This window comes from Pantanalinema rosaneae CENA516 (assembly GCF_050753385.1).
GTDB lineage: Bacteria > Cyanobacteriota > Cyanobacteriia > Leptolyngbyales > Leptolyngbyaceae > Pantanalinema > Pantanalinema rosaneae.
In genome coordinates this window covers 1-161,599 of sequence record NZ_JBLZFZ010000010.1, presented here as the reverse complement: position 1 = coordinate 161,599, position 161,599 = coordinate 1, and the positions used below count along the sequence as shown (strand labels likewise).

Here is a 161,599-nt window from a genome sequence, read left to right as displayed (position 1 = left end):
AGATGTGTATAAGAGACAGAGATGGGGCTTGGGGGCAGGGGCAGGACGATCGCTAGCTGTAGCCGCTGTATTGACTACACGGGAATAGGTTCCTGGGGTAAATTCCTGGCTCCACTCAAGTTCCTGCTGCTGACTATCCGCTTCGATCCGGATCTGGCGAATTAAAGGCGAATTGAGGCGAGAGATTTCACGATCGATTAATACCAGAGCCGTTTGTAGATCGGGATCGAGGGGGCAGTGCAAAGCAATATGCAGCCAACCATCTTCTAAGCTGACCTGGGTGGTCATTTGCTTATGTAGAAGTGCCTGATTTAGCAGGGTTTCGATCGCGTTGGGATTGCCCTGCTTTGCCTGTTGTCGCCACCCACCGGACTGACTCATGCTGCCCTACCTTAATTTCATTGATGGCATTTCTCGATCGTGAGCCATGGATCACCGCATACCTGATAGCATAACCGTCCTGTTTGGCGATCACGCTGAATTTAATTTCTATCTGACGCTACTGTTCAGCCAGACAAAAATATGGTTAACTTTCGTTCTGCTTACTTACTAAATTCATGCTGCAACCGATCGTTCTGCTCTTGATTTCCAATATCTTCATGACTTTCGCCTGGTATGGACATTTGAAGGATTTGAAAACGGCACCGATCTGGATTGTGATTGGGATCAGTTGGGCGATCGCGTTTCTGGAATATTGTTTTCAAGTCCCTGCCAATCGGCTTGGTGTGCAATACTTCAACCTGCCTCAACTAAAAGTGTTACAGGAAATTATCACAATGATTGTGTTTGCTGGATTCAGCGTTGCCTACATGAAAGTGCCTGTGACTCGGAATTATTTCTTGGCAGCGATGTTGCTGGCAGGGGCGGCTTACCTGATTTTTAGTGAGAAATCCTCTTCATAGTCTGAATTAGTTGCCATCACCTACTCCCCATTCAAATCGCATAGCGACGATCGCATCGATCACACTAGACACCGATACTGGAGCATCATTGGCTAACAATTCATTTGCTAAAATGTGTCGCGCTGCTGCCAGATCGTTAGAGCCTGCGGCATCACTGGTATGAAACACCAGGCGATCGATGTGGCTTAACCGAGCGGCAAGCAGTTGGAGCAATGCCATCAGCACCCGATTACCGCCGAAAGCTCCACAGCCCCAAAAGCCCGTGTGAATCACTACCGTGGGGGGAGTTGGGCTGGCTAACTGCGATTCCTGCCGAGCGGCGGTAAATCCGGTCAAGGCGGTAGTCAGGATATAGGTGATCTGGTGGCGGCGGTAAAGTCCAAAGCCGTTGGCTGGCGCTGCGATCGCTAGAATATTGCTAATGGTTGGTGGCTGTAAGGGTGTGGTTGCCCGTTGAATTGCCTCAGTGCTGGCTCTGGCAAAATGATTGCCGTACAGGCCCGATGGTCGCCCTTGGGCAGGATTGCGATCGGTGGCGATCGCACAACGACGCTCGACTCCCCGGACTAAAATTGGTGTTGGTTGTTCGTCCTCTACCGTCCAGGTAGGGATATTGGCTGCTAATAAGGCTTCGCGTAAAGCTCCCAACGCTGGATGTTCTGCCACTTGCATTTCATCTTGGGCAAACAAGCCGCCACCGTAGAAGGCGAATAGATCGGAATGGGCGAAATTTAAATACCAGGCGATCGTCGTTGGGTCAGTAGACGGCTCATAGGCAAAGTAGCCTGACCGGGTCTCAAATGCAGTTTGGTGCTGCTCTGGAATGAATTCTTGCGGCAAGGGTAGCGATCGCCAGCGTGAGAACACTAACTCACCGGAATAGCGGGTGCCGGGCGGACAAGCAATCTGATAAACCATCTGCTTATTGGCATGGTGCAACTGAGGAGGATACACTGCCATCAAGCGGGACAATTCAAACGAATGCCGACAAATTAAGCCCGTGGAATCATCATGCATAACAAGCCATTCCTGTGAGGATCACGTTGAACGGGAGAACGGTTCTAACTTGATATACCCTCTGATATACCCTGATCTGAACTGATTGCCTGATGTATCTCGTGATTAAACCATGCTTTGTAAGCCTGATGCCGTTTGGTTGAGGGTTTGAATGCCCTGTTTGGTTTGACTGATGCCGCTCGCAGTTTCCTGGGCAGCATGATTCAGGGAATTCATCGCAGTCACCACCTGGGAGATGGCGATCGCCTGTTGTTGAGCATTCAAGGTCAATTGTTGACTACTCACAACCACACTTTGGATCTCTGCCATAATCCGATCGAAGGCGGCGGCAGTATTTTGAGCCAGGTCTATGCCGCTTTGCACCGTTGAGGTGCTGTTGGCTGTGGTTTGGGCAGTGGTTTGAATTGCCGTTTGAATGTCCGAGATTAAGGTATCGATCTTGGTGGCGGATAGTTTACTTTGCTGGGCTAGTTTGCGAATTTCAGCTGCCACGATCGCAAAACCCTTACCATGTTCTCCGGCTCGGACTGCTTCTACGGCAGCATTCAATGCCAGCATATTGGTTTGATTGGCTAAATCACTGACTAACGCTGTAATCGTGCCAATTTGATTCGTCTGTGCCTGTAATTGCTGCACCTGTTCAGCGATCGCCATGACAGTTTGTTGTAAGGTACTCATCCCGGCTAAGGTTTGCTCAACGGCCTTCATGCCGGATTCGGATTGAGCCAGGGCTTGTTGGGCGCGGGTATTAGAGGCTTCAGCCTGGGTGGCAGATTGGCGGGAAGAGGCACTCAACTCATCCATCGTGGTGGTGGTTTGATTCACGGAAGTGGCTTGTTGAGCGGCGACCCGTTCCTGTTGGCTAGTTGCAGCGGCAATCTCGGTGGCGGTTTGACTGAGGGCGGCGATCGTTTGGCGTAGGGTGGCAATGATTGAGCGACTGAGGAAGAAGCCGATCAGGGATGCCAGGATTAATGCGACGACTAACAGGACAATAAATACTCCAACCGTATGGCGATAAACGACATCGGCGGTTTGCCGTTCCTGGTGTGCTACGTGTGATTGTAAATCAGTCAGTTGATGCAATTGTCGGGTCAGCGGATCAATGACCTGATAAAGGCGAGTATCTAATTCCGCAATGCGGGACGTATTCCGTTCCTCTAACGCTTGTTTCAACCTCAGGATTTCTGGATTGACTTGGGTCAGTAAGGTTTTAGTTTGATTCACTAATTGTTGTTCTTCAAGGGTTAATTCTGTGTTGAGATAAGCCTGCCAATTTTGTTGAATTGTGGTTTCGGCTGTTTGAATTAGTGCGATCGCCTCAGAGGGTGTTAATAGTTTGCGGTTGGTTTTATGCACCGTATCAATGATAGTAATGGCGTATTGATCGGAGATAGTCTTAAGTTGTTGAAGTGGCACTACCCGATCGTCATAAATCGTACCCACCTGACGATTAATTTGGCTAAATGAATACAGTGAATAGGCACCAACCCCAGCCAAAATTAAGGCAGGGATGGCAAATCCCAGGTACATTTTGGTGCTCAGTTTCATAAGGTTGACTGTTTGTAGGGATCAATATCGGGTCTATTAGTTAGTGCGCCCGGAGGCAGTCACCCGATCGACAGGTTCAGACAATTCTTAAACAATCTCAGAGATTCCTGACATTACAACCAGGCTCGATTTAGCGATCGCTCGACATCCTGCCTAAGGTAGGTTGCACAATTCCCGATCGCAGTGTTAAATTCCTATCTATTAACTTGAGTCAGTCAGCTTAATCTGGGTCGCCTGTAAGCGTGTGAGGTACAGTGCTACCCCGGAACGGAGGAACCAATCTTTGGGGCGAACCGGTTGCTTGGCTAAATCAGGCAGAATCCCAGACCTATTTTTAGTGATGTCTGGCTTCTGACCGATTTACTCAGTACCGGAGGGCATCTCTCAGCCCTAGCCCGTCAGCTAACTCCGTCAGCATTGAGGGAGGACTGGAGAGTCAGCATTTTTCCATGCTCTGACTCCTCAGTGTCTCTTGCCAGTACGGCTCAGTTTGTGTACCTGCTCGTGAGACTGAGGTGCTATATATGCCGATGATGAATCTGGCAGCAGTGTTTGCTGCGATCGCTCAGGCAAGTTGGCATCGAACCAAACTATTTATGGTTCGAGATACAGTGCTGCTGCCTGCTTTGGGTTTCCTGGGAATTCTCCTGCTCTGGTGGGGCGTGGCGCTGTTCCGTCGGGATTTGATGCCAACTCCCTGGGAAGCGTTAGTTAGTAATTTAGACTTTATCCTGAATCCCTTTTACCAGCGGGGCCCGGGGGATTTGGGCGTTGGTTGGTTACTGCTAGCCAGCCTACGCCGGGTTTTAATTGGGTTTGGTTTGGGCGCGATCGTCGCCATTCCGATTGGCTTTCTAGTCGGCATGTCTCGCCCGATCATGCTGGCGTTAAATCCGGTGATTCAAATCTTCAAACCGGTGTCTCCGTTAGCATGGCTGCCGATCGCTCTAGCCATCTTCAACCTGGCCGATCCCTCAGCCATCTTTGTAATCTTCGTAACTTCACTGTGGCCGACGATCATCAACACGGCGTTGGGGGTTTCCAGCGTGTCGCAGGATTTTATCGATGTGGCGAGAGTGCTGGAAATGCCCAAATGGCGGCAGGTAACGAAGATTATTCTGCCCGCCAGCCTGCCCTATATCTTCACCGGATTACGGATCAGTTTAGGCATTGCCTGGTTAGTGATTGTGGCGGTCGAGATGCTGACGGGTGGGATTGGCATTGGTTTCTTTGTCTGGGATGAATGGAGTCGCTTGAACTTAAGTTCTGTGTTTCTAGCGGTCTTCATCATTGGCATCACGGGCTTGCTGCTGGATTTTGCCATGGGGCAATTGCAAGCCTGGGTGACTCACCGCCGTCCCGTCAGTAGTTAAATTTTTCACCACGTACTATGAACACTAATCGTTGGACACGACGAGAGTTTGTGCTGGGCATGGGCGCGACGATCGCGGGGCTAGGAGTATCCTCCTGTACTATCAGTGGCGATCGCTCCGCTAAAGGGCTAACGGATGAAGCGTTGGCGATCAAGCCTGTCGTTAGACGGGAAGACCTGGAAAAACCAGATATTACCGTGGGCTATGTGCCGGTGAATGATTGTGCGCCGTTTGCGATCGCCTGGAAAAAAGGCTTCTTCCGTAAATATGGTTTAAATGTTCAACTGAATCGGGAGGCCAGTTGGGCAACCTCACGGGATGGCGTGATTTTTGGGCGCTTAGATGCGGCTCCCGTGGTTTCCGGGGCGGTCACGAATGCTCGGATTGGGGCGGAAGGGGCACGTCATGCGCCGTTATGTGCCGGGATGACGATTCATCGACATGGCAACGCAATGACCATGAATAAAGCCATGTGGGAGTTTGGTCTGCGACCCTGGTACGAATACAACGGGGACTTAGAAGCGTTCGGGCGGCAGTTCCGTAACTTCTTTGAGAGTCAACCGCCAGAAAATCGCGTTTGGGCGGTGGTTCTGAGTTCATCAATTTACGAATATTTTATTCGTTACCTGGCAGCAGCAGCAGGAGTTGAACCGGATAAGGAATTCCGGATCATCATCGTGCCCCCGCCCCAAATGGTGACCAATGTGCGGATCGGAGCCATGCAGGGCTACATGGTGGCAGAACCCTGGAATACTCGCGCGATTCAAGGCAATGCTGGCGTTGGGTTTACCTTTGCTCAAGGCAAGGAAATTTGGTTAGGGCATCCCGATCGCTTGCTGGGTGTGATGGAGGACTTCATCGAACAAAATCCCAAAACTTACCGCTCCTTACTCAAAGCCATGATTGAAGCTTGCCAGTATTGCAGCCAACCGGAAAACCGGGCGGAAGTTGCCGAACTGATTACCGATCGCTCGTTTACCGGAGCCAAACCTAAAACGGGGGCTGTGGATAAATTCACGCGGCCTGCCATTGTCGGGGATTACAACTACGGTGGGTTTGATGGTAAAGACCGGACTGTGTCCTCGCCGGATACAACGCTGTTCTTTGACCTGCCACCGAATATTCCCCAAGCACCGGGAGAAAACTCGACCTTTATGTGGCGCTCTAAGAGTCTGTGGCTGATGACTCAAGCGGCTCGCTGGGGACAAATTAAAGTATTTCCCAAAGATGCCGATGCTCTAGCGACAAAAGCTTGGAGAACCGATATCTACCGGGAAGTGGCGGCTGAAATGGGGATTCCTTGTCCCCAGGAGGATTACAAAGTCGAACCGCCAGAGGCGTTTATCGACAAGAAAGGGTTTGATCCGAGTGACCCTATGGGTTATTTGAATAGCTTCGAGATCCGCGCCGATCGCCCGACCCGGATTTATCTCAGTTAATCCATAGATTCATTGTTCACTACTGACTCAACCAGGAGGCATGATGGTTAAATCTACCCTACAAACGAACGGCATCCACGGCGATCGCTCAACTCCAACCGAATTTTTAGTGATTGAAAACCTGACCAAGGCCTATCGCAATCCGGATGGGAGTGAGTTCGTGGTATTGGATAATATCAGTCTCACCGTCCAGGAAAATGAGTTTGTCTCCTTAATTGGTCACTCGGGCTGTGGCAAATCGACCTTGCTGAAAATGGTCGCCGGGTTAGAACGTCCGACCTCAGGGTTACTGACTCTAGAAGGAAAGGCAATTCGCAAACCGGGTGCTGAACGGATGATGGTGTTCCAGCATTACTCTTTACTACCCTGGCTGACGGTGCGGGAGAACATTCGTTTAGCTGTGGATGAAGTCTTGGATCGAGCTTCCCATGCCGAAAAATCCCAAATTGTCAATGAACACCTGGCAATGGTGAATTTGACCGCCGCCGCCAATAAATACCCGGATGAAATCTCGGGTGGGATGAAGCAACGGGTGGGGATTGCCCGAGCCTTGGCGATTCGTCCCAAAATGTTGCTGATGGATGAACCATTTGGGGCGTTGGATGCTCTGACACGCGGTAAGTTACAGCGAGAAGTGTTGAATATTTGGGAGAACAATCGGCAGGCGGTGATGATGGTGACGCATGATGTGGATGAGGCATTATATATGTCCGATCGCATCGTCATGTTGACGAATGGGCCCCATGCCCAGATTGGCGAAATTCTGGAAGTGCCGTTTCCCCATCCCCGCGATCGGGCAGCACTACGAGAAGATCCCCTGTACTACGAACTGCGGAACCATGTTTTAAACTTCCTGGATCAGCATTTTGGCGACTGATCTTCCTATCTTGCGGGGACTGACGATCGGGAATCTTTTCCCTTACAGTTGGATCTATCAAGGTTCAACTGTTCCGTTGGTTATGCACCTGAGATTCTCGCAAGACCTGGCAGCATTGCTGAAGCGTCTGGCAGAACATCCTTTAACCCTGCATGATATTTTGACCGAAACCTCCGAACGCGGATTCAGTCTGGTGATTGGGTTATTGGTGTTGCCGTTTCTGTTACCGATGCCGCCCGGATTAGCCGGCCCTCTGGGATTCGCTTGCCTGATTTTGGCATTGCAAATGGCAGTGGGGCGGCGATCGCCCTGGTTGCCTCGGACGATCGCTCAGTTGCGGTTCCCCACCTGGTTAGTGCACAGCCTGCTGAAGCAATTACAAACCCTGTCCAAATTGTTAGAAAAAATTACCCGTCCCCGGATGCGGCGGCTTGCTACCAGCCCCCATGCCTGGAAACTCAATGGTCTTTGTATTGCCTGGTTAGCCTTTCTGTTGATGTTGCCGATTCCTTTCACCAACCCCATTCCCACCGCAGGCATCCTGTTAATTGCGATCGCCACTCTGGAAGCGGATGGTCTATTAATGTGTATCGGCTATGGCTTTACGATCGCCGTTACCCTCGCCATCTGTGGCATTACCTATGCTCTCTGGCTCTCGCCCACGATGTTACAGCAAATCTTCAGCTAAAAACTTACTTTTCCCTATCCCCTCATCTTCCCCAACTGACTACTCACGGCAGTACCACTACTTCCCCCTCCCGCTCCTGCCAGCTATGTTGAAACCATTCCGCGATATAAGGACGCACGATAAATTTAGGTGGATTGCCCGATCGCACATCAATTCTGAGAAATGAGTAGGGGCGACGTTTGCGGGAACCCTGCCCACTTCGACCCAGGAATAAACGCGATTCTGCCACCACACGATCGCCATCCGGGAACGGCTCAGTTAATTGCGGACCCTCCTGACGCTGTCGCCGCAGACTATAGCCACTGCCCCCACAGACAATCCAGTTGGTGTGGGAGTCGGCATGACCGGTATCGAAGGTTCGCAAATACTCTAAACAATGGGCATGTCCGGCTAAGACGAGATCTACGATCGGGCGACCCTGGGTGAGTTCTCCGACCTCTTGGGCAACGGCATTCAAGACCTGTCGCAGCCGATCGCGAATGATCAGGGTTTGGGCTTGGTGCCACTTGGTGGCTTCAGTGACATAGGGAGGATGGTGGAAAAATAGCACACGTCCCCGAACCGCTTCAGATTGCCAGGACTCAATTAAGCGTTGCTGTAACCAGTCCAGTTGTGCCTCATCTGTCACCGTATTTTCGTTTGCCTGCAACTGCTGATCAATATCCCGAATGATTTCTGCCAGTTGTTCCACCTTAGCTTGTAAGTCGTCTAAGTGTTCTGCATCTTCGGGATGCTCAGGGTGCAGCCGAGCGGCTTGATCTAAAATATGGCGCTGGTCTTGTTCTAACTCCATGCGCTTCTGCCGCAGTTGTTCGCGCGATCGTTCCCCTTCCGGCGTACTAGGTAAGGGATTTGGAGCATTAAAGGTATTGGAATCCAGAGCAAAAAAATCAATGCCACTGTATCGAAAGCTGTAATAGCGATTTGGCAATCGGGTAAATTGTCCAGGCTGATACCGCAGGCAGCGGCGATCGCCCAGCGTGGCGGTGTAATGCTGATCTAAATGTCGTTCTAGCTCAACGTTGTTACCAAAGTGCTTTAAGTAGTCCAAAAAGGCATTGGCATAGGCATCCCCCTGATAGGAACCATGCCAACCGACATCAAAATCCAGCCGCGATCGCAACAGATACCGCAGGGGTAGGGCAGCCTGGGCTAACCAGCCATACAGTCGGGGTAGATCGTAATAGTCATGGTTGCCTGGTACCAGGAAGAAGGGGAAGTTAAACACCATCTGGTCATAGGCAATCTGGTTTGGTCGATCGCCGTTGACCAGAAATTCCCGATAGGGCTGAATGAAGTTTTTCGGGTAATACTCACTGGAACCCACCAGATAAATGACATCGCCGGTATGCAGCACAAAGCGACATTGATCCCGATGGGTCAGCATTTGTTCAGCGATGCGCCGTTGGGGATTGTAACGGCGATGGGATCCGGCACCACTATCTCCAATCACCAGAAACGAAAATTCGGACGGTTCATCCTGTTGATCATCAAGATATAGGCGGGTTTGATCGATATTCCGTTTAAGGATGAATGGATCACGCCAACGCACCCGTTGTGCCATCTTCTGAATCTTGGTGGCGATCGCAGGATCGGTGACAAATTGCATATCCCGTTATTCCTTCACAGTCCAGTGTCCGATTCGTAAGTAATCTGATTCGAGCTATAGGCGGGTGGCTCCACGTGAATCGTAACTCGGGTTGGGCTGTAGCGCTCCTCTAATTTGGCTTCTACCTCTTCGGTAATGCGGTGGGCAACTTCGACATCAGTGGCACTGACAATTAAATGCATTTCAATAAATGTTTGGCGACCAACGACCCCTCGGGAGGCAATGCTGTGACAGTTCAACACGCCCGGAACCTGCATGGCAATATCATGAACGGCTTCGGGCGCGATCGCCATTTCATCCACTAACCAGGGCAAATTCTCACGAATGACTGCCCAACCACTCCAAAATACTAATAATGCCACCGGAAAGGCTAACACAACATCTAACCATTGCCAGTTGAATGTCCAAATCCCGATCAGTCCAGCTAATACACTGATCGTCACCCAGATATCACTCATGGTATGGCGAGCATCGGCAACCAAAATTGGGCTACCAATCCGTTGCCCCACGGCTCGTTCATAAAAGGCAACGAAAATGTTGACCCCCAGGACAATTAACATCAGCCACAGTTCGGTTGCCGAAATTTTGACGAGAGGGGAGTTGGGTGTGAAGATCCGCTCGATCGCACTCTGTAAAATCTCAAAACAGGCAATCCCCAGGAATGCCGCAATGCCCAAGGCTCCCACGGCTTCAAATTTCTGATGACCATAGGGATGATCGCGATCGGGATGGGGAGAAGACATCCGACTGGTGAATAGTCCCAGCACATTATTGGCGCTATCGGTAACGCTATGCAGGGCATCTGCCATCAAACTGAGGGAGCCAGTCAGCCAGCCGACTCCTGCCTTTAATCCCATAACGAACAGATTGAGGAGTAGGGTAATGAGTAATACCTGACGAACTTTTGCCCGGTGATCAATAATCATGCTGATTTTCCCGGCTTGTAGATAATAATGTCAGTTCCCCAGTGTACTGGCTTCCTCTGCTCAATTCTTGTTGCACTTGGTTAAGGACAATCACGCATGTCCCCATTGCCTGTAACAATGAACTACTGAATCGTTATTTTTAGTCACAAATGTCCCAGCCTCACTTAACGCTGAATCTGGTTGAAGGCTCGGTGTCCTGCCAATTTACGGCTCAAGCGGCTCAAAGCTTGCAGGCAGAATTGTCGCGTTTACTGGAGCGCTTGAAGGCAACGTCTGCCCAATCGGTGCCGGGTGGTCGGGCAACTCCTCAACCGCCGATGGAATACCGCTATACGGGCGATATTTTTCTAGAAGTTTTTTGTAATCCCAATATTTGGGCATCTCCCTTTGCCGCTAAAGTGCTGATTACCTTGAGAGACGATCGCATTCGCCTAACCACCGAAGCTGAACTGAGTCGGTTAATCGAAGATGTGAATCAATATCTGGAGCAAATCAGCTAATTCAGGAGCTTTCACGTCAGAACGTCTGATCAATGCAGTAGAATCAAGGCAATTTGCACCTAGTCAGGATGGATAGACCGAATCGTAGAGGAGCCTGGTTCGCATGAATTCCGATAATGTGTCTCAACTCATGCAAAAAAGCTTACGCGTTGCCTTGGGAGCAACCGCCTCATTGGTTGAGGTGCTACAAGATCCACAAAAGCGAGAAACAAATCTCTTAAAGCTACAGCAAGAATGGAGCCAATTATCTGAAGAATGGGCACAAAAGGGCGAAGTGACTGAACAAGAAGCCCGGAATTTTATGGAAAGCTTGCTCAACCAACCAAGCCATCGCAGTTCTACGAGTGCTGAAACTACTCCCAGTGCCACAACACCTTCTACTTCATCTACCCCTCCCGACGTGCAGGTGGAGCTGCAAGAACTCACCACGCAAATTGCGGCAATTCGGGCTGAACTAGAAAAGCTCCGGAACCAGGAGTAGTCATCTAGGGGTATTTAGTTTTAGGGCGCTGATGGTAAGCCAGTCTATGCTGAGGATACCCTCTGCCCCCAATCAGCTTGCGATTTCGCCGGATAACTTATCACAATGAAACGAGAAATCAGTGAGCCTAGTCGTTCTCCCACTCTTCTCGACCTAGGAGATCGCCGATGCGATCGCGCAACAGAAAACTACAACGCTCTAACTCACACTCTACCCATTCCCATTCCCGGGCTGGAATGTATTGGCAGAGAATATAGATCGGTTGTTGACGGCTGATTAGCCCCTTTTGAACGAGTTCGCGGGCTTCATCTTGAATAACATCCAAAGAATACTGAACTGACTGAAGCATAATCACCCTTGTACAGCGTGTGACGGAACGATTCGGCATCAACTGCCGAGTGGGCTAATTGGGATAATTGCAGACCGATTGATTGGAGGTTAAATAAAGAATTCGTTTCAGATCCTGTCAGTGGGATTTGAACCAATAAATTTGTAGTCCCATATACTGATGTAATTGTATTTTCACGCTAAACACCCTTTGATTATATTAAGAAAGATTGCGAAAGTCACTAAACCCTGACGCTTATCTGCTCTAATTTTGCCCTTCTTCTGACAATTGCCGTCAAATTTGGGGAAATTTTAAGTTTTCTGTGATCCCTGGGTTACTTTTTGTAAACGTTGCTGAGCTAGCTCTCCTGCCAGTTCTATCGCGGCTCGCATACTGGTGGCATCCGCAATTCCTCGTCCAGCAATATCAAAGGCTGTGCCATGATCCGGAGAAGTCCGAATGAAAGGTAAGCCGATGGATGTATTGACGGCGCGATCGAACGCCATTAACTTAACTGGAATCAATCCCTGGTCGTGATAAAGCGCTAGATAAGCATCGTGAGCTGTAGTTTCCGGTCTGGAGCCATACCAGGCATGTCCAGGTTTGACCCAAAGCGTATCCGGGGGAATTAGCCCATCCAGTTGAACGTGGGGAAGACGGCGACGAGCGGATTCTAGCCAGGGCAGCAAGCCATCCTGTTCCTCGCATCCGAGTTGTCCCTGTTCGCCACTGTGAGGATTGAGTCCGGCGATCGCAATCCGGGGGGCAGTCAACCCAAAATCCTGACGGAGACAGTCCACTAACAGATCCAACTTACGGGTAAGCAATTCCGGAGTCAGGGCATCGGCAACCTGCCGTAACGGAATATGGGTAGTTGCCAGTAAGGTGCGTAATGTCCAGCCCGTATGGGGCGATCGCGCCACAAACAACATGCCGAACCGCTCAACTCCCGACCGTTCTGCCAGCAGTTCCGTTTGTCCCGGATACTCATGTCCGGCGGCTTTCCAGGCAGATTTCGCGATCGGGGCGGTGACAATTCCCTGAAACTCTCCGGCTACTGCCTGGGCGATCGCGGTTTCCAAATAGCGAAAACTGGCGGCTCCACTGGCGGCATTGCCTTGGCCGGGAGTAATTTGTTGAATAGTTTCCGGCTCTAAAGAGATGTCCAGAATGGTGAGTTGTTCTGGGTCGGCAAGTTGGCTATTGGGAATGACTTGTCGCAACTGTTGGTAGGTTTGCTCTAACAGCGATCGTGTCCCAATCACCGTAATCTCCCATTGCTGGCTAAATTGGGGATTTGCCAGTGCCTTTAATACGACTTCAGTGCCAATCCCGGCGGGATCGCCTAAGGGAATAGCTAACCGAGGACGGGTCGGTGGTTTCAGAATCAAGTTCATGCCGTATGCTGTCCGTTGCCCGACGATCGAGTATAGCGAACTGGTTTTATAACGACCAGTTTTAACTCGGACGATTTGGTGCGGCTAGATTCCGAAACTGAGTAAATTGAGATTCAAACAGCAACTTCACCGTTCCCGTTGGCCCATTTCGATGTTTGGTCAGAATCACTTCGGCAATGCCGCGATCGGGCGTATCAGGATTGTAGTATTCGTCGCGATACAACATCATGATCAAGTCTGCATCCTGCTCGATCGCCCCAGATTCACGAAGATCAGACATCATGGGGCGTTTGTTAGTACGGGATTCGACACTTCGGCTTAATTGGGAGAGGGCAATCACCGGAACAGATAGTTCTCTGGCTAACCCTTTCAGCGATCGGGTAATTTTAGACAATTCCTGTACCCGGTTGTCACCGCCCCCTTCCATTAATTGTAAGTAGTCCAATAGGATCAATCCGAGTGCGCCACCCTGTTCTGCCTGGAGTCGTCGGGCTTTGGAGCGCATTTCGTTGACACTAATATTCGGGGTATCGTCAATAAAGATCGGAATTTGCGACAAGGTACTGATGGCATGACCCAACGGTTCCCATTCCTGCTGGCTGACCCGTCCTGCCCGTAATCGCCCACTTTCAATCCGAACTTCACTGGCTAACAGGCGTTGAACTAACTGTTCCTTGGACATTTCTAAGCTGTAGATTGCCACAGGTAGCTTATGAAAGGCGGCAATATTACGAGCGATGTTCATTACGAAGCTGGTTTTTCCCATTGACGGTCTGCCAGCGACGATAATTAAGTCCGATCTCTGAAATCCTTGGGTCATGGCATCTAAGTCATAGAAGCCACAGGATAGTCCCGGTAACACCATCCCCAGAGAGCGGCTTTCAATATCCGAAAAGGTGTGGGTGAGAATATCGGAGGCTGCCATCAACCCCTGCTGGGGGCGATCCTGAGTGACATTAAAGACTTTCTGTTCCGATTGATCCAGAATATCTTCCAGGTCTTTGTTCGTGTCATAGCCCAGGTGAGAAATTTCGCTACCGGCTTGAATTAGCTTCCGGCGCATGTACTTTTCCATCACCAGATTGGCGTAGCGATCGATATTGACGGCACTCACTGTGCGATCGATCAATTGCACCAATTTGCTCTGTCCACCGACTTTATCTAAAAGTTCGCGATCGCGCAGCCAAGCTGTAATGCTCATCAGGTCTGTAGGGCTACCCTGACTTTGCAACTGAATCGCGGCTCGATAGATCTCTTGATGGGCACTCAGATAGAATGCCTCTGGACGCATTAAATCGGATACCCGGTTAATCGCCTCTGGATCCAGTAAAATTCCTCCCAAAATGGCTTCTTCAGCTTCAATGTTTTGGGGAGGGAGGCGATCTTGATAGACCTGAAAGTTAAGTTCCTGAACCATGACATGCGGCTAAAGAAGGGATGGGCTGGAAGCGGGAATGAATCCCCACACTATACCGTCGAGTTATTCTAGACTCAACTAGATTTAGTGTTGTTGTAGATTTTTTAGCATAACTAAACTCTAGATATGCGATCGTTGGCGATTAACGATTATGATGCTTACAGCTAGGGAGTTAGAAAAATTAGAGTATCTATGTACTACTCTAGCAAGTAGACTGGGGTTGCACCAGGCTGAATTCAGTTTTGATCATAAAAAAAGAGACACGCAGCTTCGTGCCTCTCTAGTTGAGTTATGGTGTTCTGCTTGAATCGCTTTATGCAGATACAACATGAATATCCAAGCTGGCGGTAACTTCGGGGTGAAGTTTAATTTCAGCTTTGTAAGTCCCGAGTTGATGGATGTCTGGCAGCGTAATAGTCCGACGATCGACTTCCTGTTTGGTCATAGACAGGATGGCATCTGCCACTTCCTGAGTCGTCACCGTACCAAAGATTGCTTCTTTTTCACCCACTTGCTTGGCGATCGACAGGCTACCAATGCCTTCCAGCGCCTTCTTGGTGGTTTCCGCTTGTTGCTTCAGCTCTAATAGCCGTTGCCGTTCCAGTTCCCGACGGCGCTCGACCTGCCGTAGAATGCCAGGGTTAGTGTGAACTGCCAACCCTTGGGGGAGCAGATAGTTCCGGGCATAACCAGGGGCAACCTCGACCAGATCCCCAGCTTTACCTAATTTATTAACATCCCGGTTCAGAACTAATTGCACACGCTTAGCCATACGCTTCCCGACAATCCCATGAGGTGATATTAAATCTATTGGCTACGGGTTCATAGCCGCCAGAGAACTTCAACGGGTCAATTACAGACCGATGGGCAGTATAGGATTTGAACCTATGGCATCCTGCTTGTAAGGCAGGCGCTCTACCGCTGAGCTAACCGCCCGTGAAAAACGTGTTTTGCACACGGTTACTAACTATAGCAGACCTTTTTGGGTTTCGCTAGGCTTCTGGGAAAAAATCTTGTAAGTTAGTGGTCAGAGCCGATCGCAACTCTACCTCATTCCCTCTACCTGCCGAATTTTCACTGATATGCCCTCCGGTCGCACCCATGACCGTATTACCCTCTGGAGTTTACCTCTCATCGCTACGGTCGCGTTTGAGCGGACTCGCAGTGGCAGCTTAACTCTACTGGTTGCTGGCGGTTTCCTATTTAGTGGGTTAATGTTTGGGCCGGATCTGGATATTCACTCTCGCCAATATTTGCGCTGGGGCTGGTTGCGCTGGATTTGGCTACCGTATCGGCGGGGCATGCGCCATCGATCGGTGTGGTCACACGGTCCCATTGTCGGTACGATCGTCCGGGTGGTTTATTTAGGGTGTTGGCTGCTCATCTTCGCTGGTCTGGCAATTGTGTTAAGTGCGATCGTCTGTCAACTGGCAGGCATTCTAGAGCCGTGGTACGACCTGATCCAGCAGTTGATTCAATGGAGCGAGGCTAGAATTGGGCAATTATTCCAACACTATTCCCTAGAAATGCTTGCTTTGATGATTGGCTTGGAACTGGGTGCTCTAAGCCATAGTGTCAGTGATTGGTCGAGTTCCCGCTATCGTCGTTGGCAGAAGCGGCATCATCGGAAGGATCAGGGAAATCGGTCTGCTGCCCAGCCGCCGACTTCACATCCGGTGATAGAACTGCCAACGTTACCAGATTCTCTCCCGCCAGATTCATAATCGTAATAAGATTAATTCCTGCAATTTTGGTGAACCCTGGACATGGTGAATTCGGAAAACTTCAAGCCCCAAACAGCGATTCTGCCAGCCATCCAACGGTTGGTTGAGGTGGTTGCCCAGTTGCGATCGCCGCAGGGTGGGTGTCCTTGGGATCTGGCGCAAACTCCCCAAAGCCTGATTCCCTATGTAATTGAGGAAGCCTACGAAACAGTAGATGCGATTCAAACCGGGAATGCTCAGGCAATTTGTGAAGAGTTAGGGGACTTGCTGTTACAGGTGGTGCTGCAAGCGCAGATTGCCAGTGAAACGGGTCAATTCAGTTTGGCGGACGTGGCGCAGCAGATTAGCGATAAATTAATTCGGCGGCATCCCCATGTCTTTGACAATTTAGAAGTTGAGAGCATGGACGAGTTACACCGCAACTGGGAACAAATCAAAGCGGTAGAAAAAGGAGAAGATCCGCAGGCGGTTAAACCCTTGAGCCAAACGTTATCTCGTGATGCCCGATCGCTGCCGCCGTTGATGGCAAGTATGAAAGTCTCCCAAAAGGCGGCAGCCGCTGGACTGGAATGGCAGTCGATCGCGGGGGTCTGGGACAAATTCTACGAAGAACTGGAGGAATTTCGGGAGGCGTTAGCTGGGGAGGACAAAGCCCACCAGCAAGCTGAGTTGGGGGATTTACTGTTTAGTCTGGTGCAATTAGCTCGCTGGCACGATCTTGACCCGAGTGAAGCGATTCAAGGCACCAACCGGCGGCTGATTCAGCGAGTAGAACTGATGGAACAAGTCGTCGATCGCCCGCTATCGGATTACTCAATTGAGCAGCTAGACCAGTTGTGGGAACAGGCGAAAGCGAAGCTGAAGGGACAGTAACTCTATGCCGACGAAACAACGTCTAGATACTCTATTGGTTGAATTGAATCTGTGTGAGACTCGGCAACAGGCGCAACGACTGATTCGGGCAGGCGAAGTAATGGTCAACCAGCAGGTGATCGACAAGCCTGGAACCGAAGTCCATGTGGCGGCCCAAGTACAGGTGCGGCAACGATCGCCCTATGTCTCACGCGGTGGGGAGAAACTAGCCAAGGCGATCGCGGAATTTGTCATTCCGGTAGCGGGTCGGATTTGTTTAGATGGCGGAATCTCAACAGGAGGCTTTACCGATTGCCTGTTGCAGGCAGGGGCAACCCACGTTTACGGCATTGATGTTGGCTATGGGCAGGTCGCCTGGAGTTTGCGTCAGGATCCCCGCGTGTTCCTACGGGAACGGACAAATTTTCGGCATTTGACTCCAGCGGATCTCTACGGGAGCGATTGTCCCTGGGCAGATCTGGGTGTGATGGATGTGTCCTTTATCTCGCTGACGAAGGTGTTACCTGCCCTCTGGCAACTGTTGTGTTCACCGAAGGAAGTGGTGTTGCTGGTCAAACCCCAGTTTGAAGTGGGTCGCGATCGGGTGGGCAAACATGGCGTGGTGCGCGATCCTCGGGATCAAGCGATCGCTATCCAGCAGGTTTGGCAAGCGGCGGCTGCCCTCGGTTGGCAGTACCAGGGACTAACTTGGTCGCCGTTACAGGGTCCGGCGGGCAATATTGAGTATCTGCTGTGGTTAAAGGAACAGGAACAGACTCATGCGATCGCTCCTGACTTAGAAGCGTTGATCCAGGTAACTCAGACTGCCCAACAAGCCTTGAAGTAGATAGGGCTAATTTTCGTCCTGAACTAATGCCTGGAAGCGGGGATCGTGACGAACTCGGTTAAAGTTGGGGTCAGTGTTTGCCATCAAGCGGCAGAGATAGGGGCTGAAGTCGATCGCCCGTTTCAGATAATCGACGGCTTTCTCTGTCTGTTCTTGGAGGGCATAGCAACAGGCAATTCCATACCAGGAATTCGCGTTCCGGGGTTTAATTTGCAACGCTTTTTCAAAACTGGTCAGGGCATCAGGGAACTGCCCTAATTTGGCTAGCACCATGCCGCGATAGTTCCAGGCATAGTGACACTTGGGATTAATAATTAGGGCATTGTCCAAACTCGAAAGGGCTTCTTTATAGCGGTTGAGACAACTTTGGGCAACCGCTTTGTTGTACCAGGCTTTGTAGCTATCCGATTTTAGTTCCAATACTTTGTCAAAGCTGGTAATTGCGTCCTTATAGCGACATAAACTCATCAATGCCTTACCGTGATTTTGCCAGGCTCGGTAATCATCTGGTTGCAATTTCATCGCCCGATCGAAACTGGACAAGGCTTCTTCATACCGGGTCAGCTTGGCTAACGCAATCCCTTTGCCCTGCCAGGCGGGGGCGAATTTGGATTGAATGGCGAGGGCTCGCTCAAAACTTTTAACGGCATCTTCGTAATGTCCTGAACCTTCCAACGCGTAGCCCCGGCAACTCCAGGCTTTGTAATCATTGGGCTGGACGGCGAGAACGCGATCGTATTTGGTCACTGCCCGTTCATAATGCCCGAGCTCCCGGAGGACATGCCCTTGACTGTAAAGAATTTGCGAGTCTTCAGTCTGGTTCATAGCAATGCTCGAAGTGACGATGGCTAGGAGGGATTGAGAGTATTATGCCCTGTTTCGGTCAGGGCAAGGGCAGAACCAGGGGCTATGGTTGGGATGAGGAGGGAGAGGTCTGAGTAGTCGGATCGGTGGAGCGCTCCAGAGCTTTTTGCTGGGCATCCAGTGCGGTTGATCGGGCTTTGCTGGCAGGAGCGGTGACAGCGGGCGGCGCTACATGATCCTGGGAAGAATTGAGCGATCGCGGAGTCGTTGCGGCACACCCTACGATCAGGCTTAATCCTCCAAGGATGCCACAAACCGGGAGGAGTCTAACCATAATGTCATCTCTATCAACAGCGAATATCGCCTAGCTTAACTCAGGCATTCAATGGAATGACAGACCTTAATCCTGGATAGATTTTGTCAAGGCAAACCATTGGGATAACCATCTATGCCAACCTCGCAAAGTTTATCGTCCCCATGCTTCACCCCTACTAAGACCAAAATGCCAATAGCAGATTGCCATTAGCATTCAAGGGGATGCCGTTACATCGTTACCGAATAGAGTTAGCCGTTAATTAAGGCAACGAACCGCTCGTCACTACGTAGACCGTCAAAATCGGAGTTGGTTTTAGCAATTTCCCGATATTCCTGTGGATTCAGTTCTACAGCCCGTTGTAGGTTACTGAATGCCAGATCATAGTTTCCTTGGAGGGCATGACAACAGGCTTTGTTGTATAGAGTATTGGGAGCATCGGGTTTCAGTTCCAAGGCTTTGTCGTAACTCGCGATCGCATCCTCTAGTTGACCTAAGTGGTACAGGGCATTGCCGCGATTGCTCCAGGCCTCCTCAAAATCTGGCTTGAATTCCAAGGCTTTGTCATAGCTGGCAACCACATGCTCTAACTTACCCAACTGCCGCATTGCTAATGCCCGGTTGTACCATGCCCAGTAATAATCAGGTTTGAATTCGATCGCCCGATCGTAGCTGTTGACCGCTTCTTCATAGCGTCCCAGATTTCGCAGGGAAATGCCCCGGTTGTACCATGCCCACTGGTAGTTTGATCTAAACTTAATCGCTTGATCATAGCTAGCGATCGCGGCTTCGTACCGTTGCAGGTCGTCCAACGCGCTCCCTCGGTTATTCCAGGCCTCTGGAAATCCCGGTTCGTAGGCAAGGGCTTCGTCATAGCTGGCGATCGCTTCTTCGTAGCGTCCGAGATGATAGAACGCATTACCCCGGTTGTACCAGGTATCTGGATAGTCCGGTTGGATTTCTAGCACCCGATCATAGGTGGCGATCGCGGCTTCGTAGTCTTTTTGCTTATTCAGGTAAAGCCCTTTCTGAAACAAGAAGATAACTTCAATGTCTTGAACGTGGCTCATAACCTCTCCTGTAGGAATGCGGGTGTAGGGTGGGAAAAGGACTCACAGTGGATGACACAAACCGCCATCCAGGTATAGGAGATGACAGTTTTCTGTAGCTATGTATTAAAGATGCCCAGTAGAAAGCTCGGATGAACAGGGGGGCACAAAGATTTGTGGAAACCCATGATTGCGGATAGAGCGTTCTGACAGGCACGAGAAATGACTAAAATGAATCATGTCAGTGAGTTGCTTTTATGGAGTAAGGCTTGGAATGGCTGAAATTCTAGGAGCTGACGAAAATCTGCATCAATTTTGGCTAGCGTTCGGTACAAACTGGGGTTGAGTTTAATGGCTCGTTGCAGGTAATTTAATGCCAGGTCGGAGTTATCCTGAGAGGCATAGCACCGCGCCTTGTGATACCAGGCATCGGGATTATTCGGTTTGCATTCGAGCGACTGGTCAAAGCTGGCGATCGCCTCTTCAAAGCGTTCCAATTTTCTCAATACAGTGCCTTTGCAATTCCAGATGTAATAGCAGTCAGGTTTGATTGAGATCGCGTGATCTAAACTGGTCAAGGCTTCCTCAAGCCGACCGAGGTTAGACAACATGCGACCCCGGTGATACCAGGCTTTATAGTGGTTGGAGGTTAAGTCAATCACGCGATTAAAGCTATCCAGGGCTTCAGCATACCGTTGTAAATGTACCAGCGCATTGCCCCGGTTGTACCAGGCTTTCGCATCCTGTGAATTCAGTTTTAAGGTACGGTCAAAACTCACTAAAGCGGGTTCATATTGACCCAGGTTTGCCAAACTAATTCCCTGTCCATGCCATGCGATCGCAAATTCTGGATTCACTTTCAATGCCTGAGCAAAACTGGCAAGCGCTTCCTGGTGCCGACCCAACTGTGAGAGAGCATACCCACGATAATTCCAGACTTCGTATAGATCCGGTTGCACCGCCAGTAGCCGATCGTAGCGAACGATCGCGCCCTCATAGTGACCAATTCCATACAATGTATTACCGTGACTATACCAGGTTACTGGATCAGGTGGTGCCAAATGTTGCTCCATGTCCAACTCAAGCTCGGGAAGTCCTGTTCTTAGAGTTACCGAAAGATTATGAGAACTATCTAAAGATAGCCAAGACTTTTGTAAATCCTTCATTTAGGAAATTTGAAGTGATTCTATAGCTCTTGATCTACCTGGTTGCAGGATTTAACTCAGCGTCATCGGCTCCGAATTCCCGGCACACAGGCTGAGGGCTAAATTGCGGCGACTGATGGCATCCGGTGAGTCGGGTTTAATCGCCAGGGCGCGATCGTAGCTGGCAACGGCCGCTTCATAGTGCCCCATGTGGCTGAGGGTAATACCCCGGCTATACCAGGCGGGAAAAAACTCTGGATGGATGGCTAAGGCGTGATCGTAGCTGGCGATCGCGGCTTCATTTTGACCTAAATGACCCAGCGCCACACCCTGCCCATGCCAGGCTTCATATAAATCGGGTTGATGTTGGACGGCTTTCTCGTAGCTTGTAATCGCCTCCGCATACATGCCTAACTTACGAAAGGCGGTGCCTCGGCTACTCCAGGCTTTGGCAAAGTGAGGATTGAGGTGAATCACCTGATCATAACTGGCGATCGCGGCTTCATAGCGACCGGATTTGTAGAGGGCACTGCCCCAGTGATACCAGGCGGATTGTAGATCGGGTTTCAGTTCTAAAGCTCTGTTATAACTGGCGATCGCATCATCGTAGCGACCGAGCGCATCCAGCGCTTTCCCCCGGTGATACCAGGCTTCATATAGATTGGGGTTTAACCGAACCGCCTCGCTGTAGCTAATAGTGGCTTCCTCATAGCGTCCTACGCGATACAGCACATTGCCCCGGTTATACCAGACTCCATACCAGTCAGGGCGAATGGTGAGTACCCGTTCGTAACTGCTGAGTGCTTCGAGATAGCGTTGGAGCTGAAATAAGGCGTTGGCACGGTTATACCAGGCATTGGAGTAGTGCGGCCGAAAGGCGATCGCCTGGTCATAGCTGGCAATCCCCTCTTCATAACGCCCCAGCTTACATAGGGCAATGCCCCGGTTATACCAGGATTTGGCATAGTCCGGTTCTAACTCTAAGGCTTTGTCATAACTCTCTAATGCCGCTTGATAGTGTCCACATTTATCAAACGCATTACCCCGGTTGTACCAGACCTGGTGAAAATCTGGTTTATATTGCAGCGCTTTGTCATAACTGGCGATCGCGGCTTCATAACTGCCGAGACAAAACAACGCCATGCCGCGATTATTCAGGGCTTCTGGAAAAACGGGTTTGAGGTCTAGGGTTTGAGTCAGGCTGGTCACGGCTTCTTCAAACCGCCCTAACTCATATAGGGCAATGCCCCGGTAGTACCAGATCTGATGCCAATGGGGACAGAGGCGCAACGCCCGATCCAAGCTGATGACTGCCTCTTCAAAGGCACCAGCCTGACTCAATTGCAATCCCTGTTGGAGAAAAAACTCCGCTTCTGAGTCGGGACTATAGGGCATGATGGTTGAAATTAAAAAGGTTGTAGTTTGACGATACTCAATCACCTATCTAGTGCCACCGTTTTTCTAGAATAAAGGTTCCGCTCAGGAATGTTGTGGCGATCGCTAGTTGATTACAGTATTCAGAGGCAGAAAGTTGCTGCTTGTTCCCCTATTGTGCTGCATTTGGACTATAAAGAAGTATGTACTCCTTGGTGAAGTCTGTGCCCACGCTGCCTCTATGGATCAAAAAATATAAATTGCTCTAACTTAATGTTATTAATAGAAAAAAATTATTTTACCTGGGTCTTGACCCGACGTTTAAGAACAGGCTGATTTGAGATTTTTTCGGTTTTGGGTGATTGGTTCGGCAGTTTTGATGTATTGTCAATCGTTGCGGCAAATCACTCTAGAACTGGTTGGCTAGTTCCGACCAAGATGAGTATTGCTCCTCCTCAATCAACCGCTAACGTGTAACAGTCCTACCGGCTGTTGTATACACTTCTATGTCGATATACCTGACGATTTAACATTAACAAGAGACAAACGCGATGGTGAACCAAAGGGTAGCTCGATCGCAGCGTTTAGCCTGGTTAGAGGGGATGCGGATTTTTGCAGTGGTTGTCCTGCTTCTGTACCATGCTCAATTACTGTTTTCCGATTATGCCTATACTCCTAAACCGACTGGCTTAGGGGATAATTTGCGCCAGTTAACAACGGCGACGCTTAGCTTTCCAGCCCATGGGGGAGTGTTGCCCCTATTATGTTTGCTGACCTGGTTTGGCTTTCAGTTGATTGATGTGCTGGTATTAGTCAGTGGCTTCAGTCTCATGCTTTCCCTGCAAGGTCAACCTTTAAAGGTAGGCGATTTTCTGAAACACCGCTTGCTCCGAGTGTTAGTGCCTTTTTGGACCGTTGCCTGGTTAGGGTATCCCGTCCTGGTGGCGATCGCTGCCGCTACAGATAGCAAACTCCCTGACTCCTGGCACATCTTTGCCGGAGCCACCTTTCCTCTGCTGTTTACCTATAGTGGCGATTTATTGATGGCGACGACGGCCTCCTGGTGGTTGATGTCATTAGTGGTGAGCTTCACGTTAGTCTTTCCGGTGCTGTGGCATTTGCTCCAGCGGTGGGGAGCCGTCAATTTGCTGTTGGTCAGTGTTGGGGTGACGATCGGCTACCGCTTACTAGCAATCTATGGCTTAGGGGGGCATCCTACCTATGTCCTGTGGGAAAGCCCTGCCGGGTGGCAACCGTTTGCATTGTTCCTTGCCAAACTCAGCACGTTTGTGTTGGGGATGGTGGCGGGGTACTGGTATCAACAAGGGCGAGGTCCGGTCTACTGGCAACCCCAACGCGCGTTAACCGTAGGAGTAATTACTTACCTGTTGGGTACGATCTTCCAGTTTTATCAGTGGGGGTGGGTGCTGTCCGATCTGCTGCTCCCGATCGGTCTAACCTTGTGCGGCATGGTGGCATTTCGGATTATTGCTGTGCATTGCTGGATGGAAGCCCAACTACGTTGGTTAGGAGCCTATAGTTATTACTACTTTTTAATCTACGGGTTTGTAGTGGACTATACCCTACAGCTTGTGATCCAGGGTGACCCGCTACGATATTATCTGCTATTGCCTGTCATGGTTGTGGGGACGTTCATGCTTGCAGTATTAGCCGACTATACCAGTCCATTGCTCCAACGCCTGGTGCGGGGGCTATGGCGCGATTTGGATTTTGTTTTGTCTACAACCCCCAAGGTGCAACCTCGCCTTTGGGATCCTCAAGTGGGTGATGAGGTGCGCTATCGCGGAGAAACCGGGTGGGTGGTGCTGAAGGTAGAAAAACTACTGGATGAGCAAGAGTTTTGGCTCTGCCAGGTCAGCGATGGACAACGATCGCTGTGGGCGAATGAAGAGGATCTGGAACCGGCAGGCAGGGGCTTTTGAGGTGAAGAAGCCATTAACCGCCTTGCCGACAGGGCATTTCAGAGCATTGCTGGTTGAAGTTCATACATTCGCCTTACTGAGTGGAGGATGGCTGAAGTGAAGAAATGGTCAGTTGATCTGCATAAGCTGATCTATACCCATATTTTGCTGATTGGCATTCCAACAATTTTCTATTACTGCTTGCGGCTGGATGGTTTGGTGCTGGTGGATGTGCACATGGCGATCGCCACGTTTTTCTTCCTCAGCTCAATCATCATTATTATTGAAGCCTCCCATGCCTTAATCCGTCGCTTTGCGATCGACCAGCCTCAGCCCGTCACGAATCGTTTCGATCGCCTCGTCCGTCGAGCGAAAGTGGCTGTAGGTGTGGGGGGGTATCGCCGTCCGAGTACCACCAGTGCCTTACCTCGGTGTTCGTTTCTGGTGGCGGCTTACCTACCCAATGAGCAGGACATTATTTTAGAGACGTTGCAGCATATTTTGCAGACTGTAAAACGTCCGGCGGCAGGGCTAGAGGTGATTCTGGCATACAATACGCCCACTGATTTAGCGATCGAGGATGAGTTGCGATCGTTGACGGAACGACATCCGGAGTTGCGGTTGTTGCGGGTGGAGGGCAGCCACTCAAAAGCCGAAAACTTAAATGCCGCTTTAAACATTGTTACGGGTGAAATTACCTGTATTTTGGATGCGGATCATCACCCACCGGCGGATTGCTTTTTCCGGGCATGGCGCTGGTTAGAGCATGACTATGACGTGGTGCAGGGGCGGAATGTAATTCGGAATCATGCCCATAATCTGCTAACGCAAAATATTGCCGTAGAGTTTGAGTCGGTCTATGGGGTCAGTCATGCGGCAAAATCTTTACTGACGGACTCAGCCTTGTTTGGCGGTTCCAATGGCTATTGGCGGACTTCGGTATTACAACAGATTCGCTTTAACCCGGCGCGGCTAACCGAAGATATTGATGCGACGATGCGCACCCTATTGAGTGGTTATCGCATTGTTCACGATCGCAGTATTGTCACCACAGAACTGGCGCCGATCGACTTTAATTCCTTCTGGTTCCAGCGTAAACGTTGGGCACAGGGCTGGTTAGAGGTCAGTTTCCGGTATCAGCGGCGGGTCTGGAAGTCCAGTAAGTTTACCATTTGGCAAAAGTTGTATTGGACTTATTTGCTGTATTACTGTGTGGTTTATTCCCTCTGTGCCCTGCAAATTCTGCCCCTGATCCTCAGCTTGTTGCTGTACCAAGGATTTTTACCACCATCCGATCATCCGTATCTCTGGTTTTGCACCATCACCACCTTTTTCAGTGGGGTGTATCAAACCCTGGTGACCATGCGGATTGCGGCAATTCGCTACCCGGTGCTGTACTTCGCTCAACATGCCGTATTCATTTTTGCTTATACCATTTTGAAAAATGCCTTAGTAGTGGTGGGGCTGTACGATCATCTGCATGGGCATAATCATTGGGTCGTGACCCCACGTGGTAAGCAACCAGCCGCGATGCCACTGCCAGAGCAAACCTCTGTGCTAACTCCTAGTCCGGCAACTGGATTTAGCTCAACTAAGTGATGTGAATAGGGGGAAAAAGTGCCCGACGGGGCCCTGTCCCTGCCCGATCGCCAGCGCATGATGGAGTGCCTGGGTGACGTAGGTTTTGGCTAAACGAGTTGCTGTAAGGGGAGCATGACCAAGGGCAAGATTGGCGGCGATCGCGGCAGAGAGGGTACAACCTGTGCCGTGGGTATGGGGGGTATGGACAACCTCGGTGGTCAAAGTCTCCATCTGTTGTCCGTCAAACCAGACATCTACCCCTTTTAACTCGCCGGACATGCCGCCACCTTTCACCAGCACTGCCTTAGCTCCAAGTTGATAGATTGTTTCAGCCGCCCTTTGCATATCGGTTAAGGTCTGGATCTCCTGACCAGCTAGAATTTGGGCTTCATACCGGTTGGGAGTTAAAACGGTCGCCAGGGGGAGCAATGCCGTTCGTAATGTGACAATGGCATCATCATCAATTAACTGCGCTCCTGTACGGGACACCATGACTGGATCAACCACAAGCTGGTGTAGGTCCAATGATTCAACCTGAGTCGCTACCGCCGCCATAATCGCTGAATTCAGCAACATGCCGGTTTTAGCCGCTTGTACCCCAATATCGCTGACAACGGTAGTGATCTGGGCAACGACTGCCTCCGGTGGCAAGGCATCAACCCGGCTGACACCTAACGTGTTTTGGGCGGTAATACAGGTCAGCGCACAGGTGCCGTGAACCCGATGAAAGGCAAAGGTGCGGAGGTCTGCCTGTATCCCGGCACCACCGCCACTATCGGAACCCGCGATCGTCATGGCGACTGGAATCTGATTATTCATCAATGGTTGTGCGTGATGAGTAGCTGATGTCGTGATCAATTATCCGCTTGCTCTGGGCGAATTGGTTTGTATGATAGAAGTGTTAAGAAAAGTTGCAAACACCGATGAAGCTAACTCGGATTGATCTGAATAGTTGGATCTTTACTCTGGCTGGGCACACAATCCTGGTGGATCCCTGGTTAGTGGATCCGATGGTGTTTTATGGCTTGCCCTGGCTATTCACGGCGTATCACAACGTGCCACCGGCTTTTACTCCCGAAACCCTGCCCCCGATCGATCTAATTCTGTTGTCCCAGGGGCTGGATGATCATTGCCATAAACCCACGTTGGAGCGCCTCGATCGAGCGATTCCGGTGATTGCTTCTCCCACAGCGGCGAAAGTGGTGACGGCACTCGGCTACCGGCAAGTAACCTCCTTAGCGGCATGGCAGGAAACGATCGTGGACACCCTGCAAATTACGGCTGTGCCGGGGGCAGAGATCCAACCGGGACAGATGGAAAATGGCTATTGGCTCCGCGATCGCGCCACTGGAAGCAGCCTCTACTACGAACCCCATCAGATGCCTGAAGCTCGGGTGTTACAGGAGCGAATTGGGCAGGTGGATGTGGCGATTGCTCCGGTGATTGGACAAATTTTTCCCTTGTTGGGGCAGGTGATCATGGGAGCTGAGGAAAGCTTAGAGTTAGCCCGAATCTTACACCCCCGCTTCTTTGTGCCAACGACAATGGGGGATATTCGGACGCAAGGCATTCTTCCCCGGTTGATTAAATCGGTGGGTAGTGTTGCCGAATTCCGCGATCGATTATCTCGCTCGGGCTTGGCGACAGAATTGCTAGTGCCAGAACCCGGCGAGACGGTGGAAATTATGCCAATAGCGACTTGATCGAGCCATCAATAGGGCAAACACCTGTCTGCCCCTGCCAATGATGTGCAGCAATATCATATTTGCAGTGCTGTCAACTAGCTGACTACCGCCGAGGTCGCCGCCGCAGAAACTCGGGAATATCCAGACCGGGGGGTGGCTCGGGCTTGGGCGGTTCCATACTAGGAGGTGCGATCGGGCTGGGTGGCGGTGATGCCATGGGTCGTCGGGTCGTTGTAGCCTTCGGTACCTGTTGGGTGGGAGCTTCGCCAGTAAAGCCGGTAGCAATTACAGTAATCCGGAGTTCACCCTGGAGGCGTTCGTCAATCACAGCACCAAAAATGATGTTGGCGTTGGGATCAACCACCTCATAAATAATTTCTGCTGCCGAGTTCACTTCATGCAGCGTTAAATCGGTGCCGCCAGTAATGTTGAAGACAACGCCCCTTGCCCCTTCGATCGAGGACTCTAATAACGGCGAAGAAATAGAAGCTACGGCTGCTTCTCTGGCTCTGGATTTCCCTGTTCCTACCCCAATCCCCATCAACGCGGAACCGGCATCTGCCATGATGGCCCGCACATCGGCAAAGTCTACGTTGACTAAGCCCGGAATCGTAATGATATCGGAAATGCCCTGTACCCCTTGCCGCAGGATGTCATCCGCGACCCGGAAGGCTTCCTGTACCGGGGTTTGCTCTGAAATCACCGACAGCAGCTTATCGTTGGGAATAATGATTAAGGTATCGACCCGGCTTTGCAGGGCTGCTACCCCTTCTTCAGCTTGGCTGGTGCGTCGCCGTCCTTCAAACATAAACGGACGGGTAACTACCCCCACCGTCAGCGCTCCTAATTCTTTAGCGACTTCAGCCACGATCGGGGCGGCTCCTGTGCCAGTGCCACCTCCCATGCCAGCCGTGATAAACACCAGATCGGAACCTTCCAGGGCGGCGGCAATTTCATCGCGAGACTCTTCGGCAGCTTTTTGCCCGATCGCCGGATTACCGCCAGCTCCTAGTCCCCGCGTCAGCTTTTGCCCCATTTGCAGCCGTTTGGGGGCAGCAGACTGGCTGAGGGCTTGGGCATCTGTATTGATTGACCAGAACTCAACTCCCAGGAGGTCACTGGCAATCATCCGATTGACGGCATTTCCACCGCCACCGCCTACACCAATGACTTTAATTTTGGCAATGCTACCTGGCACGATATCACTACTCCTAGATTCTTCTCCAGGCATACCTTTCACCTTGGAAGACGAGTTCACATGTAAGCTGGAATTGCTAAAGGGATTTGACGCTTCAGTCGCCAGCGAAAAGTTAGGTTGTCCATCTGGGCTAGAGCTTTCCTGCTGATGCCCAAGATTGTTATTAAGTGTCATTGGAATAGAAGCCAATTTACTATCAAACGTCATTTGAACGGGGTGGTTACAAACAACTGTTGGATGCTGAACGACTTTGATCAACTATAGGGTAAGTTGTTTGAAAAACCAACGATCATAGGGAATTCACTATTCCCAGGCAATGGAGGATTGCCAGGCTAAACAGGGTTTTTGATGCCATTAGTTTGTCATTGATCTTGTCCTATTGGGTAAGAAATTTTCATCCAGGCAAGTGGGGCTATTGTGAGTCTTTGGTTCCTACCATCTGAAGGATGGGGGAGTCGGGGTTTCTCAGGTCAATATAAGCGATTTGGCTGGGGTTGATTTGATTGGGTAATTGACGCATCCGATCAAGGGTTTTGATCTGATAAGCCAACTGAGAACCAGGTGGTCCAAGATGAACTGTCCCTAGTTCCGTTTTCAAGATGATATTAGCCGGATTCTGGCAATCAATCTCAGAGATTTTGACCGGACTACGGCTGACCTCCCGATACAGCTTAGACCAGAATGATCGGTAATGCTCTTGCCGACCAATTATTTTTAGGGTTGGGAGTTTAACTGACCGATCAACCGAGGTGTAATTTTCTAAAGGGATCCACCATCCGGTTTCGTCAATTAACCCTACCTGCGTAGACGCATTATCCTGATTAGATTTAGCGCTGCTTGGTTTAGCGTTGGGATCGGGTAGCGCGATCGCCACCGGGTAGCGCTCTTTAATTTGAATACTGAGACTGGGCGGAAATAACTGCCGACTGACGATCACATCGGAAATCGGCGCTTTTGCTTTGAGTTCTTTGGCAATTTTTTGCGGTTCCAGCCGAAATAAGGATTGAGGGTAGGTAATGGGCAGCAGCGATCGAATCCGTTGAACTGGAATAAAGCGATTGCCCTCCACTTTAATCTGATCGGCTTGACGAATCAGCCAAAAAGGTTGGGTTGACAGCCAAATTAGCCCTCCTGCCAGCCCAAAGACAGCTAACACTCTCCAAATTGCTTGAAATAATTTGGCACGTCGCTGCCGACGTAACTTTTGCCGCCGTTGAGCCAACTCTGTTTGTGAGACGGGTGCGATACTACTGGTCATCCAGCCTTCTCAATCATGGGATCCGGATATCAATGAATTAGCTTCCTACCATACCGATTTTCTGCCAGTTATTCTAGTCAGGCTGACTTTAGTTAATGTCTGACGTTGGCTGTTTCAGGAGTCGGAATCCAAATTATGAAACCAAGAATAATAGCAACGATCGAACCGATCGCGCCTGTGATTCTTCCCATTTAATCACTCATTCCAATTTCTGCAAGGCTTAATTTGACTGAATTCGCCAATCCTGGCTGGATGCTGTATTCCGCCTCTGAATCTCTGCCTGGATTCTGCTAACTGGCGATCTTCGAGCCATGACTGATTGGAGGGCATCTATTCCTGGGGGTAAAACTCCATGCTGCCATTGGCTCTAGCGAGCGGCTTCCTGAACTTGCAGGGCTACCCGTTCGCCAAACTCGGGATCTGTATTGGCTAACCCCAGCAGTTGTAAATATTCTTGACGGGTTAAGCCAGCCTGCTCAATCATCGCTAGAGCGGCGGCTTCAATTTCCCTTTCAATTTGGATCGATTCGGATTCGGTTTCTGCGCCCTGTAACTCGCCCTCCCGTCGATCGATCAGGGCAACAACCTGCAAATAGGCATGAACGAATTGGCTGACTTTGGTCGAAGGGATGTTGTCTGGATCTAACTCTGGGTGGATCAGTGTGCTTGTGTCTGCATCAATGGGAGTGGCAGCATTGCTGGATGGCTGAGCGATCGCGACATTGCCAATAGTCAGTAGAAGCCACCCAACCAACGTCACGATCAGGTAAATCAGTCCAGCTTTGAGGGGGCGAAATAGTTTGGACATGGCGGTGACTTCAGACAACTTGGTGATTAGCAGCATACAGGGATCGGCAGCTCGCAGCACAGGGAACATTACCGATCCCCACGTTTTTAGCTAAGCGCGGCTGGCTGCTGGGGGGATGATTCAGTCGTCGTTGGGCTGGGTAAGGGAGGACGCAGGGCAACATACAGGGCTGCACCCAACAGAGGCAGCAGCGAGACTGCCCAAAAGATGCGCCGATCGTGGAGTTGGCGGCGGCTCATGTCATCTCCGAGGAGGGTGGGGAACAGGAGACACAGGACACAAAAGTCCAGGCTCATGACATGAATAAAGCGGTTGGTCTGCCATTGCTGACTAAAATCAGCCCAATTGCCCTGGGTGATGCCGTAGACTACTAACCCGATCGCTGTGATCGCTAAACTGCCACCAAACCAGCGGGAGTCCAGGAGTTTCAGGAGAGCCGATTTTTCGCCCGTAAAGTGGGGATTGGGGTCTCGCAGTGCCAGGTAGGGTAGAAGGGCAAACGCCCCAGTGCCAAATGATCCCAGCATAAATATCCAGGCAGGTAGTTTTTGCATTCTGCCATCAATCAGCAGCAGGCAAGCATAGATTAATGGGAACACTCCCAGCAAATTGAATAGTGCCACAATTAGTGGATTGATCCCAGCAATCTGTCCGGTAGATAAACGTTTGATCAGCTCGAAGGTGCCGGGTGGGAGCGGGGGAGCCAGGAAAAAGGCATAGCCGATGAATCCTAGCCAGAACAATATCAAACTAAGTTTTCGGGTCATGGGTGCAATATAGGGTGCTAAAGGGATCGAAGGGTGATTTATCCTTTAGCGTTTATGCTTTAGCTTGTATCTGACCTCTATCTAAAGGAAGTATGAGTAGTTCCGAGCCGTCATCTCAATATGGTGTGGTGCTGGTAACGGCACCTTCCAGGGAGCAAGCCGATGCGATCGCGCAGGCGCTGATTGCGGCGAAGCTAGCCGCCTGTCTCAGTTTGCTACCAGTGCATTCAATCTATACCTGGCAGGGCAAGGTGGAACGCGAGGATGAGTGGCAATTGCTGATTAAAACCGATCTGACCAAATTTGCTGCCCTGGAGGCGATCGTCCGGCATAACCATCCCTATGAAGTGCCGGAGCTCATTGCTCTCCCCATTCTGGCGGGGTCACTGCCTTATTTGCAATGGATTGCCGAGCAGGTAGACGGATAGGCAGGTTACGATCGGGCAAATTGGCAAAAGTTGCCAATAAAAAAGCAGCCCTATTAGGACTGCTATCTATGCATAGAGGAATGTCAAAAGCAGGCTTTAATGCTGCTATCTAAACAGATTTGCCGGGAGATTGCCGTCACTCAAAGTCGGTATTGTTAAGTGGCTGATTTGTTCCCACAGACATGCTGACCAGAAATTTTTAGGAGCGTGGTAGGAATAGGGTGAAGCGGGTGTTGCCGTTGCCGCTACTCACGGTGATTTCTCCTCCCAGGTGTTCGACCAGGCGTTTGACTAAAGCCAGTCCTAATCCTGTGCCTCCTTGTTTCCAGCGATCGAGTTGGGTAATGCGATAAAACTTCTCAAAAATATGTTGCAGTTCACTGGTTGGAATTTCGCTGCCAAAGTTCGTGATTTGAAATTGGATCTGTAAGGTTGTCATTGTAACATCAACAACTATTCGTTCCCCAGGTGGTGTGTATTTACACGCATTATGGAGGAGTTCTGCCAGTACCCGTTTTAAGGCATTGGGATTGGTGTCAATGAAGGGCAGAGTCGCAGGTAATTGAATGTTTAGCTGCTGTTGCCGAGCCAGGGCACGTTCCTGAAACGATTCCAATAGGATGGGGAGCCAGAGGTTTAAATCAATGGCTTCGGTTTCAAGGGGTTGCGTGTTGGTTTCTAGCCGTTGCAGATCGAGGAGATCGTTCACCAGGTTGATTTCTCGATCGCATTCATTATTCAGAATTTGTAAGTACTGACTGATCCGGTGTTTGAGTGATTCACTCAGGTTGTGAATTGGATCGGATTGCAATTGCTCAAACGTTAGCTCTAACATTTGTAGCGCCATTTTCATGTTAGCGACGGGCGATCGCAGCTCATGGGAAACGGTACTGAGGAAATCATCCTTTAATTGATGTAGTTGTTCCAGCGCTTTAACCTGAGATTGGGCGGCAGCATACAGACGAGCCTGACGAATTGCGATCGCACAGTGGTTGGCAACCTGTTGTACCAGTTGAATTTCCCGGCGGCTAAACAGCACATCGGATGGTTGTAACAGTTGGAGATCGCCCAAAACCCCCTGGTTGTCACAAATGGGACAAACGAGTAATGTCACCCAACCGCGATCAGAATCAGGTTGACAAAACTGAAAGCATTGGTTGGCTAACAGTTGGTCATACAACTTGGGAAAGTCTACCATGTGCCGAACTTGTCCCTGGCGAGTGGGCACATCATTGGAGCGAGTGTATTCGTGGTAAATGATGGCAGTATGCTGCTCCAGGTCATACAGAGCGGTATTGCAGGTAATTACATCTAACCCCAGCGCTAACGCCTGCACCGCCGCTTGCAAAATTTGACTTTCGTCCAAACTGTCGCGCACCTTATCGGTAATTTGCTTGAGTAAAGCATCAAAGTCTCTCGCCTGCTGCAATTGGGCAGTCCGTTCCTGGATCTGCTGTTCCAGATCGGTATTAAGGTGCTGGACTTGCTGGTACAACTCCGACTGGTGAATGGCGATCGCGACCTGGGTAGACAATTGTTGGAGGAGGCTGATCTCCAGGGAACTCCATTGGCGGGGATGGGTGCATTGGTTGACCGTCAACAATCCCCATAGTTGCTCTTCATGCAGGATCGGCACAGCCAGGTTGGCTCGGATGTGAAATGATGCCAGAAGTTCGGTATGGCAAGGCGTGAGGTCAGCGGTCATGATATCTTCCAGCACTTGTACCCGTCCCTGCCGATAGCCTTCAACGTAGTGTTTGGCAAAGCAATGATCGTTAATTTCTTTACCTAAGATACTGAAGTGCTGATGGGAAACGGCCTCTACCACCACGATCCCACTCCAATCCGGTTCAAAGCGATAAATCAAGGCACGATCGACTTGCAGCAGCTGTTGAACTTCCGCCACTGTAGTATCGAGGATGGTATCCAGGTCGAGGGATTGGCGAATCCGTTGGGCGATCGCGCTGACTAAGCGTTCCTGCTCTGCCTGTTGCTGGAGTTGGGCTTCTGCCCGTTGGCGATCGGTGATTTCGCGCTTCAACTCTTGATTGGCGGCTTCCAGTTCTGCCGTCCGTTGCTGAACTCGCTGTTCCAAATGGGTATTTAACTGTGATATTTGCGCCTGTGCTGTCCGTAGCGCCAGATGAGTTTTGATTCGAGCCAGGACTTCTTCAATCTGGAAAGGCTTGGTCACGTAATCCACTCCACCAACGGCAAACGCCTGAACTTTATCCAGCACTTCATCTAGGGCGCTGACAAAAATGATTGGAATATCGCGGCTGCGTTCAGAGGCTTTGATCTGTTGGCAAACTTCGTAGCCACTCATATCCGGCATTTTGATGTCCAGCAGAATCAGATCAGGAGCCCATATCTGGACAGCCCGCAATGCCATTGTTCCACTCACCACCCCTCGTACCTGATATCCTTGTTGGGTGAGGCTGCGGGTGAGTAGGTGAAGGTTTTCAGGTATATCGTCAACCAGAAGAATATTACCTTTGGCAGCCTCGATGAGAGGGATGTCCATTCAGTTGCTCCGCCAGATCAAAGGTCTTATCGCATCGGTAAGTATTCCCAAAAACGATGAGTGTGGTAGCTAGAGACATCTTGATAGTTTCTGTCTCTAGCGATCGCCAGTTGTTCACGTCATTGCCTTCCGGTTCACCCAGAGCGTTTAACGGTTATGACCGTGGGTGGGGCAGGGAGGGGCGGAAATAGAGCGATCGAGCCAACCGACGGCTTGTTGTAATCGTGGTAAAGCTTCTTCGGGTTGATTTTTCAGCAAGAACACGAGAGCGGCAGCCGCTTGTTCACTGGCGCGGGCATTGCGGTTCGACTTGAGTTGATGCCAGTTGCTATCGTTAATGGCTAGCTTTTCTAGCAGCAGTTGGGCTAATGCTTCAGGGCTGGCTTGCTGTAAATCCGATAAATTTGTTGCCTGGGTAGAAGTGTTCAGCATAAAGCAGGGCAGTATGGTAATGGAAATTATCTTTACTGTACTATGCCCTCTTCTGAGCCATTGCCACCGTCTGATCACGATCGCTCTAAAACCGATCGCGGCGCGGTTGAGGAGTTGAATTTTGAGCAGGAATTAGTGGCGGTAGAACGATCGCTGCAAGCCCTGAAACAACGTTATACCCAGGTAGAGCAAGACCAGCAGGAACAGGCGCAATTACAGCAACGCCGCGAACAGTTGCAAACAGAACTTGAGCCAGCAGCCCACCCAGAACTGCAAGCAGAACTGAAGCAAATTCAGTCTCGGTTAGACGAACTAGAGTTCAATCTGGAAAGCCGCTTATTTACCTGGAGTAGTTTAAAGGAACCATTCTGGCAAATTATTCGGTTTGGCGGGTTTGGCATGGTACTGGGTTGGTTTCTTGCCTTTGCGGTGTTAAAGCAACCTCAACCGCTGCCGGAATCAACTCCACCGACTTCATCTTCTCAGCAACCGTAAAGCGACGCGATCGTTCCATTTCCTCAATCAGCGCTACACTCAAATTCAGCGTAGTTTACCTACGTTTGGATTTCCTATTCCCGATGATTGCTCATGACCACTCAACGTATTCTCGATCTACTGCGCCACGGACAACCTGACGAAACGGTTACGGTTAAGGGTTGGGTACGTACCAAGCGGGAACAGAAAGAATTTAGTTTTGTCGAAGTGAATGATGGTTCCTCGATGGCAGGACTGCAAACGGTGGTTAGCCAAACTGTGCCAGGATACGCTGACACCATGAAGCGGGTAAATACGGGCGCTTCCGTCGAGATTACGGGAACTCTGGTGGAGTCGCCAGCCAAGGGACAGCGGATTGAGTTAAAGGCAGAGTCGATCGTGGTCTATGGGGAAGCCGACCCCGAAACCTATCCGCTACAGAAAAAACGTCACTCGTTTGAATTTCTCCGCTCGATCGCCCACTTACGCGCCCGCACGAATACATTAGGGGCAGTGTTCCGAGTCCGCAATGCCGCCTCAACGGCAATTCACCAGTTCTTTCAGGAACGGGGTTTCCTGTGGGTGCATACACCCCTGATTGGTGCCAGTGATTGTGAAGGCGCGGGTGAAATGTTCACGGTGACGAACTTTGACCTAGCCGATGTGCCACTGACGAACGATAAAAAGCCAGACTTTAGTGAAGATTTCTTTGGTAAACAGGCGTATTTGACGGTGAGCGGACAACTGGAAGCCGAAATTATGGCAATGGCATTCAGTAATGTTTATACGTTTGGGCCGACGTTTCGGGCAGAAAATTCTAATACTTCTCGTCACTTAGCCGAGTTCTGGATGGTGGAACCAGAGATGGCATTTTGCGATCTGGAAGGCGATATGGATTTAGCAGAATCCTTCCTAAAGCATATTTTTAGTCATGTGTTGGAAACCTGCCCCGAAGATATGGAGTTTTTCAACCAACGGATTGATGATTCTGTCTTAAAGACGGCAGATAATATCATCAACAATGAGTTTGCAAGAGTGACTTATACAGAAGCGGTTTCGTTGTTAGAGAAAGCCAGTAAATCCTTTGAATATCCTGTGGAATGGGGTTTGGATTTGCAATCAGAACATGAACGCTATTTAGCCGAAGAACTGTTTAAAAAGCCAGTGATTGTGACGGATTATCCAGCTAAAATCAAAGCCTTTTACATGCGGCTGAATGAGGATGAAAAAACGGTGCGAGCGATGGATATTCTAGCGCCCAAAATTGGTGAAATTATTGGTGGGTCGCAACGGGAAGAACGCCTGGATGTGCTAGAGCGGCGGATTACGAATCAGGGGCTTGATCCGGCTCCTTACTGGTGGTATCTCGATCTGCGGCGTTATGGTACTGTGCCCCATGCTGGCTTTGGCTTAGGCTTTGAGCGCTTAGTCCAGTTTATGACTGGAATGGGCAATATTCGGGATGTAATTCCGTTCCCCCGAGCGCCCCAGGAAATTGAGTTTTAAGGTCAACATATTATGCCTGATTCTGATAAACCAAACCCACTTCAAGAGCAAGTCGATCGCAATATTGTCAAGATTGAACCAGGCACACTTGTGCTAATTATTGGGGCGTTGATTCTCCTACCTCTGCTATTTACTGGCTTTTTTGCTCAGTAAGCTATTGTCTACGGAACTAATTACCCATGTCTTCCGCTAATTTGTCATTGGAATTTGCACTTAAACAACTGCGAGAATTACGATCGCTGCTGCTCCCGTTACATAAAGCCCTACTAGAATCGGAACGGGTTAGTTATGAAGAATCTCATGGACGAATTCAGTCTAAAGGCGAATATTTTCAATTAGTGGTCAGCCACGAATGGTTTAGTTGGTTACGTCCGATCTCCCAATACATTGTGCAGATTGATGAGTTTCTAGCGGCGAAAGAACCTGTCACGTTGAATGAAGCGAACGCTTTGTTTGCTGAAGCCCAACAATTACTGCAACCAAACGAAGACGGAACCAACTTAGAACAGCGCTACCATGATGCTATTCAACGTGATCCAGATGTAGCCTTTATGCACGCTAAGATTTTGCGATTATTGATGGCAAAACATTAGTTCACGGCTGGTTTTATAGTGAATGGTAGGAAAGTTGGCTGTAATTACCAACTTAGTCTGTGATTACCAACTAAATTGGATCAAGATGCCCAGAAAAGAGCAGGGATGGATTACCTTTCAAACGTCAGATGAGGAGCGACGGATTTTAGAGGCGTTTTGCCAGAATTCGCAACGCACCAAAACTGAAATTCTGCGAGAACTGGTGCGAGGCTTGAGCACTCAGGCTGAATCGCCTGCTGAGACGACTGACCCGGATTCATCCTCCATAGTGATCGCGCCCCAGCCCAAATCCAGGAAGCCACTGAAAGTCAGTTCTCGTAACGTGTTGCGGGGCAGAGTCAAGCGGGTGATTAGTGGGGCTGTGAACAGCGAAATTACCCTGGAGATTCTGCATCCTGTAGAACTGATTTCGATTATTACTAAATCCTCGGTTGAGGAATTGGGCTTGGTGGAAGGGGCAGAGGCGTATGCGGTGATCAAATCCAGTGATGTTGTGATTGCCATGGAATAGGGTTAGGCTGGCTGCGAGATCGCCCTATGCTCCCATTTCTTCATCCTGATAAACGGGTAACTCGATCACCTCCCCTTTTGTTAAGGACTGGGAGTTTAACTCTGGATTCTTGATCAACACGATCGGTTGGAAACAGGACAGCTCCATCACATTTAATGGGGTTTGCTCTGAGGCATTGATCTCGGGATCGACTACTTCAGCAATCTGTAAGGCTCGGATCACCAATTCGGAGCAAAACAATGCGGAATCATCCGCCTGATTTTCGATGCCCCAACGATCGAGCAGATCAAACCCCGCGCCGATCGCCTGGACAAAATCGTAAGGGATTCGTTGTTGTTCAACCTCTAATAACCACTGTTGCATGGTGCTAAGAGCCTTGGGATGTAGGGGGTGTTTGAGCGCTGCCCACCAAACCGGACAATCTGTAGCAATGATCCGTTGAGCTAACCACTGCAACTGCACTCCTAAAATCCGTTTGCCTGTACCAACGCTGGGCAGACTCGTATCAATGTGGGATTCGGCAATCAACACGGAGTCTTCGTAGTGACCAGGTTGATGCGCCTGAAACACGATCGCGACATGGACAAAACTGGAGCAGGTTGCGACTTTTACTCCAGTAGACGGGAAATCTTTGCCAGAGAAGGCAATCACATCACCGGGCTTGAGGCGATCGCGGATTTGCGTATACGGGAGAAACGGATAGGTCTGAGAACCCTGGAACAGCTTTTTCACTGGACTAGAACTCAAGCAAGCTAAATTAACCGCTCCTGGTCAATTTCCTTGAACCAGGCCACTCTGTTCTAGACCATGAACCAAATTATCCTCTCTGTCAAGCGTAATCCCCAACAAGCTACAAACCGCTAAATTGATCAATCAACCGCGTAGGATAGAAAAGCTGATTTGAGAATATTGTGATGAGTGATGCGATCTCCTGGACGGCTGAAGCCGAAGCCCGGTTAAAAGAAATTCCTTTTTTTGTCCGTCCGGCTGCCCGAAAGAAAATTGAAAAACTGGCTCAGGAAATGGGTGCAACTGAAATTACGGCGGAGATTTACGCCCAAGCCAAACAGAAATTTGGTTCTAAATAATCTAACTTGAGAATGCGATCGCTGAGTGCAGCTATGCAGCGATCGCTTAAAAAATCACTTTTTTATAAATAGCAGATATTTCAATCTTAAATGGTACAGAAACACAATTAAGCTCTGAATCAAGCTCGTTATATTCAGTCAATAACCATTGATTCCGAGCGGTTTTTGTATAGTGTTCTAGATGAATTTTTGCCTGATCGACTAAAAGATATTCTTGAAAACTGGGAATTGTTCGGTAAAATTCAAACTTCTCACCGCGATCGTAGTTTTTAGTAGAGTCAGATAACACTTCGACAATTAATATTGGGTTTGTAATCGTATCTTTTCGTCCTTCAGCTAACGCTAGCGCCCCAGCAACTACCATCACATCCGGGTAAGTGTATAGACCAGCGTGGGGAATCCAGAGCCGCATATCGCTTGTGAACACATCATAATCATCTGTTAAAGCTAGATTTAACGCGGACACTAGATTAACTGCAATGCGGTTGTGATTGGGTGAGCCACCTGCCATAGGAAAAATTCGTCCATTGTAATATTCACTCCGGAAATCTGCCATTTCTTCCAGAGCTAAATACTCTTCGGGTGAATAGATTCGCTCTTGAGTTTGCATTTTTCTGATCAGACTCAATCAGTTCAGTGTATCGCAGGATTTGGTCGGCGATAAAAAAGGGCGATCGCCCTTGATGGAATGCGATCGCCCTGAATTATTGCAGATAACAGGAATAGATTCTCTGTTACAAACGAGCCAATTAGTAGTCGAAGTCGCCGCCCATGCCGCCGCCAGCACCAGCCGGAGCTGCATCCTTGGGTTCGGGCTTGTCAACCACGATGCACTCGGTGGTCAACACCATGCCTGCGATCGAAGCCGCGTTTTGTAGCGCTGAACGAGTCACTTTAGCCGGGTCAACGATCCCTGCCTCGAACATGTCAACGAATTCATTGCTAGCCGCGTTGTAGCCAACATTGAAGTCCTTCTCTTTCACCCGCTCAGCGATCACCGCACCGTTTTGACCGGCGTTTTCAGCGATCCGCTTTAGAGGAGCCGCCAGAGCGCGAGCCACGATCGTTGCACCGATCAACTCTTCGCCAGCCAGGTTGCCGTTTGCCCACTCTTCCAGTTGAGGAGACAGGTGCGCCAGAGTGGTGCCACCACCCGGAACGATGCCTTCTTCCACAGCCGCTTTAGTCGCGTTGATGGCATCTTCCAGCCGCAGCTTCCGATCCTTCATTTCGGTTTCGGTTGCCGCACCGACTTTGATTACAGCCACACCGCCAGCTAGCTTAGCGAGACGCTCTTGCAGCTTTTCTTTGTCGTAGCTGGAGTCGGTTTCGTCCATTTGGCGACGAATTTGCTCAACGCGAGCTTTCACTTGGGCTTCGTTGCCTTCAGCCACGATCGTGGTGTTGTCTTTGGTGATGGTGACACGACGGGCTTTACCCAGGCTGTCGATCTTAGCCGCATCCAGCTTCAGACCGGCATCTTCGGTGATCAGTTGGCCACCAGTCAGCACCGCGATGTCTTCCAGCATGGCTTTACGACGATCGCCGAAGCCAGGAGCTTTCACCGCCGCCACATTCAGCACACCGCGCAGACGGTTTACCACCAGGGTAGCCAGCGCTTCTTTCTCAATATCTTCCGCGATGATCACCAGCGGACGACCGGCGCGAGCCACTTGCTCCAGGACGGGCACGAGATCTTGTACCAGGGTGATCTTCTTGTCGGTGATCAGCAGGAAGGGTTCATCCAGAACGGCTTCCATCCGCTCGGTGTCGGTTGCGAAGTAGGGAGAGATATAACCCTTGTCGAAGCGCATCCCTTCCGTGACTTCCAGTTCGGTCGTCATGGACTTGCCTTCTTCCAGAGAGATCACACCCTCTTTGCCCACTTTGTCCATGGCGTTGGCAATCATTTGACCGACTTCATCGTCGTTCCCCGCAGAGATCGCGCCAACTTGGGCGATCGCCTTAGAGTCTTCGACGGAACGAGCATGTTGAGCAATTTGATCAACCAGGAAGCTGGTGGCTTTGTCGATCCCACGCTTCAGCGCGATCGCATTTGCACCGGCTGCCACGTTCCGCAGACCTTCTTTCACCATGGCATGAGCCAGAACGGTTGCAGTGGTGGTGCCATCACCGGCGGCATCATTGGTCTTGGAAGCGGCTTGACGAATCAAGGATACGCCAGTGTTTTCAACGTGATCTTCGAGTTCGATTTCCTTCGCGATGGTGACACCATCATTGACGATTTGCGGAGCGCCGAACTTCTTCTCTAGCACAACGTTGCGACCTTTGGGCCCGAGGGTAACGGCAACTGCCTCAGCCAGAATGTCCATTCCCTTTTCCAGGGCACGACGAGCGTTTTCGTTGTAAATGATGCGTTTTGCCATAATTGTTGCTGTAACCTTCAGTAGTTGAGTGAGGAATTGTGAAAGATTAATGGAGATGGGTTAGAAACTGGTAATCTCAACCAGTTATCTTGTGCCTAACTTAGGCAACGATCGCTAGAATGTCTTTTTCAGACAGGAGCACGTACTCATCGGTACCCAATTTGATGTCAGTACCGGCATACTTGGAGTACAGCACTTTGTCACCGACTTTGACTTCTAGCTCTTGGCGAGAGCCATCGTCATTCCGCTTGCCAGGCCCGATTGCAGCAACTTCACCGACTTGGGGCTTTTCCTTTGCCGTATCGGGCAGAAGGATGCCACCAGCCGTCTTTTCTTCAGAAGCACTGACTTTCACGAACACGCGATCGCCCAGAGGCTTAACAGTGGAAACGCTCAAAGATACGGCTGCCATACTAAATTCTCCAAACTAGCAGATTAGGCTCGGTTAAGTTCAAACTTTGCAAGGCAAAGCCGCCCAATTCAAATAACGCATCGTGCTTCATCAATGCCATTACTGGAATGAGCTTGCCGTTGCAGGTTGCAAGGTAGGAAAAGTGATCAAAAGTCAATTCACTCGATCCACCGTTGCCAGTCTAACAGAGTTTTGGTGCTCGGTTAGCACTCTCAACCCTCGAGTGCTAATTTACCTAAGCCGCTGCATAGATGACAATCCGATCGCATGTACGGGTTTCCGAACGGTAGAAAGTAGGGAGGCTTGAAACGGTTTACTGACCGGCTTTTCCCTGTTGAGCCGCCTGTTGGATCTGTCCCGTAAAATAGTCCTCACGATACTTGAGTTGTCTGGCTAGATCTAACCCCCGTCGGAATGCCAGGATAGCCTGGGGATATTCCTTGCGAGACAAATAAATTTGCCCAATTTTGTCGTAAGCCGCCATCACGCCATAGGTGTTGTAGGCTTGTTGCTCTACCCCAATCAGAAAATCGTAAATCCGCAGGGCAGCATCCAGACGATTATTCGCAAGATAGAGAGCGGCTAATTTCTGTAGAGAATCGCTGGCATAGGCGAGTTGCAGTAAGGGTTGTGCCAGTTGATAGGCCGCTTGATAGCTTTGTTCTGCCAAATCCAGTCGCCCCATGATCTGGTAGTTGTCGCCCATGCGAATATGGAGCGGTGGAATCGGGTTGGGATCTCTCATGACTGTCTGGTACAGCGTGATTAATTGCTGTTGGTAGGCGATCGCGGCTTCCGGTTGTTTGGCTTGTTCGTGAATATAGGCCAGTTGGTTGAGATACAGAATTTCGTATTGGCGATCGCCCCGTGTTCGCGATCGTTCTAGCAGTTCTCGGAATGCCGTGGCGGCGGGGTCATAACTAAACCAACTTAAGTGCAGTTGACCCAGGGTAATTAATGTCGATTCAATTTTTGCTTCGTCCCGCCGTTGTCTGGCATCTGCCAAAATTTGTTCGTAGATTCTGACCGCTACTTGAGGTAATCGGACTTGCTGGTAAGCAATCCCCAAGGCTTCTAACACCCGAATTTTGGTCGCTGGATCAAGGTTCAGAATCGGTGCAGTCACACCAGGATTTGGTGGAGTTGGGCGAGTGACAGGGACAGTTCGGGTGGGAACGGTGATCGCAGGAGTGGGGTTGGTCGGAGTAGTTGTACCTGTTTGTGCCAGGGTGGTTGGCACTGCACCCGTTTGGGAGCGGCTTGTTTGAGATGAATTTACCTGGGCTGAACTGGCTGGAGAACTACTGTTGGATGATGAGTTGACCCGAACTGAACGATTCTGATCCGTCCGAATTGGCGCCGAGTTAATTTGAGCGTTACTCGATGATGTCCCGTTCTGATTGCCTCCAGCTTGATTCGCGGTTGTTTCAGGTTTTGGTTGAACAGAACTGCTTGGATTAGGCGTGGGGCTGGGAGCAGGGGTTTGAGGCGGTGGGACGACGGGAACTTTACCAGGATCGGTGGCAGGAGGAGTGGTTGGAGTTGGGCTACCAGAACTGGGTGGCGGTGGTGGCAGAATTTGAGTCAGGATGGCATCTAAGCGTTTAGTAATCCACCGTACCTGGGTAGTATCTGTTTCTTTCCAGGCAATATCTCCCACTCGACCTAACGCTTGAATTTCAGGAATTAATCCTAATGCTCGACGTAATCGTAATTCCCGGTTCCAGAGGTCAAATGCGCCCACCCGATCGCCAGCCTGTAATCTTGCCTGGGCTTCGGCATTTAAGGCATCACAGGCGATCGCTAACTGCTGTTGTTCTGGCGCTGTTAATGGTCGGAGCGGATTGGGCAATAGGGGATCAGGCGTAGTCAGTTCTAAGGGGTTAGGCGGGAACTCATCGGGTTCGGTAGGAGCAGCCATCCCTACCGGAGTCAGCCCAGACTGTGCCAATAGTAGTAAGAGTGTGATTAAGCTGGTTTGTCGAGCCCAGCTTTTTAATGCTTTGTTGCGCGATCGTTGATTCTGCATAGCTGATTGCCAAAGTATTCCCATTGTCCCCCTCCTGCCTGAACTCAGGGTGCTATTCCCCAGTATGACAACTCTCTAGTATTACGAATTTCTGCTGCCCTCAAAAGTTTCTCATTGATTGGCAGAAATCCGGATCATTCATGGTTGAGGTGTTTTGGTCATTGGTGGGGCTAGGGGCGGATTGGTTTGAGTGAAGAGAAATTTTGGATACATCGGGTATCAATGACTGCAAAATGATCCAGATCTAAGACCGGACAGCCCGTTAACATCTGTTGTAAAACAGGAATATGACCTTGCTCCAAAGACTCTACTGCTTCAGTTGCGGCTGGTTGATATTGGTTAATCCAGGAATTGTTACTCAGGTAGTTTGGCTCAAAGGCTTCTGGTTCTAATACCCAAAAATTGATCCTGTACTGCTGAATAAATTGCTTAACTGTATTTAAATCTGAGCTGTATTGAGCGCGGATTAAATTACTGGCTCGTTGCTGGAATTCTTGATAGTAACCAACGTGATAGGGGACAGCATACTCACTGCCAACCAGGATCGATCGCTGAGCAAAGGTTGGCAAATTATTTGCCTCTGAACTTAACGAAGCAATCACAATATCTTTGGGTTGCTGGGTAAAAAATTGATATAGATGGGGGGCTGTGCCAGTTAAATATCCGGTGACTGGGAAACTTTTTGCCACTGATGGATAGAACAACAACGAACTGGTGATGATGGTAATGAGTGCGATCGCTAGACCAGATTTAAGGATGGTTTTAGGTTGAGTCGTCTGCATCCATTGGTAAATTGCATCTAACATCATGGTTAGGACAATCCCGGTGGCTAAAACGATCGCTAATAGAAAGGTATATCCCGTATATCGACTGGGTAAATGTAACTTAAACAACATCGCGTGGGCAACTAAAAACCAGCCAATTCCAACTAGCAGTAATTGGGGAATGAGGGTAATCTGCCGCAGTTGCTTAACCAGGGAAAATTGTTTGGGAAAATATAAAAGAATCGGCAATAACAATCCAGTACATAGCGTGACTGGTGTAAATAATGATCGTGGCAATAGTCCACTGCGTGAACCTGTGAGCCAGAATTTGACTGGATTTTTGCGAAAGAAACTGGCTCGTCCTCCGGACAAAAAGTCAGGTAATGTTTTGGCTTCGGCGGCTGTAATGGTTGGCGCAAAGCGAGAGACGCTGGTTAAATAAAGCAGCATCATAATTAGGGTCAGCCCCAATCCGGCAATACAAATTTGATAGTCCCGACGATCGCTTGACCAGTGAAATTTTCCAGCCTGCCATCGCACTAACCGCAGGGGTAATAGACCGGCTGCTACTAACCCATAGGCAGGATAAAACAAAATTTGTAGGGCGATCGCACCTAAACAACCCCAAACCGATCGCCGCAGTAAGTAATACAAAAATGCCAGGAAAATAGGATATAAAAATGTTCTGGGTGTGGCAGAGGCATAGCCATCTCGCATCCACAAATTTTGGTTGAGTAACAGAGTCGTGATGAATCCTGCGATCGGGACAGGCAGCAATTCCATTACCAGACCAAAGCCGTAAGCCGTTGTGGCTAAGCTGAGGACTAAAGGGAATAGTTTACCGACGACGATTGGATCAATTCCCAGAGCAACTATGACTCGATAAAGTGTAGTGTATCCATCGGGTGCGACGGACTGAAAATAATCGGCGATCCAGTCATTCGGAAATAAATCTGGATCAACAAATCGCCGCATCCAGAAAATATGTTGGCGAGCATCATCCTGAACAACATAGTCATCACCAAAGGCGAGTTGAAGAGCCAGCAAACTGTAAATGGCAGCAAACGTCAGGCTGAGACTCAACCAAAAAATAGTCCGGGATTTCGGCGGTGGATTCGTTAGCGCGATCGGTACAATTAATGTGCGATATAACTGTCCCAGCAATTCCATTCCGCCTAACTCTCCAAGGTATCTGATGAACTACGAGCAGGCTGAATCAGTTTTTGTAGCAGAAATTGCCGATCCCGAAAAATTCTCACTACTTTATAAGGGGTAGTTTTTTCGATCGCTTTACTCAAATTCCGGGAGGTGTTTAATAGTAAGACATCACTAAAGCCAGTGGGGATTCTAGGAATACTGGGTTCTAAAACTAACTGCAACCGCACCTTAGGATCGAGTGCATAACTTAAAGTCATCATCCGACAGGCAAAACAATCACTGGCAACTCTGGAATCATCGGCAATCACTAAGGGGCGTTCAGCTTGATTGATCATGCTCGCTAGCCAGGTGTTGTATTGATTTTTATCAAAATCTTTATTCCACCATAAAGTGGCTTGGGAACTAACACTACACGATACAACGCTACTGACAAACAAAACCGTTAACAGGACTCGTCCCCAGTTGACTTGTTGTTTAACGATCGTCGCTTGCTCGATCCCCGCCGTGATCAAACAGGTGACAGCAAGTTGCATCCCCAGCCATGTTGGAATTAAGTAGCGGGGGTTAATCGATCGCACACCCCCTAAAATTAAATCCGGCAAAATTAAACATGCTGCTGGGATCAGGGTTAACGTCACAATTAACAACCAACTGCGGAGGGGGAGTTTCCTCACGCAATAAAACAAGGAGTAAACGATCAGGGCAACTAAAATAATCGTGACTCCGGTTAACCGGGAATAGCCTAAATTGAAATCAAAAAATAGATTGCTACTCCCGACTAACCATCGTTGCATTAAGTAACCCAACGATCGGCGGCTAAATGTCCAGGCAGTTGTTTCATGCAATTGTCCCCAGTTCGCCAGAATGATCCAGACCCAGGGTAAAAAAGCCAAACATCCAATCAGACTGGACACGAGGTAAGCAATCGTTGTTTTTGTCCACCGCAACCGGGTCAAAATCGCAATATATAGAGCCTGTCCCAGGTTAACGAAAACGGCGAACAGGAAGGTATATAGTCCTAAACTGACTGTCGCGGCATAGAGTAACCAATCAGAGCGACGTTGCGATCGCAGGGCTCGTAATAAGGCGGCACAGGAGAGCACCGTAGTCACAGCCCAAAAACTGTATTCACGGGCTTCCTGGGCATACAGAATATGAAACGGTGAGACGGATACCAGCACAACCCCAATCCAGGCGGCTGTTATAGAACCAAATAATTCCCAACACAACCAATACATGGCGGGTAACAGGGGCAGGCTGAGAATCGCGGCGAGTCCTCGGGGTACGGAGATCGAACTACCAAACCATTCCATCGCATAGCGTCCCAGAATGTAGTAGAGCGGGGGATGTTGAGGAGATTCCGTGGCGAGGGAATGCAACGTATCACGAACTGTCGTTGCTGGATCAGGATGCTGATATTGCAGTAAGTCGTCTACACTAATCACCTCTCCGGTAAATAGCGTTTGCACTAGCTCGGCTTCTGTGTGCCCTGACAGCCGTAGAGAAGTATAGGTTTCATCAATCCAGTAGGTTTTGCGATCGAGATGAATGAATCGAAAGACAATCCCTAAAATTAAGGCAGCAATAATCAGCCCTCGCAAACTGCCTAAGGATATCGGTAGCCAGTGCCGGGGATGACCGTATTTGACCAGCCAATTTACTGTGGTTTTCCTCATGACACCCCTACTACACAATCCGCCGCCACAACGATCAATTCTGCTTGCTGAAATACCGTACAGGTGCTTAACCGTTGCTGCAAGATGGGAACTTGCCCTTGCTGTAATTGGCTGATTGCTTGCGTCGCGATGGGTTGATACTGCTTAATCCAGCGATGGTCTTGTAAATAGTCCAGATCAAAGGCATGACGATCGAGCAGCCAAAAGTCTACCCCATATTTTTGGGTAAATTGCCTGACTTGATTGAGATCCGGGCTATATTGAGCCGCGATCGCCTCCAGGGTGCGCTGCCGAAACTGCCGATAATATCCGGCATGGTAGGGAATGGCATATTCTTCACCCGTCAGAATCGATCGTTGCGAGTAGGTGGGCAAATTATCGCCTTCTTTCGTCAGGGATACAATCAGTGTGTCTGTGGGCTGTTGGGCAAAAAATTCGTATAGTTCTGGATCATCCCCTTCAATATATTGAGCATTGGGGAATTTCGGCACAAAGCTAGGATATAACACCAACGTAGCGACTAATAGCGTAGTTGTAGCGATCGCTATACTTTGTGGTTGGCGGTGGTTCCAGGTACGCGTGAGCAGGAATTGGAATAAGCCATCCAGGAGAATGACGATCGCAATTCCGGCGGCCAAACTAAAGGCGATCCGAAAACTATTCCCCGTGTAGCGACTGGGCAAATGCAGCTTGAAAAGTAGGGCATGAGCCGCCAGAAACATGAACACAGAGGTCAAGATAATTTGAGTCAACAAATGGACTTTGGGGGTGACCTGCTGGCTCAACGGTAATCCTTGCGGCAGGCGCAGTAAACCGGGTAGCAGCAAGCCTAAGTAGACCAAAACGGGCATCAGCGATGGCAGGAAACCACTGCCCCGCCCATCCACCCAAAACTCCCAGGCGTTGTCATGGAAAAATGGGGCACGACCTCCCGGTAGGAATTCTGGCAGGGTCTTGGCTTCTGCGATAGGGATCGTTGGCCCAAAGCTGGAATGATTTAGAGCATAGAACGCCATTACCGCGATCGCGATCGCGAATCCGGCTCCATTGATGATCCAGATCGAACGATCGCGAACGAGTTGGAGCCGACGGTTCTCAAAGGTGAAACACCGCAGCACCAAAACTCCCGCCGCAATGAAAATGTATTGGGGGTAGAACAGTCCGATCAGGGCAATCGTAATCAAGCAAGGGACGATCGCCGATCGCAGCAAGTAGTACGCAAATGCCAGAAACAACGGGAATACAAAGGCTCGGGGTGTGGCAGAAGCCAAATCCGATTTTGTCCACATGCACTGATTCAGCAATAGGGAACTGATGAAACCGGCAAAGGGCACAGGTAACATCTGCATAGAAACCCCGAAGCAATAGGCAGTGGTGATTAAGCCCAGGATGGGTGGTAGCACCTTGCTGACTACGATCGGATCAATCCCCAGGACTGCCATTAGCCGATAAAGGGTGGTGTACCCGGTAGGCGCTACCGACTGGAAGTAGTTGGCAATTAGATCGTTGGGAAACAACTCAGGATGCTGGAACCGTTCCATCCAAAACACATGCTGGCGCACATCGTCCTGCACGATATATTCCATGCCAAAGACCTGCCGCAAACTGAGGTAGCCATAAATGGCGGCAAAGGTGAGACTTAAGCTGAACCAAAAGATTGTTTGAGCACTCAACCGTTGCTTTGAGGGAGTCGTGAAAATCGCTTGTAGATGACGGATCCCCATAGGCTACAGACTGCTAATAACGGCAAGATGCGATCGCAAATACCCCAGGGGGCAACTTACTGGCGAGATAATATCATCTTTCCTTTGACGCATTCAGAGGATAAAGGTTCTTGCGAATGCCCAAATACTGATGTGGAAAAACCAGCCATCAGCAGTGACTTGGTTCTACTCCGGATGGCTGGTCGCTCAGTTAAATATTTTGCGGTTTATGCCGAGGGAATTAGGCGCTTCCGCAACGATTCTGCCCGTTGCTTAGCCGTTGGATTCTCTGGCTCGATCGCGAGCGCCTGCTCATACGCCTCTAATGCCTGACTGCTGAGTTGCTTACGCTCATAGGCATGACCTAAGTTGTTCAATCCCACGACATACTGAGGATTGAGCTTCAAGGCTTCCTTGTATTGCCGAATTGCCAGGTCATACTGCTCTTGACCAAAATAGGCATAGCCTAAAGCATTGTAGATCAGGGAACTTTCTTGCTCTGGCAGGTCTTCGTCAGTCTTTAACGCTTTTTGAAACAGGGTAATCGCCTGGGCAAATACTTTCTTTTGTAGGTAGATACTACCAAGCTCATAATATTCCTGCGCTGTGCCTTTTTCCTTCGTTAGCTTAGACTGCAATTTTGTCAATCGGCTTTCTGTAGAACGTGTTCTTAGGACTTGGCGCACGATCGCCCAAGCCGCTAATCCCAACAAGATCAGCAACAGGGAAAGATAGATGATCGGAAACGTTTCTCGCATATTTAACGTTCACCAAACAAAAAATTTACCAAACGGAAATTTTAGAACCAGTCTCTTAAAACCTTAGCTTAATTTGGGTGGGACTTCCCCATCAGCTTAGGGGAGTCCCCAAAAAGTTGCCCGTTCCCGCAGCCAGCCCTCGGCTTGCCACTGCTGTAACACCGTATTGATTCGTTGGCGCAATGGCTCATACTGCTTGCCTTTAGGTAGCGCGATCGCCAGAGGTTCAAAGGACAGCATGGGAGACAGAAGACGATATTCGGGAAACTCCTGTACCCAACCCGTTAAGACACTGACATCCGCCGCAAAGGCAAGGGCACGTCCCTGTTCCAAAACGGCTTTTGCTGCCTGGTAGGAATCAACACCGACTAAAGTGGCATTAGGAAACCGATCACGAATAATTTCTACGGTTTTCGAGTTGTTTAAGACTGCGATCGTGGCTGAATCGGCATCTGGGGCGGAGCGCAATTTGAGGTCACGGGTGATTAAAACGGTGCCATCTGTATAGTATGGAATGCTAAAGTTGACAATCCGTAAGCGGGCTGGAGTCAGCGTCATCCGGGCGATCGCCAGATCAACCTGCCCATCGATTACAGACGGCAGCCGTTCCTGGTTGAGGACAGGTTGCAAAACAAGAGCATCCGGGCGACCCAGTAGTTCTTGGGCTAAACGACGGGCAATATCAATCTCAAATCCCTGCAATTGCCCATTCCGATCCATAAAACCTAATGGGCGTGAATTATCTTTGATGCCTACGACTAAGCGCCCCCGTTGTTGGATCGCCGCCAAGTCAGCCGCGATCGCGGGCAGAGGCGTGAGGAGGAACAACCCTAGCAAACCAATACCTAGAAGCTGCTTTTTGCTTGTCCACCAACTTCTAGGCATCATTCTCGCGCTCTGAATGAATCTAAATCGACAGAGCTACTTAGTGGTCTGTCCCGCCGCCGTCAACACTTGCTCAAATCCGGCTGGATCGAGCACTGCCATTTGTGCCAGCATCTTCCGGTTGATCTGAATGTTGGCTTTTTTCAAGCTACCAATCAACTGGCTGTAGCTCATCCCATGCTGCCGCGCTGCTGCATTAATCCGGGTAATCCACAACCGCCGAAAATCCCGTTTCCGCTTCCGACGATCGCGATACGCATTCCGTAAAGCTTTCATTACCTGCTGATTCGCCGTCCGGAATAGCCGAGAATGGGATCCCCGGAACCCCTTCGCCAGCTTTAAGATCTTCTTACGGCGCTTACGAGCAACATTCCCCCGCTTGACCCGTGCCATGTTCTTTCCTCTAGACTTCTATCTAAATTACGGTTAATTTTGGCTACCTATCTTTTAAAGATAGGGCAGCATTAAATGGACTCTTTCAACATCCCGCTCATTCACTACGGCTGTACCAGCGAGGCGGCGCTTCCGAGAAGCGCTTTTATGTTCTAACAAATGACTTCTGTTGGTCTTGCGGCGAATAATCTTGCCAGATCCAGTGGCTCTCAGACGCTTGGCAGCCGCTTTGCGGGTCTTCAGCTTCGGCATGGTTCTCTTTAAATCAACACGGTCTACCATACTACGATAGTTAGGGCAGATCCCGCAAGCGCAAGAGTTGATTTTTTCAGATTTCCCTTCGCTGAATCGTTAGCCTGATTCACGCCAACGGGAGGTCTGGAATAAACTGACGACTTTTGGCGGCTTGCGTTACACTAGGTAAGAACTCTGCGGAACTATGACTAGTTGCGTGGAGCCTCCAGGCTTCGTGAAAGCAATCACTTCATGGAAGGTGGGTGGCTGACCCACTTTTTTTATTGGTAAATTACAATGGCTCATCCATTGATTCCGCAAATTATCGATCTCGCTAGTCCTGTCGCCGAATCCCTGGGACTGGAAGTTGTTGGTGCGGTATTTCAAACGAACCAGAACCCGCCAATCCTCCGGGTAGATATTCGCAATCCCCAACAGGATACGGGCTTGGATGATTGTGAGCGAATGAGTCGAGCGTTAGAAGCAGCATTAGATCAATCAGAGATGATTCCGAGTGCCTATGTTCTGGAGATTTCCAGCCCTGGGATTTCCCGAACATTGACGACCGATCGCGAATTTATTTCCTTTAAAGGGTTTGTGGTCACAGTAACAGCATCAGCCGCATTTGACGGTCAGCAGGAGTGGACTGGTCAACTTATTGGTCGAGATGACGATAGTGTGCGCCTGAGCCAGAGGGGTCGTGCGATCGCTATTCCCCGTTATTTAGTCAGTCGGGTGCAGCTTGACCAACAGCGGGCTTGATCGCTTTAGATTTGCACCATCACGTGATGGGATTGACCTGATTTATAGTTAAGCGGCTCACTCCACGGTTTTCTCATTTGTCTCATCGTTCCTCTTTTCTACGGAGATTTCTTTATGTCAATGGTCGCTTTGCCCGGACTCAGGGACATGATTGACAGTATTAGTCGAGAGCGCAATTTGCCCAAACTGGCTGTTCAGGCGGCGCTCCGTGAAGCGTTACTTAAAGGGTATGAGCGATATCGTCGGACACTGCGCTTGGATGGGGCAGGATTTGATGAAGAGTATTTTGCTAACTTTGAGGTGGAACTGGACGTTGAAGAGGAAGGATTTCGAGTTTTGGCGACGAAGACGATCGTCGAAGATGTGACGAATCCGGATCACCAGATTGCCCTTCAGGAAGTCCAAGAGGTGGCTGCTGAAGCTCAACCGGGAGATACTGTGGTGTTGGATGTCACCCCAGATCAGGGAGACTTCGGGCGGATGGCGGCGATTCAGACCAAGCAAGTGTTAGCCCAAAAGCTGCGGGATCAACAACGGAAGCTGGTGCAGGAAGAGTTCCAAGATTTAGAAAGTACCGTTTTACAGGCTCGGGTTCTGCGATTTGAGCGCCAATCAGTGATCATGGCGGTCAGTAGCGGCTTCGGACAACCGGAAGTGGAAGCGGAATTACCCAAGCGGGAGCAACTTCCAAATGATAACTATCGGGCAAACGCCACGTTTAAGGTTTATTTGAAGCGGGTGTCTGAAGGATCCCATCGAGGTCCACAACTTCTGGTTTCAAGAGCAGATGCGGGGTTGGTTGTCTATCTGTTTGCCAATGAAGTCCCGGAAATTGAGGATGAGATTGTCCGTATCGTGGCGGTCGCCAGGGAAGCCAATCCCCCCTCTCGATCGGTCGGTCCACGCACGAAGATTGCCGTGGATACGATCGAACGAGATGTTGATCCCGTGGGTGCCTGTATTGGTGCTAGAGGGTCACGGATCCAAGTCGTGGTGAATGAACTGCGTGGCGAAAAGATTGATGTGATCCGCTGGTCGCCTGATCCGGCTACTTATATTGCCAATGCTTTAAGTCCGGCTCGGGTGGATGAGGTTCGTTTGATGGATCCAGAAGGACGGCAGGCGCATGTCCTGGTTGCTGAAGATCAACTGAGTTTAGCGATCGGGAAAGAAGGACAAAATGTGCGCTTGGCGGCTCGGTTAACAGGCTGGAAAATTGATATTAAAGACTCTGCCAAATATGACTATGAGGCGGAAAACCGCAAGTTGGCTAGCCTTCAGGAAGCTCGCCGTCCTGCCCCAGTTGAAGACTATGAGGAAGACCTGGAGGATGAGGAACAGGAACGATTCGCTCCAGATGCGGAGAGCGATCTAGGAGCCGAGGAGGAGCCAGTGGTTGAGATGGAGGAGGATGCTTTAGAGGAGGATGAGATCCCCCTAGAAGAGGATGAATAGGGATTCGCGATCGCGAGAGAGGTTCGCTAGCATTAAGACTATATACGTCCGGGTTTAATCAGTTCAGTGAGGGTAATGAAACCCAACTACCGCTGTTGTGTTAGTTGCCGAAAAGTTGACCATAAATCTACCTTTTGGCGGATTGTCCGAATTTATCCGTCCCATCAGGTGCAGTTAGACAGGGGGATGGGGCGGTCCGCCTATCTTTGTCCTGATGAGCGATGTCTCCAGTTCGCTCAAAAGAAGGGTAGACTGGGACGAGTGTTGAAAGCTACGGTTCCGGAAACTATCTTCCGATCGCTTCAACAACGGTTGGTGGCACAGCCGCCATCTAAAGGGCTGGAGTCATCTGTGGATCAAATCAAGACAGAGCGTTAAAATAGGGATTTGGGATGGTTATAGACTGCATCCCTGTAGATTAGGTAGACTGGGTATGGTTTCGGCAGTTGGAGGGCTATAATGCACCCAAATGAGTAAGTCAATCGTCATGAGAACAACCTGAACGATGCAATGGAGTCTCATATCCGGTTCTACTCAAGGTGAATGAATCAGAGAAACGTGAAGTTGAGCCAGATACTCAACAATGTTCTAACTTTAGCCCAGTCACAGCCTCAAGAAATTTGTGCAAAATTGAAAGGGGACGTTCACAGGTAGATGCGATCTACCAGATTGCAGGGCGGGTTAAGCAGACATCTGCCTAAGTAGCCTGCGATCGCCAATGACGGCAAATGATGAACATTTAAAGCTCAAAGGATGCGATGTCGTTTTAGTGAAAGCGATAGGTAACTATGTGAAAACAGGATAGGGATGGAGAGGGAAGACTGGATGAACAGCGGTAAGGTCAGAATTTACGAGCTATCACGGGAATTAAATTTGGATAACAAAGATATATTGGCAGTCTGCGAGCAACTAAATATTTCGGTCAAAAGCCACAGTAGTACAATCACCGATTCTGAAGCAGAGCGGATTCGATCCGCTGCTGAGAAATATGCTGCTACTCACCCTACCTCTGTGAAGCCAGCCGCCCCCCGTCATGGGGCTAATCATCCAACTGCCGAATCGAAACCGAAAATAGTGCCTCCTGTGCAGAAGAAGCAACAAATTCTGGAAATTCGTAAGCCATCAATTCGTCCGGTTCCGGTTGCCAGTCCAGAGCCTCCTACACCACCTGCTAGTTATGCGGCGGCTCCTCAACCTGCGACTCCTCCAGCTACTACACCTCCGGTGAACCAGGCAGAACCCGTATCTCCTCAGTCGGTCGCTGCGCCACCGAACCGTCCTACTCAGCCTGTGAGTAGTGAACCTCTACCTGTGCCAGAGGCTATTGCTGCACCTGAGGAAGTGTTGGAGCAAGAGCTGCCTCGGGCTGAAGAAATTACCCCAGAGGTTCAGCCTGAGCCAGAACTGGAAGAAGAACCATCAATGGCGGTTGATCCCTTGCCCCAACCAGAACTAGCGGTGCCGCCTCAGCGACCTGAAGCTGCTCCTACTGTGGCTCGATCGAACTTGTCGAATCGCCCAATTCTGAAGCGCCCCCGGCAAGAGCAATCGCTTCAGGAAGAAGCATCAGTCGCACAGGCTAAACCCTCACAAAGTCGAGGGGAAGATAGTGGTGAGACTTCAACTCGACCGTCGCAGTCGCCGCCGCGACCTGTTGCTCCGGCTCGACAACCCTCCCATCCTAGTCGGCAGCAGCCAGCCGCCAAGCAATCTGACCACAAGCCTGCGCCGCCCTCTCGACCGCAGCAGACGATCGTTGAGTTACGTCGTCCGCGCCCGGTGCGGGCAGATGCGGCAGCTGGGGGTGTGGATGCCAAAGCACCAGACCGGAATCGTGATTTATCTGACGGCTCGGTGCTGAAAATTGGTAAGAGTAAAACTGAAGGGGATGGAACTCAGCCAGCCGCCTCGCTGATTGAATTGCAGGCGCGACCAACATTACCTCGTCTGTCTAAGAAAACCAAAGACTGGGAAGAAGAAGAAGAAGGTCGGGAGTTTCCCAGTAAGGTGGCCGCTAAGGCGGGAGCTAAGACAAAACGGCGAATTCAAACTGAACTCGACGAAGATGAGGATTTGGATATCCTGCTGGAAGAGGGCGACGAAGATGATGCCGATTCTCCGATGCAGGTTAGCTTGTCGTTAGTGCGTCCGGCTAAACCCAAGTCGATGGTACGTCAGGCTCCAGTTAAAGCACCGGCGGCTGCCCCAATTACGGCGAAGAAGAAAGCGACCAGTTTCCGCGATCGTCGCGATCGTCGCGATCAGGAAGTCAAAGTTGAAAAGCCAGAAAAGATTACACTGACCGGTAATCTGACAGTGCAAGAGTTGTCTAACATCATGGTGGTACCGGAGACGGATATCATTAGAACCCTCTTCTTTAAAGGAATTGCCGCCACAATTACTCAAACCCTTGATCTGGCAACGGCTACGATGGTGGCTGAAGAGCTAGGGGTCGTGGTGGAAACTGAGGAGAAGGCTTCTGAAGCTCGTAAGATCACAGAGATGTTGGATGCAAATGACCTGGAAAGCCTCCAGCGTCGTCCGCCGGTGGTGACGATTATGGGACACGTTGACCACGGTAAGACCACACTTCTGGATTCGATTCGTAAGACGAAGGTCGCTCAGGGGGAAGCCGGTGGGATTACCCAGCATATTGGGGCTTACCATGTCGATATGGAGCATAACGGTGTAGAACAACAGGTTGTTTTCCTGGATACGCCGGGTCACGAAGCCTTTACCGCTATGCGGGCACGGGGGGCGCGGGTCACAGATATTGCCATTCTGGTGGTGGCGGCTGATGATGGGGTTCGACCTCAGACGATTGAAGCGATCAGCCATGCGAAAGCGGCTGAAGTCCCGATCATCGTAGCGATCAACAAGGTGGATAAGGAAGACTCCCAACCCGATCGGGTGAAGCAGGAACTCACCGAGTATGGTCTGGTTCCGGAAGAGTGGGGCGGCGATGCCATTATGGTTCCTGTCAGTGCTCTAACGGGTGAAAATCTAGATACTCTGTTGGAAATGATTCTGCTGGTGGCGGAAGTTGAAGAACTGTATGCCAATCCCGATCGTCCGGCGAAGGGCACAGTGATTGAAGCTCACCTGGACAAAGCCAAGGGACCCGTGGCAACTCTATTGGTGCAAAACGGGACTCTCCGAGTCGGAGATGTGCTGGTGGCTGGTTCCGTCTTTGGCAAAGTCCGAGCCATGGTAGACGATCGGGGCAATCGCGTGAAGGAAGCGAATCCTTCCTTTGCGGTTGAGGTACTCGGTTTAGGGGATGTGCCAGCGGCAGGTGATGAGTTTGATGTCTTCTCGGATGAGAAGGATGCGCGTGCCGTATCTTCCTCGCGAACCGATGAGCAGCGTCAGTCTCGGTTGTTACAGGCTATGTCGTCTCGTCGGGTTAGTCTGAATACCCTGTCGGCGCGGGCTCAGGAAGGTGAGTTGAAGGAACTGAACCTGGTGCTGAAAGCCGATGTTCAGGGATCGGTAGAAGCGATTCTTGGTTCATTGCGGCAACTGCCTCAGAATGAAGTTCAGGTCAGAGTCCTGTATGCGGCTCCTGGTGAAATCACCGAAACGGATGTTGATCTAGCGGCGGCCAGCGATGCGGTGATTATTGGCTTCAACACTACCCTGGCGACAGGAGCGCGGCAGGCAGCCGACCAGGCCGGTGTGGATGTGCGGGATTACAACATCATCTACAAGCTACTGGATGATATTCAGGCGGCAATGGAAGGTCTGCTAGAACCGGAGTTGATTGAGGAAGCTTTGGGTCAGGCAGAAGTACGGGCGGTCTTTGCGGTTGGTCGAGGGGCTGTGGCTGGGTGTTACATCCAGTCTGGCAAGGTGATTCGTAATTGCAAGATTCGGGTTCGCCGTGATGGCAACAATGTCATCTATGAAGGCAATCTGGATTCCTTGAAGCGGATGCGGGAGGATGCTAAGGAAGTCAACGCTGGGTATGAGTGTGGTATTGGGATTGATGACTTCAATGATTGGGCAATGGGCGATATCATTGAGGCGTACCGGATGATTACCAAGCGGCGCACCTTATCTCCTAACAAGTAGGATGTCGAGTCAGTCGGGCTAGGGTGGCTGCCATAACCTCCCTAGTCTGACCGGTAACGGTGAAAACGAGCGCCTCTCGATAAATCCGTTGGGCAGCATGATGAATATGGTTGGCTGCCCCGCTAGAGACAGTAACAGCGGCGTGGGCACAGCGAACGGCCAAGTCGATCGCCCATGCCCTAAGTTTTAGCTTTTCCTCATAGGGTTGGGAGTCAGCCGCGAAGATTGCCGATCGGCAGGCTTGCCATTCCTGATGCAACTGGTGATAGGCGGCTTGAATAAAGTCAAGGGGGTTCTGGGTCACTGTGGTTTGAATCAGATCCAGTCCGGCTCTAGCACACCCGATCGCGAAAAAACTGTGGTGCAGCACATTCAGGGTGTCAGCTTGCTGAATCGCAGCGATCGGTTTCACCAGGACGACCTGTTCCGGCGGTAGAAACCAGTGATTGAACTGAGCCGTGACGGTATTAGTCGCAGTGAGAGCCGCTAATGGCATGGGTGGTGAGAAGTCAATCCTGCCGCCCTCTGTCTGAATAGTTGGCGTGAATGGCACCATCCCATAAACGACCTGCTGATCGGGCAAGAGTGCCGCCACAATCAAGGCTTGAAAGTAACCGCAGCCTGTGACCCAGGGGACAGTTCCCTCTAGCTGATAGCCTCCCTGCACAGGTGTAGCTTTAAGGGGGGGATGGCGGCGACGTAAATGAGAGAATCCTACACCCACCAGCACTTGCCCATTGCCCATTTGGGGTAAATAGGTCTGCTGGAGGCAGGCGTTATCACTGTGACACAGCAGACTGGCGGCACTTTGATGCTGGGCTTGCAGAAAGGCTAGGGCTCCAGAGTAACGTGCCATCAATTCCTGTACGCTGCGAAACATCTCCTCGGAAACCGCTAATCCCTGCCACCGTTCGGGAACTCGGAGGGCTAACCATCCCCGATCGCCCAATCCCTTTAAAGCGGTTCCGAGGATCTGAGGATCATGATCCAGGGTGATCGCATGAGGCGACACCTCTTGCTGCAAGTACGCTTCAATCTGTTCTAGAAGAGGCAGCATGGATAGATCAGTGATCAATTAAGGTTCAGGCAGGAACTTGAATCTTCTGACTCCCCGATAGCCCAAACGCGGTATGGATGATCTGTAAGGCTCGGACTCCATCCGCTTCGGCAACCAGACAACTGATTTTAATTTCTGACGTGGCGATCATCTGAATGTTAATTTGTTGCTTCGCTAACGCCTCAAACATCCGAGCCGCGACCCCCGGTTGATTCACCATCCCCGAGCCAACGATGCTGACCTTGGCGATCGCTGGATCAACCACAATTTCGCTAAATCCCAGTTCCGAGGCAACGCTTTCTAGAGCTGAACGAGCCGCTTCGGCATCCATCTGGGCGACGGTGAAGGCAATGTCCCGAGTGGTTACACCCTGCATTACTCGGCAGCGTTGGGACTGAATAATCATGTCCACACTAATATTGTGGCTTGCCAGGAGTTGAAACACTTTAGCCGCCATACCGGGTCGATCGGGGATATGGCGAATGGCGAGACGAGCTTGTTTCAGATCAAGTGCCACTCCTCGCACCGGTGGTGGCGGGGTAGGAATATGAGGTAGATCAGTGGTTTCGTGGGGGTTCGGGTCTGCCAGGGGCTGATGTAGGGCGGATTGTTCCACATTAAACACCCGACAGAGGGCCGCGATCGCGCGATCACAATCATTCTGGGCAATCACACAACTGACTTTGACCTCTGAGGTAGAGATCATTTGAATATTGATGCCTGCCTCTGCCAGGGTGGCAAACATCTGGGCGGCGACCCCAGGACGACCAATCATCCCCGCTCCTGCGATCGCTACCTTCGCAATCTGTTGCTCCACCATCACCTCTGCCCCATCCGGGGAGACTGGCAGACCGCCACACAGAGCGGGAATAATGGCATTAGCGACGGCTTCGGCGCGGTTGAGGGAGTCTTTGGTAACCGTAAAGGCAATATCGTTACTATTGCCTTCGTGAATGGACTGAATAATCAGGTCAACGTCCAGATCCTGGGAGGCGATTTCTCCGAACAAGCGGGCGGCGACCCCGGGACGATCGGGGACTCGCAGGAGGGAAACCTTTGCTTGATCCGTATCAAACTCCACCCCATCGACTGCCCGGGTGAGTTCTAGTCCTTCTAATGAACGGGACTGTGGTATGGAGGAGATCACCCAGGTTCCTGGTTCATCGCTCCAACTCGATCGCACGACTAAGGGAACGCCAAAGTTCCGGGCAATCTCAACCGCCCGGGGATGTAAAACTTTAGCGCCCAGACTGGCCAGTTCCAGCATTTCATCTGAGGTGATCTCGGTCATCAGTTGAGCATCGGGCACCAGCCGGGGATCGGTGGTGAGAATTCCGGGCACGTCGGTGTAAATTTCACAAAAGTCGGCTTTTAAGGCTGCGGCAAGGGCAACGGCAGAGGTATCTGACCCCCCTCGTCCCAGGGTAGTGATCTCTAAATCATTGGTGCTGCTGATGCCCTGAAATCCGGCGACAACAACGACCGCTCCTTGATTTAAGTGGCGTGTCAGGCGATCGGTTTCAATCCGTAAAATCCGGGCGCGGGTGTGTTCTGCCTCCGTCACAATGCCCACCTGGGCTCCAGTTAGGGAAATAGCAGGTTGTCCCAGTTCCTGAAGTGCCATGCTGAGGAGGGCAATAGACACCTGTTCTCCAGTGGACAGTAGCATGTCCATTTCCCGCCGACTGGGATTGGTTGAGATTTCATTTGCTAGTTTAACTAAACCATCCGTTGTCTTACCCATTGCGGACACAACGACAACGACCGTATTACCTGCTTCGACCGTTCGCCGCACCCGTTGAGCGACCGCCTGAATGCGATCGACGCTACCAACCGATGTTCCCCCGTATTTTTGGACAATTAACGCCATAGCTCACCCACCAACCCAAGAAGCTTAACCTTAACTCTATTAGTAGCAATCCTAAAATCATCGATGTCTTGAGCGGAAGCCACATCAGGATGAACCTTGAACTGTCAGCATTGCCTCTGCGATCGATGGTTTAGGATCACTCATTCCATATTCAGTCCAGATTAGTATTAAACATCAACTGGTGGGATCAGACACGTTTCTATTGCAGAAATCAGTGTTGCTTGACACTGGCTGGAGGGGAGCAAGCCGCCTATTTCGGGTGGAACGCTGTAATTTTTTAAAGAGAGAGCAGGTCATAAGCCGGGTTCTGTCATCTGACTGACGGGCAGCCAGGGGACGGTTATCTATCTGGGATACTTGTTACCAAGCACCTCAAGCGGACTCACAGGGGCGTACCCCTGCCGAAGCTGGTAAAAGACCAACCGTTGCTCCTACTGCCTTGCTTCCAACCGGGGTTTACCGAGCCAGTACCTCTCGATACTGCTGGTGCGCTCTTACCACACCCTTGCACCCTTACCTGTGAGTGAATCACTCCATCGGCGGTATGTTTCTGTGGCACTATCCTCACGTTCACACGCACTGGACGTTATCCAGCAAGTTTGGTCTTTCGGAAGCCCGGACTTTCCTCGAACGAAGTGATCGTTCGCAACCGTCTCGCCTCCTCTCTCTGGTATTAGTTTAATCGTTCAAGCAGGCTATTTGGGATTCCAGGGTAGTCCGGCAGTCCAGGGTAGTTTAGTCAGAACGAAGCGACAGAGAATATGGACACGATCGCCCCCTAAAGTTCTGACCGGCCCAACCAACCGCAAGGCTAACTCAAGGAAAAATTCTAACTCCTGTTTTTGTTGCATAAAGCGAGCGTATTTTTTTTTGTTCGCATCTGGGCCTTTAGGATGATTCAGCCCTTTAATGTCCACTAACACTTTGACGACTTCCAGTTCCAACGCGACCGGAATTTTAGGATCTGGATCTCGGCGCTTCAAAACATCTTCAGCCGTAATCGTTTCTTTCAAAGTGGTGTTAGGCGCGATCGAGCTAAAAGCTTGCTCTTGAAACAGGTCTAATGTGCTACCTGGAACTAATCGAGTTACCCGCCGCGATCGTCCTTCAAAATCGGTTAGGGCACAGTAATCCCAATCTACGTAAATTGAATGGGATTTAGACTTATTACTAATGCTAATGGCTAATTGTTTAAGCTTATCGAACTCATACCGCTTCTCAAATTTAAAGCTAACTCCTAAGATGTTTTGTAGCGATAAATTTTCTAGTTGTTGTTTAAGTAACGCTTCATCTAATCGAATTGTATATTCATCATTAAACGCTCTGATGATCCAAAACAGGAAGAAAGCAATGCACAATAAATATCCTGTAAAAATAATCAGTTGCATAGTCGTTACCGACGACGAATCGCCTGAATAAATTTTCTGGCAGGTTTATCACTATAGCCTTCTTGAATTGTGGTAATTGTGGAAAAGTTTTCAAACCAGCCTCTACGCCAGAAAAAGAAGACGAGCAATAGTCCAGTAATGAACATGGCTCCCAGGCAAATTGGATATCCCCAGTACCAATCTAGCTCTGGCATATTGAAAGGAGATTTTTCCGGATTAAAGTTCATGCCGTAGACTCCAGCAATAAAAGTGAGAGGAATGAAGATCGATGACATCACGGTAAGAAACTTCATCACTTCATTCATCTTGTTGCTAACAGAAGATAAATAAACATCCATCAAGCTAGATGCTAGCTCCCGGTAAGTTTCTACCATATCTAATACTTGAATTGTATGGTCATAGCAGTCTCTAAAATAAATTCTGACTTCATGGCTAATCAAATTACTACCATCTCGAATCAGTGAGTTAATCGCGTCTCGTTGTGGCCAAATAGCTCGGCGTAAGGTGAGTAATTCCCGTTTAAGCTCATGAATTTTTTCTAGGGTTTGTCGCGAGGGATTGGCAACAACCTCGTCTTCTAATTCTTCTAGCCGTTCCCCATAGGATTCTAAAACTGGAAAAAACCCATCAATAATGGAGTCAATTAAGGCATAGGCAAGGTAGTCCGAACCATTTTTCCGAATGAGTCCTTTGTTCATGCGAATTCGTTCCCGAATTAAGCCAAAAGAATCATATTCTGGTTCCTCTTGAATCGTTAATAAATAGTGTTGACCTAAGATGAAACTCACCTGCTCACTGAGAAAACCTTCATCATTTTTCTTCAGTGTTACCATGCGAGTGATGACCAAAAGTTGGTTCTCATATTCTTCAACTTTAGGACGCTGTGGCACATTGACAACATCTTCTAAAACCAGAGGATGCAGTGAAAAGATCTTGCCAATCCGTTGCATAATATCTTCACTTCCCAACCCTTTGACATCAACCCAGGACACAGATGCTGTATCCAGGTGCGGGGCACATTCTTCCGGTGCAGTGAGTTCCAGTCGAACGGCTTTATTTTCGTTGTAGTCAATCAAGACAATAACGGGAGGTGCGGCATCAGGGTCAATTTCTAGGGTTCCAGGAGCGCTACCTGGTTCGTCATAGAAGTAATCGACATAGGAATCATCATCATCAGAATCATCCTCGACTATAGGATCGGGATTAAGCCGGAACCGATTTTCAACCATATCAGTGTGCCTAAGATGCGATTTAAATGACTATCCTACTCTGTATCTTCGTCAACAGATCTGACCGCTAATGAATACGATCGCGATGAAAGAGGGTTAGAAAGGTGCTAACCATAGCCTGAAATTCAGCGATAGTTTGAAAATAGTTCTAACTCATCGATCGCCTCCCTGCTGTTTCAACGTCTAATAGTTTTGAAGCTACCACCTTTTATTCCGTTGAATGCTGGATCGGCAAAGTAAGCAGAAAGGTTGTCCCTTTGCCTGGATCTGAGTTTAACCTCACTTAATCACCCTGTTTGCCTATGACAATTTCCTGGCTAATCGATCAGCCTAAATTACTACTGAATGTCATAACCAATTAATTTCTCTGAGTAGCTAATTAATGAGCTTGACCAGTGCTGTTGCAAAATTTGTATGAATGGGTAAATCACCTCGCACCGGGGCTTGTCCGGCTGAACCAGCAGGTGATAATTCAACTTATTGAGTAGAATTGACTACCGCTTTGTGGTTTTAAACAGGATTTCCGGCTCTTCTAAAGCTGAGTAATCAATGAACCCTTCCATGCGGGATTCTGAGGCTGTAAACCGAGCCAGAACTTCGGGATGAATGGGTTCGATCGATCGCACACCACGGCTGGTAAAAAACGTGAAATCAATGCTACCGACTCGCACTAAGTCACCATCTTTTAGGAGCTGGCGTTGTTGAATCCGTGTACCGTTAATAAACGAGCCGTTCATGCTATTCAGATCAATCAGATGAAAGCCGACATTTGGCACGTATAGAATCACCGCATGGCGACGGGACATGGCACGATCGCGTAATGGTAAGGCGGCATCCCGATTCCGTCCCAATGTCCAAACCATCTGGGGCTGAACCAGAGTTTGGGATTCCCCTAATAAATTTGTTACCAGGTAAACCCGTTGTCCTTGCACCATGCCCTGAACGTATCTCAGGGTGGATGCCTCGGCTGTGGCAACATAACTGGCACCCTCTGATTTTTCTGGGGGCAGGTCAATTAGTAAAGTGGGTGCTTTAGTAAAGGCGACATCTTCGCTGTCACTATCGCCACTGTTAGAAGCTAAGGGAAAGTCGATGGGGGCATCTTGATCAGTCGTTGGGGGAGTGGCTGCCAGTGTAAGCTCACCAGCCAGTTGCCTGTGAAATTCAGTTGAGCTTGAATCTGAGTTCATTGGTTACTCCCAAGACATTCCATCGTGTGACACTTGTCATTACTCTACGACCGCTGCTTAGAATTGCTCTCTGTCCTAAGGAAATTGATATCTCTTAGTCAGAACTTATTTCCTTACAAGGGGTCGAGTTTAGAATGCCCTGGGAACACGGTGTACTAACGTATACTGATAGCTTGCGGTTAAGAAATTATTACGTTAGGTGAGAGATTAGCTGTCGAGGCGGTTCCAAATCTGCCATGCCGCTTTACCATTGGCACATAGTTTATTCAAGTGTTCTAGCTCCCGGTAAGTATCCATACATTGCCAAAAGCCATTGTGCTGATAAACGACCAGTTCGCCTAACGCTGCCAGGGTTTTTAGAGGGGCGGCTTCAAACACGGTCTCATCTCCTTCAATCAGGTCTAGCACTTTACGATGAAGGACAAAATACCCCCCGTTAATCCACCCTTCACTGGTTTGGGGCTTTTCCTTAAACACATTGACGGCAGCATCCTCGATCACTAATTCACCGAATCGTGAGGGCGGACGAACGGCCGTCACAGTCGCCAGCTTCCCGTGGCTGTGATGGAACTTAACCAGTTCTTCGATATTGACGTTGCATACGCCATCCCCATAGGTTGCCATGAACAAATCACTATCCATTTGTCGCAGGTAGGGAGCCATCCGTTTGAGCCGCCCGCCGGTCATGGTTTCCTGTCCGGTATCAATCATCCAAATTTTCCAGTCGGCTTCGTCGTTGCCATTGCCGATTTTCCTGACTTCCTTGTTACCTAAATCAAGCACAATATCGTTATGGTTCCAGTCGTAGTTGTAAAAATACTCCCGAATCACTTCGCCCTTATAGCCCAGACATAGCATGAAATTCTTGTACCCGTAATAGGAGTACGTTTTCATGATGTGCCAGATAATCGGACGATCGCCCACTTGAATGATTGGCTTCGGACGAAATTCGGTTTCTTCTCGTAGCCGGGTGCCTTTTCCACCACAAAGAATAACTACAGGAATAGAGTTGTTCATGTGCGCCTCAAGCGTTAGTTAAGTGAAGGGGGAAGAACGATCGACTGGATATACGCTAGAGTTCTTCCCTTTAAGCCTCGAACAAGGGGATTACAACGTAGCCGCAACGCGATCGCTGGCATCCTCGGATAACCGAGAGCGCATTTGAGCGACTTCAGCCTGAATTGACGGTAAGGTTGCCAGGACATCGAGTAGTTCCTCGCACTCTTGCACCGCAACATTGCAGTCCTTCAGGACATCTTGGTTCAAGCGATCGCACAGACTTTGCACCAAAATCTCAACGATATCCTGATAAGCTTCTAGCTTCAGATCTCCTTGTTGAAAACGTTTGGGATTCACGCCCCAGCGCAGAATTTGCAGAGCTTTTTTCGGAGAAGCTTCCAGGAAGTTCGTTTTGGCAACGTGCCGAATTACCTCTGCTAACCCTTGCTTGAGGTTGGGTTCCGGCACAGTCAGGTCATCACACAGGGCTTGCAACGTTTGTAACTGCTGATCCAGGGTGGCCGTAGAGAATGGCACCAAATCGGCAACAATCATGTCACCGGAAGAACTGATCGATGAGTTATATGCTGTTTCCAGGGCATTGATCAGGGTATTAATGTCAATTTGATCATCCCAATCAACCTGTCCCAGGAAAAAGGATTCTTCATAACCGGGTTGCACTCCCTGGAAGTAAATGGGCAACTCTTTTCCAGACTCAATAATCTTGTAGAGTGCCACTTCCAGGCTTTCCGTCGGCCACCCCAAGTTACGCACCAGCAAGAACTTCAGGCGATCGGGCTCAGACAGCACCAAGCCGTTAAGTAGCAGATGCACCGCTTCGCCCACGTTTTGTCCGGCGACATAGCGATCGGGCGCATGGATATTCACTGGTAATCCCTGTTCGACCCTGCCACTAATTTGCTCGCACATGGCACTGTTTTCCAGCATGTGGGTGAACCGCACCATGCCGTAGCGCACTTGCCCCACTTGAGTTGCCTGGGCAAACAGCCACTCTGCTACTTTTTTAGAGGCAGCATAAACTTCGGCTGTGAAGTAACGCGAGGCTTTCCCAGTCGAGGAGAAAATACATTGGTGTACGCCAAACTCCTCACACAGGCGGATGATATTCACTGTGCCAAAAATGTTGCTGGTGATCGTTTCCCGAATTTGTTTTTCGGCTAAACCGGGATGGCGTTGAGCGGCAACATGGAAAACAATTTCTGGTTTCTCTATCTCAAAAATCTGCTTGCTAGTAGAATAATCCCGGATGTCAGCGGCATAGAGCGCAACATTTGCAGCTTGCCCCGCGATCGGCTGGAGTGCCTTATCGCCTGAACAGCGAGCCTTATCAATAGAAACAATTCGCTTCGGACCTAGCTCCAATAGTTTATGAATTAAATAAGTCCCAACGCAGCCCTCACCACCCGTCACCAATACCACTTTATCCTGCAACTCGCGCCGCACCTCGGCTTCGTAAAGGTGTAGCGGACGTGTCCATGCTTCATAGAATGGATCACCCTGTAACCGCCCGGTAACTTGATAGGCGCGGATTAAATCTTGGGTTAATTGCCGTAACTGTGCTAAAACGTCAGGATCCTCGGGAGGAGGTGAACCGGGTGGAACAACCTGCTGCATGCGTTCAATGATGTCGCTGATCGTCAGGGGTGCAGTTTGCATGGTTTGAGTCATCCCCAAAATATGGTTTGATGTTTTTCTTTAACAGTCAAGCATCCACCGAATGTATGGGCTTCTACTGAGTCTGTGCCAAGGTATTCCGGCAAGTTTGTCGAAGTTTTACAAACTTCTGAGATTTTGTAAAAATTTAATGTGACTAGCATTACCAAAATTTGAACAGTTCCGGGTTTTTACTTGGATGATGCAGATGCGTCCGCCTTAGGACGATTGGCGACCTAACGGGAAACCTTAAGCGAACCGCCAATCATCTGGATTCAGTTAGGAGGGAAGTGCATCGGATCTAGAGACTAGATCTTCCAGCCATAGAGTACCCTGAGAAAAAGCCGCTGTCACAGAGTATGTCTTTAAATGAAGAAAAATTTCTACGATGATGGTTGCAAGCCAGGTAAAACCGTTATTTGTAAAGAAATATAAAAAACTGTTTGTAGCCAGCTTCGACTTTGTCAGTCTATGAACCGACTCGATGGCGATTCCGGCGAACGAGAAAATCAGGTAAGTCGATTTTAATGCCGCGATTCAACTGGGGAGACGTTGAAGGGAGATGTCGGAAATCTGATTCAGGCGGTTCTGGGGTGATTGCTTGGAGGGCGGTGAGTAGCTCTGATAGTTCGCCAGAAGCCGTTGGCAGGGCTTGTTCAACGAGCTCTTTGAATTTTTGTACTTGCGCTTGATGGTTAAAATACCGATCTTTCCAATGTTGAATGGCGGCTTCATATTCGCTAGCCTGCTGGACTTGCTTGAGAATTTGCTCTTGCATGTCAGCCGTTTGCTGCTCCAATTCAGCGACCCGAACCTGGTGTCGATCGCGCTCTAGTTCCAATTCCTGACAAGCATGTTGCAACATCGCCTGAGCGGTGGTTTGGCGGGAGATCTGAATTTCTAGCTCTTCAACTTGCAGGTGCGCTGCGGCTAATTCGCGATCGGTGGAGGGTTCCCGGTTGGTTCGTTTCGTGGTTTGGGCTTGATGTAGATGATCAATTAACGCCTGTTGCTCTTGGAGGGCGGCATGGGCGCGGTGTAGCTCGGTTTCCAGTTGATGCACCGCCGTATTGCGGGCGAGTAATTGCTGGGTGAGATTGCGAACCTGTTCCTCGGACTGGTTTAACTGAATTTCCAGGCTACTCGATTGAGTCCGGGCGGCAATCACTTCCGCCTCTAGTTGCATCAATCGGGCTTGTTGGGCATCAAACGTGGTTTGTAATTCGGTCAGTTGATGTTCGAGATGGGTCTGATGTGCCTGAACCTCCGCCCGATCGCTGGCAATGCGACTGCGTAAATCCTCTAGCTTATTTTGTTGTGCCTGCGCCTGAGCTTCAACACTGGTGAGCAGATCATGCAGCGATTGATCCCGTTGTTGCGTTTGATTTTGCTGGCTTTCTAGAATCTGTTGTTGTTGAGCCAGTTGGCGCTTTAAGTGCGCGATCGCCTGTTGTTGAATGTTGGCGATTTCTTCGGTAGAAGCTAATTGGTTTTCCAGCAGCCGTTGATCGACCATTTGCAGGCGCAGTTCATGCAGCGACTCCAGGGACTGATCCAGGGCTTGCTCCAAATGGCGAATTCGTTCGACCTGTTCATGGGCTAAGGATTGGGCCTGGGTAAGTTCTGCTAACAACTGTTGCTGCTGCTGATCCCACGCCTGCTGGTGCTGTTGCAGTTCGGCGGCGGATTCCTGCTCTAAGCGATGGATGATGGCTGGCATCGCCTGGTTGACTTCGCGTCCACTGGTAAGAGATTGCACATTCAACCGCTGCTTGAGTTTTGAGAGGCCAGTAAAGTGCGTCGCTTTGTCAAACAAGCTGAGTTGGTCAAAACTGACCGCTTCCCCGACAGAACAGGAATTTGCCACGACATCCGGTTCAGACACCAGGAACCTCCCAAGGGTGATCAGCTACCTACGGCAATCGGCACGATCGCGATTTCACTGATCGTACCCGTAAGTACGTTATCTGAGGCAGTCAACGCTCCAAGCGAAACTTGGAATTTTGGATAACCACAGTACGAGAAACTGCACGAAATTGCAAGTTCCGACTATACGTGGAGAACAGCATTCTGGGCACAAACTCAAGAAATCTTTAAGATGCCGCATTCTGATGCTCAGCTTGATTTGGGGCATCTGCCTTATTCAGTGACCAACGATAGTCGATCGCCAAATGATGCCGCTCACATGCTTCTTCCAGTTGTTTTTGTTGCGCCAACGCTTTCCGCAGGGTAATGATTAATTGCTGAACTTGTTCCTGAATTGCTGACTTACGAACTACGGACGACATGGTTTGGCGTTCCAGGAGTTGGAGCAGTAGTTCGTAATGAATATGAGAGGGCAGAGGAATGGGTTCCATAAAAACTAACCTACCTGTAATCGAACTTAGTATGGTGTGAGAGTAGAGCGTTAGCTGGGGCGATCAGTCAACTAGCTTTGCGGTCAGGGGACTGATATCAATTCAGCCCCCCACTCAGGTACAAAGCCTAGGGTTTAGCCTGTATCAAACCGTTTCTATGGAAAATTCCCGGTTCCGATGGGAGTTGTGACCAGGGGATCGAAGAGTTGGGCTAATGCCAGTCCTGGATCCGGTTGTTTCACCAATGATTCGCCAATTAATACCGCCTGAACCCCGGCACTAGTGACCTGCTCTAAATCGCCTGCTGTAAACAGCCCGGATTCGCTGACGACAGTAATTCCTCGCGTTTGAATCTGGTCTTGCCGCTCAGCTATTAAGCGACACGTCGTTTGCAGATCAACCGAGAAGTCTTCTAAATTCCGATTATTAATGCCGACCAGTTGTACGCCCTCTAATGCCAGTACGCGATCGAATTCTGCTAATGTATGTACTTCAATCAACGGAGTCATACCCAGACCCATAGCAATTTTCAGGAAGTACTGTAAGTCTTTATCCGACAGAATTGCCGCAATGAGCAGGACGGCATCGGCTCCATGCGCCCGTGCCAAATACATCTGGTAGGGGTAGAGGATAAAATCTTTGCAGAGTAAGGGCAGGTGGGTGACGGCACGAATCCGAGCCAGATTTTCAAAGCTGCCCTGGAAAAATTCTGTGTCTGTGAGTACCGATAGGCAGGAGGCTCCTCCCCGATCGTAAGCCTGGGCGATCGCCACTGGATCAAAGTCCTCCCGAATCACCCCTTTACTGGGGGAGGCTTTTTTCACTTCGGCAATCACCGCCGGTTGCGTTCTGCCTGCTTGCAAGGCGGCTAAAAAGTCGCGGGGTGGGGGGAGATCCCGCACCTGTTTTTGCAGTTCTAGCAGCGGTTGGCGCTCCCGCATTTGCTCCACTTCGTCTTCCTTATGCCAGACGATTTTTTCAAGGATGTGACGGGGATCCGCATCAGGGACAGCCACTTGGTATCGCAGTTCCTGCACAGAAACGACAGGATTAGGACGACGACGACGAATTTGCATAAGTAATTCAGTGGACAGTGAACGGTGAACTGAAGCTTGACCAGTGGTGAGGAGCCTAATCCCTGAATCAGAAATTCTGAATCAAAGTTAATTTGAGCAGCCATAGCCCCATCAGGTATGACTGCTAAATCAAACTACCTGATAGCGTAACGCAGTCTGAGGAATTAATGGGGAGATAATGCCCGTTTATAGGCTTCATCCAGGATTTCTGCCAGGGTCGGATGGGCATGTACCAGGAAGGCGAGATCCTGAATAGATTGCCGTTGGGCAATGGCACTGGCGGCTTCATGAATTAAGTCAGAGGCATGGATGCCAAAGATATGGACTCCTAACACTTCACCCGTGTCTTTGCGGTAGATCACTTTGGCAATTCCATCGGTTTCACCTTCCGCGATCGCCTTGGCATTGCCCTTAAAGTAGGTCTGAACGGCGGCGACCTCAAACCCCTCTGCCTGTCCTTTCTCCTTAGCGGCGGGTTCGGTCATGCCAACAAAGCCAATTTCGGGATGGGTGAAGGCGGCGGCAGGAATGCTGTGGTAGTCCACGGTACGGGGTCGTCCGGCGATCGTCTCGACTACGGCAATCCCTTGGGCAGAAGCGGCATGAGCCAGCATCATTTTGCCAGTTGCATCCCCGATCGCCCAGAGATGGGGCACAGTTTTACCATCCTGACTGACCCCAAGGTAGTCGTCTACTGGGATAAACCCTCGGCGATCAAGATCAATGCCCACTGATTCCAGTCCGAGATCTTTAGTCAGGGGGACGCGTCCAGTTGCCACGAGGCAAGCATCAACCTCTAGCACTTCTACGACTTCCTTGGTTTTGACATCTGCCAATTCGATCGCCACAGGGGAGCCAGGAATCACCCGTTTTGCCAGCATTCCAACTTTCGTTTCAATATCGCGGGGGGTAATCAGCACCCGTTTTGCCAAGTCCGCAATCCGGGGATCAAACCCCGGCATCAGTTGATCGAGGGCTTCAATCAAGGTGATTTCGCACCCGAGAGCAGAATAAACATCGGCAAATTCTAACCCAATGTAGCCACTGCCAATAATGGCGATCCATTGAGGTAAGGATTCTAACCGCACAGCATCATCGCTGGTGAACACGGTTTTGCCATCCACCTCAATCCCCGGCGGCACAAAGGGAATGGAGCCTGTTGCCAGGATGATGTCTTTAGCGGTAATGCTTCTTTCCCCGTCCGGCGTAGCAACGGTGACTTTTTGCTCACCAGCCACTTTGCCCCAGCCCTTGATGATGTCTACCCCCAGGCGTTTGAGGCTATTTACCAAACCGTCTCGTTGCTTGGTGACGATCATATTGGCGTGATCCGCGATCGCTTGCCGATCAAACGTTACGTCACTCAGTTGGATGCCCAATGCTTTGAGGTGATGAGCATCGCGGAGTTCACGGACTCGTCCGGATGCCGCTAGTAGCGCTTTAGAAGGGATACAGCCGCGATTGACACAGGTGCCACCCATATCAGCCGCTTCCACAATGGCGGTCTTTAATCCACAGCTGACCGCATGAAGTGCCGCTCCATGTCCACCGACACCCGCTCCAATAATCAGCAAATCGTAATCAAATGATTGACTCACAGCATTCTCCTAGCGCGTTCCCCACCTATTGTCGATCGTAGGTGGCTGATCAGACAATCTTCTCAGTTATGAAACTTATTTTCCTAAGGAAAAATCAGGTCAAGCTAGAAACTACGGACATTGAGAACAGCGACCCAGGTTGATCCAACCAGTTACCCGGAGGACTTTTGCAATAATTCTGGATAAGATTGGGCATCTTGATCATAGAAACCTGTCTCATGTAGTGGGGGAATTTAAGGCAGATTCGTGGCTAGGAAGGTGTTTCGGCTAGACCTGACGGTGTTTCATCCCTTGCGGGATGGCTTGAGGGATAGCGTAAAGACCGCCCGCATAGTCCAGCCATCATGATCCGAATCAAGCGAGCCGTTGGGTGTTTTGGAATCTTCATTATTGGAGTCATTTGGAGTTAGATGCCATGAATCAGCAGCAGCGAAATTTGCGTCACGCCGCCGCCGAAGCGTTTATTGAATCCCTTGACCAGCTACAACAAACGCTCCAGTCTGCTGACCAGCCGCCAGCACCACCGATCCGATCGACCCCCGTAAAACGTCCTGAACCCCCTGTTAGTTCACCGGCTCAATTTGATCTGGGTAGCTTTGAACAAGCCGTAGCGGATATTGAGCAATTTATTCAAGCCAACCAGGCGGCCAAGATCCATAAAAACCAGCCGTTTTAATTGAAATTAGCTTTAAGGTTGGCTGGTCAGGACAGAAAAGCTGGATTGATGCTGGGCTTCACTGGCTGGTCATTCGCTGGCGCTTGGCTTCATACAGCAGCAGGGCTGCCGCGATCGCAACATTCAGCGATTCCACACCGGGATGCAAGGGAATGGTGACTTGATAGTCTGCCAGTGCCGCTACGGAGGCAGATAATCCAGCCCCTTCATTGCCCAATAGAATCAAGGTGGGTTGACGCAAATCAATCTCCCAGTAGGTAAGACTGGCTGTTGGCAGGGTTGCCACGAGTTGCATGCCCTGTTGTTGATACTGTTTCAGATCGAAATAGAGATCAGAACTAACGGCGATCGGCATTTGAAACCACTGACCTGCCGAGGCTCGCAGCACTTTGGGGTGATCAGGCTCAACACCATCGTCACTCAGTAGCAAGCCATCTGCCCCTGCCGCCGCTGCTGTCCGGATCATGGTGCCGAGATTGCCAGGATCTTGAATGGTTTCCAACACTAATCCCAGACGGGTGAACACGGGGCTGGGCATGGCTGTTCGGTCAACGGTGGCGACGACTCCATCGGGTTCGACGGTTGTGGCGATCGCCCGCAGCACTTCTGGACTCACGACTTCAATTCGATGCGCTGATTGCCTGGCTCGATCGCAGAGGTCGGGGTAGCGAGTTTGCCAGTCACTGGTATAGCAGAGCGTGATCAACTGCCGCTGCGCTACACAAGCCGCTTCTAACAGATGTGTTCCTTCCACCAAAAAGACTTGCTGTTCTCGCCGTGTTTTTGTCCGATGTAATTTTCGGAGTTGTTTGACTAAGGGGTTTTGCAAGCTAGTCAGCATACGAGGCTGGAAGGAACGCAATGGTTAAGCTGCAAGTAGTTATCGGGCAGTCAGAGGTTTAACTGAATTGGGCAGTTGGCAGGCAATTAGAATTTTGTTACAAACCGTAGCAAAACTATAAGGAAATCTGACGAATTTAAATTTATTTGACCTAAAAATAAAAATGTTTACACAGCTGCGTGTAAACATTTTCGGTGGTATGCGGAACCCGGGACTTGAACCCGGAAGTCTTTGCAGACACTAGAACCTGAATCTAGCGCGTCTACCAATTCCGCCAGTTCCGCTTGTGCAGGTGTTTACCCGCGATTTCTTATCGTCGGGCAAGTTCGTGAATTTGTCAACTCCTTTTGTAATTGATTTGTGACGACTGTGGAGCCAGGTTGCCAAAAGTCAGGGGGAGCTGTTTAGGAAAAAAACTAGACATCTGGAATCTTTCCGGTAGAATCTAAACCGGACTCAGCAAGATGTCCGCGCATGAGGAACAGAAGTGAATGAGGAGGACAGACCAATTACTCGCTCTCTCAGCCTACCCAATAGCAACTCTTCACCTGAAGAAGATAAGTCGGCCCTATATCTCTGGGGTGGTCATTCCCTGACTGGTCAAGTTACAGTCAGTGGGGCAAAAAATGCCGCGTTAGTTTTAATGGCAGGAGCAATACTTTGTCCAGAGGACTGTCGTCTGCGCAATGTTCCCTCGCTTGTAGATGTCAATCGGATGGGCGAAATCCTCTCCTCCCTTGGCGTGAAACTAGAGCGTCAGGGAGATGCCTTAGAGATTAATGCCGCCCACATCGGTCAGTCTAAAGCTCCATACGAATTAGTTAGCCAGCTTCGAGCCAGCTTTTTTATCATTGGTCCTCTCCTGGCTCGGTTAGGGGTGGCGAGGGTTCCTCTGCCGGGTGGCTGTGCGATCGGGGCTAGACCTGTGGATTTGCATGTTCGAGGACTACAGGCATTGGGAGCCGAGGTGCATATCGATCATGGGATGGTGAATGCCTATGTGAGAGGGCAGAATAAACGATTGCAGGGAGCGAAGATTTATCTGGATTGTCCCAGTGTGGGGGCAACGGAAACGCTGATGATGGCGGCAACCTTGGCTGAGGGTGAGACGATTATTGAGAATGCGGCTCAAGAGCCGGAAGTAGTTGATCTGGCAAACTTCTGTCGGGCGATGGGTGCCAAAATTCGGGGGGCAGGCACCAACACTATCGTGATTGTTGGGGTGCCGCGATTACATTCAACGGATTACTCAATTATTCCCGATCGGGTAGAAGCGGGTACTTTTCTGGTGGCAGGAGCGATTACCCGTTCCGAAATTATTGTATCTCCCGTTGTGCCGGATCATTTAACGGCGGTGATTGCTAAATTGCAAGCGATCGGCGCCCAGGTTACGCCTGAAGGCTTAAATGCTCTCCGGATTTCTCCGGCGGAACGCTTAGTGGCAACTGACATTGAAACGCTACCGTATCCTGGATTTCCGACGGATATGCAGGCGCAGTTCATGTCATTGTTGACCGTGAGTGAAGGCAATAGCGTCATTACAGAGAATATCTTTGAGAATCGCTTGCGCCATGTGGCAGAGCTAAACCGTATGGGAGCGAATATCCGCGTTAAAGGCAACTGTGCGATCGTGCGTGGGGTTCCCCGGTTGTCGGGTGCGCCTGTAGTAGCCACGGATTTGCGGGCATCGGCAGCCTTAGTGCTGGCAGGGTTGGCGGCGGAAGGTCAGACCACGATCCAGGGATTGCATCACCTCGATCGAGGGTACGAGCAGCTAGAGGTGAAATTGCAAAAGCTGGGTGCTCGTTTACAACGGGTGCAGGATTACACCAGTGCTGAAAATCAAGCGGTGAGTCTGGCATCAAACGTATCGACGCTGCCATCGGTCGGCACCAACTAGGGTTACTTCGGCAGGGAGTGGCGCATTCTCGCTATACTGACGGAAAAGAGGGCGATCACAGCAATCCTATACGGCAACCTGATGCCAAAGAGGTTTAGTGTTAATGGTGTGCTGTGATCTACTTTTGTCTCTGTTTCCCTGCCTATCCTATGTCGCTTGTGAAGGTATCGCTAACTGGTTTAAGAGCTGATCATTTCCGGCATCCGCTTGACCTGGAGGCAACTGCCAATTTGAAGCAGTTACCTGGTCTGGATATGGTGATTCGGAACTTGCTGGGGCCATTAGCAGAACAATTTTTTTATCTAGAAAATATCGCTTCCAGTGTGTTAGTTGGAGAGCAGCAATTGCCTCAACTGCACCAATTGCTATTGGAGGCTTGTAAAACACTGGATTTGGAGCCACCCCAGTTATATGTACGGCAACATCCAGTGCCGAATGCGTATACATTCGCGATGCGGGGTAGGAAGCCATTTATTGTGGTGCACACGTCGCTGATTGATTTGTTGGCTCCTGAAGAAATCCAGGCAGTGATTGCCCATGAATTAGGGCATCTCAAGTGTGATCATGGAGTGTACTTGACCCTAGCGAATATTTTGGTGTTAGCTGCTGGACAATTGCCCTTTGGGGAAGCAATCGCCCAAAGCTTGCAAGCTCAATTAATGGAATGGGTACGCTGTGCTGAATTTAGCTGCGATCGGGCTGCCCTGTTAGCGATTCAAAATCCGCGTGTTGTCGCATCCCTATTAATGAAATTAGCGGGTGGCTCTCCTACGCTGGCAAACCAACTGAATCTAGAGGCGTTTTTGGCTCAAGCGAGAGCCTACGATGACATTAGCAAAGATCAGATGGGTGAAATGTTGAAGCAAGCCATGACGGCACAACTGACCCATCCGGTTCCGGTGTTACGGGCAAGGGAAATCGATCGATGGGCCAGTAGCCAATCTTATCAAGCTCTTCTCCAAACGCGCCCAATTGAGTATAATGGGAAAGTTGATGCCAAGGGCGGATGGCGGAATTGGTAGACGCACCGCACTCAAAATGCGGCGGTTTCGGCCTTGCGAGTTCGAGTCTCGCTCCGCCCATAGAAAAAGGGGACTGCTGTGAAAGCGCTCCCCTTTTTTGGTATGTCATGTGTTTGTTAAACGGCTGGGTGACGTGAAGCGTTGACTACTGGCGTTGCTGATCGCGGTGTAAGAACGTTTTCAGTTGTTGTTTTACCTCTTGCTCTTTACGAGCCACTGCCGTTCCAGCTTCGGCTAGACGATCTTCCCAGTTGGCTTTGGCGGCTTGAACGGGATCGGGCGCACCAGCTTCTACCTTGGCTTTCGTTTGGTCATACCAGGTTTTCACTGCTTCTAGATACTGCTCCAACTGATACTTCACCTCTTCATAGCGATCGCCATACCGCTCAGTTAATTGGGTATCTAGTCGATTCAGTTGAGTTTGCAGCCTGGCGTATTGTTCGCGAACTACGGCGAATTGCTGACTGTCCCGAATCGTTTTAGCGGCGGATTCCACCCAGGATTGAGTATTGTGGGAAGTTGTTCTAGCCGTGGTTTCAATTTCGGCTAAAGCGCTATCCACATCGGCTTCTAAGGTTTGTTCATGGGCATCGATTTGCCTCTGGAGTTGATCTAGTTGAGACTGAGCCTGGGCGATCGTGGCTTGGCGAGACTCGGCGATGCCTTCTACAACCCCTTCTACCGAAGCGGTAATTGCCTCTTTAGACTCGTGCCCTTTTTCCTTCAGCAAACTGATTACAGCGGCTAACGCATCTCTAGCAATAAACCGAATTTCACCTGAGCCCGCTTTCAGCTCTTCGACTGCTTGAGCAACGGCTATTTTCACAATTTCGCGAATCCGTTCTGTTCGGAAATTACCTTCAGCCTTAGCTTTTTCTAAGTCGATGTTAATGCGTTCTTTCACAGAATTGGTCATGATTATCTCCTGATGAGAGTAGTTAGATAAAGTTCGACTAAAAAAGAGAGATTGGGTGAGTTAGGATGAATGGTTTTGGAATCAATGTTGAGGGTTAGAGAATCCAAGAAAGCAACATAAAAACAAATTGACGATCGCTCGTAGCCTGGATAAATTGCCCTGAATTTAAGCTGATTCTGCTGCAATCAATGAATTTTTTAAGCGAGCTAGAAACTTACCTGCAAACAATCATTTTTCACTCTCAACACTATTATGATGGCAGAGCTCAGGATAAAAAACCGGTGTGGATAACCCACAAACTACCGTAATAGTTCCCTACCTTCGCTACGAAACTCTATATACTGGCATCATGCTAGCGTAAGGATTTAAACTCAGTATTTCAGAGAATGAGTAGACAAATATTACTTAAGTCCATAAAGATAGGCTTAGATAGACTATTATTTTGATATTTCTATTAGGGAGATACATCTAACTACATGCAGAGTTCTTTAATCCTAAGAGTTGAGATTAGAGCATTGAGGTGGTAAATCTTTTTTGTAGGTAACTTTTTCAATCTATTAATGTCAAATCAAACCTTTGGACTAGAACCTCAGTTGTATCATTACCTGACCTCAGTATCGCTGCGAGAGCCGGAAATCCTAAGCCAACTTCGCCAGGAGACGGCACAACATCCGATGGCAAATATGCAAATTGCTCCCGAGCAGGGGCAGTTTATGGCGTTGTTAGTGCAGTTAATGGCAGCCACAAGGACATTAGAAATAGGAGTATTTACGGGTTATAGTGCCCTGGCAGTTGCCCTGGCTCTCCCGCCCGATGGTCGAGTTGTTGCCTGTGATGTGAATGAAGAATATACGGCGATCGCGCAGCGGTACTGGCAACGGGCGGGAGTTGCCGACAAGATTGATCTGCATCTAGCTCCAGCCTTAGACACCCTCGATCGCTTATTGGCGACTGGATCTGCCAATAGCTTTGATTTTGCGTTTATCGATGCCGATAAAAGTAACTATGAGGCTTATTACGAACGAGCCTTACAACTGGTGCGTCCGGGTGGGTTGATTACGATCGATAATGTCCTGTGGTCAGGGCGGGTAGCCGATCCCAGCGTGACAGACAACCGGACTCAACATATTCGAGCCTTGAACCAAAAAATCCACCAGGATCCGCGCGTGACGATTAGCTTAGTGCCGATCGCGGATGGCTTAACCCTGGCGCTTAAACGCACTTAAGTTGCTGCAAGGGTTTGGGCTTATGCTTCAGTAGGTTGCTGTAGTTGGGCAAACTGCCGTTGCCGTTCTGCCTGACGGGCACGTTTGGCTTCAGTGAGTTCCTCAATACAATAAGGACAGGAAATTCCTGCCTGATACTCTGGCGATCGCTTGTCCTGATCGGAGATGGGATGCCCACAACTGCGACACATCTCATGGGTTCCCAACGCTAAGCCATGTTGGACTGCTACCCGCTGGTCAAACACAAAACATTCACCTTGCCATAAACTTTCCTCTGGAGGAACCGTTTCCAGGTATTTCAGGATGCCGCCTTTCAGATGGTAGACCTCCTGAAATCCTTGCTTTAACAGATAGGCCGATGCTTTCTCACACCGAATCCCACCTGTGCAAAACATGGCTACTTTTTTGTGCTGAGTTGGATCAAGATGGGTTTGCACATACTCCGGAAATTGGCGGAAGGTTGCCGTCTGGGGATTTTCGGCACCTTTGAAACTCCCAATATTTACCTCGTAGTCATTTCGGGTATCGATCACGACTACCTCTGGATCAGAGATAATCTGATTCCAGTTTTGCGGGTCTACATAGGTTCCCACCTGTTCAGCAGGATTGGCTTCTGGTTGCCCTAAGGTAACAATCTCTCGCTTGATCTTCACCTTCATGCGATCGAATGGCATGGTTACGGCAGATGATGCTTTTACCTCCAGATCTGACAACAGCGGATCGGATTGCAACAAGGCTAAAACAGCATCGATCGATTGCCGAGATCCGGCGATCGTGCCATTAATTCCTTCCATTGCCAACAAAATGGTGCCCTTAATCTGGTGTTGACTACAGAATTTTAGTAGAACGGATTGTCGCTCGCTCAGCTCAGACAGAATGACAAATTTGTAGAACGTAATAACAACTAAAGCCATTTTTCTTTGATAAAACCTTTTTTGATACAGATAATCTTTCTTTATGCAGTGACCGTTTAAGGTTGGTTCGCTATATGATCCACCCCATTAAGAGTGAGATTGAGAATTAGTTCATCATAGGAACTGTATATGACACGAAGCAATGGTGGTTTTTGGGCAGACTTCCGAAAATTTATTATGCAGGGCAATGTCATCGATTTGGCAGTTGCCGTGATTATTGGAACGGCCTTCGGTAGGATTGTTGACTCACTGGTGCAAGATATTCTTACCCCTGCTATCCTGCAACCTGTTCTACAACAGCTTAATTTGCAAAACTTAGAGGACTTATCTTACTACGGTATCAAATATGGCTTGTTTCTCTCCAATGTCATCAGTTTTTTAGTCATTGCCTTAAGCCTGTTTGTGATCATCCGAGTGTTTGAAAAGGCTAAAAGAAGAGTGATCCGTCAGGAAACTGTGGCGGAAATTCCACCTGAACCAACGGAAGCGGAGCAACTGATAGCAGCACAGGGACGATTAACTCATTCGATCGATCATTTGGTACAGGTTATCAGCTCAAAAACTTCTTAGGATTACCTGGATAATTGCCAAAAAAAGACGCGATCGCGATCGCGTCTCTGGGTTTTGCATAGCCTGTTAATGTCGGGAATGCTTACAAGCGAGGGGTTCTTCCTTGTTTGAACGAGGAGAGCCAATCTCGCAACTGATCGGCGGCGACATCTCGACCCCCTAAGCCAAAGGCAAGGGCAATGGCTACTGCGATCGCCCCTAGTAGTAGCCCAAAGGCTAGATTGACAATGTTGGGAGCAATGCCAATTTGTTGCAATGCCATCGCTGACACTAAAGCAATGATCGCGATTCTGGCGGTTTGTCCCAAAATCCGAGACTGAGCATTGCCAGAATCGATTAGGCTATAGGCAAAATTGGCGAGATATAAGCCAACTGCAAAGACAATCAATCCCACTAACACCTGCCCCAGAATTAGGAGCAGGGCGCTAACAATGTCAGCTAAACGGGGTAACTGGAGAACCGAGGTAGCAGCCACAGCGGCTAATAACACGACGGCGACCCAAACAACGGCACCAATAATATCGGATGGGCTGCGAGTTCCAAGCCCTCCTGGACTTTGGTAGGCTCTACCCTCCGGCACAACTCCACCAACATTAGGCGGTAATGGTGGCAGATTTGGCTCTAAAGGCGATTCGACGGGAGGGGACGGTGTGGGTTCTGTGCCTGCTCTTAATCCAATCCACTGCAAAATGTTGTTAAAGCCTAATCCGGTGAGCAGGCTGCTAACAATTTCACTCAGGAATTTGCCAAGCAGATAGCCGAAGAACAGAATTACGCCAGCCGTAATCACTTGCGGTACGGCATTGAGGATCTGCCGCAGCATGGAAACAGCCGGATCAGTAATGGATTGAATGTTCAGGGCTTCCAGAGCCGCGATCGCTACGGGAATTAAAATCAAAACATAAACGATCGTACCCAGTAGCCACGATAACGACTGCCCGCTCGTAGCGCGACCTAAGCCAAACTGCCGACCGAGGCGATCGGTGCCGACAGCCGCCAAGAGATTAGTAACAATCCGTCGCACCACTCGGGCAACCACCCAACCAACCAAACCAATGACTACTGCCTTAATGATTTGTGGTAAGGCATTGAGAAAGTCATTGAGCAAACTTTGGACGGGTTGCAAGGGACCTTGCAAATCCAAAATGCCCAATACCATGGGCAGGAAGAAGAGCAAAACCAACCAGTAGAGCGCACTGCCCAGAGTGTCACTGAGCAGATACTGCCCTTGTGGGGTAGTGCCTTCGGTAGTTTGCATTAATCGCTCATCCAGCGACAGCGATCGCGATAACCGGATCACAGCAAATCGGCTCACTGTGGCTAAAACCCAGGCGATCGCAATCACAATGCCTGCCCCACCCAATTTGGGCAGGTAAGCGAAGATTTGATCTAAAAAGGTGTTGAGTGGTCGAGAAACGGTCGTGAGGTTGAGAACATTTAGAGCCGCCACGAACGCCAAGATCATAATGATCCAAAAAACGATCGTGCTGACTAACTCCTCAACATTGAGATTCTGTGCTTGCTGCGGACTGATACTTTGGGCAATTCGATTGTCGATATTCACCCGTTTCAAAATGCTGCGCACTAACGAGGCAATACCGAAGGCAAGTAACCAACCCAAAATAAAAATCGCAACCGCCCCTGCTACTGTGCCAAGGACGCTCCACAGATCGGGTGGCAGTTCTAGCCCTAGATAGGGCGAGCCCTGCGCTAAAACAGGGGACAACAGCCCCAGCAGACTGCTGCTGAATAAGTGCATAGTACCCTGAGCAACTTCTATCATGATGTGCTTCTGCCAATTTTCATAGGACAAATCAGCCAGGGGAGCCTGAAAACCGCCCTTAATCAGTGCTAGCGATCGATTTCAGGCGAATCTTAGCTTGAATTCTCCAGACCAGATGACTCAGTGATTATATGCCACGACTCCGTTTCTGACCGTTTTATGCAATAACTTGTACTTTTTTTAGACAAAAAGCTTTTTGATCGCGAGAATAATTTTCAGAATGGCTTAGTTAGAAACGCTAGGTATTGGCGGCTCAAGGCTGATTCAGTATCGCGATCGCGTTGCCAGAGCTATTGATGTCGTCAATCACACTTGCATGAAATTCTGAAGAAAGTTGATCACGGACAGGGTTTTTATTTACTCCTGGTAAAATTCACTTGAGTGTTTTTCTAATGCGACTACGGTGTCCATTTCAGATAAAGTTTCACCGGAATGAAGCATGAACTCTGAAGTTGGACTCTCATGTTATATAAGGGAGGTAAGAGACGATATGCCGTTGATCAAACGATGTATTGCAGAGTTTATAGGCACGTTTTGGCTGGTGTTTGGCGGCTGTGGTAGTGCGGTGCTAGCCGTGGCTTTTACGGCTGAGGGAGCCACCCTATCCGATGTGGCAAATGCTGCCAGGTTTCCTCTGGGGATCGGGCTGGTTGGGGTATCCCTCGCTTTTGGTTTAACGGTATTAACGATGGCGTATGCGATCGGGCATATTTCAGGGTGTCATCTGAATCCTGCCGTTTCCTTTGGCTTAGCCACAGCCAAGCGGTTTTCCTGGTCGGAAGTATTACCGTACATGGGGTCGCAAGTCGGTGGGGCGATCGTGGCCGCGATCGTGCTGCGGATCATCGCGGGTGGCAATCCCAACTTTGCGATTGACGCTACGAAAGCAGGCGTGTTTGCGACGAATGGCTATGGCGACTTTTCGCCCGGTGGGTTTTCCCTGGTTGCCTGTTTAGTGGCTGAACTGGTATTAAGCTTTGTGTTTCTAATGATTATTCTGGGTGCGACCGATCGACGGGCTCCGGTAGGCTTTGCTCCTCTGGCGATCGGATTTGGGTTGACGTTAATTCACCTGATCAGCATCCCTGTCACCAATACCTCGGTGAATCCGGCGCGTAGCTTAGGCCCAGCCCTGCTGGTGGGTGGTACTCCGTTGGCTCAAGTCTGGTTGTTCTGGGTGGCTCCGATCGTGGGGGCTGTGTTGGCTGGGATTTGTTACTACAACGTGTTTGAAGAGTCCCGATCGGAACGGATTCCAGCGGAAACGGCTGATATTCGCTAGGTTGAGGGTGTAAAAGTTGGAGTTCAAATCTCCGCTTGGTATGGCAAAGAGGGTAGGCTGAAAAGCTTACCCTCTTTGATGTTCCCAATTAAATAGGGGTGAGTTGGAATGGCGCTGACTGAAGGACACGCTTAACTCTGATTGCCCCTTTTTCTGGTATGCCCGTAGGGCTTTAAGCCCCCAGCTTTGGGGGACTTTGAGGTTCGGCTCCCCCAGAATTGGGGGGTGGGGGGCAGTTCGGATTGTTATTTCAGTGACATTCGGGTGAGTTGCCCCACCCTAAGATCGTTTGTTGATAGGCGATCGCTTAATGGGCAGCGTCTTCTTTCACCAACTTGTCCCAACCGAGATCCTTGAGGGAATTATTGCGGCGGAGCGGCCGAGTCACCAGTTCTAAGATGTCACGGGCATTGGTAAAGCCATGAATCTGCGCGAAGGTAAACTCAACCGACCATTTAGTATTAATTCCCCGAGCTTCTAGAGGATTGGCATGGGCCATGCCGGTAATCACCAAATCTACGCCTAAGTCTTTGATCCGCTGGATTTGATTGTAGTTATCTGGCTTTTCAACGATCGTGGGCAATGGCACCCCCATTTCCTGGCAAGTCTTCTCCAGTAGGGCGAGTTCAGCTTGCTGATAACGCTTGTCCATATAAGGGATGCCGATTTCTGGGCAGGTCATGCCACACCGGATCAAGAAGCGGGCTAAGGAAATTTCCAGCAGGTTGTCGCCCATGAAGAAGACGGACTTGCCGCGAATCAGTTGCAGGTAATCCTCCAAACCTGCCCAAATTTGCGCTTCCCGCTCATCTAGACCTTTCGGTTCAATCCCAAAGACTGAGCAAATTTTTTCAATCCAGGCGCGAGTGCCATCGGGTCCGATCGGAAAGGGAGCACCAATTAACTTACACTTACGCCGCCGCATAAAGGTGGTAGCTGTGCGCGATAGGAAGGGATTCACCCCGGCGACATAGTAACCTTCTTCGACGATCGGCAATTCAGTGTAACGCTTAGAGGGCAACCAACCTGATACTTTAATCCCCTGCTTTTTCAGTTCCAGGGTAAGTTGGGTGACCACAGGATCAGGTAACGAGCCAAATAGTACGAGCGGTGGATGGTCTACATACTCAGACTCTTCTGCTTTGACATCTTCCTGCTTCCGCCCAAAGTTGAGCAGCTTTTGAATGGCGTTCCGCTCTTCCTTTTCCGCATCAGGGGCTTTATCGGGGCAGCGGTGTACCATAGCCGCGAGGACCGTATCCTCTCCCTGGGTAAAGGCATAGTCTAAGCCATTAGCACGCGCAACGACGATCGGGATGCCAATTTCCGCTTCTAATCTTGGTGCTAACCCTTCCAGATCCATTTTGATGATCTCGGTGGTGCAAGTGCCGATCCAGACGATCACACTGGGATTGCGATCGCGCTTAATCTGAGTGCACAACCGTTTCAGCTCTTCGTAGTCATTTAGTTGCGCGGAAATGTCGCCTTCTTCCAGTTCTGCCATCGCATAACGCGGCTCGGCAAAGATCATCACCCCCATAGCGTTTTGCAAGAAATAGCCACAGGTTTTCGTGCCAATCACTAGAAAGAAGCTATCTTCAATTTTTTGGTACAGCCACGCCACACAACTGATCGGACAGAACGTATGATAATTTCCGGTTTCGCACTCAAACGTGAGTGCTTGGGGTTGAGTATCGGCAAGCGTCATAAATGGGTTTCCTTTCAAGCAAAATATGGGCAAGTATTACAGTCACAAACGGTTGATCTGGGAATGAACCCGCTTAGTAGGAATCGATACCCGACCGGAACCTGAACCTGGAATTAATCGCCTTGACCACTGATGCCCTGGCAGGACTCGTCCATCTTGGCAATCAGATTGGAGACAGCCGCCGTGGCGATCTCAAATTGTTCAGGAGCCGCAGGCAACATTTTGGCAATACTTTCCTGAAGTGCCGCTTGTTCACGCTCTTTGGCGATCGCGTCCAGTTGCTCATCGGGGTTAAAGTTCAATCCCAGGGCTGCCACAATTCGGTCGGGGTTATTGCTGAGTTCCACAATTAAGGGAAACATTTGCGTCAATTTAGGTTCGAGGATTGCGAGAGTTGCCAGGATGAAACTCGATGACGGTCGGCGTTGCCCCCCACAATTGACCCAAACCCCAATCCGCGTTACCCATTCACGGTTCTCAGCGTAATAGTTCAACCACTTGTCCTTTAAGGACTGACGAAGCTGCGGAATATTCACACGACACCTTCAACGTTTTCAGCTGTGAGTTTTGAGTTGCAAGATCCCAAAGATTACTCATAACCCAAAACTCACCCTGCAAAACGTTTCTTTAGACCATCATCAGATCCAGTTCTTCCTCAGCAATCTGCACTTTGGGTTGTTGCGGATTCAGGTAAAAGTCAGACAGCAAGGAGAACAGGTCGCGATCGGGGGCATCGCTTGGCACCACCCCTTCAGGTCGCGACAAAATCTGATCCGCAATGTTCAGGTAGTAATCGCAGACATAATTGAGCGAAGGATCGGATTCTGCCATCTCAAACAAGGTCTTACCCTTGACCCGCGATACCCGAATATCTTCGATCAAGGGCAGCACTTCTAGCACTGGCATGGGGACACACTCAATATATTTGTCGATCAAGTCGCGTTTAGCGGTGCGATTCCCGATTAATCCGGCTAGTCGGAGGGGATGGGTACGAGCCTTCTCCCGCACCGAGGCGGCAATCCGGTTAGCGGCAAATAGGGCATCAAACCCATTGTCCGTCACGATCATGCAGTAATCGGCATAGTTCAGGGGGGCAGCGAATCCGCCACAGACCACGTCGCCCAATACGTCGAACAAGATCACGTCGTACTCATCAAACGCATTTAGTTCTTTGAGTAACTTGACCGTTTCACCCACCACGTAACCACCGCAGCCAGCGCCCGCCGGAGGCCCACCTGCCTCGACACAGTCCACGCCGCCATAGCCTTTGTAGATCACATCTTCCGGCCAGACATCTTCGTAGTGGTAGTCCTTGGACTGAAGCGTGTCGATGATGGTGGGAATGAGAAAGCCCGTCAGCGTGAATGTACTATCGTGCTTCGGATCGCAACCAATTTGTAGAACTTTCTTCCCACGTCGAGCCAGGGCAACGGAGATGTTGCAGCTAGTTGTAGATTTGCCGATTCCACCTTTTCCGTAAACTGCGAGTTTCACGCTAATCGTCTCCTATGGTTGCATCTAAAACTTTAGTGCTCCTGAACCAGAAAGCTAATCGATCGCACAGGAATCTTAGGTCTTGACCCACTGAGATCCAGTGCGGTTGGTTGAGCTACTGAAAGCATTATTGTGGAACTGCTCTGCTAAGGAAAGGGGCATTCAAAATGTATTGACGATTAATACAGCTTAATCAGGCTTAAAAAACTCATTAATTCTATATTTGGATTTTCAAAGGCTCTAGTTAGTTTAATTAATCTATAAATGCAATTTATGTAACCCTTTTGATAAAAATAGGTACAAAAAGCAAAAAGAACTCAGTTGATCCAGAGATCTGAATTGGTTGCAACCCTGCGGTTATGGCAATATTTTCCAAGCCGAGATAAGGACGAAGGGCTTTAATCTCGCTGGGGATCAAGGAAAAAGTCGAGTTAATCGGAAGGTTATATTGGGCTACATCAATTTAATCAACCTTGTAGCGGTCGAATCTCTAGGCATGACAACTGCTTTATTAAGAATGCTCAATTTTTGAGTTGATCTGGAGCCAGACAAATCTATTCACAAAAAAAACACCCTGCTGGTTTAACAGAGGGGTGTTTTGAACAACCTGTAGGTAACAATGAGCGATCCGTCAGAGAATTCAGTTGGCGTACTGGTTAATCGTAGGTTAACTGCTCGGGATAAGTAACGTGGTTAAGCTTCACTGCCAGCCATCAAACGCTGTAATGACTCCAGACCCTTTTTCACGCGGCGGGATACCGTCACAGCACTAATCCCAAGCCGTTCAGCCGTCTCTTTCTGGGTCAAGTCATGGAGAAAAACAAATTCCAGGATTTGTCGGGTGCGATTTTCTAACCGCGTTAAGGATTGCTGTAAGCGGATTTGATCTTCCTGCGCCAGTTGAAAACTCCGATAGCGAGTATCGGGAACTAATTCACCCAGAGAAGATGCCCCGTTTTCCTCATCTTTAATTGGTGCATCTAAACTGAGCAATGCCCGGTTTTGGTAAGCTAGCTTAATTTCTTGCCATTCTGCGACTGGAATTTCTAACGCTTCAGCCAGCTCGACATCCGTAGGTTGACGGTTGAGTTTGATCTGTAATTCGCGCATGACCCAGATAGCTTGACGCTGAAGGGCTTGCCAGCGCCGAGGAATGCGCATGGATGGACTTTTGTCCCGTAAATAATGTTGAATTTCACCTCGGATATACGGAATAGCAAAGGAGCTAAAGGCATGTCCCTTAGACATATCGAAGCGTTCGATCGCCCGAATCAGCCCAATGCTACCAACCTGTAATAGATCCTCGTAGCTTTCGGTACATTGATTCATCCAATGATGAGCTTCTTTCCTAACCAGCCCAAAATTCAGTTCTACTAAACGATTACGTATTTGTGGGCAGGATGAAGTTTGATATTCTCGTAATAATTGTAAGCTTTCGCTTTTCAGTTCGTAGTTAGTCGTGGTAGGCATGACGGTTTTCAGTCGGTAGAGCAGTTAACCTGAGCCGCTTCAATTAAATCCAGCTTGATTGAAGATGAATCAAAACGCTGTGATAGATAGCACACCTGGAAAGAGACAAACAACACTCTAGGAAGCTTAATAGCTACTACACAAAGATGCTGGCAGAATACTCGGATTAGATGCGATGCCCTGATAAAGGCGTGATATTAATGTTTGGCTGAATTAGAGGCTTCAAGTTAAACCTATTCGTTACTAAGGATTACCAACAACGGCATTTCTACGGAACATTGATCCGAGAGCCGTCAGTACCGAAGCATATTCTACTCGATATTAATCTAGGGATACTGATTCTAGAAACAATCAGTAAGCGTTTCAGCGTTTGTATCAAATTCTGAGCCACCGTGAATCATACGGAGATTACCTGATGCCTTGAGATGAAAAAAGCAGGAGCAATTTGCCCCTGCTGCATAAAGCTAACTTTGTTAACGCGATCGAGATTACCTGAAGTTGGTTAAGCAGCCCCAACTCGAGCGTAGAAAATCCCTTGAATCTTGACATCTTTGGGTTCGTGGGAGCCCATGTCAGTTTCTGAAGGCTGCTCACTGACAAAGTTTCCAGCGATTTCACCGGTTGCTGCATCCACCCGAGTGACTTGGAGCGAGATCTTACCTTTATCCAACTGGAACTGCTTGGTGTTTTCCTTCCGCAGTTCTTCACTATCAGCGGCTGATGGTAAAGCAACTGCACTATCATATCCTGCTGTCAAACCCCGACCTTTTGGATCCAGGAAGTTAGAAGTCCGGTAGGAGGGGACTTTAAACGTGCCTTCAAAGTCGGCCGAAGCATTCACAGCATTCAAACCAGGTTGAGTAGTTGCAACTAGGCTTTTGATTGTAAACAGGAAGGGCACACGTTCACCACCCGGCAACTGAACTGTAATGGGTTGGAAATCCAGCCCATCTTCTTCGATAAAAGTCAAGCTCCCGTCGGAATTGACTTTTAGCTCACCTTGTACCGCATCAATCGAGGATGTGGCTCGGGTCATTAACTTAGTAGAAACGTATTCTGCCTTTTGCCGTTTATTAGCGGCTTCTTCTCTGACTAAGAAGGTAGTTGGCTGTAAACACAGATTTGTGAGTGTGTAAGATTTGCTGGAATCCAGCGGAATTGACCCCCGACTAACTTCACTGACTTGGGGACATAGATTAGCTAGACCAGTGCCGATAATTTGGTCATAGGTCATCGCTTCTCTGCTCATAGCAGGACTTTCAGCGCAGGCGGTCAGGAAGCTAATGCAAACTGCCAGGAGTGCAACGACTAGAGCACGGTACCTCATGAACAACCTCAATATCAACGTAACTTTTCTGCCAGTATGATTCAGGATTCGGCTGTATCCGTACAGTTAAAGACCAGACCTTCCACAGGTTTGAGATGGATCATCTGCTCCGGAACTGCCCAGAACTTCAACCAAGCGCGGGACACGTTATAAATCCCGAACGAACAGAACCAGGTCTGTCCTCGACCAAATTTTTGTGATTCCCAGAATGATTTAAGAAGTTCTATCTACAGCATTTTACATGGCTGTGTAGCCTTTTCCTTGACCCGAACTGCAAATTGGTCTTTCCTAGAGTGGATGTACCTGAAGTGTTGCAGTTGAAAACGCTGACTGGTGCTTAGGGGAATTCCTCAGGCATCCCTGTCACTGCATCCCTGTCACTGCATCCCTGTCACTACATCCAGCGTCATCCTATCCAGTGAAGTAATTAATTTGCCTGAAACATCAATTTATATAGATCTAGTTTAGATTGCTAATGGATAAAGGTCGCTATAAAGATATGCAGGAATTAGCTCAAATGAATAGTGAGAACGGTCTTGAAGTAGAGCCTTTGGAGTCTCAGCTTCAGGCAGTGGCGGATACTGTGCGTTACCTTGCCCAATCTCATCAAGGGGATTGTTTAGCGCTGTTGTCGATTTTAAGAATGTTGGAAAGTTTACATGCGGACGTGCGGGATACTTGGTTTCAACCTGCTCTACCGGATAACCGCCAAGCGCTCTATAACCTCCTGAGAGATATCGAAGCGAGTGGTGGTTGGCCCTATATCTATCGCATGAGACTCCACGAACTTTTGAAAAATTTTCAGGGTGATTTAACGGTAGAGCCACCCGTGGACTCAAATCCTCATCAATCAGCGTGAGTCAATGCAGGGCTAACCATGAGTGAATCATGAGCCAATTGAGTGAATCCACTTAAAGATCAACTGATGGGTCATAGCATAGCTTTACCCATCAGTTGATCTAGAAATGCAATAAATTTTTTATTTGAGCAGGGTGACAAAAATCTTGATTATGCAAATTTAAGTGCCGACCTGCTGACCTGGCAACGTGTAACGAAGATAAGCGATCGATTGATTCACGAGTCTTCTTTGTTGGCTTGGCTGCTGGCTGTTTGGATATACAGAATCAGCAGAAAGACGGCTGGAACCAAGACGAACAGAATGCTCGCGACAAACCCTAAATCGTTAACCTGCATAAAACCATCTCCTAACCAATCTCAGACGTTGACAGAACTAGAATACCACTGTGTTTATCCAGTCAAGCACAGCCAGTACCACCAGTGCGAAACGGAAGGTGAGAGAACCCCCGTTGATCGCACTAATGACCCTATTTCAGGGTTTTGTCTTAACGGTAACCGCTCCCTGAACCAGTGTTTGGCAGGCTAGTCGGTAGTTTTGTGGCTTCCGCTTCAGTTTGCGGTCTTCTGCTTCTGTGCGCGGTGACAGGTTTTCCATGCCATCCACGACTTCGACAATACAAGTCCCACATTGACCATAGCCGCCGCAGTTCATGACTTTAGCCACCATGCGGTAGAGGTCAATGCCGTTCTCCAGGGCTTTAATTCTCAAATTAGCCCCGTTGGCAACGACGACTTCTTTGTTCTCCTGAATGAAATTGATGCTAGCGATCGTTGAGGGGCGAGACTCAACGGAAGATTTTTCTTGAGAATCTGGGTCAGTCACAATCTGCTTTTGAGTTTCCATAGGTTGACTGGTCTTGTCTCGGAAGGTTCCGATGATGGGTGATATCTGCGATCGTACCTTTAATACTAGTGATACTAGATTTGACACTGATGATCGCGATCGTCATCGCAGTTCTCATGCAAAGAAGCTTCAAGTTGCTTGCAATGGGCTTTAGCACTGGTTACACTTCTTTATACACTTTCATTTTCACGAATGTTTTGCCAATTGGCTAGTGTGAGAGCTCGAAAGTAAGCTGGCAAAGGGTTGGAGGATTTAAGGCAGGCATCAAACCTGTTTGAGTCTGTTTACCAGGGTTCAGCACTTTAATAAAATGCTTACAAAAGGCATCGAGACTAGAGCAAATTCATCAAAGGAGGAGCGTAGTCAATGGGACTACCGTGGTACCGAGTACACACAGTCCTGATTAACGATCCAGGACGACTGATCGCCACCCACCTGATGCATACAGCATTAGTGGCGGGTTGGGCAGGATCTATGGCGCTCTATGAACTGGCTATCTTTGATCCATCTGATCCTGTCCTCAATCCCATGTGGCGGCAGGGGATGTTTGTATTGCCGTTCATGGCTCGTCTAGGAGTAACTGGCTCTTGGGGCGGTTGGAGCGTTACAGGTGAAGCAGGTGCAGATCCCGGATTTTGGTCATTTGAAGGGGTCGCGGCTGCTCATATCATCTTGTCTGGACTGCTGTTCTTAGCGGCAGTTTGGCACTGGGTCTATTGGGACTTGGAATTGTTCAGAGATCCACGCACGGGCGAACCGGCACTGGATCTGCCCAAAATGTTTGGGATCCATTTATTTCTGTCTGGGCTGCTTTGCTTCGGCTTTGGCGCATTCCACCTCACGGGTCTATTTGGACCGGGTATGTGGGTATCTGACCCCTATGGGTTGACGGGAAGTGTTCAACCGGTTGCCCCAGAATGGGGACCATCTGGCTTCAATCCGTTCAATCCTGGTGGGATTGTGGCTCACCACATTGCGGCGGGTGTTGTTGGGGTAATTGCTGGTCTATTTCACTTGAGTGTTCGTCCACCGGAACGGCTATACAGAGCCTTACGGATGGGGAACATTGAAACGGTTCTGTCCAGCAGTATTGCGGCTGTGTTCTTCGCTGCTTTTGTGGTGGCAGGAACCATGTGGTATGGCAGTGCAGCAACCCCGATCGAACTGTTTGGGCCTACCCGTTACCAGTGGGATAGTAGCTACTTCAAGCAAGAAATTGCTCGGCGAGTGCAAGCGGATGTGAACAGTGGGGCAACCCTATCCCAGGCCTGGTCGGCAATTCCGGAAAAACTAGCGTTCTACGATTACGTTGGTAATAGTCCTGCTAAGGGTGGTCTGTTCCGTACTGGACCGATGGTTAAGGGGGATGGCATTGCTCAGGAATGGTTGGGTCATGCGGTCTTTACCGACAAGGAAGGTCGGGAACTGAATGTCCGGCGTTTGCCGAACTTCTTCGAGAACTTCCCGACTGTCTTAACGGATAAAGATGGCATCGTGCGGGCGGATATTCCGTTCCGTCGGGCTGAGTCGAAGTACAGCTTTGAGCAAAATGGAGTTACGGTTAGCTTCTACGGTGGTCAGCTAGATGGTAAAACCTTCTCTGATCCGGCGGTGGTGAAGCGTTATGCACGTGGCGCTCAGCTAGGGGAAATTTTCTCCTTCGATCGCGAAACCTTGAACTCTGATGGCGTATTCCGTACTAGCCCCAGAGGTTGGTTTACGTTTGGTCACGCTGTATTTGCTCTGCTGTTCTTCTTTGGTCACATCTGGCATGGTTCTCGGACACTGTTCCGGGATGTGTTTGCCGGAATTGACCCTGATCTGTCAGAAGAGCAAGTGGAGTGGGGCTTCTTCCAGAAATTGGGCGACCCATCTACTCGCCGTAGTGGAGTTTAAGGCTCCGATTTCGGTTTAAGAGAGGTCTAAGCACGATCCTTTGTATTGGAGGAAGCTTTAGACCTCTCTCCCAGTCTTGTAGACTGTCATAGAGATTCGTCAGGAAATTTTGATATGGAAAGCGTTGCTTACATTTTGATTCTCACTTTAGCGCTGGGCGTTCTGTTCTTTGCGATCGCCTTTCGTGAGCCTCCGCGCATTGGCAAGTAAGTGTCATTGGCGTTCAGATCAGCTTCATAGGAAGCGATGCTGATTCAGATTTGGCGCTACAAGGGCAAGATGGCCTTCTGAGCATTGTTCCAATTGCCATCATCTTGAACACAGGCATGTTTATGTCTGTGTTTTGCCGTATCCATCCTCGATCATAGATGGCTTAAAATTAAGGTTTGGAGCAGTCTAGAAAACAGCCTGACTGCTCGACGTTGTATGTTCGCTTGGTTTTCCTTAGCTAATCTTCTGTCGGCACTTTCAAGGCTTCAATTGTATGACTAAGGCAAGCCTGAACCACCAGGAGTACACTGATTCTGACTCTGCCTGCGATATCTTAAACCAACTGCATAGTGGCACATTATTGATGGTGAATAGTCGCAGGCGGAATGGGTTAATCATCTATAAGCGCTATCATGCCGAGTTTGCTGGGCCGGGGGCGGCGGTTGGCAGTTTTTTTGATGTGGACTGTCAAGCCGTCATTCCCGTTGGTGATCTGTCGTTAGTGCATCCAGAAAACCAGGAGGAACGGCAAAAGGCTTACTTAATTCGTCGTCAATGGATTCGTCTGACGCATCAATTGACGGACAATCCGGCATCGTTCCAACGGGCACAGATGATCCTGAGCCAGTTCGAGAACTATTTTGATGCGGCGACGGTTGCTCGTTTACCCGATGAAGCCTTTGCGTTGATGGTTGGCGTGTTGCCTCAGACGGTCGGCATCCTCCGCCGTAGTATGGATGCTATGAACATGCCGTTAAAAGTCTAAAAGGTCAGCGATCGCCCTCGAACTCTGTTAACCTCAATGGCACATTTGGCTATGGCGGTGGTTAAGAAGTTGCCAGGGTAGCTACTCCAGTCGATAGCACAGCTTGTAAATGGGCGATCGTTCTCGCATTTTCTGCCGGACTACCGACCGTAATTCTTAGCCCGCCACTGGTATGCCGAATCAGAGTACCCTGTTGTTTCAGGGCAATATGCATCTGGTGTAAAACGGTTTCAGCCTGTTCCGGCTCGTGATGCCGGAGGCGCACATAGATAAAGTTGGCAGCACTTTGCCAAACCTGGAGTTGGGGGTGTTGAAGCAGTGCTTGGGTTAGGTGAGTCCGTTGTTCTAACAACAGGGGAATAGTTTGGAGTAATTGTTGCCGATGGCTGAGAACTGTGTAAGCGGCGGCTTGGGAGAAACTGGGTAAGTTGTACGGAAGGCGAACTTTTTCTAGAGTAGCAATCACGGCAGGATGGGCGATCGCGTACCCTACTCGATGAGCCGCTAATCGAAAAGCTTTGGAAAATGTCCGGAGCACAATCCAATTGGGACGATCGAGCAGTGCGCTGACGATCGTCGTTTGACTAAATTCAAAATACGCCTCATCAATTACCACCAAAATCTCATCGGGCAGACGGCGTAACCAATCAATTTCCGCCTGGGTCATTGCATTGCCGGTAGGCGAGTTGGGATGCACCATGAAGACCGCTCGGATAGCTGGATTTGTGGTCTGGCTGATTGCCTGTTGAGCAGCTTGTAAATTCACCTCAAAATGGGTGATTGAGCGATCGACCGATACCACGGGAATCCCTAACGTCTGCGCCAGGATGCCATACATGGAAAAGGTGGGTTCGGCAACCAGAATTGCCCCCTCTCCTCCTAAACAGGTGGCGATCAGGATTGAGCGGATCAATTCATCCGAGCCATTCCCCACGGTAATGTGATCGGCCGTAAAGGGGGTGGATGGTAGGGCGGCGGATTCATTCACATACGTCGCGATCGCCTGTTTCAACCCAGCATGACCACCATCGGGATAACGATTGTTTTCCAGCGTCTGCTGATACGTCCAGGCTAGCTTTTGTTTGAGTTCTTCTGGTAAGTCATAGGGACTTTCATTCGTGTCCAGGCGATCGCCGATCGACTTAAGGGTATCTGAACGCAGATGGGAATCTGATGGCTCAGACTCATCCGCCGTATGGGGGGTATATGCAGTCAACTGAGCCAGATCGGCACGAATGAACGGAAACATGACTAGAACCAGAAACAATCACTAATGACCAATAGCGTATAGCGAATTGTGCTATTAAGCTGGATAAATTCGTAACCGACGGTTCGGCTCTTCACCAAAACTACGGGATTTCAGATGATAGTGTTCCACTAATTCATGCTGCATTTTCCGGACACTGGCAGACCGGGGTAAGAGTTCTACCGGTTGTCCTTTGGGAATGACGATTTGCTCCACGGCTAGCCGCGCTTCTTCCAACGCTTCAATTTCGTCGTCACCATCGCCTCGAATGAATAGCTCCAGATCAGTGCCATCGGGGTTGCCCATCTCATCAATGTTCAGCATCCGGCGCAGCCCTCGGGCAATTTGCGGAATTCCACTAGCTTTAATGGTGTGGATCGGTACCTGCCGCGCTTTGGCTAAATGGCGGAGTTTCGTATGGTTTTTGACGTGCGATCGCAACGCTAATACCGCATCGGCATGATCGATATCCTTTGTCAGGACGATCGGGAGTTTCAACGTCCGAATCACCTGATCAAGCTGATGCCGACTGACCCCATAGGGATAAACGTACAGGATGTCTTCCCCACTGAGACTCCGGTGATCCTGCTCATCCAGGGCTTGATTGGGCAGAGAAAGTAGACCATCAGCCATAGGAGAGACAACCAATTCATCGTCGATCGCCATATTCCGAAGAGATTCGTCCAGCAATTGCTCAAATTGTTGTTCTTCGGCGGTAGGTAGCGGATTGGAGCGGGAGGAGACGGGACGCATCTGCCCGGACGATCGCCAGCCTCGACTAGCCGTAGTCCCAGCATTTTTGCTAAAGGGGTTCTCACGTCCACTAAAGGAAGTGGCATCTCGGATCGGCGTTACCCCTTTATGCGAACGACCTCGGGTTGGCAACAGATCGGCATCACTACTGGACAACTCATGGGTAATAATGACTTTGCCGGTTTCTCCGATCGTCCGCACCTGGGGATTTGGCTGTCGTCCTCGCAACATACTATCGATCGTTTCCGCCACATGCTCATGCACCACCCAGCGCTGGCGCTCCAGCATTTCCACGGCAATATCAAACGTCGGTGGAGCTTTACGTTCCAACACGCTTTTTTGACTGCCTCGGCGACGGGCTTCCTCATCTCCCAAGGTGACGGATTGGATGCCGCCAATTAAATCGGACAAGGTGGGGTTTTTAATCAGGTTTTCTAGCCGATTGCCGTGGGCGGTACCAACCAGTTGCACTCCTCGTTCCGCGATCGTCCGAGCCGCTAACGCTTCTAATTCAGTCCCAATTTCATCAATCACAATCACTTCCGGCATGTGGTTTTCCACCGCCTCAATCATGACTTGATGCTGAAGTTCTGGACGGGCAACCTGCATCCGACGAGCCCGCCCGATCGCGGGATGGGGGACATCGCCATCGCCAGCGATTTCATTGGAGGTGTCAATAATCACCACTCGTTTTTCGAGTTCATCGGCGAGAACTCGGGCAATTTCACGCAGAGCCGTGGTTTTACCCACACCGGGACGACCGAGCATGAGGATTGACCGTCCACTTTCCACCAGATCGCGAATCATCCCGATCGTTCCAAACACGGCACGACCGACCCGGCAAGTTAAGCCAATAATTTCTCCACGGCGATTCCGGATGGCACTGATGCGGTGAAGAGTTTGCTCAATTCCTGCCCGATTATCGCCCCCAAAATCTCCCACATTGGCAATGCAGGCATTCAGATCGGTAAAAGTAATGGGCTCCTCTGAGAGATACTCGGCTTTACCGGGAAACCGAGCTTCCGGGCGGCGACCCAAATCCATCACGACTTCAACCAAGAAGTCTTTTTGCGGATGGCGTTCCAGTTGCTGCCGAAGTGAAGTGGGTAAAATGTACAGTAGTTTAGTCAGGTCGTCTGTAATCTGCATGTTGCTAGGGGCTGAGGAATCAACGGCGATCGCGGTTGGTTCTAGAGAGCTTGTAGCGCTGCGATCGGTTAAGTTATCTGGCGTTGCGGGAGTGGGTGGCTGATTAGAAGGGAGACTGTCGTAACTCGACATGGGATGCGATAGGTTAGGGTCGTTCGAGGATGGCGCAGAGGATAGAAGGTATACCTCCATCCTAGTCAATCATGTTCGGTACCAGTAGAGTTGTTGGCTGACTCACACGACTTTAGTTGAGACACCAGGGAGTGAGCTAACGTAACGGCTTGCCAAAGTAGATCCGCTATCGGTTTGGGATCACTCAAGTAAGGGGGCTGGTATGAGCTAGAGAAAGGGCTGGGGGATGCTGAAACGGCAGCATACTGGCTGACCTGGCTGTTGGAGCGATCGAGTTGCTCTAGCTGCTCCAACACGGATGACAATAAGCTCCGGGCATAACTCCCATAAGCTACGCCACTCAGGTAACTGGGGGCAGCATCTGCCTGGTCAGAACGGTACTCTGGGGAGCGCAGTAGCCCTAACGATCGTAACTTTGGGACGGTATGGTGATTCGTGCCGCCAGCCAACTGCACATAACCGGGTAACTGGGCGGCTAACACCTTTTGACCTAATTTGATGGCTGCCTTTGTCGTTCCCATGCCAATATCGCCACTCATGGGGCGACCGTCTGTTTGCCAAATTAACGGATAAGGCAGTGGGTTCATGATGCTATAGAGCGCTTGCAAGTATTCCAGCAACCCTGCCCCATCCGGACAACTAATCGCTATCAGCTTTAATTGTTTCAGGTAAGGAGCGATCGCGCTCCACAATCGCTGGAAATCATCCAAACGTCCCACCTGAGTATGAATCTCGATCGCATCCACCCCTGATTGCAACACTAAGGGGGCGATCGCCTGGGGAGTAGAAACATAGGAACGCGTGGCAATATGTTGGCTGGGGCAAACGGGCAAACACCGACCGCACCCATAACACCGATCCGCTAGTATTCCTGAAAGAGTCGGCAATGCGGCAGTGACGCTGGAAACAGGACGATCCTGTGTCAGATTGGCGGAAGGGCTTGATTGAAAAACAATTGCATTTGCTGGACAAATCGCTTCGCAGGGACGGGGACAGTTAGATGGACAGGTACTTGCATCAAACTCGGCTTTCCGAAAATGCGGATCTTCGCCATCATTAAAGCTAACCATCAACCAGGGGCGACCTTTCGCTGCAAATCCTCGCTGCTGGGCAGCCTCAATCATCGGGCTTGCCATAGCTATGCCAGCTTGAGCCGCCGCGATCACAGCCGGATCTGCCGCCACATCAATACAGTCAGCACCTGCCAGGGTATACACAAGTGCCAGGTAGCGAATTGATGGGAGGTGTTGAAAACTGGCTCCACAAATTAACTTAAACCAGTGTCCCTCCCGGAGGGAGCATAAAGGGGAGTTTTGTTCAGTCACTCTTCCATGCTAATGCGCTCGATCAAAAAAGACGAGTCATTAGCCGGAAACCTCGTGACTTTTGCGACGAATCAACCCGAATCAGTAGAGCGGCGATCGCAGTTTGTGTAGATATAGATCGCCCCTTGCTCTATTCAACAACTAGGCCGATAGTAACGCCTGCTTTAACGGAGTCCACCGGAAGACGCGATCGCCGCCTAACTCAACTACAACCTTAACCCGAGGTTCGATGCTGGGCAGAGCCGCCAGGTATTCCAACTCTTGATTCGACAAAATATTTCCTTCAATAATCCATAGGAGCAGACCCTTGGATTTAGGTGGCAGTTGTTCTAAGTGGGTCGCCAAAATGGGAGGAAGATAGTACGTGTAGCCAACGGCGGCTCCTGAAGCAGTGCTTTTCTTCCCTAGATGAGGCGGACGAACACCATGCACTCCAGTCAGATACATGGCGACATCGCCTAGCCCTCTAGCGGTAATGTTGAGAGCAACATAGCCTGCTGCCCGAATTCGCCGCCGATAGCGTCCCTCAAATCCCCCCTCTAAAGGAACATAAACGCCTAAGGCTCCCTGGGCTTCCAGATCGCGGATCAGCGGCTTGCCAGTTGTAATCAGTGCCATATCAATATAGATTCCTTCGTGCCGTTACCCATTGCTCTGAGGTTAGATGATGTTAGCCTGTCCATGCTGAGGGGCCACACTGACACCACCGATATTCCCTAAAATAGTCTCTCATATCTAGCCAGGAAGCTTCAAAACACAGCATTGAATCTCTGCCAAAGGTATCCTTGTGATTTTCTTAAGATTAGATCTAGACAAACCCAAGAAGGTTGTTCTATAGTGGATAACTGTCGCTAAAAAATTGAGTTGTTCGCAATCCTGTGAATTACAAGGTTTGCGGGGCTCAAAGTTCAAATCAAGCTCTACCCTCGCTATTGGATACTGAGTGGTTTACTGCTTAAGTCCTGATAGGGGTAAACGCCGGGTTAGATCGTTATCTAAACTTTCTCAGAAGCAAAAAGCTAAATCGAAAGCTTTATAAAAAGACTTTCCGAGGTTCAGCTTCTTAGGAGTCATCTTGAGAGGTTAACTTCGGTTGATTTGTAGCGATGAGAGTGGTTAAGCAGAGATCTGAAATGTTTTTCATGATCTCCATATTTTGCAGTGTGTAGATAGAGGGAGTCAGTCACCGTGTCCATCGGTATTCTCGGCACCAAACTTGGCATGACCCAGGTGTTTGACGAAGCAGGGAAAGCCGTTCCCGTAACCGTCGTTCAAGCAGGACCATGCACGATTACCCAGATCAAAACCGTTGACACTGATGGTTATTCGGCCATTCAGGTTGGATACGGTGAGGTAACTGAGAAGGCATTAAATAAGCCTGAGTTAGGTCATTTAGCGAAGTCCGGCTGTTCGCCTGTCCGGCATCTTCATGAGTATCGCTTAGATGATGCGGCTCAGTTTGAGCTGGGTCAACAGTTAAAAGCAGATACGTTTGCGGCTGGACAGACCGTAGATGTGATTGGCACCAGTATTGGTCGTGGCTTTGCGGGTTACCAAAAGCGTCACAACTTTAAGCGTGGACCGATGGCGCATGGTTCCAAAAACCACCGTCTTCCCGGTTCTACCGGTGCTGGTACAACACCCGGTCGGGTCTATCCGGGTAAGCGGATGGCAGGACGCTTGGGTGGCAGTCAGGTTACTGTCCGTCAACTAACAGTTGTTCGAGTTGATGCTGAGCGGAATCTGTTGCTAATTAAAGGGGCTATTCCCGGTAAGCCAGGTGCATTAGTGAATGTTGTGCCTGCCAAAACGATTGGATAAGCACCAGTCATCTTCTGAGATTGCCAGGGGATATTAGGCTGCTCTGGAGCCAATGCCTAACAGTCGTTACCTGAATCGAGACGGGATTAAAGAGATATGGTTGATTGTGTAGTTCGAGATTGGCAAGGACAAGAAGCCGGAACTGCTTCGTTAGAGTTGCGAGTGGCTAGTGAAGCCAGTGCCGCACACATTGTCCATCGTGCCTTAGTGCGTCAAATGGCAAATGCCCGTCAGGGTACTGCTTCGACAAAAACTCGCGCTGAGGTTAGCGGCGGTGGACGGAAGCCCTGGCGGCAAAAAGGGACGGGTCGGGCGCGGGCTGGATCTAACCGTTCTCCGTTATGGCGGGGTGGTGGTGTAATCTTTGGACCCAAGCCCAGAGATTACGAGAAGAAAATGAATCGTAAAGAGCGGAGGTTGGCTCTGCGTACAGCCTTGCAAAGTCGGGTGGATGACTTGGTGGTTGTGCAAGATTTTGCTGATCAGCTACCTCAGCCGAAAACGAAGGAATTAGCTAAAGCGTTAGCCGGTTGGGGAATTCAGCCGGGTGCAAAGGTGCTGTTAATTGTGGCAGAGCGGAATGAGACGGTTTATTTGTCTGCTCGTAACATTGCCAACTTGCGGTTAATCTCTGCCAACAACCTGAATGTATTTGATCTGCTGGCAGCGGATCAGATCGTGGCAACCACATCTGCGCTTTCTCAAATCCAGGAGGTCTACGGTGACTGAATACTCCCCGCGTGATTTAGTTGATTTGATTCGTCGTCCGCTGATCACCGAAAAAGCAACTCTGTTGCTCGAAAACAACCAATACACCTTTGAGGTGGCTCCCAAAGCAACCAAACCACAGATTAGAGCAGCCATTGAAACGCTGTTTGATGTCAAGGTGGTGGGAGTGAAAACAATTAATCCTCCTCGCAAACAACGTCGAGTGGGCAAATTCATTGGCTATCGTCCTCATTACAAGCGGGCGATCGTAACCCTGGCATCTGGGGACTCCATTACCCTCTTCCCCGAGGTCTAGGACTGTTGAGGTTTGGCAAGCATTTAAGAGTGTGAACTATGGGCATCCGCTTATACCGACCATATACCCCTGGAACTCGTGAGCGTAGCGTTTCGGACTTTTCTGAAATTACGCGGAGTGAACCAGAGAAGTCTTTAACAAAATCCCGTCATCGTCCGAAGGGTCGTAACAATCGGGGTGTGATTACTTGCCGCCATCGGGGTGGTGGTCACAAACGCCTTTATCGCATGGTTGACTTCCGTCGCGATAAGCACAATATTCCTGCCAAAGTAGCGGCGGTTGAGTACGATCCGAACCGGAATGCTCGGATTGCTCTGCTGTACTACCAGGATGGTGAGAAGCGCTACATCCTACATCCAGCGAATCTACAAGTCGGTACTGTCATCGTTTCTGGTCCTAACTCCCCGATCGAAGTTGGTAATGCACTACCTTTGGGCAATATCCCGTTGGGTACGATCGTCCACAACGTTGAGCTGACTCCTGGCAAAGGTGGTCAAATCGTGCGGGCGGCTGGTGCCAGTGCGCAGGTGGCGGCAAAAGAAGGAAACTTCGTAACGCTGAAGCTACCTTCCGGCGAAGTGAGAATGATCCGGCGGGAGTGCTATGCGACGATCGGCTCTGTCGGTAACGCAGATATTCGCAATACCAGTTTTGGTAAAGCCGGTCGTAAGCGTTGGAAAGGTCGCAGGCCGGAAGTTCGAGGTAGCGTCATGAACCCGGTTGATCACCCGCATGGGGGTGGTGAAGGCAGAGCGCCGATCGGTCGTTCTGGTCCTGTCACTCCTTGGGGTAAGCCTGCACTGGGATATAAAACTCGCAAGAAGCGCAAACTCAGTGATGCGTTGATTGTCCGTCGCCGTCGTAAATCCTCGAAACGCGGTAGAGGCGGTCGGGATTCATAACTGCAAGCACTAAGAATGGAGTAGGTAGAGCATGGCTCGTTCGCTGAAAAAAGGTCCATTTGTCGCAGATCATCTGCTACGCAAAATTGAGGCAATGCGGGCAAAAGGTGACAATCAGGTGATTAAAACCTGGTCACGTGCGTCCACAATTATGCCGCAAATGATTGGTCTAACCATCGCTGTTCATAACGGACGGCAACATGTTCCGGTCTATGTTACCGAGCAAATGGTTGGTCACAAGCTGGGTGAATTTGCCCCCACTCGTACCTTCCGGGGTCATGCCGGTGGTGATAAGAAAGCTCGCCGATAAGAGGGGCGAGGGATGAGCTACTGGCTCTTAGCGATTAGCTAGAGGAAGAAATTATGGCTGTTGATACTACAGAAGTTAAAGCAATCGCCCGCTACGTTCGGATGTCCCCTCATAAGGTACGTCGGGTTTTGGATCAAATTCGGGGACGCTCCTACCGAGAGGCATTAATCATTTTGGAATTTATGCCCTATCGCTCGTGTGAGCCAATCTTAAAGGTGTTGCGATCGGCAGCAGCGAACGCTGAACACAATGAGGGAATCGATCGCGCTTCGCTCTTAGTGAGCCAAGCTTATGCGGATCAGGGACCGACTCTGAAGCGTTTTAGACCAAGGGCTCAAGGTCGGGCTTACCAGATCCGTAAGCCAACCTGCCACATTACTATTGCTGTGGCTCCAGGTGCGGAAGAGTCCTGATTCCGTCAGAACTCTTTCCGATCTTGAGCCATCATTTCACTGCTACTGCTTTCATTGAGGACGCCTTCGTGGGACAGAAGATTCATCCAACCGGATTCCGACTGGGGATTATCCAGGATCACCGCTCTCGCTGGTTTGCGGATACTAACCGTTATCCAGAATTGTTGCAAGAAGATTATAAGATTCGTCGCTTTGTCGAAAAAAATCTGAGTAGTGCTGGGATTTCTGAAGTTCGGATTGAGCGTAAAGCCGATCAAATTGACTTAGAAGTTCGCACGGCTCGACCTGGTGTTGTTGTTGGTCGTGGCGGTGCTGGCATCGAATCGTTGCGATCGGGGCTACAAAAGGAATTGGGCGGTAGCGATCGCCAAATTCGCATCAATGTGGTTGAAGTGGCTCGGGTTGATGCAGATGCTGCTTTGATTGCTGAGTATATCGCACAACAACTAGAACGTCGGGTCTCCTTCCGGCGGGTGGTTCGTCAGGCGATCCAAAGAGCGCAGCGGGCAGGAATTGAAGGCATTAAAGTTCAGGTGAGTGGTCGTCTGAATGGTGCAGAAATTGCTCGTCCCGAGTGGACCCGCGAAGGTCGTGTCCCTCTCCATACTTTGCGAGCCGATATTGACTACGCTTACTGCACTGCCAGCACAATCTATGGCACCTTAGGGATTAAAGTTTGGGTATTCAAGGGGGAAATTATCCCTGGTCAAGAGGAACCTCAAGCGAATACCGCGACCCAACCTCGCCGTCGTCAACAACAGCGTCGTCGTCAGCAATTTGAAGACCGATCGAATGAGGGATAGGGCATAGAGCTGAAAGGGCATTTTCCCTTTTCGTTGCTTAAGCTCTCCTGACTTCTGCATTCATAAGGTACTGAGCCATGTTAAGTCCAAGAAGAACTAAATTTCGTAAGCAGCAACGCGGACGCATGAGAGGTCTGGCAACTCGCGGTAGCTCTCTCAACTTCGGTGAGTTTGGTCTCCAAGCGTTGGAACCCTCCTGGATTACCTCTCGCCAAATCGAAGCTAGCCGTCGAGCCATGACTCGGTATATCCGTCGGGGTGGCAAAATCTGGATTCGCATTTTCCCGGATAAGCCTGTGACCATGCGACCGGCTGAAACCCGGATGGGTTCCGGTAAAGGGGCTCCTGAATTTTGGGTAGCTGTCGTGAAACCAGGTCGAATTTTGTTTGAAATTGCTGGAGTTTCTGAAGAAGTTGCCCGGGAAGCAATTCGTCTGGCATCCTTCAAACTCCCTATTAAGACAAAGTTCATCACGCGTGAAACGGAGGAGTCCTGATTATGCCATTACCTAAAATAGAAGATGCGCGTAAACTAAGCGACCAGGAACTTGAAGAGCAAATTATTGCGATTAAGCGTGAACTATTTGAACTGCGATTTCAGAAGGGCACACGTCGGTTAGAAAAACCTCACCAATTTAAGCACGCTCGTCATCGTTTGGCTCAATTAATGACGGTTGAACGAGAAAGACAGTTGGCAGTAGGCTCACAATCTGGATCTGAAGCAGCGGAGTAGACCTCAATGGCAGTAAAAGAGAGAGTTGGCTTAGTCGTCAGCGACAAAATGGATAAAACCGTAGTTGTGGCAGTGGAAAATCGGGCTGCTCACCAGAAATACGGCAAGATTGTGGCAAAAACCCGACGCTATAAGGCGCATGATGAGGAGAATAAGTGCCGAGTTGGCGATCGAGTCCGGATTCAGGAAACTCGTCCTCTCAGCCGTACTAAGCGGTGGACTGTGACCGATATTTTAACCACTACAGCAAAAGGCTAGAGGAAGGTTGAGATGATTCAGCAGGAAACCTACCTGAACGTAGCAGATAACAGCGGTGCGCGTAAGCTCATGTGCATCCGTGTGTTAGGGGGTGGTAATCGTCGTTATGGTGGCGTTGGTGATGTCATTGTGGCGGTGGTGAAAGATGCGATCCCTAACATGGCGGTCAAGAAGTCGGATGTCGTTAAAGCGGTAATTGTTCGGACTCGCAAGAGCTTGCGCCGTGAAAGCGGTATGAGCATTCGCTTTGATGATAATGCGGCGGTGATTATCAATAACGATGGTAATCCGAAAGGCACTCGTGTCTTTGGTCCGGTTGCCCGTGAACTGCGCGACAAAAACTTTACCAAGATTGTTTCTCTGGCGCCGGAGGTACTGTAATGGCAATTAGCAAGGCTGAGGTCACTCGGCACAAAATGCATGTCAAGAAAGGCGACACCGTTCAAGTCATCAGTGGCAAGGATAAAGGCAAAGTCGGTGAAGTTCTCCTGACTCTACCGAAACTTAGCAAGGTGGTTGTCAAGGGAGTCAACATTCGGACTAAGCACGTTAAACCTCAACAGGAAGGTGAATCGGGGCAAATCGTTACCAACGAAGCACCCATTCATAGCTCTAATGTCATGCTTTACTCGGAAAAGCAGAAAGTAGCTAGCCGCGTGTGTTACACCTTCAATGCTGAAGGTCGTAAGGTGCGGATGCTGAAGAAAACTGGGGAAATAATTGACTAGGACTGTTAGTTGTCAGCTATTCGTGATTTGTAGAAATAGAACTTGGCATTTGCTCAATCGCTCTGAACCATTCCGATATAGCGAATCACTAACACCCAATTTTCCTGACCAAGACCAGGAATCAATCGAAAAAGGATGATCAATGGCAACACAGCTTAAAACAACGTATCAAGAAAAAATTGTTCCAAAATTGATGGAACAGTTTGGCTACACCAACATCCACCAAGTTCCTAAGCTTGTTAAAGTCACTGTGAACCGGGGTTTAGGTGAAGCGGCTCAAAATGCAAAAGCATTGGAGGCTTCTTTAGCCGAGATTGGTGTGATTACTGGGCAAAAACCCGTAGTTACCCGTGCTAAGAAAGCGATCGCAGGGTTCAAAATCCGGCAGGGGATGCCTGTCGGGATTATGGTAACGCTCCGTTCAGACCGGATGTATGCCTTTCTCGATCGCCTGATCAACCTCGCTCTCCCCCGGATTCGTGACTTTCGCGGTATCAGTCCTAAGAGTTTTGACGGGCGTGGGAACTACACACTGGGGATTCGAGAGCAGCTCATTTTCCCAGAAGTGGACTATGACAGCATTGACCAAATCCGTGGCATGGACATTTCAATCATCACGACTGCAACTACCGACGAGGAGGGTCGTGCTTTATTGAAAGAGATGGGCATGCCCTTCCGGGATAACTAAGGCAGGTTTATCAAGGGAATACTATGGCGGCACACGACACCATTGCAGACATGCTGACGCGAATTCGGAACGCAAATATGGCGCGTCACCAAACAACTGAGGTTCCCTCCACCAGGATGACTCGCAGTATTGCCAAAGTCTTAAAAGATGAAGGGTTTATCGCTGACTACGAAGAGACTGGTGAGGGAGTAAAGCGCCACTTGGTCATTGCGCTTAAGTATAAAGGTAAGGGCAGACAACCGATTATTAATACATTGCGGCGAATCAGCAAACCGGGATTTCGAGTGTACTCAAACCGGAAAGATTTACCCCGTGTATTAGGTGGAATCGGCATTGCCATTATTTCGACCTCCAACGGCATTATGACCGATCGGGAAGCTCGTCGTAGCGGTTTAGGCGGTGAAGTTCTTTGCTACGTCTGGTAGCGGAGATCCGTTAAATGAGCACGGAATTCAGTACGCGGAATTGATAGGAGTAGGCAGGTATGTCGCGCATTGGTAAACGTCCCATTGCTATCCCCGCTAAGGTGACGATCACGATCGACGGGCAATCAGTCACAGTTAAGGGACCAAAGGGTGAGTTGTCTAGAGTGTTGCCTCCCGAGGTCATTGTGGTTCAAGAGGGCGAAACACTGTTAGTCAATCGACGGGATGAGTCCCGCATGGCTCGTCAACGACATGGGTTATGTCGAACTTTGGTTGCCAATATGGTTGAAGGGGTTTCCCAAGGATTTCAGCGTCGTTTGGAGATCCAAGGTGTTGGTTACCGGGCTCAAGTGCAGGGTAAGACTTTGACTCTGAACATGGGATATAGCCACCCAGTACAAATTGAACCGCCCGACGGAATCCAGTTTGCCGTTGAGAATAACGTCAATGTGATGGTTAGCGGTATCGATAAAGAAATTGTTGGCAATACGGCTGCTCGAATTCGTGCGGTTCGTCCCCCAGAACCTTATAAAGGGAAAGGGATTCGCTATGCCGGAGAAGTAGTCAGACGTAAGGCTGGTAAGGCAGGGAAGAAATAGTCATGAATCTAAGTCGTAGAGAGTCAACTCGTAATCGTCACCAACGCGTTCGGCGGCGGGTGACAGGGACAGCGGAACGCCCAAGATTGGCTGTGTTTCGTTCTAATCAACACATCTATGCCCAAGTGATTGACGATACTCAGCACCATACCCTGGCTTCTGCTTCAACGTTAGAATCAGACTTGAAATCTAGTTTAGAGTCTGGAGCCAATTGTGATGCGTCTACTCAAGTAGGCAAATTGATTGCTCAGCGATCGCTCGAAAAGGGTATTCAGCAAGTCGTCTTCGATCGTGGTGGTAATCTCTATCATGGTCGGATCAAAGCCCTAGCAGATGCTGCCCGTGAAGCAGGGCTACAGTTCTAATCCGTCATTAGATATCTTTAGTAATTTGCGGAATCGCTTGGAGTAGATCATGGCAAAGGGTCGTAAAAGCAATAAGAGCCGAGAAAAGGAAACTGACTGGCAAGAGCGGGTTGTGCAAATCCGGCGGGTCACCAAGGTTGTCAAAGGGGGTAAGAAGTTAAGCTTCCGGGCGATCGTGGTCGTTGGTAATGAGCGTGGGCAGGTGGGTGTCGGCGTTGGTAAGGCTAGCGATGTGATTGGTGCGGTGAAGAAAGGCGTTGCAGATGGTAAAAAGCATTTAATTGAAGTGCCTTTGACCAAAAATAACTCTATTCCCCACCCAACGACTGGTCAGGGCGGCGGAGCAAAAGTCATGATGCGTCCGGCGGCTCCTGGTACAGGGGTAATTGCTGGGGGGGCTGTGCGGACTGTACTGGAACTGGCAGGAGTTAGAAACATTCTGGCTAAGCAGCTTGGTTCCGATAATCCGCTCAATAATGCGAGAGCGGCGGTTGAAGCCCTATCCACCCTGCGAACATTTGCCGAAGTTGCTGAGCAACGGGACATTTCCCTTGAGCATCTTTATGCCTAGCCTAGCCAATTACCTGGCTGACTAGAGTAATTAAGTACTCAAGACTGGGTGACTGATGCAATTTCTATAATGCTGTTAGTAATTGAGAGCGAACGCTATGAGATTAAATGATGCTGTGCCCCAGTCCGGTTCTAAAAAGCGCCGTCGCCGTCTGGGTCGAGGAATTGCGGCAGGTCAAGGGGCAAGCTGTGGCTTTGGCATGAGAGGTCAAAAGTCACGATCGGGTCGCCCAACCCGTCCAGGTTTTGAAGGAGGACAAACTCCTTTGTATCGCCGCATCCCTAAGCTAAAACACTTCCCGATCATCAATCGGCGTTACTACACCATTATCAATGTCGAGGATTTAGCCTCCTTACCAGCTAACACTCTGGTGACCCTGACATCTCTCATGGAAGCAGGGATTGTCACTACTGATGATGGGCCTCTCAAAGTATTGGGGAATGGTGAACTCAATGTGCCTTTACAGGTGCAGGCGGCTGCCTTTAGTGCATCGGCTCGCGCTAAGATTGAAGCAGCTAAGGGAACTTGTGAACTTCTAGGTGCTGACTCTTCGGAGGCAGAATAGCCTGAAGCTCTGCATAAATACTGCTCAATCATAGATACTTCGGTAGTTTCTACCGGAGATTTATCTATATAAAACCATACGTATGTTAGAGGGTCGCTTTCATGGTTGTTAGCCGAGATAAGACACCAAGTGCTCAGGAGACTTTTGCCCAAATGGCTCAAGCGGCTGGGCTAAGGGGGCGGGTTCTATTAACGATCGGCATGTTAATCCTGATTCGCCTTGGTATCTTTCTGCCGATCCCAGGCATCGATCGGGAAGCCTTTGGAAGAAGTATTCAAAATAATGTAGCGGTCAATTTTCTTGATATTTTTGCGGGAGGCGGTCTGAAGGCTCTAGGCATCTTTGCCTTGGGGATTATTCCGTTCATCAATGCCTCGATTATTTTGCAGCTTTTGACGGCAGCTCTACCCTCGTTAGAGAATCTGCAAAAGAATGAAGGGGAGGCAGGTCGTCGTAAGATTTCGCAAATTACCCGATATGTTGCCCTGGGTCTTGCTCTGGTTCAGAGTATTGGCGTGTCAATTTGGCTGCAACCCTACGTTCAACCTGAGAATGCTGGAATTGGCTTTATTATCCAAACCGTTCTAGCGCTAACGGCAGGCTCCATGTTTGTCATGTGGGTAGGAGAGTTGGTAACGGAGCGAGGCATTGGAAATGGTGCTTCCCTGCTGATCTTTGTCAGTATTGTCTCTGGCTTCCCACGGTATTTTGGTCAAACTTTAGAATTGGCCCAGACTGGCGATCGTAGCGTAGTCGGAGGGATTCTGATTCTCCTGCTAGTCTTCCTGGTGATGATTGTCGGGATTGTGTTTGTGCAAGAAGGTACCCGGCGGATCCCAATTGTCTCTGCAAAACGCCAAGTGGGGCGGCGGATGTATTTGGAGAAGAGTAGCTATCTTCCCTTACGCCTGAATCAAGGCGGCGTGATGCCGATTATCTTTGCCTCAACGGTACTGATTCTTCCAGAGTATCTAGCGCAATTTACCAAAAATGACATCGTCATTCAGATTGCAAACTATATGCGACCGAGTGGCCCAACCCCGTGGGTGTACGTAGCTGTTTACTTAGCGCTAATTCTGTTCTTCAGCTATTTCTATACCTCTTTGGTGGTCAATCCGGTCGATCTCTCACAAAACTTGAAGAAGATGGGGGCTAGTATTCCCGGCATTCGTCCTGGTAAAGCCACCAGTGATTATGTTGAACGGGTGTTAAATCGCTTAACTCTTCTAGGGGCTGTTTTCCTGGGTTTGGTTGCGATCGTGCCGACAGCGGTTGAAAGTGCGACTCGGGTGACAACGTTTCAGGGTTTGGGAGCAACCTCATTGTTGATTTTAGTGGGTGTCGCGATCGACACCGCTAAGCAAATTCAAACCTATGTTATTTCCCAACGCTACGAAGGAATGGTGAAACAGTAGTGCCACGCTTAATCTTTTTAGGTGCCCCTGGGGCGGGTAAAGGAACTCAAGCCAAAGCGTTAGCTGAACTGTATAAAATCCCGCATATTTCTACCGGTGATATTTTGCGAGATGCAGTCGCTCGGCAAACTCCTTTAGGTTTACAAGCGCAAGCCTATATGGATCGCGGTGACTTAGTTCCAGATCAACTGGTGATCGATTTGATTCGGGAACGCCTGCATCAGGCAGATGCCCAATTGGGTTGGATCTTAGATGGTTTCCCCCGGAATGTGACCCAAGCCAGCTTCCTGGATCAACTGTTATCCGAAATTAATCAGGTTAGCGATCAAGTCGTTTACTTTGATGTCCCAGATGAGGTGTTAGTCTCCCGGATGTTAGGGCGTGGTCGTAAAGATGACACGAGAGAGGTGATTGAGTCGCGTTTGGAAGTCTATCGGCAACAAACGGCTCCATTGATCGACTTTTATAAAGACCGCAGTAAATTGCTGGCTGTCAATGGGGATAAGGCAATGGATGAGGTGACAGCCGAACTTGAACAATCGCTGCAATAAAAGTGCTTGCTACCTTACCTGCCCCTGGGGTCATATTTTTGACATTAATACCTGGCTATTGGCGTCGCCATTCAGTCAGGTATTCCGGTGATTACTGATATACTCAACCAACCGATCATGGAAGGGATGATCTAGACTCAAAGTGAAACTGCATTCTAACTTTTTGGTTAGGTTCGGGCTAATGAATTAACGTGTACAAGGGAGAGAAGTTCAATTGTCAAAACAAGATCTGATTGAAATGGAAGGTACGGTGACGGAGTCCCTACCTAATGCGATGTTCCGGGTGAATTTAGACAACGGCTTTAATGTCCTTGCCCATATCTCCGGTAAGATTCGGCGGAATTACATCAAAATCCTCCCGGGCGATCGCGTCAAGGTAGAGTTGACTCCTTATGACCTGACTAAAGGGCGGATTACCTACCGTCTCAGGAACAAGAAGTAACTAGGCGCTGCATCTTCCAACAAATAGTCGTGGTTTTCTTGACAAAAGATTCATCGTTTTGATAAGATGCTAAGTTTGTAGCGCTGGCAAAGGACATGAAAGTTCGAGCATCGGTTCGTAAAATATGCGATAAATGTCGCGTTATTCGTCGTCGTGGCAGGGTCATGGTGATCTGTTCTAATCCTAAGCATAAACAGCGTCAAGGTTAGAACAATTAGATGATGGCTTGGGCAAGTAACAGCCAGGGTCTATAAATTGGTGATTAATGAACATCATCATAAGTATTTTGGGTTTCTAGCAGAAAGTACAAGTGGGAGAAGAGGGACGTGGCACGGATTGCCGGAGTAGATTTACCTCGGGATAAACGAGTCGAAATTGGTCTGACCTACATCTACGGAATTGGTCTAACCCGATCGCGCAGTATTCTGGAAGCAACTGGAGTCAATCCGGATGTTCGGGTTAAGGATTTAAGTGATGCAGATGTCGCGGCTTTAAGAGCAGAGGTAGAAGAGAGCTACCAGGTCGAGGGGGATCTCAGACGTTTAGAGTCCATGAACATCAAGCGATTGATGGACATTGGAACCTATCGGGGTCGCCGTCATCGCTTAGGCTTGCCAGTTCGGGGACAGAGAACCCGCACGAATGCTCGCACCCGTCGTGGTGGTCGTCGGACTGTTGCAGGTAAGAAGAAAGCGCCTAGCAAGAAGTAACTCTAGTTGGTTATTTACAGGTGATCAATCCTCGTTGCAGCGTGAGCTAGCAAATCAGGTTGCTAATTGGCGCGGTTTTGCAACGGCATGATTTTAACCTCAGGCAAAGCCAACCGTTGTTTCGCAGCATTTTTGAAAAACTACACACCTAACGTTAGGAAACTGACATGGCAAGGCAACCAACCAGGAAAACTGGAGTTCGTAAGCAGAAAAAAAATATTCCCAATGGCGTAGCTTACATCCAGTCCACCTTCAACAACACCATTGTGACCATTGCAGATACCAATGGAGAAGTGATTTCGTGGGCTTCCGCAGGCTCAAGTGGCTTTAAAGGAGCCAAAAAAGGGACTCCTTTTGCGGCTCAAACGGCGGCAGAGAATGCGGCTCGGCGGGCGGCTGACCAAGGCATGCGCCAGATAGAGGTCATGGTGAGTGGTCCCGGAGCAGGTCGGGAGACAGCAATTCGGGCTCTACAAGGAGCAGGTCTAGAAATCACCCTAATCCGTGATGTCACTCCAATCCCCCATAATGGTTGCCGTCCTCCCAAGCGGCGTCGAGTTTAAAGAATGGGATTGTATCGTCTGATTAAATTTCTGTAAAGAAGCTGATGGGACGAGTTTAAAATCCTGGCACAAATCTGTGGCAAGCCGCAAAGCCAAGATTTATCTAGCAAAGCATTTGCCTTGCGTCTTTCATCCGTCAAGAGGGGAGGTTGTTCCGTGGCACAGTTTCAGGTTGAGTGTATAGAGTCAAGATACGAAAGAGATCAAAGTCAAGTTGGTAAATTTGTCATTGAACCATTGGAGCGTGGTCAGGGAACAACTCTTGGCAATGCTCTGAGACGAGTGTTGCTATCCAACCTGGAAGGTGCAGCGATTACGGCTGTACGGATTGCCGGAGTTAGCCATGAATTTGCCACGATTCCAGGGGTGCGTGAGGATGTTTTAGACATTCTTCTGAATATGAAGAAAGTTGTTCTCAAGAGCTACTCCTCTCAGCCCCAAATCGGACGATTACTTGTTCAAGGTCCTGCGACCGCAACGGCTGGTCAGTTTGATTTGCCCTCCGAAGTAGAGTTTGTGGATCAAAACCAGTACATTGCGACTTTGTCAGCAGGGGCAACCCTGGAGATGGAGTTCAGAATCGAGAAAGGTAAGGGCTATCGAGCGGTTGAAAAGGGTCGTGATGAGACTGTCGCTCTAGACTTTCTCCAGATTGACTCAATTTTTATGCCCGTTCGGCGGGTACATTACTCGGTTGAAGATGCCAGAATTGGTGGTGCGATCGAGAAAGACCGCTTGATTATGGAGATTTGGACAAACGGTAGTTTGACTCCACAGGAAGCTTTGAGCCAAGCGGCAAATATTTTGGTTGATCTGTTTAATCCGCTAAAAGAAATTCCATCAGAATCGGTGGAGCCAGATGACTCTGGATCGGAAGACCCAACCAATCAAATTCCGATCGAGGAATTGCAGCTTTCGGTACGGGCTTACAACTGCTTGAAGCGGGCTCAAATCAACTCAGTCGCAGATTTGTTGGACTACACCCAAGAAGATCTATTGGAGATCAAAAACTTTGGTGCTAAATCGGCTGAAGAGGTAGTTGAAGCGTTGCAGCAGCGTCTAGGCATCACCCTGTCCCAGGAAAAGTCTTCAAAGAGCACCTAGCTGTACGCTCTAGAGGTTGAACTCTGTATTTGACAGCTAATAACGATTTATTACCCTTAACTATGTCTTATGCGTCACCGTTGTCGTGTCCCTCAACTTGGTAAGCCTGCTGATCAACGTCGTGCTTTATTGCGAGCACTCACGACTGAGTTAATTCGGAATGGTCGAATTAAAACGACGAAAACCCGGGCTCAGGCAGTTCGGGCAGAGGCTGAACGAATGATTACCTTAGCCAAAGATGGTTCTTTGGCAGCTCGTCGTCGAGCGTTGGGCTATTTGTATGACAAGCAGTTAGTTCATGCGCTGTTTGAGCAAGCGAGTTCTCGTTATGGCGATCGTCAGGGTGGGTATACCCGCATTCTACGGACGGTTCACCGTCGTGGTGATAATGCTGAAATGGCAATTATTGAACTGACCTGACGATGATTGCTGTTGCCTCTCAGCCAACTCAACGGATTGCCCTAGTCATTCAGTATTTGGGCACTCACTTTCATGGTTGGCAATGGCAGCCCCACCAGCGGACTGTACAAGAGGAAATCGAAGCTGCGCTCAAGGCGGTATTAGGATTTCCAGTGAGGATTCATGCCGCTGGTAGAACAGACTCTGGCGTACATGCCGCCGCTCAGGTGGCGCACTTTGATGCACCCAGTATGGTTCCGGCTCATCGTTGGGCTGATATTCTCAATGCCCGGTTGCCATCAGATGTGCTGATTCGTGCCTCAGCGGCTGTCGAGTCCACGTGGCATGCTCGATTTTCAGCGCTTTGGCGGCGTTATCGCTATCTGTTATATACCGATCCTCGTCCAAACCTGTTTGTCCGACCATATAGTTGGCATTACTACCACCAACCCTTAGATACTGATGGGATTCAGTCGGCTCTAGATCCATTAATTGGGCGACATCACTTAGCCGCATTTCATCGGGCTGGCTCCAAACGTCCTCATTCCTGGGTCGATGTCCAAGTCGCAGAATGTCGTCGTCAAGGTGCTTTTATCTCAATTGAGGTGCAAGCCAGTGGGTTTTTGTATGGGATGATGCGGCTTTTAGTTGGACTGTTGGTACAGGTAGGACGAGGGGAGCGATCGCCCAATAGCTTTACCGAACTGTGGTTAGCGCAACGTCGGGAGGAGGTGAAGTATGCTGCACCGGCTCAAGGGTTATGTTTGCTGCGGGTCGGCTATCCTGACTTTCCCTTTCCACCAGAGGTTTGGTTTGATACCCAACCGACCTTTTACTTCCCAGTGCTACCTGAACTCGTTGAAGTTACTTCGTCATCCGTTTCTTCGCCGCTTGTACAACTGAACCAACCCAGTCAACTGAATCTTTCAAGCACAATGTGATTGCCATGAATAAAACCTATCTCCCACCTCAAGATGATATTGAACGTAATTGGTATGTGATCGATGCAGCTGATCAGCGGCTTGGTCGCCTTGCCAGTGAAGTTGCCAGAGTGTTACGGGGTAAAAACAAGGCTGCCTATACCCCCTCAATGGATACGGGTGACTTTGTGATTATTGTCAACGCTGAAAAGGTAGCAGTAACTGGCAAGAAACGCTCTCAAAAACTGTATCGTCGCCATTCTGGTCGTCCCGGCGGTATGAAGACTGAGACATTTGCCAAGCTGCAATCTCGTTTACCTGAGCGGATTATTGAACATGCTGTAAAAGGCATGTTGCCAAAAAATACGCTAGGTCGGCAGCTATTTACTAAGCTGAAAGTTTATGCGGGACCTGACCACCCTCATCAAGCACAAAAACCCCAAGTTTTAGAAATTAATACCATTCCCGGAGGACAAGAGTAATGCAGGCAACGGAGCAAGGTCGAGCTATGTACCTGGGGACAGGTCGGCGCAAATCCGCGATCGCACGGGTTCGGTTAGTTCCTGGTAGTGGACAACTAACCATTAACGGTAAGCCTGGGGATCTTTACTTGCAGTTTAATCCAGAGTATCTTGCGGTGGTCAAAGCACCTCTAGAAACCTTGGGGTTAGAGGCTGAGTACGATATTTTGGTCAATACCTGTGGTGGTGGTTTAACTGGGCAAGCCGATGCTGTGCGTTTGGGGGTAGCTCGGGCGCTATGTCAACTCGATCCAGATAACCGTAAGCCTTTGAAGGTGGAAGGTTACTTAACCCGTGATCCGCGAGCCAAGGAGCGGAAGAAGTACGGTTTACGGAAAGCTCGGAAAGCTCCTCAGTACTCAAAGCGTTAAGTTATTTCCTGTCATTTTGCGGTTGGTGGCTGTTGGGCAGTGAGATAGATCTATGGCTATCTCCTAGCAACAGTTCGTTAGAATCAAAATTGAAGTAGTTGTGTTGTTGAGAGTTAGCCATGCCGAAACCTGATATTCATCCCAAGTGGTACCCAGAAGCCAAGGTTTATTGCAATGGTGAAGTGGTAATGACCGTTGGTTCCACTTCGCCGGAGCTCCATGTTGACGTTTGGTCAGGAAATCACCCTTTCTTTACTGGAACTCAGAAGATTATTGATACGGAAGGTCGAGTTGAGCGCTTCCTGCGTAAGTACGGCATGATGGATGGCACTGAAGAGGCTACAGAATCCTCACAGGGTAAAAAGAAACGGTAGCAGTGTAGTGAGTTAGTCCGTTGTTGTTAGCCTTATGCAGCTTGAATGTGGACGCAGGCTGGTAACTGCGAACACTGCCCACAAATACTGTTTCAATTGACCCGAGATCGTCATGGCTGAAGCATATCTGCTTGATAAGTTGAACTCTGTTGAACAAACGTTTGGTGAGCTAACTCGACGGTTGGCTGATCCTGATGTTGCTAAGGATCCGAACGAATTCCAGCGAGTGGCAAAAGCGCGTTCTTCTCTGGAGGAGGTGGTAACCACCTTTGAAACCTGGAAAACAGCCCAGGAAGAACTAGCTGGGGCAAAGCAGATCTTGAAGGAAGCTGGAGATGACCCAGAGTTGAAGGAAATGGCAGCTCTGGAGGTGGATGATCTAGAGTCCAAGCTGGAACAGCTAGAAACTCGTTTGAAGATCTTGTTACTGCCCAGTGATCCAAATGATGATAAGAACATTATGTTGGAGATCCGGGCAGGTACAGGAGGCGATGAGGCGAGTATCTGGGCGGGTGACTTGCTCAGGATGTATTCCCGGTATGCTGAAACCCAGGGCTGGCGAGTCAAGCTAGTGAGTGAGTCTCTGGCAGATATGGGTGGGTTTAAAGAGGCGATCCTGGAAATACAAGGCGATCGCGTGTATAGCCAGTTAAAGTTTGAGGCTGGGGTGCATCGAGTGCAGCGAGTGCCCGTGACCGAAGCTCAAGGTCGAGTTCACACCTCTACAGCAACGGTGGCAGTGATGCCGGAAGTGGATGATGTGGAAATTCATATTGATCCAAAAGATATAGAAATGACCACGATGCGATCGGGTGGTGCCGGTGGTCAGAATGTCAACAAGGTGGAAACTGCCGTAGACCTAACCCATAAGCCAACGGGGATCCGAATTAAGTGTATGGAAGAGCGATCGCAGTTGCAAAACCGGGAACGGGCAATGCAGATCCTTCGAGCCAAGCTGTTTGAAATGAAATTGCAAGAGCAACAGGAAGCTGTGATGTCGGCGCGGCGGATGCAGGTGGGAACAGGTTCCCGTTCTGAAAAGATCCGAACCTATAACTACAAAGATAACCGGGTTACGGATCATCGGTTGAATCAAAACTTTTCATTAGCTCCAATTCTAGAAGGGGATATCGAAACCCTAATCCAAACCTGTATTTCTCAGGATCAGCAGGAGCGGTTGGAACAATTAGCGGCTGAAAGTAACGGTCAACCGTCATCGGTTTAATCCGACCAGGATCTACTAAATCCTGACGTTGAGCGGATTTAGGTCGTCGGTTGGCTAAGTTAGAATCAAAGCAGCTTACTTATTATTGGATTCATGTTGCCACGCGAAGATCTGCTCAAGGGTATTGAGCATCGTGATGTTGTAGCCAGGGTGATTGATCAGGCAGAACAAGCGATCAAAACCTGGGAAGTGATTGCAACTGACTTTTTATCGCCACCGGAACTGAAGGAAGTTCAACAAGGATTTAGTCGGTTAACTGAAGTGCAATTAGTCGCTTGGGGTGGTTATCCTCAAGCAGAGCGCCAACGGTTAGCGATCGCTCGCTCAGAATTGCCATTGGATTCTAGTCAGGTGGATTTAGCTGCTGTTGAAGTCGCAGGTAATTTTTTATTTGATCCAGCCAGCCATCGAGATTTTCTGGGAGCGCTGCTCGGGACAGGGATTGTGCGGGAGAAGGTCGGTGACATTATTGTGCTGGGTGAACGAGGGGCACAGGCGATCGTAGTGCCTGAGATGGTGGAGTTTTTAGAGTTAAATCTGGCTCAAGTGCGATCGGTGCCGGTAAAAACTCAACGGATCGAGTTGACGGAACTGAAGCTCCGGGAGCCGAAAAAGAAAGAACTGACCACAGTGGAAGCGTCGATGCGGTTGGATGCGATCGCTTCAGCCGGTTTTAGCATTTCACGCAGCAAGATGGTAGAACTGATCTCGGCTGGCGATGTGCGGGTGAATTGGAAAGAGATTACCTCTTCTAGCCATGCCCTCAAGCCTGGGGATCTGGTCGCGATTCGGGGTAAGGGTCGCCTCGAAATTGGCGAAGTGGCTGTGACCAAAAAAGATCGTTATCGAGTGCAGCTAACCCGGTTAGTTTAGTGACCATGAAAAAAGAGGTGCAGTTGTGGCACCTCTCTACTATTGAAACGCTATGTGGATCTAAGAGTTACTGGCTTGAGCGGCGAGAAGTTGTTTGAGCTTCTCTAGCTCTTGAGCCCAACGGGGATCGGGTTGGACGCTGTCGAGATCCGATGAACCCCCAGAAGTACGATTCTTAGACTTATTGTTACTGCCTTTGCGACCTTTGTTGCTCGATGGAGCGCTGCTGGCAGTGATAGGAGTCTCGTCTGCTTTATCCTTGGAGCGGGGCTGGGCTCTTTCTACTTTCAGCGAAGCCTCTTTGAGCGCATAACCGTTAAATTTCTCAATGATGGCATCAGCTTGTTCTTCATTCTTAACGGTAATAAACCCAAAGCCACGGCATTTGTTGGTTTTGCGATCGGTGATAATTTTGGTAGAAATTGAATCACCTTCTTCGGCAAAAATGGCTTCTAGTTCTTGACGAGTTAACTCTTCGGGCAGATTGCCCACATATAAACGAACGGACATGGGAAGACACCTCCAGGCTGTTGGAAACTAAAATGAAAAATTGTGCTTTAACAATGGCTGAAGTTGTCTAAGCAGACACTCGGATGCAAAACCAGCCAAACGTCCCCTTCCTGCTAATTTTGATCCCTTTGCCTGCAAGTAGAGGGGCAACCTATCTGCCGATTGTTCAACCCGTTGCATGAAATGGCACTCAATAGTCAAGCCAGACTCATTGAAGCTGCCAATTGCTGCTAAAGAATTAGAACTGAGCATGTCGCTCTTATACTGCCCTACCAGATTATTCACGCCATTCATTAAGGTATCATGGTCGCTTGATCGCAGCTAGTACAATAGAAAATTTCTGTCCCTGGTAGCAGTGCTCTAGTCTACTAAAAAGCGACGCTGTCAGCTCAACCAGTTGAACTTGTAACGAGAATTTAAGCATAACTCATGCTAGAGATGCTGCATCCAGTTGAGCGAGTTGAACTAATCGAGTGATGGTTAAGCAAGAGAGTATGAGCCTTGCTAAAGCAGAATTGAACTTGATGTTAATAAATATTAACACACTGAGTCGCAGACTCGATCGCAATGGCTGTGATCGACAACCGGGTTGAGAGCTTGGCGCGATCGAACAATTAAACGGTGAGAGCTGACCATATCTTTCTCTATACACTATGAGCAATCATGGTTTGTCTCACCGTAGATCAGACTGTTTTAGGGCGGCAAAAGTTTCCCTAAAAACGGCAGGTTGCTGAAGATGTGAGTTTAGTCTTCGGCAAACACATAGCGGTAGAGTTCGTTGGGATCGGGTTCAGGACTTTCGAGCGCAAATTTAACGGCATCTTCGATGTTTGCCTGAATCTTTTTGTCGATCTCTTTCAGTTCTTGCTGATTGACCAAATTTTGCTCGATCAAATAGGCGGCTAACTTTTTGATTGGATCACGGGCTAACCAGGCTTCTTTTTCCGCTTTAGACCGCAGTTCGTCTGGATCTGCCAGAGAGTGACCCCGAAAGCGATAGGTTAAGCATTCAATCAACGTTGGGCCTTCCCCTGCCCGCGCCCGCGCAACCGCCTCTTGGGCAACGGCTCGCACTGCCAGCACATCCATCCCATCAACTTCGACCCCGACCATGCCAAATCCAGCGGCTTTGCGATAGATTTCGGGTTGGGAGGTGGCTCGTTCATGCGCCATCCCGATCGCCCATTTGTTATTTTCCACCACAAATAGAATGGGTAGCTTCCATAGTGCTGCCATATTCAGGCACTCAAAAAATTGTCCGTTGTTGGTGGTGCCATCACCAAAGAATGCCGCCGTTACCTGATCTGCCGTGGGATCATTCATCACTTCCCGGCGGTATTTGCTTTGGAATGCGGCTCCTGTGGCGACCGGAATTCCTTCTCCAATAAAGGCATAGCCGCCGAGTAGACGATGTTCGGCTGAAAATAGGTGCATCGAACCGCCACGTCCTTTACTACATCCCGTGGCTTTGCCAAATAACTCCGCCATGACGCTGTGGGCGGACACTCCAGCACTCAAGGCATGAACGTGATCACGGTAGGTACTGCAAACGTAGTCTTCACCGGGTCGCATGGCTTTAATCACACCTGTGGAAACAGCTTCCTGTCCGTTATACAGGTGAACGAAACCAAACATTTTGCCGCGATAGTACATTTCGGCGCACTTGTCCTCAAAGGAGCGCCCGAGTACCATATCTTCATACAGCATCAATCCTTCGTCTCGGCTGATGTTGGCTTGGGTTGCCGGAAATACCGGAACTGTTCTGTCTTGAACCATTGACCTGTCCTGACCTCAGACTTCTCAAATTTTCTAGAATTTATGTTGCTGACCGGGGGATTTTGCTTATCCTGGGTGTAAACTGCCACTTTGTTATGTAAGCGGTATGATCTGGGCACGTTACAGAACTGCCAAGATCCGATACCATAGCTTAACCTTACTCCTTACCGTTGGGGAAGTGTACCGTGCGTATTCCGCTTGACTATTATCGGATTCTGGGTTTGCCAATTCAGGCGACCACTGAACAACTGAAGCAGGCGCACCGCGATCGTACCCTGCAATTGCCCCGACGCGAGTATTCCGATGCGGCGATCGCGGCGCGTAAGCAGCTTTTAGATAAAGCGTATGTGTTGTTGTCCAATCCAGAACAACGCCAGCTTTATGATGCTAACTTTTTAGCGAAAACCTATGATCTGGCTTCAGAGTCAGAATCAACCTTACCCGGAACGGGAGCCACGTCCTATGCCGACGATCCTGACCTTGATCCCCACGCCCCTAGCATTGAGATTGACGATCAGGAATTGATTGGTGCTCTGTTAGTTCTGCAAGAATTGGGCGAGTATGAACTGGTTTTGAAACTGGGACGACCGTTTTTATCCGGCGGCAGTGCCAGTTTAAAGGGGGGACAATACGGTGATCCGGCGATCGTCTTTTCTGACATTGTATTAACGGTTGCCCTTGCCTGTTTGGAGTTGGGGCGAGAACAGTGGCAACAAGGACAGTACGAGAATGCCGCAGAAGCCTTAGAGACAGGGCAGCAGTTGTTGATGCGGGAGGGGCTGTTTGTGGGAGTGCGGGGCGAAATCCAGTCTGACCTCTATAAGTTGCGTCCGTACCGAGTTTTAGAATTATTAGCGGTGCCAGAGGATAGAGCTGCAGAGCGGCAACAGGGCATCCAATTGCTGCAAGATATTTTGAACGATCGGGGTGGCATTGATGGAGCGGCGGACGATCAATCTGGCTTAAATATTGATGACTTTTTGCGGTTCATTCAACAATTGCGGAGTTATTTGACCGCTGAAGAGCAGCAAACCTTATTTGAACAAGAGGCGAGCCGTCCATCTGCCGTGGCTACCTATCTGGCAGTGTATGCCTTGCTATCACGCGGATTTGCCGATCGTCAGGCGGAATTGATTTATCGCGCCAAGCGGCTATTAGCCCGGCTAAGCGGTCGTCAGGATGTCTATTTAGAGAAGGCGGTTTGTGCGCTGCTGCTGGGACAAACGGAGGAAGCCAGTCAGGCGCTAGAGTTAAGTCAGGAACGGGAACCGATCGCGTTTATTCGGGAGCATTCTCAGGGAGCGCCGGATTTGCTGCCAGGGCTATGTCTCTATACCGAGCGATGGTTACAGGATGAGGTCTTTCCACACTTTCGGGATTTGGTGGCTCGAACGGTTTCTTTGAAAGATTACTTTGCGGATCTACAGGTTCAGGCTTACTTAGAAGATTTACCCAGCGAAGCGGAGATTGACCAGGCTCTGCCGCCAGTGCGCTCTCAGCCCATCTCGCCATCAACAGCGACGCTCCGATCGACGACTCCGACTAATACCCCAGTGGCGCTGCGCTCGAATACGAATGGGGCTCAACCAGAACCGATGTTGGCGGCAGGCTCAGGACGCTATCTGAACCGAGATCCAGAGGCGAAGGAAGATCCATTATTAGAGGTTGCCCGCAACCAGATTGCGGCACAAGCGGCAACGGTGACGCTCGGGGCAGGGAATCGTTCGGTGAATAGTACGACAGCGATGCCAGAAGCGGAACGGGTATCCCATCCTGTGGCGGAACCCGAGGTGGAAGTAGCGGCTCGGGCGGTTCCCGATCGGGTGCGATCGCGGGGAGAACGTCCACCGACCGACTCTGGTCAACGACGAGTGAAGCCTCCTGCGCCGCCCTTGGGGGGAGATCGTCCAGCTAGACCTCGTTCCGCTCGGCCCTCACGCTGGCTGTTGCCGGGATTAGTGTTATTAGGTATTGCGATTTTAGGCTTTCTAGGAGTTTGGGCATTGCGATCGGGGCAAGCTCCGATCGGACAAACGAACTCTGGTACGGATGATCAACCATTGGTGCGGTTAGATCAACCATTGGTGGAGTTACCACCGGAAGCCTTAGTGGAGACGGCTGATCCAGCCAAGTTTGATCAGGCTGCCGCTCAGCAAGTGATTGAATCTTGGTTGGCAGCGAAAGCCAAGGCAATGGGGTCAACCCATGAGATTGACCAGTTAGACCGGATCTTGTTGGAGCCGAAACTGTCGGAGTGGCGTAGTCGAGCGGAGCGTGAAAAGCAGAATAACTCCTACGTGAAATATACTCATGCCGTTAAGGTGGAATCGGTTAATTTGAGTGCAACCACTCCCGAGACGGCAACCGGGGAGCCGAATCAGTTGAGTTCACCGCCCGTGACATCGGATGCGGGGTTGCCCAGCCCAACTCCAATCTTGGCGGGTGAGGCAAGTCCTGCTCCCACAACCAGTCCCAGTTCAACTGCTGCCAATCCGACTCAGGCGACGGTGATTGCTGAGGTGTCTGAAACATTGGAGCCTTATCGCGATGGGCAGGCGGAGGCGGCTCCCGAAACAGATAATTTACGCGTTCAATATAATCTGGTGTTTAAAGATGGTCAGTGGTGGATTCAGGATTGGATGCTGCAATAAGATTTGAGCGGTTTTCAGTGGCTAAAGCAACTAGATACTCAGATCTGGCAATTGGAATGCTTGTATGCCGTTGACTACTAGTAGCGCTGGTAGAAGCCTGGGCGGTAATTTAAGAAAGATTTCATTTCCATAAAGCGGTAGCGTTGCTTGGGTTTCCGTAATATAGATACTTAGGTGAATGTTGAGTAACCTTACCTGAATCGATATTTTCTAGATTTTGAGCTCAGGCGATTTGCTCACTCTAATGGGATCTAGAGACAAGATTAAGCGTTGGGGATTAGAGTTACACTTAAGTTAACAATGACCTAATATCAGAATTTGTGAATTAGTAGTATCGAATTATACTAAAGCTGCTTTGATGGTAGAATTCCTCTGGTAAATAGGAGCCAGCTTAAGTTATGCCGCTTGCGCTGCCGTCAGAACCTCTCAACCCTCAACGCGGTCTGAGAATGGGCTGTATTTTGGTTGTCGAAGACGAAGAATTGATCCGCGATACGATCGCATTAGCACTAGCCGAAGAAGGATATGAAGTATTAACGGCAGAGGATGGTCGAACGGCGTTAGATCTCTTGCACCGTCCCATTGAAACTAATCCTTCTAGGAGCAGTGTTTCTTCCACTACAAGCACTCATTTATGCCTGGAGTGGGGTTTTGATTTAATCATTCTAGACTTGATGTTGCCCTACATTAATGGGCTAGATTTATGCCGATTGATTCGGCGCGAGGGCAATAATGTTCCTATTTTGATGTTAAGTGCTAAAGGCAGTGAAACCGATCGAGTCGTTGGTTTAGAAGTCGGGGCAGATGACTATTTGACGAAGCCCTTTGGTATGCGGGAGTTGGTTGCCCGTTGTCGAGCTTTGTTGCGTCGTCACCACCATTTTCAAATTCAGCCGGAGCAACCTTCGCTCAAGTTTCAAGAGATTGTGCTATATCCTCAAGAATGTCGCGTGACTGTGCGAGGAGAAGAGGTGAATTTCTCTCCGAAAGAGTTCAAAATTCTGGAACTGTTTATGAGCTATCCCCGCCGAGTTTGGTCGCGGGATCAGTTGTTAGAGCGGATCTGGGGACCGGACTTTATTGGGGATAGTAAAACTGTGGATGTTCACATTCGCTGGCTGCGGGAAAAACTCGAACTCGATCCCAGCAACCCAGAATATTTAGTCACAGTGCGGGGATTTGGCTATCGATTTGGCTAAATCCTGATACGAGCCGTAAAGCGATAACGATCACTAAGAGCCATCAGGTGCTTTTGTCTGGTTGCGAGGAATTCTGGCGTTCAAAGGATACTCCGCCTAAAATAGTCCTAGAGTGGCAATTGTTGTCCAAAAGTTGCTGTTCGTAACCCATCGTAATCACTAAAACCTGTGGATCTGTTGGGATTTCTCTTGGGCTTGTCGATCGGTCTAGGGCTTTTGGGTTGGTGGCATGTCCAACAGAAGGTGAGACTGAAACAACTGATCCAACAAATGCGGGCAGATGTCCTAGAATCATCGCTGCCTGAAACGTCTAGATTGACCCGGGCGATCGCCGCCTATCAACAAACTGGGCAAGGGTTAGAACAGGAATTACAAACCTGGAAGCAAATGATCCAGCTTGCTCCGGTGGGCTTTTTGCAAGTGGATGAAGATAACCAATTGTTATGGTGTAATGCCAAAGCCTGCCAGTTGCTGAGTATGCCACAACTTCAGTTGAGTAAGCCACGATTATTGCTAGAAGTGGTGCGTTCTTATGAACTGGATGAGTTAATTGAACAGACTCGTCAGGCGAGGCAGCCTTGCCAACGGGACTGGACTTTTTACCCAACCTACTCTGATCCTTCCCGGTTATCGCAGCAGCAATCATCTCCCTTGCGAGGGTATGGATTGCCAATGGCAGGCGGGTGTGTGGGAGTGTTTCTGGAGAGTCGGGAAGAGACCGTATTACTGATTCAGCAGCGCGATCGCTGGATTTCGGATGCTGCCCACGAATTAAAAACGCCCTTAACCTCGATTCGGTTAGTGGCTGAAACATTGCAAGCACGATTGGAACCCCCCCTGCGGGACTGGGTCGATCGCTTGCTGAAAGAAACCATTCGCTTGAGTAGTCTGGTGCAAGATTTACTGGATTTGAGTCAGTTAGAGGCACAATCTCTGCATCAATTAAGCCTGACATCGGTTGATCTCACGAAGTTGATTCAATCGACCTGGCTGAGCCTGGAGCCGTTAGCTCGTAAAAAAGCGCTGCAATTAGACTATGTCGGACCGGAGCAGCTATTAATTCAAGTTAATGAAGCCGGGGTACATCGGGTGCTATTAAATCTTCTCGACAACAGCATTAAATACAGTCCCCCCCACCAGTCCATTCGGGTACAGCTTACCCCACAACCTAATGAGTCGCTACCGGCGAAATCCCAAGTTTGTCTTGACGTGATCGATGCTGGCTGTGGGTTCCCAGAAACTGCTTTACCTCATATCTTCGATCGATTTTATCGGGTTGATCCTTCCCGAGCCCGTTCTGTACCTGAGCGATCGGGGTCTCGGATGGAATCTGTTTCCTTGGGCGGCAATCTGGGCAGTAGTTATCCTGCTCCGGCATTGGACTCTGCCCAGGATGGGGCATCGCTGTATTCCGGGAGTGGTAGTGGTTTAGGTCTGTCGATCGTGCAACAGATTGTGGAAGCCCACGGGGGAACAGTGAAGGCAAACAATCATCCCGAAACTGGCGGAGCCTGGTTACAGGTAGTTTTACCCTGGCAACCCACCTCAGAAGTTCTATGATCAGAAGTGGGGAGCAAGGAGCGATCGGGTGACTGAGCGACTACAGAAGGTGTTATCTCAATGGGGTGTTGCCTCGCGGCGACGAGTGGAAGAACTCGTAAAACAGGGGCGGGTACAGGTGAATGGGACGATCGCCCAACTAGGGCAAAAAGTGCAACCGGAACAGGATCGGATCACGGTAGATGGTGTGGTAGTGAACCCTGTCTGCCCGCCGAAATTACTTTATCTATTACTGAATAAACCCATCGGGTATGTTTCCACTTGCCATGATCCCCAGGGGCGAAAAACCGTATTGGCTTTATTACCACCCGAATTACGTCAGGGACAGGGACTCCATCCCGTGGGACGGTTGGATATAGACTCCAGTGGTGCCCTCCTGTTAACGAATGATGGGAATTTAACGTTTTATCTGACCCATCCCCGCCACCACATTCCCAAAACCTATCAAGTTTGGGTGAAGGGGTATCCCTCTGCAAGTACAGTGCGACAATGGCAACAGGGAGTCCGATTAGCTGGACAGCTTACCTTGCCTGCGACGGTGACGGTACGAAAACGACATCCCGAGCAGAAGACGCTGTTAGAAATTGGGCTGCGGGAAGGACGCAATCGGCAGATTCGTCGGGTGGCTGAACAACTAGGGCATCCTGTCTTACAACTGCATCGTACTGCGATCGGAACGCTACAACTGCAAAATTCTAACCAGGGAGGGTTACCCCTGGGTCACTATCGTTTCCTAACAGATGACGAGATCCATTCCCTCAATAGTCAAATTAGCTTAACATCGGATAGGGAGTTGGCGGAAAAGGAGTATAGCCGATGAAAAATCAGGTTCTCCAGATGAACATTGGACAGGTAGAAACGTTAACCGAATTAGGAGAGCGCCTGCGTCAGTTCCGCCAAAAACAGGAGCTATCCCTGGAGTATGTGGCTGGTGCGACGATGATTCCCGTTCGCCTTTTAACCGCGATCGAAGAAGGGGATTTATCGCGCTTACCGGAACCGGTTTATATCCAGGGGTTTATCCGGCGGTATGCAGACGCGATCGGGATGGATGGGCTAGAGTTTGCCAGTGCCTTTCCTACCCAGGCAACTCACCGAGTTGTCAGACATTCCTGGCGAGGAGCGGTAGGGGCGCAGTTGCGTCCTTTGCATCTCTACTTGATTTATATGGCATTAGTCATTGGGGCTGTGAGTGGCTTGTCGTATTTACTGAATCGCTCCACGCCTCAGCCAGTTCAGTACAATTTGTCTCAAAATCTCAATCCTCCCTCGGCTCCCAATCCCGCGATCGTTGTCCCCAAAGCCGGAACTCCTGCCAGTGTCCCGTCCGGGGCAGCGGCTGTGAGCCAATCACCACAGATTGCTTCGGCTCTGAAGGAATCTGATAAGCCCATTCGGGTCGGGTTGACCTTAACGGATCAATCCTGGATTCGGGTGGTGGCTGACGGTAAGATGGAGTTTGAGGGCGTGTTACCCCAGGGCTCCCAACGCATCTGGTCAGCTAACCAGGAACTGACGGTGCGGGCTGGGAATGCGGGTGGTGTAATCGTTACCCTGAACGAGAATAGCCCTAAACCAATGGGGGTTCCCGGTGCGGTGGAAGAGATGACGTTTGGGAGTGGTTCCGATGCTCGGACAGTGACTTCAGCCCCATTGAGTGCCGACCCGACCTGATCGATTAATCCACGACTGGGGATAGAACGATTGAATTACGATCTGATTGTCTGTGGGGCTGGTCCGGCGGGGGCGATCGCGGCGACTACAGCTGCTCGGGCAGGACTCAAAGTAGCGCTGTTAGAGAAATATCCGCTACCACGGCATAAAACCTGTGGTGGGGGTACGCCAATGGTGATGCAACGCTTTCTGCATGACCTGGCACCGGAGGCGTTCGTTGAGTCGGATGTGCTGTATATGCGGCACACCTGGAATTTTGCCGATCCTTATTTAGGCAAGATTAATCCCTCCAGCACCGATCAGTCATTGTCGCTGTGGATGGTGCAACGGTCCGTGTTTGATCATGCTCTAGCTCAGCAGGCGGTACGGGCAGGCGCTGAGTTATGGGATGGATTAGCGGTGCGATCGGTGCAGGTAGAACCGCAGCAGGTGGTTGTGCGGGCTCAAGCCCTGAAAACCGATGGTGCCTTAACACCCAAAGCGGAGTTTGTGGCGACGGCTCCCTATGTGATTGGGGCAGATGGAGCCAATGGAGTCACGGCGAAAGCGTCTGGGTTACGCCGGAAACGAGCGATCGCTCTGGCAATGGAGATTGAGTATCCCTACGAGTGGACGGATCATCCGGATCTGAACCCGACGATTGCTCACCTGGAATATGGTGCTGTTGAGCGGGGCTATGCCTGGATTTTTCCTAAAGCGGCGCATCTGAATATTGGTGCTGGGTTATTTCCGCCTGGGCAGATCGATGTCCGTCACGATCGTCAGGTGCGAACAGAGTTACAGCAGGCTATTTTGGGCTATCTGGATTTGTTTCAGTTACCCTACAATCTCGATCGCCTGCAATTTCATGCTCATCCGCTGCCAATTTGGAATGGGCGGGAACCCTTACATACTCCAGATGGGCGGGTGCTGCTGGCTGGTGATGCGGCAGGGTTAATCAATCCCTTCTTTGGAGATGGCATTTTACATGCCGTCAAAAGTGGCATGATTGCCGCAGACTCTGTGGTAAATGGCGCTACGCAAACCTACAGCGATCGCATTCATGCCGAATTTGCCGCTAACTTTGATGCCGCATGGATTTTAGCCCAGGTATTTTATCAGTTTCCAGGGCTGCTCTACCGCTATGGGATCAAGCAGGAAAAAGCAACATACCTGGCGACGCAACTCCTGAGTGGAAATTGGCAATTTACCGAGCTGCGGGGACGGGCAATGCGGCGGCTTCGTCAAGCGATGGTTGGTGCCTTCCTGGGGGGATAATTGGTGTCCGCTGGAATCTGCGACAGGGCAGTTTGTAGAATATAGGCATGAAATCCATTTTGATTGTTCTGATTCGTGGCTATCGGGTGCTGATCTCTCCCTTATTTCCACCTACCTGTCGTTATCAGCCGACCTGTTCTCAGTATGCGATCGAGGCGATCGCTCGATTTGGTGCCCTACGAGGAACCTGGTTAGCGATTTGTCGAATTGCGCGGTGTCATCCGTTCCATCCCGGTGGATATGATCCAGTGCCGCCAGTGGGGCAGTCAGATCCCCATCACCATCCCGAGTTGTAAGGATGGCACACAACCTGTGAAGCCTTACCAGCAAATAACGATCGCGGAATGTGGGGAACCCCTGGTGCCAATTCCCACTGCATTTTCTCTGGTGCAGCCGCATCCCTATGCTCAGTTAGGGGCTCCCTATGGCAAGCGATCGCCCTTTTATGTGCGGCAGGGCGTTTGTGAACGATTACTCCTGGCTCAGCGGTATTTACAGCAGCAGCAACCGGATTGGCGAATTCAGATTTTTGATGCCTATCGCCCGATCGCAGTGCAGCAGTTTATGGTGGATTACACCTTTGAACAGGCAGTGCGATCGCAGGGGCTGACTCCAACCGCTTTGACGGCAGAGCAACGAGAAAAAACCTTAGCTCAGGTCTATGAATTTTGGGCAGTCCCCAGTCCCGATCCCGCCACTCCACCGCCCCATAGTACCGGAGCGGCGGTTGATCTGACCTTAGTGGATGCCCAGGAACAGGGGATTGATATGGGATCGCCGATCGATGAGTTATCGCCCCGCTCCTACCCGGATCACTTTGCCACCAGTGCAGATCTTCAGGCACAACGGTTTCATCAGCACCGCCAATTATTGGCTCACTGCTTACTCAGGGCGGGATTTACGCAACATCCCAATGAATGGTGGCATTTTTCCTATGGGGATCAAATGTGGGCGTGGCTGACCAACCAGGCAACCCCCACTGTAACTCAAACTGCTTTCTATGGGGCAGTTTAGCATCCTATACAGGAAAAAATCGGGATGACAGGATTTGAACCTGCGGCATCCTGCTCCCAAAGCAGGCGCGCTACCAAGCTGCGCTACATCCCGGTGGCTGTGCTTCCCCCTAGTATAACCTGACTCTGCGATCGCTGGGCAAAAAATCCCAAACTTAAATTTATGGCAGCGATCGATGGCAATAACTTGGCACAATCAAGAGAAGGGCGATCGGCTGGATCGAATCTGGGTATAACTCTAAAGTGAGCTAGTCTGGATACCAGAACATGCCTTTGATCCCCTCTGGATCAGACATGAAGCCCAGGTGGCGGTAGAAATCGACGACATGAGGATCGGCAAATAACGTGATATTACTAATATCTTCGCTCCGTAGCTTCTTAATCATGTGTTTCATCAATGCTTTGCCCAGCCCCCGACCCTGGAAGTCTGGATGAACAACGACATCCCAAATCGTGGCATTAAAGGCATGATCCGAGGTTGCCCGCGAGAAGCCAATTAATCGACGTTGGGTACCCCGTTGTTCCCACATTGAGACAACCAGAAAACTGTACTGAATTGCCTTTTTGACCTTTCGCAAAGGTCGCCGTGACCAGCCAACGGCATCACACAGTTCCTCTAATTCGTACAAATCGATATCTCGTTCGGTACTGAAAAAAATGCGAGAGCCACGATCACTGAAACCCTCGGCAACAATCTTCTCGGATGGCATTGTCCCAGGTGTGGGGGGAGCATCGGAGCTACTGAACAGGCTTTTCCAAAAACCCATGCAAGCGTGGTTAAGGTAGTAGAAGTTAGATCACAGTACTAGATAGTATATCGCCCGTACCCCTTCTGCATCGTTCTTCGATGGCAAGTCAACCTTTTGGATGGATATTTTGGTACAGTTTAACCTCCTCAACGGGCAAATAGCTGGCTTCCCGGTTGGGATCTGCCGTTATAGCGAGATCACTAATTTTCCGGTGGAACAGAGATTGGCATGGTAGAACTGCATCAATATAGAGAGCGCCAGCGAAAGTCAGCGGATTTTTGTTGGGCGATCGCTCCATTCCAGATATGCTTTAACCTAAATCAATTCAGTTGACCCAAAATTATGGCTTTGGGCTTAAAGTCATCCACACTAGAACTGCTAAAGCGCTTCAACCGAGCGTTTCCCCAGTTTTATGAGCAATTTGTTAGTAGTGAGATCCAACTGCAAAATCTCCGGTTAGCTTATCACCTCTATAAAACTAAACAGGCAGTGATTGAGCTAAAGCCAGAGGGTAGCAAAAGTGCGCTTCACTTTGCCTATCGCAACCAGTCATTTCTGTTAAGTGACATTTTTGGGGTCCTAGCGGCCTATGGTCTGACCATTCATAGTTTGAGCCTGTATGGTCAGATTTATCCACCGATGCTGGTGTTTATCAAGCTAATTGTGTCCCGGAGTGGCAAAGCTCTCACGGAAAAGACGGCTGAAAACGTTTGTCGAGCGATTCGAGAAGCACTGGCCGGACGGTTTGAAGTGGAGGAGATGCTGGCAGTTGAGTTTAACCTGGATGCCGGACTGGAGCAGGTAGAAACGGAGTTTTATGTAGATCCAGTGTTCCACTTACCGGCTCTGCTAATTGAGGCAGATAACCAACCGGGGCTGTTTTACAAGGTGATGTACGCGATTTGGCAAGAGGATTTATTGGTCGTGAATGCCAATCTACTGGTATGGCGTGGGCGGACCCGATTGATCCTGTATCTTTTAGGGCCAAATGAGAGTTTAATTCCTGATTATCTGGGGCAGAAGATTGCGGAAAGTGTGAAGCAACGATTACTGGGACGGAGGTTTTAGCGGGATACCCTGGCAGACTAGGATAGTAAGTATGCCGATGATTAATGTACTGGGTATTCCACACGCTTACGACCTGACACGGGTGCCGGGTTCTACCGATGCTCTGGTGTTTATTCATGGTTGGCTCCTGAGCCGGAGTTATTGGCAACCGTTGATTGAGCAGTTGTCAACCGATTACCAATGTTTGTCCTATGATTTGCGCGGCTTTGGTGGATCACAATTGCCTGCGATCGCGGCTACACCGGAGCGATCATGTACGGGATATAGCCTGCTGGACTATGCTAAGGATTTGGCAATCCTTTTGAAGCAGCTTGATATTACTAACGTTTGGTTGATTGGTCATTCGTTGGGTGGCAGTATTGCTCTGTGGGCAGCGGATCAGTTACCACATCTGGTCAAAGGGGTAATTTGTATCAATGCCGGTGGCGGAATTTACCTTAAAGAGGAATTTGAACGGTTTCGGGCAGCAGGTCAGCAGTTAGCTAAGTTTCGTCCCCGGTGGTTGCCGTGGCTACCGTTAATCGATCTGCTGTTTGCCCGCGCTAACGTAGTGCAAAAACTCGATCGCCATTGGGGACAGCAACGGCTGATTGACTTTGTCATGGCGGATGCGGAAGCCGTTGTGGGGAGCTTGTTAGACTCAACCACAGAGGCAGAAGTCCATCGGTTGCCCCAAATTGTGGCGCGGTTGTCCCAACCTGTTTACTTTCTGGCTGGGGCACAGGATCGGATGATGGAGCCGAAATATGTCCGGCATTTGGCTAGCTTTCATCCGTTATTTTGTGACTGTGGGGATAATGTGTTTGAAATTCCGGATTGTGGTCATTTAGCGATGCTAGAACAACCGGAATTAGTGGCAGAAAAAATTCGCTGGATTCTGACCAGTCACCCATAAATAGGGTGAGTTTAGCTGACCGCGATCGTGCCAATCACCTGTAATTTGCCATCAGGGGCGATCGTCCAAATATCGTAGCTGCCTGTGACATCCCCCAGATCATTGAGATCCACGCTGCCACTGGCTCCTTGATAGTTAATCGGCTGACCCGCACGAATCAGGGATAAGGCCTGGCACACATCTGTCACCTCAGTTCCAGGCGGATTAGCCACCTCGCGCATCCATGGCTTCATCTGCTCACCCGTTAGGGTTTTGGCGGCTTCTGCGGCGAGGACGAGTAAGGCGGCGGCATCCCAGGTATTGGCATCATAAATTTTGGGTGGTTGGCGATATTGGGTGATAAACCGCTGTTGAAAGTCAGCCAATCCTTGACCGCCCGCACTGGCGGCTGTACCGATCATCCCTGTGGCAATGTAAACTCCAGTCGCATTTTTGCCGATCGTCGTGGCAATATTGGTTTCCTTCATGCCATCGGTTGCCATAATTTTGGTGGTACTCGTTAGCAGCCCTTGTTCATAGGCGGTTTTGAGAATTAAACTACCCGTTTCAGGGTAAGCAATCAGTAACACGGCATCCGGGGACTGGCTAAACGCGGCTTTCACCTCCGAATCAAACGATGCGGCATCCGCCGGGTAACGGATGGGGTTAGCTTGATTCACCACCTGTCCACCCATTTCTGTGAAGGCGGGAATAAAGGCGTTGATCAAGCCATTGCCATAGTCATTATTGATTGCCAGAATCGCGATGGTTTTAAATCCCTGCGAGATCGCCAGTTTAGCGAGGGCTTGACCTTGAAAGGTATCCGGTGGAGCAGTACGGAACCAGAAGCCCTGAAATTCCCCGTTCCGGGCGCGATCGCTAAACACCGGACTGGTGCTAGCCGGAGAAATTAAAATCGTTTGATTGCGTACCGCGATATTGACCGCCGCACTACTGACCGCACTGGAAGCCGCCCCCACCACTCCAGCTACGCGATCGACCTCTGTTAGTTTGGTCATGGCAGTGACCCCCATACTGGGTTCGGTCTGGTCATCGGCGGCGAAGAGGGTGACAGGTTGCCCTAACACTCCCCCACAGCCATTTACGGTATCGACGAGTAAACGGGCACTGTTCTGCATGGAAGCCCCATATTGTGCCAAATCGCCAGTCAAGGGCAGCAGCGTCCCGATTTTTAGGGCAGTGGGCAGTTGAATTGCTTGGCAGGCCACGATCGTCATCAACGTCAACACGACTCCAAGCAGTAATTTCCAGTTCTGGCGACATAACTTCCAAACGGGAAATCGTCTATGCCCAGAGCCTATCTGACAGTGAAATTGCCGTCTCCATCTCTGCCAGTCCCATTTTTGTCTTGTCATCGTTTAATCTGGAGGTGGAATCAGGGATACCGATCGGGAGGATGACACGCAAACCTCCTCAATCTGCTGTTAACTGTGGTGATTGATCACGAGGAACTCAAGGATTTATAGGATAACCGGAACTTTCTGGTGACAGACTAGTCAGCCTATCTGAATACCTGATGAGTTTCACGACACATTTGTTCAAGAGGTGCATGTTTTGCCACGGTTCGGTATAATCTGGCGATGAATTTACAAGTCGCTAGGAATGCCTCAGAATGGGTAAGTATCTTTACTCAATCCGAGTTGATTCCCCTCAATCTAGTTTAGAATTACCATCCCCTATAGCTTCAGGTTTCGATCGCATTTAATTCTTTGCAGCTTTATTGTCAGGAGCAGTCATGAAATCACTCATTCGCTTGGGTGCAACCGCTAGTTTGGTCGGCAGTGCCGTCATTGGTTCGCTATGGTTCGGCGCGACCCAGGTGCTGGCGTTAACTCAGGAACAGATTATGAAAAAACTGGGACCTGTGCCTGTGTTCACGATCGCCAATCCCCAGGGAGCACCGCTAGTTGCTGCACCCAATGGTCAGAATGGACAGTCTGTGGCTGGAGTGTTCATCAGTCAGAAAGATGCTCAAGCCTTTTTGGATGGCTTAAAGACCAAAAATCCTGAGTTAGCCAAAGGGGTCAAAGTCGTACCCGTTTCCCTCGCAGAAGTCTATAAGCTGGATCAGGACAACCAAGGTAAACCGCAAGGCTTAGACTTTGCCTATGTGCCTTCCCAGCAGCAGGTCAATTCCGCTGTAGCGCTACTCAAGCAAAGTGGTCAGCAGGTTCAGCAGTTTAACGGCACTCCCTTGTTTGTGGCTCGCGGGGGAGCCGAGAAAGGCTACTTAACGATTCAACAGGGTAATCAGTCTGTGATTCCGATGTTCTTCAAGAAGGAGGAACTTCAGTCATTGCTGGATCGGTTCAAACAACAACAGCCGAATTTGGCGAACTCTCTGGAAATTCAGGTGTTAAATCTGGAAGGATTGATGGAAGTTCTGAAGACGAAGAACGATCCTCAACTCGACCAAATTGTCCTGATTCCGCCCCAGGAATCGATCGAATTTGTGCGATCGATGATGGGCAACCAACCCGGTCAGGCTAGACCACAACCCGCTCAACAACAAGCACCGAAGCGGTAAGTGAATTCCGTTGCCGGAATTGACCTTTGGCAGTGGCGATCGCAGGCATACCAGCAGGCGATCGCCGCTAATATTTCTACAGCCGAAGTAGACTGGTTACTTCAGAGCGTTTCTGACCTCGATCGGTTATCGCTTCGATTAGATTCGTTTAAACACCAAGCGGCAATTCCGCTCAAGCTGCCATTTGTGGATTTAGTGTCTCTCTGGCAGCAGCGAATTCAGGCAAGAGTGCCGGTGCAGTATTTAATTGGCAGGGCTGCCTGGCGGCAGTTCTGGCTTCAGGTGTCCCCGGCGGTGCTGATTCCCCGACCCGAAACCGAGGGTTTGATTGATCTGGTGGTCGCTGCCAGGAATCGCGCGACATTGGATCAGGAAGCCACCGGCGCAGAACATTGGGCTGATTTAGGTACAGGCAGTGGTGCGATCGCCCTGGGACTAGCCGATGCGTTGCCGCTAGCAACCATTCATGCGGTGGATCGGAGTCAGGCGGCATTAGCGATCGCCCAAACCAATGCTCGGAACTATGGGTTAAGCGATCGGATTCACTTCTATCAGGGTGACTGGCTAGCCCCCCTGGCTCACCTCAAGGGACAGTTACGGGGACTTGTTTCCAATCCGCCCTACATTCCCAGCCAGATGGTATTAGAATTACAGCCGGAAGTTACCCGCCATGAACCCCATTTAGCCCTGGATGGTGGCATCGATGGTTTGGATTGCATTCGCCATTTAGTCAATGTCGCACCAGTTTACTTGCAGCCTGGGGGCATTTGGTTAGTGGAGATGATGGCAGGGCAGGCGGACGCGGTCACCCAACTGCTGCGATCGCAGGGGAACTATACCGGAATTGAGATTCATTCAGATTTAGCCGGGATCGATCGCTTTGCGCTGGCATATCGGCGGTAAATCTCCTCACTGTTCTACCGGGGAAATGCCATCACACTGGTGGTAGTGGCTGGGGTCGGCGAACTGGGGGCTACCTGTTGCAACTCAGTTACTTCCTTCAACGTTTGTTGATACATCGGTTGATTGCCCTGTGCTAAATAAAATTTGGCAGCACTTTGCAGATCCTGAATTGCCTGTCGAGTATTACCCAGCTTTTGATAGGCCAGGCCCCGATTCCGGTACGCATCGGCATAACTGGAATTGAGTTGAATGGCCTGATCATAGTCTCCGATCGCGGCTTGGGGGTCGGATACAGCAAGGGCATTGCCCCGGTTGTTATAGGCACCGGGTCGATTTTCGGTTGTCGGGTTAAGTTGAATGCCAAAGGTATAGTCTTCGACAGCTCCTTGGGGGTTGTTTAAAGCCAACCGGGCATTGGCAAGATTTAAGCGTGCCTCTGCCAAGGTGGATTTGAGGGCAACGGCGGAGTTAGCATCTTCTAAAGCCGCTTCATACTGCTTTTGCTCAAAGCGAACATGGCTACGATTGCTATATGCTTCGGCCAGTTGGGGATTCAGCGCGATCGCTTTGTCATAATCCTGAATCGCGGCTCCTAAGTCACCGTTGCGATGTTGGGCGATGCCTCGGTTGACGTAAATGGCGGCGGCATCGGGGTCAAGCTGGGCTGCCTGGGTAAAATCTTGGATGGCAGCCTCATATTGTCCCTGTTGCATTTTTTGGGTTCCCCAGTTCATATACTGTTGCACCTCTGCGGGATTGGCGTTAGATTGCCTGGAGTGGTTGGCGGCATTGAATGAGGAAAAGGCTAACCAGGCTCCGATCGCGGCGGCTAATCCGGCTAACGCGATAATTAAGGGCACTAATCCCCGATAGCGATTAACTCCTGCTGACGACTGTTGACCCGATGGCGTTAGAGAGTTGGCTTCGGACTCGGATATTTCTAGCTCAGTAGAAGTTGATGACACAACGGGTTGCTTCAGCGATCGGGGTTTATGACTCTCTTTATCATCCGATTTGGGGTGCGGCTCCTCCGGCGATCGTTCACTGACGGGCTTGACGACATGATGCTCCGATGGAACCGTGGCTGCTTCGGTTGGGGTATGCGATCGAGTTTTTTCCAATAAGGCTTTCAGCAGTAGATCCTTAATATCGGGTGGTAGCGAAATCACCTCCTCAAGGTCAACGTCTGAGAGGTCAGGAGCTGGGGGCTGGGGAGGGGAGGTGGAAGCCGCCGGTTCTCCAGACTGAGATTCTGGTCTTAAAAACACCTGGGGACGCTTAGGTGGCATGGTAGGCAGCGTGGCGGTATCCGGTGGGGCTGGTGAACTGTCAGCCTGAAGTTGGGTTGGAATAGACGCTAGATCACCAGGGTTATCCTCTGCCTTACTCCCATGCTTAGAGACGTGTGGCTGCGGGTGACTTGGAGGGGGTGTTGATGGGGGCTCGGGTGTCTCAGCTAAGGTGCTTAAGCGCGTCTCAATTTCCTCGACATCGGCGGGTTGTAATTGCAGCACTTCCTGAAGATATTGCAGTTCTTGGCGATCGCTGTCTGCCAAGGGAGACTGGCGCTGTAAGGCTTCCAGAAACATTTGCTCGTAGATCTTCAGGTCTTCTTGGTATTGCATATGTTGACGCTGTTGTTGGGCAACCTGAAGGGAGGCTTCAACCTGCTCGATATCCTGATTGGTTAAGTAAAGTGCTTGTTGCTGTTGTTTGAGTACCTGCCGTACTTTAGGGCTGAGAGTCATGATTCCCCTGTGCCAGCCTAGAAAATAGTTCCTGATATAACTGTAGTCGCTGCCGATATTCCCGGATGGGTCGCAGTACCTCAAATTCAATTTGGTCTGCCATCTGGCGAGATAGCCCCAAGTGATATCGGAAGTCTTCCATCACTTGCCGGGTCACTAATAGCCGAGAACCGAGGGCATCGACCCGATCGTCACTGGCTAGCTTTTCAATAAACTGACGGTACTTTAAGGCTGAAGTTGATTTGTCAACGTGGCATACCGGGTATTGGGCGATCGCCTCAGTGCCAGAGAGGGCTGGCTGCATGGCGGGAGCGGCAATCTGTAACTTGCGACTGGCATACTCATGCAGTTCTGCGATCGTCAGCAAGCCGTCATAGTTGGTATCTGCTGCCCCTGTCACCAGACCTTCGGCGAAGTAGCGGGTGTAGCTCCAGGTATCCAGACCCTCTGGTTCGCCGATCGGCTGCATGGTGCTGGAAGCTGTTAAGAGTAACCGATTCTCTCCACCCAGATGTGCCCACAAATCAACCGGATGAACCGGGTCGGTGATTGCTTCTGCTGAGGCTGGGCAAAAGTAACCGTCAAAGATGACTAATTGTTGTTGGGCAGGGCTGGAATTGAGGACGGCTTGAATAAAACTCGCTGGAACGGTTCTAGCTTTGATTAAACTTCCCTGATTGTCGTTCGTGGTAATGGGCGTTGCCAAGTAGAGCTTGCCATCGGGATCAACGATGCCATAGCCCGAGAAGCAAAGTAGAAGAAAATCATCGGGTTGACATGACTCAGCCAATCGCTCGATCGCTTCTTGAATGATTTGAGGCGTGTAGCGATCGCGGAGGCAGTGAATGGCATCGAAGCTGGGACGGGCTTGGTGTAAGGCGCGTTTTAATACTTCCACATTCTTCCAGGCGGCCGGTAGCGGATTGAGTCCAAACCGATAACTGGCGATGCCAATTAGTAAGGCGACTTTACCCATCGATCAGGAGGCTCATAAAAACGATCTCAACAACAAAATAGCTCCGTATCTGGAAAATGATACAGAGCTATCTTCAGTTCAGAGTGATACTCAGCGATCGACCCTCAACAATTTAGCGAGGTTGACCTTGAATTTGAGTCACTTCGATCGGCTTCATCAGGTATAGCTTGAGGAACTGCCAACCGTTGGAGACATAGTGAGGCAGCTTTTGCAGGAGTTGGATCGGTTTGGGTGTGTTGGAATTGGCGATCGCGGTCAGCTTCTCGTTATTCTGTACACACACTTCCAGGCAATCATAGAACTCTGGTTTGCTGACATCCAGAATTACCGGGAATACCCGAGCGGCTGTCTCGTTGGTCTTTTCAATCACGACCTTATCGTACTCCCGAGCATCCAACCCGATCGCTTTGTAGAAGTCCGATCGCTGCACGTCGTTCAGGTACATGGTGGCAAACACCGACAGCAGGAAGAAGCGGCTCCATAGCTTAGCTTTCCAGTCGTTCAAGAACTGAGGCTGTGCCCGCATAATGGCATCAAAGAAGTCACCATGACGGTTCTCATCCTGACACCAATTCTCGAAGAACCGGAAGATCGGATACACTCGGTCTTCTGGATGTGCCTCCAGATGGCGGTAGATGGTGATATAGCGCCAGTAGCCAATCTTCTCAGACAGGTAGGTCGCGTAGAAGATGAACTTGGGCTGGAAAAAGGTGTAGCTGCGGCTCTTGGTCAGGAAACCCAGATCAAGTTGCAGGTTGAAATCGGATAATGCCTTGTTCAAAAAGCCAGCATGACGTGCTTCATCTCTAGACATGAGCGAGAAGCACTCTGCCAACACTGGACTTTTGTCTTTCAGTTTGCGGGCGAGTTCTTTATAAAGCAGGAATCCAGAAAATTCGGCGGTGCAGGAACGTTCTAGAAACTCAACGAACAGCTTGCGGGTTTCGCCATCAATGTGATCCCACGACTGTTCAAACTCAGCATCCCGCACGAAGTGATGACGGTTATAGTCAACCCGAAATTCCTCCAGAATTGCCTGGAGTTCATCTTCGTTTGCCGAGATGTCCATTTGCGCCATCGCATCAAAGTCGGTTGTATAGAACCGAGGAGTCAAAATTGTCTCCTTGGCAGGCACTTTGATGCCGGGACGCACCTCTTCAAAACCAGGCTTTTTAAGGGAATCTACCATGAGCTACTTTATTCTTCTCTAGGATTCTGAGTGAGTGGTGCTAACTGGTTAAATGTATCTGCCCCATTTGAACCAGCAGATTCTGCCATTGGTTGCCCCGTTTGACGGAACTGAAGAATAACCACGTCACTCAGTGTACCAAGCTATGTTGCTGCAAATCGCAACTATCCGGTTAAGAGTTGCTACATGAAATCAACTTTTGTAAAAGAGTGGTTAAAACACCTGCATTGAATCCTGCGATTCCTGGGCAAACTCTTTATCATGAAAGGAACTAAAGCCCTGGAACAACATCCTGGTCATCGTATGAACAATGTTGGTACTGCTTATGTCCTCTGGCTTGGTTGCCTGTTGCAGTTGCACGGACTCCAGCGTCTCTACAATGGCAAGATTTTCACTGGCTTGCTGTGGATGTTCACCTTTGGATTATTCGGATTTGGGCAACTGCTGGATCTGGTGTTAATTCCTGGCATGGTGGATGAGCACAACACTAAGCTGCGATCGCGCCAGGGACTGCCACCCCATTTATCCCCAAATCAACCGGTTGTCCAACGGGTACTGAGTCAGGATGATGTGCTTCCTTTACAGCCACCTACGGCGCAAGTGCAGCCGAACCAACTGACGATTCAACTGGTGAAAGCGGCGGCGGCACGCGGGGGGAAACTGTCGGTGACTCAAGGCGTATTAGATACGGAAGCTGGGTTTCCTGAGGTGGAATTGGCTCTGAAAAATTTGCTCAAAACGGGCTATGTTGATCTGACCAATGATCCAGAAACTGGAGTTGTTATGTACGAGTTTCGGGAACTGTGACTGGTTGAAAATCTGCCATCTTGTCGGGGCAAAGCCCTTGGGCAGGACGCGACAACATCTTTGCCGAGCCTGTCTGCTAGTGGTTTACCCCTCAAAATGACACCGCGATCGCAGCAAGCTTAATTTCTCACCAACCACTTCTGGGCATTCAACCGTTGTAATGTCCAGAATACGAGTAGTCCTAAATCAACTTTCCGTTCATCGATCCGAAAGGACTCTAAGGTGCTGGCTTTACCGCCCCCTTCCGCGTAGGAAAACCCTTTTTGTCCAGTAATACTTTCATTGAAAAAGTACAGATTGAACTCGCGAGTTTGCTTATATCCACTGCTCCAGCGACCGATGACTTGCCAGCAGGCGGGAGCCTGACTCATACCTACGACATTAATTGGACGCTGCTCAAATTTGAGTTCCACATCGGCAATGCCCTGTTCGCCTAACCCTTTTTGCAGGGCAGGAAGAAAGTCTTGCTGAATGAAGTCTGCAAATGGCTTATCTTCCAGGGCGGGCGGTTTTTCTTTTTTGGCAGCCGGTTTTTTAGCCGCTTTGCCCTCTGCCTCTGCCGCTTGAGGGGCTGGAGATTCAGCCGCACTGGATGGATCGCCAGTTGGATTCGGAGTCGTTTCTTCTGCCATGCCTCAGTCAATCCTTTTAGTATTCAGAATGACCCTATCCACGATCGTCGGGATAACGTCTCTGCCTGTTTATGGTAATGGAATTCGCGGACTCCGAGCTATAGGAGAGTATGGAAGCTGAGACTAGGCAATTTTCAATGTTTCACCGCCTGATCAGGCATAGGTTTCAATCATGCAGCTCAATGTTTTAGTCCAGGGCAGTGGATTTCCGATTGTATGTTTACACGGCCATCCCGGTTCAGGCAGTAGCTTGTCGGTGTTTACGCAACATCTCTCCCAACGCTTTCAAACCTTCGCGCCGGATTTGCGCGGCTATGGCAACAGCCGCACCGCTACCGATTTTGTCATGACCGATCATTTAGTTGATTTAGAGGAATTGCTCGATCTCTATCAGATCGATCGCTGCCTCCTGTTGGGCTGGTCGTTAGGAGGCATTCTGGCAATGGAACTGGCATGGCGCTTGCCTGAACGCATCAGTGGCTTAATTCTGATTGCCACTGCCGCTCGCCCCTGGGGCAACCATCCCCCGATTACCTGGCAGGATAACCTCTATACCGGAGTGGCATCGCTGCTGAATCGGGTGCGTCCCGGCTGGCAATGGAATATTGATACCTTTGGTCGCCGATCGCTCTATCGTTACTTAATCCAGCAACATACCCCGACGGCTTACCGCTATTTGGCACACGATGCTCTGCCAGCGTATCTGCAAACCTCCCGGCGAGCGACCCGCGCCCTCTCTACTGCCTTACGGCAACGCTATAACCGCCTGGAACACTTATCAGTGATTCAATGTCCCTGTTTAATGATGGCAGGAGCCGCCGATCGCCATATTACGGCGGAGTCTAGTCGGGAAACTGCCCTTCATTTACCTCAAGCTCACTGGCAATGTTATGCCAACACGGCTCACCTGTTTCCCTGGGAAATTCCCGATCGCGTCTTGCAAGAGATTGATACCTGGTTACAGCAGCATCCTGACGTTGTGAGTGCCAACGTGACTTGACTTCGCGAATCCTGACTATTTATGTAAATTCCCTACGAAGAAATTCTGCCGTTCTAGGCTGAATCAGGAAGAGTTGATGAACCGACTAGTTTTGGCAATCTAAACACGCCAGAATACTGATTGGAGCGGCTATCCAGCTATTCATCGCCAAGTGGACACCTGCAACAATGAATGAGTCTTTGATTACATCCCTACTTGAAGATCTGAAACATCCCACGGAGACAGTGCGCGATCGCGCCACTCAGGAACTTTGGCGGCTCTGGTTTGGGCAAAAAGGCGTGGTCGGGTTGGATGCGCTGCGTCGTGCCCAGATGCTGTTTGAGGCCGGCAATGCTGATGGGGCAACCCTGTTGTTGAGCGATCTGATAGAGCAACAACCGGATTTTGCGGAAGCCTGGAATCGACGCGCAGTTTTATACTACACCCACGGACATTATCCCCAAGCGATTAAAGACTGTGAGCACGTACTCCGGCTGAACCCAGTGCATTTTGGCGCATTACATGGTTTGGGACTGTGCCACATGGCATTGGGCAATTACAGAAGTGCGATCCGCGCCTTTCGCAAAGCTCTGGAAATTCAGCCCTACGCGATCGTCAATCAGCGCTTTATTCTGGAGTGTACAATTAAGTTGTAGTCAGTATTGTTGGTTAACTTACGGTTCACGCCATGTGATATGGTTTGATGCCAGTGATCGATCGCTGGGCATAGCTGGGTTGGATATTGATAAGTTTAGAACCGTTGCTATTAAGTCACGATTTTTGACACTGAAGTAAGGGTGTAGGATGGGGCGGCGTACTTGATGCAGCAGCGGCTATGTTTAGCACGGGTTGGGGCTATGACGGCAAGATTCTTAAAGCCATAACGCCAAGTGTTTCAGCCTTTATGAGTAGGTGCTGCAAGATTTCGTTACGGTAAGGTGACGGAAATTTGCGGTATGATGCAAAGTTTTTTAAGCATCTATGGCACGTTTTCCAGAAGTCTGTAAGATATTTCTGAAAATCGGTGATTTGAATCACATGAAGTCACCGTCCTAGATCACCTATGCCATCGGATGTTCAGTAGACAATTTTATTGGTGGAGTTCCTGCCAATCCCAATGCAAAACACAAAAATTATTCGACGACTGGTAGAACAAGCGCTGTACATTAAGAAGTTGACTCCAGACATTGAGAACGAGATCAACTACGAACTCACTCGCATGGGTCATATTTCTGACGCAGATTTTGAAGCCCTCGAACTATTGATGGCAGAAATGGATGCGGGGCGGATTCAGCTTGTTCCTAGCCCTTGACGCTCTCAATTAATTCCCTGCTAATGTTAATTAGAGGACAGGGGGGACCAGCCTGTGGGGGTTTGATTTTCCTCTAATCAATGCTTTCGGCTATTCTGGCTTGATTTAAACCGAGCGATCGGCTCAACTAAAAGGCTTCTGGATGAGCTTGGCAAATCCTTTGTACCAATTGCCGGAGTTGTAAAGGTTCCAAGCGCTCAAGCTTTGATGCGATGTCACTGGTTTCTTCCGCATAGAGATAGGGCAACACAGGAATCACTTCTTCATCCAGGGCAGCGCGAAATAAAGTAATGGGTAGAAGTAGATCGGCTTCTCCACGCAGGTGATAGAGCCGAGTAGTTGGGGATATTTCCCCATGCCAGCCTAACGCATCTGCTGGCTGGAGCACCAAGATTAAGGGACGAACCCAACATACTCCTCGGGGTTCTGCCACTTGAACGACCTCGGCATAGAGGCGCGTTGTTGTGTGCTCCAGGCAAACGATTTGGCAGGATTGAAAGGTTGGATTTGGCTGCTGTTCGGAAAGCAGACCCATAGGTTCAGGATGAATGTTTGACTACTTTTCAATTCTAAAAGGCAGAATTCTATCCAGACCACCGTTATATTGCTGGATTCCAGCACTAGAGCCGATAATACTTAATGATGTTTCGGTGAAGGTGGTAATTCACTGGACGGATCGATCGCCCTTCTGTCCATCCGGATACCGATAGCAGATCCCTGTTTAGCAAGATGACTAGCTTCTAGACAGAATGCTATAAGAAAAGAGGTTAAGCAATGTAAATTATCTTGGCGATCGTGGTGACAGGATGCTTACAAACCGAGGGCTTTAATCATCCAACTCAGTAAAACTGGCTAGAGTGGGTGGTAAGTAGCCTCACCAGATGTTTGCGTGAGCATCAATAAATATTTTGGATTGTTTGAAGCTATACTCTGTTTGCTTTCCGCTCTAGCATCAAGCTTCTATGGTCAACCCCAATCTGCCAGGAAACTGCAAGTAGTTCACGGAGAGGATCGAAGAGTCATGTCGTCTGTTGAAACCCTAGACAAAAGCTCAACAGTTCGTAAGCTTGCGCCCCGTTATCGGGTCTTACTCCATAATGACGACTTTAATGGCATGGAATATGTCGTCCAGGTGTTGCTGACAACGGTACCCAGTCTGACTCAGCCTCAAGCGGTTGATATCATGATGGAAGCTCATATTAATGGCGTTGCGCTGGTGATTACCTGCGCTCTGGAACATGCAGAGTTTTATAGTGAAACCTTGAAGAGTCATGGGTTAACGAGCACGATCGAGCCTGATGAATAGAAGCATTTGGCAGCAGTGGCAGCGTTGGTTTGCGAATCTATACCGTTATCCTGCACCCGTTCGGATCCTGGTATTCGTGCTGATGCTGCTTTTGTTGTGGCTGCCCTTTGCCCTGCCAATTTATCGATTGATCTCAGATCAAAATCTTGCCGGAATTCTGGCGTTACTGATTCTGTATAGTGAATTCCTTTGGTTAGTCGGAGTTTGGGGGCGACGAGTTTATCGGCAACCGCGATTACTCTGGCAGTATGGGCTGGAATTGACTCCCCGTATGGGCTTGGAGGTGCTTGGAGGTCTGGGGGTTGGCTTATTCAGTATCCTATTGCTGTTTGGCATTGAGGCGAGTTTGGGGTGGTTGGAGTGGCAGGCTCCGGTTATGCCCTTGGGGCGCGTGGTTCTGGAAGGATTATTAGTTGCGATCGCAGTTGGGTTTGCCGAAGAACTTTTCTTTCGAGGCTGGTTGTTAGACGAGCTGCAACGGGATTATGTCCCTAGTGTGACCCTTTGGGGCAGCGCGATCGTGTTTGCGGCGGTGCATTTGCGATTAATTACCCTCCCTGCCTTAATCCTATTGGGAGTGGCATTGGTATGGGCAAAACGTGCCTGTAGTGAGTTACGGATCGGGCGGCGGCGAGAGCGATTAGGCTTGCCGATCGGGCTTCATGCGGGCTTAGTCTGGGGCTATTACATGATTAATGTGGGGCAATTGGTGACATACACCAACCGAGTTCCCGCCTGGGTGACAGGATTAGAAAATAATCCACTGGCGGGATTGTTGGGGTTACTCTTGCTGAGTGGACTGGCGATCGGGATGTGGCAATTTACCTGCCGCCAGCGAGCGACTGTGAGATGGTAGTTCGACCGGATTATTCCACTCGTTGCAAGGCGCGATCGTGGGGAAACAAAATCTTTTGCCCCATGCCGGGTAGGCCGGGAAACTGGATCGCCAGCGTGGTTTTAGGACCACTGCCTAACACGCGAGTCACCTGCCCTACGCCAAACTCCTGATGCACCACCCGATCGCCGACATGCCAGGTTTGGGAGCTAGACCGTTTTACCGGAGCGGAACTGGATTTAGTAGCGCTAGCGATCGGCTTTTTACCTCTGGCAGCAAAAGATTTTGCCACATTCGATTCGATTAACTCTTTGGGCAATTCTTCCAAGAAAATTGAGGGATTAGCCTGTTCACGGTTGCCATACAACCGTCGTTCTCGGGCATAGGAAATAAATAGTCGTTCCTGGGCGCGGGTAATACCGACATAACAAAGGCGACGTTCTTCTTCTAATGCGGCGGGATCGTCCATCGATCGATAGTTAGGGAATAAGCCTCGTTCCAAGCCCACCAGGAAGACGACCGGAAACTCCAAGCCTTTTGAGGCGTGTAGTGTCATGAGGGAGACGCGAGTAGCTTCTTCTTCCAAGTTGTCTAAATCTGACGCGAGGGAGGCATTGGCTAGAAACGCGCTTAGACTGCTGTCTTCGCTACCCTCCTGGAATTGTAGTACGGCGTTATAGAGTTCTTGTACGTTCTGCAAGCGGTTTTCGGCTTCATCAGTGCCTTGAGTTTTTAAATCCTGTAGGTACCCCGACTCTTCCAAAACCCCCTGAACAATGTCATTAGCCGGTTGGCTATCCAGTTCTTGCCGAAATTTTTGTAGCATCTGGGAGAAATTCAACACCGATTTAGCCGCTCTGCCTGCCAACGTTTTAACTGAGGTTTCGTCTGTGAGAATTTCCCATAGGGGCACATTTAATTGTTGGGAGGCACTGACTAGAGCATCGATCGTGGTTTTACCAATGCCCCGACGGGGTGTGTTGATTACCCGTAAGAGGCTAAGGGTATCTGAGGGATTGGCGATCGCCCGTAGATAGCCCAATACATCCTTAATTTCTTTGCGATCGTAGAATCTCAGACCACCGACGACCTTATAGGGAATATTCCAGCGCACGAGGGAATCCTCAAAAGCGCGGGATTGGGCATTGGTGCGATAGAGAATGGCGAATCTGCCCCAGTGCAACTCCGGATTCTGGTGTTCCAAATTGCGAATCTGCTGCACGACAAATTCGGCTTCTGCCATTTCATCATCGGCGCGATGCAGATAAATCGGTTCTCCGGCTCCCCGTGTGGGTTTGAGAACTTTGTCAATCCGTTCGGTATTCTTTTCGATCAGTTGGTTGGCGACATCCAGAATGTTTTCGGTAGAGCGGTAGTTTTCCTCCAGTTTGACCATCGTGCGAGTGTCATCATCCGGCAACCCATCGCCAAAGTCATGCTGGAACTCCATCAAAATTGTGAAGTCCGCCGATCGAAATGAGTAGATTGATTGATCCGCATCACCCACCACGAAGATCGATCGATGGTTCCAGTCGGTATAACGGCGGGAGTCTTCGCTATTTGTCACCAGTAAGCGGATCAGGTCGTACTGGGTGCGGTTCGTATCCTGATATTCGTCCACCAGAATATGGCGGAATTTTTGGTGCCAGTAAGCCCGAACCTGTTCATTCTGCCGAAATAGTTTGACGGGCATCAGAATCAGGTCATCAAAATCCAGGGCATTATTTGCCACCAGGACATCCTGATACAGGCTGTAGACATTGGCGATCGTTCGTCCCCGAAAATCCCGTTGCTCCCGTTCTAAGTCCTGCGGCGACCAGCCTTTATTTTTGGCACTGCCGATCGCGTAGCGTACCGATCGGGGATCAAACCGCTTTTCATCCAGATTCAGCTTATTGATCACAATATCTTTTACTAAGGCTTGAGCATCGGAATCATCAAAAATTGAGAATGCCCGCGTCCAGCGCCGTCCTTTTTCGTCCTGATATTTTTCAATGTCAAACCGCAAGATGCGGCAGCAGAGAGCATGGAATGTGCCAATCCACAACTCTTTGGTAATGTTTTTGTAAACTTTGGATTTGAGCCGCGTTTGCTCATGGGGAGTTAAGGCATCCAGGGGTTTGCCAAAGTCTGCCTGAGCTTGGCGATCGGCAAATAGGCGCTCAATCCGCTCTTTCATTTCTCTGGCGGCTTTGTTGGTAAAGGTGACTGCCAGAATATTTTCGGGATCAACCTTATGGGTCAGTACCAGATTCGCGATCCGGTAGGTTAAAGCTCTGGTTTTCCCGGAACCTGCCCCAGCGACCACAAGCAATGGGCCGCAATGATGCTCAACTGCCTGTCGTTGAGAGGGATTGAGGTGGCTAATAAAGTCGGTAATCTGAGTCATGGCAGCTAGAGCAGTGCAGCGAATTGAGGCAAGACATAGCGTATTGTATCTTGCTGTTTCCGGTTACGGGGGATGGATTGAGAAAGGGATGACGGTCAATTTTTAGCGATCGATTAAATCTCGCTAAAATGAGATTCGATTCAGGTAAAGGATGTTAGCAATAGTGACGATAGGGCATATCCTGGCACTGCGGATTCAAGAATTTCTTCCCAATCCATCGGTGTTGAACTGGTATTTTTGGCAGGATTGGCTGGATACCCATCCGACGATCGGTTGGTTGATCCAGAATCCCCTATGGGCGATCGTCTGTCTTCTGTTGGCAATTTTCCTGCTGTGGAAACTGTTAGCAGCAGTGGCTCAATTAGCTGAAAAAATTCTGCTAGCGATTTTATTGTTTCCCTTGAAATTGGGACAGTGGCTGCTGGCAAAAATCACTCATTTCTTCAAAACCACGGTGATCGCGCGATTTCTACCGTCTAAGTCTCCGGAGCCAGAGCCGCCACCCACGGCTAACCCAACCGTGGCGATGCTCAAACCTACTGATCCGGTGCCAGCCCTGAAACCTGCCGTTGCCCAAGATCCGAACCAGCGCTTGACCGATATTGTTAGCCGCTTGGAAGCCCTGCGCCGAGAACAGGATGAATTATTGCAAGAAGTAAAAACGATGCTGCTCTCCGATCGCAGCTAACCTTTCTGCTCGCTACTAAGGCGAGCTTGCCTGCATAAGTGGTGATCCTAAACCTAATAAGTGAGTAGAGGTTCAGTGAATCTCAGCCTGAGCCAACCGCGACCAGGTTCCGCCCCCACGATCGCAGGAGCAGCCGAGATGAAGACGCAATGGCAACATACCCTGATCAAAATTACTCTCTGGTTAGCCACTGAAATTTTGCTCACTTGTGTCGGTTTGGATAACATGGCTGACTACGGCGAGTTTGTGTTTGGTCAAGAGTTCAGTACCACGGGATACCATCAAGCCGCGATTACCGCTTGCTTAAATTAGTGCGATCAATGGATCTTTTCCAACTTTCTCAAAATTTTGTGCCTCCTCGACAGGTATTCCACTGTTCCTCCATGACATAATGGGTTGCATTTGATTCGCGCTGCTCGGCTCATCACACAGTTCGATCGCACGGTTAGACGGAGTGGAAGGACAACGTGAAGGTTTTGGTAGTTGGTAATGGGGGGCGGGAACATGCCCTGGCTTGGAAACTGCTACAGTCGGGTAAAGTGCAGCAAGTCACCTGTGTTCCTGGAAATGGTGGTACGGCGTTAATGCCGCGCTGCCAAAATTTAGCCATGAATGCTCAAGACTTTGAGGGGATTGGACGCTTCGCTTTGGTGAATAACATTGCTCTGGTGGTAGTGGGCCCAGAAGCTCCTCTCGCCAATGGCATTACGGACTATTTGCGGCAGCAAGGACTAACAGTATTCGGACCTACTCGCTTAGGGGCACAGATTGAAGCCAGCAAGGCGTGGGCGAAAGACTTGATGCTGGAAGCGAAGATTCCGACTGCTCAGTCAGCCGTATTTACAGAGGCAGAGCCAGCCTTAGCCTATGTACGATCGCAGGGAGCGCCGATCGTCGTCAAAGCCGATGGTTTGGCATCAGGTAAAGGGGTGACAGTCGCCAGTACGCTAGAGGACGCAGAAGCGGCTATCAATGAAGCTTTTCAGGGAAAATTTGGCACCGCCGGTCAACGCCTGGTGATTGAAGAATGCTTGACCGGACAGGAAGCCTCGATCCTGGCACTGACCGATGGCATAACGATCCGACCGTTAATTGCCGCTCAGGATCATAAACGAATTGGAGAGGGGGATACAGGTGCGAATACTGGAGGAATGGGCACCTATGCCCCCGCCCCGATCGTCACTCCAGCCTTGATGGAGCGAATTCAGCGAGAAATTTTGGAACCCGCGATCGCGGCACTCCGACAGCGCCAAATTGACTACCGAGGTATTCTCTATGCGGGCTTGATGATTACCCCTGAAGGTGATCCGAAAGTGATTGAATTTAACTGTCGCTTTGGCGATCCCGAGACTCAGGTAGTATTGCCGTTACTGGAAAGCCCCTTAGAGGATTTGTTGCTTGCCTGTGCCCAACAACGGTTAGCCGATCTGCCCCCGATCGCCTGGAAGTCAGACTCTGCGGTTTGTGTGGTGCTCGCTTCGGGGGGGTATCCGGAATCCTTTAAAAAGGGACTACCGATTACCGGGATTGATGCGGCTGAAGTGATGGGAGCCACCGTATTCCATGCTGGAACGCAACTGAAGCAAAAAACGCTGGTCACTGATGGGGGGCGAGTGCTAGGGGTAACGGCGGTTGGAGATAGCTTTGATGCCGCGATCGCTCAGGCGTATGAAGCCGTGAGTTGCATCGAATTTGAGGGCATGTACTACCGGCGGGATATCGGCTACCGCGTGAAAACCGTCGAGTCCTCCTCGAGTTAGCCTATAGTAGTTGTTAGTAACGAGGGTGTGATTGTCAGGTTTCAGTTTTTCGCCAGCTTATCGCCTGAATGACTGACAACACCTCACGGTCTCACTCACCACTCAATTTTTGCAAAACCGCCTTGTTTGCTCTGCTGAAGAAGATTCAAGAGATTATTGCCAGTTGGTGGTCGGAGTTTACGCTTCAGACCCGATTGATGGCAGGTGCAACCTTAGTTGTGTCGCTGGTCATGAGTGGGCTGACGTTTTGGGCAGTCAATACGATTCAACAGGATGCTCGCATCAACGATACGCGGTTTGGCAGTGACTTAGGACTGCTGCTGGCAGCTAATGTTGCTCCGCTGGTGGCTGAAGATAACCGGACGGAGTTAGCCAAGTTTTCCCATCGCTTCTATAGCAGTACCTCTAGTATTCGCTACATGCTATATGCCGATGAGGATGGGGAAATCTTCTTCGGGATTCCGTTTTCCGAATCAGAAGTGCAGAATTCACTGACGATTCGACGACGGATTCAGCTTCCCGATAACTATGCGGAACATATTGATACCCCGATGGTGCGGCAGCATTTGACACCGGATGGCGAGGTGACGGATGTTTTTGTCCCCTTAATTTATGAAGGACAGTATCGGGGCGTATTAGCGATCGGGACAAACCCCAATCCTACAGTCGTCACGTCTTCTCATTTAACGCGGGATGTGACGATCGCGGTCTTCGTCTCGATCTGGGCAATGGTGATTTTGGGAGCGGTCTTTAATGCCTTAACCATCACTAAACCGATTAAGGAATTACTGGTTGGGGTTAAGAATATTAGTTCTGGCAACTTTAAACAACGGGTTGATCTGCCCCTAGGTGGGGAATTAGGAGAATTAATTGCCAGTTTCAATGAGATGGCAGAGCGGCTGGAACGCTACGAAGAACAAAATATTGAAGAACTAACGGCAGAAAAAGCCAAGCTAGAAACCCTGGTATCCACGATCGCGGATGGGGCAATTCTGTTAGATACCAACCTGCAAGTGGTACTAACCAATCCCAATGCCTGTCGATTATTGGGATGGGAAGGTCAGCCGATCGAGGACATGAATGTGCTGCATCTGCTTCCTGCCCCAGTACAGGCGGAAATCACTCGCCCACTCTACAAAATTGCCAAAGGAGAATTGCGAGAAGGGGCAGAGTTTCGCATTGCTTTAAGAGATCCGGTGGAACGGACGGTGCGGATTTTGTTAACGACGGTGCTGGATCTGTATCGCGAGAATGTCAAAGGCATTGCGATGACGGTGCAGGACATTACTCGGGAAGCGGAACTGAATGAAGCGAAAAGTCAGTTCATTAGTAATGTGTCCCATGAACTGAGAACGCCCTTGTTTAATATCAAATCCTTTATTGAGACGCTGTATGAGTATGGCGAGGATTTGAGTGAAGAAGAACGGCGAGAATTTTTAGAGACAGCCAACCGGGAAACCGATCGCTTAACTCGATTGGTGAATGATGTGTTGGATCTGTCGCGGTTGGAGTCCTGTAAGCTCTATCACTTTGAAGCCGTGGATCTGGTGCAACCGATCGAGCAAACTCTGCGAACTTACCAACTGAATGCCCGAGATAAGGGGATTGAATTGGTGCAGGAAATTGCTCCCAACCTGCCGCCTGTATTGGGTAACTATGATTTACTCCTGCAAGTATTTACCAACTTGGTTGGTAACTCCCTCAAGTTTACGGAGTCGGGTGGGACGGTGATGATTCGTGCCTACCTTCCCCTAACCCAGCCTGAGTCTGCTAGTGATGATCATTCTGAGTTAACAGAGGATACTGCCAGTAAACCGAAACAAGTGCGGGTGGAAGTCGTCGATACGGGAATTGGGATTGCTCCCGAAGATCAGGAAGCCATCTTCGATCGCTTCTTCCGGGTGGAAAACCGCGTTCATACCTTAGAAGGAACGGGTTTGGGATTATCGATCGTTCGCAATATTATTGAAAAGCATCGCAGTAAGGTGCACCTTCAGAGTGAAGTGGGGGTGGGCACAACCTTCTGGTTCGATTTATCGGTATTTCAAGAGGTTGCGTCGTCTTTAGAAGACGAACTATTAGAAGACGCACCGGCTGTAGATGCTGTGTTACCAGAGACGGCTCCGGTTACGTCGTAGTCAACGTTCTAATTACCGCATAATGGTCACAACCAAACTGAGGATAATCAGTCCAATCAAGGCAAGCCACACCAGATTTCGTTTCAACCAGGTTCTAATCTGGAACTCTGTGGTGTAGCCAGGAGTGGCGTTAGGGCTGGATTGAGTGCGATCGCAGTAGAGCGAACAATCTCTGGCATCCGGTCGTTTTGGCAGTGTGCAAGTATCATCCTCGTCATAGGCACAGGTCGCACATAACGGCTGATCACCTGTAGCGTAGTGCAAGGGAATTCCCACATGGCCATGTGCTTTCAGGGGCATCCGGCAATAGGGACATGTAACTGCCTGGTGCTTAACCGCTTGATGACATCTGGGGCATTCTGGCATGAGTGTGACCGCATGGAATGAATGTTCTTTCTATTACAAGCGATCGACGCTAGCGACAACAAGACTGAAAAACAAAAAAAAGACAGACAAGGCACCTAGCGCTACACCCACCTGGTGTACTTTTGGCATGAGGATCTCCGGAGCGGATGGTTGCCTGTCTGTCTTTGCACTTCATTCACCTGTGATTAGAAAGATATCAGGGCAACGTGTCAATTTCATGTTTCACAGATGAACTTAAAATGACAAATAGAACTTTGCTTGATTAGAGTCTGATCGGGAGCAAGTTAACGGTAGATTGCGTCTACGCTACTTAGCCTAAATATTCATCTACCCGTGATGAAAATGCGATTGAAATGTCACATCTGCCTCCTAAATTAATCATTAGGATTCGCTGGGACACGATCGCACAAGTAATCCAGATGAGAATTGTCAGGATATTCCAGACCGACATTGTTCCAGACTATTCAGAGGACTTAGCGGCATAACGATGAACACTTCACTCGACAAACATAGTAATCGCAAATTCTCCTTGAAGAAGTCAGCATTGTACCTGATGCTACCGATGATGGGAGCGGGTGCAGCGATGATGGGTGGTCATGTCCTATCGAACGGTAGTGTGGGGGCACCTTCGATCGCCCTAAGTACCAGTCCTGCGAATGCTCAAACTATTCAGTCGCCCTCCGAGCTGGCTCAAGTTCCCAGTAGAAGCGGGGCAATTTACTCCGCTGGTGATTCTAACTTTGTGGTGAATGCGGTCGATCGGACGGGACCGGCTGTAGTACGGATTGACTCTTCCCGAACCGTGAGAAATCGCGTTCCCGCTGTGTTTAATGATCCATTCTTCCGGCAATTTTTTGGTCAGGATATTCCGAACCAACCTTCGACCCGAGTGGAGCGAGGTACGGGGTCTGGGTTCATTATTAAATCAGATGGGCTGATTCTGACGAATGCTCATGTGGTGTCGGGTGCCGATACTGTGATGGTGGCGCTGAAGGATGGGCGGGAGTTGCGTGGTCGGGTATTAGGAGCCGATTCCCTGACTGACGTGGCGGTGATTAAAGTAGATGCGGCAAACTTACCAACTGTGGCGATGGGCGATTCGGAAACCCTGCGACCCGGTGAGTGGGCGATCGCGATCGGCAATCCCCTGGGACTGGATAACACAGTAACGGTGGGAATTATCAGCGCTACAGGTCGTCGGAGTTCGCAAGTGCGAGTCCCCGATAAGCGGGTCAGTTTTATCCAAACGGATGCGGCGATCAATCCGGGTAATTCTGGAGGGCCGCTACTGAACCAACGCGGGGAAGTGATTGGCATGAACACGGCCATCATTGGTGGTGCTCAAGGTTTAGGCTTTGCGATCCCTATTAACACAGCCCAACGGATTGCTGAACAACTGGTGGCGACCGGTAAAGTGGATCATCCCTATCTGGGGATTAATATGGTTAGCCTCTCTCCAGAGTTGAAACAGCAGATTAATGCCGATCCGAGCAGTAATATGCGGGTGCAGGAAGACCGGGGGGTGTTGATTGCCCGAGTCATGCCAAATTCTCCCGCCGCTAGAGCAGGGTTGCGGATGGGGGATGTGATTAAGCGGATTAACGGTCAAGACATGACGAGCGCGGATCAAGTGCAGCAAGCAGTTGAACGCAGTTCGGTCGGTGGCACTCTTCAACTGGAAGTCAGCCGCAATGGTCAAGCTGTGAATTTGGCAGTTCAACCTGGAGCCTTCCCAACGCAAACGGCGCAAAGTGAGTAACCAGACCGATTAACTCCTGATATGAATGATTGGTAGGGACAGGAACTTCTGCCCTACCTTTTTGTTGAAAGGCTTCCGTATACTAAGCATGGCTCGGATCATGATTTGAATGGCTGACACTCATTCCTATGGCAAAACAGTTACAGGTAGTTGAACTAGGCAACCCCATTTTGCGACAGGTGGCACAACCCGTTGAAAATATTCACCACGATCGCATTCAGAAATTAAGTCGCGATCTGCTTTTAACGGTTAAGAAAACCAATGGGGTAGGGATTGCTGCTCCCCAAGTGGCTCATGCCGATCGCCTGTTTGTGGTTGCTTCTCGACCCAATTTACGCTATCCCCATGCTCCGGTGATGGAACCGACGGTGATGATTAACCCTCGAATTCTGTCGCATTCCCCGGACGTAGTGAAAGCGTGGGAAGGCTGTTTAAGTGTGCCAGGAATTCGGGGATTAGTGCCCCGCTATCAAGCGATCAGGGTGGAGTATACCGGGTTGGATGGTCGGTTATACCAACAGGAGTTTACCGATTTCATTGCCCGAATTTTTCAGCATGAATTGGATCATTTAGATGGACGGGTATTTCTCGATCGGGTAGAAAGTACCCACGACTTAATGACTGAACAGGAATACATGCGACGAGTCATTTAGTCGCTTCATGATCTACCGGAAAAATAAATAGCGGAACCCAATGGCTAGCAGAAAAACGCCATACAACCTTTTCATGAGTTCGCTACTGACGAAAGTTTGGTTGGCAAATAATGCGCCTAACAAATTTCCCACTAATAGCCCGATCGCAATATAAACTGCATCTCGGATACTAAGATTGCCATTGCGGTGATATACCATTGCTCCGAGAATCCCGATCGGCAAAATTTGGGCGGCGATCGACGTGCCCGTAGCAAACTTTTGATCCATGCCCATCAATAACACCATTGCCGGAACCATAATGGCACCCCCACCGATGCCAAACATGCCACCTGCCACACCGGCGGCGAATCCGATCAACAGCAGTTGGATGACCACACTAGACATAACTCAAGCCCCATCCCTATATCTGAAAGTGTTAACGCTAGTGCATTCCAGCTAAAAAGTAAATAGGTTGCTACTGGCGAACCGAATAGCAACCTCAAGGTAAACTGTCTTCGCTAAACCGTGTTACATTCGCTCTAACACCGGGATTCCTAACAGCGATAACCCCAGTTTCAACGTTCGAGCGGTTAAATCGCATAGAACCAACCGGGACGTTCGGAGGGGTTCATCGGCTTGCAGAACAGGGCAACGATCGTAGAATTGATTGAATTTTTGGCTTAATTCAAACAAGTATTGGCACAGACGGTTTGGTAATAAATCCGCTTCTACTGCATTGAGAATTTGATTTAATTGCAGCAAATGTTTTGCCAAAGCCAGTTCGGTTTCTTCCTGTAAAGAAATCGGTAGGGTTTCTAGCGTGACTGGTGCTAACGTGTGATCCTCTACAGGAGTAATTGCTGGCAAATCAGTTGATTTTGGTAGGAGTGCCACAACCGGACGATCGGCATTTAGATCGGCGGTTTCTGCCAGTTGATCGATCGTGCCATGCCAAAACGCCTGGAATTCTGTAATTAACTCGTCACGATCGCGGGCAAACAATAATCGCTTTGTAGCAAATTGCACCGTTGCCCAGATCCCGATCAATTCAAATAACGGTTGGGCAAAGGGGACGGTATTAATGCCATGAAACAACCCCAGTAGGGCTTGGACAAAGACAATTAAACCGTAGATTCCTAACCCCGTGAGCAAAATGGGTTTCCAATTTGCCAGCAGGTTGGTCAGCCACGGTTGCCAATTCGAGCCAAACTGGGAGGTTGCCATGCCCGCCGGGGGCAGTTCGATCAGGGAATGCTCGATCGCATGAGGCGGTTCTGATGTTGCACTCGCTGCCTCAATGACGGGTACTGTGTCCCCAGTCAGATTATTAAAATCAATCCCACCTTTGCGACTAATGCCCTGAATCCGCACATAGGCATAGAGCATATAAGGGGCTGTATTACCCTGTAGTGCCAGCATTTTGTCATAGCTGAACACATAATCACTGGTGCGATTCTGGCTCAAATCCGCGTATTTCACAGCACCCACGCCAACGGTTTGGGCAACGTGATCAACAAACTCTGATGTTTCCTGCCGCGCTTCTTCCTTTAAGCGAATTTCTAGATCAAAACGGGCACGGGCGATCGCTTCATCCAATAGATCTCGCAGCCGTACTGTTTCCCCAGACCGAGTTTTCAGTTTCTTCCCATCTTCGCCTTTGACCAACCCAAAGGGCACATGAATGACTTCAACGGTGTCAGGCAACCAGCCAGCGCGACGGGCAACCTGAAATACCTGAGCAAAATGATTCGCCTGTCCGGCATCAGTGATGTAAACCAACCGCTCGGCTCCATCCTGATTAATCCGGTAGCGAATGGCGGCAAGGTCGGTGGTGGCATAGTTGTATCCCCCATCGGATTTTTGAATAATCAGGGGTAGTGGCTTGCCATCTTTATTCGTAAAGCCATCTAGAAAGACACACTTGGCACCGTCATCCTCAACCAGCAGTCCAGCCCGTTCCAAATCTTCTACTACTCCGGGTAAGAGAGGATTGTAGAATGATTCACCCCGTTCATTCAGGTGGATGTCTAGCCGATCGTAGATGATCTGGAACTCCCGGCGAGATTGCTCACAGAGCAGTTCCCAGGCGCGGCGGCTTTCCTGATCACCGGACTGTAATTTGACGACCTCTTGGCGGGAAATCTCTTTAAACGCTTCATCCTCATCAAAGCGTTGTTTGGCTTGCTTATAAAATGCAACCAAGTCTCCCAGGTCTACAGCATCAGCTGTTGTTAACGCTTCGGGAGCGACTTCCCGCAGATAGGTGATCAGCATCCCAAATTGAGTGCCCCAATCCCCCACATGGTTGAGCCGCAAGACATCATGCCCCTGAAACTCGAGAATTCGGGCAATGCTATCTCCAATAATGGTCGATCGCAGATGCCCCACATGCATTTCTTTGGCAATGTTGGGACTGGAAAAATCAACCACAATCCGTTTGGGGGCTTTGACAGCATCCACTCCGAGCCGAAAGTCAGTCTGCATTTTCCGCAGTTCTGCTTCCAGGTAAGTCGATTTCCAGGTCAGATTGATAAACCCCGGCCCGGCGATCGTCGGTGGCTCACAAAAATCACTGACATCGAGATGCTGCACCAGTTGTTCTGCGATCGCTCTTGGTGGTTGACCCAGAGGCTTGGCTAACGACAGCGCCACATTCGATTGGTAATCGCCAAACTTGGGATTACTCGCTGGTACTAACATCGGGTCAGTTCCCGCATAGCCCGCACCAAAGGCACTGATTAATGCCTGCTCAAAGCGGGTTTTTAATTGGGCGATCGTCGAATTCATAGCAACCACTTAGCAAGTGCATCTATCTAATTTAACAAGCTAGTTGCTCATCTCCGTTCACTTGGTTAACCGAATGTCAACTTTGCTCGGGCAATCATGCCATAGCGCTTACCTTGTATCAATTGGTGAAATTTTACTTTACAGGCGAAATTCCCTGGCTAGAATGACCACAAAATAGGCGACTCATCGAGTGCATTTAAGCGATGACCGGGGAATAATTTGAGATAGACGGAGCGAACTGCACACGATTGAGGATGCAGTGGTCATAACGTAAATTTTTCTGTCATACGAAATTCATCGGGGATGTAAATTATGCCAAAGCTGATTATTGAAGTCGATACATTTCTCAAAAAGCGAGTCTTAGGCTCCTCCGATCTGGCTGACTCTGAAAAGGTGTTTGTGCGTAAAGGCACTACATTTGATGTCGTGGAATATGCCCCCGATCGTAGCCAGCATTTATTTTTGAAACTTGCTGAGCCTGTCGCAGCCAGAGATGGCAAAACTCAACTGCAAGTGGTGTATGGCTATGATCCACATCTTAAGGTTGAGGGAGAAATCATTAATCAGTTGATCAAGCTGAATGTCCCTTACTTCTCTCAGCTCAATAATGATCCATCGATCTTTGGACCGGGTTGGCGGCAGTGCAATACAACGAGCCATGCCATGCTAGTTGACTTTCTGCTTAAAGGGGAATTAACTCAAAAAGCCAAACAGCAGGGCTATCCAGAACCAGAATCTGTCTATATGCGGCTTGTTGGTAAGTATGGCGATACCACTGATATGAGTGCGCAGACCCGCGCCTTACGAGACTTGGGCATAGAATCCTATTTCAGCTATACCCTATCGTCTAAGGATCTGTTGCTGTCGCTGAAAGCCGGTATACCCGTTGTAGTAGGCTTTGCCTATAAGATCTCAGGTCATATTTGCCTGATTGTGGGGCATGATCCCATTCAAAAAGTCTGGCTGGTTCATGATCCCTATGGCACCCGCTTGGGAGCGAGCGATTCCTATGATATTGGGATTGGTGGGGCTTACGATCCTTACACCTATGACACGATGCAAAGAGTGTTTTGGGATATGGGTGGAGAAGCGGGCTGGGGTAGAATCATCACCAGCGTCAAAGGTACTCCCACTGGTCTACCAACCGGACTTTGAGATTGAACTTTGGGGTTGAACGCGATCACGCTAGTTCACTTGATTTTCATACTCAGATCTAACCAGGTCGATCGCGTAATGGGGGCACTACTAGAAATATAGTCAACCCCAGTTTCTGCCACCGATCGAATCGTATCCAGGGTAATGTTGCCGGATGCTTCAATCTTAATGCGATCGTTGGTCTGTCGAATTAAGTGAACAGCCTGTCGCATTTGGTCTACAGGCATGTTGTCCAGCATAATGATATCGGCTCCCGCCTCCAAGGCTTCTTGCACCTGCTCTAAGGACTCTGTTTCGACCTCAATTGTTAGGGGATAGGGAATCTGGTGGCGCACCTGGGCGATCGCAGGTCGAATGCCGCCTGCTGCCACAATATGGTTGTCTTTCAGCATTACCGCATCATCCAACCCCATCCGATGATTAATTGCCCCACCAATTTGAGTGGCATACTTTTCCAGTATTCTCAGCCCTGGTGTTGTTTTGCGGGTATCGACTAATTTCGTTGGCAAGTCGGCAATTTGATCCACATACTGCCGTGTCATAGTGGCAATACCGCTTAACCGCATCACCAGGTTTAAGGCTGTACGTTCGCCCGTCAGCAATGTTCCTAAAGCGCCTTTAATTTCAGCGATTACTATCCCAGACTGACAGAGTTCTCCCTCAGCGACACGAAATATAAAGGTCGTTTCTGGGTCGAGGATTTGAAACACTCTAGCGGCGATCGGCAACCCTGCCACCCGTCCGGTTTCTTTTGCAATCCACGTTGCCTGTCCCCCAGGATGACTGGAAAGATTCAGACTTTGAGTAGTGCGATCGCCCCGCCCAATATCCTCTAACAACCAACTCTTTAACAATTCATCTAAAACTAGCAGTGGTGGCAGTCCCGTAGTTGAGTAATTCATGTCCAATATCATGCTTGATTGCCTACAGCTATAGCTTGTCTATAGCCGAGAATGTAGTTCTATTAGCGTTAACGCAACTATCATGCTCCCATAGTGAATTGACATTTCTATGGTTCAACTCCTAACGGCCACACTCAACTCTCCCCTAGGCAAAATTTTGCTGGTTTCGCATGAGACCCACCTCTGTGCCTTAGATTTTGCCGATTACGAAACCCGAATGCTTACACTTCTGCAAAAACGGTACGGTTCATTCAGGTTATCGGCAACCACCTATTTGCAGGACATTAGCGATCGTATTACAGCCTATCTAGCAGGTGATTATCATGCCTTGGATGCAGTCCCTGTCAGTACAGGTGGCACTCCTTTCCAGCAGCGAGTTTGGGCAACCCTGCGCACCATCCCACCCGGAACTGTCATCTCCTATCGCGATTTAGCAGAGCGAATTGGTCAGCCCAATGCTTGCCGTGCTGTGGGGATGGCAAACTCTCAAAACCCGATTGCCATTGTCCTACCCTGCCATCGAGTCATTAGTTCAAACAATCAACTGACAGGATATGCAGGCGGACTCCCTCGTAAATACTGGCTTCTGCAACATGAAGGGCTAGATGTGTCGCTATTCCAGTAGCAAAGCGGTCTTCAGACCAGGCTGGCAGTGCAAGTTCTGAGGACTCTATCCTTCCAGTGAGAAAGCTTACTCGTGAAAAGGCTTTCAAACACCGTATCAAGGAAAACTTGCAGCGATCGTAACACTGAACTTTTCCAGCTTTCTCAAAATTCCCAAAAACCTAGTTGACAGGCAATTTTGGATTGCGCTATCTTAGTAAAGCGGTCGAAGGGGCGAAGCGAAAGCGACGTGTTCCCAAGGTCGTTAAGAACCTAGGAAATCGAATAGTTTGAAAGCCATCATAGCACAAAAGCCACGTCAAAGAAACGAGAAGTGGTTAAGTGGTTTAGATGTGA

Annotated in this window: 165 protein-coding genes, 4 tRNA genes, 1 other RNA gene and 1 riboswitch; of the genes, 93 read left to right on the top strand and 77 right to left on the bottom strand. The window is 49.7% G+C overall.

Going from position 1 to position 161,599, the window contains the following annotated elements; translation table 11 throughout:
* Positions 1 to 381 (bottom strand): hypothetical protein (locus ACN4EK_RS08335; protein ID WP_431657383.1); only part of this gene is annotated, 381 nt, incomplete at its 3' end.
* A 176-nt stretch (positions 382 to 557) separates the two neighbouring features.
* Between ACN4EK_RS08335 and ACN4EK_RS08330 the strand changes: the two genes are divergently transcribed.
* Positions 558 to 902 (top strand): DMT family protein, encoded by a 345-nt coding sequence (locus ACN4EK_RS08330; RefSeq protein WP_431657382.1) that lies wholly within the window; start codon positions 558 to 560, stop codon positions 900 to 902.
* 6 nt (positions 903 to 908) lie between these two features.
* Here ACN4EK_RS08330 and ACN4EK_RS08325 read toward each other — a convergent pair whose 3' ends face one another.
* On the bottom strand, positions 909 to 1,919 hold the full coding sequence (locus ACN4EK_RS08325; RefSeq protein WP_431657381.1) for a hypothetical protein: 1,011 nt from the start codon (positions 1,917 to 1,919) through the stop codon (positions 909 to 911).
* Between the two features lie 105 nt (positions 1,920 to 2,024).
* Positions 2,025 to 3,470 (bottom strand): HAMP domain-containing methyl-accepting chemotaxis protein, encoded by a 1,446-nt coding sequence (locus tag ACN4EK_RS08320; RefSeq protein WP_431657380.1) that lies wholly within the window; start codon positions 3,468 to 3,470, stop codon positions 2,025 to 2,027.
* A gap of 245 nt (positions 3,471 to 3,715) precedes the next feature.
* Positions 3,716 to 3,901, top strand: a riboswitch (cyclic di-AMP (ydaO/yuaA leader).
* A gap of 93 nt (positions 3,902 to 3,994) precedes the next feature.
* Between ACN4EK_RS08320 and ntrB the strand changes: the two genes are divergently transcribed.
* The 4 genes from ntrB (at position 3,995) to ACN4EK_RS08300 (ending at position 7,847) form a co-directional block, all read left to right on the top strand.
* Positions 3,995 to 4,843 (top strand): nitrate ABC transporter permease, encoded by an 849-nt coding sequence (gene ntrB / locus ACN4EK_RS08315; protein ID WP_431657379.1) that lies wholly within the window; start codon positions 3,995 to 3,997, stop codon positions 4,841 to 4,843.
* A 17-nt stretch (positions 4,844 to 4,860) separates the two neighbouring features.
* A complete protein-coding gene (locus tag ACN4EK_RS08310) occupies positions 4,861 to 6,282 on the top strand; it encodes an ABC transporter substrate-binding protein (protein ID WP_431657378.1) in 1,422 nt (473 codons plus the stop codon).
* A gap of 43 nt (positions 6,283 to 6,325) precedes the next feature.
* A complete protein-coding gene (locus ACN4EK_RS08305) occupies positions 6,326 to 7,159 on the top strand; it encodes an ABC transporter ATP-binding protein (protein WP_431657377.1) in 834 nt (277 codons plus the stop codon).
* Between the two features lie 82 nt (positions 7,160 to 7,241).
* Positions 7,242 to 7,847 (top strand): exopolysaccharide biosynthesis protein, encoded by a 606-nt coding sequence (locus ACN4EK_RS08300; protein WP_431657376.1) that lies wholly within the window; start codon positions 7,242 to 7,244, stop codon positions 7,845 to 7,847.
* A 43-nt stretch (positions 7,848 to 7,890) separates the two neighbouring features.
* Here ACN4EK_RS08300 and ACN4EK_RS08295 read toward each other — a convergent pair whose 3' ends face one another.
* Complete coding sequence (locus tag ACN4EK_RS08295; protein WP_431657375.1) at positions 7,891 to 9,456, bottom strand: metallophosphoesterase family protein; 1,566 nt, start codon at positions 9,454 to 9,456, stop codon at positions 7,891 to 7,893.
* 14 nt (positions 9,457 to 9,470) lie between these two features.
* Complete coding sequence (gene cdf31, locus ACN4EK_RS08290) at positions 9,471 to 10,382, bottom strand: CDF family zinc efflux transporter Cdf31 (RefSeq protein WP_431657374.1); 912 nt, start codon at positions 10,380 to 10,382, stop codon at positions 9,471 to 9,473.
* Positions 10,383 to 10,531: 149 nt separating this feature from the next.
* On the opposite strand from cdf31, the gene ACN4EK_RS08285 reads away from it, so the two are divergent.
* Both ACN4EK_RS08285 and ACN4EK_RS08280 read left to right on the top strand, forming a co-directional pair.
* Positions 10,532 to 10,882, top strand: a complete 351-nt coding sequence (locus ACN4EK_RS08285; protein WP_431657373.1) for a hypothetical protein — start codon at positions 10,532 to 10,534, stop codon at positions 10,880 to 10,882.
* A 103-nt stretch (positions 10,883 to 10,985) separates the two neighbouring features.
* Positions 10,986 to 11,363: a hypothetical protein gene (locus ACN4EK_RS08280; RefSeq protein ID WP_431657372.1), complete on the top strand. Its 378-nt coding sequence runs from the start codon at positions 10,986 to 10,988 to the stop codon at positions 11,361 to 11,363.
* 127 nt (positions 11,364 to 11,490) lie between these two features.
* Here ACN4EK_RS08280 and ACN4EK_RS08275 read toward each other — a convergent pair whose 3' ends face one another.
* The 5 genes from ACN4EK_RS08275 to ACN4EK_RS08255 form a co-directional block, all read right to left on the bottom strand.
* Positions 11,491 to 11,712 carry a DUF4327 family protein gene (locus ACN4EK_RS08275; RefSeq protein WP_431657371.1) on the bottom strand — a complete coding sequence of 74 codons (222 nt, stop codon included), beginning with the start codon at positions 11,710 to 11,712 and terminating at the stop codon, positions 11,491 to 11,493.
* 290 nt (positions 11,713 to 12,002) lie between these two features.
* Entirely contained in the window at positions 12,003 to 13,088 is a 1,086-nt protein-coding gene (gene pdxA, locus ACN4EK_RS08270) for a 4-hydroxythreonine-4-phosphate dehydrogenase PdxA (RefSeq protein WP_431657370.1), read from the bottom strand.
* 61 nt (positions 13,089 to 13,149) lie between these two features.
* Positions 13,150 to 14,505, bottom strand: a complete 1,356-nt coding sequence (dnaB, locus tag ACN4EK_RS08265; RefSeq protein ID WP_431657369.1) for a replicative DNA helicase — start codon at positions 14,503 to 14,505, stop codon at positions 13,150 to 13,152.
* Between the two features lie 313 nt (positions 14,506 to 14,818).
* Positions 14,819 to 15,277, bottom strand: a complete 459-nt coding sequence (gene rplI / locus ACN4EK_RS08260; RefSeq protein WP_431657368.1) for a 50S ribosomal protein L9 — start codon at positions 15,275 to 15,277, stop codon at positions 14,819 to 14,821.
* Between the two features lie 92 nt (positions 15,278 to 15,369).
* Positions 15,370 to 15,441, bottom strand: a tRNA-Val gene (locus ACN4EK_RS08255).
* 146 nt (positions 15,442 to 15,587) lie between these two features.
* Between ACN4EK_RS08255 and ACN4EK_RS08250 the strand changes: the two genes are divergently transcribed.
* From ACN4EK_RS08250 to ACN4EK_RS08240, 3 genes are read left to right on the top strand one after another with little or no spacing between them, the layout of a single operon-like run.
* A complete protein-coding gene (locus ACN4EK_RS08250; protein ID WP_431657367.1) occupies positions 15,588 to 16,229 on the top strand; it encodes a metal-binding protein in 642 nt (213 codons plus the stop codon).
* 42 nt (positions 16,230 to 16,271) lie between these two features.
* The gene (gene mazG, locus ACN4EK_RS08245) at positions 16,272 to 17,102 is read left to right on the top strand and encodes a nucleoside triphosphate pyrophosphohydrolase (protein ID WP_431657366.1); all 831 of its coding nucleotides are present in this window, start codon (positions 16,272 to 16,274) and stop codon (positions 17,100 to 17,102) included.
* A 4-nt stretch (positions 17,103 to 17,106) separates the two neighbouring features.
* Positions 17,107 to 17,928, top strand: coding sequence for a TlyA family RNA methyltransferase (locus ACN4EK_RS08240; protein ID WP_431657365.1), 822 nt, complete (start codon positions 17,107 to 17,109; stop codon positions 17,926 to 17,928).
* A gap of 6 nt (positions 17,929 to 17,934) precedes the next feature.
* On the opposite strand, the gene ACN4EK_RS08235 is transcribed toward ACN4EK_RS08240, so the two are convergent.
* The 5 genes from ACN4EK_RS08235 to ACN4EK_RS08215 form a co-directional block, all read right to left on the bottom strand.
* A complete protein-coding gene (locus ACN4EK_RS08235; protein WP_431657364.1) occupies positions 17,935 to 18,753 on the bottom strand; it encodes a tetratricopeptide repeat protein in 819 nt (272 codons plus the stop codon).
* A gap of 82 nt (positions 18,754 to 18,835) precedes the next feature.
* Positions 18,836 to 19,066 carry a hypothetical protein gene (locus ACN4EK_RS08230; protein ID WP_431657363.1) on the bottom strand — a complete coding sequence of 77 codons (231 nt, stop codon included), beginning with the start codon at positions 19,064 to 19,066 and terminating at the stop codon, positions 18,836 to 18,838.
* 230 nt (positions 19,067 to 19,296) lie between these two features.
* On the bottom strand, positions 19,297 to 20,115 hold the full coding sequence (locus ACN4EK_RS08225) for a tetratricopeptide repeat protein (RefSeq protein ID WP_431657362.1): 819 nt from the start codon (positions 20,113 to 20,115) through the stop codon (positions 19,297 to 19,299).
* A 215-nt stretch (positions 20,116 to 20,330) separates the two neighbouring features.
* Positions 20,331 to 21,167 (bottom strand): tetratricopeptide repeat protein, encoded by an 837-nt coding sequence (locus ACN4EK_RS08220; RefSeq protein ID WP_431657361.1) that lies wholly within the window; start codon positions 21,165 to 21,167, stop codon positions 20,331 to 20,333.
* A gap of 144 nt (positions 21,168 to 21,311) precedes the next feature.
* Positions 21,312 to 22,634 carry a tetratricopeptide repeat protein gene (locus tag ACN4EK_RS08215; RefSeq protein WP_431657360.1) on the bottom strand — a complete coding sequence of 441 codons (1,323 nt, stop codon included), beginning with the start codon at positions 22,632 to 22,634 and terminating at the stop codon, positions 21,312 to 21,314.
* A gap of 530 nt (positions 22,635 to 23,164) precedes the next feature.
* Between ACN4EK_RS08215 and ACN4EK_RS08210 the strand changes: the two genes are divergently transcribed.
* A complete protein-coding gene (locus tag ACN4EK_RS08210; protein ID WP_431657359.1) occupies positions 23,165 to 24,556 on the top strand; it encodes an acyltransferase family protein in 1,392 nt (463 codons plus the stop codon).
* Between the two features lie 87 nt (positions 24,557 to 24,643).
* Positions 24,644 to 26,134, top strand: a complete 1,491-nt coding sequence (locus ACN4EK_RS08205) for a glycosyltransferase family 2 protein (protein WP_431657358.1) — start codon at positions 24,644 to 24,646, stop codon at positions 26,132 to 26,134.
* On the opposite strand, the gene thiD is transcribed toward ACN4EK_RS08205, so the two are convergent.
* A complete protein-coding gene (gene thiD, locus ACN4EK_RS08200) occupies positions 26,123 to 26,935 on the bottom strand; it encodes a bifunctional hydroxymethylpyrimidine kinase/phosphomethylpyrimidine kinase (protein ID WP_431657357.1) in 813 nt (270 codons plus the stop codon). The two genes, ACN4EK_RS08205 and thiD, sit on opposite strands and share 12 nt — an antisense overlap.
* A gap of 104 nt (positions 26,936 to 27,039) precedes the next feature.
* Here thiD and ACN4EK_RS08195 point away from each other — a divergent pair, with 104 nt between their 5' ends.
* Positions 27,040 to 27,819: an MBL fold metallo-hydrolase gene (locus tag ACN4EK_RS08195; RefSeq protein WP_431657356.1), complete on the top strand. Its 780-nt coding sequence runs from the start codon at positions 27,040 to 27,042 to the stop codon at positions 27,817 to 27,819.
* A gap of 85 nt (positions 27,820 to 27,904) precedes the next feature.
* Here the strand turns inward: ACN4EK_RS08195 and ftsZ are convergent, their stop codons facing one another.
* From ftsZ to ACN4EK_RS08175, 4 genes are all read right to left on the bottom strand, one after another.
* Positions 27,905 to 29,173 (bottom strand): cell division protein FtsZ, encoded by a 1,269-nt coding sequence (ftsZ, locus tag ACN4EK_RS08190; RefSeq protein ID WP_431657355.1) that lies wholly within the window; start codon positions 29,171 to 29,173, stop codon positions 27,905 to 27,907.
* A gap of 238 nt (positions 29,174 to 29,411) precedes the next feature.
* Positions 29,412 to 30,257, bottom strand: coding sequence for a cell division protein FtsQ/DivIB (locus tag ACN4EK_RS08185; RefSeq protein WP_431657354.1), 846 nt, complete (start codon positions 30,255 to 30,257; stop codon positions 29,412 to 29,414).
* A 367-nt stretch (positions 30,258 to 30,624) separates the two neighbouring features.
* Entirely contained in the window at positions 30,625 to 31,101 is a 477-nt protein-coding gene (locus ACN4EK_RS08180; protein WP_431657353.1) for a DUF4168 domain-containing protein, read from the bottom strand.
* Between the two features lie 50 nt (positions 31,102 to 31,151).
* Positions 31,152 to 31,832, bottom strand: a complete 681-nt coding sequence (locus tag ACN4EK_RS08175; RefSeq protein WP_431657352.1) for a DUF2834 domain-containing protein — start codon at positions 31,830 to 31,832, stop codon at positions 31,152 to 31,154.
* A 92-nt stretch (positions 31,833 to 31,924) separates the two neighbouring features.
* Between ACN4EK_RS08175 and cutA the strand changes: the two genes are divergently transcribed.
* The gene (gene cutA, locus ACN4EK_RS08170) at positions 31,925 to 32,260 is read left to right on the top strand and encodes a divalent-cation tolerance protein CutA (protein WP_431657351.1); all 336 of its coding nucleotides are present in this window, start codon (positions 31,925 to 31,927) and stop codon (positions 32,258 to 32,260) included.
* A gap of 199 nt (positions 32,261 to 32,459) precedes the next feature.
* Here cutA and ACN4EK_RS08165 read toward each other — a convergent pair whose 3' ends face one another.
* Positions 32,460 to 34,784, bottom strand: a complete 2,325-nt coding sequence (locus ACN4EK_RS08165) for a GAF domain-containing protein (protein ID WP_431657350.1) — start codon at positions 34,782 to 34,784, stop codon at positions 32,460 to 32,462.
* Between the two features lie 147 nt (positions 34,785 to 34,931).
* Positions 34,932 to 35,216: a DUF6439 family protein gene (locus tag ACN4EK_RS08160; protein ID WP_431657349.1), complete on the bottom strand. Its 285-nt coding sequence runs from the start codon at positions 35,214 to 35,216 to the stop codon at positions 34,932 to 34,934.
* Positions 35,217 to 35,258: 42 nt separating this feature from the next.
* Between ACN4EK_RS08160 and ACN4EK_RS08155 the strand changes: the two genes are divergently transcribed.
* The 5 genes from ACN4EK_RS08155 to ACN4EK_RS08135 all read left to right on the top strand — a co-directional run bounded on the left by ACN4EK_RS08155 (position 35,259) and on the right by ACN4EK_RS08135 (position 38,300).
* Positions 35,259 to 35,711, top strand: coding sequence for a sll0565 family protein (locus ACN4EK_RS08155; RefSeq protein WP_431657348.1), 453 nt, complete (start codon positions 35,259 to 35,261; stop codon positions 35,709 to 35,711).
* A 93-nt stretch (positions 35,712 to 35,804) separates the two neighbouring features.
* On the top strand, positions 35,805 to 37,196 hold the full coding sequence (gene asnS / locus ACN4EK_RS08150) for an asparagine--tRNA ligase (RefSeq protein WP_431657347.1): 1,392 nt from the start codon (positions 35,805 to 35,807) through the stop codon (positions 37,194 to 37,196).
* A 12-nt stretch (positions 37,197 to 37,208) separates the two neighbouring features.
* On the top strand, positions 37,209 to 37,349 hold the full coding sequence (locus ACN4EK_RS08145) for a hypothetical protein (RefSeq protein ID WP_431657346.1): 141 nt from the start codon (positions 37,209 to 37,211) through the stop codon (positions 37,347 to 37,349).
* A 26-nt stretch (positions 37,350 to 37,375) separates the two neighbouring features.
* A complete protein-coding gene (locus ACN4EK_RS08140; RefSeq protein ID WP_431657345.1) occupies positions 37,376 to 37,789 on the top strand; it encodes a hypothetical protein in 414 nt (137 codons plus the stop codon).
* An 85-nt stretch (positions 37,790 to 37,874) separates the two neighbouring features.
* Positions 37,875 to 38,300, top strand: coding sequence for a TOBE domain-containing protein (locus ACN4EK_RS08135; protein ID WP_431657344.1), 426 nt, complete (start codon positions 37,875 to 37,877; stop codon positions 38,298 to 38,300).
* Between the two features lie 24 nt (positions 38,301 to 38,324).
* On the opposite strand, the gene ACN4EK_RS08130 is transcribed toward ACN4EK_RS08135, so the two are convergent.
* Entirely contained in the window at positions 38,325 to 39,032 is a 708-nt protein-coding gene (locus tag ACN4EK_RS08130) for a C40 family peptidase (RefSeq protein WP_431657343.1), read from the bottom strand.
* 182 nt (positions 39,033 to 39,214) lie between these two features.
* Here ACN4EK_RS08130 and ACN4EK_RS08125 point away from each other — a divergent pair, with 182 nt between their 5' ends.
* Positions 39,215 to 39,388 carry a PCP reductase family protein gene (locus tag ACN4EK_RS08125; protein ID WP_431657342.1) on the top strand — a complete coding sequence of 58 codons (174 nt, stop codon included), beginning with the start codon at positions 39,215 to 39,217 and terminating at the stop codon, positions 39,386 to 39,388.
* Between the two features lie 46 nt (positions 39,389 to 39,434).
* Here the strand turns inward: ACN4EK_RS08125 and ACN4EK_RS08120 are convergent, their stop codons facing one another.
* From ACN4EK_RS08120 to rpmI, 11 genes are all read right to left on the bottom strand, one after another.
* Positions 39,435 to 39,998 (bottom strand): Uma2 family endonuclease, encoded by a 564-nt coding sequence (locus ACN4EK_RS08120; RefSeq protein ID WP_431657341.1) that lies wholly within the window; start codon positions 39,996 to 39,998, stop codon positions 39,435 to 39,437.
* A gap of 139 nt (positions 39,999 to 40,137) precedes the next feature.
* Positions 40,138 to 41,775 carry a chaperonin GroEL gene (gene groL, locus ACN4EK_RS08115; RefSeq protein WP_431657340.1) on the bottom strand — a complete coding sequence of 546 codons (1,638 nt, stop codon included), beginning with the start codon at positions 41,773 to 41,775 and terminating at the stop codon, positions 40,138 to 40,140.
* A 100-nt stretch (positions 41,776 to 41,875) separates the two neighbouring features.
* Entirely contained in the window at positions 41,876 to 42,187 is a 312-nt protein-coding gene (gene groES / locus ACN4EK_RS08110) for a co-chaperone GroES (RefSeq protein ID WP_431657339.1), read from the bottom strand.
* A 313-nt stretch (positions 42,188 to 42,500) separates the two neighbouring features.
* Positions 42,501 to 44,240 carry a tetratricopeptide repeat protein gene (locus tag ACN4EK_RS08105; protein WP_431657338.1) on the bottom strand — a complete coding sequence of 580 codons (1,740 nt, stop codon included), beginning with the start codon at positions 44,238 to 44,240 and terminating at the stop codon, positions 42,501 to 42,503.
* Positions 44,241 to 44,386: 146 nt separating this feature from the next.
* Complete coding sequence (locus ACN4EK_RS08100; protein ID WP_431657337.1) at positions 44,387 to 46,150, bottom strand: hypothetical protein; 1,764 nt, start codon at positions 46,148 to 46,150, stop codon at positions 44,387 to 44,389.
* A 5-nt stretch (positions 46,151 to 46,155) separates the two neighbouring features.
* A complete protein-coding gene (locus tag ACN4EK_RS08095) occupies positions 46,156 to 47,814 on the bottom strand; it encodes a glycosyltransferase family 39 protein (RefSeq protein WP_431657336.1) in 1,659 nt (552 codons plus the stop codon).
* Complete coding sequence (locus ACN4EK_RS08090; RefSeq protein WP_431657335.1) at positions 47,811 to 49,538, bottom strand: hypothetical protein; 1,728 nt, start codon at positions 49,536 to 49,538, stop codon at positions 47,811 to 47,813. Before ACN4EK_RS08090 ends, ACN4EK_RS08095 begins: the two co-directional genes overlap by 4 nt.
* A gap of 206 nt (positions 49,539 to 49,744) precedes the next feature.
* Complete coding sequence (locus tag ACN4EK_RS08085) at positions 49,745 to 50,275, bottom strand: tetratricopeptide repeat protein (RefSeq protein WP_431657334.1); 531 nt, start codon at positions 50,273 to 50,275, stop codon at positions 49,745 to 49,747.
* A 96-nt stretch (positions 50,276 to 50,371) separates the two neighbouring features.
* Positions 50,372 to 51,163 (bottom strand): transporter substrate-binding domain-containing protein, encoded by a 792-nt coding sequence (locus ACN4EK_RS08080; RefSeq protein WP_431657333.1) that lies wholly within the window; start codon positions 51,161 to 51,163, stop codon positions 50,372 to 50,374.
* A 33-nt stretch (positions 51,164 to 51,196) separates the two neighbouring features.
* On the bottom strand, positions 51,197 to 51,553 hold the full coding sequence (gene rplT, locus ACN4EK_RS08075) for a 50S ribosomal protein L20 (protein WP_431657332.1): 357 nt from the start codon (positions 51,551 to 51,553) through the stop codon (positions 51,197 to 51,199).
* A 54-nt stretch (positions 51,554 to 51,607) separates the two neighbouring features.
* Positions 51,608 to 51,805, bottom strand: coding sequence for a 50S ribosomal protein L35 (gene rpmI, locus ACN4EK_RS08070; RefSeq protein ID WP_431657331.1), 198 nt, complete (start codon positions 51,803 to 51,805; stop codon positions 51,608 to 51,610).
* Between the two features lie 279 nt (positions 51,806 to 52,084).
* On the opposite strand from rpmI, the gene rimP reads away from it, so the two are divergent.
* The 4 genes from rimP (at position 52,085) to infB (ending at position 58,078) form a co-directional block, all read left to right on the top strand.
* Positions 52,085 to 52,549: a ribosome maturation factor RimP gene (gene rimP / locus ACN4EK_RS08065; RefSeq protein ID WP_431657330.1), complete on the top strand. Its 465-nt coding sequence runs from the start codon at positions 52,085 to 52,087 to the stop codon at positions 52,547 to 52,549.
* A 114-nt stretch (positions 52,550 to 52,663) separates the two neighbouring features.
* Positions 52,664 to 54,004 carry a transcription termination factor NusA gene (gene nusA / locus ACN4EK_RS08060; protein WP_431657329.1) on the top strand — a complete coding sequence of 447 codons (1,341 nt, stop codon included), beginning with the start codon at positions 52,664 to 52,666 and terminating at the stop codon, positions 54,002 to 54,004.
* A 75-nt stretch (positions 54,005 to 54,079) separates the two neighbouring features.
* Positions 54,080 to 54,382, top strand: coding sequence for a YlxR family protein (locus ACN4EK_RS08055; RefSeq protein WP_431657328.1), 303 nt, complete (start codon positions 54,080 to 54,082; stop codon positions 54,380 to 54,382).
* Positions 54,383 to 54,829: 447 nt separating this feature from the next.
* Positions 54,830 to 58,078, top strand: coding sequence for a translation initiation factor IF-2 (infB, locus tag ACN4EK_RS08050; protein WP_431657327.1), 3,249 nt, complete (start codon positions 54,830 to 54,832; stop codon positions 58,076 to 58,078).
* Here the strand turns inward: infB and ACN4EK_RS08045 are convergent.
* The 12 genes from ACN4EK_RS08045 to lpdA form a co-directional block, all read right to left on the bottom strand.
* Complete coding sequence (locus ACN4EK_RS08045) at positions 58,068 to 59,135, bottom strand: acyl-CoA dehydrogenase family protein (RefSeq protein ID WP_431657326.1); 1,068 nt, start codon at positions 59,133 to 59,135, stop codon at positions 58,068 to 58,070. The genes infB and ACN4EK_RS08045 overlap by 11 nt on opposite strands.
* 25 nt (positions 59,136 to 59,160) lie before the next feature.
* Entirely contained in the window at positions 59,161 to 61,005 is a 1,845-nt protein-coding gene (locus tag ACN4EK_RS08040) for an aspartate kinase (protein WP_431657325.1), read from the bottom strand.
* Between the two features lie 281 nt (positions 61,006 to 61,286).
* Positions 61,287 to 61,670, bottom strand: an RNA gene (gene rnpB / locus ACN4EK_RS08035) — RNase P RNA component class A.
* 30 nt (positions 61,671 to 61,700) lie between these two features.
* On the bottom strand, positions 61,701 to 62,393 hold the full coding sequence (locus ACN4EK_RS08030; RefSeq protein ID WP_431657324.1) for a hypothetical protein: 693 nt from the start codon (positions 62,391 to 62,393) through the stop codon (positions 61,701 to 61,703).
* Positions 62,394 to 62,398: 5 nt separating this feature from the next.
* Positions 62,399 to 63,622, bottom strand: coding sequence for a magnesium/cobalt transporter CorA (gene corA / locus ACN4EK_RS08025; protein ID WP_431657323.1), 1,224 nt, complete (start codon positions 63,620 to 63,622; stop codon positions 62,399 to 62,401).
* Positions 63,623 to 64,116: 494 nt separating this feature from the next.
* Positions 64,117 to 64,812: an FHA domain-containing protein gene (locus ACN4EK_RS08020; RefSeq protein WP_431657322.1), complete on the bottom strand. Its 696-nt coding sequence runs from the start codon at positions 64,810 to 64,812 to the stop codon at positions 64,117 to 64,119.
* A 207-nt stretch (positions 64,813 to 65,019) separates the two neighbouring features.
* Positions 65,020 to 65,829 (bottom strand): glucose-1-phosphate cytidylyltransferase, encoded by an 810-nt coding sequence (gene rfbF, locus ACN4EK_RS08015; RefSeq protein WP_431657321.1) that lies wholly within the window; start codon positions 65,827 to 65,829, stop codon positions 65,020 to 65,022.
* 90 nt (positions 65,830 to 65,919) lie between these two features.
* Entirely contained in the window at positions 65,920 to 67,488 is a 1,569-nt protein-coding gene (locus ACN4EK_RS08010; protein ID WP_431657320.1) for an SDR family NAD(P)-dependent oxidoreductase, read from the bottom strand.
* Between the two features lie 466 nt (positions 67,489 to 67,954).
* Positions 67,955 to 69,370, bottom strand: coding sequence for a coiled-coil domain-containing protein (locus tag ACN4EK_RS08005; RefSeq protein ID WP_431657319.1), 1,416 nt, complete (start codon positions 69,368 to 69,370; stop codon positions 67,955 to 67,957).
* 208 nt (positions 69,371 to 69,578) lie between these two features.
* A complete protein-coding gene (locus ACN4EK_RS08000; protein WP_431657318.1) occupies positions 69,579 to 69,842 on the bottom strand; it encodes a DUF5340 domain-containing protein in 264 nt (87 codons plus the stop codon).
* 155 nt (positions 69,843 to 69,997) lie between these two features.
* Entirely contained in the window at positions 69,998 to 70,918 is a 921-nt protein-coding gene (trpC, locus tag ACN4EK_RS07995; RefSeq protein WP_431657317.1) for an indole-3-glycerol phosphate synthase TrpC, read from the bottom strand.
* Positions 70,919 to 71,082: 164 nt separating this feature from the next.
* Positions 71,083 to 72,516 (bottom strand): dihydrolipoyl dehydrogenase, encoded by a 1,434-nt coding sequence (gene lpdA, locus ACN4EK_RS07990; protein ID WP_431657316.1) that lies wholly within the window; start codon positions 72,514 to 72,516, stop codon positions 71,083 to 71,085.
* Positions 72,517 to 72,931: 415 nt separating this feature from the next.
* On the opposite strand from lpdA, the gene ACN4EK_RS07985 reads away from it, so the two are divergent.
* On the top strand, positions 72,932 to 73,192 hold the full coding sequence (locus ACN4EK_RS07985; RefSeq protein ID WP_431657315.1) for a hypothetical protein: 261 nt from the start codon (positions 72,932 to 72,934) through the stop codon (positions 73,190 to 73,192).
* Between the two features lie 58 nt (positions 73,193 to 73,250).
* On the opposite strand, the gene ACN4EK_RS07980 is transcribed toward ACN4EK_RS07985, so the two are convergent.
* Both ACN4EK_RS07980 and ACN4EK_RS07975 read right to left on the bottom strand, forming a co-directional pair.
* Complete coding sequence (locus ACN4EK_RS07980) at positions 73,251 to 74,033, bottom strand: TrmH family RNA methyltransferase (RefSeq protein WP_431657314.1); 783 nt, start codon at positions 74,031 to 74,033, stop codon at positions 73,251 to 73,253.
* Positions 74,034 to 74,233: 200 nt separating this feature from the next.
* Positions 74,234 to 74,317 (bottom strand) — tRNA-Leu (locus ACN4EK_RS07975).
* 203 nt (positions 74,318 to 74,520) lie between these two features.
* Between ACN4EK_RS07975 and murA the strand changes: the two genes are divergently transcribed.
* The 3 genes from murA to ACN4EK_RS07960 all read left to right on the top strand — a co-directional run bounded on the left by murA (position 74,521) and on the right by ACN4EK_RS07960 (position 77,015).
* A complete protein-coding gene (murA, locus tag ACN4EK_RS07970; RefSeq protein ID WP_431657313.1) occupies positions 74,521 to 75,933 on the top strand; it encodes a UDP-N-acetylglucosamine 1-carboxyvinyltransferase in 1,413 nt (470 codons plus the stop codon).
* A gap of 149 nt (positions 75,934 to 76,082) precedes the next feature.
* Positions 76,083 to 76,955 carry a M48 family metallopeptidase gene (locus tag ACN4EK_RS07965; protein WP_431657312.1) on the top strand — a complete coding sequence of 291 codons (873 nt, stop codon included), beginning with the start codon at positions 76,083 to 76,085 and terminating at the stop codon, positions 76,953 to 76,955.
* Positions 76,934 to 77,015: transfer RNA gene (locus ACN4EK_RS07960), tRNA-Leu, on the top strand. The genes ACN4EK_RS07965 and ACN4EK_RS07960 overlap by 22 nt, the downstream gene beginning before the upstream one ends.
* An 85-nt stretch (positions 77,016 to 77,100) precedes the next feature.
* On the opposite strand, the gene ACN4EK_RS07955 is transcribed toward ACN4EK_RS07960, so the two are convergent.
* Positions 77,101 to 77,871: a hypothetical protein gene (locus ACN4EK_RS07955; RefSeq protein ID WP_431657311.1), complete on the bottom strand. Its 771-nt coding sequence runs from the start codon at positions 77,869 to 77,871 to the stop codon at positions 77,101 to 77,103.
* A 560-nt stretch (positions 77,872 to 78,431) separates the two neighbouring features.
* Between ACN4EK_RS07955 and ACN4EK_RS07950 the strand changes: the two genes are divergently transcribed.
* Positions 78,432 to 79,097, top strand: coding sequence for a class I SAM-dependent methyltransferase (locus tag ACN4EK_RS07950; protein WP_431657310.1), 666 nt, complete (start codon positions 78,432 to 78,434; stop codon positions 79,095 to 79,097).
* A gap of 20 nt (positions 79,098 to 79,117) precedes the next feature.
* Here the strand turns inward: ACN4EK_RS07950 and trhO are convergent, their stop codons facing one another.
* The gene (gene trhO / locus ACN4EK_RS07945) at positions 79,118 to 80,011 is read right to left on the bottom strand and encodes an oxygen-dependent tRNA uridine(34) hydroxylase TrhO (protein WP_431657309.1); all 894 of its coding nucleotides are present in this window, start codon (positions 80,009 to 80,011) and stop codon (positions 79,118 to 79,120) included.
* A gap of 129 nt (positions 80,012 to 80,140) precedes the next feature.
* Between trhO and mscL the strand changes: the two genes are divergently transcribed.
* Positions 80,141 to 80,581 (top strand): large conductance mechanosensitive channel protein MscL, encoded by a 441-nt coding sequence (gene mscL / locus ACN4EK_RS07940; protein ID WP_431657307.1) that lies wholly within the window; start codon positions 80,141 to 80,143, stop codon positions 80,579 to 80,581.
* An 82-nt stretch (positions 80,582 to 80,663) separates the two neighbouring features.
* Here the strand turns inward: mscL and ACN4EK_RS07935 are convergent, their stop codons facing one another.
* A complete protein-coding gene (locus ACN4EK_RS07935; RefSeq protein WP_431657306.1) occupies positions 80,664 to 82,340 on the bottom strand; it encodes a mechanosensitive ion channel in 1,677 nt (558 codons plus the stop codon).
* Positions 82,341 to 82,854: 514 nt separating this feature from the next.
* Between ACN4EK_RS07935 and aqpZ the strand changes: the two genes are divergently transcribed.
* Positions 82,855 to 83,646 (top strand): aquaporin Z, encoded by a 792-nt coding sequence (gene aqpZ, locus ACN4EK_RS07930; RefSeq protein WP_431657305.1) that lies wholly within the window; start codon positions 82,855 to 82,857, stop codon positions 83,644 to 83,646.
* A gap of 307 nt (positions 83,647 to 83,953) precedes the next feature.
* Here aqpZ and ACN4EK_RS07925 read toward each other — a convergent pair whose 3' ends face one another.
* The 5 genes from ACN4EK_RS07925 to psbO form a co-directional block, all read right to left on the bottom strand.
* Complete coding sequence (locus ACN4EK_RS07925; RefSeq protein WP_431657303.1) at positions 83,954 to 85,354, bottom strand: ferredoxin:protochlorophyllide reductase (ATP-dependent) subunit N; 1,401 nt, start codon at positions 85,352 to 85,354, stop codon at positions 83,954 to 83,956.
* Positions 85,355 to 85,467: 113 nt separating this feature from the next.
* Positions 85,468 to 85,890 carry a DUF5331 domain-containing protein gene (locus tag ACN4EK_RS07920; protein WP_431657301.1) on the bottom strand — a complete coding sequence of 141 codons (423 nt, stop codon included), beginning with the start codon at positions 85,888 to 85,890 and terminating at the stop codon, positions 85,468 to 85,470.
* Between the two features lie 91 nt (positions 85,891 to 85,981).
* Positions 85,982 to 86,848 (bottom strand): ferredoxin:protochlorophyllide reductase (ATP-dependent) iron-sulfur ATP-binding protein, encoded by an 867-nt coding sequence (gene bchL, locus ACN4EK_RS07915; protein ID WP_431657299.1) that lies wholly within the window; start codon positions 86,846 to 86,848, stop codon positions 85,982 to 85,984.
* A gap of 693 nt (positions 86,849 to 87,541) precedes the next feature.
* Entirely contained in the window at positions 87,542 to 88,318 is a 777-nt protein-coding gene (locus ACN4EK_RS07910) for an RNA polymerase sigma factor SigF (RefSeq protein ID WP_431657297.1), read from the bottom strand.
* Between the two features lie 502 nt (positions 88,319 to 88,820).
* Positions 88,821 to 89,645 carry a photosystem II manganese-stabilizing polypeptide gene (psbO, locus tag ACN4EK_RS07905; RefSeq protein WP_431657295.1) on the bottom strand — a complete coding sequence of 275 codons (825 nt, stop codon included), beginning with the start codon at positions 89,643 to 89,645 and terminating at the stop codon, positions 88,821 to 88,823.
* A gap of 475 nt (positions 89,646 to 90,120) precedes the next feature.
* On the opposite strand from psbO, the gene ACN4EK_RS07900 reads away from it, so the two are divergent.
* Complete coding sequence (locus ACN4EK_RS07900; RefSeq protein ID WP_431657293.1) at positions 90,121 to 90,504, top strand: hypothetical protein; 384 nt, start codon at positions 90,121 to 90,123, stop codon at positions 90,502 to 90,504.
* Between the two features lie 215 nt (positions 90,505 to 90,719).
* On the opposite strand, the gene psbM is transcribed toward ACN4EK_RS07900, so the two are convergent.
* Both psbM and ACN4EK_RS07890 read right to left on the bottom strand, forming a co-directional pair.
* Positions 90,720 to 90,839: a photosystem II reaction center protein PsbM gene (gene psbM / locus ACN4EK_RS07895; protein WP_431657291.1), complete on the bottom strand. Its 120-nt coding sequence runs from the start codon at positions 90,837 to 90,839 to the stop codon at positions 90,720 to 90,722.
* Positions 90,840 to 90,975: 136 nt separating this feature from the next.
* The gene (locus tag ACN4EK_RS07890; protein ID WP_431657289.1) at positions 90,976 to 91,347 is read right to left on the bottom strand and encodes a 2Fe-2S iron-sulfur cluster-binding protein; all 372 of its coding nucleotides are present in this window, start codon (positions 91,345 to 91,347) and stop codon (positions 90,976 to 90,978) included.
* Positions 91,348 to 91,713: 366 nt separating this feature from the next.
* On the opposite strand from ACN4EK_RS07890, the gene psbB reads away from it, so the two are divergent.
* From psbB to ACN4EK_RS07875, 3 genes are all read left to right on the top strand, one after another.
* On the top strand, positions 91,714 to 93,243 hold the full coding sequence (gene psbB / locus ACN4EK_RS07885; protein WP_431657287.1) for a photosystem II chlorophyll-binding protein CP47: 1,530 nt from the start codon (positions 91,714 to 91,716) through the stop codon (positions 93,241 to 93,243).
* Positions 93,244 to 93,357: 114 nt separating this feature from the next.
* Positions 93,358 to 93,453 carry a photosystem II reaction center protein T gene (locus ACN4EK_RS07880; RefSeq protein WP_075600934.1) on the top strand — a complete coding sequence of 32 codons (96 nt, stop codon included), beginning with the start codon at positions 93,358 to 93,360 and terminating at the stop codon, positions 93,451 to 93,453.
* Between the two features lie 274 nt (positions 93,454 to 93,727).
* Positions 93,728 to 94,219 (top strand): hypothetical protein, encoded by a 492-nt coding sequence (locus ACN4EK_RS07875; RefSeq protein ID WP_431657285.1) that lies wholly within the window; start codon positions 93,728 to 93,730, stop codon positions 94,217 to 94,219.
* A gap of 61 nt (positions 94,220 to 94,280) precedes the next feature.
* On the opposite strand, the gene ACN4EK_RS07870 is transcribed toward ACN4EK_RS07875, so the two are convergent.
* The 4 genes from ACN4EK_RS07870 to ndhN form a co-directional block, all read right to left on the bottom strand.
* The gene (locus ACN4EK_RS07870; protein ID WP_431657283.1) at positions 94,281 to 95,468 is read right to left on the bottom strand and encodes a histidinol-phosphate transaminase; all 1,188 of its coding nucleotides are present in this window, start codon (positions 95,466 to 95,468) and stop codon (positions 94,281 to 94,283) included.
* 54 nt (positions 95,469 to 95,522) lie between these two features.
* Complete coding sequence (locus ACN4EK_RS07865) at positions 95,523 to 97,367, bottom strand: R3H domain-containing nucleic acid-binding protein (protein ID WP_431657384.1); 1,845 nt, start codon at positions 97,365 to 97,367, stop codon at positions 95,523 to 95,525.
* A 197-nt stretch (positions 97,368 to 97,564) separates the two neighbouring features.
* Positions 97,565 to 98,824 (bottom strand): circadian clock protein LdpA, encoded by a 1,260-nt coding sequence (ldpA, locus tag ACN4EK_RS07860; protein WP_431657281.1) that lies wholly within the window; start codon positions 98,822 to 98,824, stop codon positions 97,565 to 97,567.
* Between the two features lie 141 nt (positions 98,825 to 98,965).
* Positions 98,966 to 99,442, bottom strand: coding sequence for an NAD(P)H-quinone oxidoreductase subunit N (ndhN, locus tag ACN4EK_RS07855; protein ID WP_431657279.1), 477 nt, complete (start codon positions 99,440 to 99,442; stop codon positions 98,966 to 98,968).
* Between the two features lie 570 nt (positions 99,443 to 100,012).
* On the opposite strand from ndhN, the gene rplC reads away from it, so the two are divergent.
* From rplC to ACN4EK_RS07695, 32 genes are all read left to right on the top strand, one after another.
* Positions 100,013 to 100,645, top strand: coding sequence for a 50S ribosomal protein L3 (gene rplC, locus ACN4EK_RS07850; RefSeq protein ID WP_431657277.1), 633 nt, complete (start codon positions 100,013 to 100,015; stop codon positions 100,643 to 100,645).
* Positions 100,646 to 100,741: 96 nt separating this feature from the next.
* Positions 100,742 to 101,374: a 50S ribosomal protein L4 gene (gene rplD / locus ACN4EK_RS07845; protein WP_431657276.1), complete on the top strand. Its 633-nt coding sequence runs from the start codon at positions 100,742 to 100,744 to the stop codon at positions 101,372 to 101,374.
* A complete protein-coding gene (locus tag ACN4EK_RS07840; protein WP_431657274.1) occupies positions 101,367 to 101,669 on the top strand; it encodes a 50S ribosomal protein L23 in 303 nt (100 codons plus the stop codon). Before rplD ends, ACN4EK_RS07840 begins: the two co-directional genes overlap by 8 nt.
* A 38-nt stretch (positions 101,670 to 101,707) precedes the next feature.
* Complete coding sequence (gene rplB / locus ACN4EK_RS07835) at positions 101,708 to 102,571, top strand: 50S ribosomal protein L2 (protein WP_431657273.1); 864 nt, start codon at positions 101,708 to 101,710, stop codon at positions 102,569 to 102,571.
* Positions 102,572 to 102,602: 31 nt separating this feature from the next.
* Complete coding sequence (gene rpsS, locus ACN4EK_RS07830) at positions 102,603 to 102,881, top strand: 30S ribosomal protein S19 (protein ID WP_431657271.1); 279 nt, start codon at positions 102,603 to 102,605, stop codon at positions 102,879 to 102,881.
* Between the two features lie 53 nt (positions 102,882 to 102,934).
* Complete coding sequence (gene rplV / locus ACN4EK_RS07825; RefSeq protein ID WP_431657269.1) at positions 102,935 to 103,294, top strand: 50S ribosomal protein L22; 360 nt, start codon at positions 102,935 to 102,937, stop codon at positions 103,292 to 103,294.
* A 68-nt stretch (positions 103,295 to 103,362) separates the two neighbouring features.
* Positions 103,363 to 104,097, top strand: a complete 735-nt coding sequence (gene rpsC / locus ACN4EK_RS07820; RefSeq protein ID WP_431657267.1) for a 30S ribosomal protein S3 — start codon at positions 103,363 to 103,365, stop codon at positions 104,095 to 104,097.
* Positions 104,098 to 104,174: 77 nt separating this feature from the next.
* The gene (gene rplP / locus ACN4EK_RS07815; RefSeq protein ID WP_431657265.1) at positions 104,175 to 104,594 is read left to right on the top strand and encodes a 50S ribosomal protein L16; all 420 of its coding nucleotides are present in this window, start codon (positions 104,175 to 104,177) and stop codon (positions 104,592 to 104,594) included.
* 2 nt (positions 104,595 to 104,596) lie between these two features.
* Complete coding sequence (gene rpmC, locus ACN4EK_RS07810; RefSeq protein ID WP_431657264.1) at positions 104,597 to 104,830, top strand: 50S ribosomal protein L29; 234 nt, start codon at positions 104,597 to 104,599, stop codon at positions 104,828 to 104,830.
* A gap of 6 nt (positions 104,831 to 104,836) precedes the next feature.
* Positions 104,837 to 105,088 (top strand): 30S ribosomal protein S17, encoded by a 252-nt coding sequence (rpsQ, locus tag ACN4EK_RS07805; RefSeq protein ID WP_431657263.1) that lies wholly within the window; start codon positions 104,837 to 104,839, stop codon positions 105,086 to 105,088.
* Between the two features lie 12 nt (positions 105,089 to 105,100).
* The gene (gene rplN, locus ACN4EK_RS07800) at positions 105,101 to 105,469 is read left to right on the top strand and encodes a 50S ribosomal protein L14 (protein WP_431657262.1); all 369 of its coding nucleotides are present in this window, start codon (positions 105,101 to 105,103) and stop codon (positions 105,467 to 105,469) included.
* Positions 105,469 to 105,816, top strand: coding sequence for a 50S ribosomal protein L24 (rplX, locus tag ACN4EK_RS07795; protein ID WP_431657261.1), 348 nt, complete (start codon positions 105,469 to 105,471; stop codon positions 105,814 to 105,816). Before rplN ends, rplX begins: the two co-directional genes overlap by 1 nt.
* A gap of 142 nt (positions 105,817 to 105,958) precedes the next feature.
* Positions 105,959 to 106,504: a 50S ribosomal protein L5 gene (rplE, locus tag ACN4EK_RS07790; protein WP_431657260.1), complete on the top strand. Its 546-nt coding sequence runs from the start codon at positions 105,959 to 105,961 to the stop codon at positions 106,502 to 106,504.
* Between the two features lie 23 nt (positions 106,505 to 106,527).
* Positions 106,528 to 106,929 (top strand): 30S ribosomal protein S8, encoded by a 402-nt coding sequence (gene rpsH / locus ACN4EK_RS07785; RefSeq protein ID WP_431657259.1) that lies wholly within the window; start codon positions 106,528 to 106,530, stop codon positions 106,927 to 106,929.
* Between the two features lie 59 nt (positions 106,930 to 106,988).
* Positions 106,989 to 107,528: a 50S ribosomal protein L6 gene (gene rplF / locus ACN4EK_RS07780; protein WP_431657258.1), complete on the top strand. Its 540-nt coding sequence runs from the start codon at positions 106,989 to 106,991 to the stop codon at positions 107,526 to 107,528.
* Positions 107,529 to 107,530: 2 nt separating this feature from the next.
* Positions 107,531 to 107,893, top strand: coding sequence for a 50S ribosomal protein L18 (gene rplR, locus ACN4EK_RS07775; RefSeq protein ID WP_431657256.1), 363 nt, complete (start codon positions 107,531 to 107,533; stop codon positions 107,891 to 107,893).
* Between the two features lie 49 nt (positions 107,894 to 107,942).
* Positions 107,943 to 108,464: a 30S ribosomal protein S5 gene (gene rpsE / locus ACN4EK_RS07770; protein WP_431657255.1), complete on the top strand. Its 522-nt coding sequence runs from the start codon at positions 107,943 to 107,945 to the stop codon at positions 108,462 to 108,464.
* Positions 108,465 to 108,561: 97 nt separating this feature from the next.
* Positions 108,562 to 109,029 carry a 50S ribosomal protein L15 gene (gene rplO, locus ACN4EK_RS07765; RefSeq protein WP_431657253.1) on the top strand — a complete coding sequence of 156 codons (468 nt, stop codon included), beginning with the start codon at positions 108,562 to 108,564 and terminating at the stop codon, positions 109,027 to 109,029.
* Between the two features lie 101 nt (positions 109,030 to 109,130).
* Entirely contained in the window at positions 109,131 to 110,444 is a 1,314-nt protein-coding gene (secY, locus tag ACN4EK_RS07760; protein WP_431657252.1) for a preprotein translocase subunit SecY, read from the top strand.
* Positions 110,444 to 110,995 (top strand): adenylate kinase, encoded by a 552-nt coding sequence (locus ACN4EK_RS07755; protein ID WP_431657250.1) that lies wholly within the window; start codon positions 110,444 to 110,446, stop codon positions 110,993 to 110,995. Before secY ends, ACN4EK_RS07755 begins: the two co-directional genes overlap by 1 nt.
* A gap of 214 nt (positions 110,996 to 111,209) precedes the next feature.
* On the top strand, positions 111,210 to 111,437 hold the full coding sequence (gene infA, locus ACN4EK_RS07750; protein ID WP_106256564.1) for a translation initiation factor IF-1: 228 nt from the start codon (positions 111,210 to 111,212) through the stop codon (positions 111,435 to 111,437).
* A gap of 95 nt (positions 111,438 to 111,532) precedes the next feature.
* The gene (gene rpmJ / locus ACN4EK_RS07745; protein ID WP_015203279.1) at positions 111,533 to 111,646 is read left to right on the top strand and encodes a 50S ribosomal protein L36; all 114 of its coding nucleotides are present in this window, start codon (positions 111,533 to 111,535) and stop codon (positions 111,644 to 111,646) included.
* Between the two features lie 117 nt (positions 111,647 to 111,763).
* Positions 111,764 to 112,147: a 30S ribosomal protein S13 gene (gene rpsM / locus ACN4EK_RS07740; protein WP_431657247.1), complete on the top strand. Its 384-nt coding sequence runs from the start codon at positions 111,764 to 111,766 to the stop codon at positions 112,145 to 112,147.
* Positions 112,148 to 112,314: 167 nt separating this feature from the next.
* A complete protein-coding gene (gene rpsK / locus ACN4EK_RS07735; RefSeq protein ID WP_431657246.1) occupies positions 112,315 to 112,710 on the top strand; it encodes a 30S ribosomal protein S11 in 396 nt (131 codons plus the stop codon).
* 156 nt (positions 112,711 to 112,866) lie between these two features.
* Positions 112,867 to 113,814 (top strand): DNA-directed RNA polymerase subunit alpha, encoded by a 948-nt coding sequence (locus tag ACN4EK_RS07730; protein ID WP_431657245.1) that lies wholly within the window; start codon positions 112,867 to 112,869, stop codon positions 113,812 to 113,814.
* 69 nt (positions 113,815 to 113,883) lie between these two features.
* Positions 113,884 to 114,234, top strand: a complete 351-nt coding sequence (rplQ, locus tag ACN4EK_RS07725; protein WP_431657243.1) for a 50S ribosomal protein L17 — start codon at positions 113,884 to 113,886, stop codon at positions 114,232 to 114,234.
* A 2-nt stretch (positions 114,235 to 114,236) separates the two neighbouring features.
* The gene (gene truA / locus ACN4EK_RS07720) at positions 114,237 to 115,154 is read left to right on the top strand and encodes a tRNA pseudouridine(38-40) synthase TruA (protein WP_431657241.1); all 918 of its coding nucleotides are present in this window, start codon (positions 114,237 to 114,239) and stop codon (positions 115,152 to 115,154) included.
* Positions 115,155 to 115,159: 5 nt separating this feature from the next.
* Positions 115,160 to 115,615 carry a 50S ribosomal protein L13 gene (gene rplM, locus ACN4EK_RS07715; protein WP_431657240.1) on the top strand — a complete coding sequence of 152 codons (456 nt, stop codon included), beginning with the start codon at positions 115,160 to 115,162 and terminating at the stop codon, positions 115,613 to 115,615.
* Complete coding sequence (rpsI, locus tag ACN4EK_RS07710; protein WP_431657238.1) at positions 115,615 to 116,025, top strand: 30S ribosomal protein S9; 411 nt, start codon at positions 115,615 to 115,617, stop codon at positions 116,023 to 116,025. Before rplM ends, rpsI begins: the two co-directional genes overlap by 1 nt.
* Before the next feature lie 119 nt (positions 116,026 to 116,144).
* Positions 116,145 to 116,399 (top strand): 50S ribosomal protein L31, encoded by a 255-nt coding sequence (gene rpmE, locus ACN4EK_RS07705; protein WP_431657237.1) that lies wholly within the window; start codon positions 116,145 to 116,147, stop codon positions 116,397 to 116,399.
* 112 nt (positions 116,400 to 116,511) lie between these two features.
* On the top strand, positions 116,512 to 117,624 hold the full coding sequence (prfA, locus tag ACN4EK_RS07700; protein ID WP_431657236.1) for a peptide chain release factor 1: 1,113 nt from the start codon (positions 116,512 to 116,514) through the stop codon (positions 117,622 to 117,624).
* 93 nt (positions 117,625 to 117,717) lie between these two features.
* The gene (locus ACN4EK_RS07695) at positions 117,718 to 118,497 is read left to right on the top strand and encodes a photosystem II S4 domain protein (RefSeq protein WP_431657235.1); all 780 of its coding nucleotides are present in this window, start codon (positions 117,718 to 117,720) and stop codon (positions 118,495 to 118,497) included.
* A gap of 60 nt (positions 118,498 to 118,557) precedes the next feature.
* Here the strand turns inward: ACN4EK_RS07695 and ACN4EK_RS07690 are convergent, their stop codons facing one another.
* Positions 118,558 to 119,007, bottom strand: coding sequence for an RNA recognition motif domain-containing protein (locus tag ACN4EK_RS07690; RefSeq protein ID WP_431657233.1), 450 nt, complete (start codon positions 119,005 to 119,007; stop codon positions 118,558 to 118,560).
* 744 nt (positions 119,008 to 119,751) lie between these two features.
* A complete protein-coding gene (pdhA, locus tag ACN4EK_RS07685) occupies positions 119,752 to 120,783 on the bottom strand; it encodes a pyruvate dehydrogenase (acetyl-transferring) E1 component subunit alpha (protein WP_431657231.1) in 1,032 nt (343 codons plus the stop codon).
* Positions 120,784 to 120,968: 185 nt separating this feature from the next.
* Between pdhA and ACN4EK_RS07680 the strand changes: the two genes are divergently transcribed.
* The 8 genes from ACN4EK_RS07680 (at position 120,969) to ACN4EK_RS07645 (ending at position 130,138) form a co-directional block, all read left to right on the top strand.
* The gene (locus ACN4EK_RS07680; protein ID WP_431657230.1) at positions 120,969 to 123,434 is read left to right on the top strand and encodes an IMS domain-containing protein; all 2,466 of its coding nucleotides are present in this window, start codon (positions 120,969 to 120,971) and stop codon (positions 123,432 to 123,434) included.
* Positions 123,435 to 123,832: 398 nt separating this feature from the next.
* On the top strand, positions 123,833 to 124,633 hold the full coding sequence (locus ACN4EK_RS07675; RefSeq protein WP_431657229.1) for a response regulator transcription factor: 801 nt from the start codon (positions 123,833 to 123,835) through the stop codon (positions 124,631 to 124,633).
* 168 nt (positions 124,634 to 124,801) lie between these two features.
* Positions 124,802 to 126,193, top strand: a complete 1,392-nt coding sequence (locus ACN4EK_RS07670) for an ATP-binding protein (protein ID WP_431657227.1) — start codon at positions 124,802 to 124,804, stop codon at positions 126,191 to 126,193.
* A 28-nt stretch (positions 126,194 to 126,221) separates the two neighbouring features.
* A complete protein-coding gene (locus ACN4EK_RS07665) occupies positions 126,222 to 127,013 on the top strand; it encodes a pseudouridine synthase (RefSeq protein ID WP_431657225.1) in 792 nt (263 codons plus the stop codon).
* On the top strand, positions 127,010 to 127,867 hold the full coding sequence (locus ACN4EK_RS07660; protein WP_431657224.1) for a helix-turn-helix domain-containing protein: 858 nt from the start codon (positions 127,010 to 127,012) through the stop codon (positions 127,865 to 127,867). Before ACN4EK_RS07665 ends, ACN4EK_RS07660 begins: the two co-directional genes overlap by 4 nt.
* Before the next feature lie 30 nt (positions 127,868 to 127,897).
* On the top strand, positions 127,898 to 129,124 hold the full coding sequence (locus ACN4EK_RS07655) for an NAD(P)/FAD-dependent oxidoreductase (protein ID WP_431657223.1): 1,227 nt from the start codon (positions 127,898 to 127,900) through the stop codon (positions 129,122 to 129,124).
* Positions 129,125 to 129,171: 47 nt separating this feature from the next.
* Positions 129,172 to 129,420: a membrane protein insertion efficiency factor YidD gene (gene yidD / locus ACN4EK_RS07650; protein WP_431657221.1), complete on the top strand. Its 249-nt coding sequence runs from the start codon at positions 129,172 to 129,174 to the stop codon at positions 129,418 to 129,420.
* Between the two features lie 16 nt (positions 129,421 to 129,436).
* On the top strand, positions 129,437 to 130,138 hold the full coding sequence (locus ACN4EK_RS07645; protein ID WP_431657220.1) for a M15 family metallopeptidase: 702 nt from the start codon (positions 129,437 to 129,439) through the stop codon (positions 130,136 to 130,138).
* Between the two features lie 19 nt (positions 130,139 to 130,157).
* On the opposite strand, the gene ACN4EK_RS07640 is transcribed toward ACN4EK_RS07645, so the two are convergent.
* Together ACN4EK_RS07640 and ACN4EK_RS07635 are read right to left on the bottom strand one after the other, a co-directional pair.
* Positions 130,158 to 130,231: transfer RNA gene (locus ACN4EK_RS07640), tRNA-Pro, on the bottom strand.
* Positions 130,232 to 130,385: 154 nt separating this feature from the next.
* On the bottom strand, positions 130,386 to 130,847 hold the full coding sequence (locus tag ACN4EK_RS07635) for a GNAT family N-acetyltransferase (protein ID WP_431657218.1): 462 nt from the start codon (positions 130,845 to 130,847) through the stop codon (positions 130,386 to 130,388).
* Positions 130,848 to 131,228: 381 nt separating this feature from the next.
* On the opposite strand from ACN4EK_RS07635, the gene ACN4EK_RS07630 reads away from it, so the two are divergent.
* Both ACN4EK_RS07630 and ACN4EK_RS07625 read left to right on the top strand, forming a co-directional pair.
* Positions 131,229 to 131,954 carry an ACT domain-containing protein gene (locus ACN4EK_RS07630; RefSeq protein ID WP_431657217.1) on the top strand — a complete coding sequence of 242 codons (726 nt, stop codon included), beginning with the start codon at positions 131,229 to 131,231 and terminating at the stop codon, positions 131,952 to 131,954.
* A gap of 31 nt (positions 131,955 to 131,985) precedes the next feature.
* Positions 131,986 to 132,849, top strand: a complete 864-nt coding sequence (locus ACN4EK_RS07625; protein WP_431657216.1) for an alpha/beta fold hydrolase — start codon at positions 131,986 to 131,988, stop codon at positions 132,847 to 132,849.
* An 11-nt stretch (positions 132,850 to 132,860) separates the two neighbouring features.
* Here ACN4EK_RS07625 and ACN4EK_RS07620 read toward each other — a convergent pair whose 3' ends face one another.
* On the bottom strand, positions 132,861 to 134,078 hold the full coding sequence (locus ACN4EK_RS07620) for an ABC transporter substrate-binding protein (protein ID WP_431657214.1): 1,218 nt from the start codon (positions 134,076 to 134,078) through the stop codon (positions 132,861 to 132,863).
* Positions 134,079 to 134,569: 491 nt separating this feature from the next.
* Between ACN4EK_RS07620 and ACN4EK_RS07615 the strand changes: the two genes are divergently transcribed.
* Both ACN4EK_RS07615 and prmC read left to right on the top strand, forming a co-directional pair.
* Positions 134,570 to 135,376 (top strand): Tic22 family protein, encoded by an 807-nt coding sequence (locus ACN4EK_RS07615; RefSeq protein WP_431657213.1) that lies wholly within the window; start codon positions 134,570 to 134,572, stop codon positions 135,374 to 135,376.
* Entirely contained in the window at positions 135,377 to 136,279 is a 903-nt protein-coding gene (prmC, locus tag ACN4EK_RS07610; protein WP_431657211.1) for a peptide chain release factor N(5)-glutamine methyltransferase, read from the top strand.
* 14 nt (positions 136,280 to 136,293) lie between these two features.
* Here the strand turns inward: prmC and ACN4EK_RS07605 are convergent, their stop codons facing one another.
* From ACN4EK_RS07605 to acsF, 3 genes are all read right to left on the bottom strand, one after another.
* Positions 136,294 to 138,027: a tetratricopeptide repeat protein gene (locus tag ACN4EK_RS07605; protein WP_431657210.1), complete on the bottom strand. Its 1,734-nt coding sequence runs from the start codon at positions 138,025 to 138,027 to the stop codon at positions 136,294 to 136,296.
* Complete coding sequence (locus ACN4EK_RS07600) at positions 138,011 to 139,003, bottom strand: caspase family protein (RefSeq protein WP_431657209.1); 993 nt, start codon at positions 139,001 to 139,003, stop codon at positions 138,011 to 138,013. The genes ACN4EK_RS07605 and ACN4EK_RS07600 overlap by 17 nt, the downstream gene beginning before the upstream one ends.
* A 112-nt stretch (positions 139,004 to 139,115) precedes the next feature.
* Positions 139,116 to 140,192 (bottom strand): magnesium-protoporphyrin IX monomethyl ester (oxidative) cyclase, encoded by a 1,077-nt coding sequence (gene acsF / locus ACN4EK_RS07595; protein ID WP_431657208.1) that lies wholly within the window; start codon positions 140,190 to 140,192, stop codon positions 139,116 to 139,118.
* Between the two features lie 261 nt (positions 140,193 to 140,453).
* Here acsF and ACN4EK_RS07590 point away from each other — a divergent pair, with 261 nt between their 5' ends.
* Positions 140,454 to 140,999, top strand: coding sequence for an NINE protein (locus ACN4EK_RS07590; protein WP_431657207.1), 546 nt, complete (start codon positions 140,454 to 140,456; stop codon positions 140,997 to 140,999).
* 119 nt (positions 141,000 to 141,118) lie between these two features.
* On the opposite strand, the gene ACN4EK_RS07585 is transcribed toward ACN4EK_RS07590, so the two are convergent.
* A complete protein-coding gene (locus tag ACN4EK_RS07585) occupies positions 141,119 to 141,631 on the bottom strand; it encodes a DUF2996 domain-containing protein (RefSeq protein WP_431657205.1) in 513 nt (170 codons plus the stop codon).
* Between the two features lie 172 nt (positions 141,632 to 141,803).
* On the opposite strand from ACN4EK_RS07585, the gene ACN4EK_RS07580 reads away from it, so the two are divergent.
* The 3 genes from ACN4EK_RS07580 to ACN4EK_RS07570 all read left to right on the top strand — a co-directional run bounded on the left by ACN4EK_RS07580 (position 141,804) and on the right by ACN4EK_RS07570 (position 143,922).
* Positions 141,804 to 142,631 carry an alpha/beta fold hydrolase gene (locus ACN4EK_RS07580; RefSeq protein WP_431657203.1) on the top strand — a complete coding sequence of 276 codons (828 nt, stop codon included), beginning with the start codon at positions 141,804 to 141,806 and terminating at the stop codon, positions 142,629 to 142,631.
* A gap of 167 nt (positions 142,632 to 142,798) precedes the next feature.
* Positions 142,799 to 143,266 (top strand): tetratricopeptide repeat protein, encoded by a 468-nt coding sequence (locus ACN4EK_RS07575; protein WP_431657201.1) that lies wholly within the window; start codon positions 142,799 to 142,801, stop codon positions 143,264 to 143,266.
* 461 nt (positions 143,267 to 143,727) lie between these two features.
* Positions 143,728 to 143,922 carry a hypothetical protein gene (locus ACN4EK_RS07570; RefSeq protein WP_431657200.1) on the top strand — a complete coding sequence of 65 codons (195 nt, stop codon included), beginning with the start codon at positions 143,728 to 143,730 and terminating at the stop codon, positions 143,920 to 143,922.
* Positions 143,923 to 144,049: 127 nt separating this feature from the next.
* On the opposite strand, the gene ACN4EK_RS07565 is transcribed toward ACN4EK_RS07570, so the two are convergent.
* Entirely contained in the window at positions 144,050 to 144,457 is a 408-nt protein-coding gene (locus ACN4EK_RS07565) for a hypothetical protein (RefSeq protein ID WP_431657199.1), read from the bottom strand.
* A 486-nt stretch (positions 144,458 to 144,943) separates the two neighbouring features.
* On the opposite strand from ACN4EK_RS07565, the gene clpS reads away from it, so the two are divergent.
* A complete protein-coding gene (gene clpS / locus ACN4EK_RS07560) occupies positions 144,944 to 145,228 on the top strand; it encodes an ATP-dependent Clp protease adapter ClpS (protein ID WP_431657198.1) in 285 nt (94 codons plus the stop codon).
* Complete coding sequence (locus tag ACN4EK_RS07555; RefSeq protein WP_431657197.1) at positions 145,221 to 146,084, top strand: CPBP family intramembrane glutamic endopeptidase; 864 nt, start codon at positions 145,221 to 145,223, stop codon at positions 146,082 to 146,084. Before clpS ends, ACN4EK_RS07555 begins: the two co-directional genes overlap by 8 nt.
* A 10-nt stretch (positions 146,085 to 146,094) precedes the next feature.
* On the opposite strand, the gene pcrA is transcribed toward ACN4EK_RS07555, so the two are convergent.
* On the bottom strand, positions 146,095 to 148,452 hold the full coding sequence (pcrA, locus tag ACN4EK_RS07550; protein ID WP_431657196.1) for a DNA helicase PcrA: 2,358 nt from the start codon (positions 148,450 to 148,452) through the stop codon (positions 146,095 to 146,097).
* A gap of 163 nt (positions 148,453 to 148,615) precedes the next feature.
* Here pcrA and ACN4EK_RS07545 point away from each other — a divergent pair, with 163 nt between their 5' ends.
* The 4 genes from ACN4EK_RS07545 (at position 148,616) to nblS (ending at position 153,038) form a co-directional block, all read left to right on the top strand.
* Positions 148,616 to 149,140 (top strand): hypothetical protein, encoded by a 525-nt coding sequence (locus ACN4EK_RS07545; protein WP_431657194.1) that lies wholly within the window; start codon positions 148,616 to 148,618, stop codon positions 149,138 to 149,140.
* 75 nt (positions 149,141 to 149,215) lie between these two features.
* Positions 149,216 to 149,452 (top strand): hypothetical protein, encoded by a 237-nt coding sequence (locus tag ACN4EK_RS07540; protein WP_431657192.1) that lies wholly within the window; start codon positions 149,216 to 149,218, stop codon positions 149,450 to 149,452.
* Between the two features lie 155 nt (positions 149,453 to 149,607).
* Complete coding sequence (gene purD, locus ACN4EK_RS07535) at positions 149,608 to 150,900, top strand: phosphoribosylamine--glycine ligase (protein ID WP_431657191.1); 1,293 nt, start codon at positions 149,608 to 149,610, stop codon at positions 150,898 to 150,900.
* 122 nt (positions 150,901 to 151,022) lie between these two features.
* Complete coding sequence (nblS, locus tag ACN4EK_RS07530; RefSeq protein ID WP_431657189.1) at positions 151,023 to 153,038, top strand: two-component system sensor histidine kinase NblS; 2,016 nt, start codon at positions 151,023 to 151,025, stop codon at positions 153,036 to 153,038.
* A gap of 12 nt (positions 153,039 to 153,050) precedes the next feature.
* Here nblS and ACN4EK_RS07525 read toward each other — a convergent pair whose 3' ends face one another.
* On the bottom strand, positions 153,051 to 153,338 hold the full coding sequence (locus ACN4EK_RS07525; RefSeq protein WP_431657187.1) for a zinc ribbon domain-containing protein: 288 nt from the start codon (positions 153,336 to 153,338) through the stop codon (positions 153,051 to 153,053).
* 553 nt (positions 153,339 to 153,891) lie between these two features.
* Between ACN4EK_RS07525 and ACN4EK_RS07520 the strand changes: the two genes are divergently transcribed.
* Together ACN4EK_RS07520 and def are read left to right on the top strand one after the other, a co-directional pair.
* Positions 153,892 to 155,163, top strand: a complete 1,272-nt coding sequence (locus ACN4EK_RS07520) for an HhoA/HhoB/HtrA family serine endopeptidase (protein ID WP_431657185.1) — start codon at positions 153,892 to 153,894, stop codon at positions 155,161 to 155,163.
* 128 nt (positions 155,164 to 155,291) lie between these two features.
* A complete protein-coding gene (def, locus tag ACN4EK_RS07515; RefSeq protein WP_431657183.1) occupies positions 155,292 to 155,816 on the top strand; it encodes a peptide deformylase in 525 nt (174 codons plus the stop codon).
* A gap of 12 nt (positions 155,817 to 155,828) precedes the next feature.
* On the opposite strand, the gene ACN4EK_RS07510 is transcribed toward def, so the two are convergent.
* Together ACN4EK_RS07510 and argS are read right to left on the bottom strand one after the other, a co-directional pair.
* Positions 155,829 to 156,200: a TSUP family transporter gene (locus ACN4EK_RS07510; RefSeq protein WP_431657181.1), complete on the bottom strand. Its 372-nt coding sequence runs from the start codon at positions 156,198 to 156,200 to the stop codon at positions 155,829 to 155,831.
* A gap of 123 nt (positions 156,201 to 156,323) precedes the next feature.
* Positions 156,324 to 158,582 (bottom strand): arginine--tRNA ligase, encoded by a 2,259-nt coding sequence (gene argS, locus ACN4EK_RS07505; protein WP_431657179.1) that lies wholly within the window; start codon positions 158,580 to 158,582, stop codon positions 156,324 to 156,326.
* A 312-nt stretch (positions 158,583 to 158,894) separates the two neighbouring features.
* Between argS and ACN4EK_RS07500 the strand changes: the two genes are divergently transcribed.
* The gene (locus tag ACN4EK_RS07500) at positions 158,895 to 159,737 is read left to right on the top strand and encodes a C39 family peptidase (RefSeq protein ID WP_431657177.1); all 843 of its coding nucleotides are present in this window, start codon (positions 158,895 to 158,897) and stop codon (positions 159,735 to 159,737) included.
* Positions 159,738 to 159,772: 35 nt separating this feature from the next.
* Here ACN4EK_RS07500 and nadC read toward each other — a convergent pair whose 3' ends face one another.
* Positions 159,773 to 160,639 carry a carboxylating nicotinate-nucleotide diphosphorylase gene (nadC, locus tag ACN4EK_RS07495; RefSeq protein WP_431657175.1) on the bottom strand — a complete coding sequence of 289 codons (867 nt, stop codon included), beginning with the start codon at positions 160,637 to 160,639 and terminating at the stop codon, positions 159,773 to 159,775.
* A 109-nt stretch (positions 160,640 to 160,748) separates the two neighbouring features.
* Between nadC and ACN4EK_RS07490 the strand changes: the two genes are divergently transcribed.
* Positions 160,749 to 161,264 carry a methylated-DNA--[protein]-cysteine S-methyltransferase gene (locus tag ACN4EK_RS07490; protein ID WP_431657173.1) on the top strand — a complete coding sequence of 172 codons (516 nt, stop codon included), beginning with the start codon at positions 160,749 to 160,751 and terminating at the stop codon, positions 161,262 to 161,264.
* Positions 161,265 to 161,599: the final 335 nt, after the last annotated feature.

Excerpts from the sequence above, each read along its gene's own strand:
- ACN4EK_RS08330 (WP_431657382.1), top strand. The coding sequence starts at position 558 with ATGCTGCAACCGATCGTTCTGCTCTTGATTTCCAATATCTTCATGACT.
- ACN4EK_RS08325 (WP_431657381.1), bottom strand. The coding sequence starts at position 1,919 with ATGCATGATGATTCCACGGGCTTAATTTGTCGGCATTCGTTTGAATTG.
- ACN4EK_RS08320 (WP_431657380.1), bottom strand. The coding sequence starts at position 3,470 with ATGAAACTGAGCACCAAAATGTACCTGGGATTTGCCATCCCTGCCTTA.
- ntrB (WP_431657379.1), top strand. The coding sequence starts at position 3,995 with ATGCCGATGATGAATCTGGCAGCAGTGTTTGCTGCGATCGCTCAGGCA.
- ACN4EK_RS08310 (WP_431657378.1), top strand. The coding sequence starts at position 4,861 with ATGAACACTAATCGTTGGACACGACGAGAGTTTGTGCTGGGCATGGGC.
- ACN4EK_RS08305 (WP_431657377.1), top strand. The coding sequence starts at position 6,326 with ATGGTTAAATCTACCCTACAAACGAACGGCATCCACGGCGATCGCTCA.
- ACN4EK_RS08300 (WP_431657376.1), top strand. The coding sequence starts at position 7,242 with ATGCACCTGAGATTCTCGCAAGACCTGGCAGCATTGCTGAAGCGTCTG.
- ACN4EK_RS08295 (WP_431657375.1), bottom strand. The coding sequence starts at position 9,456 with ATGCAATTTGTCACCGATCCTGCGATCGCCACCAAGATTCAGAAGATG.
- cdf31 (WP_431657374.1), bottom strand. The coding sequence starts at position 10,382 with ATGATTATTGATCACCGGGCAAAAGTTCGTCAGGTATTACTCATTACC.
- ACN4EK_RS08285 (WP_431657373.1), top strand. The coding sequence starts at position 10,532 with ATGTCCCAGCCTCACTTAACGCTGAATCTGGTTGAAGGCTCGGTGTCC.
- ACN4EK_RS08280 (WP_431657372.1), top strand. The coding sequence starts at position 10,986 with ATGAATTCCGATAATGTGTCTCAACTCATGCAAAAAAGCTTACGCGTT.
- ACN4EK_RS08275 (WP_431657371.1), bottom strand. The coding sequence starts at position 11,712 with ATGCTTCAGTCAGTTCAGTATTCTTTGGATGTTATTCAAGATGAAGCC.
- pdxA (WP_431657370.1), bottom strand. The coding sequence starts at position 13,088 with ATGAACTTGATTCTGAAACCACCGACCCGTCCTCGGTTAGCTATTCCC.
- dnaB (WP_431657369.1), bottom strand. The coding sequence starts at position 14,505 with ATGGTTCAGGAACTTAACTTTCAGGTCTATCAAGATCGCCTCCCTCCC.
- rplI (WP_431657368.1), bottom strand. The coding sequence starts at position 15,277 with ATGGCTAAGCGTGTGCAATTAGTTCTGAACCGGGATGTTAATAAATTA.
- ACN4EK_RS08250 (WP_431657367.1), top strand. The coding sequence starts at position 15,588 with ATGCCCTCCGGTCGCACCCATGACCGTATTACCCTCTGGAGTTTACCT.
- mazG (WP_431657366.1), top strand. The coding sequence starts at position 16,272 with ATGGTGAATTCGGAAAACTTCAAGCCCCAAACAGCGATTCTGCCAGCC.
- ACN4EK_RS08240 (WP_431657365.1), top strand. The coding sequence starts at position 17,107 with ATGCCGACGAAACAACGTCTAGATACTCTATTGGTTGAATTGAATCTG.
- ACN4EK_RS08235 (WP_431657364.1), bottom strand. The coding sequence starts at position 18,753 with ATGAACCAGACTGAAGACTCGCAAATTCTTTACAGTCAAGGGCATGTC.
- ACN4EK_RS08230 (WP_431657363.1), bottom strand. The coding sequence starts at position 19,066 with ATGGTTAGACTCCTCCCGGTTTGTGGCATCCTTGGAGGATTAAGCCTG.
- ACN4EK_RS08225 (WP_431657362.1), bottom strand. The coding sequence starts at position 20,115 with ATGAGCCACGTTCAAGACATTGAAGTTATCTTCTTGTTTCAGAAAGGG.
- ACN4EK_RS08220 (WP_431657361.1), bottom strand. The coding sequence starts at position 21,167 with ATGGAGCAACATTTGGCACCACCTGATCCAGTAACCTGGTATAGTCAC.
- ACN4EK_RS08215 (WP_431657360.1), bottom strand. The coding sequence starts at position 22,634 with ATGCCCTATAGTCCCGACTCAGAAGCGGAGTTTTTTCTCCAACAGGGA.
- ACN4EK_RS08210 (WP_431657359.1), top strand. The coding sequence starts at position 23,165 with ATGGTGAACCAAAGGGTAGCTCGATCGCAGCGTTTAGCCTGGTTAGAG.
- ACN4EK_RS08205 (WP_431657358.1), top strand. The coding sequence starts at position 24,644 with ATGGCTGAAGTGAAGAAATGGTCAGTTGATCTGCATAAGCTGATCTAT.
- thiD (WP_431657357.1), bottom strand. The coding sequence starts at position 26,935 with ATGAATAATCAGATTCCAGTCGCCATGACGATCGCGGGTTCCGATAGT.
- ACN4EK_RS08195 (WP_431657356.1), top strand. The coding sequence starts at position 27,040 with ATGAAGCTAACTCGGATTGATCTGAATAGTTGGATCTTTACTCTGGCT.
- ftsZ (WP_431657355.1), bottom strand. The coding sequence starts at position 29,173 with ATGACACTTAATAACAATCTTGGGCATCAGCAGGAAAGCTCTAGCCCA.
- ACN4EK_RS08185 (WP_431657354.1), bottom strand. The coding sequence starts at position 30,257 with ATGACCAGTAGTATCGCACCCGTCTCACAAACAGAGTTGGCTCAACGG.
- ACN4EK_RS08180 (WP_431657353.1), bottom strand. The coding sequence starts at position 31,101 with ATGCTGCTAATCACCAAGTTGTCTGAAGTCACCGCCATGTCCAAACTA.
- ACN4EK_RS08175 (WP_431657352.1), bottom strand. The coding sequence starts at position 31,832 with ATGACCCGAAAACTTAGTTTGATATTGTTCTGGCTAGGATTCATCGGC.
- cutA (WP_431657351.1), top strand. The coding sequence starts at position 31,925 with ATGAGTAGTTCCGAGCCGTCATCTCAATATGGTGTGGTGCTGGTAACG.
- ACN4EK_RS08165 (WP_431657350.1), bottom strand. The coding sequence starts at position 34,784 with ATGGACATCCCTCTCATCGAGGCTGCCAAAGGTAATATTCTTCTGGTT.
- ACN4EK_RS08160 (WP_431657349.1), bottom strand. The coding sequence starts at position 35,216 with ATGCTGAACACTTCTACCCAGGCAACAAATTTATCGGATTTACAGCAA.
- ACN4EK_RS08155 (WP_431657348.1), top strand. The coding sequence starts at position 35,259 with ATGCCCTCTTCTGAGCCATTGCCACCGTCTGATCACGATCGCTCTAAA.
- asnS (WP_431657347.1), top strand. The coding sequence starts at position 35,805 with ATGACCACTCAACGTATTCTCGATCTACTGCGCCACGGACAACCTGAC.
- ACN4EK_RS08145 (WP_431657346.1), top strand. The coding sequence starts at position 37,209 with ATGCCTGATTCTGATAAACCAAACCCACTTCAAGAGCAAGTCGATCGC.
- ACN4EK_RS08140 (WP_431657345.1), top strand. The coding sequence starts at position 37,376 with ATGTCTTCCGCTAATTTGTCATTGGAATTTGCACTTAAACAACTGCGA.
- ACN4EK_RS08135 (WP_431657344.1), top strand. The coding sequence starts at position 37,875 with ATGCCCAGAAAAGAGCAGGGATGGATTACCTTTCAAACGTCAGATGAG.
- ACN4EK_RS08125 (WP_431657342.1), top strand. The coding sequence starts at position 39,215 with ATGAGTGATGCGATCTCCTGGACGGCTGAAGCCGAAGCCCGGTTAAAA.
- ACN4EK_RS08120 (WP_431657341.1), bottom strand. The coding sequence starts at position 39,998 with ATGCAAACTCAAGAGCGAATCTATTCACCCGAAGAGTATTTAGCTCTG.
- groL (WP_431657340.1), bottom strand. The coding sequence starts at position 41,775 with ATGGCAAAACGCATCATTTACAACGAAAACGCTCGTCGTGCCCTGGAA.
- groES (WP_431657339.1), bottom strand. The coding sequence starts at position 42,187 with ATGGCAGCCGTATCTTTGAGCGTTTCCACTGTTAAGCCTCTGGGCGAT.
- ACN4EK_RS08105 (WP_431657338.1), bottom strand. The coding sequence starts at position 44,240 with ATGGGAATACTTTGGCAATCAGCTATGCAGAATCAACGATCGCGCAAC.
- ACN4EK_RS08100 (WP_431657337.1), bottom strand. The coding sequence starts at position 46,150 with ATGGAATTGCTGGGACAGTTATATCGCACATTAATTGTACCGATCGCG.
- ACN4EK_RS08095 (WP_431657336.1), bottom strand. The coding sequence starts at position 47,814 with ATGAGGAAAACCACAGTAAATTGGCTGGTCAAATACGGTCATCCCCGG.
- ACN4EK_RS08090 (WP_431657335.1), bottom strand. The coding sequence starts at position 49,538 with ATGGGGATCCGTCATCTACAAGCGATTTTCACGACTCCCTCAAAGCAA.
- ACN4EK_RS08085 (WP_431657334.1), bottom strand. The coding sequence starts at position 50,275 with ATGCGAGAAACGTTTCCGATCATCTATCTTTCCCTGTTGCTGATCTTG.
- ACN4EK_RS08080 (WP_431657333.1), bottom strand. The coding sequence starts at position 51,163 with ATGATGCCTAGAAGTTGGTGGACAAGCAAAAAGCAGCTTCTAGGTATT.
- rplT (WP_431657332.1), bottom strand. The coding sequence starts at position 51,553 with ATGGCACGGGTCAAGCGGGGGAATGTTGCTCGTAAGCGCCGTAAGAAG.
- rpmI (WP_431657331.1), bottom strand. The coding sequence starts at position 51,805 with ATGCCGAAGCTGAAGACCCGCAAAGCGGCTGCCAAGCGTCTGAGAGCC.
- rimP (WP_431657330.1), top strand. The coding sequence starts at position 52,085 with ATGGCTCATCCATTGATTCCGCAAATTATCGATCTCGCTAGTCCTGTC.
- nusA (WP_431657329.1), top strand. The coding sequence starts at position 52,664 with ATGTCAATGGTCGCTTTGCCCGGACTCAGGGACATGATTGACAGTATT.
- ACN4EK_RS08055 (WP_431657328.1), top strand. The coding sequence starts at position 54,080 with ATGAAACCCAACTACCGCTGTTGTGTTAGTTGCCGAAAAGTTGACCAT.
- infB (WP_431657327.1), top strand. The coding sequence starts at position 54,830 with ATGAACAGCGGTAAGGTCAGAATTTACGAGCTATCACGGGAATTAAAT.
- ACN4EK_RS08045 (WP_431657326.1), bottom strand. The coding sequence starts at position 59,135 with ATGCTGCCTCTTCTAGAACAGATTGAAGCGTACTTGCAGCAAGAGGTG.
- ACN4EK_RS08040 (WP_431657325.1), bottom strand. The coding sequence starts at position 61,005 with ATGGCGTTAATTGTCCAAAAATACGGGGGAACATCGGTTGGTAGCGTC.
- ACN4EK_RS08030 (WP_431657324.1), bottom strand. The coding sequence starts at position 62,393 with ATGCAACTGATTATTTTTACAGGATATTTATTGTGCATTGCTTTCTTC.
- corA (WP_431657323.1), bottom strand. The coding sequence starts at position 63,622 with ATGGTTGAAAATCGGTTCCGGCTTAATCCCGATCCTATAGTCGAGGAT.
- ACN4EK_RS08020 (WP_431657322.1), bottom strand. The coding sequence starts at position 64,812 with ATGAACTCAGATTCAAGCTCAACTGAATTTCACAGGCAACTGGCTGGT.
- rfbF (WP_431657321.1), bottom strand. The coding sequence starts at position 65,829 with ATGAACAACTCTATTCCTGTAGTTATTCTTTGTGGTGGAAAAGGCACC.
- ACN4EK_RS08010 (WP_431657320.1), bottom strand. The coding sequence starts at position 67,488 with ATGCAAACTGCACCCCTGACGATCAGCGACATCATTGAACGCATGCAG.
- ACN4EK_RS08000 (WP_431657318.1), bottom strand. The coding sequence starts at position 69,842 with ATGGAACCCATTCCTCTGCCCTCTCATATTCATTACGAACTACTGCTC.
- trpC (WP_431657317.1), bottom strand. The coding sequence starts at position 70,918 with ATGCAAATTCGTCGTCGTCGTCCTAATCCTGTCGTTTCTGTGCAGGAA.
- ACN4EK_RS07985 (WP_431657315.1), top strand. The coding sequence starts at position 72,932 with ATGAATCAGCAGCAGCGAAATTTGCGTCACGCCGCCGCCGAAGCGTTT.
- ACN4EK_RS07980 (WP_431657314.1), bottom strand. The coding sequence starts at position 74,033 with ATGCTGACTAGCTTGCAAAACCCCTTAGTCAAACAACTCCGAAAATTA.
- ACN4EK_RS07965 (WP_431657312.1), top strand. The coding sequence starts at position 76,083 with ATGTCGCTTGTGAAGGTATCGCTAACTGGTTTAAGAGCTGATCATTTC.
- ACN4EK_RS07955 (WP_431657311.1), bottom strand. The coding sequence starts at position 77,871 with ATGACCAATTCTGTGAAAGAACGCATTAACATCGACTTAGAAAAAGCT.
- ACN4EK_RS07950 (WP_431657310.1), top strand. The coding sequence starts at position 78,432 with ATGTCAAATCAAACCTTTGGACTAGAACCTCAGTTGTATCATTACCTG.
- trhO (WP_431657309.1), bottom strand. The coding sequence starts at position 80,011 with ATGGCTTTAGTTGTTATTACGTTCTACAAATTTGTCATTCTGTCTGAG.
- mscL (WP_431657307.1), top strand. The coding sequence starts at position 80,141 with ATGACACGAAGCAATGGTGGTTTTTGGGCAGACTTCCGAAAATTTATT.
- ACN4EK_RS07935 (WP_431657306.1), bottom strand. The coding sequence starts at position 82,340 with ATGCACTTATTCAGCAGCAGTCTGCTGGGGCTGTTGTCCCCTGTTTTA.
- aqpZ (WP_431657305.1), top strand. The coding sequence starts at position 82,855 with ATGCCGTTGATCAAACGATGTATTGCAGAGTTTATAGGCACGTTTTGG.
- ACN4EK_RS07925 (WP_431657303.1), bottom strand. The coding sequence starts at position 85,354 with ATGACGCTTGCCGATACTCAACCCCAAGCACTCACGTTTGAGTGCGAA.
- ACN4EK_RS07910 (WP_431657297.1), bottom strand. The coding sequence starts at position 88,318 with ATGCCTACCACGACTAACTACGAACTGAAAAGCGAAAGCTTACAATTA.
- psbO (WP_431657295.1), bottom strand. The coding sequence starts at position 89,645 with ATGAGGTACCGTGCTCTAGTCGTTGCACTCCTGGCAGTTTGCATTAGC.
- ACN4EK_RS07900 (WP_431657293.1), top strand. The coding sequence starts at position 90,121 with ATGGATAAAGGTCGCTATAAAGATATGCAGGAATTAGCTCAAATGAAT.
- psbM (WP_431657291.1), bottom strand. The coding sequence starts at position 90,839 with ATGCAGGTTAACGATTTAGGGTTTGTCGCGAGCATTCTGTTCGTCTTG.
- ACN4EK_RS07890 (WP_431657289.1), bottom strand. The coding sequence starts at position 91,347 with ATGGAAACTCAAAAGCAGATTGTGACTGACCCAGATTCTCAAGAAAAA.
- psbB (WP_431657287.1), top strand. The coding sequence starts at position 91,714 with ATGGGACTACCGTGGTACCGAGTACACACAGTCCTGATTAACGATCCA.
- ACN4EK_RS07880 (WP_075600934.1), top strand. The coding sequence starts at position 93,358 with ATGGAAAGCGTTGCTTACATTTTGATTCTCACTTTAGCGCTGGGCGTT.
- ACN4EK_RS07875 (WP_431657285.1), top strand. The coding sequence starts at position 93,728 with ATGACTAAGGCAAGCCTGAACCACCAGGAGTACACTGATTCTGACTCT.
- ACN4EK_RS07870 (WP_431657283.1), bottom strand. The coding sequence starts at position 95,468 with ATGTTTCCGTTCATTCGTGCCGATCTGGCTCAGTTGACTGCATATACC.
- ACN4EK_RS07865 (WP_431657384.1), bottom strand. The coding sequence starts at position 97,367 with ATGCAGATTACAGACGACCTGACTAAACTACTGTACATTTTACCCACT.
- ndhN (WP_431657279.1), bottom strand. The coding sequence starts at position 99,442 with ATGGCACTGATTACAACTGGCAAGCCGCTGATCCGCGATCTGGAAGCC.
- rplD (WP_431657276.1), top strand. The coding sequence starts at position 100,742 with ATGGTTGATTGTGTAGTTCGAGATTGGCAAGGACAAGAAGCCGGAACT.
- rplB (WP_431657273.1), top strand. The coding sequence starts at position 101,708 with ATGGGCATCCGCTTATACCGACCATATACCCCTGGAACTCGTGAGCGT.
- rpsS (WP_431657271.1), top strand. The coding sequence starts at position 102,603 with ATGGCTCGTTCGCTGAAAAAAGGTCCATTTGTCGCAGATCATCTGCTA.
- rplV (WP_431657269.1), top strand. The coding sequence starts at position 102,935 with ATGGCTGTTGATACTACAGAAGTTAAAGCAATCGCCCGCTACGTTCGG.
- rplP (WP_431657265.1), top strand. The coding sequence starts at position 104,175 with ATGTTAAGTCCAAGAAGAACTAAATTTCGTAAGCAGCAACGCGGACGC.
- rpmC (WP_431657264.1), top strand. The coding sequence starts at position 104,597 with ATGCCATTACCTAAAATAGAAGATGCGCGTAAACTAAGCGACCAGGAA.
- rpsQ (WP_431657263.1), top strand. The coding sequence starts at position 104,837 with ATGGCAGTAAAAGAGAGAGTTGGCTTAGTCGTCAGCGACAAAATGGAT.
- rplN (WP_431657262.1), top strand. The coding sequence starts at position 105,101 with ATGATTCAGCAGGAAACCTACCTGAACGTAGCAGATAACAGCGGTGCG.
- rplX (WP_431657261.1), top strand. The coding sequence starts at position 105,469 with ATGGCAATTAGCAAGGCTGAGGTCACTCGGCACAAAATGCATGTCAAG.
- rplE (WP_431657260.1), top strand. The coding sequence starts at position 105,959 with ATGGCAACACAGCTTAAAACAACGTATCAAGAAAAAATTGTTCCAAAA.
- rpsH (WP_431657259.1), top strand. The coding sequence starts at position 106,528 with ATGGCGGCACACGACACCATTGCAGACATGCTGACGCGAATTCGGAAC.
- rplF (WP_431657258.1), top strand. The coding sequence starts at position 106,989 with ATGTCGCGCATTGGTAAACGTCCCATTGCTATCCCCGCTAAGGTGACG.
- rplR (WP_431657256.1), top strand. The coding sequence starts at position 107,531 with ATGAATCTAAGTCGTAGAGAGTCAACTCGTAATCGTCACCAACGCGTT.
- rpsE (WP_431657255.1), top strand. The coding sequence starts at position 107,943 with ATGGCAAAGGGTCGTAAAAGCAATAAGAGCCGAGAAAAGGAAACTGAC.
- rplO (WP_431657253.1), top strand. The coding sequence starts at position 108,562 with ATGAGATTAAATGATGCTGTGCCCCAGTCCGGTTCTAAAAAGCGCCGT.
- secY (WP_431657252.1), top strand. The coding sequence starts at position 109,131 with ATGGTTGTTAGCCGAGATAAGACACCAAGTGCTCAGGAGACTTTTGCC.
- rpmJ (WP_015203279.1), top strand. The coding sequence starts at position 111,533 with ATGAAAGTTCGAGCATCGGTTCGTAAAATATGCGATAAATGTCGCGTT.
- rpsK (WP_431657246.1), top strand. The coding sequence starts at position 112,315 with ATGGCAAGGCAACCAACCAGGAAAACTGGAGTTCGTAAGCAGAAAAAA.
- rplQ (WP_431657243.1), top strand. The coding sequence starts at position 113,884 with ATGCGTCACCGTTGTCGTGTCCCTCAACTTGGTAAGCCTGCTGATCAA.
- truA (WP_431657241.1), top strand. The coding sequence starts at position 114,237 with ATGATTGCTGTTGCCTCTCAGCCAACTCAACGGATTGCCCTAGTCATT.
- rplM (WP_431657240.1), top strand. The coding sequence starts at position 115,160 with ATGAATAAAACCTATCTCCCACCTCAAGATGATATTGAACGTAATTGG.
- rpsI (WP_431657238.1), top strand. The coding sequence starts at position 115,615 with ATGCAGGCAACGGAGCAAGGTCGAGCTATGTACCTGGGGACAGGTCGG.
- rpmE (WP_431657237.1), top strand. The coding sequence starts at position 116,145 with ATGCCGAAACCTGATATTCATCCCAAGTGGTACCCAGAAGCCAAGGTT.
- prfA (WP_431657236.1), top strand. The coding sequence starts at position 116,512 with ATGGCTGAAGCATATCTGCTTGATAAGTTGAACTCTGTTGAACAAACG.
- ACN4EK_RS07695 (WP_431657235.1), top strand. The coding sequence starts at position 117,718 with ATGTTGCCACGCGAAGATCTGCTCAAGGGTATTGAGCATCGTGATGTT.
- ACN4EK_RS07690 (WP_431657233.1), bottom strand. The coding sequence starts at position 119,007 with ATGTCCGTTCGTTTATATGTGGGCAATCTGCCCGAAGAGTTAACTCGT.
- pdhA (WP_431657231.1), bottom strand. The coding sequence starts at position 120,783 with ATGGTTCAAGACAGAACAGTTCCGGTATTTCCGGCAACCCAAGCCAAC.
- ACN4EK_RS07675 (WP_431657229.1), top strand. The coding sequence starts at position 123,833 with ATGCCGCTTGCGCTGCCGTCAGAACCTCTCAACCCTCAACGCGGTCTG.
- ACN4EK_RS07660 (WP_431657224.1), top strand. The coding sequence starts at position 127,010 with ATGAAAAATCAGGTTCTCCAGATGAACATTGGACAGGTAGAAACGTTA.
- yidD (WP_431657221.1), top strand. The coding sequence starts at position 129,172 with ATGAAATCCATTTTGATTGTTCTGATTCGTGGCTATCGGGTGCTGATC.
- ACN4EK_RS07635 (WP_431657218.1), bottom strand. The coding sequence starts at position 130,847 with ATGCCATCCGAGAAGATTGTTGCCGAGGGTTTCAGTGATCGTGGCTCT.
- ACN4EK_RS07630 (WP_431657217.1), top strand. The coding sequence starts at position 131,229 with ATGGCTTTGGGCTTAAAGTCATCCACACTAGAACTGCTAAAGCGCTTC.
- ACN4EK_RS07625 (WP_431657216.1), top strand. The coding sequence starts at position 131,986 with ATGCCGATGATTAATGTACTGGGTATTCCACACGCTTACGACCTGACA.
- ACN4EK_RS07605 (WP_431657210.1), bottom strand. The coding sequence starts at position 138,027 with ATGACTCTCAGCCCTAAAGTACGGCAGGTACTCAAACAACAGCAACAA.
- ACN4EK_RS07600 (WP_431657209.1), bottom strand. The coding sequence starts at position 139,003 with ATGGGTAAAGTCGCCTTACTAATTGGCATCGCCAGTTATCGGTTTGGA.
- acsF (WP_431657208.1), bottom strand. The coding sequence starts at position 140,192 with ATGGTAGATTCCCTTAAAAAGCCTGGTTTTGAAGAGGTGCGTCCCGGC.
- ACN4EK_RS07590 (WP_431657207.1), top strand. The coding sequence starts at position 140,454 with ATGAAAGGAACTAAAGCCCTGGAACAACATCCTGGTCATCGTATGAAC.
- ACN4EK_RS07585 (WP_431657205.1), bottom strand. The coding sequence starts at position 141,631 with ATGGCAGAAGAAACGACTCCGAATCCAACTGGCGATCCATCCAGTGCG.
- ACN4EK_RS07580 (WP_431657203.1), top strand. The coding sequence starts at position 141,804 with ATGCAGCTCAATGTTTTAGTCCAGGGCAGTGGATTTCCGATTGTATGT.
- ACN4EK_RS07575 (WP_431657201.1), top strand. The coding sequence starts at position 142,799 with ATGAATGAGTCTTTGATTACATCCCTACTTGAAGATCTGAAACATCCC.
- ACN4EK_RS07570 (WP_431657200.1), top strand. The coding sequence starts at position 143,728 with ATGCAAAACACAAAAATTATTCGACGACTGGTAGAACAAGCGCTGTAC.
- ACN4EK_RS07565 (WP_431657199.1), bottom strand. The coding sequence starts at position 144,457 with ATGGGTCTGCTTTCCGAACAGCAGCCAAATCCAACCTTTCAATCCTGC.
- clpS (WP_431657198.1), top strand. The coding sequence starts at position 144,944 with ATGTCGTCTGTTGAAACCCTAGACAAAAGCTCAACAGTTCGTAAGCTT.
- ACN4EK_RS07555 (WP_431657197.1), top strand. The coding sequence starts at position 145,221 with ATGAATAGAAGCATTTGGCAGCAGTGGCAGCGTTGGTTTGCGAATCTA.
- pcrA (WP_431657196.1), bottom strand. The coding sequence starts at position 148,452 with ATGACTCAGATTACCGACTTTATTAGCCACCTCAATCCCTCTCAACGA.
- ACN4EK_RS07525 (WP_431657187.1), bottom strand. The coding sequence starts at position 153,338 with ATGCCCCTGAAAGCACATGGCCATGTGGGAATTCCCTTGCACTACGCT.
- ACN4EK_RS07520 (WP_431657185.1), top strand. The coding sequence starts at position 153,892 with ATGAACACTTCACTCGACAAACATAGTAATCGCAAATTCTCCTTGAAG.
- def (WP_431657183.1), top strand. The coding sequence starts at position 155,292 with ATGGCAAAACAGTTACAGGTAGTTGAACTAGGCAACCCCATTTTGCGA.
- ACN4EK_RS07510 (WP_431657181.1), bottom strand. The coding sequence starts at position 156,200 with ATGTCTAGTGTGGTCATCCAACTGCTGTTGATCGGATTCGCCGCCGGT.
- argS (WP_431657179.1), bottom strand. The coding sequence starts at position 158,582 with ATGAATTCGACGATCGCCCAATTAAAAACCCGCTTTGAGCAGGCATTA.
- ACN4EK_RS07500 (WP_431657177.1), top strand. The coding sequence starts at position 158,895 with ATGCCAAAGCTGATTATTGAAGTCGATACATTTCTCAAAAAGCGAGTC.
- nadC (WP_431657175.1), bottom strand. The coding sequence starts at position 160,639 with ATGAATTACTCAACTACGGGACTGCCACCACTGCTAGTTTTAGATGAA.
- ACN4EK_RS07490 (WP_431657173.1), top strand. The coding sequence starts at position 160,749 with ATGGTTCAACTCCTAACGGCCACACTCAACTCTCCCCTAGGCAAAATT.